Raw genomic sequence first — 230,686 nt, 5'->3', positions numbered from 1 at the left:
TTTGATCAAAGCAATTGCTTTAGCTGATGCTATTGAGATAAAGAAAGTGGGCTTATGTGGATTTTCCCATGGTTATTCAGGAATAATATACGCACTTTACTCGCTATACCTTGAAACTAAAAATGACATTTATATAGATAAAATTGATCAATGTTTGGAATTAGAAAATAAGTATTTAGAAACAAATCATTGGAAAGACTTACGTAAAGAAAAAAATACAATTTCTCAATGGTGCCATGGAACAGTTGGAATTGGATATACGAGACTATTTCTAAAGGAAAATAAATATGAATGTAATAGAGTTGGTTCTGATCTAGATAAATGCATTAAGCATGTTGTATCCAATATTTCGAATGAAAGCGGATTATGCCATGGTGAAATGGGAAGATATAGTTTTTTAGAACATCTAAGTAATTCTAATACGATATCTTGTGAATTGATAGAATCAGTAAATATCAAAAAAGAAAATATTTTCAAAAAAATTTCAAAAGAAGTAATAGTTGGTTCTTTTGACCATAATCCGAAGTTAGGTTTAATGACAGGAATTTCAGGAATTGGCTATGAACTTTTAAGAACTTCATATATAGAAATGCCAAGTATCTTAACACTTGAGTTATAAATAAGAAAGGAGAACCATTTATGCTTTCAAAGAAAGAAAATCCAGTGATATATAATTGACTAAATTTAAAAATTAATTAATGTATTCACTAAAATAATAAATTAAGGAGAGATAAAATTGAAAAAAGAAACTAATGAAGTAGAAGAAAAGATTGACGTAGTGGGACCAAATTTTGAACAATTGAGTGAAACTGAAATGATTAAAGTTCAGGGAGCAGGAGATACAGAGGTCGAAACAACACCAGTAATATCAGCATCATTTAAAGCAAGTGTTGCGGTAGCTAAAACGTTTAAAGGAAAATGTTAATATTTTTATCAAAACAATGGAGGAATTTAATATGTTAAAAAAAAATGAAGAGAATATGAATGGTCAAGAATTGCTAAAAAAATTTGAAATGCTATCTGAAACTGAAAAAATTGAGACGTTGGAAAAATTTGATAAAATTGAGAAAATTGTCACTGAAATTGATTATGAGAGTTTGGTTCAACAAGTCAATTCTGGCGAAGTTGTAGGGGGATCGTTTGAAGAATTGACTGAAGAACAAATGTTGGAATTGCAAGCAGCAGGCGATGTAAATGCAGAAACTTCACCAGTCTGTGTAGCGACAGCCATATCATCATTAGGATGTGGAGCTGCTTCAGTAGGATTTATTGTATCTCTAGTCAATTGTTAGAGAGAAAATTGATTATTTGATTTTTTAGAAGTCTAAAATTAATAAATATTGGTGGCAAAAAAAATGAGAAAAATATTTGTTTTAAATGGAAGTAGACGAAAAAACGGAAACACCATAAAATTTATAAAAAGCATTCTAAAGCATATAAATAGTGAGCTATTTGAAATTGAGTATGCATTTCCTCAAGACTTTAAAATAAAACCTTGTTCAGGGTGTCACCAATGTTTTATTAATATTAAATGCTCAGTAAAAGATGAAATAAGTCTGATACAAGAAAAGATAGTAAGTGCAGATATATTGATTATTGCATCTCCAGTATATCTACATTATATGACTGCAGATTTAAAACTAATATTAGATAAACTATCTCATTGGACACATTTATTTAAATTACAAGGTAAGCCTGTTGTAGTTTTAAGTACATGTTCAACTAATGGACACAATTCTGTAATTGATCCGTTGAGTAACATGATGAAATTAATGGGAGGTAACGTCATTGCTTCTGCTAACGCAGCACAAATACCCAACCAAATTAATAATGAAGTATGGCTAGAAGAAGTTAGTAAAGAGATTAGTGATAGAATTTGCAAATATGCCTTTTTACCTATTCAATCTACGATATGTTTAGATAATGTTTTTAAAATGACAAAATCATCTATACTTGAACAAGAACAAACAAGTGTAGAATATGATTTTTTAGCAGGCGAAGTCGAATATTGGAAAGAAACGGGTATGTTAGAATATGACACATTTAGTGAATATTTAACTTTAAAAAATAATAATTAAATTATTCGAATTTTTGTTAAGAGAGGAGAAATAATGAATACATTAAAAAGAAAAAGAAGTTCATATTTAGTATCTTTAGCAGGATGTGCCTTTTTTGCAGCACTATATCTTGTAAAAATCATAAAAAATATAGATACGATTTCTTTTACAGATACGGGAATAGCTTTTCTATTTTCTGTTTGCACAATGATATGTTCTTCATTGTATAGTGAGGTAAATAAAGCAATCAAAGGTACTAGTCAAGATAGAATCAATTGAACTAGAAGCTGATGTTAAAATCCTTAAGTAAAGTATATAAAATAATAGCCATAGTTATTATTTATTCAATAAAAAATTAAAATAACCGAATAACAGCTATCAAATAATAACAACCATTTTAGTGTTTACTGAAAAGGTTGTTTTTTTTTCTCATAAAAAGCAGCGATTTTGTAAGTAAAATTCAACCACTGACTTTCAGGGTGGGAAAACGATCATTTAGGGTAAAGGACTATTTCTGAGGCAGGAAACTAGCTATAGTTTATGTATAGATAGTCAAGTTTAATTTATATACTTATCTGTCTTAAAAGGTTTGACAAATGGTTATTTGAAGATGAGCAGTGGGAAGGAATGAATGAGATGGCAGCAACGTTCAATAAAGAATTGTTTATGGAGTTGGCAAATTTAATCAAGGATGATATGGCGATTTATGTGAACACTAGAAGTGAAATGTCGCGATTTATTAAGGAGCATCCGGAGCAATACCAATTATTGTTGAAAAAAGCGCAAGCAGCCATAGAACTATCAATTAGTGGAGGTTCGTTTGAATCTTTGAGTGACGAAGAGATGGAGTTACTTCAAGGTGCTGGAAATGGAACTGAAGGTACAACAGCCGTTTGTATGGCTGTAGGCTTAAAGTCCGATTGGTAAAAAAAGCTTAAAATACGTTGTCACTTGATAAACGAAAATTGAAGAATTTATTAGTAACCCCAAATTAGGCAGGTGTAGAAGTATATGAAGAAATTAAATTTGGTGAAATCTCTATCTATTGCTGAACGAATGCATATTCTATCGCCTTATTCCAATGAAACGAAAAGTAACGTGGCTAAACAATTAGAAAATTGGCAAAAAAGAAAATCTCTGTGTAAACAACAACATTTTGAAGAGGCTCTCAAATGTTTAGCGATTGATCCTGTAGCTTTTAGTTCGGGTATTAAACCATTGGACCAAAAAGATAAAGAACTATTATGGGAATCCTTAAGACAAAAAAAATGGTTCAAACTAAATCAAGAGATTTTTGACCAAGCGAACGAAACAGACCAAATAGAGGCAGTAGATTTTTCATATGTTATGCGTTTTCATATGGCTTATTTTCAGGAAAAATTCCAACTGCTAGATAGTTCGTATTTTGATTACTGTGAGCGTAGTTTCCAAAAAATAAACGCTTATGTAGAAAAAGATTTAGTTTCAATCAGTTTGAAAACATTGGTAGTTGATTTACATGATCAAAAAAAGAAAAATAGATTAAGAGGAACAACGTCGGATGAACGGTTTCATTCGTATCTTCAATTAAGATTCTCCACCCCCCATACCTTTGCAGAATTTTTTGAAGAGTATCCTGTGTTATGGCGTCTACTTGCGGAACGTTTACAGTTTCATATAGAAAATTTTGTTTATTTTATTACCAGTGTTGAAGAATCGTTTAAGGAGTTAGCAAAGTTATTTGATATTTCGGGACCCGCTCATCTTCAAATCGATTCAGTAGGGCATGGTGACAGTCATGAAAAAGGCAAGAACGTGATCGTCTTTTTTTTAAATGATAAAAAGTTCGTGTTTAAGTATAGAAACTTGATGATTGGTCAAAAATGGAATGACTTTTTAGCGCTTATCGAACGAAGAACCGAAAGCTCGTTTTATAAAATAAAACGAGTCATGACAACGAAGTATACGATTGAAGAATTTATCGAAGCGAAAAGTTGTACTTGTGAAAAAGAGCTTCAACAATATTATTATCGTTTTGGCGAGTATGTCGCAATTTGCTATTTTTTATGTGGCAATGACTTTCATTCTGAAAACTTGATTGCTCATGGTAGCTATCCAGTTTTAATCGATATCGAAACGTTAATGCAAAATGATTCCTCTTTAGCGGAGTCGAGAGGTCTTTATGAACAAGCGACTAAAATTAAAAATGAATCCATACTTTCTACAGGATTACTTCCAACGAGTTGTTTTACTAATCGAATTGAACCAAAAGTAAAAGCGAGTTCAAATGAACAGTCTGGTGTTCAGACAAGCGGATTCAATGGGAGTCGACAATTATTGCCTTTTAAAGTTTTGAAAGTTGTCGAAGACAGAACAGATCAAATCCATTTTGAATATCATGAACATTATTCAAAAGAAACAGGAAACATTCCTGAATTGAATTCTCAAATGGTCAATCCACTAGATTATGCAGAGGAAGTAATGAGAGGTTTTGCTGCCCAATATGATTTTTTTTCTGCGAACAAACCATTTTTGATTAAAAAAATCAAAGATTTGTTTAGGGAGAGTAACGTTCGCGTATTATTAAAATCAACACAGAAGTATGTAGATATGCTTGAGTATAGTCAACATGTTAGTTGCATGAAAGATTATTTGGAGCGTGAGAAGCTTTTTGAAAATAAGTGGGCGTATCCCTATAAAGACAGGCGAGCTGTTAGGTATGAAATAGAAGATTTACGAGTAAATGATATCCCAATCTTTTTTTCAAATGTTTCTACAAAAGATTTATATACTAGTGCAAATCGAGTGCTTAATGACTATCATTCAAGATCAGCACTTGAACGAGTATCAGCAAGAATTGCTGCGTTGAATAGTAAAGATAAAGCCTATCAATTGATGTTGCTGAAGCAGTCGATTAAAGAGCAACCTGTTATCTCTACAAGCTATCAATTAGGAAATCAACCTGAGGAGCAAATAGAAACAATTGTTCAGCATATCTTAAATCGAACGTTGACCTCAGCAGACGATCAAGAAATGGTTTTGCTAGATTTTGTTTTAGAAAATGGCAAAAAAATTTATGAAGTTGCTACTCATGATTTTTATGATGGAATGGCAGGCATTTATATTTTTTTACTCTATGCGCAAGAATTTTATCCAGATATTCAAAAATACAAGATACTTCAAGCAATGGAAAAAATGCTTTTTGCGGATACAATTCCAGATATAGGAAGTGCAAGTGTTTACGTTGGAACACTTTCGAGAATGACTGCGTTATATTATCGCTATAGGCTAAAAAGAGATAAAAAAAGTTTAGCGCAGGTATTAGTTTTAGTTAGTGAACTAAAGAAACAGCTAATAAAAAGTCATTATGAGATAGATTGGTTAACAGGAATTTCGGGATTAATTAAGCTTTTAGCTGAATTCTATACGTTAACGACGAATGAGTTGTTTATTGATTTAGCAGAGGCATTAGTAGCTAAATTAAATATTTCAACAGTAAAATTTAATGGACTAGCACATGGGGCTTCTGGTGTGTTATTGGCATTATCTGCCTTGTTACCATTTACAAAAAAAAGGGCACAGTACTTAGTGTTGATTCAAAAATGCTTATTGCATGAGCGGAAAAATTTTGATGGAAAAGTTTGGCAAGATTTAAGAGAAAATACCGATTTTCTTACACAGTGGTGTCATGGCTGCACGGGGATTGGTCTGGCACGTCTAGCGCTGCTAAAAGCAGGAGTAAGTGACGAGAATAGCCGAAAAGAGTTGCTTGCATGCGTTGATCAAGTCCTTGCTGTTGAATTACCAGAGGATTGCTTATGTCATGGGAATGCAGGAAGCTATATTTTTTTATCTGAAGTATACCAGACGGAATGTATAGATGAAAAAAGGAATAAGAAAATTGAACAAAAGTTAGCAAGTATTCGAAGGAAGTTATTAGAGCGAGCGGTTATGATCGAAGGAATGGACACTTATCCAATGCTTGGATTTATGACTGGATTATCGGGAATTGGTTATTTTTGGTTGAGAATTCTGCATCCAGAAATACCGAATATATTAGTATTAGCATAAAAATTTAAGGAGATGTTACTATGACAGACAAAAAAGACAATAAAAAGAAGTTGAAAAATAAGAAAATTTCATCAAAAAAAATCGCTGGAGCTAAATTTGATGATTTAACTGAGGAACAAATGGAAGATGTTCAAGGTCAAGGGAATAATAAAAATGGTAAAGGAAGAGGGATTTTTGATATTTTAACCTCATCCGGAGAATATACCTGCCGTTAAGTAAGGATCTACTAGAGAGGATATGGAAACTAAAAAGTAGTTTCCATTCCTTTAAAAGGAGGAGTATGAAATGTTTGGAAAAAAGAAAAAGAAGTTTTCTACAGCAAATTTAAAAAAAGAGAATGTATTGACTGAGGTTGAATTAAAAGAAGCAATGGGAAGCGGAAATGGTCAAGTCCGATATGTTGCGGATGAATTTATTCAATCTAGGATTTTAAAAGGGAGGGGAACTAAATGAAACTTAAGTTAAAAAAGAAATTTAAACCAGCTGAAAGAAAAATTGAAGCACTCGATTCTGAGCAAATGAAAATGATTGTTGGATCCGGAAATGAGAATGCGCACTCGATTCCACCAGAACTTTTTGAAGCAATGTTCGTAAATCCAGCAAGAATGAAGTAGGCGATGAGTATGGGAAAAAAAGTAAAATTTATTGAGCAAAGCGAACATAGTGAATGTGGGATTACTTCAATTACTATGCTTTTAAATTATCTAGATATTAAAGTGAAATTAAGTGATGTGCGAGATCATTATGGTGTGCCAAAAGGTGGGAATACCTTATTCCATTTGAAATCTATTTTTCATGATTTTGGTGTTGATTCTGTTGGGGCAAAAATTGATGATCCGACGACTTTCTTTAAAGAAAATCAAACACCATGTCTTTTATTCTGGGATTTTAAACATTATGTTGTGCTGGAAAGATTTACAGGCCGGAAATTTATTGTTGTTGACCCAGCGTTAGGTCGTAAAAAATACTCAATCGATGAATTTAATCAACATTTTTCTAAATTTGCATTACTTATTAATATGGTCGATGAAACAGTTGAGCCGCCTGTAAAATCAGAAAAACAAAAAAATATCTTAATTAGTATTCTAATGAAAGAAAAACACTTAGTTACCTCTGTTATTTTGTTAACGATTTTGATTCAAGCTTGTGGGCTAGGCATCCCTATTATGACACAACGGGCAGTGGATAATTATTTTTTGATTGCGAAAGATTTAACCCCAACTTCGATGTTAATCATTGTAGGCGTTATTTTCTTGTCCTATTACATCATGCAAGTCAGTCGGAATTTAATTATTACTAAATTTCAAATTTATTTTGATAAAAATCTAATGACGGGCTTTATGAAAAAAATCATGTCACTCCCGCTGAACTTTTTTGTCAATCGATCTACAGGAGATTTGATTTTTCGATCGAATTTGACGACGTATATTCAACAAATTTTAAGTAGTCAATTGATTACAACGGTTATTGATATTGCGTTTGCGATTGCCTATTTCTCACTAATGCTTAGTTATTCAGTAGAATTGACAATGATTAGTTTAGCAGCTATTTCAATTATTTTGGGTTCATCGTTAATTAATTCAAAAGCCTTTCAAGCCGTTACAGACAAAGAAATTTCTAGTTACTCAAGAGTTCATCGAACCTTAGTAGAATTATTCGAAGGGATGGAAACAGTCAAATCAATTGGTGCAGAACCGCAGTTTTATGAAAACTGGGAAAAGGATTTTAATGAACAATTAGCGATTCAGAAACAGAAAAGCCGAATCACAGGTTGGATTGGGAATATTTCTGTTAGTATGCAATTCGTGCTACCGTTATTGATTACAGGCTTAGGATTATTTGGTGTAAGTAATGGAACTTTTTCAATTGGTGAATTAATCAGTTTCAATTCGATTGCTTTATCATTCGTGGTACCGATTATTACCGTTATGAATTCTTACACGCAATTACTAGTCTTGCGTTCGTATTTCGGAAAACTCTCAGAAATCTTGGAACAAAAAACCGTGACAGAAGATGAGAAAACGGTAGAACTTGAAGAATATGATTCTATTGAATTAAAAGATCTGCAATTCCGTTTTAGTAAGTTTGAAGAGCCAATTTTAAAAAATATTAATTTGAAAATTGGCAAAAGAGAAAAAGTTGCGATTGTGGGTCCAAGTGGTTCTGGGAAAAGTACCTTACTGAAGGTTCTTTCGGGATTGTATTTACCTACTTCTGGAAATATTTATTTAAATAATGAAGAGATGAATACTGTGACCTCTAAAAGTGTTCGCAAGATGATTAGTGTTGTTAATCAAAATCCATCGATTTTTAATTTGAGTTTAAAAGATAATATTTTAATGAATAGCTCAAATGTTTCAGAGGACTTGCTTGATAAAGCGATTAATGATGCCCGAGTGGATGAAATTACAAAGATGTTGCCAATGGGAAATGAAACACTGATTTCTGAAGGCGGGATGAATCTTTCAGGTGGCCAAATGCAGCGAATTGCAATTGCCAGAGCTTTGGTAAAACAACCTAAATTAATGCTAATGGATGAACCAACTAGTGCATTGGATAATATTTCTGAAAACTATATTATGAATCGCGTGAAAGAAAATGAATGTCCTTGTGTAATCGTGTCTCACCGTTTGAATACGATTCAGCATTTTGATCGTATCATTGTTATGAATCAAGGGCAAATCGTAGAAGATGGAACTCATGACGATTTGATGGCGAAAAAAGGCTTATATAGTTATATTTATTCAGGAAACACGAATGTTGATGAAATCGTAGGTGAGCAAAGTGCTGTTTAAAAAAAATAAATTTATTATTGGGACTTTCTTCCTTGGTTTTCTAGCGATTTTGTTTCAAACTTCCGTTGTGTTTGCGGACACTTCGGAAGTTCAACAAATCGATTTATTATTGAAAGAGCAAATAACGATGGAATTGGTCAAGGAAGAAGTGCTAGCAATTGATAAGCAAGCAAGTTTTGAAGAAATTCCTGAAATTCAATTGTTAAGAGTTAAGTCAACATCCAAAGCGATAGCAAAAACGATGGAAGATCATGAAACAATTGAAATGGCAGGAAATTTGGCAGATATTATTGTTGAAGACAAACGAATTATTCAACAAAAAGAAATGCTCAAAAATGTGATGCTTCCAGAAGTAGCAATGTCTAAGTCAACAGTTGATGAATTTGATGTTTTAGATCAATTAGCTTGGTACAAAGAAACGATGGTGGGTAGTGGGCAAGTATTTAAGAAAACGACAGGTCAAGGTGTTCAAATCGGATTGATTGATAGTGGTGTCGACGTAATCCATCCCTTACTAGCTCCAGTCGTTGATTTAACGAAAGCAAAATCATTTATTGATGGGGAACCTTCGATTAAGGATGAAAATGGTCATGGAACAATGGTGGCTGGTGCTATTGCTCAGCTTGCGCCAGAGGCAACTATCACCCCTTATCGAGTACTTTCAGCAACGGATGGTGAATCTTTCTGGACCTTAGCAGCAATGATTCAAGCAGTTAATGACCAGCAAGATGTTCTAAATATGAGTCTTGGTTCCTACAAATTTGCAAATGTTGCAGAAGAAAAAATTACGATTGAATCATTCGAACGTGCCGTAAATTATGCGCTTGAACACAATGTAGTGATTGTCTCTTCTTCAGGAAATAAAGGGTTGGATTTGGATTGGGAATTTGAAAATGAGGGATTGAGGCATTTACCAGGCAGTGTTCCCGGTGTACTAGCGACCAGTGCGTTAACACAAGAAAATAGTTTGGCCTCGTATAGTAATATTGGTAGCAATGTACAACAAGCTGCACCAGGTGGGGATTATATTTATGTAGGGGGCATGTTGGATATTAGCGAATTGTTTTATACTTCGTATCCTCTTGCTATGGATAATGGATTAGAAAGTTTGGGGATTCCTAGAGGGTATATGTTTACTGCGGGAACTAGTTTGGCTGCACCATGTGTTACTGGAATTATTGCAGATTATATTTCTTTTTATCAAAAAATGACGGGTGCAAGACCAACTATAGAACGAATCAAAGAGGATGTAGGCTCTACTAGTAAAGAATTAAGTGGATCAGGTAAGAATAAGTTTTATGGTCATGGGTTACCTAAAATAGAGGCTGCAATAAACAAAGTTTCAAACACGATTCCTCCTACAGGAACGTTTAAAATACAAACATTAGAGGTCGGTCAATCAATTCCTGCTGCTGAATTTGTAATAGATATTCAATCAAATACTGAAGAGGAAATTACAATAAGTTATTTAAAAGAACCGAAATTTTCTCAACTTGGCATTCAAGAAGTTATTGTTTTACTAGAGGATGTTAGTGGTAATCAAACTGAATTGTCAGGAAATGTTACGATTGTAAATACTCGGCCTCCAGCAGGGACATTTGTTGAGCAAACTGTAGAGGTGAACGAACCTAATCAAGCAAAAGCTTATGTAAAAGATATAACGGATTATTCAAATGCTGGTGTGACTATCAGTTTTATTAAAGAACCAAAGTTTAATCAACTAGGAGAACAAGAAGTGATTATTCAATTAGAAGATGGTAGCGGAAATAAAACTAGGTTGAGTGGAAACGTCCTAATTAGGGACACAATACCACCGACAGCGACTTTTAAGGATCAAAAAATTACAAAAGGTGAAGAAGTGACACCGGAGATGTTTATAGAACAGGTGAAAGATAATTATGATGAGGTTAAAGATATACAGATTACCTTTGTAAATCCAGTAGATACAAATAAATTAGGCAGCCAAGAAATTACCGTTCGTTTAACTGATACTTCTGGTAATACAACTATTTTAAATGGACAACTTCAAGTGGTTGATATCATTAGTGAAACAGATATTGAAAAGTTTAATACAGAAAACGCTGACACTAATACTAGCAACAAGGTACTAACAACTAAAGAAAATACCAGCAAAAAAACACAACTTCCAAATACATCGGAAAAAGTAATCAATCTTTTTAATCATGGTAGCCTGCTAATCATAATTAGTATCTTATTATTTGGTTGGCGAGTAAAAAGGAAAAACTGATGAAAAAAACAGTGAATATCTATTTCTCAGAAGAACGTTTTTTTAGAAGAATTTGGCTAAAACGAGTGTTGACCAAAATAGTGAGAATGTATAGTAAAGGAACAACAATCGAGACAATCAAAGTGTGTAAAAATCTTTTTGAAGTAAGAAAAAAGATTGCTGTTGTCAGTCCATGGAATCTCTATTATTTGCATGTGGATTTAGCGAATGAAGAAGAATTAGCTAAAATCAAAGCGATTCGTCAGAAAGATCCTTTAGGAAAGATTGTCTTATTTGTTGAAAATACTTGGAATCTTGGTGTTTTATTTGAAAAAGGTTTATCTGTATTAGATTATCAAAAAATGAATAGTCCGAAAGAGCAACAAATAAAAACGATAAAAGAAGCCTATGTGCATCTTTTGATTCAGGTAGACAATGATTTAAAATAAACGTTGAGTACACGAATCATATGCTATTGAGTTATGGTTACTTTTGAAATGATTTTTATTAAAAACAGCAAAATAACTAAAAAAGGTAAAAATCACCAAAAAGAAATGCTTTTTGGTGATTTTTTCGCTATAATAAAGAAAATAACAAACAGGAAGTGTTCGGAATGAGAAAAGTAGATCGGCAGCAGCTAATTAAGCAGTTGATTACACAAAATGAAATAGAAACCCAAGATGAGTTGATTGCACTTCTTGAACGTGAAGGTGTAAAAGCGACGCAAGCAACGGTATCAAGAGATGTTAGAGAAATGAGCATTGTAAAAACCCATGGATCCAATGGACATGTGAAGTATGCTTTGTTTTCTCAAACCAAGTCAACAAGTAGTGAAGAGAAGCTTCGTGAGTCAGTGAAAGATTCAGTGATTCGGATGGAGCGAGTACAATTTATGATTGTTGTTCATACGGATATGGGTGCAGCGGATGTTGTCACTAATTTTTTAGATGAAGTAAATTATCAAGAAATAGCGGGTACGGTTGCCGGAGTAGATACAATTATTATTATTGCTCGTTCAGAAGAAGAAGCTCAAGTGGTAGTTGATCGTTTTGAAGCGATGATGAAATAAAAAGCACCTTAAATTTGAAGGAGGAAGTTGATCAGATGGGATTGAAAGCGTTACGAAATGGTTCGGATATTCGAGGAATTGCAGTCGATCATGAAGACATGAAAGCTAATTTAACTCCTACACAAGTCGAGAAAATTGCTAATGGAATGGTTTATTGGTTGCGAGAAGAAAAAGGGTTGGCTGAGGTACATGACCAAGGGCAGTTGACGATTGGTATTGGTCACGATAGCCGTATTACAGCAGATAGTTTGAAAAATGCTCTAATCGATTCTTTTCTTAAGCAAAATGTAAAAGTATTGGATTTTGGTTTAGCAACGACTCCTGCTATGTTTATGGCGACTCAATTTCCACAGTATGATTGTGATGCAACGATTATGATCACTGCTAGTCATTTACCGTATTACTTCAATGGATTAAAATTATTTACTAAAGAAGGCGGTGCTGAAAAAGAAGATATTGCGTATATTTTAGATTATACAGAAGAGCCGTTTATTGAGAAAAAAGGTTCTGTTGAAAAGGTAACGATTTTAGATGATTACGCGCAAGACCTAACGGATAAAATTCGTCAAGGAATGCATAGTGATGAAGAACAGCCATTAAGTGGCTTTCATATCGTTGTTGATGCTGGAAATGGTGCAGGTGGCTTTTTTGCTGAAAAAGTGTTGCAAAAACTAGGTGCCGATATTACTGGCTCGCAATTTTTAGAGCCAGATGGACTGTTTCCAAATCATATTCCAAATCCAGATAATAAAGCAGCGATGGCAAGTATTCAACAGGCTGTTTTGGACAATCAGGCTGATTTAGGGGTTATTTTTGATACCGATGTTGACCGCTCAGCTGTTGTTGATGCAACAGGTGAAGTGATTAATCGGAATAATTTAATTGCTGTTTTAGCGACGATTGTTTTAGAGGAATATCCTGGAACAAGTATTGTAACGAATTCACCGACTTCCAGCCATTTAAAAACATTTATTGAAGCAAAAGGTGGCAAACAAGTGCGTTATATTTCTGGTTATCGAAATGTAATCAATAAAATGATTGATTTAAATCAAGAAGGAATTCCGACTGAATTAGCAATCGAAACAAGTGGTCATGCTGCTTTTAAAGAGAATTTTTCTTTAGACGATGGCGCGTATGTAATTGCAAAAATTTTAATGTTATTACCTCGTTTGAAACAAGAAGGAACAACGCTAGGTGATTTGATTAGTCAATTAAAACAACCACAAGAAACGATTGAATTGCGTTTTACAATCAAAGCTGAAAACGTTCGAAGTTATGGAGAGCAAGTAATCGCTGATTTAGCTGATTTTATTGCAACACAAGTAGGAATGGCGGTTGATGATGAGAACCATGAAGGAATTCGTGTGAATGTTTCTGAGCAATATGGTAGTGGTTGGTTCTTATTACGAATGAGTTTGCATGAACCTCTATTAGTTCTTCAAGTTGAGAATGATGAAATTGGCATGAATAAAAAAGTTTTAGAAGATTTGAAAGAGTTCTTCTATCGCTACAATCAATTGGAGACTAAAAATTTAGCTAGTATCTAAAAAAATCAATAAGTTAGTGAGCGATAATTGATAGCTATAAAAAATAAGCGCTAAAACATGAAGATTCGAAAAATAATTTTCATGCTTTAGCGCTATTTTCTATTTTGGTAGCTATTAAAACAATGTAGGAGTAGCTGAAACTGTAATTTTTTCTTTTGTAAAAGGATGGGTCAAATGTAATTCAGCAGCATGTAGCATTAGTCGTCCTTTAGGTGCTGGATGATACAAAGGATCTCCCACGATTGGATAACCTTCACTTGCTAGATGTACTCGAATTTGATGGGTACGACCCGTTTCTAAAATACAATATATCGCTGTTTCATTTTTTACTTTAGAATACTCGAATTTTTCAACATGAGTAATCGCAGTAGCGCCTTTTTTTGAATCAATGACTCTTTTTCGGCGATCATGTCGATCACGCCCAATTTTTTTAGCAATCGTCCAATTATTTTTAGCAATAGCTCCTGAAACAAGTGCTTGATACCGGCGATAGATTTGTTTTTTTTCTAACATACGTCCCAAAATTGGTAGAACGATAGGATTTTTAGCAAATAAAATAGCCCCACTAGTTTCTTTATCTAAACGATGAACAACATAAGGAACCTGATTAGAAGGAGCCAAATAAGTCGCAAGCTGATTTAATAGTGTATCCGTTTCATTCGGTTGGTTTGGATGAGTTTTGATGCCCGCTGGCTTGTTTACGATAATTAAATGTTCATCTTCATAAAGAACATTGACCGTTGTTTGTGGTGCAAGAAGGATTTTTGGTTGTTCATAATCTTCTTCTTCAAAGGACAGCGTAATTTGATCTTTGGGCATTGCTATATGATGGAATGGGACCGTTTCGCCGTTGACAGCGACATTTTTTCGAACCCTTAAAAAATGACGAACTTTTCTTGGAATCAGCCACTCATTTTCGAGTAGCTCGCGAATCGTTTGTGGTTTAAAAGATTCTGGTAGTTGGATGGATATATTCATAATAAAATCACCTTTTAATCAGAATAAAAATAATCACTTGTATAATGTTTTGGTAAAAAAATAGACAAGCAGTTATAAATTAAAAATATTATGACATAGAAAGACTATTTTATCTAGCTTTTTTGCATGATGTAGGAATTTTCTATGGATGAATAAATTTTCACCAACACTTGGAATAAAAGTATAGTTTGTCTTAAAAAAATAACTTGATTAAATAGGAAAATGGATGAGACCGAACTATTTTGACTTTTGTTTTATCTGCTTTTTTTGCTAAAGCTTGCTAGATCCAGCTTTAGCAATGATTTCTTCACGTATTCTTAAGTTTTTCTACATAAAAAAAAAAGAAAAACATGGTAGAATGAATAAAATGCGAAAAAATGTATAATTCATGCTAAGGACTTATATATTGTCCTTAGTAGTTATGTTAAAATGACATAGAATTTTAGTGAAGAGGTAAAATATGGACATTAAAACAATTATGAATAAAATAGGGGCAGGTTTTAAACGTTTTTGGATCTGGATTAAGCCTTACCTAATAAGAATCCATCATTGGCGTAAGCGAATTTGGAAAAAATATCAAATAAATAAAATTATTTTGTTATTAGGAATGATTGTTGTATTGGTGACAAGTATTTATTTGTTTACGTTAGCGAAATCAGCGAATGTTGGTTCGTTAATGAAAGGGTTAGAAGAATCAACCGTGATTTATGATCAAGATGGAAACGAAGCCGGGAAATTATTTGGTCAAAAGGGAACTTTTGTCAATTTAGAACAAATTTCACCGAGTGTTAAAGATGCGTTAATTTCTACAGAAGATCGTAATTTTGAAAAACATCACGGCTATGATATTAAAGGTCTAGCTCGTGCGGTCGTTGGGAAATTAAGTTTAGGAAAAATCGGTGGTGGCGGTGGTGGGAGTACCATTACTCAGCAATTAGCGAAAAATGCTTATTTAACACAAGAACAAACATTGGATCGAAAAGCTAGAGAACTATTTTTGGCAATTGAAATCGAAAAAAAATATGATAAAGATCAGATTCTTGAAATGTATTTAAATAAATCTTATTTTGGTAATGGGGTTTGGGGAATCGAAGATGCTTCTCATAAATATTTTGGGGTCAATGCTGCTGATTTATCTGTTGGTGAGGCTGCCACTTTAGTTGGGATGTTAAAAGGGCCTTCCATCTATAATCCAATCGATTATATCGATAATGCTACTGCTCGCCGTGATACAGTGCTTCAATTAATGGTTGAAAATGGGAAATTGACGCAAGCAGATGCGGATGCGCAAGCAAGTGTGGATATGAATATGATTTTAGCAGATGATTATTCTGACAACAGCTCAGATTATCGTTATCCGTATTATTTTGATGCCGTTATTGCAGAAGCTGAAAATGAATATGGTATCAAAGAAGAAGATTTACTGAATAATGGGTATAAAATTTATACGTCGTTAGATACAAGCTATCAAGAAGCAATGCAGAATACCTATGATAGTGATGAACTTTTTCCTGAAAATGCGGCGGATGGAGCTATGGTGCAAAGTGGTTCGGTAGCGTTAGATCCGAATACGGGTGGCGTGCAAGCAGTCGTAGGTCGTCGTGGTGAGCATGTCTATCGTGACTTTAACTTTGCGACACAATCTCGACGCGCGCCAGGGTCTTCCTTAAAACCAATCTCAGTGTATACGCCGGCATTAGAATCTGGTTATAAACCAAGCAGTATTTTAGAAGATGTGCCACAAGATTATTATCCTGCGGAAAATTATAGCCGTACCTATAGTGGAGAAGTACCGATGTATCAAGCATTAGGCGAAAGTTTGAATTTACCAGCTGTATGGTTGTTGCATAAAATAGGGTTGGATAAAGGTTATGATAAAACTGAAAAATTTGGCATTCCACTAGCTAAAGAGGATAAATATTATGGTTTAGCGTTAGGGGGGCTTAAAACAGGCGTTTCTCCATTAATTATGGCAAATGCATATGCACCGTTTGCTAATGGCGGGTCGTTACCAGAAGCTCATTTTATTACTAAAATCATTGATTCTACAGGTGCAGTAGTCGTAGATAACACAAAACCAAAATCAAAACAAGTCATCACCAAAGAAATATCGGATGAAATTACTAGTATGCTTTTAGGTGTCTTTAGTTCAGGAAGTGGTATCAATGCGGATCCGTATGGTTATGTGATGGCAGGGAAAACAGGAACAACAGAAACCAATTTTGATACAACGAAAACGAAAGATCAGTGGGTTGTTGGGTATACGCCAGATGTTGTTGTTGCGACATGGCTGGGCTTCGAAGAATCTAGTGAAGAACATTATTTGGAAGGAAGCAGTGCCACACATGCATCAACTGTTTTCAATAGTGAGATGCAAGGGATTTTACCGAATACAGAACAAACCGCATTTACTGTTCCAGATGCCTATTTAACAGGCGGTGATATGAGTGCTGCACCTAAAACGAGTGAAGATGATAGTAGCGGTTGGAAAGATAATATGAAAGATGTAACTGGAAAAGTACAAGACGGAGCCAAAGATATTGGCGATAAAATTCAAGAAGGTGCCTCAGAAATTGGCGGGAAAGTCAAGCAAGGATGGGAAAATACTAAAGATGGTGTAAAGAATTTCTTCGGTGGGCTCCTAGGTGAATAATTAATTTAAAAAGAGCTTAAAGAATGTTACAATAAAAGAGAAAACAATATAGAAAGAGGGATTTTTAGTGAGTAATATTTATGATTCAGCGAACCAAATTGAACGTGAAATTCGTGAACTAGCAGAATTCAAAGCACTTGAAGCGGCATACGCAACGGTAAAAGGAAATGAAGAAGACTACAAATTATTTAAACAATTCCAAGCTTTCCAACAAGGATTACAAGAAAAACAAATGCGCGGCGAAGAGTTTTCTGAAGAAGATGCGGCACAAGCACAAAGCTTAGCAACTGAAGTTCAAAAAGCAGAAACTATCAATGCAATGATGGAAAAAGAACAAGCGTTTAGCATGATTGTTAATGATTTAAATCGTATTATCATGACACCAATCCGCGATTTATATAATGATTAAAAAATAGAGTAGATGGAATAAAAGCAACTGCTTCGGAAACTTTTTCGTCGTTCTTAAGGTTAAATGCGGTTATTCGATTTCTCTTTATAGGGTAGAAAAAGAGGTTGGGATAGAAGTGTTTAACCCCAAAAAATAAGCGACAAATCACGAAAATTGTTTTTCAAATTTTTGTGATTTGTCGCTTATTTCCGTAGGAGTTGCTTCTGCCCCCACCGTTTATCAAGGTCATAAAACAATCGTTTAGAATCGAGCAATTGGACGAACCATCAGTTATTGCGCTTTTTGCAATGACTGCTGGAGAGGAAATTGCCGAGATTCTGATTGTTTTCTGCCGTTTATTCGTTTTTAGGACATAAAACAAAAGTGTTCTTTACTTTTGTCTCACCCACTTTTTCATTAGTTAATACTGTATAAATCATAAATGGCCATTGAGTTTTATTTCTTCTCAAATCCCATATCGGTCAATTGTTTTTCACCGTCTTTAAAACTAGTCCCAGTCTTGATGCTGTCTGCTGGTGCATCATAAGTAATCACTGTTTCTTTTTTAGTGTAGTCCACCTTTACGTCTTCTAAATTTGAAGAAGACTTAAATGCTTCTACGACTTGATCTGCCATGTCTTCATCGGTAATTTGTAATTTTTCATTATCAAAAACAGCTTTTGCAGATACCTTGGTCACTTTATCGCCTTTGTGTTCAACGATAATCGATACTTCAGTCCCAGTCATTGGTGATTGAGTAAATGTCGTTTCCTCAGTTTTTTCTCCACATCCACCCAAAACAAGCAACATAACAAACACAGATACAATCCCCAGAATTTTTTTCATTTTATCCTCCTTAATTTTAGTTACGTATTCATTATAGCAAGCACTTAGATAAAAGTAAAAAGCATATTTTCTGTTTTGTTGCATATATTTAGTTTTATTGCATTTTGCGAGGCGTTTTTTATTAAAAATTTATGTTGTGATTGAAGAAAATGTTCAGATGGTTTCGCTGATTTTATAGAATGTGTGACTAAATTATTTTTTAAAAAAATTTTCTTGACTCTAAACTTAGATTGAGTGATAAGCCCTATTTATTCAATTAAAAACATTTTATAAGTAAAAATATGAGAAAGGTTGTTTATATGAAAGTTCAAGAGGTTAGTGATTTAATAGGTCTGCCAATTTCAACGCTACATTATTATGAGAGAATTGGAATTATAACACCTAAAAGAACAGCTAATAATTATAGAGATTATTCAGAAAAAGATGTGGGTGAGACAAAAGTAAAAAACACTTTTGTTTAATCTCTTAAAACTGAACAAACGGTGGTGCAAAAGCAGCTCCTTTGTAAATAAGCCGAAATTTACCAAAAATTTGAAGAGCAATTTTCGGAAATTCCTTCTTATTTCTCGGAGCTAACGGCTTTTGTCCCAACCTCTATGATAATGAAAGAATATCAATTTAGTCACAGTGAAATTAGAGAAGTAATCGATTGTTATACAAACCAATACAATGGCTTTTGATAAAAATTTCGATAAGAAAGAAACCTTGGAGCTTATTAAAATACTTCATCAAGAAATTTTAACGAAAGAAGACGCTCCCTAATAACGTGTTAAGCGAATTTTTGCTGAAAGAAGATGAGGTAAAATGTTTTCAAAATTACTCGAAAAAAAGACCGGATAGAATTTGGCTGTTTGAACCAACCTCTTCTTAAGTCTATAATAAAAAAATGAAAGAGTAAATTAAACGTAACTCTGTGGATGGATAAATAATAAAAAGTAACGAACATAATAAATTTTATGAAACAAAAGTATTTACCTTCTTTTTTGTAAAAAAAAACTAGAATCGCCCAAAAGTGTGTCATTTAATGATATAGTAGAAAAAAATGGAAAAAGGATTGGGGAACAGACTAGGATGATTGGTATTTATGATTATACAGTAATTTTGACTTATGGAAATGCCGTTTTTTCAATAATCGGCATGTATTTAGCCATCAGCAATCAATTAATAGGAGCGATTTTTTGTTTAGCTCTTTCAGGGATTTGTGATATGTTTGATGGTTTTGTTGCAAGTTTTAAAGAAAGAACCAAGAGCGAAAAAAACTATGGAATTCAAATCGATTCTTTGGCGGATCTCATTAGTTTTGGTGTCTTTCCTGCCGTTTTGGGCTATACTAGTGGACTAACACATATTATTTATTTGCCATTATTTATTTTTTATATTTTAGCTGCTTTAATTCGTCTAGCTCATTACAATGTCACAGAGGCAGAAAGAACCGAATTTAGTTGTGGAAAACGTGAATATTATGAGGGATTGCCAGTAACAAGCAATGCTGCTTTAATTCCATTGATTTTCTTTATTTGCGCTCGTTATCACTTATCTTTTTCATTTTTTTATCCATTTATTTTATTGATAACAGGTGGCTTATTTATTTCACGCATGAAAATCAAAAAAATTGAGCCTAAAAAATTAGCAGTCGGGGTGTTTATCGGGACTGTCTTAGTTTTTATGATTCGTTAATAAAGAGGAGTTTTACATGGAAAAGCAGTTTAAAACGCAAAAAATTATTGAAAAAGACAGTATAGCGCTAAATTTTTTATATCAAACAACCGTTGGACGTGCTCTATTGAAACCACTGATTCAACCAAGTGTTTCGAAACTAGCTGGTTATTATTTAAATCATTCGTTATCGAAAGGAATGATAAAACGATTTATTTGCAAAAATAAACTTTCAATGGAAGACTATCAAACGGCAAATTATTCTTCCTTTAATGAATTTTTCATTCGTGAAATCAAAGCAAATGCGCGTCCTTTTCCTAAAAAGACCACTGTACTTGCTGCTCCATGTGATGGCAAATTAACGATTTATCCGATTCAAGAAGATAGTGTTTTTCGCATCAAAAATTCTTTGTACAGTATCAAAGAATTAATTGGAAACGCGGAATTAGGAACGCAATGGTTAGGTGGCACAGCTGCGATTTTCCGACTAACGCCAGATGATTATCACCATTATTATTTTATTGACGATGGAGAAATTAATAGTCATCAAAAAATCAGTGGTGAATTTCATACCGTTCGTCCAATTGCAATTAATAATCAGCCTGTTTTTACACAAAACACTCGTGAATGTACGATTATTGAAACAGCTAATTTTGGAAAAGTGGCGCAAATTGAGGTCGGTGCTTTACTAGTTGGTAAAATTAAAAATAAAAAAATAGCGGGAAATTGTCAACGTTTCGAAAAAAAAGGATGGTTTGAATTTGGTGGGTCAACAGTGATTCTACTTTTTCAAAAAGATCAAGTAGCCTTTAAATCTGAGATAATCGAAAATACGATACATGAAAAAGAAACAATTGTAAAGTTAGGTCAAGCAATTGGTGAAGGAGAAAAGTAAGTGAGAAATGTTGTATTGTTAGTGATTGCAGGTTTATTTCTTTTGGGAAATTATTACGTAGCTAAAAAAATCCTATTTCTATTAGAACAAGTAATGCTCATTAAATGTCCATGGATTATTATTGTTATCGGCATAATTTTAGGTCTTATTTCGTTGCTTACTTTTATGTTGGCACATCAAAATATTAGTGGATTAATAGGGAAAATCGGTAATTATTGGTTAGGTTTCTTTATGACATCATTCGTCACTTTCGGTTTAACAGAAGGAATTTATCGTTTATTACTTAAGATTGGGGTAATCAAAGAAGTAGCTAAAGGGCCTATTTTTTTCGTTGCTTTGTTGTTTATCGTTGTATTTTGTACTTATGGTATTTGGCATGCACAGCAAATTAAAACGATTCGCTATGAGGTGACGCTTGATAAAAAACAAGCTAAAAAGCAGAAAGTACGAGCTGTTTTGATTACTGATTTACATTTAGGCTATATTAATGATGAAAAGAAAGTGGCAAAAATTGTTACTAAAATAAATCAGTTACAACCAGATATTGTTTTGATTTCTGGTGATTTATTTGATGGAAATTATTATGCTTTACAAAAACCAGAGCAAGTTATTGAGCAATTTAAACGTTTATCATCTACCTATGGCACCTATCTTTGTTGGGGGAATCATGATGCAGGAGCTACGTTTAATCAAATGAAAGAGTTTGTGAAAAAAGCTAATATTACATTACTGGAAGATGAAGCTCTTGAGCTGACTGACACTGCAGTTCTTGTAGGGAGAAAAGATAGCAGACCTATCGGTAATCAGGGCGGACAACGACAATCTATCGAAAAGCAATTGACTAACGAAACCAAAAAATTGCCGATTATTGTTATGGATCATCAACCGTCTACGATTGATGAATATGTGGAAGATGTCGCTTTAATTGTGTCAGGACATACACATCAAGGTCAAATTTTTCCTTTTAATTTGGTAACGAAGGCGTATTTTACTGTTGATTATGGCTATTATCAACAAGATTCAACCCACACTCAAGTCATTGTGTCTTCTGGCGTTGGAACATGGGGACCACCAATGCGTGTTGGGACACAGAGTGAGATTGTTCAAATCGATATAACAATCAAATAAGATTAGGGTAGAGTAGTTATCAATGTCATAAAAAAAATCAGGCAATGGAATAAAGCTTCTATAGGCAATGAATGAAATTTAGGAAACTACCAAGATACTGATTACTTGATTTTGGAAGCTAAAATTAAAATTTTTTATACTTCGGCATCATCGATCGGTCTTTTTAACAACGAATTAATTTTTAATGGAATTTAACTGCAATAAATTACTAATTGACTTATGATTTTTTCTCAATAAAGAGAAATTATTGTAAGTCTTTTTGTATAGATAGTATTAGATTCTAAGAATTAAAAAGCTAAGTTATAAGCTACGTTTGCTTGCTTTATTTTCAATTGGATTTCTGAAAAAATCGACTCTCTAAATAGTTTTTCATAATTCATCATTCGGCTCGTTATAAATAATTCATTTTTTTTAAATTATTACATGAAAAACGAACGGATTTTCGTATCTTTTAATGAAGACTTCTTTATAAAATGATATGATAAGGAGGGACTTGATTTTTTGAAGGAAGTGACTAAACTGATGAAATTACTACATACAGCAGATTTACATTTGGATCAATCTTTTGAAGGGTTAAGAAATTTGCCTACTGTGATTAAAGAAAAGCTTCAGCAAGCTAACGAAGCAACATTGACGAATATTATCGATTTAGCATTAAAAGAACAAGTGGATATTGTATTATTTGCAGGAGATACCTTTCATCAAAGTCGAACCTCAATTCGCACTCAAGCTTTTTTTATGGATGCGTTAAAAAAATTAGAGGAAGCGGATATTCCTGTGATGATTAGTTTTGGAAATCATGACTATTATATTAAGGAACGCTACTGGTTTGATTTTCCCAGCAATGTCGTTTTATTTGAAAAAGAACAAGTGGAAACTTTTCATTTTATGACAAAAAAACAAGAAAAGATTGCTGTTTCAGGTTTTAGTTATGAACACCCGTGGATTAATCAAGATATGCTATCGATGTTTCCAACTAAAGACATAAATGTAGATAGTCATATTGGTATTTATCATGGAGATACGACTGTGAACGGTCAGCAAAATTATGCGCCATTTTCATTTAGAGAAATGAAAGAAAAAGGATATGACTATTGGGCATTAGGCCACATTCACCAACCACAAATTGTTAGTGCCAAACCATTAATTGTCTATCCTGGAACGCCACAAGGTCATACTAAGAAAGAAAATCAGTTAAAAGGCGTGGCGCTTGTCCAAGTTCAAAATGGACATTCTACGGTTCATTTTGAATCGGTTGCGATGACAACTTGGCAGACGGAATCGTATGATTTAACAAACTATAAAACAGTTCAAGAGGCTTTAAGTTTCTTAGTTGAAGAGCTTGTATCCAAGAATAACGGGAAAGAACAATTTTTACTTACGCAAGTTCAATTATCAGGAATCGAAGCACTAGGTGAAGAGTTTATGATTTCTTATGAAAATGGAGAATTATTGCAATATTTGCAAGAAGCTGTATTGCGACAAACGAACCAGACTTGTTTTATTTTTAATATTTTATTAAAAGAACAACAGGCTCAAGCCAAGATCTTGATTCCGGCTAATCCAGAGTTACTAAGTAAGTTGGAGCAAACGTATCTGCAACCAGCTATTTTTGCTGATACGCTGAAAGAGCTCACACAAAATCCACTATTTCATACGGCGATTAATGTTGACGAAAATTGGCGTGAACAGAGTCTTTCTGCAGCAGAACAAGTTATTAAAGCAGATTTCATTATTCAGGAGGATGCCTTATGAAACTTATTGCAGCAGAAATCGTCGGATTTGGTAAATGGCAACAGCAAAAAATTGATTTTCAAGCAGGAAATCAGTTATTGTATGGCGCAAATGAAATAGGAAAATCCACTCTTTATCAGTTTATTCAAACACTACTTTTTGGTTTTCCAACTAAAGGCAAACGGCGTAAAGATTATCAACCGAAGAATGGTGGTCCGTATGGCGGACGTTTATGGATTGAACATCCGTTGCATGGGGAAGTTCAAATAGAACGATTTAAAGATCAACAACGAGGGCAAGCGAAAGTTTATTTTAATGATCAAATAGGAGACGAAGCGACCTTAAAAACAATTCTTCATCCACTGACGAAAGAATTGTTTCAACGTGTTTTTACGTTTCAGCAAGAACAATTAAGTTTATTGAACCAAATGGATGAAGAAAATTTACAGCAATCATTGCTGTCACTTGGCGTATCTGGCAGTCAACAGATTTTGACTAAGAGAGAAGCTTATTTGAAAAATGCGCAAACACTGTATAAAGGCAAGGGCAGTCAACCGCCATTAAATCAAAAATTAGCAGACTATCATTCACTGCAACAAAGAATTAATGAAAAGGAACAACAAGAACAAAAATTTCAGGAAATTACTCGTAGCTTAACGATAGCCCAAAACACGATTGAACAGCAACACCTAAGAATGCAAGAAATAAAAGAACAATTGATGCTAGCTGAAAAACAAGTCATGAATCTTTCACTTTATGAAGAACTTCAACAAATAAATCAATCAAACGAAATGCCTGTAGTTGAAGCTAATGCTGAAGAAAAACAGCAACTCAATGATCTATATCAACAACATCGTTTTTTAAATCAGGAAATTTTACGATTAAATCAAGAAATTGCGGAACAACATAAGAATGATGATCAACCGGAAAATTATTTGTTCTATTTAGAAAATGAGACTCAAATTCAGCAATTATTACAACAACGTTATGACATCGATAAGTTGTTAGAAGAGATTAATTGGATGGAACAATCACTTCAAAAAAACCAACAAGATATGCGTCCTTTAGAGCAACAATGGAATTGGTATGAGAAAGAACCACCACAATTATTTTTTGATGAACAAGAAGCTGAAAATTTAAGAAGAGCGACGATTGAACGAACGGTTCAATTACAAAAAATACAAACAGATACTCAATTATTAGAAGAAGAAATTGTAACTCGAGAACAAAATTTAAGTACATTTGAACGTTTAAATCCACAAATATTTCAAAAAGATCCCAAAAAGGCATCTATTTCTCCGCTTTTTTGTCTACTCGCGGTGTTGAGCATTGTTATTAGTTTATTTATACCTACGCCTATTCGTTATATTTTGATAGTGATTGGGCTAGCGTTATTACTGGTAGGAATCTATCCAAGATTATTTTCTGCAAAAGATAGATACAAAAATGAGAAACAACAATGGCAAGAAAAATTATCGCAGTTAGACTATTCAAATGAAAAATTGGTTCAATTACGAGAAGAGATGAAGCAAATCGAGGCCGAGGAAAAGGCTGCTCAAAATAGCATTTTACTGCAGGCGGAAGAAAATCATTTAGGAAAAATGGATCGGGTAGAGTATTGGACAACTCACCGAACAGATATTACTCGTTATTTGATATTAGTCAATGAAAATCAAGAATTAGTCAATCACTTAGCAGAAAATCAAAAGTTAGTGACAAATTTACTAGAAAAAACAGAACCTTATTTAACGAAGTTGCCTATTACAGGAAAGTCTTTGAAGGAAAGACTGGCGATTATTAGTGATTTTGCTGATCAAATGGAGAAAGTTCGTTTTGCTCAAGAATATCAATCAGATAATTATACACGACAAACACTGAAAGAAGTTAAAGAGAAACAAGCTGAGTTAGTTAAGAAGTATCAACCTCTTTTGCGCAAGTTTCAACTTCATTCAGTCGAAGAAATTCCGCATAAATTAAAAAGTTTACAATCATCTACAGATACTCAAAAAAGAAAAGCTGAGTTAAATGAGATGTTAGGTTCTTTATATGCAAACACCACAAAAGAACAAGTAGCTGAATTACCAACAACGTATCAAGAACTCCAAAATACTTTAGCTACAGTTGAGGATGAAGGACAAGCGTTATTAAAACAAGAACAGCAGCTACTATATCAACGACAACAAATGATGGTCGATGGTACATTAGATGAATTACGTCAAGAGCAGGAAGATTTAAAAACAGTGATTGATGAGCTTTCATTAAAATGGGTGAGTTATCAGTTATCCGCTTTATTAGTAATTGATTTATTGACTGAGTTATCAGAACAACAATTACCTAATTTATTGAAAAAGGCGACAGAGTTTTTCCGAATCTTAACCAAAAACGAGTACCAAACTATTCAGCTTTTCGAGGGACAGTTAACGGTCACCAAGAAGAATCATTTGCAATTTATGATTCATGAGCTATCAACGGGAACGACCGATCAATTAATTATGGCTGTTCGTTTTGCTTTTATATTTATGCAGGGTAGAAATAATCTATGTCCAATTATGATTGATGATGGGTGGTTACACTATGATAGTGCTAGAAAACAGCAATTAGCCGAATTATTTAGGGTTTTTGGACAAAAACAGCAAGTGATTTGTTTCTCTTCTGATCAAGAAATGGTAAGCTATTATAAAGAATTAGATCAACCGATTATTGCTTTAGAAGGAGTTTAGTATGAAAAAAATTCGTGAATTAACGGTAGATGAAACATTTGAAGTGTTTTTATTAATCAAAAATGCAGATGTTCGTGTTGCGAAAAATGGTAAAAAATTTATTGCATTTACGTTTCAAGACACATCTGGAACGATTGATGGAAAATATTGGGATGCTGCGGACGATGAAATCAAACGCTACGAATCAGGAAACGTTGTTCTGTTAAATGGAAAAAGAGAAGTTTATCAAGGAAATCCGCAAGTAAAAATCATGCATATGCGTTTAGCTCGTCCAGAAGAACCGGGTGATCCATCCTTATATATGGAACGTGCGCCGATTAAAAGAGAAGAAATGGTTGAGGAAATTAATCAAACCATTTTTGAAATCACTAATGCACATTGGCAAAGAATCGTACGCTATTTATTGACAACCTATCAGAAAGAGTTTTTTGACTTTCCAGCAGCTAAAAGAAATCATCATGCATTTGCCAATGGTTTAGCCTATCATACGATTTCTATGCTTCGTTTAGGAAAATCTATTTGTAAGGAATACAATGAGTTAAACGCAGCTTTACTTTATTCAGGGATTATTTTACATGATTTAGGAAAAGTTAAAGAACTAACGGGTGCAATGGCAACCGAATATACGATTGCAGGAAATCTGATTGGACACTTGGTATTAATCGATGAAGAAATCACAAAAGCGTGTATTGCCTTGAAAATCGATGAGAATGAGGAAGATGTGATTGTATTACGCCATATGGTTTTGGCGCATCATGGATTATTGGAGTATGGATCACCAGTTCGACCAAGAATTATAGAAGCGGAAGTATTGCATCAAATTGATAATATGGATGCCTCAATTCAAATGATGCTCGGTTCAATTCGTCAAACGGAACCAGGGGAGTATACCGATCGTATCTTTGGGATGGATAACCGTAGTTTTTATGTCCCTAAAAATGTCTAAAGTTCGTAGAATGTGTTTGGTGAGTGGACAAATTGAGTGTTTTTACACCGTCAATCAGCGAAAATGAACAATAAAAAAATAACCGTGGAGACATGAGAAGTGTATCGAGTAGCTTCTCATGTTTTTTAGTACAAAAAAGAGATTAGCTCACTTTTCATGTAGCTAATCTCTTTTGAATTGCGTAAAAACTATTTAGAAGAATCTTCTGTTTTACTTGATGATTCTTCAGTTTTGCTTGAAGAGTCTTCTGATTTAGAAGAGTCACTAGATTTAGATGATTTTTCTTCAGTAGAAGATGATTTGCTTGTTTTTTCAGAATCAGAAGTGCTTGAATCTTCTGTTTTGATAAAGTTAGCTAACACATCTTTGAATGAATCATTTTTGATTTTAACGTTTGCTGCTTTTAATTCATCACTAATCACTTCTGTAGTGAATGCTTGATCGTTTTTCTTCGTTGTTGTAGCAATTTCTTTTAATTCTTTTTTGTAAGGGTCCATATCGTTACCCTTCGCTTTGTTTTTAGTCATTTTAACGATGTAGTAAGCTGATTGATAACCAGTACTATCAGTTGCTTGGATGACTTCAGAAACTTCACCATCTTTTAATTTGAAAGCAGCTTCTTTAACAGCGGCAGGAACTGTTGTGCTTTGTGAGTCAAATTTAATTTCTCCACCATCTTCTTTTGTTGCTGTGTCTAATGATTTTTCTTTAGCTAATTTAGTAAAGTCGCCACCATCTTTTAATTGTTTAGCAAGGTCGTTTGCTTCATCTTCAGTCCCTACTTGGATGATTTGCGCTTCTACTTCTGGATGGAAAGTTTCCCAAGCAGTTTTTAAATCTTCATCAGTAATTTTAATGTGAGCATCTAGACCAGCTTGGAAAGCTAATTGTTGTTTAGCCAATGCTTTGTAGCTTTTCTCAGTATAACCATATTGTTTTAAGAAATCTTCAACATTGCTACCTTGTGTTTTGGCTTGTTCTTTGATTTTATCAAATTCTTTTTGAACGTCTTTATCACTTACGTCTTTGCCATATTTTTCTTCAAAGACTTTATAGATAATCATGCTTTGAACAGTTTGTTGACTTTCACTACTACCTTTAACTTGGTTGAAAAAGTCATCAACAGTGATTGAACCGCCTTTCATTGTAGCGATATCTTGCGAACTGCTAGAACAAGCAGCTAAAGCAAAGATACTAAATAAACCAGCTGCAGCTAAAATTAATTTTTTCTTCATTTGATTTTTGCACTCCTAAATTTCAATTTTATTTTATTATGTAGAAATTATTGCTCACGGATATAACTATACCATACTATGTTTCAGAAAAGAATCATAGAAAGCAGAGTTTCAAAGAATTTTCATCTTTTGGACACAAATTCAGCGATTTAGCTTGCATAAATATCCTTCCGTAAGAGTTTCTCAATAGTAACTACTCCTCAATTTCAGGCATTTCTGGTAATTCCGCTTGAATTTTTTCCGCTTGTTCTTGAATTTGAGCTAAACGGTGTTCCGCTTGAAATTGAAATTTATTGATATCTCTGGTTACGCCATCGACAAAGGGTTCAACATAAACATCAACGGCTTCTTGAAAAGCACTCAATGATACCTTGAAATTGTCTAAACTATCATCAAAAGCTTGTTTTTTGTCACTGAAATCTTCTAATTCATCGGTAATTTTTTTTCTAGTTTCTTGTCCGCTTCTTGGAGCGAGAAGGAGTCCGCCGATTCCTCCTACAATTGAACCAAATAATAGACCTTTTGCAAATTTACTCATTATTTCGCCACCTTTTCAAAAATCGCAGTTGCAATTTCTTTCATTTCTTCAGGATTGTAATTTTCTTGATTGTTTCCAAAATGAATCGAAAAATCATCTTTTTTGCCGTAACGTGGAATCAAATGGATATGGGAATGAAAAACTGATTGGTAGGCAAGTTCTTTATTATTGTTAATAATATTTAGACCTTCCATTTCAGGAAAAGCACGTTCTAGTGCGCGAGCGATTTTAGGTACGCGAGCAAAGACATCGGCTGCTAAATCATGATGATAGTCAAAAATATCGGCTACATGTTCTTTGGGAATTACTAGTGTATGTCCTTTTGTGACTTGGGTAATGTCTAAAAAAGCGTAGACTTTTTCATCTTCATAGACTTTATAGCTAGGAATTTCTTGGTTGATAATCTTACAAAAAATGCAGTCTGTCATAAGAATCCTTCTTTCGTTTTTAATCTTTCTTTTACTTTACCATACCTTGAATTTTTTTTGCGAGTAAAAGTTGATTAAATCTCAAAAAACTTCGTGGTATAATAGAAACACTAAAAGTATTTGGAGGCATACGTATGAGTTTAAAGATTGAACATTTAACTGGAGGATATGGACATATTCCCGTTTTAAAAGATATTAATTTTGAAGTAAAAGCTGGTGAAATGGTTGGCTTGATTGGGCTGAATGGTGCTGGGAAGAGTACAACAATCAAAAATATTATTGGCTTACTGACGCCGCAAAAAGGAAAAATTTCGATTGATGGAGAAACCTTAAAGCAACAACCTGAAAAGTATCGTAAAAAAATTGGTTATATTCCTGAAACGCCCTCTTTATATGAAGAATTAACGTTGCGGGAACATATTGAAATTACGGCAATGGCATATGATATTCCCGTAGAAGAGGCTTTTAAGCGTGCAGATGCGTTACTAAAAACCTTTCGTTTAGAAAATAAATTGGATTGGTTTCCAGCTAATTTCTCAAAAGGGATGAAACAAAAAGTCATGGTTTTGTGTGCTTTTTTGATTGAACCGAGTTTGTATATTATTGATGAGCCTTTTTTAGGATTAGATCCATTGGCGATTCATGCCTTATTAGAATTAATGGATACTATGCGTAAACAAGGAGCTGCGATTTTGATGTCTACACATATTTTAGCGACTGCTGAAAGATATTGTGATCGTTTTGTTGTTTTGCATGAAGGAGAAATTCGTGCAATTGGATCGATGGAAGAGTTGCGACAAGAATTTAATTTACCAGATTCTTCTTTAGATGATATTTATATTGCATTAACAAAAGAAGAAAAGGTGGGGTAACATGTCAGGATTTTACACGATTCGTCTGAACAAACACCTAAAAAAAATGATGAAATATATGCGGTATGTATTTAATGATCATTTTGTCTTAGTTTGTATTTTTCTTTTGGGTGGCTTAGGGTTTTATTATTCTCAAGTATTGAAAACCTTACCGCAACAATTTGTTTGGGGACGTCCGCTGGTTCTTTTGATTTGGTTTGCGACCTTGTTTATTGGTCGATTGGCAACATTAGCTGAGGAAGCGGATAAGGTGTTTATTTTACCCAAAGAAACAGAGATGCCGGCTTACTTGAATAAAGCGTTGGTTTATTCTCTATGGTTGCCATTCGTTGCTTGTCTTTTAATTGGCGGAATGACCATGCCATTAGTCGTGATTTCTTCGGGACTCGCTTTTTCTAGTTTCTTTTATTTTTTAGTAATGTTGCTAGGCCTTAAAGTGAGTCATTTATTTTTACAAAAATATGAGTTATATCAGATTGCAACGAGCCAATACCAACAAGTTTTTGGTTTATGGTTGGGTTCAAGTTTGCTAATCATGGGGATTAGTTTATATAGTTTTCCTCTTTTAGGGACCGCCCTTGCTTTGATTCAAGTGGGTTTATTCAAGTGGCTGCTAGCAAGAAAAGAACAATCTGTTTCATTAGATTGGGAAAAAATGATTCGTAAAGAGAAAAGTCGGATGTATCGAATTTATCAATTTATTCACTTGTTTACGGATGTTCCTGAAATATCTAGTAGTGTGAAACGACGTAAATTTGCAGATTCCCTTTTGTATAAAATAAAACGTACGACCGAAAATACGTACCTCTATCTTTATGCGCGTAGTTTTATACGAGGCTCGGAGTACAGTGGTTTGTTTCTACGATTAGTTTTAGTTGGTGGTGTGATTTTATTCTTTTTGAAAGAATTTTGGATTTCAATGGGCGTTTCACTGCTCTTTATTTATCTGATTGGTTTTCAACTAATCCCGATTTATGCTCAATTTGATTATATGGTAATGACTCAATTGTATCCTGTTTCTCAGCAGCAAAAGAAAAAAGCTGTGAGCCAGTTAGTGAGTTGGTTATTGATTATTGCGGCGATTTTATTTAGTTTGTTTGTGGTGATTGCATTACCACAAAAAGTAGACGCATTGCTTGTTGTTGTTGCCTTATTAGTAGAAGTCGTTGGATTTACCAAATTTTATATTCCTTACCGTTTAAAGAAGATGGAGGCGTAGTATGTATATTTTATGGAATAATCAAATTGTTGAGCGGGAAGATGTACGAATTGATATTGAAGATCGTGGGTATCAATATGGTGATGGACTTTATGAAGTGATTCGTGTGTATAATGGTCAGTTATTTATGGTGGAGGAGCATTTAGATCGATTATGGCGTGGAGCTGAAAAAATTCGCATGACTTTACCGTTTTCTAGAGCGGAATTGTTAGAAAATCTAAAACAGTTAGTTACTATTGAAAAGATTCCAGAAGGAAAGCTATATTTTCAAGTGACTCGCGGAATTGATGCACCAAGAAATCATGTTTTACCAGATCCTGAAAAAGTTCATGCTGTTTTAACGGGAAATATTCGTCCTTATACATTACCTGTGGATGAGATGACTATGGGGATTACGGTGGCTAAAGTTCCTGATATGCGCTGGCTACATTGTGATATTAAATCATTAAGTTTATTAGGAAACTTGCTTTCACTTGATGAAGCCAAACGTCAAGGGTTTGATGATGCAGTTCTTATTCGTGATGGGTATGTGACAGAAACTTCTGCCGCGAATTTTTGGTTAGTGAAGGATGGGACTCTTTATACACATCCCGATGGAAATTTAGTTTTACCAGGAATTACAAAGTTGAAAATTTTAAGTTTAGCAAAAGATTTAGGTATCACCGTGAAAGAAGAGGCGGTAGCAGAAGAGCTTTTAGCAACTGCGGATGAATGCTTTACTTCAAGCTCGCTAAAAGAAATCACACCCGTTGTAAAAGTCGATAATCATTTGGTTGGAGATGGTAAACCAGGCGCGATAACGAAGCAATTAATAGAGGCTTATCGGACTGCTGTGATTGAAGAATGTGGGACGACACCAATGAAATAAGAAAAAGAATGAGGGAAGAACTTGACGTTCTGCTGCTTGGGCGATAAAATGGTAACTGCTGTAACTGTTTTAAATTGTAGAAGATAGGAGATAACTTCCATGGCATTTCAGTTGGATAAGGATTGGTATTTAGAACCGATCAAAGGCGCAACTGGTCAAACATATATGGGGACACGTGCAACGGAAAGAGTATTTATTAAACGAAATACTTCTCCACTTTTGGCAGCTTTGTCTAAAGAAGGGATCGCCCCAAAACTCGTCTGGACAAAACGAACAGCGAATGGAGACATTCTAACAGCGCAACAATGGCTGGATGGTCGCGTTCTTTCATCATCGGAAATCGGTCAAAGAAATGATGTGATCGATGTTCTTTATCAGTTGCACCATTCATATATGTTGAAAAATATGTTACAAAAAATTGGTGGTCAAATTCAAACACCAGAGATGTTATTAAAAAATTACGAGGAAAGATTACCTCTTGAATTAAAACAAAATCAATATCTTTCTAGAGTGTATCAATCTTTAAAAGAGCATATTCCTGTATACTCTTCTCATAATTACACTGTGGTTCATGGCGATGTAAATCATCGAAATTGGCTGGTTTCTAATAATTATTTGTATTTAGTTGATTGGGACTCAGTGATGTTGGCTGATCCTGCATTGGATATTGGGATGATTTTGGGTCATTATGTACCTAGAGAAGATTGGAATAAATGGTTGCTTTCGTATGGTGTACAGGCAGATGAAGAAGTCTTACAGCGAATTGAATGGTATGTAATCATTAATTTTTTACAAGAGATTCTTCGTCATCAACAAGCTGGCGAAACGAGAGCAATGAATGTCGAAATTTTAAAATTAAAACAATTATTTGAGTATTAAAATAAAAGGCAAGAGTGAAGGGTTAAAGGGTGAGACAAAAGTAAAAGCGACTTTTGTTTCACCCTTTAAAATCGGACAAGCAGTGTGCAAAAGGTAGATTTTTCGGAAACGAATGAGTTGACTCTTTTATTCACTTGCTTTTTATTTTTTGAAGAAAGGACAATGACTAAACATGAGAATGAGGAAAAGACCTGGTGCAGAGGAGCTTCTAGCAAGCCATCCAGAATTAGTGGTAGATGAGCCAGAAAAATGGCAAGGGAAATGGACAAAACGATTTGGAAATGATCATCCGATTCATATTGAAATTGGTTCAGGAAAAGGGCAATTTGTTGTCGACATGGCAAAAGCGCATCCTGAAATCAACTATATTGGGATTGACATGCAAGTTAGTGTGTTGTCGCTTGCTTTAGAAAAAGCATTAGCTGAAGAGTTGCCGAACTTACAATTATTACATGTAAATGGAGAGGCCTTGACGCACTATTTTGCTGAAAATGAAATCGATCAAATTTATTTAAACTTTTCTGATCCGTGGCCAAAAACGAGACATGAAAAACGTCGTTTGACATATCGCACATTTTTAGAAACAGATGAAAAAATTCTAAAGCCAAACGGTGAAATTCATTTTAAAACCGATAATCGTGGGTTATTTGAATACTCGTTAAGTAGTTTTTCGAAATATGGGATGATTCTAGAACAAGTTTGGCTGGATTTACATGCTAGCAATTATGAAGGCAATATTATGACAGAATATGAAGCAAAATTTTCGGCAAAAGGGCAACCTATTTATCGCGTTGAAGCAAGATTTCAGGCAGAATAATGGATAGAAAATAGTAAAAATCGTACCGTGCATAGCGTATGCACGGTACGATTTTTATTTTTAAGCTTTCACCCGTTTGACATCAATAACAGTTCCTGTATAAGCATCGGCAATAAATTCATATTGAACTCTTACACCATCTTCTAAACGTGAGATACCACCAGTATACGTTTTCGAATGAATCGCAAATTTTCTTAATGGTTTTTTCTCAAATTCAATCCAAGAGCCTTCAATGGGTCCTTCGTTCAAAAAAGCTTCTTTTACATTTTCTAATACAACATCTGCCTCGATTGTTCGTTTCTTTTGATACCATAAGGTTGAAGCAATCCCACTTATGACACCTAGACTGATCCCTAAAGCTAAGCCGCCTTTAAAATAGCCTAATTCATTTTCATTATCCACTGGAAACAACCTCCGTATCTTCTAATAAATTGCCGACAATTGTTGGCTTTGTTCTTATTTTAACACATTGCATAGAAATGGGGAAAAACAATAATCGTGTTCAATTAAAATAGTTTGCGTTATAATCAACTTGATAGCCTAAAGAAAGGAATGTCCATAAAGAATTGCTAACTATAGAGGGTATAAAAGTAAAGCACACGTTGTTTTATCTTCTAAAACCAAACAAACGGTGATGCAAAAGCAGCTCTGTCAGAGCCAATCGCTTTTATCCAAGCCTCTTTAAGAAAATGGACAGGTAAGAATAATGGAAACGAAAACATTTCAACGAATCAAAGAGTTAACTGAACTACAAGGAACAAGTGGTTTTGAAGATGATGTACGTTCTTATATGAAAAAGCAGCTGACACCGCTAGTTGATGAAGTACAATATGATGGATTAGGCGGGATTTTTGGAATCAAAAAAGCAGCGAATGATGCGCCAAGAGTCATGGTAGCGGCACATATGGATGAAGTCGGCTTTATGTTGACACAAATCACTGATAATGGTCTATTTCAAGTAGTACAATTGGGGGGATGGAATCCTTACGTGGTTTCTTCACAACGTTTTACATTAAAAACGAAAAAAGGGAATTATCCGTGTATTTCTTCTTCGGTTTCTCCCCACTTACTACGAGGAAAAGGGAATCAAAAACCGTTAGAAGTTAGTGATATTTTATTTGATGCAGGCTTTGAATCTAAAGAAGAGGCCTATGCTTATGGTGTACGACCAGGAGATAGTATCGTTCCTTTAGTTGAAACAATCAAAACAGCAAACGGTAAAAATATCATTAGTAAATCTTGGGATAATCGTTACGGTTGTGCGGTGGTATTAGAAGCGTTAGAAGCACTACAAAATGAATCATTAGGTCATACCTTGATTGCAGGTGCCAATGTGCAAGAAGAAGTTGGTTTACGCGGAGCAAAACCTTCTGTGCATAAATTTAAACCAGATTTGTTTTTTGCGGTGGATTGTTCAGCGGCAGACGATCTTAAAACGAAAAAAGGCACATACGGTCATTTAGGGGAAGGAACGTTATTGCGTATTTATGATCCTGGAATGATCACTTTACCTCGTGTTCGTGAATACCTTTTGGATATTGCTGAAACACATAATATCCCGTATCAATATTTTGTTTCCAAAGGTGGAACGGATGCTGGAGCAGCTCATACAACGAATAATGGAGTGCCAAGTACGGTGATTGGTGTCTGTGCCAGATATATTCATACCCATCAAACGATGTTCAGTATCAGTGATTTTGAAGCAGCACGTGAAATGCTGATTCAAGTTTTAAAAGGGTTAGATAAAACAACAGTCAATACAATTATTTATGGAAAGTAGGAAGCTAAATGATTAAACCGACTTCACTTGAAGAAATTGCAACGTATGTTGAAACAGAAAAAACAGTTTTCTTTTTTACGGCAGATTGGTGCGGTGATTGCCGTTTTATTCATCCTGTTATGCCAGAAATTGAGCAAGAATTTCCTGAATTTCGTTTTGTCGAAATCGATCGAGACCAATTTATTGATTTGGCATCTACTTGGAATATTTTTGGAATTCCGAGTTTTGTTGTAACAGAAAATGGGAAAGAACTTGGTCGTTTAGTGAATAAAAATCGCAAGACGAAGGAAGAAATCAGTCAGTTTTTAAGTGGCTTAACCAAGTAGGACTAGGTGTAATTTTTACATTTGAATAGAGTAAAAGCAAAGCTGGACTTTACAAAAAAATAAGTAGTATTTTGCGTGAAGTTCAGTTTGTTCTTTAATAGAGAGTGTAAATTACGTTAAATCAAACTATTTTTAGGAGATGAGTCAAATGATTGAACATGCATATCAAACAATTTTAGTTGGAATAGATGGTAGTGAGCAAGCGAAGGCGGCGTTTGAAAAAGCGCTTAATGTAGCGAAAAGAAATCAAGGACAACTTATTGTGACCCATGTGATTGAAGGTCAGATGTACAATACGTTGATGGGTTTTTCTTCATTGAATAATGAGTTGATTGATCAAGAAAAAGCCGATGCACAAAATCTGTTGGATTCATGCAAACTTGCGGCTAAACAGGCAGGTGTCGAGAAAATTGAGACCGTTTTGACTTATGGTGTCGCGAAAGAGGTAATTGCGAAAGAATTGCCAGCGAAATATGCCGTTGATTTGATTATGGTAGGACAGTCAGGATTGAATGCAGTAGAGCGAATGGTGATTGGAAGTGTTAGTAGCTATATTATTCGTCATGCACCTTGTGATGTCTTGATTATTCGTCCAGAAGCGGAATAGAGGCTTGAATAAGTTAAGAAATTAACGAAATTTTTGGGTCATTTTTGAGTTAACTAAAGAAATACCATGCATCTTCGCTCTTTTTTTGTTAAGATAGGACAGGAGATGAACGAGGAGGTAGGAAAATGATTTTTTCATATAATAAAGAACATATTGGTGATGTACTATTAATCATCGTAGCTAACGATAAAGGGCAAGAAAATAAAGCAGAACGAAAAGGCAATGTGACCTGTGTGAAGGTTAAAGAAACAGATCAAGTGGTTGCTTGGAATCTTTTCGATGCGTCAGCTCTTTTAGGTGAAATCGAAGGACAAGGACAAGTCGTTTTATCAGATGAACAATTGGCTAAAGTCAATCAAGCAATCATAGATGCGGGTTTTTCGGATACATTGACTGTTGATAACAGCCCTAAAATCGTTGTTGGTTTTGTTAAGTCGTGCAAGGCACATCCAGATTCAGATCATCTTTCAATTACGCAAACACAAGTAGACGAAGAGGAAGTATTACAAATCGTCTGTGGCGCACCAAACATCAAGGCGGGTCAAAAAGTAGTGGTTGCCAAACCTGGTGCAATGATGCCGGATGGCTTGATGATTTGGCCTGGTGTTTTACGCGGAGAAGAAAGCTTTGGTATGATTTGTTCTGCAAAAGAATTACGATTAGCCAATGCGCCTGAGAAAAAAGGAATTCTGGAATTACCTTTTGATGCAGTTGTAGGTGAAGCCTTTTCTGTAGGAAAATAAAAAAGAATATCTTGATTCTGTTGAATGCTTAGAAATACTTAAAAAAGATGTTGATCTAATTTTTGTATTTTAAATTAAATGATTGAACAGGGTCAGGATTTTTTATTTAAACATAAGCAGGAGTATCATTATAAAATGAACAGCTAAATCAAGAATGGAGAGGGTAAAAATGAAGTGGCGCAAAATAATGGTTTTTTTTGTAGTTAGTTTTATATTTTTAGTTGGGTGTACAGCAAATCGTTCAAAAGAAGTAACTAAAACGGAAAAAACGATTTCTGAGGAACAAATTACAACGAATCCATTACCGGCAATTTATCAAACAGCTGAGGAACAAGCGAGAGCCTTAGAAAAGTTTCCAGTATTATATAAAAGTACGATTGAAGCGCATAAAGACGAAACAGATTTTGGGATGTATGTGATTCCAGGATTATTGGAGACGATTTCCTTAGTAGATGACACCTCTCATAAGCCATCTATTTGTGATTCTATGACTCCACAAGGTGTAACTGCGACAGATGATTATTTATTAATTTCTTCTTATTGTAACGATCACGAACATAATTCGGTAATCTATGTATTAGATAAAGAATCACGCGAATATATGAAAACGATTGTGTTACAAGGTCAGCCTCATGTAGGAGGCGTTACGTATGATCCAATTGCTGAAAATATTTGGGTCTGCAGTCGCTATGATGATCGAGCTGAAATTGTGGCGTTTCCTTTAGCACAGTTAGAGGCTTATGATTTTGAAGTAGATCACGAACCGATTGAGTATACACAGCAAGTTGAACTACCTCAATTGAGCCGTGCATCTGTGATTACGTATCACGATAGCACTATTTATGTGGGCTATTTTGATCCGCAACAAGAAGGTCGCTTAGAAGCCTATCCGTTAGATGAAAATGGACAAGCGACAGGGCAACCAGCGTTTGAACATAGCGTTCGAACAACCATCGATTTAGATAAAAGTGATACCAGCGATGAGGTGGTTCGCGAATTGCAAGGAATCACTTTTTATAAAGATAAAATGCTGATTACTCAATCTTATGGTGCGATGTCTGATTCGAAATTGTTGATTTTTGATTATAACAAACAGCAAACGGAGTTTTTAGATAAACAGGTCGACAAAATAATCGAGCTACCAGCTCATGCGGAACAACTATCAGAGAAAGATGGCAAAATTTACTTGATTTTTGAATCTGCGGCTAAACCGTATCGTTTAGTTGAAAAAACATGGGTTGATCGGGTGCTAGAACTTGATTATCATAAGCTGATTGATTGATAAAAAAAGAGTAAACTAATCAAAAGGTTTCCCGATTAGTTTACTCTTTTTAGTTATTGTTCAATTAAGTAGTGAATGTTAATTATGGATTTGTTGAATTGTTTGAGTTATTAGAACTTGATTTAAGTGCAGATTGGTCGATTGTTAATTCAACTTTAGCTGTTTGTTCTTTTCCGTCTCTATAGAAAGTAACTTCCATAGTATCGCCAACTTTTTTCTTGAATAGCTCATTTTGTAAATCAGTTACAGATGAAACTTCATTGCCATCGATTTTTGTAATTACATCCATTTTTTCTAAACCAGCTTTTTCAGCAGGAGTCGCAGTTTGAACAGATGCAATCATCACACCACCAGTTACTGTGTCAGGTAACTTTAAAATTTGTTCTCTTTGTTGAGTTGTTATTTCAGAAATATCTTTCATCGAAACACCTAAAGCTGGGCGAGTGACTTTTCCATCTTTTTCTAATTGATTAATAATTGTCACAACATCGTTACTAGGAATTGCAAAGCCCATCCCTTCAACGCTTACTTGGCTATTTGATTGAACGATTTTAACAGAGTTGATTCCAATGACTTGCCCTTCGATATTGACTAACGGACCACCAGAATTACCAGGGTTAATTGCAGCATCTGTTTGAATCGCATTGATGTTGATTGGTTGACCATTGTTTTCATTTTGGATGTTTCTATTTAAAGAAGAAATAATCCCTTGCGTTACAGAATTTGCATATTCAGAGCCTAATGGAGAGCCGATTGCAAGTGCTGGTTCACCGATTTTTAATTTATCTGAATCGCCAAATTCAGCAACTGATTCTACTTTATCTGAAGCAATTTTAATAACTGCTAAATCGGTATAGCTATCAGTTCCTACTAATTCTCCCTTGACCTTAGTGCCATCTGGTAAAAGGACTTCTAGGCCTTCAGCACCATCTACCACATGGTTGTTTGTCACAACATAAGCCGTATTGCCGTCTTTCTTATAAATAACTCCGCTTCCTTCACTAGCTGCCTCTAGTTCACCAGTACTTGAACTATCGTTTCCACCTTCATCAAAAGCACCACCAAAAATATTGTTATAGTCACTCGTTTGACTAGCACGTTGCAAATTGATAACTGAAACAACAGAACTACCTACTTTATCTACCGCTTTAGAAACATCACTGTTTACATCGTAGCTTACATTACTGACTTTAGTATCACCTGAGTTATTTTTTACAGTTGATTGTGTGGTTGAAGGAGTTGAGTTAGAAGAAAACATATTTCCTCCGCCGACTGCATATGCTCCACCAAAAATTAGTGCCCCACCAACGAGGCCTCCTAATAGACCAGTACCGAATTTTTTAACAAAACTATTTTTCGTATTATTTGAATCAGGTGTAACATCTTTTCTATTATTCATTTAAGAACCTCCTATATTTTCAAAAAGTATTTTTATAATTTAAGTATAGTCTGTTAAGACAACTTTAGTCTACAGAAGAGCTTTGAATTTTTTATGAACAACTTAAGTAAAATTACAGATGTAATTAATGAATAATTTAGAAGATGAGTTACTTATACACAAGAAAATGTGAAAAACTTTAGAAGATTAAGAGGAAAAGTAGGTTGAAAAGTTATCCACAGAATGTGGATAATGTGGAAAAAAAGATGGGAATATGTGTTTGTATGTAAAAATACTGGTAAATAAACCATTTTAGCTCCTCTACCTGTGGATAAGTCTGTGTATATGTGCATAACTTTGTGGGAAAGTATGTGGAAGAGAAAAACAGTTCATGGTAAAATTGTTGAAAAGCCTAAAAGTAAAAGAGGATTTAGTAGATGAAGATAAAAATTATCACAGTAGGAAAGCTAAAAGAAAAGTATCTAGTTCTAGGAATCAATGAATATTTAAAACGATTAAAAGCATATGCGAAGGTAGAAATCATCGAAGTACCAGATGAAAAAGCGCCAGAAAACCTAAGTTTAGCTGAAATGGAGCAAGTAAAGGAAAAAGAAGGAAAACGTATTTTAGCCCAAATTGCTGAAAACGAATATGTTTTCGCCTTAGCAATAGAAGGAAAAGAATTAACCAGTGAGGCATTCTCCAAAGAAATTGAACAATTAGGAATTGATGGGAAAAGTAATATTAGTTTTGTGATTGGTGGTTCGCTAGGCTTGAGTGAGAAAGTTATTCACAGAAGTCAAAAACAACTTTCGTTTGGGCGGATGACTTATCCACATCAATTGATGAAGTTGATTTTGGTGGAACAGATTTATCGCGGATTTCGGATTATGCGGGGGGAACCATATCATAAATGAGAACATAAATAAAATAAACCATACTCAACGGATTGTGAATGGTTTATTTGTATTAAAAGAATGAATCATAGTTAATATGTCTTTTACAATTTTGCTTTATCAATCCTCAATTTATTCATCCTATTCTACTTTATAGGTGCATTCGAAACCTGCTTTAGTAATTGAAGTAGGTTCTTTTCAAAAAAGTTGTCCATGAAACCAGTGGGATCAGAGATATAGTTGAAAAATTTTAAACCTGAACAATGCCTAGTTGAATACCACGCACAATTGCAGCTACGGTTGAATTGACATAGAATTTTTCGTTAATTGTCTGTATATGATTATTGACTGTTCGACGACTTATATAAAGCTGATTAGCAATTTCTTGCTGTTTCATTCCTTTGGCTGCAAGCTGAAGGACTTCTTTTTCTCTATTGGTTAATGGCTCACTTTCTTGTTCATATTTTGGAAAAATTGTTGCTCCACCCAGTACAAGATTGATTTTGGCTAGTAAGTCATTTAGAGAAACATTTTTATTTATAAATCCTTTAGCCCCCATTTTGATGGCTTCGTTATGATACTCCAAAAGGTCATAGCCTGAAAGGAAAACAATTTTTAATTCTGGAAAAGTCACGAGCAACTCTCTAGACACATGCAGTCCGTTGAACTCCCCCATATGAATGTCCATCAACAGCATATCAGGTTTTTTTTCAGAAACAATCTGAACGATATTTTCCGGAGAGACATAGGTTTCAAAGCTTGTGATTTGATCTTTGAGAGAAATTTCAAGACTTTTTGCAAACAACTCATGATCGTCAAATAAAATAATCTTCATTATTGTTCCTCACTTTCAATAGATAATTCAATTTGAAAGGAAGCGCCTTTTTCTCGATTGCCATCTATTAAGAAGTTTCCATTCAAATGATTGATTTCTTGCTTTATCGATAATAGGCCAATACTTGTATTGTCCTTTTTCTCCAAGTAGTCAACTAGGTTTATTCCAATACCATCGTCTTCAACACGAATCAATAAAATGTTATCTTGCTGTATTTTTGCAGTAAGTCTAATTGTTTTAGGTCGAGCATGTTTTAAAGCATTGTATAGTAATTCTTTTATTGTTCTGAAAAGTGGAAATTTGAGATAGGTTGGAATATACAGCTCAGTGTCCATATCCAACTCAATCGCAAGCTCCTTCTTTGCCAATGGGCTACTTTTCATTTTTTCACATAGAATAGAAATACTGTGATAAAAGCTTAAATCGATTAGGGTTGATGGATAGATATCAAACATTTTTTCTCTAATGGATTTATTCAAGGTTTGAAATGTTTCAAGAATTAACTGTTTTTCTTTTTCTTGCGTAGTCTTCAGCATTTCAGTTAAGTTTTTCAAGGCAAGAATATTTTGCAGGACATCGTCATGCAGATACAAGGACAGTGATCTCCTCATTTCATCACTCTTAATTAAGAAATTCAAGTTGAAATGTTCATCATAACTTGTATTTGGAAGTGATGCGTATTGCGTTTGCGCTTGATGAAGGATTTCAGTTGTCTTAAATATTTCACTGATGGTTCGCGATAAAAGTGTCATTTTTTCCACATCCTCTTTAGAAAAAGGGTGACCATCACTTTTGTTTCCCGTGATGAGCCAACCACATAGGTTATTCTCATAAATCAATGGGAAATTCAAGTAATTTTGTCCTTCTATTTCAATCGTGTGAAAGACAGTTTCCAATTGCTGAAGCAGTTTTTTTGTAAGAGTTATTTCTTCAAAAATACCCGTTTGGTTTAATGCAAAGCTATGCTGGTTTTCTTTCCAAATGATCATTGAGCCATCTAATACAATAGTCTTTTCAATCAATTGGTGCACAAAATGATTGAGAGAGTTCAGGTAATCATCATAAGTAATCTTTTGGAGAATTTCCAGACGTTCTTTTTCGAAGGTTTGCTTGACAGAATTAATAAAACGAATTTGTTTTTGAATGATATATCTCTGATAGTAGCGGTACAGATAGATTAAAAGGTACAAAAAAATCAATAAAGTAAAGGTATCAACCAAATTTATTTTGATGAACGAAAGACAAAACCAGATAAATATACTGTTTATTAGGAAAAAGAAAAGAATAGATACTAGAAGCAAGCTGTAGTTTCTTTCTATGTGCAGCTTATTTTTCTTTAAGTAAACATACGCAACAGCGATTGGAAAACTGATAAAGCTATAAAAAGAAAGGTAGATAAGTGTTGAGCTGGTGGAAAAAAATCTAAGTAAAATAAATGGTGCTAAGGCAATGATAATAGAACTGAGAAGATGTTTTTGGTATTCCCGCAAAAAAGAACGCTGAGATGTTTTATTTATGAATGACAGCATTACACAGAGTGAAATAGTTACAAAAAGTAGGGCGAAAAGGCTATAACTAAATACTGGTATAAAAGTGAGCAACAGTCCACTTGTGATCAATGCTGCTACTAGTTGAACAACAAGTAATGGTTTATAAAGCTTTCCTTTATCGAGTTTGGCGAAATAGGCAAAAAAAACATAAAGTAAAACAGTATCAAGACACATAAAAATTCTTGCAAGCGAGATAAAAAGACGGTTGTCACTATGCAAAAGAATAAGAATCCAACCAGTCACTATCATCGTAAGTAAGAAGGTTAGAGAATCTTTCTTTTTTTCGGAAAAAAGATAAACAATTGTACCAATGAGAAGCAAAAAACTGCTGTAAATCAGGTCAAAAGGAAAAGAAAGATACAGCTCAGAATCTTGAAAAACAATCGTTGCTTGAATAAGCAATAGCAGATTCAAAGGTATGTAATGAATGATGTTTATTTTGTTTATTCTAGTCAGCATTGGATTCTCCTAAATTTATATAGTTAAGGAATGACATGATTTGTTCTGATTTTTCTGGAAATTCATTAGTTAAGGATGCTAAAATATCATTTTGGTGAAGAGTGAGTATCAAAATGGAGTAATCAAGAGTGCCACTTTCATCTAATTTATTCATCAGTTCTTGTTTGAATGTGGTAGATGGCTCATTGTTTATCAAAAAGGAAAGATTGGATTTCGGATTACTTTCAACAAATTTAATTAGCGGAAATGTAGCTTTTAGCGCTGATATATCTGAGGAATCAGACTTTATCAAGCCATGGATGTCATTTTTTATTTGAACAGCAGTTCCTATTTTTTTTAGTAGCGGATGCCAAAATTCTTTTTCCTTTTCCGACAAAGGCAGACAGCTTAGAACGAAAAGAAAGAAGTCAGTAGACTTTTTAATAATTGAATCAAAATAATCCTTTTCAGAGATATCTTCTTTTAGCGTCAAGGTTAAATCGTAAAATTCGCCCTCCAACGCTTGCTGTAAAAAAGACAAAGCTTCTGACGATGCGTAATTGCTGGATAAGTTAGACAACGAATGAGTCAACAGATCAACACAAAGAAGTAAGCTGAGTTTTGGACCTATTTCTTGGACCAAGGGATTGTCATCATCTATTAAATCATCAAGAATCCTAGTAGCAATTCCTAATAAATCGAGTGAAATCAGTAAATCTTCATCTGGAAAGTCCCGGTGTGGATAGAGTGCAAATAAATGACAACAGAAAGTGGACCAACTAAATTTTTTTAATTGATCCAAAATACATAATTTATCTAAAATAGCTGTTTCCAAGTTCCTATCATATTTTTTTAGGAACTCTTTATTGATAATTGATTGATAGAGAGTTTCTATTTCTATTTTTTTCATAATATTTAAGCAACTTTTCTTTTTGTTTAATTATACAGTAATAATAAGTTGTTGGATAGAGGTTGATTGAAAATAGATAGAAAAATCAGGCAGGCCAAACGGTGCTTTTTTGCATCATATCTTTAACCGTTTGTTTGGATGTTTTTAACACCAACTCAATCTGAGCATAGGCCTGCTCATTAAGCTCCCCCTGCAATGCTTCAAGAGTTGTTCTTCTATTTTTGATTGCTGCTTAAAGAATATCTACAACAATTGCGAGAAAAAATTTCTTTAGACCAAGAGGAAGATTACGGGGTACTTTTCTCTCATATTCATATGTTTAATAACCGTATAGAGGTTCCCCCGGAATATGAATATCATCTGTCCTCACTTCTCTATAGAGAGCTGGAGGAGGAACTGTAATGGCAGTAGTTGAGTCTCATTGGGACCTTGTTCCCAATCAAAGTATTATTCGAAAGAGATACCATGAAGCTGCTGTTATGTATGAAGGAATCGGTTCAATCCCTAATGCTTTCTATAATAAAAAGCGATATTGGGAAGAGAAAGAAGCCATCGAGCTGAGTTATTCAAATCCAACAACAGATTTCGAGCGCCTGCTTAAGAGCAGACGGACTCGGCGGAAGGTATCCGATAAGAAAATAACACTGGATTTCTTAGCGAAACTCTTGCAATTTTGCGCAGGGATCTCTGATGAGGAAAAGGAGCTTCTTACCTATCCTTCTCCAGGGGCAACCTATCCGACCACACTGTTTGTGTATTGGAATGATGGTGAGGATTATCTGTATAGGTATAACCCGTTTAATCATATGCTTGAAAAATACAGTGAAAAAAATATGAATCATGTCCACAAAATTATTGGGGATAAAGTACTGAATAAATTTCCTGTATTTCTGTTCTTCGCAAGTGATTATCAGTTAGTTGAAGAGAAATATGGCGCGATTTCATACCGTCTGCTGAATCAGGAGATGGGGCATTTAGCACAAAACATCTCCTTGTATTGTGAGCAGGAACGATATCATTCAGTGTGTATTGGAGGTTTTTTTCAATCACATTTTCAAAAAATTGTAGGCAACACTTATGATTTACATTATGTAATGGTGGTGGGATAAAAATGACGACTATTTTAAAAGAAAATAACGTTGTTCATGTAGAAAAACAGCAGATTATTATCACGAACATGCTGTCTGATAAAGAGATAGCCGTTCGAGTAAAAGAGGAAATCAATCCGCAGAAAATGGAACAGCTTTTCTATAAAGGAACCGAGGCTAAAGTAAGAGCTGGTGTAGAAGAGAAAGTAGTGTATTTGCTGAAAAAAAAATATCCAGATTATTTTTATGATCGAAAGGACAGCTACAATCATAACACTGTGTTGAAGCTACGGACAATCATTCAGTCCTTACGAAAAAATCACGCCTTTTCAGATGTTGATCTGAAGAGGTATCGAGAGAAATTCTATCAACAAAAAATTTTTTTGAGCCGAACTATGCCGGAAATCGTAAAAGAAAAGTTGATACAAATGGGGTTTCCAACTATTCGAAGAATATCAGAAACCAATCAACCGGACATTCAAAAAGGAGACATTTTAATTACAGATATGAATTTGACGGATGTGAGCACGTCATTTTTAGGAAAAGCAGTGATTGTATTTTCCAATGGCCGGTTGAGTGTAGGACCAGTTTGGACCATAGAAAATATTCATGAAATCAATTATTACCAAAAAAGTTCCGAAGAGGAACGGGATGCTGATATTCCGGATTTTTCCAAAGAGATTATCTACAGCTTTTTAGGAAACACCTTGATGTATCTAATTGATGATTGTTATCAGCGATTGACAGTAGACACAGGTATTCCTTTTAGAAAAACACTGAAGCTGGACTATCCAACGATGAGAGTAGATGCTTATCTGCAATAAAGATGTGCACAGATTACTCAGGGAATAAGTTGGAAGCGACCTTATAATAAAAGAAAATCTAGAGGAGGTATTTACTTATGATTTTACAAGGAAAAAAAATAAGTGTGCGTTTCAAAGAAAAACAAGCTTTGGATAATGTAGATTTCAAAATTGAAAAAGGAGAAATATACTCCATTTTGGGACACAACGGTGCTGGGAAGAGTACATTAATAAAGGCAATCATGGAGCTGATTGACTATGATGGTGATATCGTCATGGCTTTCGACCAGGAGCTGTTGTATCAAAACATCAGTGTTCAATTACAGACGAGTTCGTTCGAAGATGGTGTGAAGGTAAGAGAAATATGCAAACTTTATAAGGATTTGCTGCGAAGCGACTTGGATTTAGATGAGCTGTTGGAAGGTTTCGATTTGAATGAACATAGTAATCAACTTGTCAACGACCTTTCAGGTGGACAAAAGCAAAAGCTGACAATTTTATTGACGATTCTAAACAATCCGCAAATTATCATTTTTGATGAACTAACTACAGGGCTAGATGTGGTTGCTCGGCGAAAGATATGGGAAATACTGAAAAAGATTAATAAGGAAAAGAATACGACATTAATATTAACCAGCCATTTTCTTGATGAAGTAGAATATCTGGCTGATAACATCTTAATATTGGAAAAAGGAAAAGTTAAAGTAATCGGAAAAGTAGAAGAAATTATAAACAATCTCTTCAACGGGAAGAAAAAGGCGGAATTCATCATTAATGATCAATTTCAATTTGTTAAGTTTGATTTTGAGTTCGATCGTTATAAAGAAAAAATTACAGTCGAATATGATGTTGTTGAAGAAAAGAGTCTGTATGAGAACATCAGTGACTGTGGCGGACAAAATATTACAATGAGCAACTATACGTTTGAAGATGCATTTTTACGAATTCTCGGATATGAATTAGGAAAGGATGGTGAAATTGCTCATGCATAGCTTGTATGTCCTATCAAAGCATCAGACAAAAATGCTGATGCGAAACTCTAAAAGTACAATTATTGGATTTTTAGTTCCAGTTATCATGTTTTTCGTTTTTAGTAATTTATTGGATGGGTTTGACGTTCCCGGAACTGGAAGGTCAATTGTTGAATACTTGGTACCTGCGTATATACCAATCATCATTATCAATGCGGTTGTTGTTATTTTCGGTCAGTATTACATTCTATACAAAGAACGAGGCGATTTACTAAAATACAAACTGATGGGAATCAATCCCGTGATTGTTGCAGCAGCACTATTCTTTTCAACAATCATTTTCCAAATTATCGCCATTACACTATTGGTGGCAGTTGGAAATCTAAGTAAAGGTGTACCATTGCCTTCAGCAAACTTAGGATCAATATTTATTGCTCTGGTAATTATCAATATTTATCAATTTTCACTGGCGTTTTTAATTGTTTCGTTGCTAGCGAAAAGTACCACCTATCAATCAGTTGCCATGGTCGTGTTTTATGTTCAAATGTTTCTTGGCGGTCTGACTTTCCCCCCGGAAATGTTCCCAGATTTCCTAAGAAAAATTGTTTATCTTGTTAATCCTATCATTTACGGATTGGAAATGATGCGCGGTGTGTGGACAGACGGAATTGGTATTACTGAATATGGAAAAGAAATAGGAATTTTAATGATTGTCTCTATTATTCTTCTTTTAGTAGGCTCTTTAGCAAACAAGAAAAAGAAAGAATTTTAAATAAAAAATAGTAGGAGGAAAAAAGAATGGCAGAGAACAAACAGGAAATGAGCAAAGATTTAGTAGAGGAAATGTTTACAGATATCGATGAAATCGAGTTTGTGGAGATCAGTGAAGCAACGGCATTACCGGAAACAGCAGCAACCAGCGGATCAGCATTAAGTCAAGGCTGTTCATGCTGTGGCTCAAGTTCATGTTGCTCGTCTACTTAAAAGGAAAGAATAGAACAAAAAATATTAAGGAGGAAAACAAATGGCAGAGAACAAGCAGGAAATGAACAAAGATTTAGTAGAGGAAATGTTTACAGATATTGATGAAATCGAATTTGTGGAAATTAGTGAGGCAACAGCGTTACCAGAAACAGCAGCAACCAGCGGATCAGCATTAAGTCAAGGCTGTTCATGCTGTGGCTCAAGTTCATGTTGCTCGTCTACATAACAGAACGAGTATATCAAATATTTGGCAGATGAAGAGGTGAGAGAAATAGAACAATCAAGTAACAAACTGAGACAATTGGAATTGGAAAATGAAAATTTGCGATTAAACTTACAGATAATGAAGGAATCCAATAAAGAAGATTGGCAAAGTTGGATTTGGGTATTGGTTCCAGTTGTTGGAATGGTTGTAGGTGCTATTTATAAAGCATTATAGGGATTCATCATCTCGCTGGAAGGGTTATCAATAGTGTGATTCGAGTGAATAGACTATCGTAACCGTTAGGACCACAGAACAAATCAAGAAAACAGAGGGATTGTGATTACAGATTGTCAAACATTAAATAAACAAAGCTTAGTGAAAATAGCTTCTATATAATAAAAATATCGATTAATAGTCAACTCTTCAATGCTTTTAAAGTATAAAAGAAATTGTCTGTTGGTCGATTATTTGTTTAAATAAATAATTAGAAAAGGTACATGAAGTAGACCAAAAATTAAAGTACCTAAAATCGTTGAATTTAATCGTCATGACCAGTCTTAAGATATAGAAATTGTTTGAAGAGAGGGATTATGTTTCTTTAGTAACACGTGGTGGATAAATTTCAATAAAGTAGACACAAAGAGAGCAGATACTTAGTGAGAATCAAAGTACGTATCCTCTATTTCGTTGGGTATAAGCATATTAAGAGTTCCATGAGGATGCTGAGAATTATAGAAACTCTCGAAGTATTCTAGTTGTACTTCTTGAAGAGAAGAAAAGGTTCTTCTGTTGAGCTCTTCTTTTTTTCATATATTTGAAGAAAGCTTCTGTGACAGCGTTGTTCCAAGGATAACAAAGCTTCGATAATGACGGAACAATTTTGTTTGAGTGTTCCAACTAATTACGATAATTTTATTGAATCTATTTATGATGATACAGAAGAATTAGTAGAATTTGCTGATAATATTATCAAATAAAGAAGAGGTATACAAAATTTTCAATAAACTTATGTTCAATATGCTAATAACTCATTATTTACAAATATCCAAAGACATCCTTTATGTTATCAAATAATATCTATAGAATAGTATTACAAAAAAATATCATTCACTTCCGATACGCAGAACCTTACCATAAATAATGATATTCTTAAACTAATCAACTGAATAATGTCTTTTTTTGTTGAATAGATCATTTACGATGACTGTGTAGACTAACTTTAGGCTGGAAGATTGGAAAAGGGTGCTTTAAAACGCGGAAATGAGTAGAGCAATTGGATTCTGCATGGTATAGAGTGAGAAATGTAATGGGTAAAATATACGACATAGAGAAAGCAAGTGATCCAAAAGTAAAAAGCACTTTTGGATCACTCACGTAAAACCAAATAAATGGTGAAATCAGAAGCAACGTTTATGGAAATAAGTAGCAAATCACAAAAATTTGGAAAATAAGGTTAGGAATCATTCAACGCCGAATGGAAACCTTTTGTGTTTCTTGTCATTTTCGTGATTCACCTATTATTACTTTAAACACTTCTATCCAAAACTTGAGATATTATAGAGGTTCGTAGCGTTGCCCATTACTTATTACATTTAAAAAAATTGTCTGCAACTACTCTTTTTTCTTTCTTTCCTGGATAACTTTATTAGTCATGAATTTCTTTTTTTACTTTAATGTTATAACCTTAAAAGTATCTAAATAATGATTGATTCCATTCACTCCATGGTTTAAATAGATCTTTAGAAATTCAGTCCCGATGATTGCTCCTTTTGCACCGTTATTTAAAACGGTTTGCACATCTTCAGCTGTTTTGATGCCAAATCCCACAAATGGAGGAGTAGTGCAATAGTGATTAATATCTTGGACCGTTTGGATATAGTCTGTTGGAACTGCTTGGAATTGACCCGTTTTTCCTTCCCCAGAGATTACATACACAAAAGGGGTCGAAGAATTGATCTTATCTTTTAGCTCTGTTACGTTCTTTTGATTGTCTAGCAAGTGAACGAATCCAGAGAACTGTGTGCTTGGTAATTCTTTGTCGACACATAAAAGAGCATCGTAAAGGTGGTGCGGGATCTTCCAAAGTAACATTGAATCAACACCCGTTGAATAGGTCATTAAAATAATTTTAAACGAATAACGTTCACGTATGTCTTCTAGTGTAGCGACAATTTCTTCATGATCAATACCTGTATCCAGTATGACTTGGTGAGAAGTTTGAATGATTTCTCCATCTAAATAAGGGTTTGCGACAGGGATCCCAATTTCTACATATCCAACGTTATGTGCTTGTAAACAATCTAAAATAGTAAAGAATTCAGATTTTGTTGGATAATTTATTGTGGTATAAAACGCTAATGGTAACATTACATACCTCCTAAAAGTCGAAGTACCCACCCTAGGATAGGACCATAAACTACATAATCTGTTTCACTTAAAATACGCATGATTGGTGCATAGCTACCGACTATTGGGAGTAGAAGTGCTTGTCCAAAAATTAAAATAAATCCGTTAGTCAATGACCCGATTACAGCTCCACGCCGTCCGCCGTGCGCATTTCCAAAAATAGCTGTTGCAGCACCTGTAAAGAAAGTGGGAATTAATGCGGGAAAAACAATGACTGGATAGTTTATCGCGCCAAGAATTAACATACCAATTAAACCTGAGACTAAACTACATAAAAAACCAACAATCACAGATGTAGGATAGCTAGGGAATAACAAGGGAACATCTAGACCCGGTTTTGAGTTTGGAATAATTTTATCAGCGATTCCGTGGAAAGCAGGAATGATTTCCGATAGCATCATACGCACACCGGTCACAATTACTGTAATCCATAGACCAAATTCCACTCCACGTAAGATAGAAAAAACAATGACATCTTGTCCACCGGTTACGTTAGCCATTGACCAAGAAGGACCAGCTAAAACTGTGATTACTAGAAATAATAGCGTCATCACAATCGTTAACGCAATGGTCATTTCTCTTAAAAAATTTAATTTTTTTGGAATGTGCATATTTTCTAAATCTTGTTCTTTATTTCCAAAAAGTTTGGCTAAAATGGTTGAAATTAAAATACCAGATGAACTAGAATGAGCTAAAGTAAAGCCTTCACCACCCTTTACCCCGTTCATACATAAGGCTACATAGGCACAAGTAAAGGTCATATAAAGACCTAGCATAATTGAACCAATTGCGATGAGTGGAATGAAAGTTAACGATGTGTTGAATTTCAATAGCGCTGCAATCAATCCAGCAAAAAAGAAGGCAACATGTGCGGATAGATAGACGTATTTGAATTTCGTAAATCGAGCTAGTAGTAAATTGATCAAGAAACCAAATGCAAAGATTAAGGCCATTTCTGTTCCAATTTCTGCTAAACTAGCAGCTTGTGCAGCTCCAATATCTGCGGCAATCGTTTTGATTCCAAAAATTTTAGAAATAAGTTGTTGTAAAGGTAATAAAGAAACACCTAATGTTTGGCCTCCAACATTAATCATTGTGAAACCAATCATTGTTTTAATCGTACTAGGTAAAATTTGATCCCATGATTTTTTTTCAGCCAGCATTCCAACAATTACGACAATTCCAATAATAAATACAGCTTGGCTTAAGACGTTATTGACTAAGTATAAAAATACGCCCATGTATATCTTCTCCTTTTCTAAGAAAATTAGTTAATGACTTTTAATAATTCAGTTTTCAAAAAGTCTTTGTCCATCATGTTATCGATTCGAATTATTTTAGCGTTTGAATGACGTAAGGCATCAGCAAAATCAGAAGTAGTGATTAAGATATCATAATTATCTGGACTAACTGAACCAATATCAGCAGCATCAACAGTTGCTTCGATACCTTCGGCATCTAAAATTTGTTGTGTAAATAGACGCATCATCATACTACTTCCAACACCAGCACCACAAACAGTTACAATTTTTAACATACTAATCGTCTCCTTTTATAATAATCATGATTTCTGCTGAAGATTTAGCAGAAAGAATTTTTTGTAATTTTTCTTCATCACCTAAAATAGTGACTAATTCAGCTAACGCTTTTAAATGTGTATGATGATCAACTGCACATAATCCTACAACAAGTTGAACAGGATCATTTTTTGGATGACCAAATACAACAGGATTTGCCAGCGTAAGAATACTAAAACCAATATCTAAAGCTCCGGTCTCTGGTCGAGCATGTGGCATGGCAATTCCAGGAGCGATAACAATATAAGTACCGTTGATTTTTAAATTCTCCAACATTCCTTCAATATAACTTTCTTTTGCTAAGTGTTTTTTGACAAGTAGATTGCCTGCAGTGGTAACAGCATCAATACTATCTGCAGCGTCATAATTGACTTGGATTAACTCTTCTGTTAATACTTCTTTTAACATAGGTTGATATCTCTCTCCTTCTATTTTTTGACGTGTTGTTTGACCGAAGTAGATGGCCAATTCTTCACTTAAATTAGCGCTTTCATATTTAGTCAGTGTTTTGTAACGCTTGAAGATAGTCACTAATTCTTGGATATTGATTTCTTTATCCAGTGGCTGAAGTGCATCTCTCAATTTACTTTTATCCTCGAAAGTTAAAAAGGGAGAAACTTGAATAACCCGTTGATTTTCTAAGATAATGGGGACAGTGGTGAGAACCAAATCAACCTGATGAGTCAACAACCACTGTTTTGCCTCACGCACGGAAAACGTTTTTACTATTATTAAATCAAATAGGTAGTCTAATTTACTTTTTAAAATTTCCGAAGTACTTATCCCTGCATCACAAACAATAATTGCCCTGATTTTTTTTTTGATTATCTTCTTTTTTCTCTCAAAGGATGAAGCAAAGATAAGGGTAAAATAAGAGATTTCCTGATCATTGAATTGAACGGCTAATTTTTGTTCTAGATGCTCTATTTCTTTTTTTATAATAAAATGAAGTTCCTGGTAATTTGATACAATGTAGTCAAATAATGGATTTTCTACCCATTCTTGCCTAATTGCTCGTTTATAGGCAGGGCGAAGATGAGTAAGTATTCCTTTATACAAAGTTTCGTCATGAATCAAGTCAATAGAAGAAAAATGTTTTTGGATATTTTTAACAAGTTCATCTACTAATAAATGGAAGGATAACCAATCTTCTGTTAGTGTTTCTTGATAATGAATGATAGACACTTCCGAGATTTTCTTTGCAAGATAAAGAAGTTCATCTTTAGACAAAGGTTCCTTAAAAAGACTGTTTAGAAGGTCTTGATATTCAAAAAGAAGTTGTTCTTCCTTACTAAATGATTCTAAAATTGTTGGAAATTGAACGTTTTTATGAATGGCTATTCGACGAAAACTAACCCAAAAAGCAAGTAGTAGACGTTCAAATGAAAGGTCACTAAAACGTAGGGATAATTGTTTCGAAAAATTATGAATAAATTCTTCTACGTTTGCTAAAAAAAGTTGATCCTCTTCTGATACTTCTTGATCAAAATACAGTAAATCTTCTTCAATCACTGCCATGAAATTAGTTCGTATAGACATTTCATCTCCAATAAGTTTATAACCTTGAAAAGGTCTAGATTCTAAATCAATCGAATAAAAGGCCAATTCTTCTTTAATCAACTTTAAATCTTTTAGCAGTGTATTTCGAGAGATATCAAATTTCTCTCTTAAATCATCAACACTAAAGTAATCATCACAAGAAAAAATATACTGAGTAATTCGTAGCCTTCGTAGTTTAGGGTCGCTATAAATAAAATCCAATTCTTTCTTTACAAGATCCTCAAACGTAATCGTAAGTACTGTTGAATAAATCACAGTTCCTTTGTCTATGGTTATTGGAGCAAATGAGGATCTAATTAACCATTCGTTCAATCGATCAATATCATTATAAATAGTTCGAGCAGTTATTGAAAAATGAGCTGCAAGCTTTTCTACGGTGTGGGACTGTGACTCTTTACAAATTAAATCAAATAGTCGTGCGATTCTTTGTCCCATAGGAATCCTCCTTTCAAAATAAAGTATAGATGGTTTAAAGTAAGTAGACCAAGGCCATTTTATTTCAAATAATCTGAATGAAAGTGGACTTGGGAAAACAAAGGGTAGCATTTTTTGTATATCATTTATGCGAAAATAGTGTTTTCATATTCTATGACTATACTCTAGCTTATATATATTATTTTGAATAGAATTACGTTTGAATTAATTATTATCTATAATTTTTTTATAATAATTAGAGTGTTTACAGAATCATACTTGTAAAATTAGCTTAGGTTGAGAATAAAATAAGTGATATGGTGGAGCAATAACGAAAAGTTAGTAGAAAACTCATTCACTTCTGGTAGGTGGAACCATATCACAAATAATGATGTTTTTAGACAATATTGTTAATTTACTAGGGTTATTTTAGATAACTTCAAAATGAAAGAATGTTGATCTTAGTTGTTGTTCAAAATAGTCATTGTTTGTTAAAAAATATAGAATATGTAGGTTTAAATATGAGGAATTAAGGTTTGTATCAATGCTTTGTAACTATTGAAAAAAAAGTTGGAGGGCCAAAAAATTTTATTAGGATTAGTTGCAACAGGTAGATATGTAATTATACGATCTATTGGTGAAGAGGGGTCAAAAAGAATAGGTGAATTTTACAAAGTGACTAACTTCATTATAAAATCCGCCAATATATTATACCTTGGGAGGGCAATCATTTGATTGAAAAGTGAGTGGTTATAGTCTATGAAATCCATTTCAATTTATGAAATGGATTTCTTTGTCAGCGTTTTCTATTTATTTTATGTTTGATAACTGTAAAATAAGAGATAGAAAAAGTGGAGGAGGAGAAGAAGTGAAAGAAAAAGTGATGGATAGTTTGCAAAAATTTTCTAAAGCAATGTTTGTTCCTGTTTTGATATTACCAATTGCAGGGATTTTAATCGCAATAGGGAATATTTTTACAAATATAAATTTGATTGAACGATTTTCGTTTTTAGATAATCCTATTACAAAAAACTTTGGCAGTATATTGACGGCGTCATTATTGCCCATACTTACAAATTTAGGGATTATTTTCTGTGTTGGGATTGCATTAGGTTTAGCCAAAAAGAAAAAAGCTGAGGCTGCATTTACTGCTTTGTTAGGGTATCTTGTATTTATAAATGCCATGAATAAAGTTTTAGAGCTACGCGAATTATTAATAGATCCAGAGAATTTAAGAGGTTCTGGTCAAGCATTGGTTTTAGGTGTTCAAATATTGGATATGGGTGTTTTCTTAGGTATTATCTTGGGTCTCGTTGTAGCACTGATTCATAATCGCTTTATTGATACAACGTTTAACAATGCTTTTCAGGTTTATGGCGGTACTCGTTTTGTTTTTATTGTTTTGATACCAGTTTTGGTTATTTTAGCAATTTTATTTTCTTATATATGGCCAGTTGTTCAACAAGGAATTGATGGGTTAGGTAATATCATAAAAGACTCTGGTAATTTTGGCATCTTTTTATATGGAATGTTAGAACGTTTATTGATTCCAACAGGTTTGCATCACTTAGTTTATACACCATTTCTTTATTCGTCGTTAGGAGGAGTGGCTGAGGTTGGGGGACAAGTCTTTGAAGGAGCCCGAAATATTTATTTTGCTGAAATTGCTGATCCAGCAATTAAGGTTCTTTCTAACAGTGTCATTTGGGATGCTCGGGGAATTCCAAAGATGTTTGGTTTGATTGGTGCATGTCTAGCTATGTATCGTAGTGCTAGGCCAGAAAATAAGTTGCGAATCAAAGCTATTTTAATTCCCGCAGCAGTGACTTCTTTTATTGCTGGTGTTACAGAACCAATCGAGTTTTCATTTATGTTTGTTGCACCCATTTTGTTTGTTGTTCATTCAATATTAGGTGGATTAAGTATGGTAGCATTGAATATTTTTGGTTCAAGAGCGATAGGTCCAAATGGTTTTATCGATTTCATTTTGTATAATTTACCTGCTGGAATGGAGAAAACTAGATGGCCGATTTATATTTTGGTTGGGATTGCCTTTTTCTTCATATACTATTTTATTTTCAGATTACTGATTACGAAGTTAAATTTAAAAACTTTAGGAAGAGAAACGGAAAATCAAGAGCTGAAATTGTACTCAAAAAAAGACTATCAAACGAAGAAAAATGAGAATTCCAAAGAAGAACTGAATGATGTCTCTTCAATCATCGTTGAAGCGTTAGGTGGAGCTGATAATATTACATCAATAGATAATTGCTATACACGTTTGAGATTGAAATTGAAAGAACCAACTTTAGTTAATGAAGAAATACTAAAAGATCAGACACAAGCAAAAGGTGTTATAAAGAATGGTGAAAATGTACATGTTGTTTATGGATTAGAAGTTCCAAGTGTAAGAGAAAAACTAGAAAACTATTTAGGTATAGTGGAGGATGAATAGAATGAAAAAATTTTCAATTGTAATTGCAGGCGGCGGAAGTACATTTACTCCAGGGATAGTGATGATGTTATTAGATAATTTGGAACGATTTCCGCTAAAAGAACTAAAATTATATGATAATGATTCACAGCGTCAAGGAGTATTGGGAGATGCTTTAGCAATTTTACTTAAGGAAAAAGCACCGGAAATTAAGTTTGTGTATACGGATGATCCTAAAATTGCCTTTAGCGAAATTGATTTTTGTATGGCACATATTCGTGTTGGAAAATATGCAATGAGAGAAAAAGATGAAAAAGTTCCGTTAAGACATGGTGTGTTTGGTCAAGAAACTTGTGGACCTGGTGGAATTGCTTATGGCATGAGAAGTATAACGGGGATGTTGGAAATCATTGATTATATGGAACAATATTCACCAAAAGCATGGATGTTGAATTATTCAAATCCAGCAGCCATTGTCGCTGAAGCTTGTAGAGTATTAAGACCAAATTCAAAAGTTCTAAATATTTGTGATATGCCTGTGGGTACTTTACGTAGAATGTCACAAATCATTAATAAAAAGCCACAAGATTTGGAAGTGAGATACTTTGGATTAAATCATTTTGGTTGGTGGACGAGTGTAAAAGATAAACAAGGGAATGAATATATTGATACGATTATCAACTATGTATCAGAAAACGGTTATTTAACGCAAGTCGAAGTAGATACACAACATACGGATCCAAGTTGGCAAAAAACGCATAAAAAAGCAAAAGACATTTTAGCTGTTTCTCCAGAATATTTACCGAATACCTATTTAAAATACTATTTATATCCAGACTATGTTTTAGAAGAAATGATGGAAAGTCCAGAGTACACGAGAGCAAATGAAGTAATGGATGGTAGAGAAAAGCACGTATTTGATCATGCAAGTAAAATAATCGAACAAAATTCAGCAAAAGGAATTGAGTTTGATATTGATGCGCACGCTAGTTTCATTGTTGATTTAGCAAGAGCAATTGCCTTTAATACACACGAAAGAATGATCATGATTGTTGAAAATAATGGTGCGATTGCTAATTTTCCAGACGATGCAATGGTGGAGGTTCCTTGTATTGTCGGTGTTGATGGCCCAGAACCGTTAACGCAAGGAAAAATACCAGAATTTCAACAAGCATTAATGTTCCAACAAGTGACAGTAGAAAAATTAGTTGTACAAGCTTATGTAGAAAAAAGCTATCAAAAAATGTGGCAAGCTTTAACTTTGTCAAAAACAATTCCTAGTGCAAAAGTAGCTAAGGAACTTTTAGATGATTTGATTGAAGAGAATAAAGAATTTTGGCCTGAATTGAAATGAGTAGATGCTAAGGAGAATGAGATGTTAATCAAACAAATTGGTTTGGGGAAAATGGGAACAGGAATAGGGAAAAACTTGTTGAATCATCATTTTGATGTAAAAGGCTATGATACGAATGTAGCAGCTAGGGAAAATTTTGTTAAAATTGGTGGGGAAACAGTAGTAAGTGTACGTGAATTAATAGACAAAGAAAAAAGAAATATTGTTTGGATAATGCTTCCAGCAGGAGATATTACAAAACAGATGATTCAACAATGCGTAGAGGTCATGAACGAAGACGATATTCTGATTGATGCAGGTAACTCAAATTATCATCATAGTATAAAGCATGGTAAATTATGTCAAGAAAATAATATTCATTTTTTTGATGTAGGTACTTCTGGTGGGGTATCTGGTGCAGAAAATGGGGCCTGTATGATGATTGGCGGTAATCAAACTGTATTTAGTGAAATAGAACCACTTTTTAAAAAATTATGTGTTTCTGACGGCTATTTATATTGTGGAGAAGCCGGTAGTGGACATTATTTGAAAATGGTTCATAACGGTATTGAATACGGGATGATGCAGTCGATTGGTGAGGGGTTCAATCTTTTGTACCATAGTCCATATGAGTATAATTTAGAAAATGTGGCAAGTGTATTTAATAACGGATCTGTTATTCGTTCATGGTTAATGGAATTAACTGAAAATATATTTAAACTAGATCAAACTTTAGATGATTTTACTGGAATTATTCCATCCTCTGGAGAAGGGAAGTGGATGGTTGAAGAAGCGTTGCGACTGAATCAATCCATTCCGGTGATTGTTCAATCCTTAATGACTAGATATTCTTCGGAAGATAGCGAAAAAGTGAATGAAAAAATCATCGCTTTATTACGTAATCAATTTGGAGGACATCAGGCAATAGGTGCTGGCAAACATGAGAAGTGACCTTTTTTTGGGAATAGATATAGGAACCACAGCGATTAAGTTTGGTATTGTAAAAGAGGGCGAAATGATATACTCCTCGGAAAAATTGAATCAGACAACGATCAATGGTGCTAAACATATCCAAACAGCCTCATCGCTAAAAAGTAATTTAATTGCTGGATTAAAAGAGATACCTGATGTATTTAAGAGAACTATAGGAGAAATCGGATTAAGCACTGCAATGCATAGTTTGATGCCTGTAGTAAACAATAGTTATGAAGAAATTTTTTTATGGTCAGATTGTCAAGCAGATAAAACAATAGAACAATTTAAAAAAACAGCAGTCGCCGATCAATTTTATAAAATTACTGGGACACCCATTCATAGTATGTCTACATTTGCTAAAATACTCCACTTAAAAAATAGTCCTGAATTTGCTAACACGCAACAATGGTACGGGGTAAAAGAGTGGCTACTGTATGAATTAACGAATAATTGGGCAATTGATCGGTCAACGGCTTCAGCAACAGGATTATATTCTCTAGCTGAAAAAAATTGGTCAAAAGATATTTTAACTTTTTTGAAAATCAGTGATAATCAATTAGCTCGTTTAGTTGATTATGATCATCCGTTTAAGTTATCCCGAGAGTTAGCTAAAGAACTAGGTTTTCTAAAAGATGTAACAGTTTATCCAGGCGGTAGTGATGGTTGTTTAGCTGCATTTTCTAGCTATAAAAATACGGGCTGTGTGAATAGTTTGACCATTGGTACAAGCGCAACGGTAAGAAAGATTTCGGATGGAATCACTTTAGATAGTCAGGGCCGATACTTTTGTTACTACTTACGAGAAGGAACATATGTGATAGGAGTACCATCTAATAATGGTGGGTGTCTTTTAGAATGGGCTAAGAATGCGATTTCGTTGAATCCTAATGAATTTTATTCTAAAGAGCTAACAACTAGTGTCAATAAAACGAATGTTGGAGCAAATGGTTTGAGGTTTTTTCCCTATTTGAATGGAGAAAGAGCACCACTATGGAATCCAGGTGTTACAGGAACATTTAAAAATTTACAATTGACCCATACAAGAGAAGAGCTTATTCGTGCTATTTTAGAAGGACTATTAATGAATATTTATAAGCTTAAAAAAATAATTTGTCCTGAAAAAACGATTGTTCTTAGTGGAGGGGTATTTAGAAATACAGAAATACAGCAACTGACAGCTGATATTTTAAATAATTGTTGCATTTTATCAGATAAAAATGAACCGATAGTTGGTCTGTACTATTTATTTCATAAAGTTGATAACAAGAAGAATAAGCGTGAGGGGATTAATATCACTGCAAATGTTATTCAGGCGGAAAAATATAAAAAAATAAAAGAGTGTTATTTTGATTAAGTAAAAGTAATCATTTTCGATGAGTGAAATAAAAAGAGTTTAAGGTAGAAGAAGTAAGTTCTAATAAATCAGCAATAAATCACGGGAATTATTTGGTTAATTTTTGTGGTCTATTGCTTATTTCGTTAGAAACGTCTTCAATTTTCATCATATAATTTTGGATATAAAAAGGTTAGAATCGAGTACTTAGTTTGAAAGTCGGTAATCATCATCGTATGCTATAGAAGAGTTTCAGAATATTGAGTAAAAATCTGTTAGAATGGAAGGTGATAGAAACAATCAATTGGTTGCATAAGGAGAATTTAAATGGATATTGAAATTATAACAAAAGGAAAAGCGTTATCAAAAAATGAATTAAGTAATTTAGAATATCTTTATTATCATATTGAGGAGTTAGAAGGTGTACCTTTAAAAGATATATCAAAATTATTATTTACTTCTCCATCAACAATTGTCAGATTGGCGCAAAAATTAGATTTTTCTGGTTACTTGGAATTAGCTTATTTTTTAAAAAGTAGTCGAGCTACAAATTCAAAATTAACTGAAGCTACAATTGATTATAAATTAGATACCAGTAGTATTGACCCTTTGATCCAACAGATGAAAGCGATTTATAGAGAAGATGAAAATAAATTTATATTAGTTTATGCAGCAGGCTTTTCAAGCATACTTGCAGAATATTTATGTAAAAAAATGTTAGTGAATGGCATTAAGATTATATTTGTCACATCAGGAGACTCTTCAGGAATTATATTAAATAATTTAGAAGTAATAAGTATGTTTATTACTATTTCAAAATCAGGAGAAACACCTAAAGTCATCGATAAAATGATTTATTTTAAAGAATCGAAAGTACCTATTGTTTTATTGACGGGAAAAGGCAATCATAGTGCTAATGATTTAGCAGAAATAATATTTGAAATTGAGGATGAAAGGCCTTTAGATACACAAAATATAGGATATAATAGTTTTTTTGGTAAATTGATGCTGCTGATTGAATATATGGTAGAAGAATTTAAGAAATAGACAGCAACTTGATGGTTTGCTGAGTATATCTCATCTATTGTTATTTAGTTAACTACAGAGTTGTTCGTATAGTTTATTTTAAAGTATTCTTTTTTATGGCAAAATTCAAAAAAATGAACTCCTAAAATCAAATAGTTATTTTTGGTACTTTTCATGAAATGATTATGTTATATCTTTTGAAAAAAGAGATAGATTATTTGATTCATATAAATTAAAGATATCACCTTCATATGATACGCAGAACTGTATCATAAATAATAGACTATTTTAGTTGTTAAAAAGAAGTTTTCAGTCTGTTTTTTATTCGCCAAATTCTTGATCTTTAATTTTCCTTACTTATGAAACCATGTTAGCGAAGGTTTTCGTCTTCAATGCAACATGAATTAAACTACAAGGAGAGAAGGATATGTTTCATCATGAAATTGTTGACGTAACAAAAGAAAAGCTTCCTTTCAAGCTCATTATTCATAAGAATACAAGCGCAACAATACCTAAGCATTGGCATCGCTCATTTGAATTAAGTTTTACACTTAGAGGGAAAATCAATTCTTTTATCATCAATGGAAAAGAACAATCTCCCGTTAATGGGACAATTTTGGTTATCAATCCAAATGAAGTTCACAGTATTTCTGCAACCACAAAAGAAGGAGAGAACAATGTGGCTCTCTCTCTTTTGATTCCTTACTCTTTTATGACGGAGGTGATAAACGATTTTCCCTATCGCTTTTATCATCTGCCTTTAGAAGAAGAACAATCTATTGAGCAAAAACATTCTTATAAACAAATGCAGCGAGCTTTTGAAACTCTTTTTTATTGTATGGAAAATCCAACAGACAACATCCAACTCAAAATTTTTAGTCTTGTATACGAAATCTTATATGAGCTATCTGAACATTTTTCAATGGTTAAATTAGCGAAAAATGATTTACAACAAACGGATTCCAGTGAATTGGAATGGATCGATAGTGTTATAATTTATATTCAACAATATTTTACTAGCCCATTAAGCGTTAGTGAGTTGGCGGATGCATTTCATCTAACACCTAGTTACTTTTCAAGAAAATTCAAAAGATATATGGACATGTCGGTAATGGATTATATTACTGAAGTTCGATTGCAAAAGGCTTTTCAGCAACTCATTCATACGCAAAAAAATATTCAAGCTATCTCAGATAGTTGTGGTTTTCCAAATCACAAATCGCTGATTCAAGTGTTCAAAAAAACATATGGACTTACTCCGGTTCAGTATCGAAAAAAACAAGTAAGTCATAAATAGCCAAAATATTAGTCAGTTTTCAACCTTTTTTTGTTAGCGTTCACATTTATAATTTAGTTTATAAGAGAAAGGTAGGCTTCTGACAATGAAAACAAAACAACAACAGGTAATTTTTAAAGTTTCTTTGCTATCCATTTCTGCTTTACTAATGTCTGCACCGATTATTTCTGCAGCATTGCCTTCCATGATTGACAGTTTTCCGAATCAATCAAAATCAGCAGTCGAAACATTATTGACAATTCCTAATTTTGGTATTATTTTAGCGCTGCTGCTTAGTCCTTTTTGTATTCGGATGATCGGCAAAAAGAATACTGTATTGGCAGGGTTAGTCATTTCATTGATTAGTGGATTACTACCTGCACTGATCAGCAGTTACTCCTTGATATTAGGCGCAAGATTTATGTTTGGGATCGGGATTGGTCTATTTAACTCATTAGCTGTAAGTTTGTTAGCGGAATTTTATGAAGGGGATGAACTTTCCACGATGATGGGATTTCAATCTATGGCTGGATCATTAGGAAGTGCAAGTCTATCCTTCTGTATTAGTTATTTAGTTACTTTAGGATGGCATCAAACATTTTGGGCATATTTGATTATTTTACCCGTTCTTATCTTATTTTGGTTCTTTGTACAAATTCCAGAATCCCGAAAAACACAGACAACAGGTGAAGCTCAAACTGAAAAAATTTCAGTCAACCTTCCAGTGGTTGGACTCTCTATTTTAATTTTTTTCCTATTTTCCTTTTTTATGGCATCAGTTATAAAGCTTCCTGAATTTATCATCAATAACAATATTGGTAATGCAAGTAGTGTATCTATCATTACTGGATTGAGTACACTTGTAGGGATTCCAATTGGGATGTTCTATGGAAAAATTCATCAGTTACTAAAGCAAAAAGTTTTGCCCATAGGTCTGTTTATTTCAGCCATTGGTTTCTTTATTGTGAGCCAATCAAGTAGCTTATCTATCTTGTTGATCGGTGTTGGTTTTTCGGGAGTTGGTTTTGGATTAGCTGTTCCATTTATTTATACTTGGACAGCACTTGTTGCGGAAAAGCGTTCGATAAATTTTGCTTACACCTGTTTGATTATTGCAACAAATATTGGCGTTTTCTTCTCTCCTGTTCTTTTAAATACTTTAGGGAAGATATTTGGTAACACATCAGCAGAGTTTAGCTTACTTATGGCCGCCCTTGGATTTTTATGTATGTCACTTATCATGAGTACCAAGCTTATTTTTAAAAAGAAAATAGTAGTAAATAATTAGGAGGAAAAACAGATGAAAATAGATATTCCAACAATGCGGGTACAAATGAGTGAAGGCGATAAAAAAAGAGATGCAGGATTAACTGAACCTGATACGATTACAGCAATCAAGGATTTAACTTATGGACCTCACGGGATTGAAAATAAATTTGACATCTACTATCCAGTTGGAACAACGACTTGTTTGCCAACAATTGTCAACATTCACGGTGGAGGTTTCTTTTACGGAGATAAGGAACTTTATCGTTTTTATACCATGTATTTAGCAAGCCAAGGATTTACTGTTGTGAATTTTAACTATAGACTTGCTCCTAACCATAAATATCCTGCGCCATTAGAAGATACCAATGCTTTGATGAATTGGTTACTGGTTCATGGAAAAGAGTATTATGTGGATATTGAACGCTTATTTTTAGTGGGAGATAGTGCTGGAGGACAATTAGCAGAGCAATATTCAACACTTACTACTAACCCTGACTATGCCAACTTGATGGATTTTACTGTAGCTGACGTTCACTTTAAAGCTGTAGCTCTAAACTGTGGCGCTTACTTTATTGGACAAACTGGTGCAATCAATCAGGATTTTCCATTTTACTTTGGTGAAATAATTCCGGAACAAACTGCGAAGCAATTTCCAGTGGAATCGTTTATTACCAGTGATTTTCCTCCAACCTTTATCACGACAGCTACCCATGATTTTTTAAAAGATGTCGGCGAGCCTTTAGTCGATATTCTCCGATCGAAGGGAGTAGAGTCAGAATTCCATCTTTACGCAAATCCAGATGGAGAAGAGTTACATCATGTTTTTCATTTGGATCAACGAAATCCTATTGGCAAACAATGCAATGAGGAAACCTTAGATTTTTTTAGAAAATTTCTTTAGTATTTACTTTTTGGAGGCAGACGGATGAATTATTTAAGTGTAGATATTGGCGGTACATTTACAAAATTTGGATTGATTGACCATTCAGGGAACTTCCTAGAGCAATGGAAAAGGAAAACGCCTGATTCATTGGTTGAATTTCAAAATCTTTTGCTTTTTGAAGTACAGAAGTATGAATCGTCTATTAAAGGAATTGGTGTAAGTTGTCCTGGGCGTGTAGATACAAAAATGGGCCACATACATACGGGAGGTGCGTTAAAATTTCTATATGACTTTCAAATGAAAAAATGGTTATCCCAGTATACTTCTCTACCATTTTCTCTTATTAATGATGGAAAAGCAGCTGCACTTTCTGAATGGTGGATCGGCAATTTGAAAGGTATCAAGAATGGTGCAGCAATTGTGCTTGGCACTGGCGTCGGAGGTGGATTGATTTTAGATAATCGGCTCTATAACGGCCCTCATTTTCAAGCAGGGGAGTTAAGTTTCATCATTCAAAATCATTCTGAGGCTGCGCCTACGCAATTATTGGGGTACTCGGGTTCAGCCGTTCGATTTATTCGAGAAGCGGCAGCTTTGATAGGTGTACCCAAAGAGGATTATCATTCTGTCTTTGCAAGCATTGAATCCAATACTTCACAAGAATTAATAAGTTTATTTGAACAATATTCTTCAAATATTGCTCAATTGATTTCGAATTTACAAGCGATTCTAGATTTAGAAAAAGTGGTCATTGGAGGTGGGATTAGCGCGCAAGACGCCTTAATACGAATGATTAATCAACAATATGAAAAAATTCGTCAGCAAGAACCACTGCTAGGTCAAACAATGGAAGCAGTACAAATTGATGCATGTGAATTTAGAAATTCAGCCAATTTGCTGGGGGCACTCTATCAGTTGTTGCTGGATTTGCAGGAGTAGGAATCAGTACAAATACAAATAGTTGGTATGGATCTTATGTATAGCTACTTCTATATCTTAACGAGAAAAACATCGTCAAAATTAGTTCGTAAATCTGTTGTATTAGAGCAATAAAGGAAAAGACTAGCGTTTAACTATTATTTAGAATCATGAACAATTCAAAAAAGTATTCATAAGGATTTTTTGATTATTTTGCCACATTTTTTCTTGATAGACCTGATGCACCTGAGTAATCGTTATGATTTGTTCTTCATCAGCTCTTTCAAGAAATCGTGCTAAAAATACGGGTTCTTCTGCTCGTGATAGGTGACGATTGTTGCTCGTCCGTTTGTCAGAAAGAAGCGCCTCAAACCCCTGATTCATATAGCGTGACGTCAAATTACTGATGTGAGAGTTAGACAATTTTGTGTTTTGACACATTTAAAAAGATTTTCTCTATTTTTTTTTAACTGAATCAATTTCATAATTCTATGCCTTGGTACGAAAGGGCTAAAAAGACACAAAAACAGGGAACCTCCCCATCTGTTATACTAGTAGTTGACTAAAACTCTATAAACAAAGGTGGGATTCCCTATGTCTATTATACAACAACCAACATTATTTGACATTGATTTTTTAGCACAACTTGATTGCCCTAATCGCTACGCCGAACTTTTCTCCCCAATTGATTTTTATCCTATTTTGACGTTATTTCAGAAAGAAAACCCAGTAGGTCCTCCTATTGAAATCAACTATAAAGCCTGTGTTTGTGCGCTTGTCGCTCGATTTATCGAAGGAATTCCTTCGATAAAAGCGCTTGTCAAACGCTTAAAAGAGGATCTTCAATTTAAATTAAGCTTAGGATTTCTTTATTCTGATCGAGTTCCTTCACAAGCCACGTTCTCTCGTATCACTTAAACGTTAGCGAAACACCCTGAAGTTCTTGAAGCCTTAAATTGTCTTTTACTTCAAGAAATTGATGCATCGTTTAACATTTTTAATGAGATAATTGCCATTGATGCAACGGCAATCAACGCACATTCAAAATCGACAAAAACAGAAAATCCTAAATTGCCTTCTGTTGAAAATCAGCGAACGCTTTCGAAAAAAGAACTAAACACAGTCATACCTCACTATCCTTCTTGGGGCGTGAAGAAAAATAGTCAAGGAAAAAATAATTATTGGTTTAGTTATAAAGGTCATTATGCAGTAACAACGAAGACGCATTACTTAGTTAGTGCCGTTACGACCTCTGCGTTTGTTTCAGATATGAGTATAGCCATTCCATTACTTAGAAACCTGAGCGAACTGAACATTCAACAAACGTTTGTCCTAATGGACAAAGGCTATGATGCAAAAGCGATTTATGAAGAAGCACACGCCTGCACGTTTGAACCGATTATTGATTTAAAGAAAGCAAAGAAAAATAACGGAGAAGTTGATCGCTACTTTACACCAACTTGTTTGCTTGAACATAGTTATTCTTATGATAGCTTTGATTTTCGATACGGTGCGTTAAAATTTGTCCGACCAGAACAGCACTGTCGGGGCTGTCCCCTAAAAAATGAAGGGCTTTGCCAAAAAGTGATGAAAATAAAGCAAACAACAAATGTAAGAAACTATTCTCATCCTGCGCGCGGTACCAAGAGTTGGAAAAAAATTTATGCAGAACGAACAGCAGTCGAACGAGTCAATAGCTATTTGAAAAGAAGTTATCAATTGAATGACACAACTTATTACAAAGCCGAGCAAGTTGTCGCAGAACAACGGCTTATTCAGCTAACTTATAATTTGAAAACATACGCAAATCAACGATTGAACAAAAAACATAGAGAAAAAGAATTAGTCGCCTAAAGTCAAAAAAAACAGTCATTTTTGAAATTGGACGAGTGATTACTTTTTTTAAAAGTGAATTATGAAATTGACTCAACTAAATTAGTATAATAATAACCAATATAAGGGCAAGGCGAATAAAGTTTTCTGCTGAAGCAATACTTAATTCATAGTCTTTGGATCATCTTCGACAATTGTTAATCCATAGAAAGAACGTTCAATAACCCAGCTAATGGGTAAAACAATCCACAAACTAGCTCCTTTAACTACTACACCGATGATTTTATTAAGTATCTAAGTCGCTTATGTGACTGTAGTTCCACGATATCGAGAATCAACGGAAATACCTTGTAAGCAAGGATGTTGGTTCAAATATTCCTCAAAGACAATTTCTCTATGGTAGTATTCTACCAATTTTCAGGGTATGTTTTTACATGGAAGAATATTTCCAAGTGTATCCGTAATAATATTCCTTTTTCTCCCTCTTCCTTTTTTCTGCTATTTTCCGAAGAATAAATCGTCTTTACGCTCTACTCTGAGAATCAACAAATCCCAAAACTTAGTTCTCAATTCCCCCTTGAGAAATTCAATCATTTTCAACGAGTTCCATAATAACCTCTTCCCAAATCCCTTTTTTGCGCACACCCTTATAAAAAGACCAAACGATTTTGTGGGGTGGAAAATCACTTGGAAGCATCCGCCATTGGCAACCAATCCACAGAAAGAGAAGTGGGATAATAGCTTGAAACCCACAAAATAAGGTACTCCTATAGTAGAAAAGGAACGCCTTATGATAATAGAGGAATCGAATCTTTCCATGTTTCATTGAAAACGGAAGAAGGCTACACGACTGGTTACTCAGATTTTGAAGAAGCAAATAGAGCGCTATATAGCTATATTGAAGGATGAAGAGTTTTATAACCGGAATCGAATCCATAGCTTTACTCACTATCTAACGCGAAGAGTTGGCAAAAGAAAAAATGACATAACCGTTCCTACTAAAGTGTGTCTAAGATATTAACTCAAATCCATTCTATAGGAGGAATAAAGCGCCATATAGCAATAGATACAGTTGGTCTCCCTAACGGTTGTTTAGTTTAATATCAGTGATAAAGTGGGGGAATAGAACTACTGAAAAAGCTTGATTTTCCTCATGAAAAAATCTGCTTTGTGACTGTGGCATCTAGGTAACCATTTCAAGAGAATGTTTTGACTGCGATTAGGGCAACAGTTCAAGTAGGTAAACAATCAGAGTCTCATATACTCAAGGTACTTCCTCTGCGATAAGTAGTCGAGTGCGCTTCTGCTTGATTGGATAACTTTAGTAGATTTTGGAAAAATTGTGAACGCTCTTGTAAACGTAGTACACAAATGATGGTACTTGCTTTTTTTCACTTCTCTTAAACAGCTTCTTAGAACTTGATTCATTTCGTCTAGTTTTCGTGAATTTACTTTCTTTTGAATGTTTATCTTATCCTAAAATGTCTGTTCAGTTCAGCTTTCATAATTTCTTCGATTGTTACACCAATCATAGTTCTAACTGCGTCTTTTATATCATCCACTGTCTCAATATCGTATTGCTGAATCATTTCTTTTATTTGCGCTTTAGAGAGCATACGTATCTGTTACTGTAAAAAAACAACACTTTCACCAACACTCCCTCGCATACGTAAATAGACTGTTGAAATTTCATATAATTGGTCGTAAAAAGTGAGCAGTAATGAAAAACACTTTTTTGGCACGAAAATTGCTATTAGTAAAATGAGCACAGTGAGGAGGAATACAATGAATACAATTATACTTGCAAGCCACGGAGAGTTAGCACTCGGTATGAAACAAACTGCTTCAGTAATTATTGGAGAAAATGATAATATCATTGCATTTTCTGCATATGGTGAACAAGATTTACCAATTAAAGAAAGCTTAATTCAAACAGTCAAGCATCACTATTTAAACAATAAGATTTATATTGTAACGGATATCTTAGGTGGAAGCGTAAACACAGAAGCGATGCAATTAACGAATGAATTCCCAGAAATCACCGTTCTTTCTGGAATGAATTTACCACTCATCATCAGCCTAGCAACAAAAACTACGAAGATATCAGTAGAAGAACTTGATTTAATTTTATCTGAAAGTCGACAAGGAATTGTTAATTGTTCAGCTTTAATCACGCAAACTGTAATGGAGGAGGATGATTTATGATTAAATTAGCACGAATTGACTATCGATTATTACATGGACAAGTCGTTTTTTCTTGGAGTAAGGCATTGAATATTACGCGAATTATTGTCATTAGCGATGAGGCTGCTAGTGATGAATTTAAAAAAATGTCACTAACTCTTTCAAAACCAAATGGTATTATCCTAAATATTTTTTCAGTAGATGAAGTTGTTAGTAAAATGCCTAAAATTCAGCAATTAACAGATAATATTATGATGGTATTTGGTAATCCAATGGAAGCCAATCGTTTCGTAGAAAAAGTTCCAGGTGTTTTACAAGAAATAAATTATGGCGTAATTACTAAAAAGGAGGGATCAACACAGTTTAGTAATGCCATTTATTTAAATGAGGAAGAAATTCTGGCCTCAAAAGAATTAATTTCTAAAGGTCTTCACTTATTTATGCAACAGGTTCCAACTTCAAAAAAAGAAAATCTTTCTTCACAATTATCGTAAAAAAGGAGGTTAAAAAATGCTTTTTCAATCCATTATTTTAGGTTTAATTGGTGTTGCTTGTATCTTAGACTCACGCTTATTGGGTCGTATGAACTTTGAACGTCCATTAATTGTTAGTACACTTGTTGGGTTAGTATTAGGCGATCTTGAGAAGGGGTTACTTGTCGGAGCCTCTCTGGAATTAATTTCATTAGGATTAGTTAATATTGGTGCGGCCGCTCCACCAGACATGAATATGGCATCTATCATTGCTACTGCTTATGCTATTTTATCAGGTGCTAACATTGAAGCCGCCCTAACAATTGCAGTACCAATTTCAGTATTAGGTCAGATGTTAGGTATTTTAATGCGAACTATCTTATCAAATCTTACTCACTATGCGGATAATATGATTGAAAAGGGAAAATTCGCTGAGGCTCGAAGGGTACATATTGTTTATGGGACAAGTTTGTATGCCTTAATGTATTTTGTGCCAATTTTCTTAGCTATTTATTTTGGAACGGATTTAGTTTCAGGAATCGTGAATTCAATTCCTGAATGGTTGACAAGTGGTCTCGGTTTAGCAAGTAAAATTTTACCTGCTTACGGATTTGCTTTACTCTTAAATACTATGCTTTCTAACAAAATGCTACCATTTTTATTACTAGGCTTCTTGATTACTGCCTATTCAGGGTTGAGTATCATTGGGATTGCTTTATTTGCAGGAATTTTAGCTTTTGTAATGGTCCAAGTAAAATATGGTAACAGTGGCGGAAATAGACAAGATGTTGATCCTTTAGATGACTTATAGGAGGAATTTAAATGAAAAAATCAAAGGAAAAAGATCCAAATAAATGGAAATATCGTCAATTCTTGTGGCGTTCTTGGGCAATCCAAGCTTCTTGGAACTATGAGCGTCAAATGAATATGGGCTTTATGTATGGCATTGCACCAATAATAGATAAATTATATACCAAAGAAGGTGATGAAGCTGGAAAAAAAGAAGCTTATGAGCGTCATATGGCTTATTACAATTGTACCCCACAAACCAGTGCTTTTGCTTTGGGATTGACTGCTTCAATGGAAGAACAGTATTACAATGATCAGGAAAATTTTAATATTGAAACTGTTAATGCAATGAAAACCTCCTTAATGGGTCCATTATCAGGTGTAGGAGATTCATTTTTCCAAGGTACTATTCGAATTTTAGCTTTTGGGTTAGGGATTAATTTAGCACAACAAGGCAGTATTTTAGGCCCAATTTTAGCAATGTTGATTTCTTTTGTTCCCTCTTACTTAGTCACTTATTATGGTGGGAAACTTGGTTATACGATGGGAAATAAATACTTAACTAAACTTTATCAAGAAGGTTTAATGGATAAAGTCATGTATGTTTGTTCAATTGTTGGTCTCATGGTTATTGGTTCAATGATTGCTAGTATGATTGGTGTCACTACACCTCTAAAATATGGCGAATCTTTTGTTTTACAAGACGTTTTAAATAATATCATACCGCAAATTATTCCGCTAGGTTTGACATTCTTTATGTATTGGTTATTGAAGAAAAAAGTAAATACTGGCTTAATGCTAGCAATCTGTATCTTAGGTGGGATTTTGCTAAGCTTCCTAGGCATTCTTGCATAAATCATCAATAATAGTCAAATGGCTATTTATTATAAAAAAAGTTAAGGAGGGATTCTCACATGAATCCAAAAGAAATTATCAAAGATATTTTAAAAAAAGGTGCTATTAAGAAAGTTGTTTTTGTTGGTTGCGGTGCATCGAAAGCAGATCTTTATCCAGCAAAATACTTTTTAGATCAAAATGCTAAAACTCTACAAATTAGCCATTTTACAGCAAATGAGTTTAATTTTGCAACACCTGTTTCAATCAATGAAGAAACGCTAGTTATCTCAGCTTCATTAGGTGGAACTACACCAGAAACAGTTGAAGCAAATGCTGTTGCTAAAAGTAAAGGTGCGACAGTGGTCAGCTTAACTCGTAGCGTTGACTCACCTCTAACAAAAGATGCAGATTACATTATTTATCACCGTTTTGCCGAAAACTATGCTGCTAAACTTGAAAAAACTGGTTATGCCTTACAATTAGCTATGGAAGTTTTAAACCAAACAGAAGGCTATGACCACTATGAAGATATGGTAGATGGTTTCAGCAAAATATATGATTTATCTCAAGAATCTGCAGAATCTGCTAGAAAACAAGCGAAGCAATTCGCTGAGGCGTATAAAGATGACTCTGTTATTTATGTGATGAGTAGTGGTGCAACTCATGAAGTAGCTTACTCAACATCTATTTGCTTAATGATGGAAATGCAGTGGATCAATTCTGGAACTTTCCATTCTGGAGAATTTTTCCATGGGCCGTTTGAAATTGTTGATAAAGATGTTCCGTTCATTCTTTTAATGAATGATGGTAGTACGCGCTCAATTGATGCGAGAGCTTTAACCTTCCTAGACCGCTTTGATGCTAAGACAACAGTTGTTGATGCTCTTGATTATGGTTTGTCTTCTGTCATCAAAAATACCGTTATTGATTACTTTAATCCAATGGTTATCACAGCTGTTTTCCGAGTTTATGCAGAGGAATTATCCATTGCTAGAGAACACCCACTTACCAAGCGTCGTTATATGTGGAAATTAGAATACTAACCGTTTTTAAATTTACTAAACCGATAATTTATACTACTGGGGAGAATCTACTGATTTTTCCCAGTAGTCATTTAAAATGCCATAGCATTTATAGTAGAAAAATATTAGAATGTAATAAAAATTGAGGAGGGAGAAAAGATGCATCCAAATGTTATTGATTATCTTATTCATAAAACACCAATAATAGCTGAAAAAACACTGAAAGAATTTTCTTCGCAAGGAATTAGTGAGGCTTTGAATTTGAGTAGAAGTACTGTTAGTGGTTATTTAAACAAATACTTCAAGGACGGCATTCTCTTAAAAATAAAATCCTATCCAGTAGTTTTTTTACACAAAGAAACATTTTCACAATCATTTTTTGAACCGCAGAAGAATGAATATAATAGTTTAGCCGAACTACTCCAAGAAAGCAATTATGTCCAGTATTCCGATGCATTAGAATCAGTTATTGGATCAAAAGGAAGCTTACGAGAACAGATTGGTCAAATTAAGACAGCAGTCCTTTATCCTGGTAAAGGACTGCCTATTTTACTATTAGGCCCCAGTGGCTCTGGAAAAACGTTTTTAGCCGAAAAAATATTTGACTATATGTGCGATGAAAAACAAGTAGTTGAAACGGCGCCTTTCATTTCTTACAATTGTGCTCAATACTTTAATAATCCAGAATTATTATCTAGTGTTTTATTCGGTCATGTGAAGGGGGCCTATACAGGTGCAGATGAAGCCCAAGCGGGATTATTAGAAAAAGCTGATGGGGGCGTATTATTTCTTGATGAAGTGCATCGCTTATCTGAAGAGGGGCAAGAAAAATTATTTACTTTTATGGATAGTGGACACTATTCGCCCATTGGAGATAACAGTATTCAAAAAAAATCATTTGTACGTTTAATTTTCGCTACAACAGAGGATGTCCATTCTACCTTTTTGCCAACCTTCATAAGACGATTACCAGTAATCATTCATTTACCAAAATTTCAAGATCGTCCTCAAAAGGAGCGCCTTTCTCTGATTGACAATTTCTTTATTAATGAAAGTAAAATTTTTGAGCAAACCATTACTGTTTCTAGTCGGGTCATTGATTTGTTGTTACGCTCTAGTTTTGAAGGCAATGTTGGGAAAATTAGGAATACCATTAAGTATGCCTGTGGTAATGCGTTTACTAGGAGCAAACAGCGAAAAGAAATTAGTATTCGACTTCAAGATTTACCTACAGATGCTAAGACAAAATCAAATGAACTAGCCGTGACATATGGTGAAGATAAGGCACGAAAATACACACCTCAATCAGTCATACATCAATACAGCATGACAAATCTCAAGAAAAACATTTATGATTATTTTTATCAATTAATTAGGCGTTATGAAGCTTATAAAAAAGGAACGATGAGTGTACAAATCTTATTGGAAGAGGAAATTAGTCACACTGTTTTCTTGATGGATGAATTAGCTTTCAAAAAAGGGAGTATTGATGAAGAAGAATCTCTCTTCACTTTCTTAGTTATGCAAATTCGGGCTACCTTTAATTTGATGCAGGAAAATTATGGTTTTACTCAAGATGGAAATAAGGTTATTGCGATTGCTCATTATTTATATGTGAAAGAAAATGAAAATATATTGATTAGTCATCAAAATTGGGCGGCTCTAAAAACTGAAATGATGCAATTTTTTGATGAAAATCTAGGGGATGCTTTTTGGTTATCCAAGCGACTTGTCAAACAATTGGCAACACAATTAGATATTGATTTATTGGAAGAAGATATATTATTAATCGCATTTTATCTTTATAGTCAAGAAATGGGGGAAGTCAATCGAAAAATCAAAGGCTTCGTTTTAGCACATGGCTATTCCACAGCAAGTAGTATGGCAAATGTTGCAAACCGATTATTGAAAAATAACATGTTCCAAGCTTATGATATGCCAATTGATATTACTTTGGATGAAGTAGAAACTCAAGTTATTAAATATATGGATAACTATCCAACAGAACCTGGCTTAATTCTTTTAGTGGACATGGGATCGCTCAATCAACTAGGAAGGCGACTTGTTGATAAACTAAAAGGGCCTTTAATAATTATTGATTTTGTCAGTACACCCATCGTCTTAGAAGTGGGTCAATTGATTTTATCTGGAAAATCAATTGCTGAAATTTATGAAAAAATTGAAACAAGGAATATCGTAACCAAAGAAATTGTTTATCCAAAATTGAATCGAAAAAAAGCGTTAATTACTTGCTGTTATACTGGATTAGGAAGTGCTAGACAAATTCAAGATATCTTAAAAAAGACTATTGGTAAACGAGTGGAAGATTTGCAAATCATTGCTTATGATTTCGAAAGTCTCCAAAAAAATAAATTGCAGGAAGTCCCATTTGAGATGTATGATGTTCTAGCAATTGTTGGTACTGTGAACCCGGAAGTCCCAAGAATTCCCTATATTGGAATGGATCGCTTGATTACTGGAGAATATCTAGAAGATTTTTTAGATATTTTGAAACATCACTTTGAAATAGCGGACACTGGGCTAAAGGAAGACTTAGTTTTTAATTTCTCGACTAAAAGAATTGTTGAAAACTTAACTATTTTGGATGCAGAAAAACTATTAAATTTGATTCAAATTGCATTAAAAGAAATTGAAAAAAATCTGAATGTATCGTTTGAAGGAACGAAGCAATTTCTTTTTTATCTACATACAGCATCTATGGTGGAACGAATTTTAAGGAAGCAAACGGTTGATAAACAAGAAGATTTGAAAGATTACTTGGAAAATCATAAAGAGACAATCGAAACAATTCATCATGCCTTCTTTATCTTAGAAAAAAATTATTCTATTAAAATTGAAGATCAAGAACTAAGACTAGTAAATGATATTATTATGGGGTAGGTGGAGAGATGTATAAAGGTATTATATTTGATATGGATGGTGTATTAATCAATAGTGAGCATTACTATTTTAAACGAAGAATGACATTTTTTGACAGTATTCACCAAAAACCAGGATCTAATGCAATCGAGGACTATATTGGTAAAACTGAACAACAAATTTGGCAATTATTAGCGCCCGATGAGAAGCAAAAAGAGCTTTTATATCCTCAGTACCAAGCTTATCGTGAAGCCCATCCAATTAATTTTATGCAAGTATTAAATAAAGATGCGCTCCCTACTATTTCTAAATTAAAAGCATTGGGTAAAAAAGTGGCCATCGCTTCTTCTTCTCCCAAAATTGAAATAGAGCGGATGATTCAACAAACTGGTATGCATCAGTTTTTAGACCTGTATATTTCTGGTGAAGAACTAAATGAAAGTAAACCACATCCAGAAATTTATCAAATCGTTAGCGAAAAGTTAGGTGTTAAATGTCTTGCAGTAGAAGATTCAACGGTAGGAATCGAGGCTGCAGTTACTGCAGGTATTTATACTTTAGCTTTAAAACAAAGCTATCCAGTCAATCAAGAAAAGGCAAATGCTGTGATTTATTCGTTAACTGAAATTTTTGATTATCTCTAAAAGCTTAGCTAATTTATAGAATAATAGGATGTTTGTCAAGTATTGAAAGAGGATGAGAAAAAGATGCTAGGGTTTGATAAATGTTAGACAACCATTCTGGATTCTTTGTTATGTCACTTTAATCAATTGATCAAAAAATTCTAATTTTTAAGGGTTTAAATGATGTAAATCCGTAGGAAATATCACTGATTGTAAAATTAGGCTGACAATTAAAAAAGCTACTTATGTAACACTCAATATAGTTCTGACAAAATTATAAGGAGTGAGTACAAATGATCTACACTTATCTGGTTATTAGAGGAACTTGTTATGGTAGAGGTTTATGCAAAAATGAATCAGTTGCTCACACCGCTCGAATACTACAACGTTCAAGACAAACAATTGATTCTGGGTATCGTGGGACTACAGTCATGTAAGTAACTGAGATATTTGATAAAACAATCGACGTGCTAGTTCGTGGATTGTTTTACCTATGCGCTGGGTTACTGAACGTACTTTTGCGAGGCTTAATAACTGTCGAAGATGAGTCAAAGATTATGAATTAAGTATTGCTTCAGCAGCAAACTTTATTCATCTTACGTTTCTATCGATTATTATCAGATGAAGAAGAACGCTTTCTAAAAGAAGTAGAAAACGAAGAATGGATCAGGAGTGCTTGTGAAATATAGTATCGTAGAAAATTCTTTGACAATTGCTAAATGGACGCAGACGGCGCAGGGTATAGTAAAAATTAAATACTGGTAAAATTTTTTAACAGGGGTTCTTAAGTGGCTACTATACGCAAAAATACAATTTACCAAAAGAAATTACAGCGTATGGTTTCTTAAGCTGGTCAATCGGAATGGCTTCTTATAAACAAAAGAAGAATTGCTACTATTTTATTGTGATGTAACGGATGCTGATTTACACTTTTTAAATTCAGAAGTACCACTAACTTTAGAAGTCGATTAAAAATTGATAAAGTTGCTAAATTTAGTGCCAAAAAAAGTTAGACTTTTTTGGAGTGGATCTCTCCACTCCGTTTTTCTGTCCGTTTATTGATGATTTTAGGCAGTCTTTAATGCTATTTTTTCTAAATTGCAGCAGACCCTGCCAATTTAGTTTCTCTTTCATCCGCTCATGATTCTAGTAATGAATGTAGCCATCAATGGCGTACTTCAATTCTTAAAAGCTATGATATTCTCTTCTGTGATTTATGAAATAAATCATTTAATGGGCGTTGCAGCTTAATAATAGAAAACATTGGAGAACTAATTTTACTTTTCAAACTTTGCAATAGAACCATTCTTTCTTTGAAAATGTGAGTATAATAGAAAAGCAATGAAAGAGAATAACAAGGGACCACTGATTAATGTAAGGCTCTGTAGGACATTACCTTTTAATAAAGGCTGACAAATCTGTAAAAAAATAGATAAAACAACACTTGTGATCACACTGTGGCTAAGTAATAAGCTACGTTTAACTGAGAAATCATAAAGGGAAGAATACTGTTGATTATACATATTTTCTTTAAACTTAGGATACGCAAGAGCTACTAAAAGATATGGAATTGCGCGAGAAATATTTGTCATAATCGTTAATTGATTATACAAAAAAACAACATAATGGCTGCTAAAGCTAATGCCCAAAATAAACAAACTGATGAATAAGCCTTGGATAAATAACGCATAACTAGGCATACCATGTTTATTATTATTTTTGAATTTAGGATGCCAATAGTGGAGAGGTGTTCCTTGTACCAACGTACGTATCGGTATGTAAAAAATAGTAGATAGTAGACCGATGTAAGAAAGCGTCAATGTTAGAGCAGTAAAGCGAATAAAAAATTGAACTAGTAATTGACTATGACTAGAAGATAAACTGAGGGAATATGCTATAGCTTCTCCTAAATTTGCCATCAACTCATACATAAGATTGCCTAAATGAATGCTACTATTTGCTTTTAAATGAGCTAAATTTGTTCCGCCACTCCATAAAAGAATTCCTAAAAAATAACAAACGACAACAAGAATACTACTGAAAATCAATAATTTCGGGAATTTATTTTTTTGTTTACCAGTTTTATCAACCAAACTAGCTACGGTATCTAATCCACCAAAAGCAGTAATTGCAAAAATCATAAAAGATAATTGTTCGATGAGTGCTCGTGATCCAAATACTCCAGAGTGTCCATCTTTTAGACTTGCAGTCAAGTTCGGGATAATCGCAGCTTGATTGGTGAGCCAAAGCCAAAGGTTTCCACCAAGACTAAGACCAATCAGAATGACCATTGAAATACCACTTAAGTATAATGCAGAGGCAATCCCTTTAAATCCCCGATTCACGAAAAATAAGGTAATACCAATGAGCAGGATTGATAAGAAACCAATCAGTACAGTTGTCGGAATTCCAGCGATAAGATGTTCTTTTTTAGTTAAATCTTCTCCAAAAATTAAAATAGATAAAGGAATCCATAATTTCATAAACAAGCTAATCATCCAAATAAAATAACTGCAATACCATAAAAATGCAGCAACAAAAGCAGTTCTTTCAGAGAGTGTACCTGCTAACCATCCATACAGACCACCATGCTGATTCTTATAAACTCCTGTGAATTCTGATATAATAATTGCGTAGGGAATAAAATAAAAAAGAGCAGCACCTATAAAAAAGGGGAATGCTTTCATACCCATCAAAAAAAAGGCAGTAGTCATACTGGAAAATGAAAAAACTGTCATCGTAATAATAATGATTAAGCGACTAGGGTTAAATGTAGTAGTAGTTTTCATAGACAGTCCTTTTAAATTAATTTATTATTTGCTTAAGAATAAAAGAAGATGTATAAGAAAACAAGTATTTCTTAAAAAATTAGGGAATAGGAGTAGTAGGATGAATGATCCACTTCAACAAAAAATAGAACAATTAAAGCAAGAATTAGAGGTAGATTTTGTTTCATTAGCTCTGTCTTCAGTCAATGAAGTAACGAAAATTCGTGAAATTCGCTGGAATTACGTGGCAGGAAATACAAATCAAAACTATGAACGAATCCGTCTTCAAGTTGGAAAAGGAATTGGTGGAATTGTCTGGCGAACAGGTCGAGGGTATCAAGCAACGAATTTACAAGATATGCCAGAAAAACTTGTCGAATTACCCATTACACGCATGGAAAAATTAGAAACAGTTGTTGCTTATCCTGTTTTAAAGTCAGGGCAAGTATATGGAGTTTTATTGGCTGGTTATCGAACAGTAAGAAATGTTCCGGATACATTGCTACAAACAATAAAAATAAAAGCGAATGAATTAAATGCTTATTTATAGGGGTTAAAATGAAAATAGAAGAGCGATTCTTTGATGAAGCACAAGATGCACTATTTTTAATTGATACGAAAAAAGGGGTTAAAAAAAATAAAAAAGCAAAAATATTAGAGAAAACAACAATTTTTTCACTTACTAAAGTTTTAGAAGTTGCTACAGGAGAAGGCTGTATGTTGCACTCAACGATGGAAAAATGTTTGCATTGTGAAGTGAAACAAGAATGGGATCAGGCTGCATTCCCCATTATTTTAGAAAAAAATAATGGGCAGCAAGAGCAGTTTAGTGGAAGCTATACAATCTATGATAACGAGCTATCTCTACTGAGCTTACGCCGTTTAGCTGTTCAAGATCGATTGCAGCAAATGATTCAAGATAAACGCTTAATTGAATATGTTAATCAAGCTCATGAAAACGAACGGCGTGCACTTTCGCAAGAATTACACGATGGTCTAGCTCAAAGTATTTATAGTTTAATGTTGGAGACACGTCAATTAAAACGAATGAAACAAATAGATAAAGTAACGGACAAATTACAAAAAATTGATGAAGATTTTGTCGCCTTGTTAAATGAAGTCAAACAAATGGCAATTGATTTGCGCCCAACAGCATTGGATGATTTAGGACTCATTCCTGCAATTGAAACATTATTACAACGATTAATCGAAACGACAGGTGTTGCTATTCATTTTATTCCAATACTTAACCAAAGACGTTTTTTTGATAAAATAGAAACGATCACCTATCGGGTATTACAAGAAAGTGTGATGAATAGTATTAAACATGCAGACATCACTGAGTTGTGGGTTACATTGAAAGAACAAGATTCACAATTAGTTCTGACTGTAATGGATCATGGCAGAGGCTTTAATTTACGAACAGTACAGGAACATAGCCATGGGTTAGGGTTATATCATATGCAAGAACGAGCGGAATCAATTGGTGGACAGTTAGTTATCCAATCAGAAGAATCGGTAGGAACAACTATTTCTTTAAGATTGCCAATCAATGAGGAGATGGGAGAATGAACATTATTATTGCAGATGATCATGCTGTTGTTCGTAGTGGGTTACGTTTATTGCTGGAAGAACAACAAGGAATAACAGTGGTTGGTGACGCTGCTGATGGTACAGAAGCTTTTTTGTTACTAGAAAAAAATAATGTGGATGTTGTTTTAATGGATATGCGCATGCCTCCTGGTGAAAATGGTTTACAAACAACCCGACGAATCAAAGAACATTTTCCAAACGTTAAAACAATCATATTAAGTATGCACGATGAAGAAGAATACGTACGAACGGCACTGTCGTATGGAGCGAAAGGCTATATTTTGAAAAGTTCTCAAGATACAATTTTGATTGAGGCAATCAAAAAAGTAATGGCTGGTGAAATTGCGATTGATCCGCTGTTTGGCAATTATTCGAATAAAGAGTGGCAATCAGCGAAGGATGTAAAAGAAGAGGCTTCAAAATATGATCGTTTATCGAAAAGAGAACGAGAAGTTTTGCCGTTAGTTGCCCTTGGGTTTAGTAACAAAGAAATAGCTGAACGATTGTTTATTTCTGTGAAAACAGTTGAAGTACATAAATCTAATTTAATGAAAAAATTGGAATTGGCTACATTTAGCGAATTATTACAATATAGTATGAAACATCAATTGATCGATTTGTGAGGTGGAAAAAATGATTGGAATTCTTTATGTTTTTCATGGAAGTCAAAAAGTAGAAAAAAATCAAGCAGCACAAAAATTTATTCAACAATTACAAGAACAGTTTCGGGATGAGTACAAACAGCAGACGGCTTTTTTAGAAAACCATCCAGATACAATAACGAAACAGGCAAGAGAAATGATTGCACAAGGTGTGACGAAATTGATTGTCGTTCCCGTTCTTTTATTTGCAGCTAAACATGCATTAGTAGATATACCTGAAGAACTTGCTCTAGTGAAAGAACAGTATCCAAAGGTTTCTATTTTACAAACAGAGACGTTTGGCCGTAAAAAAGGAAGTCGGCAAGTTTTATTCGAACGATTTCAAACGGAATTAACAGACTATTCTGCAGACGAGCTGATTGGCTTTTTGGTTGCTCATGGTTCAAAAAGAACAAGTGAGCCACAAGAAATTTTAACAGAAATTGCTGCCGAAATTCAACAAAAAGTTGGGTTTCCAATTTTTGCGACTAGTTTAAAGGGAAACGAGAACTATTTATCTGTGATTAAGCAAAATAACTCATTAGATAAGCAACCTGTTATTGTTCCTTTTTTCTTATTTGATGGTCATTTAACAACTAATATGCAAACAGAATTGACACAGAACTTTCCAGAAACGGCATTTATTATTACGAAAACATTGGAATTTGATCCTAGAATTTTAATAGATTTAGAAACTATTGTTAAAGAGGCGATTGTATGTATCCAGTCATGCTAAATTTAACTGATAAAAAAATTGTGATTATTGGTGGAGGAAAAATAGCCTTACGAAAAACTTTAGGTATTTTAAAAGCTAACGGTTCAGTAACAGTTATTTCACCAGATTTTTTGCCAGAATTTACCAAATTAGAGCGAGTGACGTTGATTGAAAACACATATGCTCCAAAATATTTGAGCGATGCACAATTAATTTTTGCTTGTACCAATTCTAAAGAAATTAATCAAAAAGTCGTAGCGGACGCTTCTGCTAATCAATGGGTAAATAATTGTGGTCAAAAAGAATTGAGCGATTTTTTTAATATGAATACAATTAAACAAAGTGATTATTTAATTGCACTATCTTCTTATGGGGAAAATCAAAAACTAATAAAAAAATTACAGTTTTTTTTAAAAGGAAAATTGACGGACTTTCAAAAATAACTATAATTAAATTGAATTGTCAAAAAAACATCTAAAAAAATAACGAAGAACAATTAGGTTATTCCCTAATTGTTCTTCGTTATTTTTTTTGCTAATCTATTGGTAACAAAGTATTGTTCAATTAATCACAAAGGGAGAGACCTATCGAATGAAAGAAAAACTTGTCTTGATTGGAAATGGTATGGCTGGTGTACGGACAATTGAAGAAATATTGGACCGTGATGATGAACGTTATCAAATTACTATAATTGGAGAAGAAAAATATCCAAATTATAATCGTATTATGTTGTCTAACGTGTTACAAAAGAAGATGACTGTTCCAGAAATCATTACCAATCCTTTAGAATGGTATACAGAAAATCAAATTGAATTGATTAATCATGATCCAGCAATAAAAATAGATCCAGAAACAAAAATAATTGTAACTAAATCGGGAAACCAAATCTCATATGATAAATGTATTCTAGCTACTGGTTCTAGGGCATTTATTTTACCTATTGAAGGGGCTAATCTACCAGAAGTCGTCGGTTTTAGAACAATTGATGATACAGAAAATATGCTGCAAGCAGCTCAAAAATATCAACGTGCAGTTGTTATCGGCGGTGGATTATTAGGATTAGAGGCAGCGAAAGGATTAGCTGATCAAGGAATGGATGTGACCGTTGTTCATTTAGAGAAATGGTTAATGGAAACCCAACTGGATGAAAAAGCAGGGAAAATGTTGCAAGCGGATCTCGAAAAACAAGGCTTGAATTTTTTGATGGAAAAAATGACACAAAAAATTTTAGGAGAAGAGCATGTCACAGGATTAGCATTTAATGATGGAACAACGATTGAAACAGATTTGGTTGTGATGTCCATTGGTATTCGTTCGGAAACGACACTGGCTAGAGAAGCAAAAATAGCGGTGAACCGCGGTATTATTGTGGATGATTATATGAAAACAAGTATGCCAGATATTTTTGCAGTAGGAGAATGTGCAGAACACAATGGCAATGTTTATGGGCTAGTAGCACCATTGTTTGAACAAGGAAAAGTTTTAGCAGATATTTTAACAGATAGAGAAACAAAACCATATCAAGGAAGTACGACCTTTACTTCATTAAAGGTTTCTGGGTGTGATCTTTATTCTGCTGGAAATATCAAAGAAACCGAAGGAATCACTAGTATTGAAGCGTTTGATGGGATTCATTATACGTATAAGAAAATTTTTGTAAGAGATAGTCAAGTTGTAGGTGTTGTACTTTATGGAGATACGAGTGAAGGTAATCGCTATTACAATATTCTGAAGAAAAACGAGAACATTGAAGAATACACGCCAGTTTCTTTATTACATATGGTGGGTGAACAAACGAGTACAGATGTCAGTGAATGGCCAGATGATGAGGTTATTTGCGGTTGTAACGGTATTGAGAAAGGAACTATTTTAAAAGCCATTAATGAAAAAGATCTAACTTCTGTTGCAGATGTAACCAAACATACAAAAGCTGGCGGTTCCTGTGGAAAATGTAAATCGGTGATTGGAGATGTACTAGCCTATGCACTTGGTGGTGAAGTTGTTTCTGCTCCAACAGGAATTTGCGGCTGTACAGATTTGACTCGTGATCAAATTGTGACTCAAATTTATGCTAAAAAATTGACATCTTCTGAAGAGGTGTATCGTGAATTAAATTTTACTAATCCAGAAGGCTGTCCAAAATGTCGTCCAGCAATCAATTTTTACTTGAATGTCGCATGGCCAAAAGAACATGAAGACGAAAAAGAATCTCGTTATGTAAATGAACGATTATACGCGAATATTCAAAATGATGGGACTTTTTCAGTGATTCCAAGAATGCGTGGCGGAAAAACGAACCCGCAGCAATTATTATTAATCGCAAAAGTGGCTGAAAAATATGAGGTGCCAATGGTTAAAGTAACTGGTAGCCAGCGAATTGGGTTATATGGCGTTAAAAAAGAAGATTTGCCTAAGATTTGGGAAGAATTAGAAATGACCTCTGCAGGTGCTTATGCGAAAGCTGTTCGTTCAGTTAAAACTTGTGTAGGAGCAAATTTCTGTCGCTTTGGTACGCAAGATTCGATGGGGTTAGGAATCAAATTGGAACAACGCTATGAGTTTATCGATACACCACATAAATTTAAAATGGGGGTTTCGGCTTGTCCAAGAAGTTGTGTAGAAAGTGGCGTGAAAGATTTTGGTGTGATCGGTGTGGATAATGGCTTCCAGATATATGTCGGTGGAAATGGCGGAACAGAGGTTAGAGAAGGTATTCTTCTAACAACTGCTGAAACCGAACAAGAAGTTATCGATATTTGTGGCGCGATGTTGCAGTATTATCGTGAAACAGGTATTTATGCTGAAAGAACGGCTCCATGGATTGAACGAATGGGTTTTGAAAATATTAAAGAATTATTATTAAATCCTGAAAAACGTCAAGAATTATTAGCTGCATTGGATGAAGCGGTGGTCGGTCGTCGCGGTAATCCGTGGGATGAAGTAGTAAAAGACGAAGTGCAACAAGAAGAATTATATACAGTAGGGAGAATCAATTAATGGAAAAAATACGAGTAGCGAAATTGGATGAACTAGCCCCTAGAATTGGGAAAGAAATTATTCTTGGCAACCAAAAAATCGCGTTGTTTCTTTTAAGTGATGGGCAAGTAAAAGCGATTGAAAATGTTTGTCCGCATAAACAAGGTCCGTTAGCAGAAGGAACTGTTTCAGGAGAGTATGTGTTTTGTCCGCTACATGACTATAAAATTTCATTAAATGATGGTCAAGTTCAAGAGCCCGATGAAGGCTGCGTAACTGTTTATGAAACGATTGTTGAAAAAGATGATATTTATGTAGTGGTCTAATTATGGGGAAAGTCTATTTTGTAGGAGCAGGCTCAGGAGATCCTGAGCTTCTAACAATCAAAGGGAAACGAATCATTGAAACAGCAGATGTTATTTTTTATGATCGTTTAGTTCACCCATCACTACTTTATTTAGCGAAGAAAACAGCTCGTTTCGTTTATAGTGGTAAATTTCCTAAAAAGCATATTCTACAGCAAAAAGAAATCAATCAATTACTGATTGATGAAGGCAAGAAAGAACAAATTGTTGTTCGATTAAAAGGTGGCGATCCTGGAATTTTTGGCCGAGTAGGAGAAGAGATCGAAACATTAAAAAAAGAACGAATTTTCTACGAAGTAGTTCCTGGAATTACTGCTGCTTCTGCAGCTAGTAGTTATAGTGGTGTCCCACTAACACATCGTGACTATAGCAGCAAAGTTACATTGGCTACAGCTCATCGGCAAGCTGGAGAAACGTTGGATTTTAACGGGTTAACAGAAAATGGCACGATTTGTTTATATATGGGAGTTGAACAAGCAGGAACTATTCAACAAAAATTGATTGAACAAGGTGTTTCTATTCATTTGCCTGTAGCAATTGTTGAATGGGGCAGTGTGGGTCGTCAACGTACACTTACTACTGATGTGGAAAATATGATAGAACAAGTGCAACAGTACCAAATCAAGAATCCCGCGTTGATCATTTTAGGCGAAGTAGTTACTTGTCGCCAAGGAAATGATTGGTTTGAAGAATTATCTTTATTTGGTCATAAAATTTTGTTGATTGATTCAGAAGAAATTACCTTTGAGACAATTACTTCTTATACACAAAAAGGTGCAGATGTTTATGCTGTTCAAGTTGGAGAACAAAGAGATAAACGATTTGATTTAGTTCATCAACACTATTTAGCAGAACATACCTTTGATGAAACGATTTACTTATCTGAAAAATTAGCAAATGATCATAAAAAAATGTGGAGTGAAATGAAGCAAAAACTAGTCCTCTGTTCTACTGATCGTTACTAGATAAAGGATACGTTTTGGCTTCTTCACTTTTTATAAAGGAGAAAATACTATGGGGTCTTTCCAGCCACCTGAAATTGTGGATGTTACGATTGAAAAAGGAATTCAAAAAGCAAAAGCTAGTTTTTTAACTTTAGCAGTATTAGGTTTTTTAGCGGGGGTATTTATCGCTGTTGCAGGAATTGCAATGATTCGAGCGATGGGAACTATGCCTAAAGAATGGGGAACTCTGGTCAATGTCATTGGAGCGGTCGTCTTTCCGTTTGGTTTGATTTGTCTATTGTTAGCCGGTGGTGAATTGGTTACAGGAAATATGATGGTTGTTTCTATGGCACTATTTGCAAAAAAAGTTTCTGGAAAACAATGGCTACGAAATATTTTGATTGTTACACTTTTTAATTTAATTGGTTCGATTTTTGTCGCGTACGTTTTTGGATATTTAAGTGGCGCTTTACAAGGAGATTTTGCAGAGCGAGCCATTCAAGTTTCTCTTGGAAGAACGAAAGATACATTTTTACAAGGTTTTTTATCAGGAATTGCCTGTAATTTTTTAGTTAGTACGGCTGTTTATTTAAATTTTGCCGCTAAAGATTTTATTGGAAAAATCGTAGGGATCTTTTTACCGATTATGGGATTTGTTATCTGTGGTTTTCAACATGTAGTAGCAAATATGTTTTTAATTCCGATGGGCATTTTTTTAGGTGGAAATACTTGGGCAGCATTCGGACAAAATATGATTAGTGTGTACTTAGGAAATATTATCGGTGGAGGCTTTTTTGTAGCAGGACTTTATTTCTTAGCTTACAAAGTTGGAACTGGACAGTTGTCAAAAAAATAAAATCCAGTATGATTAAAGATAAGACAAGAAAAAATAAAGGAAGTAACTTGCATGAAAACCATTCGTGTTGGCACTAGAAATAGTCCGTTGGCAATGAAGCAAACAGAAATCGTATTAGAGATATTAAAAGAAGTTCATGGTGACTGTTCTATTGAAATTGTTCCTATGACTACAAAAGGGGATCAATTATTGTCTGTCAGTTTATCAAAAATTGGGGGCAAAGGTTTATTTATTAATGAGGTTGAACAGGCATTATTAAAAGGAAAAATAGATTTTGCGGTTCACAGTTTGAAAGATATGCCAGCTAAAATTGCAACAGGATTGACTTTAGCTGCAATCCCTAAACGAGAGGATCCTATGGACTGTTTGATTTTTCGAGAAGTTCAATCAATTGAAGAACTACCAGCAGGAGCAACTATCGGAACTAGTAGTTTACGTCGAGAATTCCAAATCAAAAAATTACGCAGTGATTTGAAGGTTCAATCGATTCGCGGTAATGTAGGCACCCGATTACAACGGATGAAAGAGCAAAACTTAGATGGCATTGTCTTAGCTGTCGCTGGACTCAATCGTTTAAAGTGGTTTGAAACAGCGGAGTATCCTTATTTAATTTTGACAGAAGGTCAATGTATTCCTGCAGTCGGGCAAGGCGCATTAGCAGTTGAATGTCGTGAAACCGATTTAGCGATGGTGGAATTTTTAACACCGATCAATGATGTAATTACAAGAGAATTGGTGACAGAGGAACGTCAATTTTTGGCAGCTTTAAATGGAAATTGTGATATTCCGATTGGTGCCTATGCAAAAAGAACAGGAGCTAGCTATTGTTTTTCAGGATTTTTAGGTGACAAGCAATTACAGACTTCTGTGACTGAAACAGTTACAGTCCCTTCTATTCAGGGAATAGGAACAGCAATGGCGCAACGTTTATTGAGAGAATTGGATTTGATGGGCGAATGAAAACTATTTTGTTAACACGACTAATTTCAGATAACCATGAAGATCGTTGTTATTTTGAAGAAAAAAATTATTTCACTTTGGAAATTCCTTTGGTAACATTAAAAAAAAGAGTTCTTAAGCCAAATGAGATTAAAGAGATGGAACAAAGTGAGTGGATTTTTTTGACTAGCCAGCATGCTGCTGAATTTTTTATTGATTTAAAAAAAGAGCATGATCTATACTCAAAAAAATATGCAGTAATCGGGAAAAAGACAGGACAAGTACTCCTTGATAATGGTTTTTCTATTGATTACCAAGCTCCCGTGGCAACAAAACGAGAACTGTTTGAAAAATGGAGAACGCTCTATCCAGCCCCAAAAACAATTTTTTATCCTAAAAGTAATCTAGCAGATTCTTTGGGGGAAGCTGCATTTTTACAAGCTGGTTATCAATTTTCGACAGCTGTTTTATATGATAATTATTTTTCTGAACAAAGTCAAAAAATATTAAGAAATGCCTTGATGACAAAAAAAATAGATGCCGTTTATTTAGCTAGTCCATCTTTGTGGCAACGTTTTTTATATATTTTTAAAGAAATAAAAACCGAAAAGATGCCAACTCTATATTGTATTGGAGCAACAACTGAAAAAGCAATTCAAAAAGATGGCTATTCTGTCTCTAAAAAGTAGTCTATAGTTACTTGTCTTGGCGGTTCTGCTACAAAGCTTGGGAAGTAAAACGTAGTTTTCTAATGTTTTTTGTTATTAAGCTGAAACGCCCTTGAATGATTCATTTCATAAATCACTGAAAAGAGCTTGGAACAAACAACTATGGCGGCTACCACCCCCATCAAATAGAACGGAAAGATCTATACCGAAAATCGACTACAAAATTAGTAGGAGGAAGCTTTTTTATTTTTTTTCTTGGCAGAGGGATGATCCTGTTCAATGGTATTATTCAAATATTTATTCGTTCGATGTTCAGAATTAGAAAATAATCTCTCAGATTTAAGTCGATTAAAGGCACCATTTAGTGAAAGAGTTTTATCAGTAACAAAAATCTTAGGTGCTCTAAATTGTTTATTCAATCGTTTAAAGAAAGGATAGGTGGCCTGCGTGTACCACGTTTCTTTCCTAACCAAATATCTAAATTATTATCGGTGATATATCAACGATTAGATATTGTCATTTTTAAATAGGATGGAATTTTTTCGATCGTTTCTTTTATCTTTCCTTTATGCTTTTTCATGGATTTCTTCTAGAGACTACTTGACATTGGATTTGTAATCGGTTAATATTCACATATAAAATTAAAAAAGATAGATTGTAACTCTTTGAGGCATTACTATCTCCGTTTTTTACAAGGGAGAGGTGTGGACTTGAAGAGTTTTTTTGTGAGGTGAAAGACATGAAAGTAATAAAAAAAATCAATAATAATGTTGCAGAATGTTTGGATGATAATGGTAATTATTTGATTGCTTTTGGAAAAGGGATTGGATTTCCGAAGACCCCGTATGAATTAACTGATTTGACTAAAGTAACAATGACATTTTATAAATTGAATGAACATTTTGAAAGCCTTTTAAGAGAAATTCCTGAAGAAATTTTAAATTTAAGTGCTGAAATCGTTACAATGGCGCAAAAAGAATTAAATGGACAATTGAATCCAACATTAGTGTTTAGCTTAGCAGACCATATTCATTTTTCAATTCAAAGATTAACGAAATATAAAAATGTACGAATGACATTTTCTTATGAAATTGAGCAACTTTATCCTAAAGAAAGTTTGTTGGCCAAGCAAGCAATTAAAATGATTCAAGAACAATTACATTTAGTTTTACCGAAAGGAGAAATAACGAGTATTACAATGCATTTTGTTGATAGTCAGTCGGAATACAAAATTTCACAAGAAGAATTATTGGTGGAAGAAGTGATTGAGTCAGCTACTAACTTGATCGAGGAAGAGTTAAAGATTCAAGTTGATCGACAAGAATTTAATTACAATCGATTTTGTATGCATATGTTTTATTATCTAAAGCGATTGAAAAATGGAGAAGAGTTCATCGATCAAGGGAGTGAACTACTTCAAACGTTTAAACAACAGCACCAAGATATTTATGTGTTAACCCAACATGTAGCAACGCTTATTCAACAAATCTTTGGGATTATGCCTAAAGATGGCGAACTATTTTATTTGATGATTCATATTCATCGACTATATGAAAAAAATGGAAGGAGCAAAAAAAATGAGTAAAAATAATCAAGCACTCGCTTCAGCGATATTAATCAACATAGGTGGTAAAGAAAATATTTCAAATGTAACTCACTGTATGACTCGTTTGCGATTCAATGTAAAAGATTTAAGCAAGGTGAAAGATAAAGAAATCAGGGAACTTTCTGGTGTCTTGGGAGTTGTGCAATCTGGAGGACAGTATCAAATCATTATTGGTCAAACGGTTGATAAAGTATACGCTACACTTATGGAAGAAGCGAATTTCGATCATCTAACTACTCAAACAAGTTCTTCTCCAGATTTAGAGAAAGAACCATTTTCATTTAAACTACTTGGAAATAAGATTTTGGATAGTTTAGCAGGAAGCTTAACGCCACTAATCCCTATTTTGATCGCAGCCTCTATGTTTAAAATGGTGATGGCAATCTTTGGGCCATCTATGTTAAATTTGATACATGAAGGTACTTCGCTAGCAACATTGCTCACATTTGTTGGTGATGCAGGTTTTTATTTCTTCCCAATATTTTTAGGCTATACAGCAAGTAAAAAATTTGGTGTGACGCCGGTTTTAGGAATGTTTTTAGGCGCAATATTGATTCATCCGACGTTTGTTTCACTAGCAACTGAAGGGTTGAATTTTGAAGTCTTTGGTATCCCAGCATCCGCTGAAAATTATACGAGTACAGTTATTCCAATGATTTTATCAATTTGGGTAATGTCTTATATAGAAAAGTTTTTAAAAAAAGTAATACCAGCAACATTATCAACCATTTTGATTCCAACGTTAACGATAGTTATTATGCTACCAGTTACTTTAGTCGTTTTAGGCCCTCTTGGTTTTGTTATTGGTGAATATATTAGTAAGTTTTTACTTTCTCTTGATTCGATTGGTGGTTTCTTGGCGGTCGCTATTATTGCTGCCTTATGGCAATTTTTAGTCATGACAGGTATGCATTTATTGATGATTACGACAATGATTACGGTTTTTGCCCAAAACGGACAAGAGTCATTAGTGACACCTGCTGCCATTGTTTCAAGTATGTGCGTGGCTGGTATGTGTTTAGGTTCTTTTTTACGACTTAAAGATAAAAATGGAAAAGCATTGGCATTTAGCTTTTTAGCAGCTTCCTTTATTGGTGGGGTAACTGAACCAGGTGTTTATGGGTTAGGCGTCCGCTACAAAAAACCATTCATTGGCTTATTATGTGGTGGAATCGCAGGAGGTTTTTATGCAGGGGTGACGGGAGTGACGGCGTATGCAATAATTCCCGTAGCAAACTTTGCTTGTTTAGCTTCGTTTTTCGGAGGAAGTAGTGCAAATGCGGTGAACGGTTTTATTGCTTGTGGCATTGGTTTTGTGGTTTCTGCGGTTGTTACGTATATTATTGGAGTGAAGGAGAAAGAAGATGAGCAAATTGTTGAAGAAAGTCTTATTTAGAGCGGATGATTTAGGGTATTCAGAGGCAGTGAATTATGGCATTGAAAAATCTGTCAAAGAAGGATTAATTCGAAGTGTTGGAGTAATGGTCAATATGCCAGCTACTCAGCATGGTGTAGCGCTGTTGAAAAATGAACCCATTGCATTCAGCCTCCACACGAATATTTGTGTTGGAAAACCATTGGTAGATTCTAAGTTGATTCCTTCTTTAGTCGATGAACATGGTTTTTTTAAGGCTTCAAAAATTTATCGAAGTGCATCAGAAGACTTTGTAGTATTTGATGAAGTAATGCTAGAAATCAACGCACAATATCAACGTTTTATAGAATTGTTCGGTAGAAAACCAGATTATTTTGAAGGGCATGCAGTTGCTAGCGAGACTTTTTTTAAGGCAATGGAAATATTTACTGAGGAAAAGCAGTTAATATACTCAGGTTTACCGAAAGGTGCCGAACCTAATTCTCTTGCGCAAGATGCAGCAATTAATGTCAATAAAACTAAAGTATATCTGTGGATGGAATCGATGCAAGAAAGTTATGAACCTTATCATAGTCTTGAAAATATGTTAACAGGGCTACATGAAGATGGTGTCGATATGATGATTTTTCATCCAGGTTACTTAGACCAATTTATTTTAGAAAACTCTTCGTTACTCATTCCACGAACGAAAGAAGTCACGTTGCTTACAGATTTAGCGATTAAAAAACGTTTGGATCAATTAAATATTGAACTAATAAGCTATAAAGAGCTTTAAAAAATTTGAACAATTTTGAAATTGTGAAGTAAGTAAATCAATTTCAAAATTGTTCATTGTGCTAGTTTTTGATTCTAGTTCCCCAGAAGTTTGATTCTCTGCCGATTCCACTGTTTAATTAGAACTTAATTCTTTTTTCAGAAATCTACAATTCCGCCCCATTACTTTCAATCACTTTCTTATACCAATAAAAAGATTTTTTCGGGTATCGTTTTAATGTGCCTCCCCCTTCATCATCACGATCAACATAAATAAAGCCGTAGCGTTTACTCATTTCCCCAGTTCCCGCACTGATTAAATCAATGCAGCCCCAAGGCGTATAGCCGATTAAATCAACACCGTCATCGATTGCTTTTTCCATTTCAACAATATGTTGTTTGAAATAATCAATACGATAATCGTCTTCAATTGTTTCTTCGGCAGTGAATTCGTCGAAAGCACCTAATCCATTTTCAACGACCATTAAGGGTAATTCATAACGAGAATAGATTTGATTTAAAGTGAAACGTAAGCCTATTGGATCGATTTGCCAACCCCAGTCGCTTGTTTCTAAATATTCATTCGATACACCGCCGAATAGATTTCCACCAGATTTATCATCGCGTTTGTCTAAATCATCGGCAATACAAGTGGTCATATAATAACTAAATGTATAGTAATCCACGGTTCCTTCTTTTAGTAGCCGCTTATCTTCTGGTGTGATGTCAATATGAACATCATTTTGCTCAAAGTAACGCTTCATATAGTAAGGATATTTGCCTTTTACTTGAACATCACCGCAGAAGAAATTCAGTTTGTCATTCATCTGTTGTGTTTTCAGTACATCAGCAGGTTTGCATGTTTTTGGATACATTGTAATGTAAGCCAACATACAACCGATTTTAAATTCTGGATTGATTTTGTGTCCAGCAATCACTGCACGAGCAGATGCTAAAAAAACGTTGTGTAATGCTTGATATTGTTCTGATTCAGTATACTCGCGATTAAATAATCCATTAATTCGCAGTCCGTGTGGTAGCGTACCGAAATTAATTTCGTTAAAGGTTAACCAATATTTCACCTTATTTTTATATCGTTCGAATAAAGTCACAGCATAATTTTCATAGAAATCAATGACTTTTTTATCTAAGAAGCCATCATATTCTTTTCCTAAATGAAAAGGCAACTCAAAATGAGAGATGGTAACCAATGGTTCAATTCCGTATTTAAGACATTCATCAAAGACATCATCATAAAATTTTAAGCCAGCTTCGTTCGGCGTGGACTCGTCTCCTTTTGGGAAAATTCGTGTCCAGTTGATTGACATACGATAAGTTTTATACCCCATCTCGGCAAATAGGGCAATATCTTCTTTGTAATGATGATAAAAGTCAATAGCTGTGTGACTAGGATAATAATAGTCATCCGTATTAATTTCTAAATCAAACGAACGGCGAGTCCCAGCAGTCCGGCTACCAGCACGACTATGATCGCTGATGGAATCTCCTTTCCCATCTGTATCCCAGGCACCTTCACATTGGTTTGCAGCGGTTGCTCCGCCCCATAAAAAATCTTTTGGAAAACTCATTCTTATCTGCTCCTTTTCTGGTTACTTTTTAATTGGTAATCACCGTTGTAATTAATAAGTCACTGCGTTTAACTGTTGCTTCAGACGTTGGAATAACATCTGCAAAGTCAGGAGTATTTGTAACGATGATTGGAACCTGTGTACTGTAGCCACTATTTTCGATTTCTTCAATATTAAATTGAACTAATTTTTGCCCTTTTTTCACGGCATCGCCTTGCTTAACAAAAGCTTTAAACCCTTTTCCATCAAGTTGAACTGTATCGATGCCAATATGAATCAAAACCTCTGCGCCATTTTCTGAAATGAGACCAATCGCATGATTTGTTGGGAAGAGAGTCATGACAATTCCATCAAATGGGGCAACAATTTCACCATTAGTTGGTTCAACCACAACACCTTTCCCCATAATACCATCAGCAAAGGCACCATCTTTAGCTTCACTTAATGGTAATACTTGACCTTCAATAGGAGAAAAAATTTCTTCTTTTGATAGTTTTTTACTTTGTCCAGTAGCAGCTAGTTTAGCTTCTTCTTTAGATAATGTAATGGTTGGCTCGTCGTCTTTAAATCCAATAGCGTATGCAAGTGCAAAACCAGCAATAATAGCACAGACATCTAAAATGATAGCGTAAATGGCAAACTTAACATCACCATCTGGTGAAATCGAACTTGGATAACGGAATATACCTAAACCACCCATTTGATAGCCTTGCATACCTAAGCCCATAGCGATTGCTCCAGTTACACCACCAACAATACATGATGCCCAAAAAGGTTTTTTTCTAGGAAGTGTAATCCCGTAAATCGCTGGTTCAGTTACGCCGAAGAGGCCTGAAATAAAAGCAGGGATTGATAATTCTTTTAATCGAGCATTTTTAGTTTTAAGCATTACAGCTAATACCGCACCAGTCTGAGCAAAGCTCACACTACCTACTGGTGTTAATAGTGCTGTTGGATTTCCTTGAGATAAAGCGATAATTGCAAACGGAATAATTGCCCAATGAAGACCGAACATAACCAGAATTTGCCATGAGAAACCAAGAATAGCACCAAATAGAATTGGGCTGAAGCCTTGAATAGAAAGTAATCCATTTCCTAAAGCATCAGAAACGGTATTCATGATTGGTCCGATTACTAAGAATGTTATTGGAATCGTTACAAGTGCTGTTAAAAACGGAACAATAAATAATTTAATAACATCAGGAATCACTTTTCTTAATTGTTTTTCTAAAAAAGCAGCAAAAGCAGCTGAAGCAATAATAGGCATTACAGTTGAGCCGTAACCTGCAGGTGGAATAGAAAATGGTATACCAAAGAAATTAAGTCCTCCCGATTCAGCGAACTGAGCAGTTGCCGCTCCTTCTAAAAATCCAGGATAGACTAAACTTGTTGCAATCAACATTCCAAGAAATGGTGAACCACCAAATTTTTTCATTGCGGTGTACCCAATAAAGATTGGTAAGAATTTGAATAATCCATCTCCCATCGCATTAAAGACAGCAGATGTGGATGAATCGGCAAAACTAGAACCTAAGGCGAAAATCAAAATGGCATTCAATCCTTTTAGCATACCGGCAGCGGATAGGGGTGCCAAAATCGGTTGGAAAATAGATGAAATCATATCAACGAACTGGTCAAATAAATTTCCTTTTGGTCCAGATTCAGTAGGAGCTTCGAGTACACCTAAAACAGCATCCACATCTTTTCTTACATCGGGAACATGATTGCCAATAACAACTTGGTATTGACCACCAGCTTGCATAACAGTTACCACGCCATCCATATTTTTTAAAACATCTGTATTTGCTTTACTTTCATCTTTTAGTTTGAAACGAAGACGAGTAATACAGTTCGTTAATGAATTGACGTTTTCTTTTCCGCCGACTTCTTTGACAATTTTTTTTGCTAATTCTTCATATTTACCCATGTTATTACCTCCAAATAGTTTAGTTTATTCAAAGGTTTCGCCAACTTAATGTCACGATCCGTTCCTTTCCACAGGATTGCGTAGTTACTCCTTTCTATCAAAAAATATATTTTAAGAAAAATATCTTAATTAACTGTTTTATCGATAATTCTTGCTAGATGAATCATAATATAGACTTGTTCATCTTTCGAAATAGTGTAGTTTCTACGAGTCTTTAAATACTCAGAGACTTTTTTTGTTACTTCAAAGGCTTCTGGGTATTGTTTGGTTACAAGTTCAAACAAACCGTTTTGGACTTGATTATCTTCCGTTTCTTGATTTTGATTGCTTAAAATTCGTTGAGAAAAAAATTTTAAGTGTGTAATAAAGCGTTGGAAATAAATATCATTTTCTGAAAAATTGATTCGTAGAGTATATTTGATGACAGTTAGAATTTCTTCAATTAACTGAGTCAAACTAACAGCATCTTCGTGACCATTATCTAAACTTGCATTTGTAATATGTAAAGCAATAAAACCAGCTTCATCTTCTGAGAGTGTCGTATTGAGTTGTTTGTTGACAATATCAATTGCTTTTTGACCGATTTTCAGTTCATCAGGAAAAAAACGCTTAATATCCCAAAGTAAAAAGTTTTTAACCTGTATGCCATTTCTATTACGCTGAATAGCAGAATGTAAATGATCAGCTAGCGTAATAAAGGCAGATTCTTTTAAATCTTTCTCTAGGTCTTTTTTAGCATAATGAATCACTTCATAAGAAACAGCAATAACATCTTCTGATATTTCTGAAAACAATTTTTCAATTTGTTCTTTTTCAACTTTATTTTCTAGTTTGAATACTTTTTCAATTTTTTCAGTACAAATGGTAGAGGTAGGTTTCATCTGAAAACCTAAACCATTCCCCATTAAGATGACCTCTTCGTCCTCTTCATTTAGAGCAATGATAACGTTATTGTTTAATACCTTGACAATTTTCAAAATAACCGCTCCCTTTATTATATAAAAATAGACCTAAACAACCCTAAGTGAGTTTGTTTAGGTCTAGCTTAACTTAATAATAACCATCCTTCTAACAAAGTAAGAATATCCTATTTAACAAGGAATGTCAACGCTTTCTTATTTTGCTTTTTTTTTGTGGAAATAAAAAAATAGCAATAGAATAAAACGAAACAGAAAGTAATGATTACAATTAAAAATGTGGGAAATAAATCAAAATCATTGTCTGTAATTCAAACTTAACCAGAAGGCTCAGTGAGTAAGTCCATTACTGTAAAGAACAAGTTTATCTAAAAGAAGAACAGCACAATATTCAGAATTTGCTAATTGTGCCGTTTTTGATTTTTAAAAACCATACTCTTCCTCTAATTTTCTTTGAGCAAGTTGGTAACTTTCTGCCAAAACAACGGTATTTTCAACTAAATTATTGAGTCTAAACAAGACATCGTCGTTGCTTAACTCTTTATTCATAAAATCAACATCTTCTATGAAAACATAATTTGGAACGATATTTGCTTTCATATAACTTAAAATAGGTTTTAACTGAATTTCCGCAATCAAATAATGTCTTTGCGAACCTGCAGTCATTACGATTCCTACAGTTTTTCCTTCTAAGGCTTTTTGAGGCAATAAATCAAAAATATTTTTTAATGTAGCTGGAATAGATGCTTGAAAAGTGGGTGATCCGATAAAAATAATATCAGCTGCCATGATTTCCTTGGTCACAAATCCCGTATCACCATCGTAATCTAAATAATTACGGCCATCACTAAACTCAATAGAAAGTTCTTTTAGGTCTAATAGAGAAACATCATGGTCAGGATATTTCTCTTGATAGTTTTTTTTTAAGGTATTGATACTAATTAAGGTTTTGGTTCCCACAAGAGAACCAGATAAAAAAACGGTTTTCATTATCTATTTTCCTCCTTATTTTGCATATTTTCGAATGGCAGGTAAGACCTTATTCCCTAACATATCAATGTTTTCCATGATTTTTGAAAACGGAAGACCACCAAAATCAAGTTGCGCAATATAACGTTGATTATTAAAGAGTTCATGTTGATATAGAATTTTTTCAATGACTTGATTGATTTCGCCGATGTTCATAATACTTTTTGGATCTCTCGCATGGGCAAAAGCTTGCTTGCTGAAAGGTTGTCCATTTGACTGCATAAACCCATGATTTACATGAGGATAGAATTCTTTCAAAGCAGTATCCATATCTTTAGCGATGTAGAAAAAGCCTCCTGTTGCAAGTGGTAATGAATCTGGATCATAGCCGGCCATTTTAGCTGATTCTCGATAAGTATCGATTGTTCGTTTGTAAATACTAGCGGGCCCGCCAAGCATGGCTAATGTCATTGGAACCCCAGCTGCTCCAGCTTTAACTGCACTTCCAGGTCCTCCACCAACAGCACGCCATATTGGTATATGCCCATTGAGCGGTCTTGGGATAATATGTGCGTGATCTAAAGGCGCACGAAATTGTCCATTCCAAGTGATGTATTCTTCACGATTTAATTGTAGAAGTAAATCAAATTTTTCCTCAAATAACTCTTCATAATTATTTAGATCATAACCAAGAAGTTTAAATAAACCAATCCGCGAAGCCCGTCCCCCAACTATTTCAACACGTCCATTAGAAAGCAAATCAATCGTGGAAAAATTTTCAAAAATCCGTACGGGATCAGAAGTGCTGACAATGGTTGAACCACTGGAAATTTTGATCGTGCTAGTTGCTTGTGCAATGGCAGATAGAATAATCGCATGGGCTTGTGAGACGAAGCCGTCTTGATGGCTTTCGCCTAACATAAAGACGTCAATGCCCGCTTGTTCAGCTAAAATAGCCATTTCCTTAATTTGATTTAAACGTTCTTGAGCCGTTTGTTTTTCATTAGTACGTGGATTGAGCATATGTTCCCCAAGAGAATAAACACCAAATTCTAATTTTTTAGCTGGATCAAACTGTGGCAAGGTATTTAGATTTTTTTTATAGTTTAAATCAGTCATTGTAATTACCTACTTTACTCTTTTTTTTTAAGTATAAAATATTTACTTATAAAAAGTAAGTAAAATGCTTTTAGCTGGATTGACTAGGTAGAAGTTAAAAGAAGCAGTTTTAGGTAATAGAAATCATGATATTGCTAAAAAATAATTGTAGTAATTCTATTTTTTACTTGAACAATTAAAAATACTAGCGTAAGGTCAAACAAAGAAATATAATTGAAACAACACAAAAATAACTGTTTTTAGCTAGCGCTATTAAGTATAAAAGGATGGATAATCATGAAACAGATAACGGTAGATCAATTTGAACGCGTATTCAATTCTGAAAAGAAATTTTTTAAAGATGGATATTATCGAATTAGATGTGTATCGGATGAGCAAAAAGAACTTGCTTTTTTAGTAGTGGATGCCTGTGGAGCAACAGCTGTTCATCCTCAAATTACAATTGAAAAAAGAGGTGTTGATTGGGTAGCAATCAAGCTAATTGATTTGGAGACTACACCCCCCCAGATAATTAATAGAACATCAGAGACAAAAGCGATTTTAGACAGTTCGTTGAAATCATTGGAAAATAAATTTGAAGCGGCAATCCAAAATTTTGATAGTTTAATAAAGGACAAGTAAGGCTAGTATATTAAGTAGATGAATTGAGTGGAAGAGGGGAAAAAATTTTAAAATCTAATAAACGGTGTAAAATAATCAGAATTTTGGTAAGTTCTCAAATTCCTTCTGAGTATGATAAAGACTGAAAAAAAGATTAATTCAATCATGTATCTGATTTGTTTGGGTCTAGGAGTCTCTCTTTTTTTTTTCATACTCGAGTAAATTTATCAGTATAAAGTTATTTGAGAGTGAGAAATAAAAGCGATGGATGACCGAAAAGAAAAAGGGTGTATCTTAGTAGCAACAGCTTTATGCGCTAGAAAAGAATACTATAATGGAGGTTTTTATGAATTATTATACTTTTTTATGGTTAGTAGGAATAATTATTATTCTAAGTATCTTTTTTTCGATTGGAAGGCTATATTATTATGCGAATGAAAAAAAAGATAAAATATCTAAAGCATTTTCAATTTTTTATTCTCCTTCAATTTTTACCTTGATCGTCTCATTAAGAACATTGGCTGTATCCGATTTTTCTAAAAGTAATAAGCCGATTGAATTAGTGTTGCAACATCTGTATTTTGGTTTTGCGATTAGTATTATGCTGAATTTATTAAACTTGATTTTGTTGGAGTCAGATTCTACCAAAGCTTATAGAAAACATCTTTTATTCTATCTTTCGCTTTTATTTAATGCGTTATCTTTCACGCTGTGGCTGATTTTAGCGTATATGCTATTTGATATTATCTAATATTTAGGCGTAAAAATGAGGACTAAGTTTTGCTTGCGATAAAAATAGAGGTTGATTTTCGGACACTCCTTAATAGCAGAAGTGTATCAAAATTGATAGCTGATGACACGCTAATTTTAATGATCATAAATAAAGGGATTAAGGTCGTTCTAGTGAAATTTCGATAATATTGTCCATGTAAACTTTAAATGTTCCAATCGTATTAGTAAGGCTGTAATTAGTAAAGGTACCGCTAACATAAATCCAGCCATTTTTATCTAACTTAGATTGACTGACAATCGTATTATCTTTTACATTTAAATTCAAATAACTATTCCGGTTGAGATCATTGATTACAGAAATGTAAGCATCGTTCATTTTTGTTGTCAGTCCTGAATTTAAAAAAAGTAAAGTTATTTTTTTGTTCAAATATAAATTAGGTTCTTTATATAATTCATCTAAGGTAACTTGTGTGTATTCGCTTAACTGTGAATGAATGACTGTAAGTGAAGTGTTTGCAAGGTATTTTTTACTGATTTTTTCTTCACTTAATCCTTTATTATCAATCAAAAAACGTAAGAACCCATAGACTTTGTCATCATAAAGTGTGTTAGTTTTACTAAAATCTAAAAGTTCTTGATTGCTGATTATATTGTTATTTATATTGTAATCACTTATTATTTTTCTTAAGGATTCAATAGATTTTTTTCTGAGGTTGTTAAATTATTCACAGTAAATTCTGTTGTTGTATGATTTGTTTGAGCAGCTGAGGCAGGGTTTGAATTATTGTTTTTACAACCTGTTAAAGTGGTTATAATCACTAAAAGAAATACAAAATTTGTTTTATTCATAGGATCTTCCTTAGTTTGTTTTTAGAGTGATGTTTCTGTGCATAATATAAAAAATACTTTTTTAATAGTATGCACATTTATTAGGGAACTGTCATTTTTTTTTATAAAAAAACAGCTATTATTTTATTTTTTGATATGTATTGATATATAACGAAAATTCTATTACAATTTTTGTTAATAATCGAACAAAATGACAACTATATGATGATTGTTATTTAAATGAATTTTAAAGTAGAGGAATGCATGTTGTATTATTAATAAAATATTTGGTGTCACTTGTTTTTGATTGTTAGAATTCTATCAAACGAATGTAACTTATAAATTGATGGAGGGAATAATGCAGAAAATGTACAAACTTAGAAAATACAGTACGTTAGATCACTTGATTTATAAAGAATCGTTAGAACTAAGAAATGAATTATTACGGATTCCTATCGGTAAAAGTATTTATTCAGAAAATTTGAAAATTGAAAAAGATAATACTTTTTTTGGTGCATTTGAAGAGGAACAACTGGTTGGTACTTTGAGTTATTATGAAGAAGCTGATCAAATTGCTCATTTAACAGCTTTTGCAGTGGCTATTGCTCATCAAAAAAGAGGGATAGGGAAAAAATTGCTTGAATTGCTTATTCAAGAACTTCAAAAGAAAGGCTATAGAGAAATTCGAGTGGATGCACGAGAATTGGCGGTACCATTTTATAAAAAGTGCGGTTTTGAAATCGTTTCAGGACCGGTGATTAACCAAGCATTAAAAGTTGTTGATTTTAAAATGGTTTTCTATTTATCTTAAATAAAACTCATTCCTAATTTTGTTTTTTTCAAAAGTAAGGAGTGAGTTTTTTTGAAAAAAACAAAAAATGATATGGAATAGACATGCTAATATGTAGTTTCATAGTATCGTAATCTTTCAATTTTAAATTTTTCTAGGAAAAATTTTTACCTTTAACGATTACTTTAAGCATCTCCTTGTAATTTGTCGTTAAATCAGACAAGATTTAAAATTTCTATAGGTTGTTCAAGAAGTATACTATGAATAAGCTAGAGACTTAATTGGAAGGATGAAAATTCAATGAAAAAATATATCTATTCATTATTGATAATGTTAGGTTTTATTAGTATTTCTCAAGTTGCGCAGGCGGAGACGACAATATTGCCTCCAGACCCGATTACAAATGTTCGAATTGAAACGAATTTAAAGGATAATCCAAATGTTAAACTGAAAAATTTAAATATGTTGAATTCTAGATTATACACAATAGTAGATAATGATAAAAATTTATATTTTTGTTTAGATGAAAGTAAGTATTATCCATCTGGAAATAGTTATAAAGTGGATCTTAATGAAAAAATATCTGGTTCTGTGCTATGGTTGATGGAAACATTTTATCAAAATCAAAATAAACAAGAGTCCGTAGCCAACGTCCCTAGTTATCAAGATGCAAATGAGTTAACAAGATATGCTGCTGTGCAAATTGTGATTTGGAAATTTACTGGTGGTCAATTTAACGAGGAATTAATTAAGTCTAATCCACTGGTGAATGAGTTATATAATGAGGCCAAGACGAAGCCAACCAACGATCTTTCTTATCAAGAAGTGATTAATAAAATGAAAGACATTGAAGTGAATGCAACAGAAATTAGACCTAATGGCGATGATGGAACCTATTATAATTACAAACTCCAATTTGAGGATAATTTAGACGATGAAGCAGAACATCTTTTTCAAATTGATGACAATCAAACCAATATTGTTGTGCAACTATACAAGCATGGTAAAACGACAACGATTACGAATGATGTAACAATTGAAAAAAATTACCAAGACCGTACAATTCTGATTAACGTACCAAAATCATTTATTGATGAAGATAAGGCAGATGATACAACAATCTATTTCAATATAGATACAATGTTGAAAACTAGACAACCTTACTATCTAGTTTTTGTTTCTAGTGGTGTCCAACCGCTAGGCGGTTATCAAGAAATAGAAAGAGTTTTGACTGCAAGAACTAGTATTGATTTAGACTCAGCGGAAACTTCTTTTTCGGTACTAAAACATTGGGAAGATGAAAACAATCAAGATGGGAAACGTCCTGTAATATTGCCGGTACAATTATATCAAAGTAACCAACCCTATATCTATACGAATACTGAAAGTATCACTACAGGGAATGAAACAAAATTTGGCGATCAACAATTATTGAATGAAGAAAATGGTTGGGAACATATTTGGGCAAATTTACCTGTTGAAGATGAAAGTGGCAATAAATTGTATTATACCGCTAGAGAAGAGCTGGCTGCTGGTTCTGGCTATGATTTAACAATCAAAGTTACCGATGAGGGAAAAGCGATTCTCTTAGTGAATTCTTATAAACCTGAGTTGATTAATTTAGCAGGAATCAAGAAATGGGAAGATGCCAATAATCAAGATGGAAAACGTCCATTAGCTATTTTAGTGAATCTTTTAGCAGATGGAGAAGCTGTTCAAACAAAAGTAGTGACAGAGCAACAAGGATGGGCCTATCAATTTAACAATTTGCCTAAATTTAAAGATGGGAAAGAAATTGTCTATACAGTCACTGAGGATGAAGTTCCAGGATATTCTACAGCTATCGATGGAACGAACATCACGAATACATATACTCCAGAAGTGACAGAAATTACAGGCAATAAAGTTTGGGAAGATGCGAATAATCAAGATGGCAAACGTCCAACCGTCGTTACAATCAACTTATTAGCAGATGGTGTACAAGTTGATTCTAAAGAAATTAGTGAAAAAGAAGGCTGGACCTATCGTTTTACAAATTTACCAAAATATAAAGACGGTCAAGAAATTACGTATACTGTTACTGAAAATAGTGTACCTGAATACTCAACAACAATTGAGGGCACAACGATTACCAATAGTTATACACCAGGAAAAACCAGTATGACTGTTACGAAAGCCTGGAATGATGCGAATAATCAAGACGGAAAACGTCCAAATAGCATCAAGGTTCAATTGTATGCGAATGGTAAAGAGTCAGGAGAACCGGTAGAATTAAACGAAGCCAATGATTGGACAACAACTTGGGATGATTTAGCAGAAAAAGAAGCGGGAAAAGTAATTGATTATACAGTGGAAGAAGTAAGTGATGTTGCTGACTACGATAGTACGATTAATGATGAAAATAAAGGAAATATCATTATTACGAATACACATACCCCAGAAGTGACAGAAGTTAAAGGCAGTAAAATTTGGGAAGATGCGAATAATCAAGATGGCAAACGTCCAGCAGTTGTTACGATTAATCTACTAGCAGACGGTGTGCAAGTAGATTCCAAAGAAATCAGTGAACAAGAAGATTGGACCTATAGTTTTACAAATTTACCAAAATATAAAGACGGTCAAGAAATTATGTACACTGTCACTGAAAACACGGTGCCTGAATATTCAACAGCAATTGAAGGAACAACAATTACTAATAGTTATACACCAGGGAAAACAAGCGTCACAGTTACGAAAGCCTGGAATGATGCCAATGATCAAGACGGAAAACGTCCGAATAGTATCAAGGTTCAATTGTACGCAAATGGTAAAGAGTCAGGAGAACCAGTGGAGTTGAACGAAGCCAATGCTTGGACAACGACTTGGGATGATTTAGCAGAAAAAGAAGCGGGAACAACCATTACTTATACAGTGAAAGAAGTTGACGCTATTTCTGATTATGAAATAACAATTGACGATGAGAATAAAGGGAATGTCATTATTACGAATACGCATACACCAGAATTGACAGAAGTCGAAGGAAATAAAAAATGGAAAGATGCGAATAATCAAGATGGCAAACGTCCAGCAGTTGTTACGGTGAATCTACTAGCAGATGGTGTGCAAGTTGATTCCAAAGAAATTAGTGAAAGAGAAGACTGGGCTTACCATTTTACAAATTTACCAAAATATCAAGATGGTCAAGAAATTACGTATACAGTCACTGAAAATACGGTACCTGAATATTCAACAGCGATTGAAGGAACAACAATTACCAATAGCTATACACCAGGGAAAACAAGTATTACAGTTACGAAAGCCTGGAATGATAAGAATAACCAAGATGGAATTCGTCCGAATAGTATCCAAGTTCAATTGTATGCAAATGACAAAAAAACTGGAGAGCCAGTTTTATTAAGTGAAGCCAATAATTGGACGACAACTTGGGATGATTTAGCAGAAAAAGAAGCAGGAAAAGTAATTGATTATACAGTAAAAGAAGTAGATAATGTAGCTGGATATGGTATTACAATTAACGATGAAAACAAAGGGAATATCATTATTACGAACACGCACACACCAGAATTGACAGAAGTCGAAGGGAATAAAAAATGGGAAGATGCCAATAACCAAGATGGCAAACGTCCAACAACGATTACCATTAACTTATTGGCAGATGGTGTACAAGTTGGTTCCAAAGAGATCAGTGAAAAAGAGAATTGGGAGTATCGTTTTACAAATTTACCAAAATATCAAAACGGTCAAGAAATTACGTATACAGTCACTGAAAACACAGTTCCTGAATATTCAACAACGATTGATGACACAAGAATTACCAATAGTTATACACCAGGGAAAACAAGCGTTACAGTTACAAAAGCTTGGAATGATGCGAATAATCAAGACGGGACTCGTCCAGATAGTATCAAGGTTCAATTATATGCGAATGGGAAAGAAATGGGTCAGCCTGTTGAACTAAATGAAAGCAATAATTGGACGACAACTTGGGATGATTTAGCAGAAAAAGAAGCGGGAAAAGTAATCGATTATACTGTAAAAGAAATAGACGAAGTTTCAGGATATAGCAGTACAATCAATGATGAAAATAAAGGAAATATCATTATCACTAATACGCATACTCCAGAAGTGACAGAAATCAAAGGGAGTAAAGTTTGGGACGATAATGATAATCAAGATGGCAAACGTCCAAATTCAATCGTAGTTAATCTTTTAGCAAATGGTGTTCTAATTGATTCCAAAGAAGTTAACGAAAAAGAAGGGTGGGCGTATAGTTTTGAAAACTTACCAAAATATCAAGACGGTCAAGAAATCATCTATACGGTGACTGAAAACAGCGTCCCAGAATATACGACGACTATCGACGGAACAACGATTACAAATAGTTACACACCAGGGAAAACAAGCGTTACAGTTACAAAAGCCTGGAATGACGGCAACAATCAAGATGGAATTCGTCCAGATAGTATTAAGGTTCAATTATATGCAAATGGTAAAAAAGTGGGTGAAGTTGTCGAATTAAATGAAACGAATCATTGGACAACAACTTGGAGTGATTTAGCAGAAAAAAATGCAGGTGAAATGGTTAGTTATACTGTTGAAGAAGTAAGTAATGTAAAAGGTTATGAAGCAACAATCAATGATGAAGACAAAGGGAATATCATTATTACGAATACGCATCAAACGAATGAAAAACCTAAACCAAATGATCCTAAAAATAGCAATAAACCAACTTCAATGAATGGAAACTACCCATCTACTGGAGAAAAACAAACGATCTTAATTACGCTTCTAGGAATTTTGTTAATTACCTCTGTAGGATATGTTGGAACAAAGAATTTAACAAGAAAATAAATGATAAGGAAAGAGGCGCCTGAAACTGTTGGTGTCTCTTTTTTAGTTTTAACTGTTATAAAAAATTTCTTCAAGACAAAGATTGTTTACTAGCTATATATTCAATTGTCTATTCTAATTTCCATTTTTCATTGCGTTTAGTGCTAATTCAACTACTAAACTAATAGTGTTTTTGTCTCATATGTATTTCACGTGGTATGATAGATAGGAAAACATTGAATAGAATAAAAGGAGGTTATATCTATGCTAGATAAACACTATTGGATTGAAAAATTAAGTTTGATTCCACACCCAGAAGGTGGTTTCTATAAAGAATTATCTCATTCGAATGAGTGGTTGGAAGAGAAAAAGCGTCCACTATATACGAATATTTATTTTTTATTGACAGAAGAAAGCCCTTCTCATTTTCATCGTTTAACGGCAGATGAAGTGTGGTATTTTCATTATGGTTCTTCATTAAAGGTTCATGAATTACTGGAGGATGGTTCATACAAAGAAACATCTGTAGGTTTGGATCTTGAACAGGGGGATGTTTTGCAATATACGGTTGAGAGAGGGTCAATTTTTGGTTCATCGGTCAATGAAGGGGATGATTATGCCTTGGTGAGCTGTATGGTTGCACCAGGTTTTTCATTTGAAGATTTTACCTTATTTACTAAAAAAGAATTGCAAGAAGCGTATCCTGAACAACTTGAAATTATTGAGAAATTAGCTTTTGAAAAATTAGCGGATTAATTCAAAATCAGTAATCATGGAGGGAATAGATGAGAAGAATTGGAATTATTGGTTTAGGTCATGTCGGGAGTACGACAGCATTTTCCTTGATCAATCAGCAGGTAGCTGACGAGCTTGTACTTTATGATAAAAATGAAGCATTAGTTGAGGCTGAAGTGAATGATTTACTGCAAGGTCAGATTGGCAATCATTCATCTGTTCGAATTAGTGGCAATGAGCTAGAGCAATTGGGCACTTGCGATTTACTTATTTTTTCCGCAGGTGATATCCAACTACTACAAGGTGATACAGATCGTTTTGAGGAACTAGAATTTACAAAAAAAGCAGTCGAAGAATGGGCTCCGAAAATCAAAGCTTCTGGTTTCAAGGGAATTTTGTTATCAATCACCAATCCCTGTGATGTAATTGCACAATACTTACAAGAACTGACGGAGCTACCTCGAAATCAAGTCATTGGGACAGGAACGTCTTTAGATACCGTTCGTATGAAGCAAGCGGTGGGTTCTGCTATGGAAGTTCATCCAAACAGTGTTTGTGGCTATGTTTTAGGTGAACATGGAGAAACGCAATTTATCGCTTGGTCTACAGTGTCTGTGGCAGGAAGGAACTTAAAAGAACAACTTTCTAAAAGTGAGCTAATTCAGTTAGATGAGGAGGCTAGAGCTGGTGGTTGGCGTATTTTCTTTGGAAAAACCTATACTTGTTACGGTATTGCGAATCAAGCAACATTGATTGCTAAAGGAATTTTAACTGATGCACAAATGATTTTTCCAGTTTCGGCTTATTCCGAAGAAGATGGTATCTACATTGGTCACCCAGCCAAAATTGGTAAACAGGGAATCATCGCCCGTTATAAACCTGATTTACCTGTTGAAGAAGAAGAGCAGTGGCAGCGCTCTGTAATGAGAATTAAAGAGATGCATCAAGCAATTTAAAATGCGAAAAGTGAGTGAAACAGAAGTGAGAATTACTTTTGTTTTATGCCCTTGATTGAACGGCATAAAGCAATCAGGAACTCGGCAATTTCCAAAACATCATTCATTGCATGGAGCGCACTGCTTGCTGTTTCGTCCAATTGCTCGCTCCTAAGCGATTGTTTTATGCCCTTGATTGAACGGCATAAAGCAATCAGGAACTCGGCAATTTCCTAAACATCATTCATTGCATGGAGCGCACTGCTTGCTGTTTCGTCCAATTGCTCGCTCCTAAGCGATTGTTTTATGCCCTTGATTGGACGGCATAAAGTAATCAGGAGCTCGGCAATTTTCTAAACCTCATCATTGCATGGAGCGCAATATTTAACTGGTTTTCAGGACTAACTATTTTTGTCCTGATATCATTTGGACTTAGTGTAAAATCAGCACTCAATTATAAAAAAAGGAGCAATTTTTAAATGAAAAAATATAAGCATAATAAAAAATATACAATAGCAGTATTAGCCATAGTTATGTTAGTTTCTGTACTTACTTTATCCGGCTGTACAGATTTACTAAATTGGGGGAAGGATTTCACTCAAGATTTTAAAGGCTTGAGTATGGTGATCCAAACCTATGATAGTGATTCACAACTGATCGACTCAGTAAAAGGTAAATCAGTTAGGATCGAAAAAGATACAACTTTTGATAGAAAAAATTCTGACGGTGAAACAAGTAAAGAATCAAAAGTACTCTCGATCACGGTCGGTGGAGAAAATATGACGCACGTGGGTTCATCGTTGATTGCCTATGAAGACGGAATGACGAATGTTTTTGAAGAATATGCTAAAAAAGTAGACATAACAAATAGTCGTTCAACGGTGCCAGTTTTAAACAGTATGGTGAACGATTTTAAAAATGATTTTACAGGGAAGTCCAAAACGATATTGATCAGAAGTCAAAATGGCTCCCCTTTAGCAACGTTTACAGGAGACAGTATTCGAATGTCTGATACAGATGTTCCTTCGTCTACTAATTTTCTAGTGGATGGGAAAAGACTTTTTGTCTATAGATGTGATTACACAGTATATGATAATAAACTATTATTGAACAACTAAAGATGCTGATTACTGATAGACTAGCGATTTTTTAATAACATTCGCTTATACAATATAGAGTCTACTATCAGTGAGGCTGTTTTTGAATGAATTCTATATTTTAAATGAAAAGGACTCAAGTATTCATGATACAGATAGGAATATCAGTTGTGGAGATATATTTTTTCTTGAATTTTGTTTAAGCTAAGATGAATGGGTCGGGATTTTAGTATATTTTAGTATGGATATAAGAAAGTTTTTATACAGAAAAAGAGTACGCTAACTTCATGTTAGTGGTGTCGAAAGAAGTTAGGACTCTTTTTATTTGATGGAGTCACAGTGTACAGCTGATGCGTAGTAGTTTATCGAATTCTGTGATCAAAAACTGTGTTAGTTTCTTATTGATCAGTAGAAATCGATTATGTTTTTCATATTCACTAAAGTAAGCTAAGCAAACTAATTGATTCGATAACATGATATAAGGGATCGCCTTTTTTTCTTGATTTGTCAACTTCACTACTTTATTATATCCTATGAAAATTTCTCTTACTAGTTCCCACCAACGATCAGTAGTGAAAGTATCCTTGCCGAATTGTTCAGATAATACTGAAGTTAAAAAGTAACAAGGATCATAGACACGGAAATTGATTTCAACCAAATCAAAGTCAATGGGTGTAAAGCTATTTTTCGCTACTAAAAGATTTCCGCCATTCAAGTCTCGATGGATCACTTGTCGAAGCAATTCAGGAAAGAGCTTAGTGATCTGGGCTTGAAAGTCTTTGGTCCATTTTGAAGCTAGCTTTAGTGTTTGACCAGCTTTTGGTAGAGCCCACTCTGTGATATTTTTAAGGAGCTCATTTTCTGGAAAATCACCAGTGACCATAGCAAGCTGTTGTGTTAGCTGACCAATATTTTCCCCGATGAATCGCCCTTCTTCCGGATGTTTCAAAATATCAGCTGAAAGGATGGGCTCTCCTATCGCTTTATGAAACAGCACAAAATAATTTTCTTGCACCTTGATGTAGTCCTTTCCGGTAACACTAGGAAGGATTTTTTGCTTGTTTTTTATTTGATCCATGACCGCAAGTTCTCGTTGCAAAGAATCAAAAGTGTCAAACAATTTCAAATAGTATTCTGTACCAATTTGCCAGACATGTTCAGATAGGTGTTTACCGTTGGGTTGATAAACTGGCGCTACTTTTGTTACGGTCATATTCCAGTTAGGTAAAAGTTTTTTGATTTGATTGATGTGCATAAATTTATACTGCTCCTTTTCGAGTTGTACGCAATACTGGAGCGGCAAGGGACAGTTGATTAAATAATCGGAAGGTGAAAAGCCATATTCTTTCACGAAGGCACGAAAAAAGCCTGAATGAGTGGCGAAGCCAAATTTTAAACCAGTTTCGGTAATACCTGCTCCTTTTGATATTTCAATGATCGCTGCCAGTAATTTACGCCGCGTGATATATTGCATGATCGGCATACCCACTTCTTGCTGAAATAGACGATAGAAATAGAAAGTGGAATAACCTGATTTTTCAGCTAACTCTGCAGCAGTCAGCTGGGAATCCAGTCGTTGTTCGATCAAGTCTAGTATTTGTTGGATAGTTAGTGTCATTTATTTTCCTCCACAAGCTTGTATCATTAGTATAACGTAACTATTGGGAAAGAACCTTGCCAATTTTGCTGGATTTTGTTTTCGTATCTGGGATTTAAGAGGAAAAAATATCTGAATCGATGATTGAGTGGACATTATGCAATAATTTTGACTCTAAGTTAGAGAATAGAAGTCATTCATACTGAAATAAGCGACCAATCACAAAAATTTGAAAAACACCAAGTAGGAATCATTCAACATCGAATGGGAACCTTTCGTGTTTCTTGTCATTTTCGTGATTGGTCGCTTATTGTGATAAGTCTGAAGAGCGAAGTGATTCGACGAGGTATTGTACCTACTTGATTCTTGGCATTGAGCACTTTTATCTTATAGATTCACTATTGTGTAAATTGGTTTTTAATGGACACGTAAACGGTTACTTTTATGAGTCAAACAGAGCTACGTAGTCATTGATTTTTTGATGATATACTTCTTTTTCCGCGTCTGTGATCCAAGCGATATCAAATGAATTTTTTGCTAATTTAACGATATCTTCCTGAGTCAAGTCATAGTGAGTTGCTAAAGTATATAAGTCGTCAGAAATGTAGCTTTGGAAATAAGCCGGATCATCTGAATTTACGGTTACTTTTACTCCTTGATCTAGTAAGGTTTTAATTTCTTTGCCTTTCATATCTTCAACAACAAAACCATTAGATACAGGACAAGCTGTCAATCCAATCCCTTTTTCTTTGATCACCGAAACTAATTCAGGAGCTGCTACGATATTCGTTCCATGATCGATCCTATCTACTTGAATATCTTCGATCACTTGACGGAGATGTTCGAGTGTATTTTCTTGATCGATATCACAGTGCATAGTCAATTTTAACCCTTTAGCACGAGCTTTTTTAAAAACAGCAGCAAACTTGCTAGGTGGGTTCCCTTTTTCATCGGAATCCAAACCGATCCCAATGATTTTATCTAAGTGCGGAAGCGCTTGTTCAAAAGTTTCTTCTGCAGATTCAGCACTCATATCGCGTAAAAAACACATAATTAAATCAGCTGAGATCCCGTAATCATCTGCTTCAGCTATAGCACGGTGGTAGCCATTGATCACTGTTTCAAAAGCAATACCTCTAGAGGTGTGAGCTTGAGGATCAAAGAAAAGTTCTGCTCGTAACACGTTATGTTCTTCGGCTTTCTTTAAATATGCGGATGCTAGTTCGTAAAAATCGTCCTCAGTTTGTAGAACATTCATTGCTGGATAATAGATATTTAAAAAACTAGGTAAGGAATCAAATTCATAAGATGCCTTTACTTCTTCGATAGTTGATTGACCGATATCTACCTTATTTTTGTTAGCTAGCGCTAATTTTAATTCTGGTTCTAAAGAACCTTCTAAGTGTAAATGTAATTCTGCTTTAGGTAGATTTTTGATAAATTCTTTCGTTGTATATCCGGACATTTAGAGCACTCTCCTTGTTTATAATTAAGTTATATATGTAATATACCATTTTTTTTAAAGGTGGTCATGATTTTTGTTCGTTTTTTTGCTAAAAAATATTTTTGGGGAATTCAAAGGTCATTTCTTGCAGAGAATACTTGCAAGAAATAGTCTTTTAAATAAAGGGCTTACATTGTATAGTGAAATGCGTAAGCGGGAGGAAAACAGATGAGACCAGATGCCATTCTTCATTATTTGTATACAAATAATTTGACCGTTTCGACGGAACAGTTAATGAAACAATTCGATATATCTTCGAGAACTCTTTCTAATGATATCAATTTGCTGAATGAAGTCGGAGAGAATAACGGATTTAAAGTAAATAGAGTAAGAGGTAAAGGATTCCAGTTGGAAATTAGGGATAGAAAGAAAACGGAATTATATTTGAAAGAAAACAATCCCATGGATCTATTAGGTGGAAAAGGCCGTAATGAGAGAGTAGAGATCATCTGTTTGATCATGTTGATGAATGAGAAGTATTTTACTGTCAAAGAATTGACCAACTTGCTCAATGTCAGTTTTTCAACGATAAAAATCGATATGAAAAATGTTGCAGAGTATTGTCGGAAATTTCACTTAAACCTTATGAGGAAAGCACATTATGGGGCGAAAATCATCGGGACGGAAAGAAATAAACGAAAAACGATCATGTATTTACAAAAGAAAATAGGTGGTTTTTTAGAAATAAAGTTAGAGCAGTATCAACAAATCGATACGATCGATGAAAAAGAACTACGCATCTTTGTAGCAAGTAAGATAAGGGAACAGCACTTAAAAGTAAATGATCTTATTTTTGATGAATTGATTCTGAATATTAAAATTCAATGTGTTCGCCTGTTAAATAACTTTTTACTTGAAAAAGACGAAGTGAATGATTTAGGAGAAGTAGATGGATTGACGAAACAAATTAGTGCGTATTTAGAAACTAAATACACTATTAACTTTTCAAACGTTGAACGTAATTATCTAAAAGAACTACTACAGGAAAAAATTGTTCGTTTAAATGGTGAAATCGAGAAACAAGAATTTAAAGAAAGGATTCAACTTGCGCTAGAAGCAATTGATAGTAAGTACCATACTAACTTTCAACAAGATACAGAACTTTCGAATGCGCTTTTAGTCCATATGGCTCCGTTGATTCAACGTTTGAATTTAAAGCAACCGCTTGAAAACCCAATTATTGAGAGCGTGTATACACGTTTTACCAATGTTTTTAATGTATCCTTAGACTTTATTGCTTCCTTCAGTCAAGATTTAGAGAATAATGTTACGAAAGATGAAATTGGTTATATCGCAATTTATTTTGCAGCTAGTTTGGAAAAGCAATCAACACAAGTAATCAAAAGTTATCAAAAAATTGCGGTTATTTGTACAACAGGCGGTGGTGCAGCTTACTTATTAAAAGTAAATCTACAGCGATTGTTTAGTCAGGCTAAAATTGAAACTTTCGCTTTAAATGAACTGAATAGTATTGATGATAGGTATGATTTATTGATCTCGACTGTACCAGAATTAGAAAAAATCAATCGGATCCCATTGATTTTTATAAAAGATATTTCTGCTGAGAATGAATTGAATAAAATCGAGCAAGACTTGAACTTGTTAAAGGAATCAAAAAAAGAATCAATCGACAGTGACCAATATTTATTGGAGTTATTCGATGAGCAATGGTTCTCGATCGTTGAAGATGAAATAGAGTATTTAGATTTGTTACAGGTTGCAGGAGAACGGCTAGAGGAAGAACAGTGGGCGAAATCAGGGTTTACCAAAAGTATGTTGAAAAGAGAAAAGTTGATCGATACGATCTATCGACAAGGGATCTCTGGACCACATCCCATGGAGCAGGTAGCAAAAAAGGAAGTCATTTCTGTTTTACTTCCCACTAAGAAAATGATGTATCAAGAAAAAAGAGTTCGTATTATTTTTTTGATCAATATAAAGAAGAATCATTTAAATTTACACAAGGAAATCAGTCGTTTGATGATCAAAATGATGGAAGATCCTAAACTTGACGAGGAATTAACTCGAATAAAAAATTATGAATCCTTTATGATTTATCTAAAGAATTTATTGTAGAAAGGACATTTGTATGAATGAACAAGAATTAGATATTTTTAAAATAATCTCAAGCGCAGGTGATTCAAGAGGAGCTGCATTTGAAGCACTACGATTAGCTAGAAAAGGTGACTTTACAGCAGCTGATGAAAAAATGAATGAGGCAAAAGAAAAAAGTATTGTAGCGCATGACGTTCAGACAAAATTAATTACCGAAGAAATCAATGGAACACCGCGAGAAAGTAGTTTATTGATGGTTCATGCCCAAGACCATTTGATGACGAGTATTTTAGCTCGCGATTTAATTGAAGAAATGATTGAAATGTTAAAAGAAAATAAAAAGTAAGTTTAGGAGGAAAAAAGATGAAAATTTTATTAGTATGCGCAGGTGGTTTTTCAACAACAATGATGATGGAATCAATGAAAAAGGTGGTTAAGGAATCACAGAAATTAGATGAAAAAGACTATCCGATGGAAGCAATCGGAGTGGATAAGTTAGATCGCTATATTGACGACTATGATGTGATTTTGGTGGGACCACAGTTAAGCCATAAATATGATTTTATTAAAGGAGAGGTTGAAAAAGTCAATAAACCGACCGTTTTATTGACATCAGATATTTATGGATCGATGGATGGAGCGACTGTTATGAAACAAGCGTTAGTTGCCTATCGAAAACATGAAGCACAAAAATAAAAAACGAAGGAGAAAATAATGGAAACTTCAAAGAAACCAGGGATGTTTGAAAAAGTTGAAGCAATTATTCAAAAAACGCTAGTTCCTATTGCAAACAAGGTGGATAATAATGCCTATCTAACTGCTATAAAAAAAGGAATGGTCGTCATGACGCCTGTTTTGCTCTTGGGATCAATCGCAGCAATCTTTCCTTCTATACCTGAACTAATCCAGACTCAAGGGGTCGCTAATTGGTTTGAAACATATGGGTATATCTTCAGTATTTTATCAAAAGTTTCATTAGGGTTAGTTGGACTATATGCAGTGTTGTCTATTTCTTATTTTTTAAGTGAAAGTTATCAGTTATATACCGTTGGTTCGATGATGCTATCAGCTATTGCTTTTTTGATCGTCTCGATGGATGTTGATGATTCTGGTAATATTATCGCGAATTATTTGGACTCGAAAGGGTTATTTACAGCAATTTTTGTTGCCATTATTTCCGTCAAACTTTATCAATTCTTTACTGTTCATAAGTTAGTTATAAAAATGCCAGAAGGCGTTCCAGATTTTGTTTCTAGTTCGTTTGAATTGATCACACCAACAGCAGCAATCGGTGTGTTGTTTATTGTTATACGTGCAGTAACTGATAATTTATCTGGTGGCGTTTTATTACCGCAAGTAGTGATGGATGTGTTGGCTCCAGCAATCGGTAGTTTAGATTCACTATGGGTACTTTATTTTGTCTTAGTTTTACGTTTAGTTTTTTGGTTTTTCGGTATTCACTCAGCGGTGTTGTCACCTATTTTGTCACCAATTTTAGTTCAATATTTATCTGAAAATATTGCAGCTCATGAGGCGGGAGAACCGTTGAAACATGTCATTACTGGTGGTGCAATGTCAGCTTATGGAAACTTTACAGGCTCTGGTGTGACCATTGGTTTAGTGTTGGCCATGTTATTTAGTAGATCGTTGAGGTACAAGAAAGTGGGAGCGGTTGCGATTTTACCGACTCTATTTGGGATCAATGAACCTGTGCTATTTGGGGTACCAATTATCTTGAATCCAGTCTTAATGATTCCATTTATATTTGGCGGAGCATTTGTTGGGTTATTACCAATGATTGCGATGAAATTAGGGCTATTGAACTATCCAATTTTCGATCCGCCGTATGTTCCAGTCTTTTTAGAAGGGTTTTTGACAGGATTTGATTGGCGCTCAATCATCATTCAACTAGTACAAGTAGGATTATCTTTCATGCTGTATTTACCGTTCTTTAAAGTATTGGAAAAACAAGAATTTGATCGGGAAGCCAAAAATAAAGAAGAGAAGAATAACTCAGTAATTTCTGAAGAAGATGAAGCTTACTTAACAGATATTGATTTTTAATCGTTTGGTAAGTAAAAAAAAGGAGTTTTTGAATAGAGAAAATTGCTAGCTGACTGCTAAAAATCTTGGTTGATTAGCAGTCAGCTAGTGATTTGAATAAGAAGATTTCACCAGCTTTTGATGAGGAAAGGAGAATGGTATGCGTATTGCGAAGGTAAGGGAACAACTAGAGCAATTAAGAATAGATGGAATTTTAATAACCGATAAAATTAATTGGCGCTATTTAACAGGCTTTACTGGTTCGAACGGTTGGTTATTAATCACTGAAAAGGACGCTAAATTATTTGTTGATGGTCGTTATATAGAACAGGCGCAAAATCAAGTAACAAATATAGAGGTAATTGAAGTTTCTAATCAGGAAATGTTTTGTTCAAAAATATCTTCGTTGATAAAGAATAAGAAAATTGGCTTTGAACAACAAACGATTTCGTATGAAAAATTTTTATTGATTGATCAATTGTTACGAATGAATCATGGAGAACTGTTTCCAACAATCAATTTGGTTGAAAAACTTAGAATGATAAAATCTGAAACTGAAGTAGCTGCGCTTAGAGAAGCAGCAGCAATTGCAGATAAAACCTTAATGGATATTTTACCGTTAATTTCAGTTGGAATGACAGAACTAGATTTAGCGAATGAAATTGATTATCGTAGCAAGAAAAATGGAAGTGCGGGTCCCGCGTTTGAAACAATTGTTGCTTCAGGCAGGAGAACTGCTTTACCTCATGGGCATGCTAGCGAAAAAATCATTGAAGCAAATGAATTAATTATGATTGATTTTGGGACAATTTATCAAGGTTATTATTCTGATATTACCCGAACGATTCCTTTTGGTTCCGTTGATAAAAAAATAAAAGAGTATTATTTGAAGCTCTTATTTATTCAAGAACAAGCGATTAGAGGAATTCATTTGAATCAGCCTTTAGCTGAAATTGAACAGTCAGTTAGACAAGAATTGCATTTAGAAAAGTTGGCTTCTTTTTTTACCCATAATTTAGGTCATGGGATTGGTCTATCTTGTCATGAGTTTCCAGCAGTTTCAAAAATTGAACAACTGACTGTTCAAAAAAATATGACGTTTACTATAGAGCCAGGACTTTATTTGGCTAATCAATTTGGAATTAGAATAGAAGATGATATCTTGATTGATCAAGCAGGAGAAGCGGAAACCTTAACGAAGTTTCCGAAAGAATGGAGCAATCTACAATGGAAATAGAAAAATTATTACTGGAATTATCAAATTTAGATGCATTGCCTGGGCAAGAACAAGCCGTTCGAAACTATTTGAAAAAATCAATTGATAGCATTTCTACTCAAGATGCTTTTGGAAATCTGTATTTTGGTGATTTAAAGACTGAGAAAAAGAAAGTTGCAATCTATGCGCATATGGATGAAGTTGGTTTTTGTGTTCAACGAATTACAGAAGATGGTTTTGTCTATTTTTATCCAATCGGTGGCTGGTGGAGTCCAGTTATTTTAGGGCAACAAGTTAGAGCGACTTGTCGGAAAACAGGAGCTACTTTGGATGGAGTGGTTGGAACCTTACCTAAAGCAAGTAAAATGGGCAATGAAATAGTACCGATGGATGAACTATATATTGATTTTGGTGCGCATTCAAAAGCTGAATTGGAACAAGCGGGTTTACAGATAGGTGATATGATTTTACCAAATACAACAGCCCAAAAAAGTTTCAATGGATCTAAGATTATTGGTAAAGCGTTAGATAATCGTGTGGCTTGTGCTATCGTAGCAACTGTTTTAAATCAACTTACGCTTGATCAAATAGAAGTAATTGGCGTTGCAACTGTTCAAGAGGAGGCAGGAACACGTGGTTCGAAAATTGCTGCGAAAACTGTAGATGCCGCTATTAATATCGTTATCGATGTAGCGAATGGTAAAGATACGCCCAAAGCCGCTGATTACTCAACTAGAATTTTAGGCGCTGGAACAGGTCTTGTGATAGCTGATAAAACGGCGTTAGGCAATTTAAAACTATTGGATTTTGTGAAAGAAGTAGCTGAAAGAGAGCAGATTTCTTATCAATATGATTTATTTAATGGGGGTGGAACAGATGCTGGTTCTGTCCAATTAGATAAAGGAAAACCGACGATTGTTTTAAGTGTTCCCGTTCGATATTGTCATTCTTGGAATTCTGTGGCAGAAATTTCAGATGTTGTTGGAACGGCTCAATTAATCAAAAAAGTGGTGCAAGTTTTAGAAGATAGGAGCGAGATTATTGACCAATTTTGATGAACAACTTTCCCGTTATGGTACATACTCGACACAATGGGATTATGTACAGGATCGCTTTGGAGAAGAGGGATTACTACCGTTTTCAATTTCTGACATGGATTTTCAAATTCCTATGGGAACTAGAGTAGAATTGAAAAAAGCAATTGACCGAGGCTTTTTTGGTTATACTCGTTGGAATCATTTAGATTATAAAGAGAGCATCAGTCATTGGTTTGCTAGGAGATTTGATTGTTTTGTAGACCCTGAATGGTGTGTTTATTCACCAAGTGTTATTTATAGCCTATCCACTTGTATCCAATTGTTAACGAAAGTTAATGATAAAATTTTAACGTTAACACCTTGTTATGATGCGTTTTTTAGCTGTATCTCTCAAAATCAACGACAGCTTTTACCTTTTTCGTTGGTAAAGCAATCAGACACATTTATCATCGATTTTAATCGATTAGAACAAGTAATAGCTAAAGAAAAACCAACTGCTTTTTTATTGTGCAATCCCCATAATCCAACAGGTAGAGTCTTTAGACAAGAGGAGTTAGCTAAAATCATTGATTTATGTAATTTGTATGATTTAGCAATTATCAGTGACGAAATTCATATGGATGTTCGTCGCCCAAAACAAAACCATATCCCTTTAGTTCGTTTAAATGATCAAATTAAAACAGCCTATGCCTTACTTTCCTCACCATCGAAAACGTTTAATACACCTGGTTTAGGCGGATCATATGCTATTTTCTCCGATGAGACGTTGAGAGAAAAATTTTTGTTGCATTTGAAGGGAAGAGATGGTTTATCGTCTATTTCATATCCAGCTCTTTTAGCCACAATGGACTGTTATAATAATCAAGCAGCATGGGTGGGAAAATTAAATAAAGTGATTGATGAAAATTTTGAGTGCTTGAATGAAATGCTTGCGAGGGAATCATGCATTCATTTTGATATTCCAGAGGCTACATATTTAGGTTGGATAGCTATTGAACATGCTAATTTTACGATGGATGAATTACAAAAAGAATTAGTGACACAGGGAAAAGTAGCGATTATGAGAGGGAGTACTTACGGAGTGGAAGGGGCGAACTATGTAAGGTTTAATCTAGGTTGTCCTAAAGAGAAGGTGATTGATGGAGGGCAAAGGTTACTGAGGGCTGTCCAGTCACTAAAAAAATAACTAAGCTCAGTTCACTAAATCATAAGTAAAGCAAGAAGTCAGTCTTTTTTTAAGTTGGCTCATTCTGTAAACTAAAAAATGGCTGGATTAAATTTAGATTACAGACACCTATTTTTGTTCATTATAAGAGTTTGATTTACCGTATCATTTCCCATTAGTTAAGAATTCTATTACTATTAATGAAAAGACTAATGGAGGTGTCGGCGTATGCATTGGGCGTATGAACTGGCTCAGAAATTAATAGCAAAACATCCGGATGAGGTGATTACCTGTGCTTCAGGCGTTAGTCCATCAGGGTATATTCATGTTGGGAATTTTAGAGAGATTGCGACAACTTATTTTGTAACGCAAGCACTTACTGACCTTGGTGGGAAACCGAGATTTATTTTATCTTGGGATGATTATGATCGCTTAAGAAAAATTCCAGTAAATGTGATTGGTGTTTCTGAAATAGAGATTGGTAAACCCTATACTAAGGTAACAGGACCGACTGATGCAGCAGATGGAGAATCGTATGCAACGTTTTTTGAAAAAATGTTTACCGCAGATTTGGCAAGATTAGGAATTCAACCAGAATCTATTTATGAGACCGCGCAATATGAAGGTGGCGCTTATGATGAACAGTTAAAACTAGTTTTGAATAAACGAAAAGAAATATATGATATATTGGCTCGTTTTCGAACCGAAGCACCTAACGAAGAGCAGCGTGAACAGTACTATCCGATTTCTCTTTATTGTGATGTTTGTGGTCACGATAGTACGAAAATTACCGATTATGATTCTGCTAGTGGAACAATTTCCTATACTTGTACTGAGGGTCATAATGGAACGCAAGTGGTTGGTGCGGGTCAAAAAATCAAACTACACTGGAAAATCGATTGGCCTATGCGTTGGTGCTATGAAAATGTTGCTTTTGAACCAGGAGGAAAAGATCATTCCTCCAAAAATGGTAGCTTTGATGTAGCAACAGCAGTAGTAAAAGAAATTTTTGGCGGTAAGCCACCGCTTTATGAGCCATATGATTTTGTGAATATTAAAGGTCAAACGAAAAAAATGTCCTCTTCTTCGGGAAATATTATTACCTTACAGGAACTTTTGCAAATATATACGCCAGAAATGGTTTTTTATCTATATGCTAAATACTTACCGAAAGCTCAGTTTGATTTAGGGCTAGATGATGATGTATTACGAAATTATGCAGAATTTGAACGGAAGATAGCTGGTGTCAAGGCTGGAACGGAGAAAGATGAGACCATCAAGCAGATTATCAAACTGACCGGAGTTGATTTGACTGCTGACTACCCAGCGTTTGGGCATGTAGTAAGTATTTTGTCGTTGACGGGGAATGACCAAGCGATTGCGGCAAGCTTATTGCAACAAGAAAAAGAGTATAGCGAAACAGAACTACAACATATTTTGCCACGAGCTGCTTACTGGATTGAAAATGATGCGCAAAGCCGTTTAATGAAAGTATTAACTGAGAAAAGCCAAACGAACTACGCTACGTTATTACCAGCTGTTCAAAAAGAAGTGAAACAATTTCGGGAATTACTAGTAGGACAACCTGAATTAGAGGGTCAAGAGTTGATGCAAGCTGTTTATGATTTGACACCAACAACGGATAAAGCAGAAAAAAGACAAGAACAGCGAGCTTTGTTTAAAGCGATTTACCAATTAACACTAGGACAAGAGAGTGGGCCACGTATTCCACTTTTAGTTGAGGTTGTTGGACGAGAAAAAATGATTGAATTATTGTCATTTTAATTTGCAAGAAGCTAAAAAAAGTTATATGGAAGCAACTAGTGCTTGGAATTGCTTGCTAAAGGAAAAGATAAATCAAATACTCGAGTAACAAGGAGATAATGACTTGTTGCTCGAGTGCTTTTTTATTTAATAAAGGTTGTGTTGGTCATGATTGTTTCATCAATCAACCAACGTCCTTCTTTTTTGATAAACGTATGATTGGCTTCAGTAATATGGTTTCGATAGCTATTATTTCCATGATTAATCGATTTTTGTTGTGCTTGTACTAAAACATGATCTTTATTTTGTTTTTTCACTTCAAAACTAAGTAATTCAGTTTCTATATTATAATTATCGAAAAAAATAGACAGTTCCTTTTTGGTTTCTTCTCGTTTATCAGGATTGAGCGTTTGGAGATAAGCCTCGATATCTTTATTATTTGCTGCTCCAATATTTGTTTCTAAACAATTAAGGAGTTCAGCAGCGGTTTTCTCATCTTTAATTTTTCCTGTAATTTTTATAGTCTCTGTTTGAAGTGATTTTTTGAAAGGAGAGACGATGTTAAAGAGAGCGATGGTGAAAATAAGAATGCTGCTTATAATAAGTATTTTTCTTTTCATTGCGTTTCTTTCCTTCTTTCATTTAGTTTTAGTTGCAATTCATTGAACCGTATATGATTCAGTGAGGAAAAAGTCGAAAAAAAGGTTATAACTAAAAATAGCACTCACTAATTAAATAACAAAAATCTTCTTTTTTGAAAGCGTAAGTAAAATGAGGATGAAAAATTGAAAACTGATCGTCAGTTTTTTTATTATCAAATTTTGCTGTACATTCTTTTTATTAGGAAACATTTTATGTCAATCGTTGAATATATATGAGGAGAAAAAATTTTTTACAGCCATTTTTCTTTTTAGCTATTATTTTAAGTATAAGTAGACAGCGTAAAATTTGCTATATGTATAAATAAAATGCTGACTATGTTTTTTTGTATGGGAAAAAAATGATTATCTTATCATTTGAAAACAAAGCAGAAGAATATGAGAACCTTATCAAACCAATAGTTCCAAGCGGTTGATAGAAATGACATATTGATTACCATTACATAAAAAGGTAGATTGAAAGCGTTAACAAGATAGGAGGAGGGAAACAAAATGGAGGTCGTTGATAACAGATCGAAAATGTCGAAAAAGGACATCAGAAAGAAAAAGATAGGGGCTAGTAAACAACTGTATTTATTTATACTACCCGCTTTTTTAATTATTTTTATCTTTTCCTATATACCAATGTATGGTGTATTGATTGCATTTAAAGACTATGTACCAAGTTTGGGTGTTATGGGAAGTCCTTGGGTCGGGATGAAACATTTCCAAAGATTTTTTAATTCTTACTATTTTTGGGATTTATTAAAAAACACATTAGGCATTAGTTTTTACTCTTTAGTGGTTGGTTTTCCGTTGCCGATTTTTTTAGCGTTAGCCTTGAATGAAATTAAGGATGGACCACTAAAAAAGTTTTCGCAAACCATCACTTATGCTCCTAACTTTATTTCGATTGTAGTAATGGTCGGAATGATTCTCGCATTTTTAAATCCAGCAACAGGTATTATCAATCATGCATTGAATTTCTTTGGAATCGATTCGATTTCTTTTATGGAAGATCCACGTTGGTTTAAAACAGTTTACGTGCTGTCAGGAGTGTGGCAAAGTACGGGCTGGGGCTCAGTGATTTATTTAGCTGCTTTAGCGGGTGTTGATACGCAATTACATGAAGCCGCAATTGTAGATGGTGCAAGTCGTATTCAAAGAATTTGGCATATCAATTTACCTACAATCAGACCAACGATGGTCATTTTGCTAATTATGAATGTTGGCTCAGTGATGAATTTAGGGTATGAGAAAATTCTTTTGATGCAAAATCCTTTAAATATGGAATCCTCAAATGTTATTTCAACATTTGTGTATCAGCAAGGGCTATTAGAAGCACAATACAGTTATGCAGCTGCAGTTGGTTTATTCAATTCAGTCATCAATGCGATTTTATTGATTTCTGTTAACAAAATTGCCTCTAAATTAGGCGAATCGTCACTATTTTAAGTTGTTCAAGGAGGGAAAGGTATGAATAACCGATTAGTAAAAGATACAAAAACAGATAGATTATTTATGTGGTTCAACTATATTTTTATCATCTTATCTGTTGTGATTGTTTTGTATCCCTTGATTTATATTCTTAGCGCATCCATCAGCGATCCTCAAGCAGTCAATTCAGGAGAGATGTGGCTTATGCCAAAAGGGTTAACTTTTGAAGGATACAAAACGATATTAGAGAATACGAGCATTTGGAGAGGGTATCTTAATACGATTTATTATACTGTTTTAGGAACAAGTATTAATTTAATTGTCACTTTACCAGCGGCATATGCATTATCTAGACCGGATTTTTATGGACACAAACTATTTACAACGTTCATGTTAATTACCATGTTTATTAGCGGTGGTTTGATCCCAAGTTATCTATTAGTTAAAAATTTACATATGTTAAATACCGTTTGGGCATTGGTTCTCCCAGGAGCGGTATCAGTATACAACATTGTGGTCACACGAACGTTCTTTCAATCAACGATTCCTCGTGAAATGGAAGAAGCAGCGATTATAGATGGTTGCACCGATTTTAAATTATTTTTTAAAATCATATTACCGCTCTCAACGCCGATTATCGCAGTGATGGCGTTGTTCTATGGTGTAGGACATTGGAATAGCTATTTTAGTTCATTGATTTATTTATCTGATAAGTCAATGTATCCATTGCAAATGGTTTTAAGAGAAATTTTGGTACTTCAAGACATGAGTTCCAATCCTACTGGTGGAATGATGACCGGAGATTTAGCAGCTTTGATGTATAGTAAACAGCAATTAGCGGCAATTATTAAATATGGCGTCATGATTGTGTCAACCTTACCAATTATCGTCGTGTATCCATTTTTACAAAAATATTTTGTAAAAGGTATGATGGTTGGGTCAGTAAAAGGATAAAATAAACAATGAATTTAATAGGAGGAAGAAAGATGAAAATAGGAAGAAAATCGAAAATTGCAATGAGTTTATTATCAGTTAGTTTATTTTTGGTTGCTTGTAATAATAAAGAGCAGGAACAAAACAAAGCCTCAATTGAGCTAGGAAAAGTGGGGGAGTTCCCAATTACAAAGGAAAAAGTAACCATGACGATGATGGGCCCTCGTACAGGTGAAACTGAATGGAAAGATATGGAATTTTTTAAAGACTATGCTGAAAAAACAAATATTGACTTTAAATTCACAACACCACCATTAGACGATTTTGGAACCAAATTGAATTTAGCTTTTGCTAGTGGCGATTTGCCAGATGTCTTGTTTGGTACAGACTCAAAAACATTGACCCCTGCAATGGAAATGGACTATGGTTCTCAAGGAATATTGATTCCATTAGAAGAAATGATTGATGAGAATATGCCGAATTTTAAAAAATTGATGGATGAAGACCCGAATATTAGAAAATCAATTACAACGCCAGATGGTCATATTTATTCATTACCGATGATTTCACGTGATGCCACTGCAATTTGGCCGAGAGGACCTGTTTGGTACCGTGGAGAATGGCTAGATCAACTAAATGTCACTGAGTTGCCTACTACAACGGATGAGTTTTATGATTTATTAGTTCGTTTCCGCGATGAAGACCCAAATGGAAATGGCAAGAAAGATGAGATTCCATTGACAGACGTTAAAATGGATAGTACTAGACCTTGGATTATGGGTGCTTTTGGTATGAAAGAAAGAGGTATTCAAGAAATCGATGGCAAAGTCGAGTATACACCAGTCACTGATAATTATCGTGAGTATTTAACTTATATGAATAAACTGTATTCTGAAAAGTTATTGGATCAAGAAGTATACAGTCAATCGGACGAGCAAAAGAAAGCCAAAGGGCAAAACAATCAAATCGGTTTATTCCCCGATTGGTTCTCATTTTTTACAACTGGAAAAAATGAGATCGAAGCGATGAACGATCCGATGTGGCAACCACTTACTTCTGATATTTCGAAAACAGCAGTTGTCCCAGCTAGCCCGAGAATGATGCGTCAAACATTTGCTATCACGAATAAAGCTAATTCACCAGAAGCATTGCTTCGTTGGGTTGATTACTTTTATGGTGAAGAAGGAGCGTTCTATTTAAGTAAAGGACCAGAAGGCGCTTTTTGGAAATGGGATACAAATGATAAAGGTGAAAAAGTACGTGTTTTTGGTGACGATGTGAAAGCAGACGATCCTGAAAAAACTAGAGAAAAGGTTACACCGAACTTTGGATTGACAGTACCGACAGTTAATTATGCAACGACACCAGAATATACAATTTTAGAAGCCGCAAATGTAGAACCTGATACTCGCTTTAATGATTTTATTGCGAAAGAAACGGAAACTAAATTAGCCGCAGCTGCCGAAGTTCCTTTCCCATTGCTTTATTTAACCAAAGAAGAGACAGAAAAAACACGTGATATTGGAACTGATATGACGACGTATGTTGAGCAAATGGAAGCGAAGTTTATCACAGGAGTTGAACCGTTATCAAATTGGGATAAGTACGTGAAAACACTTGAAGGAATGGGCGTTAAAGAATATGTAAAAGTATATCAAGGAGCTTATGATCGGTGGGCTGCAACAGAATAAATCATAATATAGAGTGGAGCGGAGCATCATTATGATTGCTCTCGTTCCATTTTCTAGATTTTATAAAAATAGTTTCCTTGTAAATGCTTTTATGTTATTGTTTCAGAATGAAGAGGAGGAACTTGGATGAAGGAACTGCAAGGGATTTTTAAAGTAAGTGATGTGATTGGTCGAACGTTGATTCAAGGCGTCATTTATCAAGTGTTTTTTCTATTATATTCGCTAAAGGGATTGCTAATCATGGGAATTTTTCCAAGCTTAGCTGCTGTTTTTCAAAGTATATATAATCAAATAAAGAAGGGAGAAAGCTTTGATAGAAAGGATTTTCATCGTTATTATCATGAATATTTTAAAATTGGAAATCAGTTAGGTTTTACTTTTCTAGGGCTAATTATTTTTTTGTGGATTGATTTAAGAGTTTCTGCAATCTATCTTCAAGTCCCGTTAGTTCATTTTATTTTGCTACTGTTTTTGATTGTAACATTAGGAACTAGTTTTTATGTATTTCCCTCTCTTTGTCGCTATAACTTGACTTACAAGCAGTATGTTCAAAGGGCGAATTTGTTATTTATCTATAATTTAGTTGAAACGATTGCAATGATTGTTGGAATCATAGTTGGAACTGTGTTAGTCACGTTTTTCCCGATTTTAATTTTTGTCGCAACCATTCCGATTTTTATCTTTCCTATTGTTTGGTTCAGTGTTCAAGGGATGGAAAAAGCGGAGAGGAAGGTAGCTGGCCGATGAAAAAAATTTCCCTATTTAAATTAAAATTTAAAAAGAGAAACTTTCAGCGGTATATTATTTCCTATTTGCTCGTTTTTTTGTTGCCCTTTTCAATTATTTCAATTATTTGGTATACAACTTCGAAAGAAAGCTTAAACAATCAAATTGAACTTTCAACTAGAAATTACTTGCTACAAGTTCGCTCTATTTTTTCATCGAATTTTTCTCAATTAGATTTATTGACAAGAGAAGTCGCATCTAATCCAAAAATAACACCAAAAACGGTAACACATCCGTATTATGTACTGGAGACGATGAAAGAGTTGCAACGTTACAAAGTAACCAATAATTCTATTGAAGAAATGTATCTCTATTACTATGAAGAACCAAATATTCTATATTCTTCAACAGGGAGTGCGGATTTTGATGCTTTTGATTTTTTTAAATATCATTCCTATGATTTTAATAAAAAACAACTGGCTGATTCTTTGATGAGCAAAGCACCAAGTTTTCAAATGATTCCGCCAGTAGGACAAAAAAATAGGATTGGCTTATTAACGTATGTCGTTCCGTTAACCTCTACAGATGGCTCAAATTATGGTTCAGTCATGTATACAATGAAAACGCATAATATTGAAAATGTATTAGATAAAGCAATTGATAAAAAAAGTGGGCGAATTTTTATCGTTGGAGAAGATGATAATATTTTAGCTTCCTCGATGAATACACCAATCCCTGAATATTTTAATACTAGGGATAAAGTTGCACAGACGTTAAATGAAAAAATTATTAAAACAGATGAAGGGAAAATCAAAGTCAGTACCTTGAAAGATGAAGATTTTGATTTGACCTTTGTCGCGTTGACGAACGTGGATCAAGTGTTTAAAGAATTGAATCAAACGAATCAATTTGTATTAATAACGGTAGGAATCATAATGGTGGTCGGAATTGGATTAGTTTTATTCATTGGTAGAAAGCAATATAAGCCAATTCGCCAACTAGAAAAAATGTTGAAATCTAAAGATACTGCTGACGATGAAGTAGATAATTTAGGGGACTTGGATCGCGTGGAGTATCATGTCAGTAACTTCTTAAAGAAAAATGAAAATTTACATCAAGAAATACTGCGACAAACTCCTTATGCCAAAGAGCAAGTCTTACGACGACTCATGATGGGCCGTTTTACGAATGAGGCAGAGACAGAAACGCTATTAGATTCAGTTAATTTATTATTTTTTAAACAAGGTTATTTTGTTATGCTAATTGACACTAAAATGGTAAATACAAAAACAAGTATTCAAAATCAAGAGTTTCTCATGAATTTTTTGGATGATATTTCAGCTGAAGGGTTTCAGGCGTATGGTTCAGAGTTATTGTCTGATCAAGCAATCGCTTTGCTTGTAAGTATGGATGGCACGGTAAAACAAAAAACGATTGTCCGAGAAATTGTGCGGAAAATTATTGTTGAAAATACTGTGGCACCAATCATTGGAGTGGGTCGAGTTGTTACGGAGATTAAGAATATTAACCGTACATATATAGAAAGTTTAGCTGCCATTCAATCTATTTCTTTTTCTGAGCAAAAAAACTCGGTATATTACTATGATGAAATATCGGAGAAAAGTAAAAATAAAGCTGGTTTCTCTTATCCTAAAGATGAAAAATTGAAATTGACGCAAAGCTTACTACAAGGAGATTTTGAAATCGCTAGTGAAACGATCGACTTATTGATTGCAAAAACAGTGAATGAACCATTAAATCAAGAAAAAATGAAATTATATGGGTTTGATTTGTTAAATACGGTGGTTACTATCGGGATGGAAACAGTTGGTTCGGCAATTCTTTCATCAGCAGAGTATGCAGCTAACTTTAGAAATTTATCAGAATTAAGGGATTCTTTAATTCAAATGAGCCTTCAAATATGTAAAGTCACTCAGAGAGATTTGAAGAATCAAGAATCACAATTACAAAAAGAGATTTTTACGTATTTAGACAAGCATTTTTGTTCTCATGATATTTCTTTAGAACGCTTGGCAGAAGAATTTGATGTGTCTATTTCATATCTAAGCCGTTTTATAAAAAAAGAAAGTGGTCTGACGTTCTCTAAATACATTCAGCAACGTCGTTTAGAACATATAAAAAAAGAATTGATTGAAACAGATAAGCCGATAAAAGAAATCATTTTAAGCTCAGGTTACTATGATGTTTCAAATTATACCCGAAAATTCAAAACAATCATCGGATTAACGCCAGGACAATTTAGAAGTAAAAATAGGTGATTCATTTTACTGTAGCTGAAATTAAAAAATGTGGATTAATCTAGTAAGTGTGAGGTTGAGGTTGGGACAAAAGTGGTTTTTACTTTTGTCTCACCCACATTTCTTTTGAAAGAGTTTTTAAATGAATCAGTTGTAAAAATAAAATCAGCTAAAGGAGAACAGACATGATTACATTTCCAAAAGATTTTTTATGGGGAGCAGCAACTTCAGCTCCTCAAACAGAAGGCGCTGCTTTGGTAGATGGCAAGAGCCCCTCGACTTGGGATAAATGGTTTGAATTAGAACCTGGATTGTTTTTTGATGGGGTAGGTCCGACAGATACTTCCAATGTCTATTATAAGTACAAAGAAGAAGTCGAGTTAATGAAAAAGATGTCGATGAATTCCTATAGAACGTCTATTGCTTGGACTCGTTTACTTCCTGATGGTAAAACACTGAATCCTAAAGCGGTCGCTTTTTATAGAAATTATTTCCAAGAAATGAAAGAGCAGGGAGTAGAACCGATTGTTAATTTGTTTCATTTTGATATGCCGTGGTGGTTGATGGAAAAAGGCGGCTGGGAAACGAGAGAGTCAGTGGACTATTTTGCTTTTTATGCGAAAACCGCTTTTGAGCAATTTGGCGATATTGTTAAGCGTTGGGCGACTTTTAATGAGCCTCTAGTTCATATTGAATGTGGGTATCTTGGCGATGCTCATTATCCTAAGGTTCATGACTTTAAGCGAGCAATTCAAGTCGGTTATCATACCTTACTTGCTCACGCTTTAGCCGTTAAGGCATACAGAGAGGATCAAGCGAATGATGGTCTTGTCGGAACCATTCTCAATTTATCGCCAGTTTATCCGAAAAGTAATGAAGCTAATGACCAAAAAGCGAGCGAAATAGCAGACCTTATTTATATTAGAAGCTTCTTAGACCCAATCGTTTATGGAAAATTTCCAGAAGAACTTATTACCTTGTATCGAGAACATGGGTTATTACCTTCTAGTGAAGATGAGGATCGTCAAGTGTTTGAAACAAATACAGTGGATTTTGTCGGTTGCAATTACTATCAACCTTTGCGGGTTCAAGCGCCTAAAGAGCCGCGCTTTCCAGCAAAATCGCCAAGTGATTTTGCAAGTTATTATGATTGGCCTGAGAAAAAAATCAATCCACATCGCGGCTGGGAAATTTACCCTAAAGGATTATACGATATTGCGATGCGCTTAAAAAATGATTATCATAATATTTCATGGTATGTTTCAGAAAATGGGATGGGCGTTGCTGAAGAAGAACGGTTCATGGATACAGAGGGAATTATTCAAGATACTTATCGAATTGAATTTTTAGAGGATCATTTAGTGATGCTAAATCGTGCAATTCAAAAAGGGAGTAATTGTTTTGGCTATCATATGTGGACATTCTCCGATTGTTGGTCTTGGTTAAATGCGTATAAAAATAGATATGGTTTCTATCGAGTAGATCGTGAACATGATTATGCACGTTCAGATAAAGCAAGTAGTTATTGGTTTAAATCGGTGATTGAAAATGGAGGATTTGAAAATTCACAATGATGACAGCAATTAAAAGTATTCAAGTAACTGATGATTCTGAATTGAAAGTTGCCAAAGCATTAAAAAAAATCGCTGAAAAATTATTCGCCCAAGAAGTTGCGATTTGTTTTGAAGATGGTGATTTAGTATTACAGCGCGCTGATTTAGTCGAGGGATTGATTGTATTCGATAATCAAATAAAGGTTACTGCGGATACCCTTGCTAATTTGCTTGCTGTTGGGACACAAAGTATCATTCGTTTATATTTGAAAAAGTTACCTTTAGGAGAAACGTCTGTTATTTTTAAACAAGAGCAACGTATTTTAATGATTGATTTGGCTAGAAAGTATTTTTCCAAAGAAGTGATTTTTCAATTTATCGATAGTATGAGTTTAGCACAGTTTAATTATCTACAATTGCACTTCTCTGAAAATGAAGGATTTAGAATTGAATCCGAAATTGCGTCAGATAGTGTATCAAAAAATCACTTGACCAAAAATGAGATTAGAGAAATTATTCAGTATGCTGATTTAGCTGGAATCGAAATTATTCCTGATTTTGATACGCCGGGCCATGTTAAAAAACTAATAGAAAATCAGCCGGAATGGCAACTACAAAAGAAAAAATCAGATGGACAACTGGAAAGAGAAGCGACAGCTTTAAACATTTGCAATCCAGAAGCGGTCTTCTTTATTGAAAAACTTTATAAAGAATATGCAGAGTTATTTAAAAGCAGTCGTTATTTTCATATCGGTGGCGATGAATTTGTTGATTTTGATGAGATTGATGCGTATCCAGAATTAAAAGAAGCGGCTGTTAAATTATATGGAAAACAAGCAACAGCGATGGATTATTTTGTTCACTATATAAATCAAGTTGCAGATAAATTAAGTAGTTGGGGATTTGTTCCACGTGTTTGGAATGATGGTTTCTTTCGTTTAAATCGCCGGGAAATCGTCAAACTATCAAAAAAAGTAGAAATTACTTATTGGACAAAGTGGCATCAAAATATGGCAACTGTCAAAACTTTTGAAGAGCAAGGGTACCGTATAATCAATTTTAATGACAACTATTTCTACTATGTATTGGGGGAGAATGCCGGCTATACCTATCCAACTTATCAAAAAATACTATCTGAGTGGAAACCGACAATGTATTCTCAAGCACAAACAATCGATTCGCTCACCAATCAATATTCAGGTGTAGCTATAGCGATTTGGAGTGATCATCCCGACGCTCAAAGCGAAAGAGTTGTCTTGGATAATGTGGGGCCATTGCTATTAGCGGTCAGTCAAAAAGAATCAGCTGTTTTTATGACAGAAGAAGAGGCAGTTCAATTAATGCAAACGTATTATAAATAAAAAGATGATAGTAAAAAATCATATATGTGGTTGGGACAAATAGCCATGGTGGTTACCGCCCCACGGTTGTTTGTCTTAACCTCTATTTACTATAATTTTTTTCAGAAAATTAGTGAGGGACAAATAGTAAATGAGCAAATGTTTCTTTGCATCACTGGTTTTCTAGTTGTGATTAAAATGAGTGTCTATTTTTTTATTTTAACAAGACATTTCTTATAATGATTGACTTATAGATTTAAATGAAATTATAACGAACAGCTATTTTTAATGAGTAATAGTCAAAAAGTATATTGTAATCCTAATAATAGTGTTGTACACTAAATAGGTGAGACTGTTTTTACAATTTGTCGGACGATTCCGCTTTTTTATTTTAAATCATTTGAAAGCGCTGACAATTTATGTGATAGTCTCTGTTGGTTATTAATCTATTGAAAAGAAAAGAGGAGTATCAGTATGAGTAATGAAAATGCCGTTTTAGCACGTAACACGAAAAATGCCCCACAAAGTAACTTTGCTTCACAAACTGTCGCTTTTTCGCATTATAACAACCTTTCAGCCCAATTGCCGGTTGATCCAACTTCCGGTAAATTAGTAGCTGGTGGAGTAAAAGAGCAGGCAGAGCAATGTTTTAAAAACATTCAAGCCATTGTTGAAAGTATTGATCAAACAATGAGTGATGTAGTCAGAATCACCATTTTTGTCAAAGAAATCATGGATGTTGAAATTGTCGAAGACGTTTATACACGTTTTTTCACAGGGTACCTTCCAGCATTGACGGTGGTTGCAGTTGATGCTTTACCGCTGAATGCCCTAATACAAATTGAAGCACTTATTTCTAATGGTGTAGGAACGATTCCAAATGCACCTCAAGCGGGTGATTTAATAAAATTAACCAATGAAACCACGAATGCACCAATTAGCCGCTTCTCAACACAAACAGTTTCTTTTTCACATTACAATAATCTTTCAGCTCAATTACCGATTGATCCAGTTTCTGGTCGAATTGTAGCAAAATGTGTAAAAGGCCAAACGAGACAATGTTTGAAGAACATTAAGGCAATTTTAGAAAGTATCGATGTTCCTTTGGATGATATCGTTAAAATTAATATTTTCTTGAAAGATCTTTCAATGCTTGAAGCAGTTGATCAAGTCTATAAGAGCTTTTTCCCAGACTCCGCTATTGCACGAGCTGTCGCCTATGTTCCTGCTCGAACAGTAATTGCTGTTTCTGATTTGCCAATGGGTGCGTTAGTACAAGTCGAAGCCGTTGTGTCACACGGTGACGGAACGCCGCCACAAGCAATTGAAGATCGACATGGCTTGATTATTGAAGCGAATAATACCGATAAAGCGCCTAAATGCTCATTAGCGACACAAACCGTTGCGTTTTCTCATTACAATCACTTATCGGCTCAATTACCATTAGACCTTAAAACGGGGAACGTAGTTGAAGGCGGAATTGAGGCACAAACGAAACAATGTTTAGAATATATTCAATCGATTATTGAAAGTATTGACCACAAAATCGAAGATACAGTCAAAGTCAATATTTTCCTTAAAAATATCGCGGATATTGACGCAGTTGATGAAGTCTATGCAAAATTCTTCCCGCAAGGAACACCAGCTAGAAGAATCGTTGGAGTAGCAGCATTGCCTAAGGATGCACTTATTCAAATTGATGCGGTTGTATCGAATGCTGAAGGAACTCCACCGATTGTTTAAGTACAAATAATTAAGGTTTTCAACAAAAATAAACATTTGCTCTATTGTCTAATAAAAATAAATTGAAAAAAGCTAGGATGAAGAAAATAAACGCTTATTCTAGTTTTTTTTGTGTATAAGTTTATAAATAGCGAAATAAAAGTCATGTTAATATGAAATAAACTATTAAAATAGTATCAATAATTCTAAATTTTGCTATAATTGTGACGTAGTTATTTAATTTTATAGGGGGAATTATCGTTGAAAGCACTACTTGTTTTTGCACATCCAAGAAAAGAGAGCTTCACCCATGCTTTAGTAGAGACAGTTGTTACATCTTTAGAAAAGAAGGGGTATGAAGTAAATGTACGTGATCTTTATGGAATGAATTTTGATCCTGTTTTAAAAGGACCAGATATGATTCATGTGGAAGAAGGAAAATTTGTTCGGGAACATTGTGAATTTCCTAACGATGTAAAGATGGAACAAAAGTTGATTGAAGAAAGTGATTTATTGCTTTATATTTTTCCAGTTTGGTGGAATGGGATGCCAGCGATGATGAAAGGATACGTCGATCGTGTCTTCCAGCATGGTTTTGCCTATAGTTTTGAATCAGACGAACCAAAACGTCGTTTTAAAGGGAAAAAAGCGCTATTTTTCTGTCCAACAGGTCAACCTCAGGATGAAGGAGAAACTGTTTTGGATAAAGCCATTAAAACGACAACTTCTGAGTGGATGTTTAACAGTAATGGGACAGAAGTGATTGATCACGTTTTTTATGGCAGAGTCCCTTACTTATCTAGAGAAGAGTTGCAAGGGTATTTAGAAGATGCTGAAAACAGAATCGGAGCGTTGTAAAAGTGAGAAAAAGTGTCGTACGTTTCCAAATTTTACTGATTTTAGGCCTTATTTTGACTGGTTGTACCGAAAAAAATGAGACTAAAACAGATGAAACAAAGAATGAAACCAATCAAGTGATTAACTTAATGGAGAGTAATCAGATTACATCAATGGATAGCGCTTTGGCAAGTGATGGGGGAAGCTTTATTGCAGTTACACAAGTGCTAGAAGGGCTTTATAATCTTGACGAAAATGATCGTGTAATTCCTGGCGTAGCGACTGAATTACCAACAATCAAAGCGGATCAATTGGTATACGAAATTCCGTTGCGTGAGGATGCTTATTGGTCAAATGGGGACCAAGTAACAGCCAATGATTTTGTTTATGCTTGGCAAAAGGCAGTTGATCCTAATGTGGCGTCACCAGCAGGGTTTCTTTTAAGTGATGTGAAAAATGCGAATAAAATCATGTCAGGAGAATTGGATAAATCAAAGCTTGGGATTAAGGCAAAAGATGATTTTCTTTTGGAAGTCACCTTAGAGCAGCCAGTTCCTTATTTTACTTCAGTTTTGACATTTCCTACCTTATTTCCACAAAATCAAAAATACGTTGAACAACAAGGTGAAAAGTATGCAACAGACAGCGAGCATTTGATTTATAATGGACCATACAAACTTTCGGAGTGGGATGGTTCTGGTGATACTTGGCGTTATGAAAAAAATGATACGTATTGGAACAAAGAACAAAGCAATGTTCAAACGATAAATATTCAAGTATTAAAGGATACAAATGTGGCGGTTAACTTATATCAGACTGATAAATTAGATCGAGCGGTTTTATCAGGTGAATATGCAAGACAATTGAAAGATGACGAAGATTATACGACAAGTTTAGATTCTTGGGTGCATACGCTTGAATTGAATCAAAAAAAAGAGGGACAAGCAACAATCTTTTCTAATCCTGCTGCAAGAAAAGCAATCGGTCTAGCTATTGATCGAGAACATATTACTAAACAATTATTAGATAATGGCTCAGAAGCAATTTATGGATTGGTTCCCAAAGAGTTTGTTGGAAATCCTGTTTCAGGAAAAGATTTTCGTGAAGAGAATGGCAATATTCAAGAACAGAATTCAGAAATGGCTACTAAGTTATGGCAACAAGCACTAGAAGAAGCAGGTGTAGAGTCTGTTTCGATCGAGTTATGTGCGATGGATCAAGATGAAAATAAAGCAATCACTGAATATTTACAATCAGTATTACAAGAAACATTGCCAGGATTGACAATCGATATTAAATTGCTTCCTGAAAAGAATTTATTAGATCTTAAAAATAGTAAAAATTATGATTTGATTATGACGCGTCAAGGGCCTGATTATCAGGATCCAACGACTTTTTTGACTACTTATGAAAGCCAATCAGACCGAAATCCGTCAAATTATGTGAATGCAGCATATGATAAGATGCTTAAAAATGCGCAAGCAGAAGTGCAAAATGTAGAAAAACGCTGGAGTACATTGCTTCAAGCAGAGCAAGTGTTACTTGATGATTATGGTGTAATCCCATTGTATCAGTCAGCCAATTCCGCATTACTTAGGGACGATATCAGCGGGATGATTCATCATTTGTTTGGTCCGCCGAATTATTATGGCAAGCTTAAGCTAGATGAAAATAACTGATTATAAGACAACTATTTTGTTTGGACTATCTAAATATAAAAAGTGAGTGGATAGTTGTTTCACTGCTTTTGCTACCCGTAATCATTTTTAAGTCTATATAAGAAAAATAGATTTAAATAAGAATAATTCATTTCTTTTTCGTTCTATTGAGAAGAAATGGATTATTTTTTTAATGAAACTTTATTTTGTTTAAAGTTAAGGAAAAATCATCGAGCTATTTTTGATAAATAAAAAGGACATGATATAATTAATGCGGAAAGAAGGTTAGAAAAGTGAAGAAAATTCCGCCAATTATCCCGCCAATAGCCATTGTTTCTATCGGCTTAGCGTTAGGTGCAACGACTACTATTATAAATAATAGTCCTACGTATGGCTTAAAAAGAGACAGTACAACTACTTCCTCAGTTGAAAATACCAAAGAAGAGAAAAAACAAGAAAGTCGCACAGAAGAAACGAGTACGTCAGTTCCAACTAAAACAACAGATGATAAAATTGATCAAACAACGGATACAAGTACGATAAGTAGCTCAAATACTGATTCCAGTTCAACAACTAATAAGAGAAATAATGAAGCAGTTACTGAAACAACAACCTCGGCAGCTGATAATTTTGAACAAGAAAAAACAACTGAAACAACAAATAATATTGATAATGAAAAAAAATAGTGCAGTAAAGTAGGTGAATAAGAATGTTTACATTATTAGATGGATTGAATCGATTTTTAGGTTATTTTAATTTGAAAATAAAAGTGAAAAATCGACTTTATATTGTTTTAGGATGTATTACAACAGGTTACATTGGTTATTTAACGTGGAACTTTTTTGAATATAAGGCATATGGGAGAGGAATTACCTATTTACTAATTTTTCTTGTGCTACTGTATTTTCTAATTTTAAATATATTTTATTACTTTTTTGATAAAAATGTTAAGTGGGATATTACCCCATTTTTTGAAAAATTTGCGCAAGTTGATAGTACAAGTGAACCAGATAAAGACGAAAACCAAAAAAAGAGTGGTTTGTATGCGGATCAAATGGTAATCTATGATGAGACGCAGCAAAATTTGGATGACTATCAAACATTTGATACAACATTAATGTATTCAGAAACTAGCCAAAAAGAATTAAAACAATTGGTAGATTTTATGTTAAAGAATCATTTGGTAGAAAAAAATAAAAAATTGAACCAGAAAAAGATCGGTAGAAAAAAGAACCATCAAAAAAATTATGAAATCGGCGCAGGTATCGCAATTCCTTCATTTACTATTGAGATTGACCAAGAGAATTTATTTTTATCTGTTGGTTTAAATGCAACAGAAAGAGTACGTGTTGCCCAAGTCTCAAAAATCGGAGAACTTTCGGCGAGTAAAATGAAAGAAACCTATACGATTGTGGCAAAGACAGCTAAGATCATAGGTGGTAAATATGAACTGTTCAAAAATGGAGAAATCAAGCAAGGAAATGACCCATATCAGATTCAACTACAAGTTGCTTGTTTAGTAAAAATTGATGTGGCTGGATAGAAAAGAGTGGCTTCATAAGTTCTTTTCTAAGCGATCACGAGTAATTTAGTAGTAGTATTTCGATTGTGAAAGAAAGAGCGTGAAACTCATTTTTGCGCTCCTATATCCGATTAAACAGTTAAGGACGTATTGTTATGAAAAAGAGAGAATTTATTGTTCAAGATCTGTTGAGTAAGATCTACCAAAAAGAGTATTTGGATGACAAATTACCTAACCAAAGGGAATTAGCTAAACTGTATGATGTTTCACGGTATACGGTTCAAAAAGCAATTAAAAATTTAGAAGAAATTGGAATTGTTTATACTGTTCAAGGATCAGGGATTTTTATTTCAAAAAAATATGTCAATAATCCATTAGTTTATAATTCTTTAACGCAAACGCCCTATAATCGAATTGAGTCAAAAATGTTAGAACTAATAAAGAAATTGCCGACATTAGAGGAGCAAAAAATATTTAAAATGAAACCGGATGAAGAACTTTGGCAATTTGTTCGGATTAGAATCGTGAACTATAAAATTCAACAGATGGAGATTTCGAAGTTACCTGTTTCTATGTTTCCTGAGTTATCAAAAAAAGTAATAGAGCGTTCAATTCAAAAATATGTCGAAGAAAAGGGCTATCGGATCTCGCATTATATTACAGGCTATAAACCTATTTCGCTAGATAAAGAACAAGCAAAAACTCTTTTATGTAAAAAAGGATCTCCAGCGATGGAAATTTTGAATAGAGCTATTTTAGAGAGCGGGGAAGTATTTGAATATAGTAAAATTATCGCAATTGATTATTCTGTGACGTATATTAGACCTTTTGATCGGGAAAACCATCAATCACGAGTTGATTAAATAAGCAGGAGTGCAAATAGTCAATGAAACCTTGGGGTGATGGGGAAAACGTACTATTGCTACTAATTAGTCTCGCATTATTAGCTATGGTTGGTGGGAATGGAAAGAATCAGAAAAAAAACTAAGCGCGAAATCGAAAAAAGTTTTCGCGCTTAGTTTTTTTGTGCGATTTTTAAATAAGATGAAATAAATTATTAAAGTGTTTCATTTTTTTTAGCTCTTTCGCTTAAGGGGTAATAATTGAACCATCTGGAATTCGACTTTGTGTCCATTCGTGAGGACGATAAACAACTGGGTAGTTCTCTAAAAGTACTTCGTCTAGCGTAACCCCAATTCCTGCTTGCTCGATTGGATAGAAGAAGCCATTTTTAGGTTCAGGAATATGACCAAAAACTTGGGCTGTATTTTTAGGAATCGAAATATTTTCTTGGATAGCAGCATTATGCAAATGAATATTTAAGTGCGTATTCACAGCTAATCCTACAGGGCTTATATCAGATGGCGTATGCCAAGCAATTCGTACACCCATGGCTTCACAAAAATGAGCTAATTTTAATGCAGGTGTAATTCCTCCAATCTGTGAAACATGTGCACGTAGAAAGTCTATCTGACGTTGGCGAATAAGTTCTTTCCACTCCATGGGATTGTTAAATAATTCTCCTGTTGCAATTGGGGTAGCTGATTGTGCCCTTAATTGGCTAAGCCATTCGTTTTGATCTGGTGGTAAAAGATCTTCTAAAAAAAACAAATTGTATGGTTCAGCTGCTTTACTAAACTGAATGGCTTGGTTAGGATGGAGCCGTTCATGAACATCATGTAACATCTGAAATTTAGTACCATATTTATTTTTTATATGCTTAAACATTTGAATGGTTGTTTCCATGTATTCTGTTTGATCAAAATAAGAACCAGGTAGAGGGTGTTCGGGTGTTTGTAAGTTTTTTGGCGTTCCTCCATAGAATCCTAATTGGCAACGGATATAGCGATAACCTTCTAGTAAAAATTTATCGATTTCGCCATCAAGCTCCTCCAATGTTTCAGCAACAGCATGTGTATAGGCTGGAATAGCTGTTCTCGACTTTCCACCAAGAAGTTGATAAAGTGGCATATCTGCAAGTTTTCCTTTGATATCCCATAACGCCATATCAATACCAGCGATAGCATTATTTGTTATAGGTCCGTTTCGCCAATACGAATTTACATTCATTACGTGCCAAATATCCTCAATTTGGTTTGCATCACGTCCAATTAATAATGGTTTTAGATATTCATCTACAACCAGTTTTACAGCTAATGGTCGAAACTGAAAAGTCGCACAGCCAAGACCAGATATACCTTTATCCGTCTCTACCTTGATGACTACTAGATTATGACGATCTGGTTTGATTGCGTAACTGATAATATTTGTTATACGTGTCGGTTTCAATTTAAGTCCTCCTATGCAATGTCAAAACGTTGTTCTCTAGTCTATTGAATCACGTTTAAACAGTGGGTGTCAATTTGGTATGAAAAATCATTGATTACCAATCTAAAAACCAGTCCAATTATTATCATTTCGAATCTAAATCCTTTATATATCAGTGTTTTTTGTTTGTTTATTAAAAAAAGGATTGGTTTGACTAAAAGCAAAACCATGATAAACTAAAACTGAAAACGGAAACAATCGAAGTGTTTAATGCGATAGATAATTAGGAGGCGTTTAGATGAAACACGAAGAAATTGTGCTACAGATAATCGAAAGTGTTGGAGGAAAAGAGAATATAAATAATGTTTGGCATTGTATGACTAGGCTTCGATTTGATTTAAAAGATGAAGGAAAGGTAAACTATGAGTCATTAAACAAAATTTCAAAGATTGTTGGAACAAAGTATCAAAGCAATCAATTGCAAATAGTTATTGGAACGGATGTCGAAGAATATTTTATTCCTTTAGAAAAAAAATTGGGATTAAGTGGGATGGAACAGTCCTCACAACCGACAGAAAAGAAAAGTATCATCTCGTTGTTTATGGATACGGTCTCGGGAGTTTTTGGCCCAATAGTTCCTGCAATTGCTGGAGCTGGGATGATAAAAGGTTTAATGGCAGGGCTCGTTGCACTGAACGTTATTTCAAATACAACAGATACGTATTTGATTATTGATATGATTGCCAGTGGTGTATTCACATTCTTACCGTTTTTTGTTGCAGCTTCTGCAGCAAGAATATTTAAGACGAATCAGTATTTAGCAATTGCGATTGCTGCAACATTGCAGTTTCCAACGATGACAAACGCAGTCGCAGCTGGAGAAATTTCTGCATTTAAGTTATTTGGTACAATTCCTGTACCAGTCTTTAATTATGCAGGAACAGTTATTCCTATTATATTTGCAATATTAGCATTAAGTTATATTTATAGATGTGTTGATCAAGTATTACCTCAAGTACTGAGAACTGTTTTTACACCAACGATTTCTTTATTTATTGCTGGATTAGTAACGTTGACGATTATTGGGCCAATCAGTATTCATTTAGGCAATCTTTTAGCTTCAGGAGTAAAAGGGTTGTTTACTATTTCGCCAGTTTTAGCTGGAATTATTGTTGGTGCGATACGTCCAATCGCTATTTTTACCGGCTTACATCATGCCATGACTCCAATTGCTTTACAAAATTTTGCTGATCAAGGCTATGATATGTTGATGCCAATGATGTTTATGGCAAATATGGCTATAACAGGTGCAACTGCTGCAATCTATACCAAAGTAAAATCGAAAGAAGAAAAATCACTTGTCTTATCTTCAGCAGTTTCAGGTTTGTTAGGTATTACAGAACCAGCCTTATTTGGAATTTTATCGAAATATAAAAAAGCGTTTATTGCTGCTACAGTAGGTAGTTCAGTTGCCTCAGCTTTTATTAGTTTTTTTGGAGTAAGAATATACGGCTATATTCTATCTAGCATTTTTAGTTTACCAGCATATATAGGACAATATTTTGTTTTTGCTGTACTAGGTATCATAATTGCACTAGTAACATCATTTGTTTTAGCATATCTATTAGTTCCTAATCAGGAAGACGAAGAGGCAGAATTTGTTAATGAGGTGAATCTTCATTCTATTTCAACTGGTAGTTATTTACCGTTAGAAGATCTGCCAGATGAAGTCTTTTCAACTAAAATGATGGGAGAGGGTTTTGCAATAGACGCCATCAATGGAGAAGTTTTTTCTCCAGTTGAAGGCGAGGTAGTAACTGTTTTTCCTTCAAAACATGCAATTGGATTGCGAACACATAACGGAGTAGAAATTTTGGTTCATATGGGAATTGATACAGTTGACTTGAACGGAGAAGGGTTTCAAGTCTTTGTAAAAAAAGGAGATACGGTTTCGATAACAACAAAAATTGCCACAATGGATTTAGAATATATAAGAAGTCAACAGAAACATACTCCGATTATTGTCTTAGTGACAACGATGGATCGCGTAGCAAAAATTTCACCTATCGGAACTATAGAAGGTACGCATAATGCAGGTGATTTGATTGAGCGAATTGAATTATTCTAAAAAAGAGCATTAAAATAAATTATAAAAAGCTTCATATGTTAATTTAAGGATTAATCTACAATCAAAATTTGAAGAACTAATGGTAAGAGGATGAGATAGACTAAAGGGACCCCAAAAAGTTATAGATGGAACATGTAATTTTTTGGGACTACCTCAGAAGTTGAGTGCCAATAAATAAGCGACAAGTCATGAAGATAATAAAAAACGAAGGGCTTCCTTCCGATGCTACATGATTCGTGCTAGGCCTTCTTCCAATTTGTGATAATCGAGTAGTTGGACGACCTATCACTTCTTATACTGTTTACACGAAATGACGATTAGGAAATTGTCGAGATTCTGATTGATTTATATCGTCCATTGATTTTAGCAGATAAAACAATTTTGTGTTTTTCCTTTTGTCTCACCCTCGTTAGTTTTAGAAATCTTTTTTGAATGAGTTTCGGTACAAGAAATGAGTTGAGTTTGATTATACAACGTACCTACTCAAGTCTTTTCCGCCACCGTTTTTTCTTTCACCTCTTTTTGAACAATAGCCAATAGCCAATTGGCTATTGTTTTGTATACCTCTTCTTTAGTATCCTCAAATAAAATCTCATGACGAAGCGTATCAAATAGAACCAATGAAACATCTTGAACGCCACTTTTCAAAAGCTCCTTTTTTACAAATAAAGGCCCTTTTCCATAATCACCTACAGGATCATCTTTTCCGCTTACTATTAATACAGGTAATGATTTATTTAGTTGATCAGACCAATTTTTTGAAGTGGCTTTTGAAATTAGCTGAAATAAAGTATTGAAGCCGTTATTAGTAAAGATAAATCCCGTGTTAGGATCATTTTCGTAATTTTTAACATTTAGCTGATTTTTACTTAACCAGTTAAAAGAACTATTTTCGGGAAAATGTTTACTATAACTTGAAAAAGCCATTTTATCGATTGATTTATTTGTTTTTGTTGGGGCAATATGGTTAAGAAATTTGGTGACAGTGGTGATTTGATTTATAAATTGTGGACGTTGACCGGTTCCCATAAAAATTGCCCCAACAAAATTATTCTTAAACTTTTGTAAGTAAGCTCTCACTGAAAAAGAACCCATACTATGACCTAAAATAAAATGAGGCAAGTTTGGATAATGTTCCTCTACCAAGTGATTTACTTTATCAATATCCTCTAATATATAGTGAGTAGAATTCCCTTTAGACATAAATCCTTGTATGGCTGTATCAGCAGATAATGAGTCGCCATGACCTAGATGATCATGACCAACTATGATAAACCCTAGTTGATTAAGATAGTGGGCAAAATCAGCGTATCTGGCTATGTATTCTGCCATTCCATGAACAATTTGAACGGTTGCAATAGGTTGAGAAACGCGATCCCAGTAAATAGCATGAGATTTGGTTGTTCCGTCAGACGAGATGAATGTTTGATGGTTCATGTTGTAATCCTCCTTTATAAAAATTAGACAAAAAAATTTGGTTTGTCAGTCTGAATTATATGAATATTAAGTGAGATTTAAGTATTTTTCGCATAAAGCTTTTCTATTGTTGTGTATATTTTTGGATAAACCTCAATTACTTGATCTACAGTGATTTTAGCTAAGGATACTCTTAAAGAGTTATCGAAATTTTGTGTAATAAAAAAATTTTGGCGATTACTAACGGTAAAAATCTGTTGTAAATTTAGCGCATGAATCAATGTATCTACAGGAACTTTAGGATTAAGTTGAATACTTGCATAATAGCCGTCATAGCCAGTATAAATTGCCAAATTAGGATCCCAAGAAGCAGTAATTTTTTTAGTGAAACGAATTTTTCTTTTTAAATCTTGATTGATCATCTGCTTACTTTTTTCAAAAAATTTATTATGGATGAGTACACCCAACATAGATTGTGAAATTAATGGAGGGGTATAGTAGTGAATTCGCATAATATCATCGACTGTTTGCTGATAAGCAGATTGAAGTTCTGGTGGCATAATAGTAAAGCCAATTCTCAAGTAAGGTAATATTTTAGTTAACGATCCTAGATAAATACAATGCTCACCAGAAGATAAATAGTAAAGAGGTGTATATTTTGGTATATCGTAAGCATCTAAAAAATAATCATCTTCCGCAATATATACATCGTATTTTTGAGCTAGTTCAACTATTTTTTTTCGTTGATTCATGGGCAAAGTTGTACCCAGCGGATTATGATTTCGAGGAACTAAATAGAAAAATTTGATTTGATTATGCTTGAAAATTTCTTCTAGTTCAACTAAATCAAAACCATCTTTTGTCCGACTAATGGTACAAACAGATTGATTGGACTGAGCTTTAAAAAGCTCAATGATAAATTTATAGGTAGGCTCTTCTATTAAAATTGTTTCTCGATTATTCGGAAAAGTCATTTTACAAAGAACGTTAATGGTTTGTTGAATGCCCATTGTTAAAAATAAGTTTTTCTCTTTTGTATAAATGCTTGAATCACTTAGAGCTAAAGTCAATTCTCTAATGACAGAGGATACGCCGTTTGCACCTACATCTAAAGATTCTAACTGATATTTATCCAAAGCAAGAGAAAGGCTTTGTTTGGCGTAAGGGAGATGAAAGCTCCCCATTGTTGGATTACCTGATTCTAAATGGTATCCGTCTGCCTTGATTTGAACTTCAGGTGTGAAAGAGGAATAATATCCGCTTTTATTTTTGACATAGACTAGTTGTTGATCAATTAAATGACGATAAGCGCGAATAACCGTTCCACGGCTACAATGATAGTTCTGCGCTAATTTATTTATAGACGGTAATTTATCACCCGTTTGATAGTATCCGGAACTTATATCTTGAACAAGATCCTTACTTATTTTCAGATATTTATCCATTTTAACCGCTCCTTTTCCTCTAGTTACTATATCAGGATACGCAAAACTGTGCTAGCATAGTGCCTAGTTAATTGCATTGAAAACGATTTATTTATGGAATAGTATAGGAATCAGATAACAGGTAAAAAAATAAACACTGATCTAGTAGAAAAGTGTAACTACATTTAGGAGGAAAAAAGATGAATAAATTATCTAATTTGATCGAGAAATACTTATTACCAGTTGCGATGAAAATAGGCAATGAAAAACATCTACTTGCTGTACGTGATGCATTTATTACAATGTTACCAATTACTATGGCAGGTTCGATCGCAGTATTGTTAAATGCATTTGTTCGTGATATTCCCAATCAATATTTAGGGGAAGGAAATTCTATTACTACTTTTTTTACACCACTTATTTCTATTAATGGCCTTATTTGGACAGGTTCTTTAGCAATTATGGCACTAGTATTTTCTGGTTCACTAGGATATCAACTGGCGAAAGCCTACGAAGTAAATGCAATCGGGGGAATGTTTGTTTCCTTATCGGCATTTGTTATGGGAATTCCCCAAACAGCAAATACGACATTAGAACTGGGAAGTAAATTAACTGGTTCTGCAGCAAAAATGATTACGGATGCAGGCGGTACAGTAACTACTACTGAAGGAATTTCGACAATTGGAACAAGCGGTTGGGGATTCTTTTCATTTAACCAATACTTTGGCGGAACTGGTTTGTTTACAGCCATGATATTTGGTTTTATATCAGTATTAATCTATGCGTTTTTATTAAAACGAAATATCATTATCAAACTTCCAGATTCAGTTCCACCAGCTGTTTCTAAAGCGTTTGCTGGCATCATTCCAGGTATGGCTGCTTTGTATGTATGTGGTCTTATCTATTATCTATTTGAAAAACTAACAGCGCAAAGTATGATTGATTGGATTACGAATACGATTCAAGCACCACTGATCAATATGTCTCAAGGTTATACGGCAGTAATTGTTGTTACATTGTTAGTTCATGTTTTATGGGTATTTGGCCTTCATGGAACCAACATCATGGGTGCGGTTTTACAATCTTTGTATGGAACAGCAATGGTAGCGAATACGAATGCATTCCAACAAGGCGGAGATATTCCTTATAAATGGTCAGCAGCATCATTTGACGTGTTTGTATGGCCTGGCGGTGCAGGTGTGACATTAGCGCTGATTATAGCTTTACTACTATTTTCAAGACGTGCGGACCAGCGGACTGTAGCAAAATTAGGTTTGGCCCCAGGGTTATTCAATATTAACGAACCTATTATGTTTGGATTACCAGTAGTATTGAATCCAATCTATATGATCCCATTTATTTTGGCCCCATTAATTACAGCGACCATTTCTTATGTTGCAACTACTGTAGGTTTAGTCGATCCTGTTGTGGTCACTGTTCCATGGGTAATGCCGCCAATTTTAAGTGGCTTCTTAGCAACTGCTGGTGACTGGCGTTCGATCATTCTTTCAGTGATAAATATTGTTATCTCAATTTTTGTATGGGCACCGTTTGTTATTTCTGCGAATAAATTAGAAAAAAATAATCTAGAAAATTAATTTGGTGATACGATGAATTATAAACAGGAAATCAATGTACCAGTAAGTTATTTTTATCAACAATTGATTGATTCGGCTCGTCAAGATGTAGAAAAATATAGCAAAAATAAGAAAAACATAGAAAATTTAGAAGGAATTTCCTATGTAAAAAATCAAGGAACAAATAAAGAGTTTGCAGTTGAAATTCAAACAACTAAAAAAAATGAGTGTTACAAATTTGTTTGTAAGTCAATAAATCGGACCTTTACAAGTGAATATCTTATAAAAGCTACATCTGATAATTCTTGTTTTGTAAGTTATTCTGAGGTCATTGATTCTAAAGGAAGTTTTCTCAAGTTAAATGATGCGATACTTGAAAAATTTGTAAGTAAAAGTAAGAAGAAACGAATCGCAGCTGTTTTTTCAACGATCGAAACGAATTATCAGTTAAATTTATGAAAGTAAAAAAGAAGGTGTATTATGAAAAGAGAAATTGGTATTTCTGTTTATCCAGATACGAGTGATCCAAAAGAGGATCGAATTTATATTCAAAAAGCAGCGGAACTAGGCTATACTAGAATGTTTATGAGTATGTTAGAAGTGAATGAAGAGAAGGAAGTAATCAAAGAAAAATTTAAAAGCTTGATTCATTTTAGTCGAGAATTAGGTTTTGAAGTGATTTTAGATGTCGCACCCAATATTTTTGAGGAGTTAGAAATATCATATGATGATCTATCTTTCTTTGCAGAAATGGAAGCGAATGGCGTTCGTCTTGATGTTGGTTTTGATGGATTTAAGGAATCACTGATGACATATAACGAACATGAGTTGATTATTGAGCTGAATATGAGTAATAATGTTGCGTACTTAGATAATATTCTAAGCTATCAAGCAAATCGTTCTGCATTGTATGGTTGTCATAATTTTTATCCACAAAAGAATACAGCATTACCTTATGATTTCTTTATTGAATGTAGTCAACGTTTTAAAAATCAGGGAATTAAAACAGCTGCTTTTGTCACTTGTTCAGGTGGAAAACAAGGACCCTGGGATGTGAACGACGGATTGCCGACATTAGAAGAACATCGTCAAATGCCGTTAACAACACAAGTGAAGCATTTATTTGCGACAGACCTTATTGATGTCGTAATTATTGGTAATGGGTATGCTTCCGATGAAGAATTGGTGGCAATGGCAAATGTGAATCGTTATCAAGTCGAATTTTCCTTTGAATATAGTGCAATAAAAACGGACTTAGAAAGAAAAATTATTGAGGAAGAACAACATCATCGTCGTGGAGATATTACATCAGAAGTGATTCGATCAACGCAAGTTCGAGTGAAATATCAAAACAATGAAAATCCACCTAAAATGAATAAGCAGCGTTTTGAAGTAGGGGATATTGTAATAGGAAATGATAAATTCGGTAAATATAAAAACGAATTACAAATTGTTTTAAAACCACATGAAGATGAACGGAAAAATTTGATTGGGAAAATTATTCCAGAGGAAAAAATGTTATTAGATTTTATTTATCCATGGAGTAAATTTCGTTTGAAAGACAAAAATAGAGAAGATAGTTAATTTCAAGAAGTAAGCGACCAATCACGAAAATTAGATTTTTAATTTTTGTGATTGGTCGCTTATTTTATTAGAATTTGTTTATATTTCAATGTTTTTAGTATTATTTCCCCAATATTTACTATTAGTTCTATAATTGATTTAAATGATCCTCGGTATCAATATCATAATAGTTAATGGTTGTTTCATTTGTATCTAATGTTTTTGATGTAAAAGATAGCCCCATACCAGTTTGAACAACTAGCGTGCAATTAGATAAATCATAACCAGACCAAAATCTTGTATAATCAGACATTGAATCCGTTCTTTTTTCTCTTCCTAAACCTCTAGGAATGATTAACGGTCTAAAGATAGCATACAATGTATTGAAGCCTTTAGCAGATTCAAATTCATCAATCAGGTTTTTATAGAAAAAACTACGAATAAATCTAGACGGTGAAGTATAGTCACCTGGGATTCCGAAAAGACCGTAGCCAACACCGTTTTCGATTGGTTGTAACGTGATCTCTTCATTTATTTTTTTTTCAACGACACTTTCATTTTCTAAACCAATGTAATTTCTGATATTCACTGTATGATAATCATATTCAGGGCTATTTGTCATTACACCTAAATAATCATAAATTTTGAATGAGCCATCTATAACAGGTTCTAAAACAATCCCTTCGCCAGTTCTATCAATAAATGAATAGTGTAAAGGAAACTGTAAAGGTGTGCCTTGGAAGATATAGGGTTGATCAACAAGCGTTAATTCCATATAATGGGCACGAATTTCCGCAACACTCTTGAAATTAGTTAGAATATACGTGACAAATTCTTCACCTAAAATCGGGATGTTTCCTTTTTCCAAGATAGCTATTTTACTAGATCGAGTAGCTTCCATTAATACTTGAGTATCACCAGCTAGACCATGTTCATTGATGCCATCATACAAAATAGGTGTATCTTTTGTTCCAACTCCGATGATAGAATACTTAGAAGTCCATGAATCTAATTGACTGTCAATAAGGGTATTCTTTGGTATAGAAGTAATTTTAACATTGCCATCTAAACCTGGGTCTTCACCAAACATTGAAATATTTAAATCCATTGTACGACCAAAAAAGATATCACCGTTTTTTGCTGTAATTTTAATTCCAGTACACATATTAACACTCCTTTTTTATTTTATACTGTAGCAGATAATCGATTATTTATAAACTATTATTTCAGATAATTTACTAAAAATTAGAAATATGATTAATTGTTTATCTGTTTTTTTTCTATTTTCAAAGTAAATAGAAAAGCAACTAAGCATAAAAGTGTTGCTACAAAGAAAGCAGCCCGATAACCTCTTAAAAGATTTTGTGCATGAGAAGTCGTCGTTTGATGCGTCGATATGAGCGTCATTACACTAATCATTACAGCTGTGCCTAGCGAGCTTGCAACTTGTTTAGCTGTTTTATTGATAACAGATCCATCACCTAATTCTGAATCTGGTAGAGAATTCATGCCAAAAGTTGTAACTGGCATCATAACCATGGAAATACCTAATAGTCGAAAAGCATATAGAATAATGATCAAAATCATTGGTGTGGTGGCTTTAATAAATGTAAATGGAAAAGTAAATATAGTTAGTAGTAACATACCAGTAATGCATAAATTACGGGCTCCATATTGATCAAATAATTTTCCGGAAATTGGACTCATTATACCAAGTATCAATGCGCCTGGAAGTAAAGATAGTCCCGAAACTAATGGAGAGAAATGACGAACATTTTGGATATACATAGGAATAACTAATTCAAAACTAACCATCGCCATATTTGTAACGGCAACTAGCAAGCATGAAAGTTGATAATTTTTTTGTTTAAAAGGTTGTAAACTTAAAAATGGAGTTGCACTTTTTTTCTGTCTAGAAATAAATAAAAATAACAAGATTATTCCTACGCTCAGGCTAAAGAGAATAGTAAGTTTAGATGTTTTTTTCATGGAAAAAATCGATAAACCATAAAGTAATAGACCTAATCCGAAACTTGATTCAATAACTGAAGGAATATCGAGCTTTGTACGACTGACTTTTAATACAGGTTTCATAAAAAAAATAGCTAATAGGAGAACGAAACTAATAAGTGGAATAAGTATTAAGAAAAGGAAATGCCACGAATACTTTGTCAAAATTAAGCCGGATAGAGAAGGACCGATTGCAGGTGCTAATCCAATTACAATACCAGCTAGACCCATAATGGAACCACGTTTATTTTTGGGAAACAATGAGAGTAAAACTGTTTGAAAAAGGGGCATAGAAATACCTACACCAATTGCTTGAACCATTCGACCAAATAACAGTGCGAAAAAAGTAGTAGAAAAATAACAAAGTATGGTTCCTAGTAAAAAAGTTACTAAAGAAAAAATATATAAGTATTTTGTATTTATCTGATGTAATAACCATCCCGAAATAGGAATAGTAATTCCTGCAACAAGGAGAAAGCCAGTTGTTAACCATTGGACGTAGTCAGCACTTATTGAAAAATCTTTCATTAACGAAGGGTAGGCAGTTGTTAGTAAGGTTTGATTCAAAAACATGCAAAAGGTACCGAATAATAGCGTAATTACAAGAAGAAATTTTTGTTTAGTTGTCATAGCCATAAAGACACTCCTTTAGTTATCACTTTTTCTCCTATATTAGAGGATACTAAGGATTATTTTTGTGGAATTATGACGAATGTAGCGACAAAATTTCCTGAAATAAACCATTCTGTAAAATAATAAAAACTATCAATAGTTTGAGTAATTGTGAATAGAGCGGTGCCTATAAAAATCTAAAAATAGGGATATTGCTTTCTAATTATTCTTATGTTATCATTCTTTTAAAATAAGGATTGTAACTGGTCGTGCAGGCAAAACCTCATAAGAAGGCGTTTTCTTTTAGAGAACGGCTTTTTTGAGGTTTCTTTTTTGCGTAAAGGAGGGGTACTTATCAAAATTGTAAAAATTTTAAATAATAATGCTTTTATATCCTATGATGACAATGGAGACGAAGTGATTGTGATGGGAGTAGGGCTTGCTTTTGGAAAAAAGAATGGGCAACAAATTAAATTAGATGGTCGATACAAAATTTTTTCTAATTCAGATACTAAGATTAATGATCGATTTAAAGCGGTTTTTTCCAATATTTCAGAAGAATACTTAGCTGTTACAGAAAGAATCATCTTTCTTTTAGAGAAGGAATATAATAAGAAAATTGATGACATTGTTTATGTAACTTTGGCAGAACACATCCACGGAGCTATTGAACGTTCAAAAAAAGGAATAGAAGTAAAAAATCCATTATTAATGGACATACGACGTTTATTTAAAGATGAATTTGAAATAGGGCTACTAGCGTTAAAAGAAATCGATACTGAATTTGGTGTTTCGTTTGCGGAAGATGAGGCAGCATATATTGCGCAACATTTAGTGAATGGGCAGCTAGATCATCTAGTGGACATTAATGATATTTCAAAATTGATGCAAGAAGTAATTAATATTATTAAATACACTTTTCGGATGGAATTTAGTGAAGACTCGATTTACTATCATCGATTTGTAACTCATTTGAAATTTTTTGCTCAACGGATTATTGAACATCAAGTCTATAAAAGTGAAAATGATGATATTTTTGAAGTGTTTAAGCAAAAATATGTAAGTAGCTATGAATGTGTTGTGAAAATTGCTAATTTTTTAATGCAAAAATATAGCTATTCAATAAATACAGATGAACAATTATATTTAATTCTTCATATAGAAAAAATCACCAAAAATGCACAATTAATAAACTAGTAAGGGATGGGAAATATGGATTATCAAAAAGTTGCGGAACAAATTTTAAAAAAAATCGGTGGACCTGAAAATGTGATTAGTGTGGTTCACTGTATGACTAGATTACGGTTTGTGTTAAAAGACGAAACCATTGTTAATGATGAAGCAGTTGAAAATACACGAGGTGTTTTAGGAGTAATGAAAAAGGGTGGACAATACCAAATCATTATTGGAAATGAAGTTAACGCTGTGTACAAAGAAATTATTAAATTAGGAAATTTTGAAGTAGCAGGTGTGAATGAACCTGAAAAACCAAAAGAAAAACAAAATATTTTTTCTACAATTTTAGATGTTATTTCAGGATGTATGGCACCTGTTATCCCAGCTTTGATTGGGGCGGCAATGATCAAAGTATTATTGACGGTTCTACCAATGATTGGTTGGTTAAGTGAAAGTAGCCAGACCTATCAATTACTTTCGGTTATTGGTGATGGCGCATTTTTCTTTATGCCTGTTCTAATTGCAGTCTCTGCCGCAGCAAAATTCAAAACGAATGCCTATTATGCAGCAAGTATAGCATTAATAATGCTACATCCGAATTTTATCTCTTTAATGGATAATGCCAAAAATGCTGGTGAAACTGTTCGCTTTTTTAATCTAATTCCGGTTACGTATGCTTCATATGCCTATTCAGTGATTCCGATTATTTTATCTGTATGGATTTTGTCTTATATTGAGCCTTTGGTTGATAAGATAACGCCAGCGGTAACTAAAAACTTTTTGAAACCGATGCTAATCCTTTTGATTACAGCACCTATTGCTTTAGTTATTGTAGGTCCATTAGGAGCAATGCTTGGAAATGCACTTTCTACGATTATCTATACAATTCACGATAAATTAGGGTTTATAGCAGTCGGGTTAATTGCAGGTATTTATCCATTTATTGTTATGGCTGGCATGCATCACGCATTTACGCCAATAAAATTAAGCATGATAGCAACAACGGGTTATGAAGCATTTATTTGTATTGCTGAATTTTGTTCTAATATGGCACAAGGAGCAGCTGCACTTGCTGTTTCAATTAAATCAAAAAATAAAGATTTAAAGCAAGTAGCTGGTTCTTCTGCCTTTTCAGCATTACTTGCTGGAATAACAGAACCTGCTCTTTATGGTGTTACTGTCCGTTTGAAAAAACCGATGCTAGGGGCCTGTATTGGAGCTGTTATTGGGGGACTAGTCGGCGGCTTTTTCCAATTGAAGGCATTTGGTGTAGCTACGCCTGCTTTAATCACTATTCCTCAATATATAGAAAAAGGTAGACCAGAATCATTGATTTATATTTTAATAACTGCAGTGGTGACAATTGTTGCTTCATTTGTCGCAACTTATTTAATTGGGTTTGAAGATATTAAAGATTCTGCTTATGAAGAAGAAATTGAGGAATCAACAATTGAACCTTTAACAATAAATAAAAAAGTCTATAGCCCTATGAACGGAAAAGTTATACAATTAAAAGAAGTAAATGATGTCACTTTTTCAGATAACCTTTTAGGAAAAGGGGCGGCCATCATTCCAAATGAAGGCAAAGTAGTTGCGCCATGTGACGGAAAAATCGATGTGTTTTTTGAAACAGGTCATGCAATTGGAATCACAACTTCTACAGGAATTGAATTATTAATTCATGTAGGGCTAGAAACAGTTAATTTGAATGGGAAATATTTTACTCCTCAAGTAAAAGTAGGAGAGGAAGTAAAAAAAGGCGATACATTATTACTTTTTGATTTAACAAAAATTATCGCTGAGGGATATGATGTAACAACACCAATTGTTGTTACTAATTCAAATGATTTTATGGAAATCAACGTTACAAAATACGGTGAAGTGAAAGAACAAGATGAGTTATTAGCAATAATTTGAAAGGAAGAAACGAATGAATAAAATACAGATGCCAAAGGGCTTTTTATGGGGCAGTGCCTCAGCAGCTTATCAAATTGAAGGAGCCTACCAAGAAGATGGAAAAGGGTTATCCAATTGGGATGAATTTGTAAAAATTCCTGGGAAAACATTTGAAGAATCAACAGGAGAAGTTGCGGTAGATCATTACCATCGCTATAAAGAAGATGTTGCGTTAATGGCCGAGATGGGACTGAAAACCTATCGTTTTTCAATTGCATGGACGCGTATATTTCCAAATGGTCGTGGAGAAGTAAACCAAAAAGGACTAAAATTTTATGAAGAACTAATTGATGAATGTTTGAAATATAACATCGAACCAATGGTCACTTTATATCATTGGGATATCCCTCAAGCGTTAGTAGAAGAATACGGCGGTTGGGAAAGTCCTCAAATCATTACTGATTTTGTTCACTATGCGACAACGTTATTTAATCATTTTAAAGGGAAAGTCAATTATTGGATAACAATCAATGAGCAAAATATCTTTACTAGTTTGGGGTGGATGACAGCGTTACATCCGCCTGGTAAGTTCGATGATGAAAAAACATTTTATCAAGTAAATCACCATGTTTTCTTAGCGCATGCCAAAACAGTGATTGCTTTTAAAGAAATTATACCTGATGGAAAAATTGGTGCTAGCTTTGCCTATAGTCCTAGCTATGCGATAGATTGTGATCCTATCAACGCGATGTCTAAAGTCGATTTTGATAATTTAAAAAATTATTGGTGGATGGATGTTTATGCCTATGGTCGCTATCCGAGAAATGCGTATAACTATTTAGAGAAAAAAGGTGTAGCACCTAAAGTTACGAAGGAAGATCAAGTGCTATTAAAAAAATCCGCTGGTTTGATTGATTTTATGGGTGTCAATTATTATCAGACAAGTGTTTGTGCATACAATCCGATAGATGGTGTAACCCCTTATGGAGAGATGAATACTACTGGTAAAAAAGGAACTAATCAAGTGACTGGTGTTCCAGGACTCTATAAAAATCCAAGCAATTCTTACCTAGAAACAACGGATTGGGATTGGACGATTGATCCAATGGGACTACGTTATGCATGTAAAGAAATCACGAGTAGATATGATTTACCAATTATTGTTTCTGAAAATGGCTTAGGAGCATTTGACAAAGTAACGGATGACAAACAAATACATGATCCTTATCGAATCGAATTTTTAGCAAAACATATCGAAGAGTTAATGATTGCAGCAGCAGAAGGCTGTGAAATTTGGGCGTACTGTACATGGTCATTTACCGACTTACTTAGTTGGTTAAATGGGTATCAAAAACGTTATGGATTTGTCTATGTTGATCGAGATGAAGCCGGAGGATCATTGAATCGTTACAAAAAAGATAGTTATTATTGGTATAAAGAAGTTATTGAAAGTGACGGTCAGAGTATTTAATGTAAATATACAAATAAGTTAGACATTGGATAAAGTACTTAGCTACTTAGTTTACTGATTCTAGGGGTAATTAATTAAGTTAAATAAACTATTAAAAACTAGCTATGGTAAAAATTAAATTTTTGCCATAGCTAGTTTTTAGTCAATTTATTAAGTTAAGTTTTACCGTGTTTTAGATTGTACGTCTTAGAATTCTTGATAAATAGCTGGATCTTGTTGGTTGATTCTACCAGTTGATTGAGTCAAACCATCAATCAGACGAAGCTCTTCTTTGGTTAATTCGAAATCAAAAATAGCTAAATTCTGTTCTTTTCGCTCAATATGAGAAGCTTTAGGAATTGGTACAACATTTGATTGTACTTGCCAACGTAATATAATTTGAGGAATTATTTTTCCATGGGAATATGCAATGGTTTCAATAATTTCATTTTGTAAAACAGCATTCGCTCTACCTAACTGACTCCATGCTTCTGTAATAATACCTTTAGAGGCATCTAATTTACGTTACTTTTCTTAATTAAAGAATGGATGCAATTCGATTTGATTAACCACAGGTAATTCACTAGTTTCTGTTTCAAGTCGCAATAAATGTTCTGGTAAAAAGTTGCAAACACCGATTGATCGGATCCAACCCCATTTCTTTGCATTAATTAAAGCCTGCCAAGCTTCGATATAATGATTTTCTTGAGAATTGGGTCAGTGGATTAAATAAAGGTCAAGATAGTCTAAACCTGTTCTTAAACCTGACTCTTGAATAGTAGCTAAAGCTTCTTTGTATTGATGGTGGTGGCCAGGTAATTTAGAGGTAACGGTAATTTGATCACGGGGAATACTGCTATTACACACTGCTTGACCAACTGCGCCTTCATTTTCATAACTAAAAGCATTATCAATTAAACGATATCCCGTATTTAATGCAGTTTCTATTACACGTGCACCTGTTGATCCGTTCAAGGAGTATGTACCGAAATCAATACATGGGATAGAATAGCCATCAGATAAATGCAATGTTTGTTCAATCATATCAATTTTCCTCCTAAGTTAGTATAATTTTACTATAGCATAGCTTATTTTTTGAGTGAATGATTTGTTTTAATGAGTAGTTAAAATCAGACGACTAAAACTAGTTCTTTCATTGCTTTTATTTGGTTTAATCAGTATGATTTAAGTATATGATAAATAGAAAATGGGGCGATTGTATGTATCAATTAGTTATTAGCGATATGGATGGAACGTTAACCTTTAATAAAGAACAAAATAATGAATATGATCCTGCGAACAGCAAGTTACCAGAAAAAAATAGAGTTGCACTTATAAAATTTTTGAAAATGAATCGTACCTTTGCGGTTTCTACAGGGCGATTACTTCCAGATATTTTAGCTGCTACAGACCCTGTTATTCATGAGAAAATGTTTAAAATCACTCAAAATGGCAGTTTTATTTTTAATAGAGAAAACCAACTTATTCACAAAAATGTATACACTAAAGAGCTACTTTTTATTATTTTAAATCAATTAGAACAAGAAAAAATACCGTATGCCTACTCAACCTATAATACTCATTTTTATAAAAAAGAATTAGATATTACACTTATCGATAAAGTATTCGGTAAAATTACACCAAAAATTGAACGTCAAACTACCAATTCTATCTCTGAAGAAGTGGCTAATGTCTGTGTTGTTTCCAAAAATAAAGAGGAGACTAAGAAAAAATTTGAAATATTAACCAAACTTCTAGATCCACAAGTAGTTAATTTTCAAATCACTGGTCCTTATTCTATCGATATTAATCCCAAAGGAGTTAGTAAAGGGGAAAGTGCGGAATATTTAGCAAATTTACTTACTATCAAATATAATGATGTTGCAGTTGTAGGTGATTCATTTAATGATTTATCAATGTTTCAAAATTTTGAACATTCATACTGTATGAGTCATTCAGAGGAATCGTTACAAAAACAAGCAAAATATGTAATTGATATGTTTTATGAAGTTCTAATTTAGTCGCTTTAGGATAAGGTGTGTAAAAAGGGGAATTATATGGCTGATTACGAAAATGGACTTGAAGGAACTTGGCATATTATCGCAACAACTTTTCCAATGTGGACAAGTGGCAATAGAATACATCCGCAAATTACTTACGAAAAAATGAAGAGCTCTCCATTAACGTTTAAGGATACCGTTTGTTATAAGCAAAAGAATAGGCTGAAAACAATAATTGGGATAGATACTCTTGAAGAAAATGAATTTATTTGGAGAGGAGCAGGACTTTTAAAATTACTAAAAAGTAAATGGACTGTTATATATATAGATGAGCAAGTACTAATAATAAAATTTGCAAAGTCCTTGGTGACACCAGCAGGAGTAGATATTTTAATAAACGAAAATACGAATGTCACTATAAATCAAACATATATTCAAGAAAAATATCAAGCTTATTTAAGTAAAGAGCTGTTTGCAGAGTTAACTTGGTTGGAAAAAAGAATGTTTAATTCGATATATTTTTAGAATAATTTTATTATACAAATAAAAAGATTTTTATTTTACATTTAAATTGAATTAGTTTAAGAAACTGTTGTTTATCATACAACAGTTTTTTTCTTTTTTTTAATAAAAGTGATTTTTATTTATACATCAACGTTTATCTTATGTCTATAACTTTTCCTTTTTTTGGAAAATAGAATTACATAAATAATAACAGGCATTATTAATTCAAGAAATATTAACAGGAAAATATATGTATAATCATAATATATTTGTTTTTTTGGGATATACTATTTTTTTTGCGCACTCTTATATTTAAAAAAATTAAAAATATATATTGCGTTTAAATTTATTATAAATAAAAGAATTGGAGAGGGATAAATGAATAAGAAGAAATAAGGTTGGGACAATCAGTTAAAAATTTACGTTTAATCTATCAAGAAGGTTACGATAATTTGATAATCCATGATCGATTAAAATAACGTACCCTAGTTAAAACATCAAAATATTTGTCGAATTATAAGACAATGCTAAATTTTTTTATTACTAACGTTAAAAGGAGAATGTCTATGAACAAAAAAAATATATTTCTAAGTATTTTATTTGTCTTTTTATTTAGCGGATCTTTTATGCAAGCTGAAGCATCAGAAAAAGAAACTGCTCAAGAATTTCCACTAATTTATGGTGTCCACAAGGGAAAAGCCTTAAAAGATGGAACGACTGTTGATCCTGAAGTGGAACTAAAAGATTTTTCTAATCTAAACGACTTAAAGCAACTATATATTATTCAGGATGAAAATGATCATGAATATTTTTGTATGCGACGCTATATTTCATATCCGCAAGGAAACTCTACTTATTTCGTGAATGGAAAACCAGCTTGGGTCGATCCTAATGATATGACTATCAATGCTGGTTCTCTTCCAGACATTGAAAAAAAGAACAAAGCGGCCATTGCTTGGTTGATTGAAAACTATTATGAATCAATGAATCAGACTAAACCTAGTACACTCGATGTATTTGAAAAAGCTACTATGGAAACAAAATATGCGGCAACGCAATTAGTTATTTGGCGCTATACGAATCCAAGAACAATGCTTAGTGATTCATATGCTAGAACAATCAATAATAATGAAATCACAAAGCAATTACTTGAAACCGCCGAACAACAAAAAGAAACTAATGTTGTTGATTATGAAGAATTATATAAAAAAATCGAAGAGGCAAAAATCAATATTGAACCTATTGAGACTCAAGGAACAGATAAAGATAACTATCTGTACTCTGCAGTAGTCAACGGACAAAATATTGATGATTCAATTATGGTAAATGTCGATCAAGATTCGTTCGGGTTGACATTTGGTTGGATTCCACATGGACAAACGATAGAGCAAGATATTACAAATGAAGTAGAATATACAATCACGAAGAATGAAACTGGGGCCAATCAACTAGCAGTGATCAACTTTAAAGTTCCTAAGAAATATATAGAAAGCACTGAAAAAGGAACGTTGACAATGAAAGGGAATGCCCAAATCGAATCTAAGCAAAGTTATATTTTGTATTATCAAAGCTACAATGGCTATCAACCAATTGGATATTATGGAAAAATGAAAAAACACCTAACGGATTATCGGAAGTTAGATTTAGGTGATTTGACAGCTTTTAAAGCCCAAAAAGAATGGGATGATAATAATGATCAAGATGGAATGCGACCGAAACAAATCTATGTTGCTTTATATCAGAATGATGTTTTGTATTCATCTGATAACCCAAAAGTTCTGAATAAAGAAAATAATTGGACTGCAACATGGGGTGGATTGCCAATCAAAGATTCAAAAGGAAATATATATAAGTATACAGCAAAAGAATTATTTGATGGCCCTGACAATGAAAAAATTGAAACACTTAATGGTTATGAAACAGAAACAGATTATCCAGATGAAGACGACGGAACGATAGTTATCTTTAAAAACAGCCACATACCCGAAAGGACTAAACTAAATGGTCAAAAAATGTGGGATGACAATAACAATCAGGATGGAAAACGACCTGATAAAATCACTGTTCATCTATTAGCTGATGGAAAGATCATCCAGTCACAGCAAGTTAATGCTCTAGGTGATTGGAGTTATGAATTTAATGATTTACCTGTCTACAAAGATGGAAAAAAGATCGAGTATACAGTGACAGAAGAAGCTGTTCCAGAGTATGAAACAAGTATTGACGGAACCACAATCACCAATCATTACAAACCCGAAGTGACAGAGTTAAAAGGAAATAAAAAATGGGATGACGAAAATAACCAAGACGGGAAACGTCCAAAAGAAATAACGGTAAATCTACTAGCAAATGGCGAAAAAGTAGCAACGAAAAAAGTAACCGAAAAAGACAATTGGAGCTACGAATTTACCAATCTGCCTATTTATAAAGACGGAAAGAAAATAGACTATACAGTGACAGAAGAAACGGTTCCAGAGTATGAAACAAGCATTGACGGAACCACGATCACTAATCGTTACAAACCCGAAGTGACAGAGTTAAAAGGAAATAAAAAATGGGATGACGGAAATAATCAAGATGGCAAACGCCCAGAAGAAATAACGGTAAACTTACTAGCAAATGGCGAAAAAGTAGCTTCAAAAAAAGTGACCGAAAAAGATAATTGGAGCTACGAATTTACCAATCTACCTGTCTATAAAGATGGAAAGAAAATAGACTATACAGTGGTAGAAGAAGCTGTTCCAGAGTATGAAACAAGCATTGACGGAACCACGATCACCAATCATTACAAACCAGAAATTACTGAGTTAAAAGGAAATAAAAAATGGGATGACGGAAATAACCAAGACGGTAAACGTCCAGAAGAAATAACGGTAAATCTACTAGCAAATGGCGAAAAAGTAGCTTCAAAAAAAGTGACTGAAAAAGATAATTGGAGTTACGAATTTACCAATCTGCCTGTTTATAAAGACGGGAAAAAGATTGAGTATACTGTAACGGAAGAAAAAGTTCCAGAGTATGAAACAAGCATTGACGGAACCACGATCACCAATCATTACAAACCAGAAGTAACCGAGCTAAAAGGAAATAAAAAATGGGATGACGGAAATAATCAAGACGGCAAACGTCCAGAAGAAATCACGGTAAATCTACTAGCAAATGGCGAAAAAGTAGCTTCAAAAAAAGTGACTGAAAAAGATAATTGGAGTTACGAATTTACCAATCTGCCTGTTTATAAAGACGGGAAAAAGATTGAGTATACTGTAACGGAAGAAAAAGTTCCAGAGTATGAAACAAGCATTGACGGAACCACAATCACTAACCATTATAAGCCCCAAAAGACTAGTATAACGGTTATCAAACGTTGGAAAGATAATGATGATAAAGAGGGTGTTCGTCCAGAGGATATTCAAGTTCAGCTGTATGCAAAAGGCAATAAACATGGAGAACCTGTAACCTTGAATGAAGCGAATCATTGGACATACACTTGGAATGATTTAGATGTAGCCGAAAATGGTGTGGTCATTATTTATTCGGTGGATGAACTCACGAATAATCCAAACTACGAAACAACAATTGATGATTCAGATATGCATAATATCATCATTACAAATACTAAGAAACAAACACCACCAAAACCCAACGAACCTGATGAACCAAACCAACCAAATGATTCGACACCATCTGTGCAAAAACCAGTGACAGGTAATTTACTAAATACTGGTGAAAAAGTATCGAAATGGTTACCAATTATTGGCGGTATTTTGTTTTTAAGTGTGATTATCTCTATTGTGATCAGAAAAAAACAAGGGAAAGAAAGTAAATAATAAGAAGGATGGTATAAAAATAAAACCTTTGAATGAAATGACTAGGAAAAAGCGATTAGCTCCGATAGTCAAGTAGATATTAAGTAACAATCACTATAGTATCGAATGATTTCCACTTATTTTAGGTGATAATACAAAATTAAAAACATTTTTGTTTAGTTTTCAAAGATAAAGTGAATTAATATCGGATACAGAAGTACCATCATGAAAATAAGTGATAGACTACAAGGATTTTAGCAATGATTTTCTTAATCTATCACTTATTTGTTTTAGTTAAAGTATTTTTAATAAACGTTTTTAGGGAAATAAAAAGACAATAGGTTCTATTACGTGGAAATAAATTATTTTCAATCATTGTTTTAGTAGATGGTACTCTATATTTATTGTTACCGTAAATTGTTTGCGTTAAAATCGAGTTCAAACAACTAGATGATAAAAAGAAAGGAAAACGTTATGAGTGAGATATTTAATTCGATAGCTTCCAGGTATGATACACCTGAGAGAGAATTTGTAACAAGTATCATTTCCATAAGAGTAAAAAAAAGAGTTGTTAACTACGGCTAATTCTAAAATGTTAGATTATGGTTGGGGAACGGGTTTGGTTAGTTTACCACTTAGAGATAAAGTGAAGCTGTTGACCATCATGGATTCTTCAGAACAAATGATCCTTCAGGTTGAAGCTAAAATCAAACAAAAATGGCGAATGTTCTGACAAAAGTTGATCAGTTGAATTATTTGACCTATCCGATGCATTTGTCTGTTTAAAAGTTTTGTTATAAGTAGAGAAATTAAAGCTAACAATTTATGAGTGGTATTTGTTTTTTATGAAAACAATGAATAAGCGACAACTCACGAAATGATTAGAAACACGAACAGTTTTCATTCAATGGTGAATGATTTCTACTAGGTGTTTTCCAAATTTTTGTGAGTTGTTGCTTATTTTTTACTGGAGTTGGATATCGAACTTCTTTACTAGCTTTTGAAAAACATGACTAAATACAGAAATTTGTTAATTGAGATGATAATTTTTATCAAAAAATATAAAAAAAGTTTAGAATTAAGGATATAATAGAAGGTGGTTCTATAGTACAAAAAACTGTAACCTTTTTATCAGATAAAAGGTATTAGAAGTGAGGAGAACAATGAATAAAGGCAAAGGGACACCGTTGGATATTGAAGAAATAATAGAGACATATGCTGATATGGTATATAGAATCGCTTATGTACAAATGAAGAAAAAAAGTGATGCAGATGATATTTTTCAAGAAGTATTTTTACGATTAGTTAACTATATAGATACACTTCAAGGAGAAGAGCATATCAAACCATGGTTAATCAGAGTCACCATCAATTGTTGTCATAAACAATATAATTCAGCGTGGCGTAAAAAAACAGTTGCTATGGCAGATGAGCAATTTGCTGAGGAAGTCGTAGTTAAAGATGATGAGTTAGAAAATGTATTAGAAGCATGCTGGGAGTTACCAGAAGCGCAAAGAATCGTCATTCATTTGTTTTACTTAGAAGGCTATTCCATTCGTGAGATTAGTCAGTTGTTGGAACAATCAGAATCAAGTGTCAAGACAAGGCTTTCAAGAGCTAGAGGTGCGTTGCGGGATTTATTGAAAGGAGATTTAGTCAATGAAGGGAAAATATGAGGAAGAATTATCTAAAATAAAAGCTCCTAGAGAATTAATTGAACGAACAAAAAATGAAGTACGCAAAGAAATGATTAAAAAAGAAGCAATTGATTCAACATCTAAGCAGACTAATCGACCAATCATTAAAATAAATTTTCGTTATATGGCTATTGTCAGCGCAGCTGTTTTAGTCATTGTAATTGGAGTGATTAAAACGCAAAATAATATATCTGTTCAGGAAATTGCAGAAACAAATGTTTCATTAAATCCAACATTTGGTAGACGAACGGAGCAAGAAACAAAAGTCACCGATTCGATAAAACTAATTTCTTCTAAAGAGAAAACGATTATTCCAGATTTTTTACAAGAAGTAAAAGCAAGCAAAGTAAAAGGACACCAAATACTGATTGCTAAAGATAAACTTGGAAATTATTATGCAGGTTATGAAGTAAATGGAACCTATTATTACGTGACAGGAACAAAGGTGACTGAAAAAGAATTCGTTGAGTATTTAAAAAATAAATTTTAGTTTGTAACCTTTTTATTGGTTGTGGGGTATTAGTAGTAGAAAGGTAATTATTGAAAGGAGATAGTAGTGAAATGAAAAAGAAGGTATTGTTTGGGGTACTGCTTGCAACCTTAGCTTTAAGCGGTTGTAATCAAAATAAAAGCAAAGACGATTCAACAGCAGTTGATCTTGGCAAACAATTAAATGCGAGTCAAGTAGCTGCAGATGTAAAAGCTAAATATGACGACGGACAGTTAGATTATACGGGTGAGAAATTGACTGTTCAGCGAAATGAACCAATTAAGTTAGACATTGATTTTTCGCCACTTGATTTAGGCATGAAAGATTTTAGAGAAGTCGTAGAAATTTATCAGGATTCAAATTTAACGCAAGGAATTGGAACTCATTTTAATATGGATGACGACCATACCTTTATCGAAGTTTTACCTCCTCGTTCAGCAGTAGCTGCGGTTAGCCAACTTGAAGTAAACAAAAAAGATTATGGATATGAAAATGGCAATCTAATGTTGTTTGAAAAAGATGATAACCAGGACTGGGGAAATTTATCTGAAGTTTATATGGCTGTCAAGGTTGATTTAGAAACTGGTGAACCATTAGATAAACCATTAGTTACCCCAATTCGAATTGCGCATGAAATAACTGGAGACCTACGTTTGAAACTATCTCTTACTGAAGAAGGGACACCAGAATTTTCTTGGAACGAATTAGAAGGTGCGGATTACTATTATCTAGTCGATGTAGACTATAAGACGGATAAAGGAGTCGCAGGACAAAGTTTTGTTCGAGAAAAAATTACAGAAGGTACTAGCTTTGAGGCAGAACCAGGCGCACAATTTACAACGTTCAAAGTAAAAGAAATCGATCGTCAAAAAGAAGATGTAATCAAAGAGTATGGTGAAGGAACGGGCCCGATTCAAAAAGAAGATGATACGGAACATCGTTATGCTGTTGTAGCTGTTTCCGAAGATGGAACCTCTTCAATGAGTAATACACTCAGCCTTACTGATTTGGCAAAACGTATTCCTTACGCAGAAGAAATTGGTAAAAGTAGCGAAGAAGAAGGAAGTACAACGGCAGCTGAAATGGGTTTATTACCTGCTTATCGTTGGGTGACGATGAGCGATGGTTCGCTAGTTCAAAAATTAATTAATTATGATACGACTAAAGCCAAAGAAGATACTGAACTTTGGGGTTCTTATGAAAAAGATGATTTATCCGATTTAGAGACCCATAAAGTTGAATTGATTACGATCCCTTATACGGTGGAGGGAACACCGTTCTCTGGTAAAGCAAAAGTAGAATCCTACAATGCAAAAACTTGGAAAGAAGATTTAGAAAAAATTAAAGAACGTCAAGATCAATTGCGTAATAAAGCAGGAAATACGCAAGTTGAAATGACGACAGAAGAAGTAGAAGAAGAAACTACAGATACTAAAAAAGATACCTCTGAAAGTAGTTCAGCTACCAAAGAATCTAGCAGTAGTCAATCTTCAAAAGAACAGACGACTGAAAGTAGTTCGACAAAACGTCGCCGGAAAACGAAAACAAGTGAATCGACGACAAATGAATCAAGTGCAACCAAGTCAAGTTCAAGTGAATCAAATAGCACTAGTAAAGAATCAACAACTTCGTCTTCAAAGAAAGAATCGACAAGAAGACGTAAAAAAGATTCCAAAGAAACAACTTCAGAAGCAACTGTTTCAGAAACAAATGATAAAATCACAGCTAATAGCGCATTAAGTGAATATTTAGCAATCAATATGCTAGATGGAAAAACAGAAATCGATATTCAAGACTTCCCAGAGGCGCTTGTTCAGGAAACGTTGTTTGAATCTTGGATGGAAGCCATTTATCAAAATCCATTGATTTTAGGAGCAGAAGGTGCGCAAATCAGAGATTTTGGGCAAACATTGAAAGTTACGTATAATACAAAACCAGAAGAAATGAAAAAGAAACAGGAAGAATTACGTAAAGAAGTGAAAAAAGTCGTTAAAGAAATCATCAAAGAGGACATGACTGACTTAGAAAAAGAATATGCAATCAATGCCTATCTGACTGAAATCGCTGAGTATGACAATGGTGCTTTAGAGAATGCAGAGAAAAATAATTTTGAAAAAGTCGATGCAGAATTTAACGATTCATTTACACCGTATGGCGTTCTAATTAATAAAGTAGGTGTTTGTGCTAGTTATGCTGGAGCTTTTAAATTATTGGCAGATGAAGCTGGATTAGAGGCAATTGTGGTAACAGGATATTTAGAAGGAGATTTACCACATGCTTGGAATAAAGTGAAAATCGAGGATGAATGGTATATCTTAGATGTTACAAATAACGATAATGAAGTTATGGCGAATGCTTTGTTAAATATACCGGGAAATGCTTCAACGAAAGTTTTAGTGGAAGATGATCGTTATGTGATTAATAGCCATTTAAATGATTACAAAGCTTCAGATAAAGATCAAGAGAGTGAATATTATCATGTGGAAGCTAAATATTTTGATGAAGATAAAATTGTTAAGGAATTAGTGACTGCTCTTAAAACAGATGGGGAAGCTTCATTAAGAACGAGCTACAATTTAACAGACGAACAATTTTATTCAATAGGAAGTAAAGTTGTTGAACAAACAAAAGATAACGATATGCAGGGGACCTATTGGATGGGTGTCATTTATCTAAAAAGTAGTAAATAAAATCACTAGCTGAGTAATAATTAATTGGGGGAAATGAAAATGAAAAAGTTTAAACTAATAATAATGATCGTAGCGGTGCTGACACTAGCTGCCTGTAACAATGCAACAAAAAAAGATTCAGGAAATGCGACAACGAAAAGTAAAGTAGCTGAACTAACAATCAAAGATGGACGTTATGTCGAGCCAATCGGCGGAGACAATGAAGATGGACAGGAATATTTAGCTCTGGATTTGAAAGTTAAAAATACTTCGAAAAATAAGATGTTTATTTTTGATGAATCCTTTTACTTACTAGAAGAGGGCGAAGATGATAAAATCAAACCGTTACAACTAGATTATGAGAATAAAATCAAAGGTTTTTCACTTGCGGGCGATTTATCTTCAGAGAAAAGTGTTTCAGGTACCGTTGTTTTTGCGGTAGAAGAAGGGAAAAAATATAGCCTAGCTTTTAGTTCGAGCGGCTATGATGATGATGGAAATTCTCATGATGATGTTGAAATGCCTCTAGATTTAAAGAAATATGAAAAGACTAAAAAAGAATTAGATGAGCCTGTCAAAGCTCTACAAGCCTATATTGATGTTGTCTTTTTACAAAAAGAAAATGATGATTACGAAAAATTAGTAGCCAATGATTCTAAAACAGAAATCGAAATGGTGACTAAAGAATACAATAATATGATGAAAGATACGTTTTACAGCTACCGATTAACAGATGATGATTTAGCTAAGGCCTTTGAAAGTTATGCTGGAAATCAAAGCGAAGCGATTGAAGTTACCTTGACTTCTGTTGGGAATATTGGTGATATGGCCAAAGTTAAGGTTGATTTCAAAGGAATCTCGGCACAAGCGGCGAATGATTTGATTAGTAAATTGAAAGATGAATACTATAATAAAAATGATGATTATAATTCTGAAAAAGAAGAACAATATGCAGTAAGTAAGTTAGAAGAGGTTTATTCAACTGCTGATGTTGGTGAACCACGTAACGATATTTTTGTAACAATGAGCAAAAAAGATGGTAAATGGAGCATTGACTTTAAGAAAGATGATTTTTACGAAAACAAATATCTATTAAGAGCTTTCTTAGGGGATGTAGATTAGATTTAAATCAAAAAAATAAGCAAAGCGAGGTTGAAACTAAAGTAAAAATTACTTTTGTTCCAACCTCATTTTTTTTCTTAGTCAAATAACAATAGAGCTAATGAATGTAAAAAGCATATTTCTATATCCTGTTACTTAACAGCCATCTCTGCTTGTTTTCTAGAAACTTGTTCACTGATTTTTAGGAATGGTAAATAAATGACAACACCCAGAGCAATCAGTAATATCTGTAAAATAGGCGCGCGCCAATCGCCACCAGTTGCTACCCAACCGCTGATGATTGGTGGTGTTATCCAAGGGACTAGCACCACTGTTTTACTGACTAATCCGATGGAAGTAGCAAAATAAGCAATCAGTGTTTGAATAGCTGGTAAACAGACAAAAGGAATCATCATTGGAATATTAAAAACGATAGGTAAACCAAAAATTACAGGTTCGTTGATTTCAAATAGACCTGGTGCAACAGCGAGTTTAGCAATTTCCCTATAAGGTTTGAATTTAGAAAATAAAAAAATGGCAATCAATAAAGAAATTGTTGCTCCTGTTCCGCCCATTTGAGCAAATGCGGTTTGGAAAGAAACCGTTAGAATGTGCGGAGGTTCTGTTCCATTGGCTAAAGCCAGCATGTTATCGTTGATATTTTGCGTCATAAAAGGTTCTGTAAAAGAGCCATTGATTACCGTTTGATGGATTCCGAAGGTAAATAAAAAATTCCCTAAACTATACAGGAAAAGATACCCTAATAAACTAGTACTGATTCCACGTAATGGCTCTTGAATCAATGTCACAATTAATGTGATTAGGTCAGTTCCTAAAGTGATATTTAAAATTAAAGCTAATGCTGCAAAAATCGATAAACTTAAAAGTGCTGGAATAAGGATATTAAATGATTTCGAAACAGCAGGCGGTACGTCATTTCCAAGATCAATTTTCAGATGTTTTCGATTCGATAGGAAAACGAGCAATTCAGTTTCCACTAGACCGATAATAATCCCAGCGAACATAGACGAAGTTCCTAGATTTGAAAAACTTAGGACTCCGCTGGCAATAATTTCTGTTTCACCAGAGATTGGCGATACACTGATTTGTAGCGGCATCATTACAATTAATGTCGCCAAAGCGATAATCGCCGCTGAAATTGGGTTACTAAATTGACGGTTTTTTGATAAGAAATAACCAATAGCAGGACAAAGCAAAAGACCAGCGATATTTAACGTCCCATTTGTTATACTGGTACCAAATTGTTGCATAGTTGTTAGTGTATCACCATTAAAAATAAATGGAAAGATAACAAAATTGACTAATACCGCTAAACCAGCTAGTATAAATAACGGCATAATTGTAGCGAACGCATCACGTAAGGTGCGCAGATGAATTTGATTCCCAATCCTCGAAGCAATTTCAACAAACTTATCCATTCTTTGACTAGATTTTTTTTCCATAACAAATCCCTCCTTTTAAATGATTCATCCGTTTGCAATCAAAAGGTAACGGCCAACAAAATAATTCACAAACACTCATAGTTGTTAGTTTTTATTCTCATATAAAATAGCACCATCACTAGCAATCACTTTTTTGAACCAATCGTAACTTTTTTTAGGAACACGTTTCATATCTTTTAAGTCATGATTGGTACGATTAACATAGACAAGTCCATAACGTTTGCGCATATCTCCTTGAGAACTCAAAATATCGATTAATCCCCAGCCGAGATAACCAATAACCTCTACGCCATCAATGAAAATCGCATCATACATGGCTTTCAAATGATCTTGATGGTACTGAATACGATAATCATCTTCAATTTGATTCACGCCATCCCACTCTTCTTGAACCCCCACACCATTTTCAATCGGGAAAACGGGTAACCGATACCGTTGATACATTTTGTTTAAAACATCTCTAAAACCTAAAGGATCGATTTGCCAGTTCCATTCTGTTGTTCCAATGTTAGGATTATCTGTTTTTCCATAGTCAAGATAAAAATTAGGAGCGGTTCCTTCTGGGATTTTTTCGGCACTAATTGTTGTTGAAGCATAGTAACTAAAACTTAAAAAGTCGTTTTTTTGTTTTGCAATATCTTCAAGCTCACCTGGTAAAATATTGACTTTGATTTGATTATTTTTGATGAACGTCATCATTTCATGTGAATATACACCTTTAGTATACGCATCAAGCAAGGTATAATTCACAAATTCATCCCATTTTCTAGCGACTAAAATGTCTTTTGGATCACTCGTCGCTGGATAAACTTCAGAATAAGCTAACATTCCGCCGATTTTAGCATCTGTTGTTTCATGAAGATAGTTTGCGATGCGAGCATGAGCAGTCATCACATTATGCAAAATTTTGTATAGATCATCGGTAGACCGGTCTCCTTCTAAATAGCCGCTGATTTTAAAAGCTTCTGAAACATGATACAAATTTTGTTCGTTAAATACGATCCAATAGTTCACTTTTGAAGCAAAACGATCCACCATTTCTTTTCCGTAGCGGACAAATGCATGTAAAACTTCTTTACTGACTAAGCCATTATATTTTTTAGCTAAATGAAGCGGCATATCAAAATGATACAAACAAATCATCGGTTCAATCCCACGAGCCAGTAAGCCATCAATCAATCGTTCATAGTAGGCAATCCCTTCTTCATTAAAGGCACCATCACCATCTGTAACAACCCGACTCCAAGAAATTTGAAAACGATACATATTCATTCCTAAATCTTTGATATAATCTAAATCCTCATCAAAATTATGGTAGTTGTCATTTGCAAAATGCCAATCGCTAGCGAATTCAGAGGCTTCCCGAATATCATAAACAGACAATGACTTTCCGCCTTCATTCCAACCACCTTCCGTTTGCATACTTGAAACAGAGTTACCCCAGAAAAATTTTTTGTTAGGTTTCATACTAAGTCTCCTTTGAATTTTAGTAAACGTTTACATTTCGAGTTTACAACATAAGGAATATAATGTAAAGTCATATATTTTTAAATGAACAACATTTAAGGAAGTTGATAATGCTTTTCTTTAGTTTTATAATAAATAAAAGTCTATTTGAAAAAACTTCAACTAGAATGAAAAATAAGTTAAATAAAAATTGAAGTGAATGCTAACATGAAAATTTTTTTGTAATTTTGTCTCCAACAATAATAACTTGAAACCAAGCTGATTTTTTGTTGGATTTTTCTTAGATGGATGCAACTATAAATAAAGAATGTGAGGAATTCTCATGGTAAAGTACAAAGAAGTGGCTGCTGATATTCGTACCAAAATTATTGACGGTATTTATACCAGTAAAGCACCCATGCCAGAACAGATTATTTTAGCCAAAGAATATAATACGAGTAGAATGACGATTCAAAAAGCCTTGGAGATTTTGCGAATTGAAGGACTTGTATACAGTCGACGAGGTTCCGGAACGTTTGTCCGACAAAATGCACGAACGTTATCAGAATTAGACAGCAAAGCAGATATTTATGAAGGCGTGACAAAGTTACTTGGCTCAAAAGGAAAAGTAACAAGTAAGATAATTACGTTTGCTATCCGTTTTCCTACTGAATTAGAGTGTGAAAAACTGATGATTGATAAAGCGAAACCCGTTTATGATATTGTTCGTTTACGTTATTTTAAAGGAGAACCTTTGTTACTAGAATATACAATCATGCCAATTGAAGTGATTCCTGGTGTGACAGAAGAAGTGCTGCATCATTCAATTTATAGTCATATTGAAGAAACGCTAGAATTTGGTATTGGTGTTGCTAATCGGCGTATTCATGCGGATCGCCCAAATGAAAATGATCAGCGCTATTTGAATTGTGAAGAAAATGATCCGATTTTAGAGGTGGATCAAGTGGTATTTCTTGATTCTGGTGTTCCTTTCGAATTTTCGCAAACACGACATCGCTATGATAAAGGGGACATTATCGTAGTCAATTTAAATCGGAAATATACGTAATAATTAATATTTAATTGGATAGGCTAGAAAGAATGATTTGGTATAAAAGGAGGAACTAAAGTTGTTATCTACAGAGCGAATTATTTTGCGACCATGGAATTTGTCAGATGCACCCAACTTATACAAGTATGCTTCTGATCCACGAGTTGGCCCTATCACAGGTTGGCCACCGCACACAAGTGTTGAATATAGTGAAGATATTATAACGAATGTGTTTGTTTCAGAACAACAGTATGCGATTTGTTTGAAAGAAACGCCAGAAGTAGCGATTGGTAGCATTGAGATTATGGAACCACGTTATCCATTTATGGAAGCAAAAGATGCTGAAGTTGGTTATTGGATTGGTGTTCCTTTTTGGGGCAAAGGACTTGTTCCAGAAGCGTTAAAAGAAATTTTACGCTATTCATTTGAAGATTTGGGAATTGAAACGATGTGGTGTGGCTATTACGATGGGAACCAACAATCAAAAATTGCGCAAGAAAAAGTAGGCTTCATCTATCAATTCACACAAAATGAGATCGACGTTCCTTTAATGAATGAGACTAGAATTGAACATTTTAGCAAACTTTCCAGAAATGACTGGGAGAGAGAAATTAGAAAATAATACTATATATAGCCAAATAGGGCTTCGCTCATAAGTAACTTAGTGAGAGGAGGCCCTATTTATTTATCAATGATGAGGAAAGTATCAAGTTATTTCTATAAAAAGCGCTAGTTATTTTGTTTTAATTATTTTCAGTAGTAGTTCAAGTAGGCTAGAAGAGTAGGTAGAACTATTTTTATTCACAATATAAGCTAATTCAATTTTTTGTTTTAAACTAAATTTAAAAAAGAAACGTCTATTCCAACTTAGGTACCAACCATTGAGTTGTAGCTCGATTACACTTTTTACTTGTTGATTTGCTCCATAATTATAAATCGCAATCAAATCAAAAAAATGATCCATTCTATTTCCCACATTTAAAATTTTTAGCACTTCTAATTGGAGCGATAAATCTTGTTTTTCTTTAAATAGTGATAAGAGTTTCTCCCTGATAAAAAGGGAGTAATTTTGAATCAATGATTCAGTTGCTTTATTTCTAACATCCCTTGAAGAATCAGCTAAACTATCAATGTTTAGAGAGATTTGTTCTTCTAGTGGTAAACATTTGGCCCAAAGCAATACAGACAACCTAATTTTTTTTCGATTAGATTGACGAGAGGCTAACATTCGTACTCGATCTTCGGGATCTTGTAAGAGTGCTAATCCATGAAAAACTTCAACTGGATAATCATTAAGATGCTCGAGATAAAAATTTCTACAATCGATTTCTGGAAACTGCTTTTTACTATATTTAAGTGCTAAACGTTTAATCACAGTTGCTCTGTCTAATAAACAAGCAAGTATTCGTTTTTCTTTTGGTCGATAATTATAGCACCATTCACAGGTGAATTTACGAACGATTGACGCAGGGTGGTGTAATAATTCATCTAAATAAGTTTGTTCCCAAAGTGGTTCCTTAATTATTTCTCGAAAAGTCCAAATCAAAACACTTTTATCTGTACTTTTTAAACCATTCTGCAATGTTTGCAATCTAAATTCATCGGGTAGTGAGAAACTTACTTTAAAGGCATAGCGAGAAATAGATGATTGATCATTTTGTTGCGCTGTAAATAATAACTCTGGCTGTCTTAATAATAAATGACTTATTGTGCTATGAAGCTCTTGATTTTCTCCGTGTTCCAAGTTTTCTAAACGATCAATAAAAGGAAAACAATAAATCAACTCGTCTTTAGGGAGAGAAAATAGTATTTTGCTGATTTCATTTGAAGATTGTACACGTAAACTTTGTAAGTGATCATTTAATGTGAGTAATAAAAAACGTAAACAATTACTTGGTCGTGAGCTAATGAATTTTTGAAGTGCGTATTCTCTAACATAACCATTTGTATGGAAAATAAGCCAGCCCCAAAAAGCGGGGAAGTCATCATTAGATGTCTTATGGAACATCGACACATTTATATCTAACCAATTCCAAGAACTTCGTCCATAGGAGTAAGTTCTTAGTTGTTTAAAAGTAGCTAAAAATTCATTGGGATTCTCTTTAAGCAAAAAATAAGTGAGACATTCTTTATAAAATTTTGTGTTTTCTTTGTCAAAGATAATTTTTTTATAGCAGTATTTGATTGCATCAGCAGGTTGATTTAATTCTGCACACTCTCTGCGTAAAGCTGCTAATAACCGTAGCATTTAGAAATCTCCAATCTATTTTGTTATAGATTTTATTTTAACATATTGTTTCAGTTGTAATACGAGTAAATGGGTATTCAGATTCTATTTATCGAAATTTCCTTAGACTAATGACTATATTGAATAATTTTTTGAGCTGATTGATTAAAAAAAATAAATGATTGAATTCTTTGTTTAAAACTTTACTTGAGTAAGAGAAGCATATTATATTATAACAACGTGTATTTATTGAAAAAAAGCAGAATAGCTTTTATCATCGATTTTTATAATTAACTAATTACAACCAAAAAAGAGAGAAGAAATAATCAAAAAAGCTGATTATTTCTTCTCTCTTTCTTTATACTATAAATCAATGCAAGATAAAAAAAATGGCGAGTGCCTTCTTTGCAACAAGTTGCCCAACTAGCAGAAAGACTTGTTGCAAGAAAATGTACTATTCAATGATACGGTCCGTCCTTATAATAAAATTATAGTTTTGATAACGCTATCAAATGAATAAGGCCTTTATTTCAATGAGTTAAGGAAGTGGTTATCATCATACTTACAGAAAGACAAAAAGAATTATTGCAATTGTTGAAGCAACAAAGTGATTTTCAAACGGTTGATTATTTTGCTCGTAAGCTAGGGGTTTCAAAACGAACAATTCATTCAGAATTGACTGAGATTGAAGACTATTGTCAAACAGCAGGTGCAATTCTTGAAAAAAAACGTGGTGTGGGTATTATTTTCCGTAAAGCAAAAGAGCGAGTTGCAGAAAATGAAGTAAAAGAAAAAAATGAAGCATACACAACACTAGATCGAAGAATTCAATTAATGGCACTCTTGCTTTTTGAGGATAAAAAAGTAAGTTTAAATTTTTTGTCAGATTTATTTTTAGTTAGTAAAACATCAATTATTCGAGATTTTGAATTTATTATGCCGATTTTACAGGTCGGTTCCATGATTCAGCTAGAAAGTGATGCACAAGGAACGTATTTGGTTGGTGATGAGGAAAATTTTCAGAAAGCTTATTTACAGTTTAGTCGTTATTTATTAAGCCATTCCAATTACTACTTTGAAGAAGAGCTTGCTGAAAAAATCAAGTTGTTGGAGCCTTATTATGGAGAATCAGTGATTAGTGTTTGTTCGAATATTTTGTATACCTATATTCGAGAAAATGTAAATGCGATTTCTGATTATTATGTCCAAAACATTCTCACTATTTTTATTATTTTAGTGTATCGCATTCAAGAAAATAACCATATGAGTATTTGTGAACATAAGGATGATTTAACTCAAAATCTATTTTTTGAAGAAAGTGCAGTTCAGATGATGCACAAAGCTGCTTTACGATTAGCGTTCTCTTATACCAATGAAGATGTTCAATATCTATCTCAGCATTTAGTTTCGAATCGTTTTGAACCACTGCCGGATTATGAAATTGACGACAAAATCGTAAATCTATTATTAACAAAAGCGTCTCAAGCATTAAAAATCGATTTTTCAAAAGATAAGAAGTTAGAAGAACAATTAAGGAACCATATTCCACCAATGATTTTTCGTTTACGCTCCAATAATAAAACTGAAAATCCATTTACGACACAGATCAAAAATGAATTTTCACTGACGTTTAATGTAATCTGGGTCGTTCTTGGTGAATATGAACAGGAGTTAGGAATTAATTTTAATGAAGATGAAATTGCTTTTCTAACAATGTATTTTCAAGCGGCAGTCGAACGAGCGCGAATGAATCGGAAAATTTTAGTTGTTTGTCAAATGGGTATTGCTACTTCAGAATTACTGATTAATCGAATTAAAAATGTTCTACCATCGTTGGATTCATTAGAGGTTGCTTCTGTCCCAGAATTAGAATTTATGCAATTAGAACAATATGATCTAATCATTTCGACTATCAAGGTGACGATACCCGGGAAAAAAGTGGTTGTTGTTTCCCCATTTTTAACGGAGCAAGATATTGTGCGGATTCGTAATTCTGGTTATCGACCAAGTAAAATTAGTCAAATAAATACGTTATCAAATGGGCATCACCTTAGAAAATTTGTTCGACCTGAGTTTATTTATCTAGATACTGATTATGTTTCAAAGGAAGAGATGATTACTAGAATTAGTGATCAATTGATTCACAAAAATTATGTGGAAGCAGCGTTTGTTGAGAGTGTTTTAGAACGGGAAGAGCTGGGAGGAACTGATTTGCCTTCAGGAATAGCTGTTCCACATGGAAATTCAAGCTATGTCAATCATACGGTAATCGGAATTGTCCGAAATCGAAAAAAATTTAAGTGGAATAAATATTCTGTTGATTTTATTTTTTTGATTTGTATTGCCAAACAAGATATCGCTCAAACTAGAAATATTTTATCAGATATCTATAACGTGATTGACAGTAGCCAACAGTTGAAGAACTTAAGAAGCGTGATATCAAAAGAAGCATTATACAAGAACCTTGGGAGTGAAGAATATGGAGAAAAGTGAGAAGAAAGTCCTATCAAAAGAATTGATTTTTCTAGATCAAAAATTAACCAATCAAGACAAAGTGATTCAATTGATTACTAAAAAAGCCGAAGAACAAGGATATGTAGAGGCTGCTTCTGATTTATATGCAGCGGTAAAAAAACGTGAACAGGCTGTTCCGACAGCGATTGGCTATGATATTGCGATTCCTCATGGAAAATCAGAGACGGTTGACTATCCATTTATAGCTTTTTTGAGAACGGAATCAGAGTTTCGTTGGACGACAGAAAATGAAGAAGTAGTTCGCTTGGTATTTCTGATTGGTGTTCCCGAGGAAAGTGAAGGAAAATTGCATCTTAAGTTTATTTCAAAGTTAAGCAAAAAATTATTAGATGAATCATTTAGAGAAAAGTTATTAGTAGAAAACGATAAAAATAAAATCTTTGAACAATTAAATTCAATTGAAATAGAAGGAGGAAATTAGTATGAAAGTAGTAGCAGTTACAGCCTGTCCAACGGGTATCGCTCATACGTATATGGCACAAGAAGCAATTGAAAAAGAATGTGGGAAACGTGGATATGAAGTACAAGTGGAGACACAAGGAAGTATGGGGATCGAAAATGAATTAGAACAAGAAACGATAGATGAAGCGGATGTGTTAATTTTAGCAGTGGCTATCGATGTGGAAGATGCAGAGCGTTTTGAAGAGAAAATTGCTTCAGGGAAAACAATAAATGTCGATCCAGGAGAAGTGATTAAACATCCAGAGAAATATCTTGATGAAGCTGAAAAATTATAAAAATAATTAAGGAGCGATTGAGAATGAAAAAAGAAAATAAGATTTTTAAAGACTTACAAAAAGCCTTTAACACAGGGGTTTCGTTTATGCTACCTTCCGTTGTGGTGGGCGGGATTTTTCTAGCCATCGCACTTGCCACAGGAAATGCGACAGATACTGGTATGGAGATTACCAGTCCATTTATGCAAAACCTCAATGATTTAGGGGCTGCAGGATTTGCCATGATGATTCCATTATTATCAGGTTATATTGCCAATTCATTAGCAGGGAAACCAGGTTTAGTACCAGGGATGATTTTAGGTTTTGTTGCGAATAATCCAATTGGTGCAGGACAGGTAAAAACAGGATTTCTTGGAGCGATGATTATGGGAGTTGCGGCTGGTTATTTTGTTCGTTGGTGTAAAATATGGAAAGTTCCTGCGACTATTCGAACAATCATGCCGATTTTGATCGTCCCAGTGGTAACGACTTTTGTTTTAGGAATGGTTTATATTTACATTATTGCTGTGCCAATCGGTGCTGCGATGGATTGGTTAGTTCGAGTGCTTGGGCAAATGCAAGGAGGTAGTGCTGTTGTACTTGGTTTGATTATTGGTGCAATGACAGCCATTGATATGGGGGGGCCAATCAATAAAACGGCAACTGCGTTTACGTTAGCGCTGATGGCTGAAGGCGTTTATGGACCGAATGGAGCACATCGTATTGCTTGCGCGATTCCACCATTAGCTATGGCAATTTCGACTTTTATTGATCGTAAAAAGTATACGAGTGAAGATCGAGATTTAGGAATCTCAGCATTTTTTATGGCATTAATTGGAATTACTGAAGGAGCGATTCCTTTTGCAGCAAAAGACATTAAACGAGTGTTACCAGCAATTATTATTGGAAGCGCTATAGGTGGTGCGATTGGAATGGCAACAGGTGTCGAAGCCTTAGTTCCTCATGGTGGTTTCATTATTCTACCGGTAGTAAATGGAAAAATTTGGTATGTGATCGCTATTTTAGTTGGTTCGGGCGTTGCAGCAGCAATTCTTCATTTTACCAAACCAGATTTAGTGGAAGCAGAAAGTAAAAAGAAAGAAGCAGCAGTTAACCCATCAATTGAGGAAGTAAAAGCTTAATTTTGGAGGATTGCTAGAACGACGCTAAATTGCAACAAGTTTACGACTTTTTCAGTAGACTTGTTGCAGAGAAATGTACTATTCAAGGAATCAAATCGTTCCTATAATTTAAACGTGATAAAAATCTCGTATTAATTTTGACACAAAGAAATGGAGAGAAAACCAAAATGGAAAAATTACCGATTAAAAACGTGGTAGAAGGTTTATTGAAGCTACAAAGCACAGGAGAAAGTGCGACTTTATTAGGAATTGGTCCAATGTCGAAAAACTGTGTGCAAGCAACATTAGAGTTATCTAAAGAAGATGATTATCCAATCATGTTTATTGCTAGTCGGAATCAAGTAGATGCAGACGAATTGGGCGGTGGATATGTAAATGGCTGGAATCAATTTACTTTTGCTCAAGCGGTAAAAGAAGTTGCAGCAGAAATTGATTATGATAATTTGTATTATTTATGCCGGGATCATGGTGGACCTTGGCAACGAGATAAAGAAAGAAATGATCACTTACCAACTGAACAAGCGATGGAATTAGGAAAAAAATCATATATTGCTGATATCGAAGCGGGGTTCGATTTGCTGATGATTGATCCAACGAAAGACCCGTTTGAAGTGGGGAAAGAAATTCCTTTAGAAACTGTTTTAGAACGGACTGTTGACTTAATCGAATTCTGTGAGAAAGAGCGTAAAGCACGTAACCTACCCGAAATCGGTTATGAAGTAGGCACTGAGGAAACAAATGGTGGTTTGACCTCAACGGAAACATATGAAACGTTTATTGTTCGTTTAAAAGATGAACTGACAAAACGCGAGTTACCAATGCCAACCTTTATTGTTGGTCAAACGGGAACTTTAACACGAAAAACTGAACAAATCGGAACCTTTAACTTCAAAAATGCGTATGAATTAGCTCAAATGGCGAAACAATATGGCGTCGGATTAAAAGAGCATAATGGGGACTACTTAGATGATGTGACGTTGTTGGAGCATATTCCTTCAGAGATTACTGCGACGAATGTAGCGCCACAATATGGAACAGAAGAAACCCGTGCCTATTTAAATCTAGCTTCAGTAGAGGCTAAACTAGTGGACTATGGATTAGTCAAAGAAGCTTCCCAAACCCGTACGGTTTTATTAGAACACGCGATTAAAAGTGAACGCTGGCGAAAATGGATGGTGGGAGAACAAAAAGAATTGACCGTTGAACAAATCATGACTCAAAACGATGCAACGCTTCAAGCTGAAATTTTAGATATTGCGGGACATTATACATTTAATGATGATGAAGTGAAAAGTGAAATCGAAAAAATGTATCGAAATTTGAAAGAATATAATATCGATGGGCAACGATATGTAGTCGATCATATCAAACGTCCGATTCGTGATTATGCTGAATGTTATAATTTGAAAGGTGTTACTACTCGTATTATAGAAAAGATTAAGTGATTAATAAAAGGACTAGATATGAACTAAAAAAGCTGGAATTCTCAACAATCATTTTTCAATTTGTTGGAATTTCCAGCTTTTTTCTTGTGATTAATCAAGTAGTATGAACAGATTAGATCAGTTCTTTTCCTATATTTTTTAACTAATTTTACTCGTTTGATTTTATCAAGCATTTTGAATAATCAACGAAACTTTTCCATGAGTAGTTGAATTTTCGAGTATCAATCTACCGTCATGATACTCAGCGGTTTTTTCGGCAATTGCTAGTCCAATACCATGGTTAGTCAAATGAGTACGACTTTTGTCTTGTTGCCATAGCATATCTTTGGCGTGTAATAGAGCTTCATTTGAAAAACCTGGCCCATTATCGTTGAAAATAAATGCTGTTTCTTGGTTATTTTGAATAACTTCAATTGTGACTGTTCCTGATTCGGTAAAACGAATCGCATTTTCTCCAATATTGATCAGGGAACGAGTTAACATGAAAAGTGCACAATAAATGGGCTTAGATTCGAGACTATATTGATAATCTAAGAGTAGATTTTTTGCATTTGCTAAGGGTTCTAATACTTTATTTATTTCTCCGATTATTGATTCAAGAGCAATGAATTCTTTTTCATTGTTCATAAAATCAACAGTTGTTACTTGCTGTAAAGCCGCAATATACTGATTGGCTCTTGAACCTGAGTAAAGAATATTTTGTACAAGAGCTTTCTGATCATAATTTAATGTGTCTTCTAGTAACAGTTCTGCGTTTCCGTTAATAATGGTCAAAGGTGTTTTTATATCATGGCTCAGCGCAGCAACTTCTTGTGTCCGTTGTTGTTGGCTTTTCCATTGTTGTAGTAACGAATTTTTTAATTCTTTTCGCATGACTTCCATTGTTTTAAGCACTTGATTGAATTCTTTTATTTCTGCTGAAGTAGTAATGGCAGAATCTAAGTTTTGTTGTGTGATTTGCTGACTGGCTTGTTCGATCAATAAAAGTTTTTTCTTGATTTTTTTACTGATGGACCGAATATATATAAGGAAAAAAATTACTAAAACAACCAATGTCCCGGCAAATAAAACTAAATCGGCACTAGGGAAAATTTTTTGTAAAGTTCTATTAGTAAACTGAGCTTTGTACGACCAAGAAAAAAGGCAACGGCTACCGTCTGAAAATAAAACATATGCGCCTGTCGAATAGGTTTTATTTTCAGATGGATAGGCAGCAATTACTTCTTTGAGCGCCTTACCTGATAGCGAAGAGTCCTTTACATTACCCTCTCTATCAAAGTACACATAATCATAAAAAGTTGAATGTACTTTGTTTGAAAACTGATCGCTTTGGCTAAGCTGTTCAATCATTAGTCGGGCTTCTTTTTCTCCAGTATTAGCTGGAGAGATGATACTAGCTTGAATAAGAAGTTGAAACATAATAATAGCTAGAATCAAAATGAGTACTGTAATAGAAAAAGCGAGCAACAGAATACGTGTCACATAGTTTGTCAGACTGATTTCTTTTCTTTGTGCCATCGGTAACCAATCCCCCAAACTGTTTCTATTGGTTCAATAGGATAGAACTTTAATTTCGCTCGAATATTTTTTATATGTTCAACAATAACGCTGTCTTCAGACTCACCTTCATAACCAAAGACGGCTTCATAAAGCTGTGTTTTAGAAAATACCTGTCCAACGTGTTCAATCAAATGCGCGCAAATTATATATTCTGATTTCGTGAACGGGACTAAGTTATCTTTGTAAAAAATTTGTTTCTCCGTTAAATTTAAAGTAATAGCGCCCGATTTGATACTATGAGTATGGATACGGGATTCTCTTCTAAGATGGGCACTGACTCTCGCACGTAACTCTGCGATGGTAAAAGGTTTTTGAATATAGTCGTCTGCCCCTAAACCTAGACCATGTACCAAGTCAGTTTCGGTTGTTCGAGCAGTTACAAATAGAATAGGACAATCGACAAGCTGACGAATCCTTTGGCAATAAGTAAAGCCGTCTTCATCAGGCATCATAACATCTAATAAAATTAAATCCACGAAATTAAGTTTTTGCTGAGAGATGTCTTGGGTATTTGTCGACGTGATTACTTGATGCCCTTCCCGTTCTAAAGTTGTTTTAATAAAAGTTAGAATATCTTGATCATCGTCTATTGCTAAAATAGTCGCCATATTTTCACCCCTTTAGTTTTTAGTATATTTAAAAATAGCATACGATTCAAGTCGCTTATTCTTCCAATTGTCTACCTTCCCATTTTCTAACCCAAATAAAAAGCAAAATCATTCCTAATAAAGTATCAATCATCATAAAAAGGAAACCCGTTGTTAAGTTTACAGGAGTTGCTTGATTCGATACTAAAAAGACGTGACTCACTAATGGAATCAAACGAATTCCCCAAGCGCTGGGAAAGAAAAACCAAATTTTTTCACCTAGTCCAGTCAAAAGCAAAGCCGATAGTAAGAAGGAGACGGCGGCTGTAACATAATTGACTGTTTGACCAAATCGTAACCCAATCCAAGTATGAAGAAGATATTGAAATAAGGAACAACTCCAGACAATAAACGTCAGTAATAAACTTAAATACAATGGAAAAGCAGTGCTTGAATCCATTAGAACGCTACCAAAATGAAAACCTAAAGCAATAAGTAGACAAGAAACTAAACCACCAAAAAGCAAAAATAGTAATTTGGATAGTAGACCTTGACTGCGTGAAGGGAGGCTTAATAAGAAAAAACCGCCACCGGCTTCGATTTCCTGATTAGTAACCAATGTACAAAGTCCAGTTGCAACGATAGGATAGACCCAAGTCAGCACTTGATAAAAGTTGATTGAAAAAAGAGCTGCTGGTCGTTTCGTTGTTACAAGATAGCCTAAAAAAACGGTAATTCCTAAGAAAGGAATGAGCAAATGGAGGATGAAAAAAGGAGTTCTTTTTAATTTTAATAAATCAGAATATAATAGTCTTTTTAAGTTATTCATATTAATTTCTCCTATTGTTGAACCATTTTGTTGTTAACCAAGAAAACAATATAAATAAGCAAATTGTAATCAATATTCCTGGAAGGACGACAGTTGTATTGTGTAAATCACTAGTTGAGGATAGTGGGACACCGTTTGGATTGACCGCGATAATAGCTGCCATCAATCTTGGAGCTATTGAAAATGGAATAAACCATAATGGACCACCAGAAAAATCTTGAATAGATAAAATCAAATTTAATCCAATAATGCTGATAAAAGTTGTGGTTGAGTTGAATTTCGCTGATAAAAATAAGGCTAAAGGAATTTGCCAAATCCAAGTGATTGTCAAAATAATACAGGCTAAGAGACCTTGACTAATTGATAATTGTGCGCCAAAAATGAAACCGAAAATGGTTGTTAATCCAAAGAGGACTAAACTGCTAGTCAGTAAGTAAAGACAGGCAATACTAATTTTAGCTTGCCAAAGCAATTTTCTCGAATAAGGTAATATTTCCAAATTAAAGTAACCTATTTTTTTTTCAGATTGGATTAATTGTGCGCAAAATAGCGCAACGATTGTTGGCAGTAACGTCATATACCACCAGTTATAGGCACCAATCTGAGTAAGTTGTCCTCTCATTAGAAAAGCAGCCATTAAAGAAACTAAAAGTGGTAATAGAAATAATAATTTTCTAACAGGCGTATGTTTTCCTTTGAGGTATTCAGAATAAATTAATTGGGGCACTTGTTATTCACTCCATTTCATTTGCTGATTTTGCAACGCTAATAAATAATTCTTCTAGGGCACGACTGTTTTCAGGTAAGGGCCCTTGATAACCTAACTGACCATTCGCAATAATGCCAATCGAATCTACCGTATTCTCTATTTCAGATAAATTATGACTAGATAAAATCACGGTAATCCCGAGAGAAGGAAGGGAACGAATAAGTTCACGTAAAGATTGGATTCCTATTGGATCTAAGCCGTTGGTCGGTTCATCTAAAATAAGTAGTTTTGGACTGTTTAATAGTGCTAAAGCAATACCAAGGCGTTGTTTCATTCCCATAGAAAATTGTTTTGCACGTTTCTTTCCAGTAGTGGTTAAATCAACAAATTTAAGAACTTCATTGATTCGTGATTTTGGTAAACCCAAAGCAGTTGTTCGAACGAGAAGGTTTTCTTTTGCTGTTAAATTACCATAAAGTGGCGGGTTTTCGATTAAAGCACCAATTTCTAATAAGTCTTTCCGCTCCCAAAGTTTTCCTTTGTAGATTATTTTTCCGTCAGTGGGTTGAACGATTCCTGCCATCATTTTTAATGTCGTCGATTTTCCAGCGCCGTTTGGTCCTAAGAGGCCATATATTTGTTTTTCAGGAATGGCTAAAGATAAATTTTTGACTGCATATTGCTGAATATAACATTTGTTCAAGTTTTCGGTTGTTAAAATCATTTTCTTCATCAATAAGAGACCACCTTTCTATATTTTTACTATAAGAGTAAAGTATAAGGAAACTATAAGGAATTTCTATTTTTTATATACATAATTAAAAGTGCTTTTTTTACTTAAGTGAATGATTAAAAATTGAAGTTTGTCAGAGATTTCATTTCAATTTTATAGTAAGATAAAGCTAAGGATGACTGAAAATGATTGAATTATTCGAATATTTCAGATATTTAGTTGAAATTAAGAGAAAAAGTAACGCTTACGTGAAATAAAAGTGCAGCGTTCAGATAATGTATTACAACTAAATTCAGCAACTATTCGTCATGGTAGTTTTCGAGTATTTCCTGATAGAGTAAGAAGACTTTGGTGAGTTGGGAGAAAGAAACATGATAACAATCAGACAAATTGCACAAGAAGCAGGCGTCTCTAAGAGTACGGTATCGCGATATTTAAATAATGGGTATGTAAGCAAAAAATCGGAAGAAAAAATAAAGCAAATTATTAATAAACATAATTTTATACCTAATGAATTTGCGCGAAATCTAAAGGCAGAAAAAAGTAAGTTTATAGGTGTAGTAGTTCCACGTTTTGATTCGCCTTCTGTTATGAGTGTCCTAGATGGAATTGATAAAGTAGCTAGAAAAAATGGCTATCAACTACTGATTCAAAATACCGAATTGGATATTGCTCGGGAAATCGAGAGTTTGTTTAGTCTGGTTCAAAACAAAGTTGCGGGTATTATTTCATTTGCGACTGAAATTACCGAAGATCTTTTACAAGCAGTTGATAAAATCAATTGTCCAATCATAATTTTTGGTCAATCACATCCAGACGTTTACTCTGTTAATCAGAATAATTTCCAAGCAGGTCAATTATTAGCCAGTCGTCTTATTTCTTACGGACATCAAAACGTAATCTATGTCGGAGTACCAGAAGTGGATGTTTCAATTGGCATTGATCGTAAAAAAGGTGTGGTAGAAACGTTTGAAAAGCACGGAATATCTGTGAAAACAGTAGAAGCAACGTTTAGAATAAATGATAATTATCATTTAGGTTTAGAGCTTTTTGATCAACCACAAGCAACACTTTATATTGCTGCGACCGATAATATGGCAATGGGGTTATATAAAGCGGCACATGAAAAAGGTCTGCAGGTTGGTTCAGATATTTCAATCGCTGGTTTTGGTGGGTATACTTTTGGTGAGTTTGTGATACCAACATTGACTACGGTGGATCTACATCATTACCATGCAGGGGAAGTAGCTGCTATACAATTAATTAAACGCATTAATGGAGAATCGATTCAAAAAGAACATTTCATCGAGGTATCCTTTTGTTCAAGAGAATCTGTACGTTAAAATAAAATTGTTGACATCGCTTACAAAACTATGGTATTCTAATTGCATAAAATGTGGTACCGGTACCGCAAAAATTTAGAGGAGGAATTTTTTATGGAAAACCAAGAAATCGCTCAATTAGTCATAGAAGCTGTTGGGGGACAGGAAAATATTGTGAGTGTTGCTCATTGTGCTACGCGGTTACGTGTGATGGTGAAAGATGAACAGGCGATTGATAAAGAAGCTATTGAAAATATTGACAAAGTAAAGGGCGCTTTTTTTAATTCAGGACAATATCAAATTATTTTTGGGACCGGTACCGTAAATAAAATTTATGATGAAGTAATTAAGTTAGGTGTTTCTGGAACAAGTAAAGGCGCGATGAAAGCAGAAGTTGCTAAATCGGGAAATTGGTTCCAGCGAGGTATTCGTACATTTGGAGATGTTTTTGTCCCTATTATTCCTGTGTTAGTCGCTACCGGATTGTTTATGGGCTTAAGAGGCTTACTTACACAGCCGCAAGTTTTAGGCGTTTTTGGTCTGACTCCTGACTCGATTAATAGTGACTTTTTAATGTATACCCAAGTTTTAACGGATACTGCGTTTGCTTTTTTACCAGCGTTAGTTGCATGGTCAACGTTTAGAGTTTTTGGCGGAAGTCCAGTGATTGGGATTGTTTTAGGCTTGATGTTAGTAAATCCAGCACTACCTAATGCGTATGATGTTGCAGCAGGTTCTGCTGGTCCAATCATGTTTCTTCAATTTATTCCAATCGTAGGGTATCAAGGGACCGTTTTACCAGCCTTTATTGCAGGGATTTTAGGAGCAAAACTAGAGAAAAAACTTCACAAAATTATTCCAGACACTTTTGATTTGTTAGTAACGCCATTTGTAACACTGTTAGTTATGAGTATGCTTTCTTTAGCTATTATTGGTCCAATTTTCCACTCATTTGAAACAGTTGTATTGAATGCGACCGAATGGATACTAGCATTACCGTTTGGTTTAGCAGGCTTAATTATTGGCGCACTGAATCAAGTAATTGTTGTAACGGGTGTCCATCATATTTTTAATTTTTTAGAAGTTCAATTATTAGCAAACTTAGGTAAAAATCCATATAATGCGATCATTACATGTAGTATTGCAGCTCAAGGCGGAGCAACATTAGCAGTTGGAATTAAAACAAAATCAAAAAAATTAAAAGCTTTGGCGTTTCCTTCCGCACTATCTGCTTTCCTTGGAATTACTGAACCAGCTATTTTTGGGGTGAACTTACGTTACTTCCGCCCATTCATTATGGGATTAATTGGTGGCGGTATTGGTGGATTTGTGGCAAGTTTACTCCACCTTGCAGGAACAGGAATGTCAATTACAGTCATCCCAGGAACGTTACTCTATTTAAATGGTCAGTTAATTCCTTATATTTTAGTGAACCTATTATCAATCGGTGTTGCTTTTGGTCTAACGTACTTATTTGGATTTAGTGATGATATGTTAAAGAAAGTTGAGGATTAGTTAGACAATGTTAGATGGTAAGGTGAAAAATTCTCGTTTCCCTGTTAATTATCATATTACGCCTTTAGAAGGATTACTTAACGATCCAAATGGTTTATGTTTCTATCAAGGATTTTATCATGTATATTATCAGTTAAACCCAAAAGGTACGGACCATAAAAACAAGTGTTGGGGACATGTAAAATCAAAAGATTTAGTTCATTGGGTTCGAGAACCGATTGCGTTAGCACCTTCTGAGTGGTATGACAAAGACGGAATCTATTCAGGATCAGCTATTGTGGTTGGAGAATTATTATATGTATTCTATACTGGAAATGTAATTCAAGCAGATGACAGTAGAAAAAGTTATCAGTGTGTGGCTGTTTCAAAAGACGGTCAAACATTTGAGAAATTAGGACCTGTCATAGAAGAGATTGTAGGATATACTCGTCATGTGAGAGATCCAAAAGTTTGGTACGATGAGCTTGAAAAATGTTATTATATGGTCCTTGGCGCTCAAAAGAATGATGAAGTTGGTACGATTTTATTGTATTCGTCTGTAGATTTATTCAATTGGGAAAGCCAAGGAGAACTATTGGCTAATAATGAGATAAAAAAAATAGCGCAACGCGGCTATATGTGGGAATGTCCCGATTTATTCACACTAGATAATGAACAACTTCTTATCTATTCACCACAAGGAATTGAGCAAAAAGAGCATCAATTTGCTAATTTATATCAAACCATTTTGTTGCGATTAGCGAAAAACAATGAGAAATATACTATAAAAAATGAAAAAATGATTGAATTAGATTGGGGCTTTGAATTTTATGCGCCTCAAACATTTGAAGCGCCAGATGGACGCAGAATTTTATTTGGCTGGGCGGGTGTAATGCCAGAAAGGGATGAAACAGTTGCGCCAACAATTGCAGAAGGATGGATTCATCACTTAACGATTCCACGAGAACTTTCCTTTAAAGAAGGGAAGTTACTTCAAAAACCAGTCACAGAGTTAAAACAATTAAGAACGACAACTAGGCAGTATACGCTTGAGAAACAATGGCAAGAGACGTCATTAAAAAATGAATTGGAACTACTAGTATTGTTTGAAGAAACAGCAATAGATTTTGAATTAAGAATTAAAGAAACGACTAGACTCTCTTATAACGCCGAAAAAAAGCAATTTTGTTTGCAACGATTAAATTGGGCGACTGGAAAAAAAGAGAAACGTTTGACTTATTTAGATCGACCAGTTCAAAAAATACATGCCTATCTAGATGGTTCTTCACTAGAATTGTTCATTAATCAAGGAGAATCGGTTGCGACGGCTCGCTTTTTTGAAGAAGGACCAATGTCCATCACATATGTAGGGGGAAATAGCGGTAAAGCTGAGGTCTATGAGTTGAAATAAGCTTAAAATCAAAGAAAATTATGCTATCTATTGAGGAGTATCAATAGATAGCATAATTTCTTTTGTGAAATTAAGTGAAAAAATAAACAAAAAAAGCTATAGTTTGAAAATTTCAAAAAAGAAATTTAATATTTTACTAAAAGAAAATAATAACTATCTTTATGGTTAAAAAAAACAAAAAATATTTCTTGGATGTGTGTAATCTAAGAAATGTTTTTTTCGTTTTTCCAAATAATTTATTTAAGTATTTGTTAAAAATAAGTATATTTTATTTTTTTATTATTGTCTACATAAAAAAAGATTGTTTTTTATCATTTTTTTTACCTTTTGTCTAAAAAAATGAGAATAAATAGCATTTTATAATGATTGGATTTTTTTAAGTAAGTAACCAATAGTAATTACTTCTACTTTAATATGCATTTTTCTTTCATTATTTATCTATAAAAAAAATATTAGCCGTCAGTGTAGCCGTCACTATATGAAAGATATAAATTAGTAATAGTTATATAAAAAGATTCTTTATGAAAAAAAAGTTTATTTTTCGATAGGTCTTTTTTTCTTATGTCTAATTCAGAAATAATAAAATTTTTGGTAAGTAAATTTATAAAGAAATCATAGTTAAATATAGATAATAGGAATTAAAATAACAGATTTTCTAATTTTTACGAAATAGAATGGCTGTTATTAATATAAAGTTTTACTAAAAAAGTCAATTAGAAATATCAAAAATAATGTTTTTTATTAACTAGCTATATTTTTTTAACACAGATGCTTGTGAGTAATTAAATAACTAGTGAATGTTAAATAAATTTATTGATCGTCTTTTTTAATAATTACTTTTTTTATGATGAAGAAAAAAGAATACAGGAATCATTTTTTTTTGATTTTTATTTTTGATTAAATCAATCTATCAACCAATTTTAAAAACAATCGTTATTTAAATAGTGGTTTTCTTTTATTGTTTTTAATTTATAAGCCGTAAAAATCTCCGTCAAATAAAAAACTATACTTGTTATTAATGGTTTTTTTAGCTGTTTTCTTAGATTACACACATTCAAGAAAAAAGGAAGGGGGATTTTTGTGTCAGATTTAGGAATTTTAGCAGATGAACAAATGTTTCCAACAGAGCTATTTACTGTTCTGCAATCACAAACATATCAATTGATAGATGTGAAAGAAAAAGAGCAATTTGAAAGATTAGACGGTTTGATTATTTATTTAACGAATGAAAAGAGTTTACCTGAAGCAATTGATTGGTTAATTTTTTCAAAGTCTAAATCAGATGTTTTTGTTTGGATTATTTCACAGAATTTATTGGATCGAGAGCAAACGATTTTGTTTGAATTAGGAGCAAATGATGTTCTTTGTGTGTCAGATGGAATAGAAAAACTTCCATACATCATCAAAAACACTTTTGATCGTACAAACCAAAAAAAGAAAGAAACAGATTCGATGTTTCCATATTCTTTTTTAAATGACAAAAATCAAACGGTAGTGGTCAATGGACAAGAAGTTGGACTGACACGGACAGAGTTCCAATTTCTACGAGTTTTATTTGAACGAGTGAATACAACTGTAACTTATGAAGAAGTATTTCGTACGATCTGGCCTGATTCTCCAGATGTGCAGACACTAAGGATTGCGAATGTTGTTTTTCATTTACGAGAAAAAATCAAGGAAAGCAAAGATTTTTCAATTAAAACTACTAGATCAATCGGATATCTACTAAGAATAGAAAAGTAAATTATTTAATTAAGATAATCAAATAGTGATGGCTCAGTGAGATGGAAGTTAGTCTGATAAGTGAAAAGCAAATAAGTAAGAAGTAGCATAATTCAATGCTGTACTTCTTCTTATGTGTTCAGAATTGAAGATTCTTGTTCTAGCATTGCTTGGGATTATTGAAAGAAAGTGTTGTGAATCTTATCAAAAAAAAAGTACTGTTTCAAAAAATTTTTGATTTGTTTTTTTATGTGGCTTTAATATTTATTGTGGTTGTTTTTCTAGGGTTGTCTATCTTTCAAAGTCAAGATAAATCGTTTATGGGCTATCGAATGTTTGGTGTGTTATCAAATTCAATGGCAATGCCTTCTGGAAAAACTGAAAATGGCGGATTTAAAGCAGGAAGTGTCATTTTTGTTCAAGATGCGAAAGCTGAACAATTGAAGATTGGCGATATTATTACGTATCGTCCATCAGTTAATCCAAATAATAAAAGTACTAATTTTCTGACTCACCGTTTGGTAGAAATTCAATCTGATGTTGAAGATGGACCCTACTACGTGACTAAAGGAGATGGCAATAAAGACACTGATATGCCCATCGTACCTAAAGCTATTGTAGGGAAAGTTGTTTTTTCAATTCCAGGATTAGGTAGTCTTTTAAAGTTCATTAGAGACAATAAAATAACATCTGTTGTTTTTGTTGTGTCGATTATTGCGTTTTTTTTGACCTTGAGAATGTATGTTTTTCCTGCAAAAAAAGAAACGAGTAGCAAGAAGAAGAAAACGAATGCTCGTAGACGACCTAACTCTCAACAAGCAATAAGGACAAATCAACAAAATAGTCAGAAAAATGATAGGAATGTGCAAAGACGCCGTCGAAAAAAAAGTCCTACAAATCAAGTGAAAAGAAGAATCAATAATAATTAACAATATTAACTCATCTAAATGAGTCAATATATATATTAATCTAGGAGGTATTACGATTTATGAAAAAGAAAAGTAGTAGAAAAAAATGGCTAGTTGCAACTGCGGCATTTGCCCTTTTAGCAATTGGAGCTGGTACATTTGCATGGTTTCAAAGTAAAGATAACGTGACTAACCATTTTGAAGGGGAGCTTGCAGGGAATGATGTAGAGATTGTCGAGCAATTTGTTCCTAAACCATGGAAACCAGGCGATGCTGTTGAGAAAAAAGTTGCTGTTGCGAATATTGGTGAATATGACTCTATGATTCGCGTTTCACTAAAAGAAACGCTGGCTAAGTTGAAAAATGCAGAAGCACAATTAACGGATGATGCAACAAAATTAGATGGCAAAACAGAAGCAGATATCTATTTGATGCCTTTGGATGTAGCAAAAGTAGCTGCAGGGTACACACCTAGTGTTGTTGCTGATACTAAATTTACTGTTACTGGTGGCGACTACGCTGGAACTTATACTCTAAAAGTACAAGAAAAAGAAATTAATACAGCTGCTGATGGCACAAAGACATATAGTTATGTTTCTTACTGGGATAATGGTACTAAACAATATTATGCAAAAACAAATGGTTTTAACCGTGCGACAGATGGCACATTGACACCTCAAACAGCGCAATTTAAGTATGTTGACTTAGAAAGAGCTGCAGCAGATAGTAGAGATTGGGCTGCAAGTCCAATTTATACCCCTACACTTGATATCAAAGCTGATGGAACAGCGAATGTTGAGAGTGGTGTAGATAATAAAATTGAATTGAATTTTGTTAACCTATCAAGTACTGGAACAGCTGGAAAATGGGCATATAATGCTGCTGATGGTTATTTCTATTATATTGGTATTGTTGGACCACAAGCACAAACTGCTCCATTGCTTAACTCAGTTACTTTGCTTAATACTGCAGATAATACTTACTCAAAACTTTCTTATGATTTAGATGTAAATGCTAGATCTATTCAAGCAGAAAAAGAAGCAGTGGATTCAACTGATTGGTTAAATGCAACAAATGCTACAATCAAAACTGCTTTAGAAGGATTGTACTAAGAGTAACGAAACAAGAAATTATTAATATGACACTAAGAAAAAACACTTAGTTTAGTAAGTAAGAATGAATGAGGAGGAGAGGGTTGAAGCAAATGGGATGTTCTTTTTGCTTCAACCTCTAACTCCGAAATGAAAGAATCAATATTTTTGTAAGCCGTTAGCAAATGCATGATGACATATCGATTTTTCTTTAAAAGCTCCCACATAAACGGCTTGATTCTTATTTTCATGACAACTTATTATTGAAAAATTTTCTCTTTAGCTAAGTAAACTTTTTGCAAAATTTATTTAGTTAAGTGGAAAACAAGAGTGCTTTTCTTAAAAGGGGTCAGAATAAAAGGAGAATGTGGAATGAAAAAGATTAATTTGTTTGGAACAATTATTTTGGTCGTATGCTGTCTTTTTATACATCCTGCGCTTTCTTTTGCTAGTACATTACCACCAGGCTTTTTGATTGGTGATGAACAAGGAATTAAAGTGGAGAGAGATGGAAAATATTTTATAGAAGTCAATGATGTGATGCCAGGGAAGAAATGGACGAAAAAAATTAGTCTAGTTAATTTAGAAGAAAAAGACCGCTATTCGTTAACGATGGATATCTCAAATCCTAGAACACAAGGGAAGATTGATTTATCAAAAGAAATTGCGATGGAATTGATTTACGATGGGAAAACAGTTTATGAAGGTCCGTTATTAGGGATTAATGACACAATGAATTTGCAAAAAAATTTACTAGATTTAGGTGTGTTTACTCCAGGAACTTCTCGAACATTAATTGCTAATTTTTCTGTATCTTCAAAATTGACTAATCAAGATTTTTCTGTAAAAAATATAGTGGATATTGATTGGACGTTTTATGCAATCAAAACTAAAGAAGGGGAATTTCCAAAAACCGGAACATCCAATACCCCTACGATTCCTAAAGAAACGAAAAAAGGCATTTTTCCAAATACAGGTGAAGAAGTAAAAGGAATGTTACTCTTCTTTTGCATTGGGCTGTATTTGATTTTGACAGCATTATTGATTTTCAAAAAGCGACATGATTGGAAGAAAACGAGGTGAAATCATGAAAAAAAATAAAAGAATCATTGCGTTGAAAAAAATTCGTCCTTTCCCAAAAAAAGAACTTATGCTGATTATCGCTTTGCTCTCATTAACAGTGATTGCTTTTACTTATTCATGGTTTACATCGGAAGATTCAGTAGCTAACTCGTTTAAGGGAACAAACTTACATGATGAAATAGTAGAAGTTTTCAATCCTGAAACCAATTGGGCTCCAAATCAAGCCGTTATAAAAGAAGTTCGAATAAAGAATACTGGAAATGTTGATTCTTTGATTCGTGTGTCTTTGTATGAATTTTTACTGATGTTTAAAGTTGATATAACGGATGGAACAGGAAATGGTAACTTGGTTACAGAAGCCGTAGCCAAAGATAAAAAAGTCGATTTACATGATGTGACTACATGGCAACCAGCAGTAGATACTGGTGGAACCTTTACTTGGGAAGGACAGCATTATGTTGCAAATAAAGCGTATATTTCTGATTCAAAACAAATATCTGAAGCATATAAATATAACGATACAGTGCGAGATACAACGGTTTATAAATACATTCAACTTAATTTTGAAAACGTCGTGACTGCGATTCCTGCAAGCTCAACAAAGGATTATTGGTTATATGAAGATGGCTATTTTTATTATTCTAGACCGTTGAAACCAGGAGAAGATAGTGAGCTTTTGTTAAAAAATGTTTCATTATCTAAAACAACGCCTAATCGTTATAAAGGTGCATTATACCAAGTTCAAGTTTACATGGATGCTCATGACCAAACAACGCCAGTTTTCAGCAACTGGAAAGTGTCCAACAGTAGTCAAGCTTACACGTTGCTTAATCAATTCATAGAGTAGGAGGAGTGGGAAAATGAAACTAAAAAAAATGAAACATTCTAAGCTCTTGCTACTACTGGGTAGTCTAGCCGTATTTTTAATTTTAATGCTTACTAGTAATGGAACATTCTCTTCTCTGACAGATTCTGATAATAAGCAAAATGCGTTTCGAATCGGTGATTTAAAAGTCGCAATCAAAGAGGAATTTGATCCACCTGTCAAGTTTGAACCAGATAAAGAATATACTAAAAAAGTGAAGATCGAAAATACTAGTGATCAAGCGATTTTTTTACGAGTATTGGCTTCACCAATGATTTCCAAAAAAGAGGCAGATGGTACGACAATGCTATTGCCAGCAACAACGGACGGCACAAAACCGATTTTAACGATTGATTACAATGCAATGGATTGGATTGATGGCAAAGATGGCTATTTCTATTATAAAAAGAAAATTCCTAAAGGTGAAAGTACGCCACATTTGTTTACTAAAGTAGCATTGAATAAAGCGAATATCGAAGAATTATATGACGATTATACAGATGTCAATTTAACCTTTGAATTAAAAGCCGAAGCCATCAATTGTACACAATATGCATATAGAGATGCTTGGTGGAATAGTAAAATTCCAACGGTTAGTCCGTTATTGGATGTAGATAATGAGTTGAAAGGTCAAACAATATAAGATGAGAGGGTGAGGAACTATTGAAAAAAAAGCAAGAAAAACAAGTAAACAGAATAAATAGACTTAAGTATCTCTTTACCCTGTTTGGAACTTGTCTTTTACTAGTGATTGGAGGCATGCTTTCCTTTAGCGCTCAGGCATACGCAGCCGATTTACAACCTGGGGAAGTAAGATTGACTAAAACAGCAAAACCAGTTGCCGATATGGTTAATCAGTGGGATGTAACAGTCAGGGTAGAAGGAAAAAATCACTTCCCGCCACCATCAACAGATGTTGTTTTGATTATTGATACTTCGGATAGTATGAATGATACGGTTAATAACGGGAAAAGTCGATTAGCTATTGCGAAGGAAGCGGCTAAAAATTTCGTGAATCAAGTATTAAAAGATAATTATGTCAATCGAATTTCTTTGGTTACATATGCTGGAGAAGTAACCGAGTATAAATTTGATGATGGAGCGAGTTGGAATGAGATTTTTGTAGATTCTGCTCACCGTCAATTATTGCTTGATAAGATTGAGTCATTAACAGCAACAGGAGGAACATTTACTCAAGGGGCTATTCGTAAAGCGACAGATCAACTAACCGATTCTATAGCAATCAATCGTAATATTGTCTTATTATCGGATGGAGTCCCTACGTATAGCTATGATGTCCGTTCACCATATAATCAATTAGATAGTATGGATATAATAAAAGATTACAATCCAGGGGATGGTTTCACATACTATGCAACAAGGAAAGGGATTCCAGCAGCATCTTATGATTATAGTCAGAGAATTGGACATGGAGGTGATTATGCTACACAAGCTCCTAGTTCATGGTTTACTCCAGCTCCCAATCAACGGATACTAGCGAATCATGCATACGCTGCTATAGATGAAGCTGGTTTTAGTAAAGCTAAAATGGTCACTGGTTCAACATCTAAATTGCTAATTACCGATTTTTATACTGTGGGTATTGATTTGGAAGCTGAAGCAAATACTGCGATTGGTCAACAAACATTAAAAGAAATTGCTTCTTCGCCAGATAATTATTTTGATACAAAAGCTGATGATTTAGATAATATATTATCTGGAATTGGTGGACAAATAATTGGTGCGATGAAAAAAGCAGATATCACAGATCCGATGGGAAAAGGATTCAAATTGACAGACCAGAGTAAGATAAAAACAACTCAAGGCGATACGGAAGTAGCCACTACCGCTGGAGTTGAAACTATTAGTTGGGATTTGGATTCATTAACGACACCTGTTTCTAATGATCCAAATGAAACTGTTTTTTATGCTGAAATGACCTATCGAGTGGATGCGAACAATAATGTTATTTCGCAAATGGATGGTTCTACAGGATTGGCGCCAACCAATGGCAAAACAACGATTGATTATATCGCTTATGATAAAGAAAATGAATTTAAAGAGAAAAAAAAACACGATGAATTTAAGGTTCCAACGGTTAAACCAACGATTGTTAGTCTTAAAAAGACTGTGTTAGATGATAAAGGAAATGAAATCAAAACCAAGGAACCGGAGGAGAAATTTAAGTTTTCATTTGGAGATGATGCGTATACTAAAGATGATACATTTGTCTTGCAGGCCACAGAGAGCATAGAAACAGTTCATCCTTGGGACGCTACAAAAGAGTATTCAATAACTGAAATCTTACCAGCTGAACCAGAGTTTAAAACGACGATTACTATCAATAATCAAGAAGTAGAGAGTACTAATTCGAAATTTACTTTTTCTTATAACGATACAAAAAAAACTTATGATGACCAAAAAATTCATGTAATCAATCAAAGAATCAGAAGAGAAAAAGATGTCATATTGCATATCAGACAAACTGTTATTAATAAAAGTGAAGAGTTAGTTGTTCCTAGAAAAGGGTATTATTATGCGCTGAAAGATAATAATTTACAAAAAATGAATTTAGTTTCTGGCAGTACTACGAAAGATACAGCGGCCGAAATCGAGAAGTCATTATTTACAACGTATAAGATAGTTGTCGATAAGAAATTGACGGATATCGATTTAACAGATATTGTTCCTGAATATTACTCTTTTTATGGCTATATTTTAACTACCTCAGCTAATAATTTGAAAACCGAGCATGTTTCAAGTAATAGCATAGGATTAAAAACAAATAATAAGGTTTTGCTAGATTATCAAACAGTAGATGAATATTGGTTGACTATGATTATCGAACCTAAATTTAATGATTCAGAAACATCACCTAGGCCCTATAGTTGGAGTTATAAGATTAATCAATTTGGGAATTAGAAGCATCGCCTCCTTTACGGATACTTGTATTTGAGATAAAATCGCTTATTTGCGAGGGAGTTGCTTTTACACCACTATTTATTCAATTGGCAACTACTTGATGCTAAGTAGTTGTTGCTATCAAGACTTAACAAACTTGAGGGAATGTTAAAGGTTGGTAAGCGGAAAAATAGGCTGAATGGGTCTTGTATTATGGATTAAAAAAAGAGAATGGAGATTTTAAAATTAAGGTCCTGTTTTATATCGTAATGTTTTGAGAAAAATGGGATTTAATTTAAAAATATAAAAAGTTTTTCAGGGGGAGTTAAATGAACAAGAGAAATGTAGTTAGGTTACTTTTATTGCCAATTCTATTTTTTATAGGCGTTGTAACCTTTGGAACCGAGCAAGCAGAAGCGACATCTTTAACAAGTACATGGTCGACAAATACGGCAAGCGACCCATTAGCACAAAATGATCCAATCTTTGGTAGGTCAGCCAATCAAACAGTGCCTTCTAGTTTTAATGCGCGATGTTATATACCGCCAACCTATGGAGGAGTTCAAGTTGTCAAGTATGATTCGAAGACGAATGCACGATTAGCTGGAGCACAATTTACGATTTACAATAGTCGTAATCAGGCAGTCCAAGTGATTCAAACCAATACGAATGGTATTGCTGAAACAAGAACGTTAGCAAATGGAAATTATTCGATTCGTGAAACGAAAGCACCAGATGGTTATCAATTAGACAGTAGTTTACTGAGATTTAGTGTCTGTGCAGGCAAAATGGTTTGTTTGTCAAAATGTAATGTTCCTCTGCCAGTGAAAAAAGGGTGTATAAAAGTTACCAAAATCAATGAAAACAGACAAGTTTTAAATGGAGCTGTTTTTGATGTGTATAATTCAAACGATCAATTTATTGGAAAAATTACTACAAGTGGAAATGGAACAGCAACCCTAGGTAATCTACCTTATGGTACATATAAATTAGTAGAAGCAAAAGCACCAGAAGGCTATGAATTAGACACTACACCTAAATATGTCACTTTATCAGCTTCATCACCTTGTGGAGTAGCTAGTATAACAATTTGTAACAAGAAAAAGGTATGTACAGGAAAAATCAAAGTTGTTAAGAGAGACGAATGTGGTAAAAATGTACTAGCTGGAGCCGAGTTCGATATCTTTAATTCTAAAAATCAATTAGTTGGTAAAATTACGACGGATAAAAACGGTGTGGCTGAATTAGCTAATTTACCTTATGGTACGTATAAATTAGTAGAAACCAAAGCACCAGAAGGCTATGAATTAGATGCTACACCAAAATATGTCACATTATCGCAATGGTCAAATGGCGTAGCTTGCATTACGATTTGCAATAAGAAAACACCAACAGGAAAAATTAGAGTAGTGAAACGAGACGAATGCGGTAAAAATGTATTAGCAGGAGCCGAATTTGATGTCTTTGATTCAAATAATAAATTAGTTGGTAAGATTACAACAGATAAAAATGGTGTGGCTGAATTGGCTAACTTACCATACGGTACGTATAAATTAGTAGAAACGAAAGCGCCAGAAGGCTATGAATTAGATGCTACGCCCAAATATGTTACTTTATCAAAATATTCAAATGGTATCGCATGTATCACGATTTGCAATAAGAAGACACCAACAGGGAAAATCAAAGTAGTTAAAAAAGATGAGGCAAACCAATTATTAGCAGGAGCCGAGTTTATTGTAATTGATTCGAACAATCAATTAGTAGAGAAAATTACAACGGATAAAAATGGCGTTGCTGAATTAACAAATTTACCATATGGAACATATAAAGTAATTGAGGCAAAAGCACCAGAAGGGTACGAATTAGATGCGACACCAAAATATATTACTTTATCTAAAAACTCACCAAGTGGGATAGCTACACTAACTATTTTGAATAAAAAGAAAGTTGAAAAAGGAAGCATTGAAGTTATTAAAAAAGATGAAGTGGGACAACTATTGGCTGGCGCTGAATTTAATGTTTTGGATTCAGAAGACAAAGTAGTTGGAACAATCATCACAGGTGTGAATGGGGGTGGTTCACTAGGTAATTTACCATATGGCACCTATAGATTAGTAGAAACGAAAGCACCAGAAGGCTATGAACTAGATCCAACACCTAGAACAGTTACTATTTCTAAAACAAACCAAGTAGTTAAAATTGAAGTAGTTAACAAAAAAACAGCACCAGTTACTGGTGGAATCAAAATCATCAAATTTGTCAAAGGTTCTAATCCTGAAGTCTATCTGAAAGATGCTGTATTCGAAATCTATGATAAAGATAATAAAATTGTAGGATCATATACGACAAATGAGCAGGGTGAAGCGCTCGTTTCAGATTTAGAAGCAGGTAAATATTTAGTTCTTGAAGTTAAAGCTCCGCCAGGCTATCAAGAAGATATCACTATTTATGAAGTAATAGTTGAAGCTGGCAAAATTGTCGAAGTTAGACATCCAAATGTTGAAAAAATTACAACAGGTGACTTATTAGTTAAAAAGTATGTGAGAGATAGAGCTGGATTTGAAACAACAATTCCTGTACCAGATGCTAAATTTGAAGTAATTGATTCCGCAGGAAAAACTTATACAGGAACAACCGATAATGAGGGGAATATCCACTTTTCTGGATTACCTGCAGGCGAAGTAACAATCACTGAAACGGAAGCACCAACAGGGTTTATAAAAGATTCGACTCCTCAAACCAAAACAATTGAAGTAGGTAAAACCACAGAGGCGATTTTTTATAATGAAATTAAACCCAGAAGTGGTCTATTAAATATTTATCTTTCAAGCAGTAACTCAGAAACATCGTTAGCAAATATCGAATATCAAATTGTATCTAGTGAAAATGATAAAGTAATCGATACTATCAAAACGAATGAGTTTGGTCAAGCAAGTGTAGCTTTACCTGTTGGTGAATATAAGTTAGTTCCAACAATAAGCTTTTTAGATGAACAAGCTCAAACGTTTAAAGTTGAAGAAGGTAAATTAACAATTATTCACTTAGAGATTTAACAAAGACCAAAAGTATTAGAAGTTAGCTATAATCAAATTTGTTTTAGGATAAGTCGTTTTACGATTTATTTTAAATAGATAGTAATCCGTGCGCGCGTTTTACAAAAAAAATTAGGAGGAAGAAGAATGAACAAACAAGCTGAAAAAAAAGTTGGAAAATCTTTTGAAGAATTAACAACAGAAGAAATGAATAAAGTACAAGGAAGTTGCCGCAAAAGTTGTTGCGCTCCATCATGGAACTACTACTCTTCAAGATGTAGTTACAATTGCTACTCTTCAAGATGTAGCTGTTGGTGGTAATTTATAAGAATTAAGTTGCTGGACAAGTTGCTGAACCTAAGCCACTTGTCTGGCACTTATTTTTAATAGGAAAAATGAACCATTGGCTATCGAAGAAAAAAGGTACTTCTATGGCCGTAGATAGAAAGCTTAAATCAGTCAGTAACTGTTTATTATTCATGTAAACAAAAACTGTATTTACATAAAATGAAGTAAAAGAGGGTTGGTATGAGTATAACGAATTTAGCTAAAGGGACGTCCATTCGACAACGTTATGAGTTGTTGACTGGTTATTATTTGAGTAAAAATATTCAAGATGTAAATGCTCAACTAGAAAACTATACGAAGTGGCGTCAACGACCAACAACGGTCACTGATGAGCGTTTTGATGAGTATTTGAACTCTTTGAAATTGACCAAATCAGCTTTCGATATGGCAATCAAAGAGTTGACGCAAGAAGAAGAAGAATATATTTTCGAACAGATTCAGTCTGAAAAATGGATGGAAATAACACAAGCGATTCTTACTAGTGAAGACCAATCTTTTGAGAATTCTTTAGAGCAAGAAAAAGCCAACTTCACTTATGCGTTGCGTTTACATATTAATTATTTAGAAGAACAATTAATCGAAATCATTTCTGAGTTTCCCGCACTTACAGTTCACTCTCATGCTGTACAAGAATATCTAGGTGAATGTGTTAACCGTTTTATAGATATTGGGCTGAGAACTTTTGTCTATGATTTACATGTTGAAAAAGAAAAAATGGTTTTTTCAGAAGTTCTAGATGAAAAAGAAGGATTTCACCAGTATCTTGCAGAACGATTTGATACAAAAGAAAAACTAATACTTTTTTATACTACGTATCCCGTTTTAACAAGGTTATTGGCTGAGACAATTGAATTTCAAACAACGAATTTTCGAGAATTACTTCAAGCGATTGCTGAAAGTGAACGTGATTTGCAGCAAATTTTACAAGTAAGTTTACCGATTCACTTAACGAAGATTAAAATGGGCGCAGGTGATTCACATGATCGTGGTAAATCAGTAGCTATTTTAACCTTTAATGATAATCAAGAAATCGTTTATAAGCCTAAAAATTTGCTGATTAGTGAGCGATTTGACACGTTTATTCGGGAAATAAAAAAAATAGATAAGACATTAGATTTTTATTTAACAACTAAAATCGTCAAAGAAAAATACTCGTTTGAAGAACGCTTGATTTATTCAGAATGTCTCACGGAAGAAGAAGTCAGTCATTACTATGAGCAATTTGGTCAAATCATTGGGTTGGTTTATTTATTGAATGGCAATGATTTTCATTTAGAAAATGTGCTGGCTTGTGGGAAATATCCAGTATTGATTGATTTAGAAACGATTATTCAAAATCATTTCCCAATGCCGGATGAAGATCATGCATTCGCTAAAGCGCTACAAGAAAACGGCAGTTCAGTTGTGATGAGTGGACTTGTCCCGTCCTATGTCTTTGAAGAGCGAGTAGAAACGGATGTGGAAGGAGCTGCAAATGGCGTGCAATTAAGTGCGCTGAGTGGAGGAGAACAAAAATTACCGTACAAGGTATTGAAACTGACTAATTATGATTCAGTAAATATGCAATTCACTTATCAAGAGCATACGACAGATGCAGCAGAAAATATTCCGTTATTTAATGGTGAAAAAGTAGATTTTGTTCCTTATATCAATACTATCATCAAAGGCTTTAAAAAGTTTTCAGCGTTTGCGATTCAAAATAGAGAAATTTTAGCTATTTTGGCAAAATCGATTTTTTCAGATTGTATGGTTCGTCATGTAATTAAAGCGACCCAGCATTATGGCGATTTGCTGGATTACTCTACTCATCCTAGCTGTATGATCGATTATATTGAACGCGAGAAGCTATTTGAAAATCTTTGGATGCATGAATACGCTAATTCTAATCCAGTTCCTTATGAAATGAGAGATATGTTGCAGCATGATATTCCCATTTTCTTTAATCCAGTGGCGACGACCGATTTGGTTGCCAGTCAGGGTGAAACGATTAAAGACATGTATCAGACAAAAGCAATCGATCTTGAAGTAGCGCGTATAAAAAATTATTCAAAAGCAGAAGAAGCTGAACAACTCGATTATTTAAAAACTTCTTTTGGCTTATATCATGCGAGTGATTTACAACAAAAAAGAGTGACTTTAACGACAACTGCTTATCAGGATGATTTTCTAGCGGGGGCAATAGCAATAGGAGAAACGATTTCAAATGCCGCATTCGTAGGAACGGATTCAATCACTTGGAAAAATATTGAGGAAACGTCTCCTGATAATTATGTTGTTAATGTGATGAATGAAAATCTTTATGATGGCCTTACTGGCATGTATCTTTATTTTAGTGAAATGTATCATACGACTGGAGAACCAAGATTTAGGGAACCGTATAAATTGGCGGAAGCGTTTGTTTTAGAATTACAAGGAGAATATGTCGATAGCACCTCCGCCTTTTTTGGTTCTTTTTCTGCTGTATATCCATTACTCTACACCTATTGTTATACGGGTGAAGCGATTTTATTGGATGAAGCAGTCCGAATTGCCGAGCAGTATATCGAACGATACGACAAAGCAACCATTGAAAACTATGATTGGAATGGCGGAACAGCCTCAATTGTTAAAGTATTTACGCATCTATACCAATTGACTCAAAATCAGCGTTATTTACTATTTGCTCATCAGTTACTTTTAGATCTTGATTTAACTAAAATTACGCAAGGCGGATTTGCACACGGTTATTCAGGTGTTATCCATAGTGCTAATAGTGTGTTGAAGTTTGAGAAAGATCATAGGATAGAGCAATTGATTGATGCGTGTCTGATTGCTGAAAGAGCGACGTTTGATTCAGAGCAAAAAGGTTGGTTAGATTTTCGAATGACACCGCCAATGACCATTGATTTATGGTGTTACGGCTCTACGGGAATTGGATTAGCTTATTTAGATTTATTTACTAGTGGGTTCGAGGATCCTCAATTAGCAGAAGAAATTATCTGTGCAGCAGATCGCTTGATTAAACAGGATAAAAGAGATGACTGCTTGTGTCATGGTAATTTTGGCGATTTAGAATTTTTATTAAGTTTTGCGCAATCCGAATTAGCTTCGGAAGAACAAAAGGAACAAATTCAACAAAAATTGAGCCAAGTAAAACAAAAAATTGATGACGAATACTATACGTTTGAAGGGTTACCAACTATTCCGAAGTACGGTTTATTTACAGGGCTTGCGGGGATTGGTCATCAATTATTACGAATCTCCGCGTCAGATCGCGTTGGAAATGTGCTGATGTTGGATTTACCACAAAGATAGGAGCGATCATCGTGACAAAAAAAGTGCCATTTACAGAACAGAGTGAACATAGTGAATGTGGTCTTGCTTGTGCAACAATGGTGTTGAATTACTATCAGGCTAGAACGACACTTAGTCACTTACGAGATATTTATGGAGTGCCAAAAGGTGGTAATACGTTAACGAATTTGAATCAAATTTTACTGGATCATGGGATTGAAACAACTGCTATTCGGGTATTGGATTTTGAGATTTTAGAAAATCAAACAGCGCCCGTTATCTGTTTTTGGGAAGAACGACATTATGTCGTTTTAGAAGAAATGACAGAGAATGAAGTAATTATTTTAGATCCAGCAATTGGCAGAAAAAAAATTCAATTGGAAGAGTTTAAAGAGAGCTTTTCTGATATTGCATTGATTGTGTCAGCTGCTGATGATATCCAGGTGCAAAATGTGAATAAAAAAAATGCAACGGGTCAAATTTTGAAAACAATCTTACAGAATCAGCGGTTGAGAGTGGGTATTTTTATCGCATTAACCTTAGGAATTCAATTAGTGACGATTGCAGTACCACGCTTGACCCAGCGAATTATTGATCAATCTGGTGTTGCAGTGACCAATGTGGTACAAATCGGATCAACGATTGCGATTCTATTTATTTCCTATTATTTATTGCAAGTTTCAAGAGGATTGGTTTTGATTGTATTAGAAAATCTATTTGATTTAACGTTAATGAAGTCGTTTATGACTAAAATCATTCACTTACCACTCAGATTTTTTGTCAATCGTTCAACGGGAGATTTGATTTTTCGCTCAAATTTAAGTGTGATTATTCAACAAATCATGAGTCAACGAATGCTGACGATTTCAATTGATTTTCTCTTCGTCTTTGTTTATCTGATTTTAATGGTCACAATTTCACTAAAACTAACCTTGATTGCTGTTTTTGGTGCTTTCATAATGGGCTTGATTTCGGTAATTAATTCTAGAAAAGCGCAAAGCATCACTGATAAAGAGTTAATCGCACAATCCAATGTACAGCGAATCTTGGTTGAATTTTTTGAAGGGATGGAAACCGTTAAGTCATCTGGTTCGGAACGTCAATTTTATACTAAATGGTTAAAAGAATTTAAACGGCAAATTCGTTTCCGGTCTCAAAAAAGTCGCTTTTCTACGTGGTTTAGAACAATTCAAACATCGATTCAATTTATTTTACCGATTTTATTGATTTATGTTGGACTGTTCCAGATCACTCAAGGGCAATTGACAATTGGTGCATTGATTAGTTTTAATGCATTATCTGGTGCGTTTATTACACCTATTGTTACCGTATTTGATTCATATACTGATTTTTTATTGTTACGTTCTTACTTTGGAAAATTAAACGAAGTTTTGGATGCAGAAGATAGCCCTTATGTAGGGAAAAAAGGCAAGAAAATCAAGTGGATCAACTCAATCAAAGTAGAAAATATTTCGTTTAAATACAGTCATTTCGAAGAAGATATTTTACATGATACATCTTTCGAAATTAAAACAGGAGAAAAAATTGCTATCGTCGGTAAAAGTGGCTCTGGTAAAAGTACCTTGCTGAAATTGTTAGCTGGCTTATATGATACCTCTGATGGTCAAATCAAATTTAATTCTCTAGATGTGAAAAAAATCAACCATCAATCATTAAAAGAATGTATCAGTGTAGTGAATCAAAAACCAACGATTTTTAATGCAACGCTTTACGATAATATTGTGATGAATCAAAAAGAAGTTTCAGAAGAATCATTTGAAAAAGCTATTTTTGATTCTCGAGTAGATGAAATTATCGCAAATTTACCATTAGGTTTGGATACGCAGATTTCAGAAGGCGGGATGAACTTATCTGGTGGTCAAATGCAACGAGTCTCAATCGCTCGTGCCTTAGCCAAAGAAACAAGTTTACTTTTAATGGATGAACCGACAAGCTCCCTCGATAACATTTCAGAAAATTTTATTATGGAACGTTTAAAATCGTATGACTTTACTTGTATCGTTGTGGCCCATCGGTTGAATACAGTGAAACATTTTGATCGGATTTTGGTGATGGATCAAGGGGAAATTGTCGAAGAAGGAACACATGAAGAGTTATTAGCTTTAGAAGGTTTCTATCACTCGATTTATTTTGAGCCAACAACTGAAACTAAACCAGAATTACGGATGGTTCAATAGTTAAGCAATCGTCTTCTAAATGAAAATAAACGGAGGTTGGGACAAAAGTGTTTAGCTCCGAGAACCAAGTAGGTACGATGCATCATCGAATCACTACGTTCTTCGTGGTTTATCGCAATAAGAAGGAATTTCCGAAAATGACAAGAAACACGAAAGTTTTCCTTTCGATGTTGAATGATTCCGACTTGGTGTTCTTCAAATTTTTGGTAAATTTCGGCTTATTTCCGAAGGAGCTGCTTTTGCACCACCGTTTATCAGGTCATAAAACGATCGCTTAGAATTGAGCAATTGGACGAACCAACAGTTATTGCGTTCTTTGCAATGAATGATGGTTAGGAAATTGCTGAGATTCTGATTGTTTTATGCCGTTTGTTCGGTTTTAAAAGATAAAACAAAAGTGTTTTTTGCTTTTGTCCCAACTTCTATAACAAGCATGGATGCCTAAAAATCGGAACTTGATTTTTTAGGCATCCATATTTAGTTATCTGCGTTAAATGAAAAATTCATTCAAAATAGTCTAACGAGGTGTTTTTACAGGAAGTGAATTTCTTTTTAGTGAAAAAAATATAGCATCGAGAGTCTTCTTTTGTTAAAATTTGATACAAATAGAGAGGTGAAGCAAGATGAAGCTCTTTTTAATAGAAGATGACCATACACTCGCAAAGCTACTAAAAAATTATATTGAAAAATATGGATTTGATGTGATTATCGCCCAAGATTTTAACGATTTAGTATCTGAATTCAAGCAGATACAGCCAGATTTAGTTTTGATGGATATTAATTTACCTTATTTTGATGGTTTTTATTGGACGAAAGAGATTCGACAAAATTCTAATAGTCCAATTATCTTTTTATCAGCTCGTGATCATACTATGGATCAAGTGATGGCAATGGAGTATGGTGGAGATGACTATTTAGTCAAACCGGTCGATAATCAACTTTTAATGGCTAAAATCAAAAGTCAATTAAGACGTGCCTATGGAGCGTATGCGGTAAATGGTGAACGGATTTTAACGTATCAAGAACTACAGTATTTTCCTGAACGTTTAGAGATTCGTTATCAAGACAAACGAGAATTATTGACGAAAAAAGAAGGTGAACTAATGGAATTATTAGTTCAACAAGCTCCTACGATTGTTAAGCGAGAGCAGTTTCTAATGAAGTTATGGGATGATCAACAGTTTGTTGATGATAATACGTTGTCTGTCAATATGACACGACTGCGAAAAAAAATGACGGATATTGGACTTTCGTATTCGATTAAAACGATTCGTAATCAAGGATATCAACTAGTTTGGAGTGAAGCAACCTGAAATTATACTTTAAAACGCATATTGGAAAGTTTCTGTTTTGTCTTTCGATTTTACTTTTTTTATTTGTATTGTTAAGAGTTGCTGATTCTGCTGATGGACTGTTATTAAGTTATTTATTTGGTTTAGGAATTTTTTTATTTTGTCTCTATTTTGCAATAGATTATTATATGAAACGATCGCTCTATGCTTTTTTATCCAATCAAAAACAAGATATCTTTCCTAAAGATGCTAGCTTAGAAAGTCAAATGATTCAAGCACGAATTACTCATATATTAAAAGAACAAGAAAATGCGCTTCGTTTTCAAACTAAAGCTAAAGAGCAACAAATCACGTTTATGAATCTATGGACACATCAAATGAAAACACCAATCAGTGTTTTAGAACTAATGGCTCAAGATAATCAATTAGATCCAGTTGCTGTGCTAAAAGAGACGCAGCGGTTGAAAAATGGGCTAAATTTAGCTTTAAATGAGGCACGTTTAGTAGATGGAATTGGTAATGATTTTCAGTTGAAGCAACTTTCTCTTACAGAAATTGTTATGACAACGATTAATGTTCAAAAAAATTACTTTATTCATCATCAAGTTTATCCCAAGGTAACGATGAAAGAAGACATTTGTGTTATTTCTGATGAAAAGTGGCTGATGTTTGTAATTGAGCAATTAGTGATTAATAGTGTTAAGTATTCAACACCTCAAGGAACAGTATTGATTGAAGGCGAAAGTAAAAATGGAATTCCGACGTTAACGATAACCGATTTTGGTATTGGCATTCCGTCAGAAGACTTACCGCGAATCAAGCAAGCTTTTTTTACAGGAGAAAATGGGCGCAGTTTTGGTGAAGCGACTGGCATGGGGCTATATTTAGTCGAGCAAGTCGTTCAAAGTTTAGCGATAACGATTGATATTCATTCAGAGCGCTCCAAAGGGACGACCGTTATACTATCTTTTCCAGCCAATTAAGGATGATAAATTAATGTTTTAAGAAAGAGGGCTAAATTTATTGCTGCAAAAGTAATTAACTTAAAGAAACAAGTAGTTAGTTATACACCATTGGTTTATGTCATGTACTATTTTCAAAATCAACTTGGTTTAGAGAGGCTATGTTTGTCACTTTTTTGTATTTCTTACAGCTCTGTAAGAAAAGTGAAAGATTGAGCAATAGGAGAGGATAAACTTTCTTGCTACACTTAAGATACAAAAAAGAGGAGGGGAAAAGATGGTATTGTTGGAGATTAAACAGCTAATCAAAAATTATCAAAACGAAATGACTGTCGAAGTTTTGAAAGGAATTGATTTAAAAGTTACAAAGGGAGAATTTGTGGCCATCATGGGTCCTTCTGGAAGCGGAAAAACGACCTTGCTAAATTGTATTGCCACGTTAGACCAACCGACTTCAGGAACCATTTTACTTGAAGGAACCAATCCTCATGAATTTAATAAAAATCAACTAGCTGATTTTCGTCGTCAAAAACTAGGTTTTGTTTTTCAAGACTATAATTTATTAGCTCCTTTAACAGTGATAGAAAATATTATTTTACCATTAACTTTGGATCGCCAAGCAAAAAATGTGATGTTAAATGAAGCAGAAAAATTAATGAACGAGTTAGGAATCGCCCATTTACGTGATAAACGAATTTATCAATTATCTGGGGGAGAGGCACAACGAGTGGCTATTTGTCGGGGGTTGATTCATGAACCTAGTTTGGTTTTAGCTGATGAACCTACAGGAAATTTAGATTCAAAAACAGCAACAGATGTGATGGAACTATTATCAATGTTAAACCAAGAGCGGCAAGTGACAACGTTAATGGTTACACATGATGCTTTTTCTGCTAGTTTTTGTTCACGAGTCGTGTTTATTAAAGATGGCGCTTTCTTCAATGAAATCTATCTTGGCGATAGTCGAGAGCTGTTCTATCAAAAAATATTGACTGTTTTGAGTCATTTGGGAGGGCGGTCACATGAACTTTTCCAAACTAATTTTTAATAATGTGACTCGTTCAGCACGCAAGTATTTCAGTTATTTTCTTAGTAGTGTCTTTTCTGTGTTTATTTTTTTTATGTTTGCTATGCTAAATTTTCATCCTCAACTAAAAAGAGGTTTAGGTGGAAGTAGTGAAACAGTGAGTTCGTTTGCGGAAATCGGGATGACTGCTAGTCAAGTGTTGATTGTTTTGCTGTCCTTTATTTTTTTATGGTATTCATTTTGGACATACGTGAAAGCACGTAAAGCAGAATTGAGTGTTTATTTGATGCTAGGAATGAAGCCGAGAGATTTACGAAAATTATTATTTGGAGAAAATATGGTTATCGGTTGTTGTGCTACTGTTACAGGAATCGGCTTAGGAGTGATTTTCTCTAAGGCGATGTTGATTGTTGTCGGTAAACTACTGCATCTAGAAAAAGTACTGTCCTTTTATTTTCCTGCAAAGGGAATAGTGCTGACATTGATTGTTTATAGTATTTTGTTTTTCATCGTTAGCTTTCTGATGATTATACAGATCCAGACAAAAAATCTTAATCAGCTAGGAAAAAGCGATTTGCAACCACAACCATTGCCCAAAATCCATCCATTATTAGTAATTTTAGCCATCGTATGTTTATTTTTAGGTTATAGTTCACTTGCTTATTTTGTTTACCGCAATCAAACGCCACTGTTATTAGTATTTTGTGTGTTATTGACGGTTTTAGGAACCTTTTTATTTTTTCATCAAGCAATTGTTTATTTTTATCATTGGTGCCAAAAACGTTCCTTTTACTGGCGTGGGAAAAACTTGTTAACAGTTTCTGATGGGCTTTATAAAGCTAAAGAAAATGCGACAATGTATGCTTTGATTGCTTGTACAGCTGCTGTTGCTTTAGTTGCAATTTGTGTGACTACCGCGTTAGGAAGTGCAGAAACAGGCAGTCGAAGTAGTATTACGCCAGCGTATGTGATTTCCAGTAATGTAGCTGAAGCTAAAAAGCAACCTAGTGAAGAATTAGGAAATCAGGTGTGGAAGTTTGTCACTGATGCTGGCCAAAAGGGATTTCATGATTCAGTTGCTACGTATGCGTTAAAATGTGCAATGGATTCTTCCAATCCTGATATGACTGACAACTATTATTTTGTCTATTTAATGAAAGAAAGTGATTATAATCGTTTAGCTAAAAAACTAAATTTAGAACCATTACATCCAGACAAAGATGAGCTTTTAGAACCTGCAACGACAATCAATGAATACAATCAAAATAAAAAAGCAGTACCAGATAAATTAAAGGAAACAATCATTGCCGAGTTCGAACATGAAAAAACAAGAGAGCTAAATGCACGAAAGGTACCAGTGCATTTTAAATTAGCACCACTGTCTCGCTTATTTATTGCGCAAGATAATTTGGTTATGGAAAGTATGAATGTTCCAGATATTGAATTTCAAATGATTTATCAAATAATTGATTTTAAAAACTGGCAAGAAACCCCCGAACTAAATCAAAAAATTGAAACTTTTTTAAGTGAGCAACTGGACAAAGAACAAGCTTTAATGGATCAGATAATAAATGAAAGTGATTCGATTGAAGAGCAAGACAAAAAACTAGCAGCAGCGAATCTTCAATTTTTCAATTATGCATCGAAATATCAAATTTGGATGGAACAACGGCAAGCGAATGGAATGATTCTGATTATCGGAGTTTTATTGGGAGGGGTCTTCTTTTTATTCGCAGGATCGATTATTTACTTCCGTTTGTTTGGAGAGTTAGATAAAGAAGGACGTTATCATCGAAGTTTATATCAATTAGGTTTTCAACCCAAACAACGCCATCAAATGATTACTAGACAAATGCTTATGATGTATTTTGCGCCGATGTTTGTCGCTTTTTCTCATTGTGCTGTTGCATTTTGGGGTATTATTGCGATTGCTCAAATGGATTTATGGAATTACTTTTGGATAATCAACGGAAGCTACCTTGCTGTCTTTTTCCTACTATTTTTACTATCTCGTTGGCGGTATCTTATACATTTAGATCTTCGAGCAGAAGAACAACAAAAAATTGACATTTAAAAAAGTAGATATTAGCTGAAAAACTGTGTAATTGCTCTAGAAAGAGTAATTTACACAGTTTTTATCATAAAAAAAATTTATTTGATTTTTGAATTAGTAGCAGCTGTTTTTATTCCATCGTGTATCTGATTTTAATAGCTTTTTGTCTCACTCTCTATTAACAGACTGGTAGTGATTAATTTTTTCTTTTAAGATTATTTGGTCTAATTCATCTAAAACGGCATGGTGATTATTTGTGCCAATTACCTTGTTAGCCACTAGTTTTAATGAGTCTTGTCCATTTGATACGACGCAACCATATCCAACTCTGGTGATCATGCCTAAATCATTGAGATTATCACCAAAAGCGGCAAAATTTTCTGTTGAGAGATGCCATTCCTTTTCTAAAATTTCTAATCCAAATTCTTTGCCTGTGTTATCAGCAACTAAATCGATTGCCTCATGACCAGAAGTTATTGCTTTCAATTTTCCTTTAAATACGCTATTTAAAAGTTTTTCGCAATTCGCTACTTGATCCGTTGGGAAATTAAAGGCAAATTTATAAATTGTATCATCTAATTGATCATAATCGTTAATCTCTTGAAGATTTCGATAAAAGTAAGCTGCTTTTTTTCGATAGTTAGTGGGTGCGTTTTTTTTGATATACGCCGCTTGTTTTCCAGATAGAACTAAGCGAAAATCTTTGAAACTTGAATTTGTTTTAAGCAAGTCAAAAATAGGCTGTATCAAATTTGACGGAATGGGGTTCTCATAAATTATCTTGTTTTGTGAACTTATTTTCGCTCCATTCTCTGCAATAAAAGTAAGTTCAGAGTGAATATCTGGAAAATAAGCAATTAAACGCTGTAACTGATTGCCAGAGGCCACCACAAATTTGATGCCTAAATGTTTTAATTGTTGATACTGAGCTAAAAACCTATCAGTATCATACTCTTTATTATCATCTAAAAAAGTTCCATCCATATCAACAACAATAGCTTTTATCATCTTATTTACTCCCTTCTAAAAAGAGATGAACCAATGAAGCGCCTGTAACTTTTAGTTGATCTAAGGTTACTGATTTCTCTAGGGCCTCTTTTAAAGAAATTGGACCTAATTGAATCGAAAATGCACCAGCTAGTAAGTGTGTCATTTCACCGATATCTGTACTTCTTGAACCACATAAAGCAATCGTAGGAATACTGTATTTATGGGCAATACTAGCTACGCCATAAGGAACTTTTCCATTTTCAGTTTGATTATCTAAGCGACCTTCGCCAGTAATGACTAAATCTACTTTTGCAATTTTTTCTTCTAGTGCTAAGAACTTGCTAATAGTTTGGAATCCAGGTTTGATTGTACCACCTAAAGCTAAGATAGCTCCACCGAGACCACCAGCTGCTCCAGCGCCAGAAGCTTGTCGAATATCTACAGAGCTATATTTATTCAGTTCTAAGCTTATTTTTTGTGCTAACTCATCCATTTCGGTAATTTGTTGCTCGCTCCCGCCTTTTTGAGGACCAAATATTTTTGCAAAACCATTTGCTCCAACATAAGGATTGGTAACATCTGCGAGTGCAGTTATTTTTATTCCTAACTGTTGCCAATGTTTTTGAAGTGTCATTAAATCAATCGTTTTAGCAGAGTAAAGAGGGTTGATTTTCTTCGAATAATTTAATTCTCCACCCAAACCAGCTAGCAAACCTAAACCACCGTCAGAGGTACCTGAACCGCCAAGTGTTACATAGAAATTGGTTAGTTTATCTTGAGCAATAATCTTTTTGATCAATAGACCTAAACCAAATGTCGAACATTCAAGGATTGTTTTTTCGTTGGGTGTTATTTTATCGATACCTATAATAGAGGCAGATTCAATGATTGCAGTTTTTTGTTGATCAATCATGGTTACTAAGTATTCAACCTGAATTTGTTTGCCTGTTAGATCAGGTACTGTTTTGGCATGAATGGCTCCTCCTAAAGCTACTTGGATCGCTTGAATGGTTCCTTCACCACCATCAGCTATTGGAATACTAATCTTTTTAGTGATTCGGGGATCGGTTAAACCATCGATCAGTGCTTCATTTAACTCTTTAGATGTTGCGCTACCTTTAAATGAGTCGATTGCTACTAAAATTTTCATAAATGAACATCCTTTTTGATCCAAAAAGTAGCATAGGGTTTTAACTGTAGTGTTCCCTCTATTTTTGATTCAGAGATAAGATCAGTTCCATAAACATTTTCAACTTTAATCAATTGGTTACTAACATTAGTATAGGAATCGATTTGATTGTTTCCAGAGCCTCTTCGTATAGCAAATATTTCTGGTGCGGCTGAAATAATTTCTTGTTTGGCATAAGGACTAAAAGCAGCTTCTTTTTTTCTTAAACGGATCAGTTGAGAAATTCCAGAATAAATTTCTTTTCGATAAGAATTTTGATCAAGTTCAGTCAGTAATCGATTTTTCTCCAATTTTTCACGATTGATTCGACGGTTTATTCCAGAGCTTTCAGCTCCTTCATAATCATTTTTAGAACCAAAAAGTGAATGGTAGTAGATAGCTGGAACTCCAATTACGGAAAGTAAAATATGATGAGCAGCGATCATTTTTTTGGGAGTTATTTCAGGAATATGAATATCTTTTAGTGCGTCACTGTAATTAATATTCAGTTCATAAACTGATTGACTACCATCAGGATTATTTTTATAAGAAACTTTCCCGCCATTTTCTTTGACGCGTTCAACTAAAGCTTCTCTTTCTGCATCCGTTAAAATACCCTCTGTAGGTCGTAATCCAATTCCATCATGCGAAGCTAGAAAATTAAAGAAGGTAGCTGTATCAGAAACACGATCAATCCCCGCAGCCCAAGTAGTTAATTTTTCAGCATTTTCAGTTAGAAAACTGTGCAAAACTAGTGGAGGGAGTGGAAATTGATAGACTTGATTTGCTTCGTTTTCTCCTGATCCAAAATAACTAATATTATCTTTATGAGGAACATTTGTTTCAGTAATAATTTGAACATTTGGAGCGAGTTCATTCAATAAAATACGCCATAATTGAATAATTGCATGTGTTTGTGGTAGATGCATGCATGTTGTCCCGCTCTCTTTCCATAAAAAGCCAATGGCGTCTAAGCGAATTGAAGTTGCTCCTTTCTGCGCGTAAATCAATAATGTTTCAGTCAATCGACTTAAAGTTTGAGGATTTTTAACATTCACATCAACTTGATCTTCACTGAAAGTAGACCATACCGTTCTTGTATCACCTTGCTCATTTGTATATTCATGAAATAGAGGGCTAGTTCTTGGACGAGTCACATTTTTTGTATCAAAATTTTCATCGTATTCGATAAATGCGTGTGAAAATTCAGATTGACGAGTCATAAAATTTTTGAACCAAGAGCTAGATTTTGATAAATGATTTGCAACAAAGTCAAACATTAAACGCTTATCTTGTGCTAAGACTTCAATATCTTGCCAAGTACCAAGTTTAGGGTCAATGGCTAAATAATCGGTAACAGAAAATCCATCATCCGAAGTGTATGGAAACATAGGTAAGAGATGGATATCTGTAATTGTGTCTTTCAATGTCTCTTGATAAACTTCGTTGAGAACTGTTAGGGGGGCTTTGTTTTTTTCAAAAAAACTATCTCCATAGGTAATCAGATAAATATTTTCTTGATTTAATTGACTTGTTTCCTTAAATGAATCTTTGCTATACTTAGTAAGTAAATGTGCGAAAAAATCATGTGCTTTGTATCGATCTTTTTCATCTATATAGATCTCTGCTAACTTTTGATTGATTTTGTTCATTAATTCCATTTGATTTCGAACCTTTCTATAAGTAAATGAGGTGATTTTTTGTACTTTTATCGTTTGTTAAAACGAAATCGGCAATTGTTAAATAAGAATGAGGAAGTAATTTTGGATTATTTCTTAGAAAATGCTCAAAGTGTTCAACAAATTACGATTCGTGAAGCTGCTGAAAGATTTTATACAGCACCAAATACAATTACAAGAATGTGTAAAAAATTAGGTTTCTTAGGCTATTCCGATTTTAAAGAAGCGCTATATATCACTACAATTGAAGGAGAAAGTTTTTCAGACTTTACATCTTTAGATGATCAATTAGTTAAAACGAAACAATTGCTGAATCAACAGACAATCACAGCTATTATTCAAACTATATTTGAAGCACGTCAAGTCCTTGTTTTAGGGGTGGGGCTTTCAAGATTGCCCGCTGAAGAGCTCCATAATTATCTTCAAGTCGTTGGGAAAAACTCCCATATTTTTTGGGAACCACACATGATGCGACATGCAGCTCGAAAACTGACTGCCGACGATGTGGTACTTGCCTTTAGTATTAGTGGAGAAACTGAAAATACAATTGAACCGGTTAATATTGCCCATGTCTCAGGTGCAAATACAATTAGTATTACTGGGTTTTCCCAAAATAGACTGAGTAAAATCACTGACTTCCAGTTATATGGGATGACTTCTAAAGTAATGATTGATGGTATTGATGTTTCTGATCGTTTAAGTTTTCATTATATTGGCAATACATTGTTCACAGAGTATTTAAAAAAATATTATGCTACTGCTTTCCAAAACAAAGTATAAGAGTCCAATCTATTTAGCTTCTAAAACCAAGTAGGAATCGTGATTATCAGCAAGAAAACCACTGTATTTTATTTCTAATACAACCAATCATGAATAAATAATAAAGTGATTTTCTAACAGGACGTACTTACTTGGTTATCAGAGCTAGGCACTTTTTTATTTAACTAACATTAGTCAATTTAGTCATTCATATTTGCCGATTCTTTTACTTTTAAAGCAATTCCTTCTACTTGTGGACCATAAACCACCTGTATGTTTTTATCATCTAATTTCATTACCCCAGCTGCACCAGTCGATTTCAAAACTCGTTCATCAACTTTGTTTGTATCTTCTAATACTAAACGTAGGCGAGTAAAACAATTATCAATTGATTGAATATTAGCTACACCACCTAGCGCAGCAACGATGGTTGCACCTAGTTCTGTCCCATTTTTGGCAGTAGGAGCTGTTTGTTGATGTATTTCTTCAGCAGATTCATCTTCTCGCCCAGGTGTTTTAATATTTTTTCTTAAAATTACTGTTTTAAATACAAAGTAATAGGCAAATGCGTAAAATATACCAACAATAACTGCAAAATACCAGTGAGTTTCTGTTCCTCGTAAAATCCCAAATACACCAAGATCAATTGCTCCACCTTGAACATTTCCAATAGCGACGCCAAAGATACTCATTAACATAAACGATAATCCTGACATCAAGGCATGAAAGATAAATAAAAGTGGTGAGACAAAAATAAATGAAAATTCGATGGGTTCAGTGATACCTGTTGTAAAACTTGCGATTGCCGCCGCTAGCAATAAAGCTTTTACTCGATTTTTTTCCTCAGGTCTTGCTGTTTTAAACATAGCATAACAAGCAGCGGGAAGACCGAAAACCATAAATGGAATCTTTCCTTGAGCTAAAAATCGAGTTGCTTCACGCATAATATCCATATTAGGGTTACTTTCTGTGAGTAAGGTATTAAAAATGTTTAATGCACCAACGACTTGTTCCCCACCTAACATCGCTACCCCACCAATCGGCGTAAAACGAACTAATTGATTTAAAATATGATGTAAACCAGTTGGTACTAATAACCGTTCAATGAAACCAAATAAAAATACTCCCAATGACCCTGTGTCTGCAATGATATTGCCAACCCCTTCAATTCCTTTTCCAAGAAATGGCCAGACAAAATACATAAAAATACCTAGTAAGGGAACAATAATTGTAGTCATAATCGGGACAAGACGCTTGCCACCAAAATAACTGATAGCCATTGGTAGCCCTGTTTTATAAAAACGATTATGAATAATTGCAACTAGCATTCCGACCAATACACCACCAAAAACATTCATTCGGTAAGTAAAGATTCCTAAAACTGATTCATATAATGAAGCGGTTCGAGTAGCTTCTAGGGTTGTTTTTCCACTATCAATTAATGCATCGATTGACATGGTAGCCGCATTAATTCCATTTAAATTTAAAAAATAGCTGATTGTGATATGAAACAAAATAAAGCCTATAATAGCTGAAAAAGCTGCAGTTGTTTTCTCGCCTTTGGCTAAACCTATTGCTACTGAAGTGGCAAATAAAATTGGCAAGTTACCAAAAATAGCACCAACAATCGCTCGAATGAAGCCGATAAACTGTTGAACGCCTTCAATAGAAGTGAAATTTTCACCAACTATAGCTGGATTTTGTAAAACAGATGCTACTCCTAAAAAAATTCCTGCTGCTGCAATGATAGAAATTGGCATCATTAATGATTTCCCTAATTTTTGCAGATATTCTTTCATTTTTTTGTAACCCCTTTCTTGTGTTGAGTCTAATTATAGAGCGAGGTTTGTTCAAGAACAATGCTTTTAAAGAATTCTAAGAAATGTGTACAATAATCAGACTTGTACACATTCTTGTTTTTAATTACAAAATTTGTATTTTGTTAGACTATGATGAGAGAAGGGAGTAATGCAGTTATGTTCTTACCTTATCCTCATGATATAATAAATGAATTGATTCAGGGAGTAGCTTTTATTTTCAAAAGGATTGATGTTAAAATGAGAGAGGAAGATTGTTTCTCTTGGTGAAAGGTGAAATATGTTATTCATTTTTTATTTTATGTCAAGAATGGAAAGGAGGTTCACTAAATGGATCAACGAGTGACGATTTTGGTTGGAAATGGTTTTAATTATTTTGTTAATCAATACATAGCCAATGAAGCCCCAGAAATATTAGTCAAAAAATTAGAGCAGTACAAAAAAACTTTAGCTATAGAGGGTAAAGATATTACTATTCAATTACAAAATTTGCAAATTGATCTAACTAAATATTGTAATTTGTTAGATTTTTTAAAATTGGAAGATTATCCAGAATCTGGGGAAACCTTACTTTCAAAGTTAAATATTTTCTTCAAAAGTTTAGATAGTGGTAAGAGTGAAATCTCGCAAAATATAATGAAAGATATTTCTGAATTAGTTTCTGAACAAATCAACGCTATTTTTGATGAAACAACCTATTCAGAAGATAAAAATCATTTTAAGTATGTAAATGCAACCGTAAAAACATTGATGAAGGTTGATGAACGCTATTTTTCTAGTTGTTTTGAAGAGTTTATCTCAAAGTTTTCAGTAGTGCCGTACAATGTTTATACGACGAATTATGATTATATTGTTAGCTCTGTTTTTTCAGAACTGGATAATCAAAGCACAATCAGTAATTTCAAAAATCGCTCGGTGTATAACTTGCATGGACACTACAACCGAACGGAAGAACATGGGGACATTATTTGTTGTGCGCCAGAATTAAAACGGCAAGAAATGAAAGTTGCGTATTTTGATTCTTATATAAAAGATGTTGAAGAGGCTAGTGTTTTTATTCTTTTTGGTATCGGTTTGACGTCAGATCCACATTTGTTGCGAGAGTTGAATCGAAAGAAAAACTGTACCTTTATTATTATTGATTCAATTAAAGAAGAGTATTATAAAAATCATAGTCCAAAAAGTGCAGAAATTTCGGGGGAAAACGAAGTAACTCATAATCGCTTTGATTTTTTGAATAACAATGCAGTGTATTACATTGATACAGTTTCCCATCAAACGGCAGAAAATTATTTAATCCATCAAATCAATACCCCAAAAAAATTAATAGCCGTTTTAAACCAAGTAGCAGATGTGATTAATAAATAGTAGACTAAGAAAGCGCAACTTCTTTTCAATGTTGAAAAAAAGTGCGCTCTTTTTATTTTCATTGACAGTCAAAATCGTTCCAGTTTCAGTCTTTTTCAAATCCATTTTGTTGATAAACGAACAGGAAAATAAGGAATAAAGCAATGCAACTTCCTATCAAAACGATCCAGTTCACTATTGTCAGTGGATTTTTTTCGCCCAGAACAAAGCCTGTTACCATTTTAGCGGCAATACCAGTGAAAAGAAAGTCATTGATTTTTTGAAAAGGTTTGACTAAATCAGATAGCATTGGAATCATCATTAAAATCATCATCGCCGCAACTGTATTATTAGAAGCCGCCATTTGATTTTTTGAAAAAATCCCGATAATCATCCCTAAAATACTTGCTGAGAATGCACATAATAAGGAGACAATCAAATAGATAGGTAGATTTATTGCGGACATAGAAAGGCCACTAAAAAATACAATAAGGATATCTAGAAGCAAAGTAATCAAAAGAACAGGAGAAATACTACTAATAAAATAATCCATTCCAGAAACTGAAGAAGTCATCAAGGTTCGTAGGGTATTTTTTTCTTTGTCTTTTGCTAAAAAAGTGGCGGGCATCATTAAACTAATCATGGTTGCAGTGAGAAGAACCCCCATTCTTAATATCATTGCTAAGAAATTTGCGGAGGATTCGCCTGTTTGTGACATTAAATCTGCTAATGCGAAGCGATATAAAAGAATAAAAGCTGGAATGATAATAAAACTAGTTAAAAATGTTTTGTTTTTCAATAACTCTTTTGCTTTGAATTGTGTTAAGGCGCTAATTTTTTGTAAAGATATAGTCATTGTAATTCCCTCCCGGTAACTGATAAAAAGACGGTTTCTAAAGTTGGTTCGCAAGAATGAATGGATTGGATGCTGTCTGTTTCAAGCCAGGATTGAATTTTTTTTGTCGTAGTTGAACAATGATCTAAGACCATTCGCTCTTGGGTAGTAAGTAAAATCTTGTATTGTTTATTTTGATTATAACGAAGACAAATTTCTTCAGGTGTTCCAAACTCAACGATATGTCCTTCGTTCAACAATGCAACATGATCGCATAGTTTTGTTGCTTCTTCCATATTATGTGTAGTTAGAAAAATCCCCATACCCTCTTCTTTTAATGCAAGCAATAACTTATGAATTTCAAGTGCTGTTGAAGGATCTAATCCGGAAGTCGGCTCATCTAAAAAAAGTAACTTAGGTTTATGCAAAATGGCTCTAGCTAAAATTAACCGTTGCCCTTGCCCTTTCGATAATTTTGCAGCGGGTTGTTTTTTTTGCTCACTCAAACCGACTTTATCAAGGATGGAATCAATTTCACTTTTAGGAACATTCAATAATTTAGCGAAAAGCAATAAATTTTCATAGACGGAAAACTCCTCATAGATACCACTAGCATCTGTTACAATTCCAATTTGCTCATAAATCGACTCATTGATTTTCCGTGTATCTGTTCCTAAAATATAGGCTTCCCCATCCGTTTGAATCAATTGTCCAGTGAGTATTTTAATTGTCGTAGTTTTTCCCGCTCCAGATGGACCTAAAAAACCAAGAATCTCCCCTTGATTGATTTGCATGGAAATATCTTTCAATGCATGTTTATTTTTAAATGATTTTGATAAGTGATTGAGTTTTAATAATTCAGTCACACAGAACACTCCTAACTTTATAAGATAAGAAAAGTTTACCCAAATGGAAATAACAGAGGGCCGTATTTTCTTGAATGGTCGTTTTTGAAGCCTAAATGGTTTTTTTAACATGATTAAAAGAATAAGCTTTAGCAAAAGATAGTTATTTATTTTAGATTACTATTTGTTCATGAAGGTAAAAGCTTTGATAAATCAATATTCTTGTTCGTAAATACTTTTTACATTTTAAAAAGTAAATAAAAATGATAATAAAAACATAAAAAATGTAGACTTTTAGGAATATTTAGATTAACATAATAGATGAAATAAAGAGTTTGTTTTGTTGGAACTGTAAAATTTTTACTTTGAACTATTTATTTACATTAAATTGGGGGACGAATATGGTGAAAATTTTAGGTGTTGTTGGGAATCAAAATGAGATAGAAATACAATTAATGGAATATCTCCAAACGAATAACTATCAAATTATTTTAGTGACAAACAAAGAGCAACTGAAAGAAATAGATGGTTTGCTAATTATAAATAATGGTAATAGTTTGACTGAAACAGTGGAGTGGCTTTTATATGCGAAAGAAAAGCGAAAGCTATTTGTCTGGATTATTTTTTCACAATTATCTGAGCAAGAGCAAAATATTCTTTTAGAATTGGGAGCAAATGATATCGTAGAGCCTGTTGAACGGTATTTAGTAAAACTTTCCTATATAATCAAAAATACCTTTGCTTGTCTTCAACAGGAAATAAAAAATGTAACATATATCACTGATCATTATTATTTAAACGAGCACAGCCAATCTATTCGAGTTAATGGAAAAGAGAAGCAATTGACACGAACGGAGTACAAAATTTTTCAACTACTATTTAGCCGTGCGAATACTACGGTGACCTATGAAGAAATTCTAACGAGTGTATGGCCAGAAACGTCTATGAGTGAGTCAGGAAATTTGAAAATTAGAATCGCAAATGTAATCTTTCATTTACGTGAAAAAATCAGAGAAAGCTCTCAACTTAAAATTAGAACAACACGAAGTAAAGGATATATGTTGAAAAAAGATTGATTAGCTAGTTTTTTTTCTATGATTAAAAGTATTGATTTTCTAAAAAATAACATACTTCTTACAAGAAAAGCAGGTGATGAAGAGATTACCTGCTTTTTTATTACGCACTATTTTAAGTTGATTACTTGAAAGTATTAAATTTCTTGCTTTAACTGCTTTGAAACTTTATTTTTTCTGGAAAAATATATAAATTCAAAATGAATGGAAAATAAAAAAATATTATTTTAAATTGTTTTAAAGTTTTTTATTTTATCTAAATATTTTATTTATCTTTGTAAAAAAAGAAAAAACTTTATATATAAAAGGAATTTGAATGATATAATTAATTTTGTTGAGAGAGGCATGCTTTTTATCACGTATTTTAAAAATGAAAAGGAGATGTAGAGAATGAAAAAATGGACGAAACCATTTTTAGTAACAGTGAGTGTTGTGGGTGCTTTTGTATTTTCTGGCAAAGGAGCGTTTGCAGAAGTGGTTGATTTACAAGGTTATTCTGCGAAAATTACTACTGTCGAAGATCAAAATTATGTTAGTACTTCAAAAGGGAAATGGGTGTTAACAGAGGATACGCAAATCATTAGTAGCAAAGCGCAAGTTTTAGCATTGAACAATACAATCCCGGAAAAAATCGATTCTTTGTATATGAAAAAGAACTTAGAATTACGAAGAAATGGTGAATTAAATGTAGAGATAGAGGAGCAATTTGGTATAAATGTCCTTGGAAATCTATATGCATTCACTTGTACTGGTTATGGTGCTGGAAAAGTAGTTGCTGCCGGGAAAGTAGATGGGGTCCATGTATATGGCGCACTTAAACTGTATTCAGGTACGTTAGAAGGAATGGGATAAGAACATGGCGTTTGGTCAAATAAAGAAATTACTGCCTGTTCCTATTCACAAATTTACGGAACTGGTCAAGCAAGTGGTGTTTATATGGACGGAAATGGCTGTAAATACATCTATTCAGATATCGGTAGTACAATCACAGGAACAGCTTCTAGCATAAACAACCCACTATCTACAATCCATGCGAATAAAGGAAAAGTAAAAGCTTGTTCAAAATCAAAAGTAATCGAAGAATATTATTATGATGGTGAATGGGGTGGATAAATGTCAATAAAGTAGACACAAAAAGAGCAAATACCTAGTGAGAATCAAAGTATTTATCCTCCATCTCATTTGGTGTAAGCATGTTTAGGGTGCCGTGAGGACGTTGGGAGTTATAGAACCCTTCGATGTACTCAAAGCATGCCAGTTGTACTTCTTTAAGAGAAGAAAAAGTTCTTCTGTTGAGTTCCTCTTTTTTCATATATTTAAAAAAAGCTTCTGTGACAGCATTGTCCCAAGGATAACCAGGTTTCGATAATGATTGAACAATAGAATGATCCTCTAAACATTGTCTGAATTCAAAAGAAGTATATTGGGAGCCTTGATCTGTGTGAAAAAGAACAGAAGCTTTAGGATTCCTAGTTTGAATGGCTTTTTCTATTGTTGTAATAGCCAAAGCAGTATCAATTTTTTTGCTGACAGTCCAAGCAATGACTTTTCTGGAAAATAGATCTAGAATCACGCAAAGGTAAACAAAAGATTTTTTTCCAATAGGAATATAAGAGAAGTCACTAGTCCATACTTAATTCGGTTCTGGAGGATTAAAAGCTTGTTTCAAATGGTTTGGGTGTTTCAAAGAAACCTGACCTTTGGTCGGTTTAAAGGCAGGTTTCACTGTAGACATTTTAGGTAAATTGATGGTACTCATTAAACGATAGACTCGACCAATACTAATAGAAATGCCATAGTCACGTAGAAGCATACGTCTTACTTTTGCAGGACCTACTCGTTTTTTAGAAGTTGTATAGATTTCTAAAATAATCGTTCTTAATTGTTGGTTTTCTGCCGTTCTAGGAGCTGTTTTCCCAGAAAAACGTTTGTAGTAAGTCGAGCGATTGACTTTAAGAACCCTGCAAAGAGTGACAATAGAGTGCTCATGTCGTAGGATACGAATCGCGTTTAATCGTTCGTTGAGTGTGGCGTGAATATGGCAATCGCTTTTTTTAGAATTAAATTTTCTTCTTCCAATTGGAGATTTCTTTTCTGAAGTTGTTTAATCTGACGAGCCGTGAGCATTGTATCGTCATCGATTTTAACTTCAGAGTATTGTTTCACCCATCGAGCGACAGAAGATAGGGCAATACGATATTCGTTAGCTAATGCGTTTTGTGATTTTCCACTTTCATAAAGTTTTATGATTGATTTTTTAAATTTCTCGTCAAACTTTCGCTTTGTTTTACGTTTATCTATCATAATCAAAAGTCCTTTCTTAAATAGTATCTAATTTATTAATAGTATAGCAAAAAAAGTTGTCTACTTTATTAGCATACATGCACATATATTGAAGAATTGCCAGAAGTTCAGGAAGAACAGCAAGAAAAAGATGGTCAAGCATTTAATGAACAGTTTTTAGAGGCATATTTCACGTATAAGGACTTAGAAACTCGTGAGGCGTTTAGTGTACCTATGTTGACGAAAGCCTGTAATGATGAATTAAAGCTAGGTGTTTATGATAAAGATTTTCCAGCAAAATCTTATCTGGTCAGTCATGAATCATATTATGCCAACAACAATGAAAATGAAATAGTGTCGTTAAATACGGTGGAAGTCACAACGATTATGAATCAAGTTCAAACAACGACAAATGCAACGTATCGAATCAATTTAAAGAAAATTAGTGGAAATTGGTTGATCGATCATGTAGAATTTTTAGGAAGTCAAGTGAAATAAAAGGGAGCAAACATCCTATAGTGTGGGGTGTTTGTTCCTTTTTGAATTAGATTTCAATCATATGGGGTGTATTTGATAAAAAATAGAAACAGTAATTTTATTTAAAGAAAAAATATATTTACAATAAGATTTTTTTATGTTATTGTGAATTAAAATACAAAAGAGGTGATTATAATTAAAAGCATAGTACTTAATATAGATAGTAAATGTAACGCATCTTGTAAACATTGCTGTTTTTCATGTTCTTCGAAAAGTAGTGAACATTTAAGTGATGAGGAACTTGATAATTTAGTTGAGTATATTTTAAATAATGATGAAATAGAGGTTGTTTCTCTGACTGGTGGTGAAGCCTTACTAAGAAAAGATAAGGTGCTAGAAATTATAAAATTAATTTCTAATGTAGGTAAAAAAGTAACATTAATTTCTAATGGATATTGGGCTGTAACACCACAAAAAACGGAAATGTTACTACAAGATTTATATGATAGAGGTTTGAGAGCATTAACTATTAGTTATGATGATTATCATAGAGAATATATTCCACTAATAAGGATACAAAATATATTAAATGTTATAAAAAAAATTTGATATTTCAGTTGCTCTAAACATGGTAGTCGATAAACAGAATCGAGGTACAAAGTTATTAAATGATTTAGGAGATTCTGTATTTGGGATTCAAGTTACTATGATTCCTGCTTCTCCTGTAGGAAATTCAAAAATGATTCCTACACAAAATTTGTATCTGAATAATTATGATTCTTTTGATCTTAGGTGTCCTTCTTCATGTTTAGAATTTGTAATCCATCACGATGGATTTGTCTATCCTTGTTGTTCTCCATCCGTTTTTGAAAGTAATCTGATTATAGGAAATATTCGTGAGGAACAGATAGATAGTTTGGAAGAAAAAATGTTTTCAAATATTGCTCTTTATATTCTAATGAAAGACGGATTAGGCTGGTTTATTGAGAAGTTAAATATTTATGAGGAATTAAGTGAACAACAATTTGTATCGACATGTGAAATATGTCGTTATATATTTTCAAAAGATAATGTGTTTGATTTATTATACGATGAAATGCTTAACTATTATGAAAAGGAAGGTTCCTTTGTTTAAATATAGTGATGAACAATATGATTTGTTAAAAGATGAAAATGATGTGTTTGTTAAAGATAAAAAAAACAACAGATATTTTCAAATAAGTGCAAATGAGACGGAAGAAATGCATATAATTGAGTGGAAGGAATATACTTCAAAGGTGAGTAAAAATCAGATGATTATATTTCTGATACTGTTTATTTTTTTGTATTTGTGTAATTTTTCGATTGTCTTTTTTAAAACACCGGATGTTTCGTATACATTTTTTCAATTCACAATTTTTGCTTTGTTATATTTGATAATATTCATAGTTGTTCATGAAGCAGGACATATATTTTTTTATAAAAAATTTGGAGGAAAGATAAATAAAATTGGTTTTAAACTGAACTATATATTTCCCTCGCTTTACGTAAGGATGAATGATACATATTTATTTAGTAAATATGAGAAATTAGTGGTACATGGCGGAGGATTGTTATTTAGTTTAGTATTGAATGGTTTTCTTTTTTTTATAGGTAGTGCATTTGGAATGGATATTCTTATTACGTTAACTAAAGTTATGTTTTTAGATATCATTTGGAATACTACTCCTGTTCTTAATTCTGATGGTTATAAGATTATGCTCACTTTATTTTCTGTAAACGAAAAAAAATATTTAAAAAACAATTCAAAATTGGTTTTGTTCTTCAAAATTGTCAATTTGATAGTTATTAGTATTTATTTAGCTAGAATGATTATCGATTTATGGTTATAATTTGATGTTTAAGTGTAATATAAAATATATTTTTAGATGGTAGGAGAAACTAAAATGGAAATAGAAAATTATTCGTTAAAGTTAAAACGTAAGGTACTATTAGATTCTACTGATTTAAAATTTGAAGATGGCAAAATAAATCATTTACTAGGAAAAAATGGAGTTGGTAAATCGCAATTAGCCAAAGACTTTATGCTGAATAGAAGTGGAGCAATACCTAAAATGTATTGTAATAATAATATTATTATTTCAAGTTTTAGTAGCATACCGAAGGAGCTTCGTATTAAAGATTTAAGAAAATGTCTCGATGGAAAGCTTGATGGTAATGTGGAGCAAATTCTACAAATTGATAAAATTGATCCTAAATTGAAAATAGGTAATTTAAGTGATGGACAAAAGCAAAAAGTGAAGTTATATATTTTTTTATCACAAGATAAAAATTTAATAATTCTAGATGAAGTAACTAATGCCATAGACAAAAAAACCACCAGTGAAATATACGATTTTTTAAATTTGTTTATGTTGGATAATTTTCAAAAGACAATTATTAATATTACACATAATATTAGTGATTTAAATAATATGCCAGGAAATTATTTTATTTTTGATGAAAAAAAAGTTCAGCAAGTTGCCAATAAAGAAGAGGCTATAAAATGGTATGTGGAGGGTTAATATGTTAGGTTTAGAGTTTAGACGAAGTATAAATGGTAAATATCTTATATATATTATGTTAGTCAGTTTTTTAACATTTATTTTAGGATATGCTTTGCCTGTAGGGATTGATAAAGTAAATTCAATTTCTTATGGAGAATATTTATTCAGTACTTATACAGTTATAACTCAGTTTGGTTTTCTTATATTTGGTTTTGTTATTGCTCTTTTTTTCAATAGTGATTATAGCTCGAAAAATATATTATTTTATAAGAGTTTTAATATTAATAGTTTGAAATTGTTTTTTAATAAAAGTTTAGTACTTTGGGTGGAATCAATTTTTATAATGGTCGTACTCAATTTTTTAGTCAGTATACTGTACAATAATTTTTCTTATTTTTTATTTTCTACTTGCTATTTTTGTTTAGTTATAGCGCAATATATTATGATTATTGGAATTTTAAGTATGTGTTTTAGCAATATTTTGGTAGCCTATGGTGTCAGTTTAATTTATTGGATTTCCTCAATAATGTTATCAGCAATAGCGAAAAGCTTTAGTTTTCTTGCTCTTTACGATGCTTCAAACCCTTTGTTTGAGGCGGTTGAAAAATATTTAAAAACAGGAAATTTTAATATAGCTTTGTTAATACCAATCCCCTATACTATTATACTTTTCACAATAACCTTACTTATTTCTAAACTAGTTAATAAGCGATGGACAACTTTAGGTATCGATTAAGCCAACTATGTTAACTAAAGCTTGTAATGGTGAATTAAATATAGGTATTTATAATAAAGACTTTCGAGTAAAATTTTATCTAATTAGTAATTAGTAATTAGTAATTAGTAATTAGTAATGAATCGTATTATGCCAGCAACAATGAAAATGAGTTAGTGTCGTTAAATACGGTGGAAGTCACAACGATTATGAATCAAGTTCAAACAACGACAAATGCAACGTATCAAATCAATTTAAAGAAGGTTAGTGGAAATTGGTTGATCGATCATGTAGAATTTTTCGGAAGTCAAGTGAAATAAAAAGGAACAAACATCCTATAGTATGGGGTGTTTGTTCCTTTTTTTGTAAAAGTTCAAAGTTGTAAATTTACAATTAGATTTTAGGATTCTCTTTCTATAGTACGTTTTCTAAGAACTGCAAATTGATTTTCATATGTTCGCTGTTGGTCGTTGGTTAAAGATTCGATTAATTGGATAAATGTCAATAAAGTAGACACAAAAAGAGCAAATACCTAGTGAGAATCAAAGTATTTATCCTCCATCTCATTTGGTGTAAGCATGTTTAGGGTGCCGTGAGGACGTTGGGAGTTATAGAACCCTTCGATGTACTCAAAGCATGCCAGTTGTACTTCTTTAAGAGAAGAAAAAGTTCTTCTGTTGAGTTCCTCTTTTTTCATATATTTAAAAAAAGCTTCTGTGACAGCATTGTCCCAAGGATAACCAGGTTTCGATAATGATTGAACAATAGAATGATCCTCTAAACATTGTCTGAATTCAAAAGAAGTATATTGGGAGCCTTGATCTGTGTGAAAAAGAACAGAAGCTTTAGGATTCCTAGTTTGAATGGCTTTTTCTATTGTTGTAATAGCCAAAGCAGTATCAATTTTTTTGCTGACAGTCCAAGCAATGACTTTTCTGGAAAATAGATCTAGAATCACGCAAAGGTAAACAAAAGATTTTTTTCCAATAGGAATATAAGAGAAGTCACTAGTCCATACTTAATTCGGTTCTGGAGGATTAAAAGCTTGTTTCAAATGGTTTGGGTGTTTCAAAGAAACCTGACCTTTGGTCGGTTTAAAGGCAGGTTTCACTGTAGACATTTTAGGTAAATTGATGGTACTCATTAAACGATAGACTCGACCAATACTAATAGAAATGCCATAGTCACGTAGAAGCATACGTCTTACTTTTGCAGGACCTACTCGTTTTTTAGAAGTTGTATAGATTTCTAAAATAATCGTTCTTAATTGTTGGTTTTCTGCCGTTCTAGGAGCTGTTTTCCCAGAAAAACGTTTGTAGTAAGTCGAGCGATTGACTTTAAGAACCCTGCAAAGAGTGACAATAGAGTGCTCATGTCGTAGGATACGAATCGCGTTTAATCGTTCGTTGAGTGTGGCGTGAATATGGCAATCGCTTTTTTTAGAATTAAATTTTCTTCTTCCAATTGGAGATTTCTTTTCTGAAGTTGTTTAATCTGACGAGCCGTGAGCATTGTATCGTCATCGATTTTAACTTCAGAGTATTGTTTCACCCATCGAGCGACAGAAGATAGGGCAATACGATATTCGTTAGCTAATGCGTTTTGTGATTTT

General features: G+C 33.9%; 203 protein-coding genes and 6 pseudogenes (1 of these 209 cut by a window edge). 157 read left to right on the top strand and 52 right to left on the bottom strand.

From position 1 onward, the window contains the following. The 15 genes from lanM (ACYSNW_RS06395) to ACYSNW_RS06325 all read left to right on the top strand — a co-directional run. Window positions 1–619 carry the final stretch of a type 2 lanthipeptide synthetase LanM gene (lanM, locus tag ACYSNW_RS06395; RefSeq protein WP_461743653.1) on the top strand. Its footprint begins 2,390 nt before the window's first position, so the window shows 619 of its 3,009 coding nt (coding positions 2,391–3,009); the start codon falls outside the window, past its left edge; it ends in the stop codon at window positions 617–619. A gap of 117 nt (window positions 620–736) precedes the next feature. Next, window positions 737–925, top strand: coding sequence for a mersacidin family lantibiotic (locus ACYSNW_RS06390; protein WP_461743652.1), 189 nt, complete (start codon window positions 737–739; stop codon window positions 923–925). A 31-nt stretch (window positions 926–956) separates the two neighbouring features. Continuing rightward, a complete protein-coding gene (locus ACYSNW_RS06385) occupies window positions 957–1,292 on the top strand; it encodes a mersacidin family lantibiotic (RefSeq protein WP_461743651.1) in 336 nt (111 codons plus the stop codon). A gap of 63 nt (window positions 1,293–1,355) precedes the next feature. After that, a complete protein-coding gene (locus tag ACYSNW_RS06380) occupies window positions 1,356–2,078 on the top strand; it encodes a flavodoxin family protein (protein ID WP_461743650.1) in 723 nt (240 codons plus the stop codon). A 33-nt stretch (window positions 2,079–2,111) separates the two neighbouring features. After that, the gene (locus ACYSNW_RS06375; protein ID WP_461743649.1) at window positions 2,112–2,336 is read left to right on the top strand and encodes a hypothetical protein; all 225 of its coding nucleotides are present in this window, start codon (window positions 2,112–2,114) and stop codon (window positions 2,334–2,336) included. Window positions 2,337–2,684: 348 nt separating this feature from the next. Next, entirely contained in the window at window positions 2,685–2,984 is a 300-nt protein-coding gene (locus tag ACYSNW_RS06370) for a mersacidin family lantibiotic (protein ID WP_461743648.1), read from the top strand. 84 nt (window positions 2,985–3,068) lie between these two features. Continuing rightward, complete coding sequence (lanM, locus tag ACYSNW_RS06365; protein ID WP_461743647.1) at window positions 3,069–6,107, top strand: type 2 lanthipeptide synthetase LanM; 3,039 nt, start codon at window positions 3,069–3,071, stop codon at window positions 6,105–6,107. Between the two features lie 20 nt (window positions 6,108–6,127). Next, the gene (locus tag ACYSNW_RS06360) at window positions 6,128–6,322 is read left to right on the top strand and encodes a hypothetical protein (RefSeq protein ID WP_461743646.1); all 195 of its coding nucleotides are present in this window, start codon (window positions 6,128–6,130) and stop codon (window positions 6,320–6,322) included. Window positions 6,323–6,392: 70 nt separating this feature from the next. Beyond that, window positions 6,393–6,560, top strand: a complete 168-nt coding sequence (locus ACYSNW_RS06355) for a hypothetical protein (RefSeq protein ID WP_461743645.1) — start codon at window positions 6,393–6,395, stop codon at window positions 6,558–6,560. Next, window positions 6,557–6,721 (top strand): hypothetical protein, encoded by a 165-nt coding sequence (locus ACYSNW_RS06350; protein ID WP_461743644.1) that lies wholly within the window; start codon window positions 6,557–6,559, stop codon window positions 6,719–6,721. Before ACYSNW_RS06355 ends, ACYSNW_RS06350 begins: the two co-directional genes overlap by 4 nt. Before the next feature lie 9 nt (window positions 6,722–6,730). Next, on the top strand, window positions 6,731–8,902 hold the full coding sequence (locus tag ACYSNW_RS06345; RefSeq protein WP_461743643.1) for a peptidase domain-containing ABC transporter: 2,172 nt from the start codon (window positions 6,731–6,733) through the stop codon (window positions 8,900–8,902). Then, entirely contained in the window at window positions 8,892–11,150 is a 2,259-nt protein-coding gene (locus ACYSNW_RS06340; RefSeq protein ID WP_461743642.1) for a S8 family serine peptidase, read from the top strand. The genes ACYSNW_RS06345 and ACYSNW_RS06340 overlap by 11 nt, the downstream gene beginning before the upstream one ends. After that, window positions 11,150–11,578, top strand: coding sequence for a hypothetical protein (locus tag ACYSNW_RS06335; protein WP_461743641.1), 429 nt, complete (start codon window positions 11,150–11,152; stop codon window positions 11,576–11,578). The genes ACYSNW_RS06340 and ACYSNW_RS06335 overlap by 1 nt, the downstream gene beginning before the upstream one ends. A 164-nt stretch (window positions 11,579–11,742) precedes the next feature. Continuing rightward, entirely contained in the window at window positions 11,743–12,198 is a 456-nt protein-coding gene (gene argR / locus ACYSNW_RS06330; protein WP_461743640.1) for an arginine repressor, read from the top strand. Between the two features lie 35 nt (window positions 12,199–12,233). Continuing rightward, window positions 12,234–13,745: a phosphohexomutase domain-containing protein gene (locus ACYSNW_RS06325; RefSeq protein WP_461743639.1), complete on the top strand. Its 1,512-nt coding sequence runs from the start codon at window positions 12,234–12,236 to the stop codon at window positions 13,743–13,745. A 114-nt stretch (window positions 13,746–13,859) separates the two neighbouring features. Here ACYSNW_RS06325 and ACYSNW_RS06320 read toward each other — a convergent pair whose 3' ends face one another. Next, window positions 13,860–14,723 (bottom strand): RluA family pseudouridine synthase, encoded by an 864-nt coding sequence (locus ACYSNW_RS06320; RefSeq protein ID WP_461743638.1) that lies wholly within the window; start codon window positions 14,721–14,723, stop codon window positions 13,860–13,862. Between the two features lie 460 nt (window positions 14,724–15,183). Between ACYSNW_RS06320 and ACYSNW_RS06315 the strand changes: the two genes are divergently transcribed. Both ACYSNW_RS06315 and ACYSNW_RS06310 read left to right on the top strand, forming a co-directional pair. Beyond that, window positions 15,184–17,376: a PBP1A family penicillin-binding protein gene (locus ACYSNW_RS06315; protein ID WP_461743637.1), complete on the top strand. Its 2,193-nt coding sequence runs from the start codon at window positions 15,184–15,186 to the stop codon at window positions 17,374–17,376. A 67-nt stretch (window positions 17,377–17,443) separates the two neighbouring features. Further along, entirely contained in the window at window positions 17,444–17,785 is a 342-nt protein-coding gene (locus ACYSNW_RS06310) for a YlbF/YmcA family competence regulator (protein ID WP_461743636.1), read from the top strand. Window positions 17,786–18,220: 435 nt separating this feature from the next. Here the strand turns inward: ACYSNW_RS06310 and ACYSNW_RS06305 are convergent, their stop codons facing one another. Next, entirely contained in the window at window positions 18,221–18,610 is a 390-nt protein-coding gene (locus tag ACYSNW_RS06305) for a hypothetical protein (protein WP_461743635.1), read from the bottom strand. A gap of 299 nt (window positions 18,611–18,909) precedes the next feature. Here ACYSNW_RS06305 and ACYSNW_RS06300 point away from each other — a divergent pair, with 299 nt between their 5' ends. The 7 genes from ACYSNW_RS06300 to ACYSNW_RS06270 all read left to right on the top strand — a co-directional run bounded on the left by ACYSNW_RS06300 (window position 18,910) and on the right by ACYSNW_RS06270 (window position 27,689). Next, entirely contained in the window at window positions 18,910–19,071 is a 162-nt protein-coding gene (locus tag ACYSNW_RS06300; protein ID WP_461743634.1) for a MerR family transcriptional regulator, read from the top strand. 610 nt (window positions 19,072–19,681) lie between these two features. Further along, entirely contained in the window at window positions 19,682–20,287 is a 606-nt protein-coding gene (locus tag ACYSNW_RS06295) for a CDP-alcohol phosphatidyltransferase family protein (protein WP_461743633.1), read from the top strand. 16 nt (window positions 20,288–20,303) lie between these two features. Beyond that, the gene (locus ACYSNW_RS06290) at window positions 20,304–21,161 is read left to right on the top strand and encodes a phosphatidylserine decarboxylase (protein ID WP_461743632.1); all 858 of its coding nucleotides are present in this window, start codon (window positions 20,304–20,306) and stop codon (window positions 21,159–21,161) included. Beyond that, window positions 21,162–22,289: a metallophosphoesterase gene (locus tag ACYSNW_RS06285; protein ID WP_461743631.1), complete on the top strand. Its 1,128-nt coding sequence runs from the start codon at window positions 21,162–21,164 to the stop codon at window positions 22,287–22,289. A 522-nt stretch (window positions 22,290–22,811) separates the two neighbouring features. Beyond that, on the top strand, window positions 22,812–24,044 hold the full coding sequence (locus tag ACYSNW_RS06280; protein ID WP_461743807.1) for a metallophosphoesterase family protein: 1,233 nt from the start codon (window positions 22,812–22,814) through the stop codon (window positions 24,042–24,044). Further along, a complete protein-coding gene (locus ACYSNW_RS06275) occupies window positions 24,041–26,743 on the top strand; it encodes an ATP-binding protein (protein WP_461743630.1) in 2,703 nt (900 codons plus the stop codon). The genes ACYSNW_RS06280 and ACYSNW_RS06275 overlap by 4 nt, the downstream gene beginning before the upstream one ends. 1 nt (window position 26,744) lies before the next feature. Next, window positions 26,745–27,689 (top strand): 3'-5' exoribonuclease YhaM family protein, encoded by a 945-nt coding sequence (locus tag ACYSNW_RS06270; protein ID WP_461743629.1) that lies wholly within the window; start codon window positions 26,745–26,747, stop codon window positions 27,687–27,689. Window positions 27,690–27,877: 188 nt separating this feature from the next. Here the strand turns inward: ACYSNW_RS06270 and ACYSNW_RS06265 are convergent, their stop codons facing one another. The 3 genes from ACYSNW_RS06265 to ACYSNW_RS06255 form a co-directional block, all read right to left on the bottom strand. After that, window positions 27,878–28,924: a peptidylprolyl isomerase gene (locus ACYSNW_RS06265; RefSeq protein WP_461743628.1), complete on the bottom strand. Its 1,047-nt coding sequence runs from the start codon at window positions 28,922–28,924 to the stop codon at window positions 27,878–27,880. 193 nt (window positions 28,925–29,117) lie between these two features. Beyond that, window positions 29,118–29,462, bottom strand: coding sequence for a YtxH domain-containing protein (locus tag ACYSNW_RS06260; protein ID WP_461743627.1), 345 nt, complete (start codon window positions 29,460–29,462; stop codon window positions 29,118–29,120). After that, on the bottom strand, window positions 29,462–29,890 hold the full coding sequence (locus tag ACYSNW_RS06255) for an HIT family protein (protein ID WP_461743626.1): 429 nt from the start codon (window positions 29,888–29,890) through the stop codon (window positions 29,462–29,464). Before ACYSNW_RS06255 ends, ACYSNW_RS06260 begins: the two co-directional genes overlap by 1 nt. A 134-nt stretch (window positions 29,891–30,024) precedes the next feature. Between ACYSNW_RS06255 and ACYSNW_RS06250 the strand changes: the two genes are divergently transcribed. The 5 genes from ACYSNW_RS06250 (at window position 30,025) to trmB (ending at window position 34,545) form a co-directional block, all read left to right on the top strand. Beyond that, a complete protein-coding gene (locus tag ACYSNW_RS06250) occupies window positions 30,025–30,762 on the top strand; it encodes an ABC transporter ATP-binding protein (RefSeq protein ID WP_461743625.1) in 738 nt (245 codons plus the stop codon). Between the two features lies 1 nt (window position 30,763). Beyond that, window positions 30,764–31,981 carry an ABC transporter permease gene (locus tag ACYSNW_RS06245; RefSeq protein WP_461743624.1) on the top strand — a complete coding sequence of 406 codons (1,218 nt, stop codon included), beginning with the start codon at window positions 30,764–30,766 and terminating at the stop codon, window positions 31,979–31,981. Between the two features lies 1 nt (window position 31,982). Further along, a complete protein-coding gene (dat, locus tag ACYSNW_RS06240; RefSeq protein WP_461743623.1) occupies window positions 31,983–32,849 on the top strand; it encodes a D-amino-acid transaminase in 867 nt (288 codons plus the stop codon). A gap of 99 nt (window positions 32,850–32,948) precedes the next feature. Next, window positions 32,949–33,728 carry a phosphotransferase gene (locus tag ACYSNW_RS06235; protein ID WP_461743622.1) on the top strand — a complete coding sequence of 260 codons (780 nt, stop codon included), beginning with the start codon at window positions 32,949–32,951 and terminating at the stop codon, window positions 33,726–33,728. A gap of 172 nt (window positions 33,729–33,900) precedes the next feature. Next, window positions 33,901–34,545, top strand: a complete 645-nt coding sequence (gene trmB / locus ACYSNW_RS06230; RefSeq protein WP_461743621.1) for a tRNA (guanosine(46)-N7)-methyltransferase TrmB — start codon at window positions 33,901–33,903, stop codon at window positions 34,543–34,545. A 60-nt stretch (window positions 34,546–34,605) separates the two neighbouring features. Here the strand turns inward: trmB and ACYSNW_RS06225 are convergent, their stop codons facing one another. Continuing rightward, entirely contained in the window at window positions 34,606–34,947 is a 342-nt protein-coding gene (locus ACYSNW_RS06225) for a PepSY domain-containing protein (RefSeq protein ID WP_461743620.1), read from the bottom strand. A gap of 304 nt (window positions 34,948–35,251) precedes the next feature. Here ACYSNW_RS06225 and pepA point away from each other — a divergent pair, with 304 nt between their 5' ends. The 5 genes from pepA (at window position 35,252) to ACYSNW_RS06200 (ending at window position 39,283) form a co-directional block, all read left to right on the top strand. After that, a complete protein-coding gene (gene pepA, locus ACYSNW_RS06220) occupies window positions 35,252–36,325 on the top strand; it encodes a glutamyl aminopeptidase (protein ID WP_461743619.1) in 1,074 nt (357 codons plus the stop codon). A gap of 8 nt (window positions 36,326–36,333) precedes the next feature. Then, window positions 36,334–36,651 (top strand): thioredoxin family protein, encoded by a 318-nt coding sequence (locus ACYSNW_RS06215; RefSeq protein ID WP_461743618.1) that lies wholly within the window; start codon window positions 36,334–36,336, stop codon window positions 36,649–36,651. Between the two features lie 148 nt (window positions 36,652–36,799). Further along, complete coding sequence (locus ACYSNW_RS06210; RefSeq protein WP_461743617.1) at window positions 36,800–37,258, top strand: universal stress protein; 459 nt, start codon at window positions 36,800–36,802, stop codon at window positions 37,256–37,258. A 125-nt stretch (window positions 37,259–37,383) separates the two neighbouring features. Then, a complete protein-coding gene (ytpR, locus tag ACYSNW_RS06205; RefSeq protein WP_461743616.1) occupies window positions 37,384–38,001 on the top strand; it encodes a YtpR family tRNA-binding protein in 618 nt (205 codons plus the stop codon). A 169-nt stretch (window positions 38,002–38,170) separates the two neighbouring features. Continuing rightward, the gene (locus ACYSNW_RS06200; RefSeq protein WP_461743615.1) at window positions 38,171–39,283 is read left to right on the top strand and encodes a YncE family protein; all 1,113 of its coding nucleotides are present in this window, start codon (window positions 38,171–38,173) and stop codon (window positions 39,281–39,283) included. An 82-nt stretch (window positions 39,284–39,365) separates the two neighbouring features. Here the strand turns inward: ACYSNW_RS06200 and ACYSNW_RS06195 are convergent, their stop codons facing one another. After that, window positions 39,366–40,682, bottom strand: a complete 1,317-nt coding sequence (locus ACYSNW_RS06195; protein ID WP_461743614.1) for a S1C family serine protease — start codon at window positions 40,680–40,682, stop codon at window positions 39,366–39,368. A gap of 416 nt (window positions 40,683–41,098) precedes the next feature. On the opposite strand from ACYSNW_RS06195, the gene rlmH reads away from it, so the two are divergent. After that, the gene (gene rlmH / locus ACYSNW_RS06190; RefSeq protein ID WP_461743613.1) at window positions 41,099–41,578 is read left to right on the top strand and encodes a 23S rRNA (pseudouridine(1915)-N(3))-methyltransferase RlmH; all 480 of its coding nucleotides are present in this window, start codon (window positions 41,099–41,101) and stop codon (window positions 41,576–41,578) included. Between the two features lie 229 nt (window positions 41,579–41,807). On the opposite strand, the gene ACYSNW_RS06185 is transcribed toward rlmH, so the two are convergent. From ACYSNW_RS06185 to ACYSNW_RS06175, 3 genes are read right to left on the bottom strand one after another with little or no spacing between them, the layout of a single operon-like run. After that, entirely contained in the window at window positions 41,808–42,392 is a 585-nt protein-coding gene (locus ACYSNW_RS06185) for a response regulator transcription factor (protein ID WP_461743612.1), read from the bottom strand. Further along, a complete protein-coding gene (locus tag ACYSNW_RS06180; RefSeq protein WP_461743611.1) occupies window positions 42,392–44,344 on the bottom strand; it encodes a sensor histidine kinase in 1,953 nt (650 codons plus the stop codon). Before ACYSNW_RS06180 ends, ACYSNW_RS06185 begins: the two co-directional genes overlap by 1 nt. Window positions 44,345–44,390: 46 nt before the next feature. After that, a complete protein-coding gene (locus ACYSNW_RS06175; protein WP_461743609.1) occupies window positions 44,391–45,290 on the bottom strand; it encodes a polyprenyl synthetase family protein in 900 nt (299 codons plus the stop codon). A 225-nt stretch (window positions 45,291–45,515) separates the two neighbouring features. On the opposite strand from ACYSNW_RS06175, the gene ACYSNW_RS06170 reads away from it, so the two are divergent. The 8 genes from ACYSNW_RS06170 to ACYSNW_RS06135 all read left to right on the top strand — a co-directional run bounded on the left by ACYSNW_RS06170 (window position 45,516) and on the right by ACYSNW_RS06135 (window position 49,575). Then, window positions 45,516–45,692, top strand: a complete 177-nt coding sequence (locus tag ACYSNW_RS06170) for a lantibiotic dehydratase C-terminal domain-containing protein (RefSeq protein WP_461743608.1) — start codon at window positions 45,516–45,518, stop codon at window positions 45,690–45,692. Further along, complete coding sequence (locus tag ACYSNW_RS06165) at window positions 45,692–46,399, top strand: SagB/ThcOx family dehydrogenase (RefSeq protein WP_461743606.1); 708 nt, start codon at window positions 45,692–45,694, stop codon at window positions 46,397–46,399. The genes ACYSNW_RS06170 and ACYSNW_RS06165 overlap by 1 nt, the downstream gene beginning before the upstream one ends. 2 nt (window positions 46,400–46,401) lie before the next feature. Further along, the gene (locus ACYSNW_RS06160) at window positions 46,402–47,202 is read left to right on the top strand and encodes a hypothetical protein (RefSeq protein ID WP_461743605.1); all 801 of its coding nucleotides are present in this window, start codon (window positions 46,402–46,404) and stop codon (window positions 47,200–47,202) included. A 77-nt stretch (window positions 47,203–47,279) separates the two neighbouring features. Continuing rightward, the gene (locus ACYSNW_RS06155; protein ID WP_461743604.1) at window positions 47,280–48,173 is read left to right on the top strand and encodes an ABC transporter ATP-binding protein; all 894 of its coding nucleotides are present in this window, start codon (window positions 47,280–47,282) and stop codon (window positions 48,171–48,173) included. After that, window positions 48,166–48,924: an ABC transporter permease gene (locus ACYSNW_RS06150; protein WP_461743603.1), complete on the top strand. Its 759-nt coding sequence runs from the start codon at window positions 48,166–48,168 to the stop codon at window positions 48,922–48,924. The genes ACYSNW_RS06155 and ACYSNW_RS06150 overlap by 8 nt, the downstream gene beginning before the upstream one ends. Before the next feature lie 26 nt (window positions 48,925–48,950). Continuing rightward, a complete protein-coding gene (locus ACYSNW_RS06145) occupies window positions 48,951–49,136 on the top strand; it encodes a thiopeptide-type bacteriocin (protein ID WP_461743602.1) in 186 nt (61 codons plus the stop codon). 40 nt (window positions 49,137–49,176) lie between these two features. Next, entirely contained in the window at window positions 49,177–49,362 is a 186-nt protein-coding gene (locus ACYSNW_RS06140; protein WP_461743601.1) for a thiopeptide-type bacteriocin, read from the top strand. A gap of 21 nt (window positions 49,363–49,383) precedes the next feature. Further along, the gene (locus tag ACYSNW_RS06135; RefSeq protein ID WP_461743600.1) at window positions 49,384–49,575 is read left to right on the top strand and encodes a hypothetical protein; all 192 of its coding nucleotides are present in this window, start codon (window positions 49,384–49,386) and stop codon (window positions 49,573–49,575) included. A 1,431-nt stretch (window positions 49,576–51,006) separates the two neighbouring features. Here ACYSNW_RS06135 and ACYSNW_RS06130 read toward each other — a convergent pair. Genes ACYSNW_RS06130 through ACYSNW_RS06115 form a run of 4 tightly spaced genes read right to left on the bottom strand, consistent with a single transcriptional unit; the run spans window position 51,007 to window position 55,319 of the window. Further along, window positions 51,007–51,708, bottom strand: coding sequence for a tryptophan synthase subunit alpha (locus tag ACYSNW_RS06130; RefSeq protein WP_461743599.1), 702 nt, complete (start codon window positions 51,706–51,708; stop codon window positions 51,007–51,009). Continuing rightward, the gene (locus ACYSNW_RS06125; RefSeq protein ID WP_461743598.1) at window positions 51,708–52,988 is read right to left on the bottom strand and encodes a PTS ascorbate transporter subunit IIC; all 1,281 of its coding nucleotides are present in this window, start codon (window positions 52,986–52,988) and stop codon (window positions 51,708–51,710) included. Before ACYSNW_RS06125 ends, ACYSNW_RS06130 begins: the two co-directional genes overlap by 1 nt. A gap of 26 nt (window positions 52,989–53,014) precedes the next feature. After that, window positions 53,015–53,284 (bottom strand): PTS sugar transporter subunit IIB, encoded by a 270-nt coding sequence (locus ACYSNW_RS06120; RefSeq protein WP_461743597.1) that lies wholly within the window; start codon window positions 53,282–53,284, stop codon window positions 53,015–53,017. 1 nt (window position 53,285) lies between these two features. Next, window positions 53,286–55,319 (bottom strand): BglG family transcription antiterminator, encoded by a 2,034-nt coding sequence (locus ACYSNW_RS06115; protein ID WP_461743595.1) that lies wholly within the window; start codon window positions 55,317–55,319, stop codon window positions 53,286–53,288. Window positions 55,320–56,166: 847 nt separating this feature from the next. Here ACYSNW_RS06115 and ACYSNW_RS06110 point away from each other — a divergent pair. From ACYSNW_RS06110 to ACYSNW_RS06070, 9 genes are all read left to right on the top strand, one after another. Then, window positions 56,167–57,753: a PTS transporter subunit EIIC gene (locus ACYSNW_RS06110; protein ID WP_461743594.1), complete on the top strand. Its 1,587-nt coding sequence runs from the start codon at window positions 56,167–56,169 to the stop codon at window positions 57,751–57,753. Continuing rightward, window positions 57,746–59,086 (top strand): 6-phospho-alpha-glucosidase, encoded by a 1,341-nt coding sequence (locus ACYSNW_RS06105; protein WP_461743592.1) that lies wholly within the window; start codon window positions 57,746–57,748, stop codon window positions 59,084–59,086. Before ACYSNW_RS06110 ends, ACYSNW_RS06105 begins: the two co-directional genes overlap by 8 nt. 21 nt (window positions 59,087–59,107) lie before the next feature. Beyond that, window positions 59,108–60,016: a phosphogluconate dehydrogenase (NAD(+)-dependent, decarboxylating) gene (gnd, locus tag ACYSNW_RS06100; protein WP_461743591.1), complete on the top strand. Its 909-nt coding sequence runs from the start codon at window positions 59,108–59,110 to the stop codon at window positions 60,014–60,016. Further along, window positions 60,006–61,394, top strand: coding sequence for a gluconokinase (locus ACYSNW_RS06095; protein ID WP_461743590.1), 1,389 nt, complete (start codon window positions 60,006–60,008; stop codon window positions 61,392–61,394). Before gnd ends, ACYSNW_RS06095 begins: the two co-directional genes overlap by 11 nt. A gap of 306 nt (window positions 61,395–61,700) precedes the next feature. Next, window positions 61,701–62,420 carry a MurR/RpiR family transcriptional regulator gene (locus ACYSNW_RS06090; RefSeq protein WP_461743589.1) on the top strand — a complete coding sequence of 240 codons (720 nt, stop codon included), beginning with the start codon at window positions 61,701–61,703 and terminating at the stop codon, window positions 62,418–62,420. Between the two features lie 406 nt (window positions 62,421–62,826). Next, a complete protein-coding gene (locus ACYSNW_RS06085; protein WP_461743588.1) occupies window positions 62,827–63,696 on the top strand; it encodes an AraC family transcriptional regulator in 870 nt (289 codons plus the stop codon). An 85-nt stretch (window positions 63,697–63,781) separates the two neighbouring features. Continuing rightward, window positions 63,782–64,963, top strand: coding sequence for an MFS transporter (locus ACYSNW_RS06080; protein ID WP_461743587.1), 1,182 nt, complete (start codon window positions 63,782–63,784; stop codon window positions 64,961–64,963). A gap of 12 nt (window positions 64,964–64,975) precedes the next feature. Beyond that, window positions 64,976–65,845 (top strand): alpha/beta hydrolase, encoded by an 870-nt coding sequence (locus ACYSNW_RS06075; protein WP_461743586.1) that lies wholly within the window; start codon window positions 64,976–64,978, stop codon window positions 65,843–65,845. Between the two features lie 24 nt (window positions 65,846–65,869). Further along, window positions 65,870–66,766, top strand: a complete 897-nt coding sequence (locus tag ACYSNW_RS06070; protein WP_461743585.1) for an ROK family protein — start codon at window positions 65,870–65,872, stop codon at window positions 66,764–66,766. A gap of 147 nt (window positions 66,767–66,913) precedes the next feature. Here ACYSNW_RS06070 and ACYSNW_RS06065 read toward each other — a convergent pair whose 3' ends face one another. Continuing rightward, a complete protein-coding gene (locus ACYSNW_RS06065) occupies window positions 66,914–67,129 on the bottom strand; it encodes a hypothetical protein (protein WP_461743584.1) in 216 nt (71 codons plus the stop codon). A gap of 210 nt (window positions 67,130–67,339) precedes the next feature. Between ACYSNW_RS06065 and ACYSNW_RS06060 the strand changes: the two genes are divergently transcribed. Next, window positions 67,340–67,663 (top strand): transposase, encoded by a 324-nt coding sequence (locus tag ACYSNW_RS06060; RefSeq protein WP_461743583.1) that lies wholly within the window; start codon window positions 67,340–67,342, stop codon window positions 67,661–67,663. A 57-nt stretch (window positions 67,664–67,720) separates the two neighbouring features. After that, window positions 67,721–68,599 carry a transposase gene (locus ACYSNW_RS06055; RefSeq protein ID WP_461743806.1) on the top strand — a complete coding sequence of 293 codons (879 nt, stop codon included), beginning with the start codon at window positions 67,721–67,723 and terminating at the stop codon, window positions 68,597–68,599. Between the two features lie 565 nt (window positions 68,600–69,164). Here the strand turns inward: ACYSNW_RS06055 and ACYSNW_RS06050 are convergent. Then, a complete protein-coding gene (locus ACYSNW_RS06050) occupies window positions 69,165–69,293 on the bottom strand; it encodes a transposase (RefSeq protein ID WP_461743805.1) in 129 nt (42 codons plus the stop codon). Between the two features lie 26 nt (window positions 69,294–69,319). On the opposite strand from ACYSNW_RS06050, the pseudogene ACYSNW_RS06045 reads away from it, so the two are divergent. From ACYSNW_RS06045 to ACYSNW_RS06005, 9 genes and pseudogenes are all read left to right on the top strand, one after another. Continuing rightward, a pseudogene (locus tag ACYSNW_RS06045) lies at window positions 69,320–69,484 on the top strand (integrase core domain-containing protein); the annotation flags it as partial. Between the two features lie 879 nt (window positions 69,485–70,363). Beyond that, the gene (locus tag ACYSNW_RS06040) at window positions 70,364–70,783 is read left to right on the top strand and encodes a PTS sugar transporter subunit IIA (RefSeq protein ID WP_461743581.1); all 420 of its coding nucleotides are present in this window, start codon (window positions 70,364–70,366) and stop codon (window positions 70,781–70,783) included. Continuing rightward, window positions 70,780–71,256, top strand: a complete 477-nt coding sequence (locus tag ACYSNW_RS06035; RefSeq protein ID WP_461743580.1) for a PTS sugar transporter subunit IIB — start codon at window positions 70,780–70,782, stop codon at window positions 71,254–71,256. The genes ACYSNW_RS06040 and ACYSNW_RS06035 overlap by 4 nt, the downstream gene beginning before the upstream one ends. A gap of 16 nt (window positions 71,257–71,272) precedes the next feature. Then, on the top strand, window positions 71,273–72,046 hold the full coding sequence (locus ACYSNW_RS06030) for a PTS mannose/fructose/sorbose/N-acetylgalactosamine transporter subunit IIC (protein WP_461743579.1): 774 nt from the start codon (window positions 71,273–71,275) through the stop codon (window positions 72,044–72,046). A gap of 11 nt (window positions 72,047–72,057) precedes the next feature. Continuing rightward, window positions 72,058–72,879, top strand: coding sequence for a PTS system mannose/fructose/sorbose family transporter subunit IID (locus ACYSNW_RS06025; protein ID WP_461743578.1), 822 nt, complete (start codon window positions 72,058–72,060; stop codon window positions 72,877–72,879). 59 nt (window positions 72,880–72,938) lie between these two features. Further along, entirely contained in the window at window positions 72,939–73,904 is a 966-nt protein-coding gene (locus ACYSNW_RS06020) for an SIS domain-containing protein (RefSeq protein WP_461743577.1), read from the top strand. A gap of 138 nt (window positions 73,905–74,042) precedes the next feature. Then, window positions 74,043–76,784 carry a sigma 54-interacting transcriptional regulator gene (locus ACYSNW_RS06015; RefSeq protein ID WP_461743576.1) on the top strand — a complete coding sequence of 914 codons (2,742 nt, stop codon included), beginning with the start codon at window positions 74,043–74,045 and terminating at the stop codon, window positions 76,782–76,784. A gap of 8 nt (window positions 76,785–76,792) precedes the next feature. Further along, the gene (locus ACYSNW_RS06010; RefSeq protein ID WP_461743575.1) at window positions 76,793–77,407 is read left to right on the top strand and encodes an HAD family hydrolase; all 615 of its coding nucleotides are present in this window, start codon (window positions 76,793–76,795) and stop codon (window positions 77,405–77,407) included. A 272-nt stretch (window positions 77,408–77,679) separates the two neighbouring features. Continuing rightward, window positions 77,680–77,823 (top strand): hypothetical protein, encoded by a 144-nt coding sequence (locus tag ACYSNW_RS06005; RefSeq protein ID WP_461743574.1) that lies wholly within the window; start codon window positions 77,680–77,682, stop codon window positions 77,821–77,823. An 840-nt stretch (window positions 77,824–78,663) separates the two neighbouring features. Here the strand turns inward: ACYSNW_RS06005 and ACYSNW_RS06000 are convergent. Beyond that, the gene (locus ACYSNW_RS06000) at window positions 78,664–80,175 is read right to left on the bottom strand and encodes an amino acid permease (protein WP_461743573.1); all 1,512 of its coding nucleotides are present in this window, start codon (window positions 80,173–80,175) and stop codon (window positions 78,664–78,666) included. Window positions 80,176–80,275: 100 nt separating this feature from the next. Here ACYSNW_RS06000 and ACYSNW_RS05995 point away from each other — a divergent pair, with 100 nt between their 5' ends. The 11 genes from ACYSNW_RS05995 to ACYSNW_RS05945 all read left to right on the top strand — a co-directional run bounded on the left by ACYSNW_RS05995 (window position 80,276) and on the right by ACYSNW_RS05945 (window position 89,872). Further along, entirely contained in the window at window positions 80,276–80,704 is a 429-nt protein-coding gene (locus ACYSNW_RS05995) for a GAF domain-containing protein (RefSeq protein WP_461743572.1), read from the top strand. An 8-nt stretch (window positions 80,705–80,712) separates the two neighbouring features. Then, the gene (locus ACYSNW_RS05990) at window positions 80,713–81,726 is read left to right on the top strand and encodes a sensor histidine kinase (protein ID WP_461743571.1); all 1,014 of its coding nucleotides are present in this window, start codon (window positions 80,713–80,715) and stop codon (window positions 81,724–81,726) included. Beyond that, a complete protein-coding gene (locus ACYSNW_RS05985; RefSeq protein WP_461743570.1) occupies window positions 81,723–82,370 on the top strand; it encodes a response regulator transcription factor in 648 nt (215 codons plus the stop codon). The genes ACYSNW_RS05990 and ACYSNW_RS05985 overlap by 4 nt, the downstream gene beginning before the upstream one ends. 10 nt (window positions 82,371–82,380) lie before the next feature. Next, window positions 82,381–83,124 (top strand): sirohydrochlorin chelatase, encoded by a 744-nt coding sequence (locus ACYSNW_RS05980; protein ID WP_461743569.1) that lies wholly within the window; start codon window positions 82,381–82,383, stop codon window positions 83,122–83,124. Further along, window positions 83,106–83,546: a precorrin-2 dehydrogenase/sirohydrochlorin ferrochelatase family protein gene (locus ACYSNW_RS05975; protein ID WP_461743568.1), complete on the top strand. Its 441-nt coding sequence runs from the start codon at window positions 83,106–83,108 to the stop codon at window positions 83,544–83,546. The genes ACYSNW_RS05980 and ACYSNW_RS05975 overlap by 19 nt, the downstream gene beginning before the upstream one ends. Window positions 83,547–83,694: 148 nt before the next feature. After that, window positions 83,695–86,100: a nitrite reductase large subunit NirB gene (gene nirB / locus ACYSNW_RS05970; protein WP_461743567.1), complete on the top strand. Its 2,406-nt coding sequence runs from the start codon at window positions 83,695–83,697 to the stop codon at window positions 86,098–86,100. Beyond that, window positions 86,100–86,405: a nitrite reductase small subunit NirD gene (gene nirD / locus ACYSNW_RS05965; protein ID WP_461743566.1), complete on the top strand. Its 306-nt coding sequence runs from the start codon at window positions 86,100–86,102 to the stop codon at window positions 86,403–86,405. The genes nirB and nirD overlap by 1 nt, the downstream gene beginning before the upstream one ends. A 2-nt stretch (window positions 86,406–86,407) precedes the next feature. Beyond that, window positions 86,408–87,409 carry a uroporphyrinogen-III C-methyltransferase gene (gene cobA, locus ACYSNW_RS05960; protein ID WP_461743564.1) on the top strand — a complete coding sequence of 334 codons (1,002 nt, stop codon included), beginning with the start codon at window positions 86,408–86,410 and terminating at the stop codon, window positions 87,407–87,409. A 49-nt stretch (window positions 87,410–87,458) separates the two neighbouring features. Then, window positions 87,459–88,244 (top strand): formate/nitrite transporter family protein, encoded by a 786-nt coding sequence (locus ACYSNW_RS05955; protein ID WP_461743563.1) that lies wholly within the window; start codon window positions 87,459–87,461, stop codon window positions 88,242–88,244. A gap of 51 nt (window positions 88,245–88,295) precedes the next feature. Further along, window positions 88,296–89,204, top strand: a complete 909-nt coding sequence (hemC, locus tag ACYSNW_RS05950) for a hydroxymethylbilane synthase (RefSeq protein WP_461743562.1) — start codon at window positions 88,296–88,298, stop codon at window positions 89,202–89,204. Next, window positions 89,201–89,872 (top strand): uroporphyrinogen-III synthase, encoded by a 672-nt coding sequence (locus tag ACYSNW_RS05945; protein ID WP_461743561.1) that lies wholly within the window; start codon window positions 89,201–89,203, stop codon window positions 89,870–89,872. Before hemC ends, ACYSNW_RS05945 begins: the two co-directional genes overlap by 4 nt. Before the next feature lie 221 nt (window positions 89,873–90,093). Here the strand turns inward: ACYSNW_RS05945 and ACYSNW_RS05940 are convergent. After that, window positions 90,094–90,332 (bottom strand): annotated as a pseudogene (locus tag ACYSNW_RS05940) (DDE-type integrase/transposase/recombinase); the annotation flags it as partial. Between the two features lie 258 nt (window positions 90,333–90,590). On the opposite strand from ACYSNW_RS05940, the gene ACYSNW_RS05935 reads away from it, so the two are divergent. Genes ACYSNW_RS05935 through ACYSNW_RS05925 form a run of 3 tightly spaced genes read left to right on the top strand, consistent with a single transcriptional unit; the run spans window position 90,591 to window position 93,607 of the window. After that, complete coding sequence (locus ACYSNW_RS05935) at window positions 90,591–91,436, top strand: PRD domain-containing protein (RefSeq protein ID WP_461743560.1); 846 nt, start codon at window positions 90,591–90,593, stop codon at window positions 91,434–91,436. Beyond that, complete coding sequence (locus ACYSNW_RS05930) at window positions 91,429–92,853, top strand: PTS transporter subunit EIIC (protein ID WP_461743559.1); 1,425 nt, start codon at window positions 91,429–91,431, stop codon at window positions 92,851–92,853. Before ACYSNW_RS05935 ends, ACYSNW_RS05930 begins: the two co-directional genes overlap by 8 nt. Continuing rightward, complete coding sequence (locus ACYSNW_RS05925; RefSeq protein WP_461743558.1) at window positions 92,822–93,607, top strand: ChbG/HpnK family deacetylase; 786 nt, start codon at window positions 92,822–92,824, stop codon at window positions 93,605–93,607. The genes ACYSNW_RS05930 and ACYSNW_RS05925 overlap by 32 nt, the downstream gene beginning before the upstream one ends. Window positions 93,608–93,752: 145 nt before the next feature. Here ACYSNW_RS05925 and ACYSNW_RS05920 read toward each other — a convergent pair whose 3' ends face one another. From ACYSNW_RS05920 to ACYSNW_RS05900, 5 genes are all read right to left on the bottom strand, one after another. Beyond that, window positions 93,753–95,174, bottom strand: coding sequence for a glycoside hydrolase family 1 protein (locus ACYSNW_RS05920; protein WP_461743557.1), 1,422 nt, complete (start codon window positions 95,172–95,174; stop codon window positions 93,753–93,755). 28 nt (window positions 95,175–95,202) lie between these two features. Beyond that, entirely contained in the window at window positions 95,203–97,101 is a 1,899-nt protein-coding gene (locus ACYSNW_RS05915) for a beta-glucoside-specific PTS transporter subunit IIABC (protein ID WP_461743556.1), read from the bottom strand. 125 nt (window positions 97,102–97,226) lie between these two features. Further along, entirely contained in the window at window positions 97,227–98,078 is an 852-nt protein-coding gene (gene licT / locus ACYSNW_RS05910) for a BglG family transcription antiterminator LicT (protein WP_461743554.1), read from the bottom strand. A gap of 363 nt (window positions 98,079–98,441) precedes the next feature. After that, a complete protein-coding gene (locus tag ACYSNW_RS05905; protein WP_461743553.1) occupies window positions 98,442–99,008 on the bottom strand; it encodes an NADPH-dependent FMN reductase in 567 nt (188 codons plus the stop codon). 15 nt (window positions 99,009–99,023) lie between these two features. Then, window positions 99,024–100,106, bottom strand: coding sequence for an LLM class flavin-dependent oxidoreductase (locus ACYSNW_RS05900; protein ID WP_461743552.1), 1,083 nt, complete (start codon window positions 100,104–100,106; stop codon window positions 99,024–99,026). A 276-nt stretch (window positions 100,107–100,382) separates the two neighbouring features. Here ACYSNW_RS05900 and ACYSNW_RS05895 point away from each other — a divergent pair, with 276 nt between their 5' ends. Both ACYSNW_RS05895 and ACYSNW_RS05890 read left to right on the top strand, forming a co-directional pair. Beyond that, the gene (locus ACYSNW_RS05895) at window positions 100,383–100,727 is read left to right on the top strand and encodes a hypothetical protein (RefSeq protein ID WP_461743551.1); all 345 of its coding nucleotides are present in this window, start codon (window positions 100,383–100,385) and stop codon (window positions 100,725–100,727) included. Window positions 100,728–101,052: 325 nt separating this feature from the next. Beyond that, complete coding sequence (locus ACYSNW_RS05890; RefSeq protein ID WP_461743550.1) at window positions 101,053–101,457, top strand: hypothetical protein; 405 nt, start codon at window positions 101,053–101,055, stop codon at window positions 101,455–101,457. Window positions 101,458–101,595: 138 nt separating this feature from the next. Here ACYSNW_RS05890 and ACYSNW_RS05885 read toward each other — a convergent pair whose 3' ends face one another. Further along, window positions 101,596–102,006 (bottom strand): hypothetical protein, encoded by a 411-nt coding sequence (locus tag ACYSNW_RS05885; protein ID WP_461743549.1) that lies wholly within the window; start codon window positions 102,004–102,006, stop codon window positions 101,596–101,598. A gap of 116 nt (window positions 102,007–102,122) precedes the next feature. Continuing rightward, window positions 102,123–102,287 (bottom strand): hypothetical protein, encoded by a 165-nt coding sequence (locus ACYSNW_RS05880; RefSeq protein WP_461743548.1) that lies wholly within the window; start codon window positions 102,285–102,287, stop codon window positions 102,123–102,125. 337 nt (window positions 102,288–102,624) lie between these two features. Between ACYSNW_RS05880 and ACYSNW_RS05875 the strand changes: the two genes are divergently transcribed. From ACYSNW_RS05875 to ACYSNW_RS05855, 5 genes are all read left to right on the top strand, one after another. Next, on the top strand, window positions 102,625–103,077 hold the full coding sequence (locus ACYSNW_RS05875; RefSeq protein WP_461743547.1) for a GNAT family N-acetyltransferase: 453 nt from the start codon (window positions 102,625–102,627) through the stop codon (window positions 103,075–103,077). A 279-nt stretch (window positions 103,078–103,356) separates the two neighbouring features. After that, window positions 103,357–107,907, top strand: coding sequence for a Cna B-type domain-containing protein (locus ACYSNW_RS05870; RefSeq protein WP_461743546.1), 4,551 nt, complete (start codon window positions 103,357–103,359; stop codon window positions 107,905–107,907). Window positions 107,908–108,150: 243 nt separating this feature from the next. After that, a complete protein-coding gene (locus tag ACYSNW_RS05865) occupies window positions 108,151–108,642 on the top strand; it encodes a cupin domain-containing protein (protein WP_461743544.1) in 492 nt (163 codons plus the stop codon). 29 nt (window positions 108,643–108,671) lie between these two features. Beyond that, complete coding sequence (locus tag ACYSNW_RS05860) at window positions 108,672–109,577, top strand: L-lactate dehydrogenase (RefSeq protein WP_461743543.1); 906 nt, start codon at window positions 108,672–108,674, stop codon at window positions 109,575–109,577. Between the two features lie 458 nt (window positions 109,578–110,035). Further along, window positions 110,036–110,674 carry a DUF5052 family protein gene (locus ACYSNW_RS05855; protein ID WP_461743542.1) on the top strand — a complete coding sequence of 213 codons (639 nt, stop codon included), beginning with the start codon at window positions 110,036–110,038 and terminating at the stop codon, window positions 110,672–110,674. A gap of 313 nt (window positions 110,675–110,987) precedes the next feature. Here the strand turns inward: ACYSNW_RS05855 and ACYSNW_RS05850 are convergent, their stop codons facing one another. Both ACYSNW_RS05850 and add read right to left on the bottom strand, forming a co-directional pair. Then, entirely contained in the window at window positions 110,988–112,271 is a 1,284-nt protein-coding gene (locus tag ACYSNW_RS05850) for a helix-turn-helix domain-containing protein (RefSeq protein WP_461743541.1), read from the bottom strand. Between the two features lie 421 nt (window positions 112,272–112,692). Then, window positions 112,693–113,715 carry an adenosine deaminase gene (gene add, locus ACYSNW_RS05845; protein ID WP_461743540.1) on the bottom strand — a complete coding sequence of 341 codons (1,023 nt, stop codon included), beginning with the start codon at window positions 113,713–113,715 and terminating at the stop codon, window positions 112,693–112,695. Window positions 113,716–113,922: 207 nt separating this feature from the next. Here add and ACYSNW_RS05840 point away from each other — a divergent pair, with 207 nt between their 5' ends. From ACYSNW_RS05840 to lysS, 8 genes are all read left to right on the top strand, one after another. Then, window positions 113,923–115,830 (top strand): BglG family transcription antiterminator, encoded by a 1,908-nt coding sequence (locus ACYSNW_RS05840; protein WP_461743539.1) that lies wholly within the window; start codon window positions 113,923–113,925, stop codon window positions 115,828–115,830. 13 nt (window positions 115,831–115,843) lie between these two features. Then, the gene (locus ACYSNW_RS05835) at window positions 115,844–116,155 is read left to right on the top strand and encodes a PTS lactose/cellobiose transporter subunit IIA (protein WP_461743538.1); all 312 of its coding nucleotides are present in this window, start codon (window positions 115,844–115,846) and stop codon (window positions 116,153–116,155) included. 17 nt (window positions 116,156–116,172) lie between these two features. Next, window positions 116,173–116,505, top strand: a complete 333-nt coding sequence (locus ACYSNW_RS05830) for a PTS sugar transporter subunit IIB (protein ID WP_461743537.1) — start codon at window positions 116,173–116,175, stop codon at window positions 116,503–116,505. 18 nt (window positions 116,506–116,523) lie between these two features. Beyond that, the gene (locus ACYSNW_RS05825) at window positions 116,524–117,873 is read left to right on the top strand and encodes a PTS sugar transporter subunit IIC (protein WP_461743536.1); all 1,350 of its coding nucleotides are present in this window, start codon (window positions 116,524–116,526) and stop codon (window positions 117,871–117,873) included. Between the two features lie 139 nt (window positions 117,874–118,012). Further along, window positions 118,013–119,089, top strand: a complete 1,077-nt coding sequence (locus ACYSNW_RS05820; RefSeq protein WP_461743535.1) for a M24 family metallopeptidase — start codon at window positions 118,013–118,015, stop codon at window positions 119,087–119,089. Beyond that, on the top strand, window positions 119,080–120,123 hold the full coding sequence (locus tag ACYSNW_RS05815) for a M42 family metallopeptidase (protein ID WP_461743534.1): 1,044 nt from the start codon (window positions 119,080–119,082) through the stop codon (window positions 120,121–120,123). The genes ACYSNW_RS05820 and ACYSNW_RS05815 overlap by 10 nt, the downstream gene beginning before the upstream one ends. Further along, complete coding sequence (locus ACYSNW_RS05810) at window positions 120,110–121,291, top strand: MalY/PatB family protein (RefSeq protein WP_461743533.1); 1,182 nt, start codon at window positions 120,110–120,112, stop codon at window positions 121,289–121,291. Before ACYSNW_RS05815 ends, ACYSNW_RS05810 begins: the two co-directional genes overlap by 14 nt. Before the next feature lie 207 nt (window positions 121,292–121,498). Beyond that, the gene (lysS, locus tag ACYSNW_RS05805) at window positions 121,499–123,055 is read left to right on the top strand and encodes a lysine--tRNA ligase (protein ID WP_461743532.1); all 1,557 of its coding nucleotides are present in this window, start codon (window positions 121,499–121,501) and stop codon (window positions 123,053–123,055) included. Window positions 123,056–123,177: 122 nt separating this feature from the next. Here the strand turns inward: lysS and ACYSNW_RS05800 are convergent, their stop codons facing one another. Beyond that, complete coding sequence (locus ACYSNW_RS05800; protein ID WP_461743531.1) at window positions 123,178–123,654, bottom strand: hypothetical protein; 477 nt, start codon at window positions 123,652–123,654, stop codon at window positions 123,178–123,180. 531 nt (window positions 123,655–124,185) lie between these two features. Between ACYSNW_RS05800 and ACYSNW_RS05795 the strand changes: the two genes are divergently transcribed. The 13 genes from ACYSNW_RS05795 to ACYSNW_RS05735 all read left to right on the top strand — a co-directional run bounded on the left by ACYSNW_RS05795 (window position 124,186) and on the right by ACYSNW_RS05735 (window position 140,212). Next, complete coding sequence (locus ACYSNW_RS05795) at window positions 124,186–125,127, top strand: ABC transporter permease (RefSeq protein WP_461743530.1); 942 nt, start codon at window positions 124,186–124,188, stop codon at window positions 125,125–125,127. Window positions 125,128–125,148: 21 nt separating this feature from the next. Then, window positions 125,149–126,063, top strand: coding sequence for a carbohydrate ABC transporter permease (locus ACYSNW_RS05790; RefSeq protein WP_461743528.1), 915 nt, complete (start codon window positions 125,149–125,151; stop codon window positions 126,061–126,063). Window positions 126,064–126,095: 32 nt separating this feature from the next. Beyond that, window positions 126,096–127,733, top strand: coding sequence for a type 2 periplasmic-binding domain-containing protein (locus tag ACYSNW_RS05785; protein WP_461743527.1), 1,638 nt, complete (start codon window positions 126,096–126,098; stop codon window positions 127,731–127,733). A gap of 126 nt (window positions 127,734–127,859) precedes the next feature. After that, complete coding sequence (locus ACYSNW_RS05780) at window positions 127,860–128,480, top strand: YesL family protein (protein WP_461743526.1); 621 nt, start codon at window positions 127,860–127,862, stop codon at window positions 128,478–128,480. After that, window positions 128,477–130,738, top strand: a complete 2,262-nt coding sequence (locus ACYSNW_RS05775) for a helix-turn-helix domain-containing protein (protein ID WP_461743525.1) — start codon at window positions 128,477–128,479, stop codon at window positions 130,736–130,738. The genes ACYSNW_RS05780 and ACYSNW_RS05775 overlap by 4 nt, the downstream gene beginning before the upstream one ends. Before the next feature lie 164 nt (window positions 130,739–130,902). Continuing rightward, window positions 130,903–132,291, top strand: coding sequence for a glycoside hydrolase family 1 protein (locus ACYSNW_RS05770; RefSeq protein WP_461743524.1), 1,389 nt, complete (start codon window positions 130,903–130,905; stop codon window positions 132,289–132,291). Continuing rightward, on the top strand, window positions 132,288–133,631 hold the full coding sequence (locus ACYSNW_RS05765; protein ID WP_461743523.1) for a family 20 glycosylhydrolase: 1,344 nt from the start codon (window positions 132,288–132,290) through the stop codon (window positions 133,629–133,631). Before ACYSNW_RS05770 ends, ACYSNW_RS05765 begins: the two co-directional genes overlap by 4 nt. A 453-nt stretch (window positions 133,632–134,084) precedes the next feature. After that, complete coding sequence (locus ACYSNW_RS05760) at window positions 134,085–135,353, top strand: RidA family protein (protein ID WP_461743522.1); 1,269 nt, start codon at window positions 134,085–134,087, stop codon at window positions 135,351–135,353. A 240-nt stretch (window positions 135,354–135,593) separates the two neighbouring features. Then, entirely contained in the window at window positions 135,594–136,190 is a 597-nt protein-coding gene (locus ACYSNW_RS05755; RefSeq protein ID WP_461743521.1) for an NAD(P)H-dependent oxidoreductase, read from the top strand. 2 nt (window positions 136,191–136,192) lie between these two features. Then, a complete protein-coding gene (locus tag ACYSNW_RS05750; protein ID WP_461743520.1) occupies window positions 136,193–137,848 on the top strand; it encodes a peptide ABC transporter substrate-binding protein in 1,656 nt (551 codons plus the stop codon). Window positions 137,849–138,120: 272 nt separating this feature from the next. Beyond that, a complete protein-coding gene (locus tag ACYSNW_RS05745; RefSeq protein ID WP_461743519.1) occupies window positions 138,121–138,513 on the top strand; it encodes a hypothetical protein in 393 nt (130 codons plus the stop codon). 23 nt (window positions 138,514–138,536) lie between these two features. Further along, complete coding sequence (locus ACYSNW_RS05740; protein ID WP_461743518.1) at window positions 138,537–139,370, top strand: DUF6681 family protein; 834 nt, start codon at window positions 138,537–138,539, stop codon at window positions 139,368–139,370. 134 nt (window positions 139,371–139,504) lie between these two features. Beyond that, complete coding sequence (locus ACYSNW_RS05735; RefSeq protein ID WP_461743517.1) at window positions 139,505–140,212, top strand: GntR family transcriptional regulator; 708 nt, start codon at window positions 139,505–139,507, stop codon at window positions 140,210–140,212. A gap of 226 nt (window positions 140,213–140,438) precedes the next feature. Here the strand turns inward: ACYSNW_RS05735 and ACYSNW_RS05730 are convergent, their stop codons facing one another. Beyond that, a complete protein-coding gene (locus tag ACYSNW_RS05730; protein ID WP_461743516.1) occupies window positions 140,439–141,638 on the bottom strand; it encodes an enolase C-terminal domain-like protein in 1,200 nt (399 codons plus the stop codon). Between the two features lie 277 nt (window positions 141,639–141,915). Between ACYSNW_RS05730 and ACYSNW_RS05725 the strand changes: the two genes are divergently transcribed. Beyond that, complete coding sequence (locus ACYSNW_RS05725) at window positions 141,916–143,745, top strand: glucose PTS transporter subunit IIA (protein ID WP_461743515.1); 1,830 nt, start codon at window positions 141,916–141,918, stop codon at window positions 143,743–143,745. A 483-nt stretch (window positions 143,746–144,228) separates the two neighbouring features. On the opposite strand, the gene ACYSNW_RS05720 is transcribed toward ACYSNW_RS05725, so the two are convergent. Both ACYSNW_RS05720 and ACYSNW_RS05715 read right to left on the bottom strand, forming a co-directional pair. Then, entirely contained in the window at window positions 144,229–145,182 is a 954-nt protein-coding gene (locus ACYSNW_RS05720; protein ID WP_461743514.1) for an alpha/beta fold hydrolase, read from the bottom strand. Window positions 145,183–145,259: 77 nt separating this feature from the next. Continuing rightward, a complete protein-coding gene (locus ACYSNW_RS05715) occupies window positions 145,260–146,606 on the bottom strand; it encodes an aminotransferase-like domain-containing protein (RefSeq protein WP_461743513.1) in 1,347 nt (448 codons plus the stop codon). Window positions 146,607–146,785: 179 nt separating this feature from the next. On the opposite strand from ACYSNW_RS05715, the gene ACYSNW_RS05710 reads away from it, so the two are divergent. The 3 genes from ACYSNW_RS05710 to ACYSNW_RS05700 are packed head-to-tail and all read left to right on the top strand — an operon-like array spanning window position 146,786 to window position 149,746. After that, window positions 146,786–148,183 (top strand): PTS sugar transporter subunit IIC, encoded by a 1,398-nt coding sequence (locus ACYSNW_RS05710; protein ID WP_461743512.1) that lies wholly within the window; start codon window positions 146,786–146,788, stop codon window positions 148,181–148,183. A 12-nt stretch (window positions 148,184–148,195) separates the two neighbouring features. After that, window positions 148,196–148,621: a DUF3284 domain-containing protein gene (locus ACYSNW_RS05705; protein ID WP_461743511.1), complete on the top strand. Its 426-nt coding sequence runs from the start codon at window positions 148,196–148,198 to the stop codon at window positions 148,619–148,621. A gap of 21 nt (window positions 148,622–148,642) precedes the next feature. After that, window positions 148,643–149,746 carry a DUF871 domain-containing protein gene (locus ACYSNW_RS05700; protein ID WP_461743510.1) on the top strand — a complete coding sequence of 368 codons (1,104 nt, stop codon included), beginning with the start codon at window positions 148,643–148,645 and terminating at the stop codon, window positions 149,744–149,746. 127 nt (window positions 149,747–149,873) lie between these two features. Here ACYSNW_RS05700 and ACYSNW_RS05695 read toward each other — a convergent pair whose 3' ends face one another. Next, window positions 149,874–150,890: a linear amide C-N hydrolase gene (locus tag ACYSNW_RS05695; RefSeq protein ID WP_461743509.1), complete on the bottom strand. Its 1,017-nt coding sequence runs from the start codon at window positions 150,888–150,890 to the stop codon at window positions 149,874–149,876. A gap of 92 nt (window positions 150,891–150,982) precedes the next feature. Beyond that, window positions 150,983–152,365, bottom strand: a complete 1,383-nt coding sequence (locus ACYSNW_RS05690; RefSeq protein ID WP_461743804.1) for an MDR family MFS transporter — start codon at window positions 152,363–152,365, stop codon at window positions 150,983–150,985. A gap of 315 nt (window positions 152,366–152,680) precedes the next feature. On the opposite strand from ACYSNW_RS05690, the gene licT (ACYSNW_RS05685) reads away from it, so the two are divergent. From licT (ACYSNW_RS05685) to ACYSNW_RS05675, 3 genes are read left to right on the top strand one after another with little or no spacing between them, the layout of a single operon-like run. Beyond that, window positions 152,681–153,544, top strand: a complete 864-nt coding sequence (gene licT, locus ACYSNW_RS05685) for a BglG family transcription antiterminator LicT (RefSeq protein ID WP_461743508.1) — start codon at window positions 152,681–152,683, stop codon at window positions 153,542–153,544. 15 nt (window positions 153,545–153,559) lie between these two features. After that, window positions 153,560–155,440: a beta-glucoside-specific PTS transporter subunit IIABC gene (locus tag ACYSNW_RS05680; RefSeq protein ID WP_461743507.1), complete on the top strand. Its 1,881-nt coding sequence runs from the start codon at window positions 153,560–153,562 to the stop codon at window positions 155,438–155,440. A 13-nt stretch (window positions 155,441–155,453) separates the two neighbouring features. Beyond that, window positions 155,454–156,890, top strand: coding sequence for a glycoside hydrolase family 1 protein (locus ACYSNW_RS05675; RefSeq protein ID WP_461743506.1), 1,437 nt, complete (start codon window positions 155,454–155,456; stop codon window positions 156,888–156,890). Between the two features lie 186 nt (window positions 156,891–157,076). On the opposite strand, the pseudogene ACYSNW_RS05670 reads toward ACYSNW_RS05675, so the two are convergent. Continuing rightward, window positions 157,077–157,913 (bottom strand): annotated as a pseudogene (locus ACYSNW_RS05670) (aldo/keto reductase). 149 nt (window positions 157,914–158,062) lie between these two features. On the opposite strand from ACYSNW_RS05670, the gene ACYSNW_RS05665 reads away from it, so the two are divergent. From ACYSNW_RS05665 to ACYSNW_RS05630, 8 genes are all read left to right on the top strand, one after another. Continuing rightward, window positions 158,063–158,890, top strand: a complete 828-nt coding sequence (locus ACYSNW_RS05665; RefSeq protein WP_461743505.1) for an HAD-IIB family hydrolase — start codon at window positions 158,063–158,065, stop codon at window positions 158,888–158,890. Between the two features lie 36 nt (window positions 158,891–158,926). Then, window positions 158,927–159,394 carry a hypothetical protein gene (locus ACYSNW_RS05660; protein ID WP_461743504.1) on the top strand — a complete coding sequence of 156 codons (468 nt, stop codon included), beginning with the start codon at window positions 158,927–158,929 and terminating at the stop codon, window positions 159,392–159,394. Between the two features lie 545 nt (window positions 159,395–159,939). Continuing rightward, entirely contained in the window at window positions 159,940–163,200 is a 3,261-nt protein-coding gene (locus ACYSNW_RS05655; RefSeq protein WP_461743503.1) for a Cna B-type domain-containing protein, read from the top strand. 547 nt (window positions 163,201–163,747) lie between these two features. Then, window positions 163,748–163,912, top strand: coding sequence for a hypothetical protein (locus ACYSNW_RS05650; protein WP_461743502.1), 165 nt, complete (start codon window positions 163,748–163,750; stop codon window positions 163,910–163,912). A 430-nt stretch (window positions 163,913–164,342) separates the two neighbouring features. Then, on the top strand, window positions 164,343–164,855 hold the full coding sequence (locus ACYSNW_RS05645; protein WP_461743501.1) for an RNA polymerase sigma factor: 513 nt from the start codon (window positions 164,343–164,345) through the stop codon (window positions 164,853–164,855). Beyond that, the gene (locus tag ACYSNW_RS05640) at window positions 164,839–165,366 is read left to right on the top strand and encodes a hypothetical protein (protein ID WP_461743500.1); all 528 of its coding nucleotides are present in this window, start codon (window positions 164,839–164,841) and stop codon (window positions 165,364–165,366) included. Before ACYSNW_RS05645 ends, ACYSNW_RS05640 begins: the two co-directional genes overlap by 17 nt. A 71-nt stretch (window positions 165,367–165,437) precedes the next feature. Then, complete coding sequence (locus tag ACYSNW_RS05635; protein WP_461743499.1) at window positions 165,438–168,056, top strand: transglutaminase domain-containing protein; 2,619 nt, start codon at window positions 165,438–165,440, stop codon at window positions 168,054–168,056. Between the two features lie 39 nt (window positions 168,057–168,095). Next, entirely contained in the window at window positions 168,096–169,157 is a 1,062-nt protein-coding gene (locus ACYSNW_RS05630; protein ID WP_461743497.1) for a DUF5105 domain-containing protein, read from the top strand. A gap of 131 nt (window positions 169,158–169,288) precedes the next feature. Here ACYSNW_RS05630 and ACYSNW_RS05625 read toward each other — a convergent pair whose 3' ends face one another. Both ACYSNW_RS05625 and ACYSNW_RS05620 read right to left on the bottom strand, forming a co-directional pair. Beyond that, on the bottom strand, window positions 169,289–170,599 hold the full coding sequence (locus ACYSNW_RS05625) for a PTS sugar transporter subunit IIC (RefSeq protein ID WP_461743496.1): 1,311 nt from the start codon (window positions 170,597–170,599) through the stop codon (window positions 169,289–169,291). A gap of 84 nt (window positions 170,600–170,683) precedes the next feature. Continuing rightward, window positions 170,684–172,066: a glycoside hydrolase family 1 protein gene (locus ACYSNW_RS05620; protein ID WP_461743495.1), complete on the bottom strand. Its 1,383-nt coding sequence runs from the start codon at window positions 172,064–172,066 to the stop codon at window positions 170,684–170,686. A 322-nt stretch (window positions 172,067–172,388) separates the two neighbouring features. Between ACYSNW_RS05620 and ACYSNW_RS05615 the strand changes: the two genes are divergently transcribed. Both ACYSNW_RS05615 and ACYSNW_RS05610 read left to right on the top strand, forming a co-directional pair. Beyond that, a complete protein-coding gene (locus tag ACYSNW_RS05615) occupies window positions 172,389–173,114 on the top strand; it encodes a GntR family transcriptional regulator (protein WP_461743494.1) in 726 nt (241 codons plus the stop codon). Window positions 173,115–173,175: 61 nt separating this feature from the next. After that, window positions 173,176–173,718: a GNAT family N-acetyltransferase gene (locus tag ACYSNW_RS05610; protein ID WP_461743492.1), complete on the top strand. Its 543-nt coding sequence runs from the start codon at window positions 173,176–173,178 to the stop codon at window positions 173,716–173,718. 111 nt (window positions 173,719–173,829) lie between these two features. Here ACYSNW_RS05610 and ACYSNW_RS05605 read toward each other — a convergent pair whose 3' ends face one another. Continuing rightward, window positions 173,830–175,344 (bottom strand): hypothetical protein, encoded by a 1,515-nt coding sequence (locus ACYSNW_RS05605; protein ID WP_461743491.1) that lies wholly within the window; start codon window positions 175,342–175,344, stop codon window positions 173,830–173,832. Window positions 175,345–175,869: 525 nt separating this feature from the next. Here ACYSNW_RS05605 and ACYSNW_RS05600 point away from each other — a divergent pair. The 5 genes from ACYSNW_RS05600 to ACYSNW_RS05580 all read left to right on the top strand — a co-directional run bounded on the left by ACYSNW_RS05600 (window position 175,870) and on the right by ACYSNW_RS05580 (window position 181,161). Continuing rightward, entirely contained in the window at window positions 175,870–177,816 is a 1,947-nt protein-coding gene (locus ACYSNW_RS05600; protein ID WP_461743489.1) for a BglG family transcription antiterminator, read from the top strand. Continuing rightward, window positions 177,803–178,279, top strand: coding sequence for a PTS sugar transporter subunit IIA (locus ACYSNW_RS05595; protein WP_461743488.1), 477 nt, complete (start codon window positions 177,803–177,805; stop codon window positions 178,277–178,279). The genes ACYSNW_RS05600 and ACYSNW_RS05595 overlap by 14 nt, the downstream gene beginning before the upstream one ends. Window position 178,280: 1 nt before the next feature. After that, complete coding sequence (locus ACYSNW_RS05590; RefSeq protein WP_461743487.1) at window positions 178,281–178,595, top strand: PTS fructose transporter subunit IIB; 315 nt, start codon at window positions 178,281–178,283, stop codon at window positions 178,593–178,595. Window positions 178,596–178,618: 23 nt separating this feature from the next. Next, complete coding sequence (locus ACYSNW_RS05585; protein WP_461743486.1) at window positions 178,619–179,716, top strand: PTS fructose transporter subunit IIC; 1,098 nt, start codon at window positions 178,619–178,621, stop codon at window positions 179,714–179,716. A gap of 167 nt (window positions 179,717–179,883) precedes the next feature. Beyond that, window positions 179,884–181,161, top strand: a complete 1,278-nt coding sequence (locus tag ACYSNW_RS05580; RefSeq protein WP_461743485.1) for a class II D-tagatose-bisphosphate aldolase non-catalytic subunit — start codon at window positions 179,884–179,886, stop codon at window positions 181,159–181,161. Between the two features lie 165 nt (window positions 181,162–181,326). Here ACYSNW_RS05580 and ACYSNW_RS05575 read toward each other — a convergent pair whose 3' ends face one another. The 5 genes from ACYSNW_RS05575 to ACYSNW_RS05555 are packed head-to-tail and all read right to left on the bottom strand — an operon-like array spanning window position 181,327 to window position 185,579. Continuing rightward, a complete protein-coding gene (locus tag ACYSNW_RS05575) occupies window positions 181,327–182,679 on the bottom strand; it encodes a sensor histidine kinase (protein ID WP_461743484.1) in 1,353 nt (450 codons plus the stop codon). After that, window positions 182,652–183,329: a response regulator transcription factor gene (locus tag ACYSNW_RS05570; protein WP_461743483.1), complete on the bottom strand. Its 678-nt coding sequence runs from the start codon at window positions 183,327–183,329 to the stop codon at window positions 182,652–182,654. Before ACYSNW_RS05570 ends, ACYSNW_RS05575 begins: the two co-directional genes overlap by 28 nt. A gap of 55 nt (window positions 183,330–183,384) precedes the next feature. Further along, window positions 183,385–184,137, bottom strand: coding sequence for a lantibiotic immunity ABC transporter MutG family permease subunit (locus ACYSNW_RS05565; protein WP_461743482.1), 753 nt, complete (start codon window positions 184,135–184,137; stop codon window positions 183,385–183,387). Between the two features lies 1 nt (window position 184,138). Next, entirely contained in the window at window positions 184,139–184,864 is a 726-nt protein-coding gene (locus tag ACYSNW_RS05560; RefSeq protein WP_461743481.1) for a lantibiotic immunity ABC transporter MutE/EpiE family permease subunit, read from the bottom strand. 7 nt (window positions 184,865–184,871) lie between these two features. Further along, on the bottom strand, window positions 184,872–185,579 hold the full coding sequence (locus ACYSNW_RS05555; protein WP_461743480.1) for a lantibiotic protection ABC transporter ATP-binding protein: 708 nt from the start codon (window positions 185,577–185,579) through the stop codon (window positions 184,872–184,874). Window positions 185,580–185,950: 371 nt separating this feature from the next. Between ACYSNW_RS05555 and ACYSNW_RS05550 the strand changes: the two genes are divergently transcribed. From ACYSNW_RS05550 to ACYSNW_RS05465, 18 genes and pseudogenes are all read left to right on the top strand, one after another. Then, window positions 185,951–186,922, top strand: a complete 972-nt coding sequence (locus ACYSNW_RS05550) for a LacI family DNA-binding transcriptional regulator (protein ID WP_461743479.1) — start codon at window positions 185,951–185,953, stop codon at window positions 186,920–186,922. Between the two features lie 93 nt (window positions 186,923–187,015). Beyond that, window positions 187,016–188,389, top strand: a pseudogene (locus tag ACYSNW_RS05545) (sucrose-specific PTS transporter subunit IIBC); the annotation flags it as partial. Window positions 188,390–188,423: 34 nt separating this feature from the next. Next, entirely contained in the window at window positions 188,424–189,806 is a 1,383-nt protein-coding gene (locus ACYSNW_RS05540) for a glycoside hydrolase family 32 protein (RefSeq protein ID WP_461743478.1), read from the top strand. Window positions 189,807–190,886: 1,080 nt separating this feature from the next. Further along, window positions 190,887–191,549: a winged helix-turn-helix domain-containing protein gene (locus ACYSNW_RS05535; protein ID WP_461743477.1), complete on the top strand. Its 663-nt coding sequence runs from the start codon at window positions 190,887–190,889 to the stop codon at window positions 191,547–191,549. A gap of 173 nt (window positions 191,550–191,722) precedes the next feature. Beyond that, window positions 191,723–192,457: a signal peptidase I gene (locus ACYSNW_RS05530; RefSeq protein ID WP_461743476.1), complete on the top strand. Its 735-nt coding sequence runs from the start codon at window positions 191,723–191,725 to the stop codon at window positions 192,455–192,457. 59 nt (window positions 192,458–192,516) lie between these two features. Then, window positions 192,517–193,548 (top strand): BsaA family SipW-dependent biofilm matrix protein, encoded by a 1,032-nt coding sequence (locus ACYSNW_RS05525; protein WP_461743475.1) that lies wholly within the window; start codon window positions 192,517–192,519, stop codon window positions 193,546–193,548. A 351-nt stretch (window positions 193,549–193,899) separates the two neighbouring features. Beyond that, a complete protein-coding gene (locus ACYSNW_RS05520) occupies window positions 193,900–194,610 on the top strand; it encodes a hypothetical protein (protein WP_461743474.1) in 711 nt (236 codons plus the stop codon). Between the two features lie 4 nt (window positions 194,611–194,614). Further along, window positions 194,615–195,457: a BsaA family SipW-dependent biofilm matrix protein gene (locus tag ACYSNW_RS05515; protein WP_461743473.1), complete on the top strand. Its 843-nt coding sequence runs from the start codon at window positions 194,615–194,617 to the stop codon at window positions 195,455–195,457. Between the two features lie 13 nt (window positions 195,458–195,470). Beyond that, entirely contained in the window at window positions 195,471–196,118 is a 648-nt protein-coding gene (locus tag ACYSNW_RS05510; protein WP_461743472.1) for a hypothetical protein, read from the top strand. Between the two features lie 20 nt (window positions 196,119–196,138). Continuing rightward, the gene (locus tag ACYSNW_RS05505; protein WP_461743471.1) at window positions 196,139–198,397 is read left to right on the top strand and encodes a VWA domain-containing protein; all 2,259 of its coding nucleotides are present in this window, start codon (window positions 196,139–196,141) and stop codon (window positions 198,395–198,397) included. 308 nt (window positions 198,398–198,705) lie between these two features. Next, the gene (locus ACYSNW_RS05500) at window positions 198,706–201,429 is read left to right on the top strand and encodes a SpaA isopeptide-forming pilin-related protein (RefSeq protein WP_461743470.1); all 2,724 of its coding nucleotides are present in this window, start codon (window positions 198,706–198,708) and stop codon (window positions 201,427–201,429) included. 126 nt (window positions 201,430–201,555) lie between these two features. Continuing rightward, complete coding sequence (locus ACYSNW_RS05495) at window positions 201,556–201,729, top strand: mersacidin family lantibiotic (RefSeq protein WP_461743469.1); 174 nt, start codon at window positions 201,556–201,558, stop codon at window positions 201,727–201,729. 207 nt (window positions 201,730–201,936) lie between these two features. Beyond that, on the top strand, window positions 201,937–205,050 hold the full coding sequence (locus ACYSNW_RS05490) for a type 2 lanthipeptide synthetase LanM family protein (protein ID WP_461743468.1): 3,114 nt from the start codon (window positions 201,937–201,939) through the stop codon (window positions 205,048–205,050). A gap of 11 nt (window positions 205,051–205,061) precedes the next feature. Then, window positions 205,062–207,227: a peptidase domain-containing ABC transporter gene (locus ACYSNW_RS05485; protein ID WP_461743467.1), complete on the top strand. Its 2,166-nt coding sequence runs from the start codon at window positions 205,062–205,064 to the stop codon at window positions 207,225–207,227. A 623-nt stretch (window positions 207,228–207,850) separates the two neighbouring features. After that, window positions 207,851–208,540 (top strand): response regulator transcription factor, encoded by a 690-nt coding sequence (locus tag ACYSNW_RS05480; protein ID WP_461743466.1) that lies wholly within the window; start codon window positions 207,851–207,853, stop codon window positions 208,538–208,540. A gap of 167 nt (window positions 208,541–208,707) precedes the next feature. Continuing rightward, window positions 208,708–209,502, top strand: a complete 795-nt coding sequence (locus ACYSNW_RS05475) for an ATP-binding protein (protein ID WP_461743464.1) — start codon at window positions 208,708–208,710, stop codon at window positions 209,500–209,502. A 256-nt stretch (window positions 209,503–209,758) separates the two neighbouring features. Further along, window positions 209,759–210,529, top strand: a complete 771-nt coding sequence (locus ACYSNW_RS05470) for an ABC transporter ATP-binding protein (protein WP_461743463.1) — start codon at window positions 209,759–209,761, stop codon at window positions 210,527–210,529. Further along, entirely contained in the window at window positions 210,504–212,582 is a 2,079-nt protein-coding gene (locus ACYSNW_RS05465; protein WP_461743462.1) for an ABC transporter permease, read from the top strand. The genes ACYSNW_RS05470 and ACYSNW_RS05465 overlap by 26 nt, the downstream gene beginning before the upstream one ends. A gap of 147 nt (window positions 212,583–212,729) precedes the next feature. Here the strand turns inward: ACYSNW_RS05465 and ACYSNW_RS05460 are convergent, their stop codons facing one another. Genes ACYSNW_RS05460 through ACYSNW_RS05450 form a run of 3 tightly spaced genes read right to left on the bottom strand, consistent with a single transcriptional unit; the run spans window position 212,730 to window position 216,380 of the window. Continuing rightward, window positions 212,730–213,569 carry a Cof-type HAD-IIB family hydrolase gene (locus tag ACYSNW_RS05460; protein ID WP_461743461.1) on the bottom strand — a complete coding sequence of 280 codons (840 nt, stop codon included), beginning with the start codon at window positions 213,567–213,569 and terminating at the stop codon, window positions 212,730–212,732. A gap of 1 nt (window position 213,570) precedes the next feature. Next, the gene (locus ACYSNW_RS05455) at window positions 213,571–214,701 is read right to left on the bottom strand and encodes a glycerate kinase family protein (RefSeq protein ID WP_461743460.1); all 1,131 of its coding nucleotides are present in this window, start codon (window positions 214,699–214,701) and stop codon (window positions 213,571–213,573) included. Then, window positions 214,698–216,380 (bottom strand): sugar phosphorylase, encoded by a 1,683-nt coding sequence (locus ACYSNW_RS05450; protein WP_461743459.1) that lies wholly within the window; start codon window positions 216,378–216,380, stop codon window positions 214,698–214,700. The genes ACYSNW_RS05455 and ACYSNW_RS05450 overlap by 4 nt, the downstream gene beginning before the upstream one ends. Window positions 216,381–216,419: 39 nt before the next feature. Between ACYSNW_RS05450 and ACYSNW_RS05445 the strand changes: the two genes are divergently transcribed. Continuing rightward, window positions 216,420–217,178, top strand: coding sequence for a MurR/RpiR family transcriptional regulator (locus tag ACYSNW_RS05445; protein ID WP_461743458.1), 759 nt, complete (start codon window positions 216,420–216,422; stop codon window positions 217,176–217,178). A gap of 179 nt (window positions 217,179–217,357) precedes the next feature. Here ACYSNW_RS05445 and ACYSNW_RS05440 read toward each other — a convergent pair whose 3' ends face one another. Continuing rightward, window positions 217,358–218,956, bottom strand: a complete 1,599-nt coding sequence (locus ACYSNW_RS05440; RefSeq protein ID WP_461743457.1) for a PTS transporter subunit EIIC — start codon at window positions 218,954–218,956, stop codon at window positions 217,358–217,360. A 348-nt stretch (window positions 218,957–219,304) separates the two neighbouring features. Here ACYSNW_RS05440 and ACYSNW_RS05435 point away from each other — a divergent pair, with 348 nt between their 5' ends. Next, the gene (locus tag ACYSNW_RS05435) at window positions 219,305–220,342 is read left to right on the top strand and encodes a hypothetical protein (protein ID WP_461743456.1); all 1,038 of its coding nucleotides are present in this window, start codon (window positions 219,305–219,307) and stop codon (window positions 220,340–220,342) included. A gap of 85 nt (window positions 220,343–220,427) precedes the next feature. On the opposite strand, the gene ACYSNW_RS05430 is transcribed toward ACYSNW_RS05435, so the two are convergent. Continuing rightward, on the bottom strand, window positions 220,428–221,177 hold the full coding sequence (locus ACYSNW_RS05430; RefSeq protein WP_461743455.1) for an ABC transporter permease: 750 nt from the start codon (window positions 221,175–221,177) through the stop codon (window positions 220,428–220,430). Next, window positions 221,174–222,022, bottom strand: coding sequence for an ABC transporter ATP-binding protein (locus ACYSNW_RS05425; RefSeq protein WP_461743454.1), 849 nt, complete (start codon window positions 222,020–222,022; stop codon window positions 221,174–221,176). The genes ACYSNW_RS05430 and ACYSNW_RS05425 overlap by 4 nt, the downstream gene beginning before the upstream one ends. Before the next feature lie 380 nt (window positions 222,023–222,402). Between ACYSNW_RS05425 and ACYSNW_RS05420 the strand changes: the two genes are divergently transcribed. From ACYSNW_RS05420 to ACYSNW_RS05410, 3 genes are all read left to right on the top strand, one after another. Continuing rightward, the gene (locus ACYSNW_RS05420) at window positions 222,403–223,077 is read left to right on the top strand and encodes a winged helix-turn-helix domain-containing protein (protein ID WP_461743453.1); all 675 of its coding nucleotides are present in this window, start codon (window positions 222,403–222,405) and stop codon (window positions 223,075–223,077) included. Window positions 223,078–223,464: 387 nt separating this feature from the next. Further along, window positions 223,465–223,926, top strand: a complete 462-nt coding sequence (locus ACYSNW_RS05415) for a hypothetical protein (RefSeq protein WP_461743452.1) — start codon at window positions 223,465–223,467, stop codon at window positions 223,924–223,926. 84 nt (window positions 223,927–224,010) lie between these two features. Continuing rightward, window positions 224,011–224,187, top strand: a complete 177-nt coding sequence (locus tag ACYSNW_RS05410; protein ID WP_461743451.1) for a hypothetical protein — start codon at window positions 224,011–224,013, stop codon at window positions 224,185–224,187. Window positions 224,188–224,221: 34 nt separating this feature from the next. On the opposite strand, the pseudogene ACYSNW_RS05405 reads toward ACYSNW_RS05410, so the two are convergent. Beyond that, a pseudogene (locus ACYSNW_RS05405) lies at window positions 224,222–225,378 on the bottom strand (IS3 family transposase). A gap of 96 nt (window positions 225,379–225,474) precedes the next feature. Here ACYSNW_RS05405 and ACYSNW_RS05400 point away from each other — a divergent pair. From ACYSNW_RS05400 to ACYSNW_RS05370, 7 genes are all read left to right on the top strand, one after another. Continuing rightward, window positions 225,475–225,855, top strand: coding sequence for a hypothetical protein (locus ACYSNW_RS05400; RefSeq protein ID WP_461743450.1), 381 nt, complete (start codon window positions 225,475–225,477; stop codon window positions 225,853–225,855). Window positions 225,856–226,020: 165 nt separating this feature from the next. Further along, window positions 226,021–226,443: a radical SAM protein gene (locus ACYSNW_RS05395; RefSeq protein ID WP_461743449.1), complete on the top strand. Its 423-nt coding sequence runs from the start codon at window positions 226,021–226,023 to the stop codon at window positions 226,441–226,443. Between the two features lie 19 nt (window positions 226,444–226,462). After that, a complete protein-coding gene (locus ACYSNW_RS05390; RefSeq protein WP_461743448.1) occupies window positions 226,463–226,969 on the top strand; it encodes an SPASM domain-containing protein in 507 nt (168 codons plus the stop codon). After that, the gene (locus ACYSNW_RS05385) at window positions 226,962–227,705 is read left to right on the top strand and encodes a site-2 protease family protein (RefSeq protein ID WP_461743446.1); all 744 of its coding nucleotides are present in this window, start codon (window positions 226,962–226,964) and stop codon (window positions 227,703–227,705) included. The genes ACYSNW_RS05390 and ACYSNW_RS05385 overlap by 8 nt, the downstream gene beginning before the upstream one ends. Before the next feature lie 54 nt (window positions 227,706–227,759). Then, window positions 227,760–228,377, top strand: coding sequence for an ATP-binding cassette domain-containing protein (locus ACYSNW_RS05380; protein ID WP_461743445.1), 618 nt, complete (start codon window positions 227,760–227,762; stop codon window positions 228,375–228,377). A gap of 1 nt (window position 228,378) precedes the next feature. Continuing rightward, window positions 228,379–229,095: a peptide ABC transporter permease gene (locus ACYSNW_RS05375; RefSeq protein ID WP_461743444.1), complete on the top strand. Its 717-nt coding sequence runs from the start codon at window positions 228,379–228,381 to the stop codon at window positions 229,093–229,095. 155 nt (window positions 229,096–229,250) lie between these two features. After that, complete coding sequence (locus ACYSNW_RS05370) at window positions 229,251–229,394, top strand: hypothetical protein (RefSeq protein WP_461743443.1); 144 nt, start codon at window positions 229,251–229,253, stop codon at window positions 229,392–229,394. 212 nt (window positions 229,395–229,606) lie between these two features. On the opposite strand, the pseudogene ACYSNW_RS05365 reads toward ACYSNW_RS05370, so the two are convergent. From ACYSNW_RS05365 to ACYSNW_RS05355, 3 genes and pseudogenes are all read right to left on the bottom strand, one after another. After that, window positions 229,607–230,080, bottom strand: a pseudogene (locus ACYSNW_RS05365) (IS3 family transposase); the annotation flags it as partial. A gap of 12 nt (window positions 230,081–230,092) precedes the next feature. Beyond that, on the bottom strand, window positions 230,093–230,437 hold the full coding sequence (locus tag ACYSNW_RS05360; RefSeq protein WP_461743803.1) for an IS3 family transposase: 345 nt from the start codon (window positions 230,435–230,437) through the stop codon (window positions 230,093–230,095). A 32-nt stretch (window positions 230,438–230,469) separates the two neighbouring features. Beyond that, a partial coding sequence (locus tag ACYSNW_RS05355) for a transposase (protein WP_461743442.1) occupies window positions 230,470–230,686 on the bottom strand: 217 nt, incomplete at its 5' end.

It is taken from the genome of Enterococcus sp. LJL99 (assembly GCF_054871725.1).
The sequence above is the reverse complement of the archived record's forward strand: the minus strand, read 5'-3'. Positions and strand labels throughout refer to the sequence as shown.

Coding starts and splice junctions, on each gene's coding strand:
- ACYSNW_RS06385 (WP_461743651.1), top strand. CDS start 957: ATGTTAAAAAAAAATGAAGAGAATATGAATGGTCAAGAATTGCTAAAA.
- ACYSNW_RS06380 (WP_461743650.1), top strand. CDS start 1,356: ATGAGAAAAATATTTGTTTTAAATGGAAGTAGACGAAAAAACGGAAAC.
- ACYSNW_RS06375 (WP_461743649.1), top strand. CDS start 2,112: ATGAATACATTAAAAAGAAAAAGAAGTTCATATTTAGTATCTTTAGCA.
- ACYSNW_RS06370 (WP_461743648.1), top strand. CDS start 2,685: ATGAATGAGATGGCAGCAACGTTCAATAAAGAATTGTTTATGGAGTTG.
- lanM (WP_461743647.1), top strand. CDS start 3,069: ATGAAGAAATTAAATTTGGTGAAATCTCTATCTATTGCTGAACGAATG.
- ACYSNW_RS06360 (WP_461743646.1), top strand. CDS start 6,128: ATGACAGACAAAAAAGACAATAAAAAGAAGTTGAAAAATAAGAAAATT.
- ACYSNW_RS06355 (WP_461743645.1), top strand. CDS start 6,393: ATGTTTGGAAAAAAGAAAAAGAAGTTTTCTACAGCAAATTTAAAAAAA.
- ACYSNW_RS06350 (WP_461743644.1), top strand. CDS start 6,557: ATGAAACTTAAGTTAAAAAAGAAATTTAAACCAGCTGAAAGAAAAATT.
- ACYSNW_RS06345 (WP_461743643.1), top strand. CDS start 6,731: ATGGGAAAAAAAGTAAAATTTATTGAGCAAAGCGAACATAGTGAATGT.
- ACYSNW_RS06335 (WP_461743641.1), top strand. CDS start 11,150: ATGAAAAAAACAGTGAATATCTATTTCTCAGAAGAACGTTTTTTTAGA.
- argR (WP_461743640.1), top strand. CDS start 11,743: ATGAGAAAAGTAGATCGGCAGCAGCTAATTAAGCAGTTGATTACACAA.
- ACYSNW_RS06325 (WP_461743639.1), top strand. CDS start 12,234: ATGGGATTGAAAGCGTTACGAAATGGTTCGGATATTCGAGGAATTGCA.
- ACYSNW_RS06320 (WP_461743638.1), bottom strand. CDS start 14,723: ATGAATATATCCATCCAACTACCAGAATCTTTTAAACCACAAACGATT.
- ACYSNW_RS06315 (WP_461743637.1), top strand. CDS start 15,184: ATGGACATTAAAACAATTATGAATAAAATAGGGGCAGGTTTTAAACGT.
- ACYSNW_RS06305 (WP_461743635.1), bottom strand. CDS start 18,610: ATGAAAAAAATTCTGGGGATTGTATCTGTGTTTGTTATGTTGCTTGTT.
- ACYSNW_RS06300 (WP_461743634.1), top strand. CDS start 18,910: ATGAAAGTTCAAGAGGTTAGTGATTTAATAGGTCTGCCAATTTCAACG.
- ACYSNW_RS06295 (WP_461743633.1), top strand. CDS start 19,682: ATGATTGGTATTTATGATTATACAGTAATTTTGACTTATGGAAATGCC.
- ACYSNW_RS06290 (WP_461743632.1), top strand. CDS start 20,304: ATGGAAAAGCAGTTTAAAACGCAAAAAATTATTGAAAAAGACAGTATA.
- ACYSNW_RS06280 (WP_461743807.1), top strand. CDS start 22,812: ATGAAATTACTACATACAGCAGATTTACATTTGGATCAATCTTTTGAA.
- ACYSNW_RS06275 (WP_461743630.1), top strand. CDS start 24,041: ATGAAACTTATTGCAGCAGAAATCGTCGGATTTGGTAAATGGCAACAG.
- ACYSNW_RS06270 (WP_461743629.1), top strand. CDS start 26,745: ATGAAAAAAATTCGTGAATTAACGGTAGATGAAACATTTGAAGTGTTT.
- ACYSNW_RS06265 (WP_461743628.1), bottom strand. CDS start 28,924: ATGAAGAAAAAATTAATTTTAGCTGCAGCTGGTTTATTTAGTATCTTT.
- ACYSNW_RS06260 (WP_461743627.1), bottom strand. CDS start 29,462: ATGAGTAAATTTGCAAAAGGTCTATTATTTGGTTCAATTGTAGGAGGA.
- ACYSNW_RS06255 (WP_461743626.1), bottom strand. CDS start 29,890: ATGACAGACTGCATTTTTTGTAAGATTATCAACCAAGAAATTCCTAGC.
- ACYSNW_RS06250 (WP_461743625.1), top strand. CDS start 30,025: ATGAGTTTAAAGATTGAACATTTAACTGGAGGATATGGACATATTCCC.
- ACYSNW_RS06245 (WP_461743624.1), top strand. CDS start 30,764: ATGTCAGGATTTTACACGATTCGTCTGAACAAACACCTAAAAAAAATG.
- dat (WP_461743623.1), top strand. CDS start 31,983: ATGTATATTTTATGGAATAATCAAATTGTTGAGCGGGAAGATGTACGA.
- ACYSNW_RS06235 (WP_461743622.1), top strand. CDS start 32,949: ATGGCATTTCAGTTGGATAAGGATTGGTATTTAGAACCGATCAAAGGC.
- trmB (WP_461743621.1), top strand. CDS start 33,901: ATGAGAATGAGGAAAAGACCTGGTGCAGAGGAGCTTCTAGCAAGCCAT.
- pepA (WP_461743619.1), top strand. CDS start 35,252: ATGGAAACGAAAACATTTCAACGAATCAAAGAGTTAACTGAACTACAA.
- ACYSNW_RS06215 (WP_461743618.1), top strand. CDS start 36,334: ATGATTAAACCGACTTCACTTGAAGAAATTGCAACGTATGTTGAAACA.
- ACYSNW_RS06210 (WP_461743617.1), top strand. CDS start 36,800: ATGATTGAACATGCATATCAAACAATTTTAGTTGGAATAGATGGTAGT.
- ytpR (WP_461743616.1), top strand. CDS start 37,384: ATGATTTTTTCATATAATAAAGAACATATTGGTGATGTACTATTAATC.
- ACYSNW_RS06200 (WP_461743615.1), top strand. CDS start 38,171: ATGAAGTGGCGCAAAATAATGGTTTTTTTTGTAGTTAGTTTTATATTT.
- ACYSNW_RS06195 (WP_461743614.1), bottom strand. CDS start 40,682: ATGAATAATAGAAAAGATGTTACACCTGATTCAAATAATACGAAAAAT.
- rlmH (WP_461743613.1), top strand. CDS start 41,099: ATGAAGATAAAAATTATCACAGTAGGAAAGCTAAAAGAAAAGTATCTA.
- ACYSNW_RS06185 (WP_461743612.1), bottom strand. CDS start 42,392: ATGAAGATTATTTTATTTGACGATCATGAGTTGTTTGCAAAAAGTCTT.
- ACYSNW_RS06175 (WP_461743609.1), bottom strand. CDS start 45,290: ATGAAAAAAATAGAAATAGAAACTCTCTATCAATCAATTATCAATAAA.
- ACYSNW_RS06165 (WP_461743606.1), top strand. CDS start 45,692: ATGGCAGTAGTTGAGTCTCATTGGGACCTTGTTCCCAATCAAAGTATT.
- ACYSNW_RS06160 (WP_461743605.1), top strand. CDS start 46,402: ATGACGACTATTTTAAAAGAAAATAACGTTGTTCATGTAGAAAAACAG.
- ACYSNW_RS06155 (WP_461743604.1), top strand. CDS start 47,280: ATGATTTTACAAGGAAAAAAAATAAGTGTGCGTTTCAAAGAAAAACAA.
- ACYSNW_RS06150 (WP_461743603.1), top strand. CDS start 48,166: ATGCATAGCTTGTATGTCCTATCAAAGCATCAGACAAAAATGCTGATG.
- ACYSNW_RS06145 (WP_461743602.1), top strand. CDS start 48,951: ATGGCAGAGAACAAACAGGAAATGAGCAAAGATTTAGTAGAGGAAATG.
- ACYSNW_RS06140 (WP_461743601.1), top strand. CDS start 49,177: ATGGCAGAGAACAAGCAGGAAATGAACAAAGATTTAGTAGAGGAAATG.
- ACYSNW_RS06130 (WP_461743599.1), bottom strand. CDS start 51,708: ATGTTACCATTAGCGTTTTATACCACAATAAATTATCCAACAAAATCT.
- ACYSNW_RS06125 (WP_461743598.1), bottom strand. CDS start 52,988: ATGGGCGTATTTTTATACTTAGTCAATAACGTCTTAAGCCAAGCTGTA.
- ACYSNW_RS06120 (WP_461743597.1), bottom strand. CDS start 53,284: ATGTTAAAAATTGTAACTGTTTGTGGTGCTGGTGTTGGAAGTAGTATG.
- ACYSNW_RS06115 (WP_461743595.1), bottom strand. CDS start 55,319: ATGGGACAAAGAATCGCACGACTATTTGATTTAATTTGTAAAGAGTCA.
- ACYSNW_RS06105 (WP_461743592.1), top strand. CDS start 57,746: ATGAATAGAATGAAAAAATTTTCAATTGTAATTGCAGGCGGCGGAAGT.
- gnd (WP_461743591.1), top strand. CDS start 59,108: ATGTTAATCAAACAAATTGGTTTGGGGAAAATGGGAACAGGAATAGGG.
- ACYSNW_RS06095 (WP_461743590.1), top strand. CDS start 60,006: ATGAGAAGTGACCTTTTTTTGGGAATAGATATAGGAACCACAGCGATT.
- ACYSNW_RS06090 (WP_461743589.1), top strand. CDS start 61,701: ATGGATATTGAAATTATAACAAAAGGAAAAGCGTTATCAAAAAATGAA.
- ACYSNW_RS06085 (WP_461743588.1), top strand. CDS start 62,827: ATGTTTCATCATGAAATTGTTGACGTAACAAAAGAAAAGCTTCCTTTC.
- ACYSNW_RS06080 (WP_461743587.1), top strand. CDS start 63,782: ATGAAAACAAAACAACAACAGGTAATTTTTAAAGTTTCTTTGCTATCC.
- ACYSNW_RS06075 (WP_461743586.1), top strand. CDS start 64,976: ATGAAAATAGATATTCCAACAATGCGGGTACAAATGAGTGAAGGCGAT.
- ACYSNW_RS06070 (WP_461743585.1), top strand. CDS start 65,870: ATGAATTATTTAAGTGTAGATATTGGCGGTACATTTACAAAATTTGGA.
- ACYSNW_RS06065 (WP_461743584.1), bottom strand. CDS start 67,129: ATGAATCAGGGGTTTGAGGCGCTTCTTTCTGACAAACGGACGAGCAAC.
- ACYSNW_RS06060 (WP_461743583.1), top strand. CDS start 67,340: ATGTCTATTATACAACAACCAACATTATTTGACATTGATTTTTTAGCA.
- ACYSNW_RS06040 (WP_461743581.1), top strand. CDS start 70,364: ATGAATACAATTATACTTGCAAGCCACGGAGAGTTAGCACTCGGTATG.
- ACYSNW_RS06035 (WP_461743580.1), top strand. CDS start 70,780: ATGATTAAATTAGCACGAATTGACTATCGATTATTACATGGACAAGTC.
- ACYSNW_RS06030 (WP_461743579.1), top strand. CDS start 71,273: ATGCTTTTTCAATCCATTATTTTAGGTTTAATTGGTGTTGCTTGTATC.
- ACYSNW_RS06025 (WP_461743578.1), top strand. CDS start 72,058: ATGAAAAAATCAAAGGAAAAAGATCCAAATAAATGGAAATATCGTCAA.
- ACYSNW_RS06020 (WP_461743577.1), top strand. CDS start 72,939: ATGAATCCAAAAGAAATTATCAAAGATATTTTAAAAAAAGGTGCTATT.
- ACYSNW_RS06015 (WP_461743576.1), top strand. CDS start 74,043: ATGCATCCAAATGTTATTGATTATCTTATTCATAAAACACCAATAATA.
- ACYSNW_RS06010 (WP_461743575.1), top strand. CDS start 76,793: ATGTATAAAGGTATTATATTTGATATGGATGGTGTATTAATCAATAGT.
- ACYSNW_RS06005 (WP_461743574.1), top strand. CDS start 77,680: ATGATCTACACTTATCTGGTTATTAGAGGAACTTGTTATGGTAGAGGT.
- ACYSNW_RS06000 (WP_461743573.1), bottom strand. CDS start 80,175: ATGAAAACTACTACTACATTTAACCCTAGTCGCTTAATCATTATTATT.
- ACYSNW_RS05995 (WP_461743572.1), top strand. CDS start 80,276: ATGAATGATCCACTTCAACAAAAAATAGAACAATTAAAGCAAGAATTA.
- ACYSNW_RS05990 (WP_461743571.1), top strand. CDS start 80,713: ATGAAAATAGAAGAGCGATTCTTTGATGAAGCACAAGATGCACTATTT.
- ACYSNW_RS05985 (WP_461743570.1), top strand. CDS start 81,723: ATGAACATTATTATTGCAGATGATCATGCTGTTGTTCGTAGTGGGTTA.
- ACYSNW_RS05980 (WP_461743569.1), top strand. CDS start 82,381: ATGATTGGAATTCTTTATGTTTTTCATGGAAGTCAAAAAGTAGAAAAA.
- ACYSNW_RS05975 (WP_461743568.1), top strand. CDS start 83,106: ATGTATCCAGTCATGCTAAATTTAACTGATAAAAAAATTGTGATTATT.
- nirB (WP_461743567.1), top strand. CDS start 83,695: ATGAAAGAAAAACTTGTCTTGATTGGAAATGGTATGGCTGGTGTACGG.
- nirD (WP_461743566.1), top strand. CDS start 86,100: ATGGAAAAAATACGAGTAGCGAAATTGGATGAACTAGCCCCTAGAATT.
- cobA (WP_461743564.1), top strand. CDS start 86,408: ATGGGGAAAGTCTATTTTGTAGGAGCAGGCTCAGGAGATCCTGAGCTT.
- ACYSNW_RS05955 (WP_461743563.1), top strand. CDS start 87,459: ATGGGGTCTTTCCAGCCACCTGAAATTGTGGATGTTACGATTGAAAAA.
- hemC (WP_461743562.1), top strand. CDS start 88,296: ATGAAAACCATTCGTGTTGGCACTAGAAATAGTCCGTTGGCAATGAAG.
- ACYSNW_RS05945 (WP_461743561.1), top strand. CDS start 89,201: ATGAAAACTATTTTGTTAACACGACTAATTTCAGATAACCATGAAGAT.
- ACYSNW_RS05935 (WP_461743560.1), top strand. CDS start 90,591: ATGAAAGTAATAAAAAAAATCAATAATAATGTTGCAGAATGTTTGGAT.
- ACYSNW_RS05930 (WP_461743559.1), top strand. CDS start 91,429: ATGAGTAAAAATAATCAAGCACTCGCTTCAGCGATATTAATCAACATA.
- ACYSNW_RS05925 (WP_461743558.1), top strand. CDS start 92,822: ATGAGCAAATTGTTGAAGAAAGTCTTATTTAGAGCGGATGATTTAGGG.
- ACYSNW_RS05920 (WP_461743557.1), bottom strand. CDS start 95,174: ATGAGTTTTCCAAAAGATTTTTTATGGGGCGGAGCAACCGCTGCAAAC.
- ACYSNW_RS05915 (WP_461743556.1), bottom strand. CDS start 97,101: ATGGGTAAATATGAAGAATTAGCAAAAAAAATTGTCAAAGAAGTCGGC.
- ACYSNW_RS05905 (WP_461743553.1), bottom strand. CDS start 99,008: ATGAAAACCGTTTTTTTATCTGGTTCTCTTGTGGGAACCAAAACCTTA.
- ACYSNW_RS05900 (WP_461743552.1), bottom strand. CDS start 100,106: ATGACTGATTTAAACTATAAAAAAAATCTAAATACCTTGCCACAGTTT.
- ACYSNW_RS05895 (WP_461743551.1), top strand. CDS start 100,383: ATGAAACAGATAACGGTAGATCAATTTGAACGCGTATTCAATTCTGAA.
- ACYSNW_RS05890 (WP_461743550.1), top strand. CDS start 101,053: ATGAATTATTATACTTTTTTATGGTTAGTAGGAATAATTATTATTCTA.
- ACYSNW_RS05880 (WP_461743548.1), bottom strand. CDS start 102,287: ATGAATAAAACAAATTTTGTATTTCTTTTAGTGATTATAACCACTTTA.
- ACYSNW_RS05875 (WP_461743547.1), top strand. CDS start 102,625: ATGCAGAAAATGTACAAACTTAGAAAATACAGTACGTTAGATCACTTG.
- ACYSNW_RS05870 (WP_461743546.1), top strand. CDS start 103,357: ATGAAAAAATATATCTATTCATTATTGATAATGTTAGGTTTTATTAGT.
- ACYSNW_RS05865 (WP_461743544.1), top strand. CDS start 108,151: ATGCTAGATAAACACTATTGGATTGAAAAATTAAGTTTGATTCCACAC.
- ACYSNW_RS05860 (WP_461743543.1), top strand. CDS start 108,672: ATGAGAAGAATTGGAATTATTGGTTTAGGTCATGTCGGGAGTACGACA.
- ACYSNW_RS05855 (WP_461743542.1), top strand. CDS start 110,036: ATGAAAAAATATAAGCATAATAAAAAATATACAATAGCAGTATTAGCC.
- ACYSNW_RS05850 (WP_461743541.1), bottom strand. CDS start 112,271: ATGACACTAACTATCCAACAAATACTAGACTTGATCGAACAACGACTG.
- add (WP_461743540.1), bottom strand. CDS start 113,715: ATGTCCGGATATACAACGAAAGAATTTATCAAAAATCTACCTAAAGCA.
- ACYSNW_RS05840 (WP_461743539.1), top strand. CDS start 113,923: ATGAGACCAGATGCCATTCTTCATTATTTGTATACAAATAATTTGACC.
- ACYSNW_RS05835 (WP_461743538.1), top strand. CDS start 115,844: ATGAATGAACAAGAATTAGATATTTTTAAAATAATCTCAAGCGCAGGT.
- ACYSNW_RS05830 (WP_461743537.1), top strand. CDS start 116,173: ATGAAAATTTTATTAGTATGCGCAGGTGGTTTTTCAACAACAATGATG.
- ACYSNW_RS05825 (WP_461743536.1), top strand. CDS start 116,524: ATGGAAACTTCAAAGAAACCAGGGATGTTTGAAAAAGTTGAAGCAATT.
- ACYSNW_RS05820 (WP_461743535.1), top strand. CDS start 118,013: ATGCGTATTGCGAAGGTAAGGGAACAACTAGAGCAATTAAGAATAGAT.
- ACYSNW_RS05815 (WP_461743534.1), top strand. CDS start 119,080: ATGGAAATAGAAAAATTATTACTGGAATTATCAAATTTAGATGCATTG.
- lysS (WP_461743532.1), top strand. CDS start 121,499: ATGCATTGGGCGTATGAACTGGCTCAGAAATTAATAGCAAAACATCCG.
- ACYSNW_RS05800 (WP_461743531.1), bottom strand. CDS start 123,654: ATGAAAAGAAAAATACTTATTATAAGCAGCATTCTTATTTTCACCATC.
- ACYSNW_RS05795 (WP_461743530.1), top strand. CDS start 124,186: ATGGAGGTCGTTGATAACAGATCGAAAATGTCGAAAAAGGACATCAGA.
- ACYSNW_RS05790 (WP_461743528.1), top strand. CDS start 125,149: ATGAATAACCGATTAGTAAAAGATACAAAAACAGATAGATTATTTATG.
- ACYSNW_RS05785 (WP_461743527.1), top strand. CDS start 126,096: ATGAAAATAGGAAGAAAATCGAAAATTGCAATGAGTTTATTATCAGTT.
- ACYSNW_RS05780 (WP_461743526.1), top strand. CDS start 127,860: ATGAAGGAACTGCAAGGGATTTTTAAAGTAAGTGATGTGATTGGTCGA.
- ACYSNW_RS05775 (WP_461743525.1), top strand. CDS start 128,477: ATGAAAAAAATTTCCCTATTTAAATTAAAATTTAAAAAGAGAAACTTT.
- ACYSNW_RS05770 (WP_461743524.1), top strand. CDS start 130,903: ATGATTACATTTCCAAAAGATTTTTTATGGGGAGCAGCAACTTCAGCT.
- ACYSNW_RS05765 (WP_461743523.1), top strand. CDS start 132,288: ATGATGACAGCAATTAAAAGTATTCAAGTAACTGATGATTCTGAATTG.
- ACYSNW_RS05760 (WP_461743522.1), top strand. CDS start 134,085: ATGAGTAATGAAAATGCCGTTTTAGCACGTAACACGAAAAATGCCCCA.
- ACYSNW_RS05740 (WP_461743518.1), top strand. CDS start 138,537: ATGTTTACATTATTAGATGGATTGAATCGATTTTTAGGTTATTTTAAT.
- ACYSNW_RS05735 (WP_461743517.1), top strand. CDS start 139,505: ATGAAAAAGAGAGAATTTATTGTTCAAGATCTGTTGAGTAAGATCTAC.
- ACYSNW_RS05725 (WP_461743515.1), top strand. CDS start 141,916: ATGAAACACGAAGAAATTGTGCTACAGATAATCGAAAGTGTTGGAGGA.
- ACYSNW_RS05720 (WP_461743514.1), bottom strand. CDS start 145,182: ATGAACCATCAAACATTCATCTCGTCTGACGGAACAACCAAATCTCAT.
- ACYSNW_RS05715 (WP_461743513.1), bottom strand. CDS start 146,606: ATGGATAAATATCTGAAAATAAGTAAGGATCTTGTTCAAGATATAAGT.
- ACYSNW_RS05710 (WP_461743512.1), top strand. CDS start 146,786: ATGAATAAATTATCTAATTTGATCGAGAAATACTTATTACCAGTTGCG.
- ACYSNW_RS05705 (WP_461743511.1), top strand. CDS start 148,196: ATGAATTATAAACAGGAAATCAATGTACCAGTAAGTTATTTTTATCAA.
- ACYSNW_RS05700 (WP_461743510.1), top strand. CDS start 148,643: ATGAAAAGAGAAATTGGTATTTCTGTTTATCCAGATACGAGTGATCCA.
- ACYSNW_RS05695 (WP_461743509.1), bottom strand. CDS start 150,890: ATGTGTACTGGAATTAAAATTACAGCAAAAAACGGTGATATCTTTTTT.
- ACYSNW_RS05690 (WP_461743804.1), bottom strand. CDS start 152,365: ATGACAACTAAACAAAAATTTCTTCTTGTAATTACGCTATTATTCGGT.
- ACYSNW_RS05680 (WP_461743507.1), top strand. CDS start 153,560: ATGGATTATCAAAAAGTTGCGGAACAAATTTTAAAAAAAATCGGTGGA.
- ACYSNW_RS05675 (WP_461743506.1), top strand. CDS start 155,454: ATGAATAAAATACAGATGCCAAAGGGCTTTTTATGGGGCAGTGCCTCA.
- ACYSNW_RS05665 (WP_461743505.1), top strand. CDS start 158,063: ATGATAAATAGAAAATGGGGCGATTGTATGTATCAATTAGTTATTAGC.
- ACYSNW_RS05660 (WP_461743504.1), top strand. CDS start 158,927: ATGGCTGATTACGAAAATGGACTTGAAGGAACTTGGCATATTATCGCA.
- ACYSNW_RS05655 (WP_461743503.1), top strand. CDS start 159,940: ATGAACAAAAAAAATATATTTCTAAGTATTTTATTTGTCTTTTTATTT.
- ACYSNW_RS05645 (WP_461743501.1), top strand. CDS start 164,343: ATGAATAAAGGCAAAGGGACACCGTTGGATATTGAAGAAATAATAGAG.
- ACYSNW_RS05640 (WP_461743500.1), top strand. CDS start 164,839: ATGAAGGGAAAATATGAGGAAGAATTATCTAAAATAAAAGCTCCTAGA.
- ACYSNW_RS05635 (WP_461743499.1), top strand. CDS start 165,438: ATGAAAAAGAAGGTATTGTTTGGGGTACTGCTTGCAACCTTAGCTTTA.
- ACYSNW_RS05630 (WP_461743497.1), top strand. CDS start 168,096: ATGAAAAAGTTTAAACTAATAATAATGATCGTAGCGGTGCTGACACTA.
- ACYSNW_RS05625 (WP_461743496.1), bottom strand. CDS start 170,599: ATGGAAAAAAAATCTAGTCAAAGAATGGATAAGTTTGTTGAAATTGCT.
- ACYSNW_RS05620 (WP_461743495.1), bottom strand. CDS start 172,066: ATGAAACCTAACAAAAAATTTTTCTGGGGTAACTCTGTTTCAAGTATG.
- ACYSNW_RS05615 (WP_461743494.1), top strand. CDS start 172,389: ATGGTAAAGTACAAAGAAGTGGCTGCTGATATTCGTACCAAAATTATT.
- ACYSNW_RS05605 (WP_461743491.1), bottom strand. CDS start 175,344: ATGCTACGGTTATTAGCAGCTTTACGCAGAGAGTGTGCAGAATTAAAT.
- ACYSNW_RS05595 (WP_461743488.1), top strand. CDS start 177,803: ATGGAGAAAAGTGAGAAGAAAGTCCTATCAAAAGAATTGATTTTTCTA.
- ACYSNW_RS05590 (WP_461743487.1), top strand. CDS start 178,281: ATGAAAGTAGTAGCAGTTACAGCCTGTCCAACGGGTATCGCTCATACG.
- ACYSNW_RS05585 (WP_461743486.1), top strand. CDS start 178,619: ATGAAAAAAGAAAATAAGATTTTTAAAGACTTACAAAAAGCCTTTAAC.
- ACYSNW_RS05580 (WP_461743485.1), top strand. CDS start 179,884: ATGGAAAAATTACCGATTAAAAACGTGGTAGAAGGTTTATTGAAGCTA.
- ACYSNW_RS05575 (WP_461743484.1), bottom strand. CDS start 182,679: ATGGCACAAAGAAAAGAAATCAGTCTGACAAACTATGTGACACGTATT.
- ACYSNW_RS05570 (WP_461743483.1), bottom strand. CDS start 183,329: ATGGCGACTATTTTAGCAATAGACGATGATCAAGATATTCTAACTTTT.
- ACYSNW_RS05565 (WP_461743482.1), bottom strand. CDS start 184,137: ATGAATAACTTAAAAAGACTATTATATTCTGATTTATTAAAATTAAAA.
- ACYSNW_RS05555 (WP_461743480.1), bottom strand. CDS start 185,579: ATGAAGAAAATGATTTTAACAACCGAAAACTTGAACAAATGTTATATT.
- ACYSNW_RS05550 (WP_461743479.1), top strand. CDS start 185,951: ATGATAACAATCAGACAAATTGCACAAGAAGCAGGCGTCTCTAAGAGT.
- ACYSNW_RS05540 (WP_461743478.1), top strand. CDS start 188,424: ATGTTAGATGGTAAGGTGAAAAATTCTCGTTTCCCTGTTAATTATCAT.
- ACYSNW_RS05525 (WP_461743475.1), top strand. CDS start 192,517: ATGAAAAAGAAAAGTAGTAGAAAAAAATGGCTAGTTGCAACTGCGGCA.
- ACYSNW_RS05520 (WP_461743474.1), top strand. CDS start 193,900: ATGAAAAAGATTAATTTGTTTGGAACAATTATTTTGGTCGTATGCTGT.
- ACYSNW_RS05515 (WP_461743473.1), top strand. CDS start 194,615: ATGAAAAAAAATAAAAGAATCATTGCGTTGAAAAAAATTCGTCCTTTC.
- ACYSNW_RS05510 (WP_461743472.1), top strand. CDS start 195,471: ATGAAACTAAAAAAAATGAAACATTCTAAGCTCTTGCTACTACTGGGT.
- ACYSNW_RS05500 (WP_461743470.1), top strand. CDS start 198,706: ATGAACAAGAGAAATGTAGTTAGGTTACTTTTATTGCCAATTCTATTT.
- ACYSNW_RS05495 (WP_461743469.1), top strand. CDS start 201,556: ATGAACAAACAAGCTGAAAAAAAAGTTGGAAAATCTTTTGAAGAATTA.
- ACYSNW_RS05490 (WP_461743468.1), top strand. CDS start 201,937: ATGAGTATAACGAATTTAGCTAAAGGGACGTCCATTCGACAACGTTAT.
- ACYSNW_RS05480 (WP_461743466.1), top strand. CDS start 207,851: ATGAAGCTCTTTTTAATAGAAGATGACCATACACTCGCAAAGCTACTA.
- ACYSNW_RS05475 (WP_461743464.1), top strand. CDS start 208,708: ATGAAACGATCGCTCTATGCTTTTTTATCCAATCAAAAACAAGATATC.
- ACYSNW_RS05470 (WP_461743463.1), top strand. CDS start 209,759: ATGGTATTGTTGGAGATTAAACAGCTAATCAAAAATTATCAAAACGAA.
- ACYSNW_RS05465 (WP_461743462.1), top strand. CDS start 210,504: ATGAACTTTTCCAAACTAATTTTTAATAATGTGACTCGTTCAGCACGC.
- ACYSNW_RS05460 (WP_461743461.1), bottom strand. CDS start 213,569: ATGATAAAAGCTATTGTTGTTGATATGGATGGAACTTTTTTAGATGAT.
- ACYSNW_RS05455 (WP_461743460.1), bottom strand. CDS start 214,701: ATGAAAATTTTAGTAGCAATCGACTCATTTAAAGGTAGCGCAACATCT.
- ACYSNW_RS05450 (WP_461743459.1), bottom strand. CDS start 216,380: ATGGAATTAATGAACAAAATCAATCAAAAGTTAGCAGAGATCTATATA.
- ACYSNW_RS05440 (WP_461743457.1), bottom strand. CDS start 218,956: ATGAAAGAATATCTGCAAAAATTAGGGAAATCATTAATGATGCCAATT.
- ACYSNW_RS05435 (WP_461743456.1), top strand. CDS start 219,305: ATGGATCAACGAGTGACGATTTTGGTTGGAAATGGTTTTAATTATTTT.
- ACYSNW_RS05430 (WP_461743455.1), bottom strand. CDS start 221,177: ATGACTATATCTTTACAAAAAATTAGCGCCTTAACACAATTCAAAGCA.
- ACYSNW_RS05420 (WP_461743453.1), top strand. CDS start 222,403: ATGGTGAAAATTTTAGGTGTTGTTGGGAATCAAAATGAGATAGAAATA.
- ACYSNW_RS05415 (WP_461743452.1), top strand. CDS start 223,465: ATGAAAAAATGGACGAAACCATTTTTAGTAACAGTGAGTGTTGTGGGT.
- ACYSNW_RS05410 (WP_461743451.1), top strand. CDS start 224,011: ATGGACGGAAATGGCTGTAAATACATCTATTCAGATATCGGTAGTACA.
- ACYSNW_RS05390 (WP_461743448.1), top strand. CDS start 226,463: ATGGTAGTCGATAAACAGAATCGAGGTACAAAGTTATTAAATGATTTA.
- ACYSNW_RS05380 (WP_461743445.1), top strand. CDS start 227,760: ATGGAAATAGAAAATTATTCGTTAAAGTTAAAACGTAAGGTACTATTA.
- ACYSNW_RS05375 (WP_461743444.1), top strand. CDS start 228,379: ATGTTAGGTTTAGAGTTTAGACGAAGTATAAATGGTAAATATCTTATA.